Annotated in this window: 213 protein-coding genes, 2 pseudogenes and 2 riboswitches (2 of these 217 cut by a window edge); of the genes and pseudogenes, 103 read left to right on the top strand and 112 right to left on the bottom strand. The window is 48.6% G+C overall.

The genetic code is table 11. The features are described from left to right. The 3 genes from ppsA to EJO50_RS08115 all read left to right on the top strand — a co-directional run. Positions 1-865 carry the 3' end of a phosphoenolpyruvate synthase gene (gene ppsA, locus EJO50_RS08125; protein WP_125973167.1) on the top strand. The gene continues 1,508 nt to the left of window position 1, outside the view, so only the last 865 of its 2,373 coding nucleotides appear in the window; its start codon lies beyond the left edge, outside the window; the stop codon is at positions 863-865. 138 nt (positions 866-1,003) lie between these two features. Next, positions 1,004-2,209: an aspartate aminotransferase family protein gene (locus EJO50_RS08120; protein ID WP_125973165.1), complete on the top strand. Its 1,206-nt coding sequence runs from the start codon at positions 1,004-1,006 to the stop codon at positions 2,207-2,209. Positions 2,210-2,550: 341 nt separating this feature from the next. Further along, complete coding sequence (locus tag EJO50_RS08115; protein ID WP_125973163.1) at positions 2,551-2,826, top strand: hypothetical protein; 276 nt, start codon at positions 2,551-2,553, stop codon at positions 2,824-2,826. A gap of 778 nt (positions 2,827-3,604) precedes the next feature. Here the strand turns inward: EJO50_RS08115 and EJO50_RS08110 are convergent. Then, positions 3,605-4,042, bottom strand: a complete 438-nt coding sequence (locus EJO50_RS08110; RefSeq protein ID WP_125973161.1) for a YaiI/YqxD family protein — start codon at positions 4,040-4,042, stop codon at positions 3,605-3,607. 168 nt (positions 4,043-4,210) lie between these two features. Here EJO50_RS08110 and EJO50_RS08105 point away from each other — a divergent pair, with 168 nt between their 5' ends. Beyond that, positions 4,211-5,530, top strand: coding sequence for a DUF445 domain-containing protein (locus EJO50_RS08105; RefSeq protein ID WP_164521456.1), 1,320 nt, complete (start codon positions 4,211-4,213; stop codon positions 5,528-5,530). A 160-nt stretch (positions 5,531-5,690) separates the two neighbouring features. Here the strand turns inward: EJO50_RS08105 and EJO50_RS08100 are convergent, their stop codons facing one another. Together EJO50_RS08100 and EJO50_RS08095 are read right to left on the bottom strand one after the other, a co-directional pair. Then, a complete protein-coding gene (locus EJO50_RS08100) occupies positions 5,691-5,900 on the bottom strand; it encodes a hypothetical protein (protein WP_125973157.1) in 210 nt (69 codons plus the stop codon). Between the two features lie 194 nt (positions 5,901-6,094). Further along, positions 6,095-6,493, bottom strand: coding sequence for a hypothetical protein (locus EJO50_RS08095; RefSeq protein WP_125973155.1), 399 nt, complete (start codon positions 6,491-6,493; stop codon positions 6,095-6,097). A gap of 263 nt (positions 6,494-6,756) precedes the next feature. Between EJO50_RS08095 and EJO50_RS17605 the strand changes: the two genes are divergently transcribed. Next, positions 6,757-6,888 carry a hypothetical protein gene (locus EJO50_RS17605; RefSeq protein ID WP_267900661.1) on the top strand — a complete coding sequence of 44 codons (132 nt, stop codon included), beginning with the start codon at positions 6,757-6,759 and terminating at the stop codon, positions 6,886-6,888. A gap of 74 nt (positions 6,889-6,962) precedes the next feature. Here EJO50_RS17605 and EJO50_RS08090 read toward each other — a convergent pair whose 3' ends face one another. The 3 genes and pseudogenes from EJO50_RS08090 to EJO50_RS17730 all read right to left on the bottom strand — a co-directional run. Next, a complete protein-coding gene (locus EJO50_RS08090; protein WP_125973153.1) occupies positions 6,963-8,129 on the bottom strand; it encodes an AGE family epimerase/isomerase in 1,167 nt (388 codons plus the stop codon). A gap of 104 nt (positions 8,130-8,233) precedes the next feature. Further along, positions 8,234-8,434 carry a glycoside hydrolase family 125 protein gene (locus tag EJO50_RS08085; RefSeq protein ID WP_233702198.1) on the bottom strand — a complete coding sequence of 67 codons (201 nt, stop codon included), beginning with the start codon at positions 8,432-8,434 and terminating at the stop codon, positions 8,234-8,236. Further along, positions 8,435-8,494, bottom strand: a pseudogene (locus EJO50_RS17730) (hypothetical protein); the annotation flags it as partial. A gap of 465 nt (positions 8,495-8,959) precedes the next feature. Between EJO50_RS17730 and EJO50_RS08080 the strand changes: the two are divergent. From EJO50_RS08080 to EJO50_RS08050, 7 genes are all read left to right on the top strand, one after another. After that, positions 8,960-9,379, top strand: coding sequence for a DUF4124 domain-containing protein (locus EJO50_RS08080; protein ID WP_125973149.1), 420 nt, complete (start codon positions 8,960-8,962; stop codon positions 9,377-9,379). 525 nt (positions 9,380-9,904) lie between these two features. After that, positions 9,905-10,807, top strand: a complete 903-nt coding sequence (locus EJO50_RS08075; RefSeq protein ID WP_125973147.1) for a protoglobin domain-containing protein — start codon at positions 9,905-9,907, stop codon at positions 10,805-10,807. Between the two features lie 8 nt (positions 10,808-10,815). Beyond that, positions 10,816-11,184, top strand: a complete 369-nt coding sequence (locus EJO50_RS08070) for an STAS domain-containing protein (RefSeq protein ID WP_125973145.1) — start codon at positions 10,816-10,818, stop codon at positions 11,182-11,184. Next, positions 11,174-11,590, top strand: coding sequence for an anti-sigma regulatory factor (locus tag EJO50_RS08065; RefSeq protein WP_125973143.1), 417 nt, complete (start codon positions 11,174-11,176; stop codon positions 11,588-11,590). The genes EJO50_RS08070 and EJO50_RS08065 overlap by 11 nt, the downstream gene beginning before the upstream one ends. Positions 11,591-11,593: 3 nt before the next feature. Beyond that, entirely contained in the window at positions 11,594-12,172 is a 579-nt protein-coding gene (locus EJO50_RS08060) for a SpoIIE family protein phosphatase (protein WP_125973141.1), read from the top strand. After that, positions 12,169-15,351 carry a response regulator gene (locus EJO50_RS08055; RefSeq protein ID WP_125973139.1) on the top strand — a complete coding sequence of 1,061 codons (3,183 nt, stop codon included), beginning with the start codon at positions 12,169-12,171 and terminating at the stop codon, positions 15,349-15,351. Before EJO50_RS08060 ends, EJO50_RS08055 begins: the two co-directional genes overlap by 4 nt. Positions 15,352-16,363: 1,012 nt before the next feature. Continuing rightward, positions 16,364-17,413: a catalase family peroxidase gene (locus EJO50_RS08050; RefSeq protein ID WP_125973137.1), complete on the top strand. Its 1,050-nt coding sequence runs from the start codon at positions 16,364-16,366 to the stop codon at positions 17,411-17,413. 256 nt (positions 17,414-17,669) lie between these two features. Here the strand turns inward: EJO50_RS08050 and EJO50_RS08045 are convergent, their stop codons facing one another. Both EJO50_RS08045 and EJO50_RS08040 read right to left on the bottom strand, forming a co-directional pair. Further along, entirely contained in the window at positions 17,670-17,978 is a 309-nt protein-coding gene (locus tag EJO50_RS08045) for an RnfH family protein (protein ID WP_125973135.1), read from the bottom strand. Between the two features lie 26 nt (positions 17,979-18,004). Beyond that, positions 18,005-18,433 (bottom strand): type II toxin-antitoxin system RatA family toxin, encoded by a 429-nt coding sequence (locus EJO50_RS08040; RefSeq protein WP_125973133.1) that lies wholly within the window; start codon positions 18,431-18,433, stop codon positions 18,005-18,007. A gap of 103 nt (positions 18,434-18,536) precedes the next feature. On the opposite strand from EJO50_RS08040, the gene dnaB reads away from it, so the two are divergent. Further along, entirely contained in the window at positions 18,537-19,952 is a 1,416-nt protein-coding gene (gene dnaB / locus EJO50_RS08035; protein ID WP_099399493.1) for a replicative DNA helicase, read from the top strand. Between the two features lie 525 nt (positions 19,953-20,477). On the opposite strand, the gene hmpA is transcribed toward dnaB, so the two are convergent. Then, entirely contained in the window at positions 20,478-21,677 is a 1,200-nt protein-coding gene (hmpA, locus tag EJO50_RS08030; RefSeq protein ID WP_125973131.1) for an NO-inducible flavohemoprotein, read from the bottom strand. A gap of 248 nt (positions 21,678-21,925) precedes the next feature. Between hmpA and EJO50_RS08025 the strand changes: the two genes are divergently transcribed. Together EJO50_RS08025 and EJO50_RS08020 are read left to right on the top strand one after the other, a co-directional pair. Beyond that, a complete protein-coding gene (locus EJO50_RS08025) occupies positions 21,926-23,500 on the top strand; it encodes a DUF5666 domain-containing protein (protein WP_125973129.1) in 1,575 nt (524 codons plus the stop codon). Then, on the top strand, positions 23,482-23,781 hold the full coding sequence (locus EJO50_RS08020) for a DUF5666 domain-containing protein (protein WP_125973127.1): 300 nt from the start codon (positions 23,482-23,484) through the stop codon (positions 23,779-23,781). The genes EJO50_RS08025 and EJO50_RS08020 overlap by 19 nt, the downstream gene beginning before the upstream one ends. 150 nt (positions 23,782-23,931) lie before the next feature. Here the strand turns inward: EJO50_RS08020 and EJO50_RS08015 are convergent, their stop codons facing one another. Beyond that, positions 23,932-25,233: a tryptophan--tRNA ligase gene (locus tag EJO50_RS08015; protein ID WP_206434482.1), complete on the bottom strand. Its 1,302-nt coding sequence runs from the start codon at positions 25,231-25,233 to the stop codon at positions 23,932-23,934. Positions 25,234-25,622: 389 nt separating this feature from the next. Here EJO50_RS08015 and EJO50_RS08010 point away from each other — a divergent pair, with 389 nt between their 5' ends. The 4 genes from EJO50_RS08010 to EJO50_RS07995 all read left to right on the top strand — a co-directional run bounded on the left by EJO50_RS08010 (position 25,623) and on the right by EJO50_RS07995 (position 29,737). Beyond that, positions 25,623-26,180, top strand: a complete 558-nt coding sequence (locus EJO50_RS08010) for a hypothetical protein (RefSeq protein WP_125973123.1) — start codon at positions 25,623-25,625, stop codon at positions 26,178-26,180. Positions 26,181-26,789: 609 nt separating this feature from the next. After that, positions 26,790-27,209, top strand: coding sequence for a BLUF domain-containing protein (locus EJO50_RS08005; RefSeq protein WP_125973121.1), 420 nt, complete (start codon positions 26,790-26,792; stop codon positions 27,207-27,209). 534 nt (positions 27,210-27,743) lie between these two features. Next, positions 27,744-29,129, top strand: coding sequence for a cysteine--tRNA ligase (gene cysS, locus EJO50_RS08000; protein ID WP_125973119.1), 1,386 nt, complete (start codon positions 27,744-27,746; stop codon positions 29,127-29,129). Positions 29,130-29,248: 119 nt separating this feature from the next. Beyond that, positions 29,249-29,737, top strand: a complete 489-nt coding sequence (locus EJO50_RS07995) for a DUF2726 domain-containing protein (RefSeq protein WP_125973117.1) — start codon at positions 29,249-29,251, stop codon at positions 29,735-29,737. Between the two features lie 115 nt (positions 29,738-29,852). Here the strand turns inward: EJO50_RS07995 and EJO50_RS07990 are convergent, their stop codons facing one another. The 14 genes from EJO50_RS07990 to nadB all read right to left on the bottom strand — a co-directional run bounded on the left by EJO50_RS07990 (position 29,853) and on the right by nadB (position 45,312). Further along, positions 29,853-30,800: an alpha/beta hydrolase gene (locus EJO50_RS07990; RefSeq protein ID WP_125973115.1), complete on the bottom strand. Its 948-nt coding sequence runs from the start codon at positions 30,798-30,800 to the stop codon at positions 29,853-29,855. A 147-nt stretch (positions 30,801-30,947) separates the two neighbouring features. Beyond that, complete coding sequence (locus EJO50_RS07985) at positions 30,948-31,727, bottom strand: 3-hydroxybutyrate dehydrogenase (protein WP_125973113.1); 780 nt, start codon at positions 31,725-31,727, stop codon at positions 30,948-30,950. Between the two features lie 135 nt (positions 31,728-31,862). Further along, complete coding sequence (locus EJO50_RS07980; protein WP_233702197.1) at positions 31,863-32,819, bottom strand: branched-chain amino acid ABC transporter permease; 957 nt, start codon at positions 32,817-32,819, stop codon at positions 31,863-31,865. A gap of 38 nt (positions 32,820-32,857) precedes the next feature. Continuing rightward, positions 32,858-33,763 carry a branched-chain amino acid ABC transporter permease gene (locus EJO50_RS07975; RefSeq protein WP_125973111.1) on the bottom strand — a complete coding sequence of 302 codons (906 nt, stop codon included), beginning with the start codon at positions 33,761-33,763 and terminating at the stop codon, positions 32,858-32,860. A 75-nt stretch (positions 33,764-33,838) separates the two neighbouring features. Continuing rightward, entirely contained in the window at positions 33,839-35,038 is a 1,200-nt protein-coding gene (locus EJO50_RS07970; protein ID WP_125973109.1) for an ABC transporter substrate-binding protein, read from the bottom strand. Positions 35,039-35,552: 514 nt separating this feature from the next. Continuing rightward, complete coding sequence (locus EJO50_RS07965) at positions 35,553-36,275, bottom strand: ABC transporter ATP-binding protein (RefSeq protein ID WP_125973107.1); 723 nt, start codon at positions 36,273-36,275, stop codon at positions 35,553-35,555. Next, complete coding sequence (locus EJO50_RS07960) at positions 36,268-37,053, bottom strand: ABC transporter ATP-binding protein (RefSeq protein ID WP_125973105.1); 786 nt, start codon at positions 37,051-37,053, stop codon at positions 36,268-36,270. Before EJO50_RS07960 ends, EJO50_RS07965 begins: the two co-directional genes overlap by 8 nt. A gap of 574 nt (positions 37,054-37,627) precedes the next feature. Then, positions 37,628-38,041: a hypothetical protein gene (locus EJO50_RS07955; RefSeq protein WP_125973103.1), complete on the bottom strand. Its 414-nt coding sequence runs from the start codon at positions 38,039-38,041 to the stop codon at positions 37,628-37,630. Further along, on the bottom strand, positions 38,038-39,351 hold the full coding sequence (locus EJO50_RS07950; RefSeq protein WP_125973101.1) for a phosphatase PAP2/dual specificity phosphatase family protein: 1,314 nt from the start codon (positions 39,349-39,351) through the stop codon (positions 38,038-38,040). The genes EJO50_RS07955 and EJO50_RS07950 overlap by 4 nt, the downstream gene beginning before the upstream one ends. Further along, on the bottom strand, positions 39,348-41,093 hold the full coding sequence (locus EJO50_RS07945) for a bifunctional alpha/beta hydrolase/class I SAM-dependent methyltransferase (protein ID WP_125973100.1): 1,746 nt from the start codon (positions 41,091-41,093) through the stop codon (positions 39,348-39,350). The genes EJO50_RS07950 and EJO50_RS07945 overlap by 4 nt, the downstream gene beginning before the upstream one ends. A gap of 54 nt (positions 41,094-41,147) precedes the next feature. Then, positions 41,148-41,795, bottom strand: coding sequence for a lysophospholipid acyltransferase family protein (locus EJO50_RS07940; protein WP_125973098.1), 648 nt, complete (start codon positions 41,793-41,795; stop codon positions 41,148-41,150). Between the two features lie 6 nt (positions 41,796-41,801). After that, positions 41,802-42,749, bottom strand: coding sequence for a phosphatidate cytidylyltransferase (locus EJO50_RS07935; RefSeq protein ID WP_125973096.1), 948 nt, complete (start codon positions 42,747-42,749; stop codon positions 41,802-41,804). Beyond that, positions 42,746-43,348 (bottom strand): CDP-alcohol phosphatidyltransferase family protein, encoded by a 603-nt coding sequence (locus EJO50_RS07930; RefSeq protein ID WP_125973094.1) that lies wholly within the window; start codon positions 43,346-43,348, stop codon positions 42,746-42,748. The genes EJO50_RS07935 and EJO50_RS07930 overlap by 4 nt, the downstream gene beginning before the upstream one ends. Positions 43,349-43,728: 380 nt before the next feature. Next, positions 43,729-45,312, bottom strand: a complete 1,584-nt coding sequence (nadB, locus tag EJO50_RS07925) for an L-aspartate oxidase (RefSeq protein ID WP_125973092.1) — start codon at positions 45,310-45,312, stop codon at positions 43,729-43,731. A gap of 154 nt (positions 45,313-45,466) precedes the next feature. Between nadB and rpoE the strand changes: the two genes are divergently transcribed. From rpoE to EJO50_RS07855, 14 genes are all read left to right on the top strand, one after another. Then, positions 45,467-46,078, top strand: coding sequence for an RNA polymerase sigma factor RpoE (gene rpoE, locus EJO50_RS07920; RefSeq protein ID WP_505712050.1), 612 nt, complete (start codon positions 45,467-45,469; stop codon positions 46,076-46,078). A 27-nt stretch (positions 46,079-46,105) separates the two neighbouring features. After that, entirely contained in the window at positions 46,106-46,591 is a 486-nt protein-coding gene (locus tag EJO50_RS07915) for a sigma-E factor negative regulatory protein (RefSeq protein ID WP_164521455.1), read from the top strand. Continuing rightward, positions 46,592-47,563 (top strand): MucB/RseB C-terminal domain-containing protein, encoded by a 972-nt coding sequence (locus EJO50_RS07910; protein ID WP_125973088.1) that lies wholly within the window; start codon positions 46,592-46,594, stop codon positions 47,561-47,563. It begins immediately after the preceding gene. Positions 47,564-47,572: 9 nt separating this feature from the next. Next, positions 47,573-48,046, top strand: coding sequence for a SoxR reducing system RseC family protein (locus EJO50_RS07905; RefSeq protein WP_125973086.1), 474 nt, complete (start codon positions 47,573-47,575; stop codon positions 48,044-48,046). Beyond that, positions 48,043-49,443 (top strand): DegQ family serine endoprotease, encoded by a 1,401-nt coding sequence (locus EJO50_RS07900; protein ID WP_233702196.1) that lies wholly within the window; start codon positions 48,043-48,045, stop codon positions 49,441-49,443. The genes EJO50_RS07905 and EJO50_RS07900 overlap by 4 nt, the downstream gene beginning before the upstream one ends. Beyond that, positions 49,440-49,685 (top strand): glutaredoxin family protein, encoded by a 246-nt coding sequence (locus EJO50_RS07895; protein ID WP_125973084.1) that lies wholly within the window; start codon positions 49,440-49,442, stop codon positions 49,683-49,685. Before EJO50_RS07900 ends, EJO50_RS07895 begins: the two co-directional genes overlap by 4 nt. 67 nt (positions 49,686-49,752) lie before the next feature. Beyond that, positions 49,753-51,546, top strand: a complete 1,794-nt coding sequence (gene lepA, locus EJO50_RS07890; RefSeq protein ID WP_125973083.1) for a translation elongation factor 4 — start codon at positions 49,753-49,755, stop codon at positions 51,544-51,546. A 24-nt stretch (positions 51,547-51,570) separates the two neighbouring features. Continuing rightward, positions 51,571-52,530: a signal peptidase I gene (gene lepB, locus EJO50_RS07885; protein ID WP_125973081.1), complete on the top strand. Its 960-nt coding sequence runs from the start codon at positions 51,571-51,573 to the stop codon at positions 52,528-52,530. 11 nt (positions 52,531-52,541) lie between these two features. Next, positions 52,542-52,916: a DUF4845 domain-containing protein gene (locus tag EJO50_RS07880; protein WP_125973079.1), complete on the top strand. Its 375-nt coding sequence runs from the start codon at positions 52,542-52,544 to the stop codon at positions 52,914-52,916. Positions 52,917-52,918: 2 nt separating this feature from the next. Further along, entirely contained in the window at positions 52,919-53,683 is a 765-nt protein-coding gene (rnc, locus tag EJO50_RS07875; RefSeq protein WP_125973077.1) for a ribonuclease III, read from the top strand. Further along, positions 53,680-54,606 (top strand): GTPase Era, encoded by a 927-nt coding sequence (gene era, locus EJO50_RS07870; RefSeq protein ID WP_125973075.1) that lies wholly within the window; start codon positions 53,680-53,682, stop codon positions 54,604-54,606. Before rnc ends, era begins: the two co-directional genes overlap by 4 nt. Before the next feature lie 6 nt (positions 54,607-54,612). Beyond that, a complete protein-coding gene (recO, locus tag EJO50_RS07865; RefSeq protein WP_125973073.1) occupies positions 54,613-55,332 on the top strand; it encodes a DNA repair protein RecO in 720 nt (239 codons plus the stop codon). Between the two features lie 320 nt (positions 55,333-55,652). Further along, positions 55,653-56,027, top strand: coding sequence for a SpoIIAA family protein (locus EJO50_RS07860; RefSeq protein WP_125973071.1), 375 nt, complete (start codon positions 55,653-55,655; stop codon positions 56,025-56,027). A gap of 11 nt (positions 56,028-56,038) precedes the next feature. Next, on the top strand, positions 56,039-57,745 hold the full coding sequence (locus tag EJO50_RS07855; RefSeq protein WP_125973069.1) for a cyclic-di-GMP receptor FimW-related protein: 1,707 nt from the start codon (positions 56,039-56,041) through the stop codon (positions 57,743-57,745). Between the two features lie 48 nt (positions 57,746-57,793). On the opposite strand, the gene EJO50_RS07850 is transcribed toward EJO50_RS07855, so the two are convergent. The 16 genes from EJO50_RS07850 to flgA all read right to left on the bottom strand — a co-directional run bounded on the left by EJO50_RS07850 (position 57,794) and on the right by flgA (position 77,107). Then, the gene (locus EJO50_RS07850; RefSeq protein ID WP_125973067.1) at positions 57,794-59,674 is read right to left on the bottom strand and encodes an MFS transporter; all 1,881 of its coding nucleotides are present in this window, start codon (positions 59,672-59,674) and stop codon (positions 57,794-57,796) included. Between the two features lie 169 nt (positions 59,675-59,843). After that, the gene (locus EJO50_RS07845) at positions 59,844-60,938 is read right to left on the bottom strand and encodes an anhydro-N-acetylmuramic acid kinase (RefSeq protein ID WP_206434481.1); all 1,095 of its coding nucleotides are present in this window, start codon (positions 60,936-60,938) and stop codon (positions 59,844-59,846) included. A gap of 58 nt (positions 60,939-60,996) precedes the next feature. Next, on the bottom strand, positions 60,997-62,322 hold the full coding sequence (locus EJO50_RS07840; protein WP_164521454.1) for a M23 family metallopeptidase: 1,326 nt from the start codon (positions 62,320-62,322) through the stop codon (positions 60,997-60,999). 412 nt (positions 62,323-62,734) lie between these two features. Continuing rightward, positions 62,735-63,238, bottom strand: coding sequence for a FixH family protein (locus tag EJO50_RS07835; RefSeq protein ID WP_125973063.1), 504 nt, complete (start codon positions 63,236-63,238; stop codon positions 62,735-62,737). A gap of 1 nt (position 63,239) precedes the next feature. Next, complete coding sequence (gene ccoG / locus EJO50_RS07830; RefSeq protein WP_125973061.1) at positions 63,240-64,676, bottom strand: cytochrome c oxidase accessory protein CcoG; 1,437 nt, start codon at positions 64,674-64,676, stop codon at positions 63,240-63,242. A 148-nt stretch (positions 64,677-64,824) separates the two neighbouring features. Next, positions 64,825-65,733 carry a cytochrome-c oxidase, cbb3-type subunit III gene (gene ccoP, locus EJO50_RS07820; protein ID WP_125973059.1) on the bottom strand — a complete coding sequence of 303 codons (909 nt, stop codon included), beginning with the start codon at positions 65,731-65,733 and terminating at the stop codon, positions 64,825-64,827. 19 nt (positions 65,734-65,752) lie between these two features. Continuing rightward, positions 65,753-65,920 carry a cbb3-type cytochrome oxidase subunit 3 gene (locus tag EJO50_RS07815; RefSeq protein WP_125973057.1) on the bottom strand — a complete coding sequence of 56 codons (168 nt, stop codon included), beginning with the start codon at positions 65,918-65,920 and terminating at the stop codon, positions 65,753-65,755. 6 nt (positions 65,921-65,926) lie between these two features. Continuing rightward, complete coding sequence (gene ccoO, locus EJO50_RS07810; RefSeq protein WP_164521453.1) at positions 65,927-66,553, bottom strand: cytochrome-c oxidase, cbb3-type subunit II; 627 nt, start codon at positions 66,551-66,553, stop codon at positions 65,927-65,929. A gap of 19 nt (positions 66,554-66,572) precedes the next feature. Then, positions 66,573-67,994, bottom strand: a complete 1,422-nt coding sequence (ccoN, locus tag EJO50_RS07805) for a cytochrome-c oxidase, cbb3-type subunit I (RefSeq protein WP_125973055.1) — start codon at positions 67,992-67,994, stop codon at positions 66,573-66,575. Between the two features lie 205 nt (positions 67,995-68,199). Beyond that, positions 68,200-68,406 carry a cbb3-type cytochrome oxidase assembly protein CcoS gene (ccoS, locus tag EJO50_RS07800; RefSeq protein WP_125973053.1) on the bottom strand — a complete coding sequence of 69 codons (207 nt, stop codon included), beginning with the start codon at positions 68,404-68,406 and terminating at the stop codon, positions 68,200-68,202. Further along, complete coding sequence (locus tag EJO50_RS07795) at positions 68,407-70,812, bottom strand: heavy metal translocating P-type ATPase (RefSeq protein ID WP_125973051.1); 2,406 nt, start codon at positions 70,810-70,812, stop codon at positions 68,407-68,409. 257 nt (positions 70,813-71,069) lie between these two features. After that, the gene (ispH, locus tag EJO50_RS07790; RefSeq protein ID WP_206434480.1) at positions 71,070-71,993 is read right to left on the bottom strand and encodes a 4-hydroxy-3-methylbut-2-enyl diphosphate reductase; all 924 of its coding nucleotides are present in this window, start codon (positions 71,991-71,993) and stop codon (positions 71,070-71,072) included. Continuing rightward, positions 71,990-72,484, bottom strand: coding sequence for a signal peptidase II (gene lspA / locus EJO50_RS07785; protein WP_233702236.1), 495 nt, complete (start codon positions 72,482-72,484; stop codon positions 71,990-71,992). The genes ispH and lspA overlap by 4 nt, the downstream gene beginning before the upstream one ends. Then, positions 72,477-75,344, bottom strand: coding sequence for an isoleucine--tRNA ligase (ileS, locus tag EJO50_RS07780; protein ID WP_125973047.1), 2,868 nt, complete (start codon positions 75,342-75,344; stop codon positions 72,477-72,479). The genes lspA and ileS overlap by 8 nt, the downstream gene beginning before the upstream one ends. A gap of 27 nt (positions 75,345-75,371) precedes the next feature. Further along, a complete protein-coding gene (locus EJO50_RS07775) occupies positions 75,372-76,292 on the bottom strand; it encodes a bifunctional riboflavin kinase/FAD synthetase (protein WP_125973045.1) in 921 nt (306 codons plus the stop codon). A 140-nt stretch (positions 76,293-76,432) separates the two neighbouring features. After that, positions 76,433-77,107, bottom strand: coding sequence for a flagellar basal body P-ring formation chaperone FlgA (flgA, locus tag EJO50_RS07770; protein ID WP_164521452.1), 675 nt, complete (start codon positions 77,105-77,107; stop codon positions 76,433-76,435). A 68-nt stretch (positions 77,108-77,175) separates the two neighbouring features. Here flgA and EJO50_RS07765 point away from each other — a divergent pair, with 68 nt between their 5' ends. After that, the gene (locus EJO50_RS07765) at positions 77,176-78,648 is read left to right on the top strand and encodes a DNA recombination protein RmuC (RefSeq protein WP_125973041.1); all 1,473 of its coding nucleotides are present in this window, start codon (positions 77,176-77,178) and stop codon (positions 78,646-78,648) included. Positions 78,649-78,684: 36 nt separating this feature from the next. Here the strand turns inward: EJO50_RS07765 and EJO50_RS07760 are convergent, their stop codons facing one another. The 7 genes from EJO50_RS07760 to EJO50_RS07730 all read right to left on the bottom strand — a co-directional run bounded on the left by EJO50_RS07760 (position 78,685) and on the right by EJO50_RS07730 (position 86,424). Further along, positions 78,685-79,899 (bottom strand): EAL domain-containing response regulator, encoded by a 1,215-nt coding sequence (locus EJO50_RS07760; RefSeq protein WP_125973039.1) that lies wholly within the window; start codon positions 79,897-79,899, stop codon positions 78,685-78,687. A 5-nt stretch (positions 79,900-79,904) separates the two neighbouring features. Beyond that, the gene (locus EJO50_RS07755) at positions 79,905-81,038 is read right to left on the bottom strand and encodes a protein-glutamate methylesterase/protein-glutamine glutaminase (protein ID WP_206434479.1); all 1,134 of its coding nucleotides are present in this window, start codon (positions 81,036-81,038) and stop codon (positions 79,905-79,907) included. 127 nt (positions 81,039-81,165) lie between these two features. Further along, positions 81,166-81,627 (bottom strand): chemotaxis protein CheD, encoded by a 462-nt coding sequence (locus tag EJO50_RS07750; protein ID WP_125973037.1) that lies wholly within the window; start codon positions 81,625-81,627, stop codon positions 81,166-81,168. A 17-nt stretch (positions 81,628-81,644) separates the two neighbouring features. Further along, on the bottom strand, positions 81,645-82,214 hold the full coding sequence (locus EJO50_RS07745) for a chemotaxis protein CheW (protein ID WP_125973035.1): 570 nt from the start codon (positions 82,212-82,214) through the stop codon (positions 81,645-81,647). Positions 82,215-82,283: 69 nt separating this feature from the next. Next, entirely contained in the window at positions 82,284-83,816 is a 1,533-nt protein-coding gene (locus EJO50_RS07740; RefSeq protein WP_164521451.1) for a methyl-accepting chemotaxis protein, read from the bottom strand. A 1-nt stretch (position 83,817) separates the two neighbouring features. Continuing rightward, complete coding sequence (locus tag EJO50_RS07735; RefSeq protein WP_125973031.1) at positions 83,818-86,013, bottom strand: chemotaxis protein CheA; 2,196 nt, start codon at positions 86,011-86,013, stop codon at positions 83,818-83,820. A gap of 57 nt (positions 86,014-86,070) precedes the next feature. Further along, positions 86,071-86,424 carry an STAS domain-containing protein gene (locus EJO50_RS07730; protein ID WP_125973029.1) on the bottom strand — a complete coding sequence of 118 codons (354 nt, stop codon included), beginning with the start codon at positions 86,422-86,424 and terminating at the stop codon, positions 86,071-86,073. Positions 86,425-87,074: 650 nt separating this feature from the next. Between EJO50_RS07730 and astA the strand changes: the two genes are divergently transcribed. The 15 genes from astA to EJO50_RS07655 all read left to right on the top strand — a co-directional run bounded on the left by astA (position 87,075) and on the right by EJO50_RS07655 (position 104,623). Next, positions 87,075-88,094 carry an arginine N-succinyltransferase gene (astA, locus tag EJO50_RS07725; protein ID WP_125973027.1) on the top strand — a complete coding sequence of 340 codons (1,020 nt, stop codon included), beginning with the start codon at positions 87,075-87,077 and terminating at the stop codon, positions 88,092-88,094. Between the two features lie 3 nt (positions 88,095-88,097). Continuing rightward, positions 88,098-89,558, top strand: a complete 1,461-nt coding sequence (astD, locus tag EJO50_RS07720; protein ID WP_125973025.1) for a succinylglutamate-semialdehyde dehydrogenase — start codon at positions 88,098-88,100, stop codon at positions 89,556-89,558. A 67-nt stretch (positions 89,559-89,625) separates the two neighbouring features. Beyond that, the gene (gene astB / locus EJO50_RS07715) at positions 89,626-90,963 is read left to right on the top strand and encodes an N-succinylarginine dihydrolase (RefSeq protein WP_125973023.1); all 1,338 of its coding nucleotides are present in this window, start codon (positions 89,626-89,628) and stop codon (positions 90,961-90,963) included. Positions 90,964-91,158: 195 nt separating this feature from the next. Further along, positions 91,159-92,166 (top strand): succinylglutamate desuccinylase, encoded by a 1,008-nt coding sequence (gene astE, locus EJO50_RS07710; protein WP_125973021.1) that lies wholly within the window; start codon positions 91,159-91,161, stop codon positions 92,164-92,166. 263 nt (positions 92,167-92,429) lie between these two features. Further along, positions 92,430-93,590, top strand: coding sequence for an iron-containing alcohol dehydrogenase (locus EJO50_RS07705; protein WP_125973019.1), 1,161 nt, complete (start codon positions 92,430-92,432; stop codon positions 93,588-93,590). Between the two features lie 257 nt (positions 93,591-93,847). Next, complete coding sequence (gene frdA / locus EJO50_RS07700; RefSeq protein ID WP_125973017.1) at positions 93,848-95,626, top strand: fumarate reductase (quinol) flavoprotein subunit; 1,779 nt, start codon at positions 93,848-93,850, stop codon at positions 95,624-95,626. Then, positions 95,623-96,375: a succinate dehydrogenase/fumarate reductase iron-sulfur subunit gene (locus EJO50_RS07695; RefSeq protein WP_125973015.1), complete on the top strand. Its 753-nt coding sequence runs from the start codon at positions 95,623-95,625 to the stop codon at positions 96,373-96,375. The genes frdA and EJO50_RS07695 overlap by 4 nt, the downstream gene beginning before the upstream one ends. Then, positions 96,372-96,776 (top strand): fumarate reductase subunit C, encoded by a 405-nt coding sequence (locus tag EJO50_RS07690; protein WP_125973013.1) that lies wholly within the window; start codon positions 96,372-96,374, stop codon positions 96,774-96,776. The genes EJO50_RS07695 and EJO50_RS07690 overlap by 4 nt, the downstream gene beginning before the upstream one ends. Next, a complete protein-coding gene (gene frdD, locus EJO50_RS07685) occupies positions 96,776-97,141 on the top strand; it encodes a fumarate reductase subunit FrdD (protein ID WP_125973011.1) in 366 nt (121 codons plus the stop codon). Before EJO50_RS07690 ends, frdD begins: the two co-directional genes overlap by 1 nt. Before the next feature lie 252 nt (positions 97,142-97,393). Continuing rightward, complete coding sequence (locus EJO50_RS07680; protein WP_125973009.1) at positions 97,394-100,048, top strand: type VI secretion system Vgr family protein; 2,655 nt, start codon at positions 97,394-97,396, stop codon at positions 100,046-100,048. A gap of 6 nt (positions 100,049-100,054) precedes the next feature. Next, on the top strand, positions 100,055-100,909 hold the full coding sequence (locus EJO50_RS07675) for a DUF4123 domain-containing protein (RefSeq protein WP_125973007.1): 855 nt from the start codon (positions 100,055-100,057) through the stop codon (positions 100,907-100,909). A gap of 51 nt (positions 100,910-100,960) precedes the next feature. Beyond that, positions 100,961-101,554 carry a DUF3304 domain-containing protein gene (locus EJO50_RS07670; protein ID WP_125973005.1) on the top strand — a complete coding sequence of 198 codons (594 nt, stop codon included), beginning with the start codon at positions 100,961-100,963 and terminating at the stop codon, positions 101,552-101,554. Then, positions 101,551-102,144 carry a DUF3304 domain-containing protein gene (locus EJO50_RS07665; RefSeq protein ID WP_125973003.1) on the top strand — a complete coding sequence of 198 codons (594 nt, stop codon included), beginning with the start codon at positions 101,551-101,553 and terminating at the stop codon, positions 102,142-102,144. The genes EJO50_RS07670 and EJO50_RS07665 overlap by 4 nt, the downstream gene beginning before the upstream one ends. Beyond that, positions 102,141-102,734, top strand: coding sequence for a DUF3304 domain-containing protein (locus EJO50_RS07660; RefSeq protein ID WP_125973001.1), 594 nt, complete (start codon positions 102,141-102,143; stop codon positions 102,732-102,734). Before EJO50_RS07665 ends, EJO50_RS07660 begins: the two co-directional genes overlap by 4 nt. Then, positions 102,731-104,623 carry a T6SS phospholipase effector Tle1-like catalytic domain-containing protein gene (locus EJO50_RS07655; protein ID WP_125972999.1) on the top strand — a complete coding sequence of 631 codons (1,893 nt, stop codon included), beginning with the start codon at positions 102,731-102,733 and terminating at the stop codon, positions 104,621-104,623. Before EJO50_RS07660 ends, EJO50_RS07655 begins: the two co-directional genes overlap by 4 nt. 198 nt (positions 104,624-104,821) lie before the next feature. Here EJO50_RS07655 and EJO50_RS07650 read toward each other — a convergent pair whose 3' ends face one another. Together EJO50_RS07650 and cadR are read right to left on the bottom strand one after the other, a co-directional pair. After that, positions 104,822-105,376 (bottom strand): DUF4442 domain-containing protein, encoded by a 555-nt coding sequence (locus EJO50_RS07650; protein WP_125972997.1) that lies wholly within the window; start codon positions 105,374-105,376, stop codon positions 104,822-104,824. A 45-nt stretch (positions 105,377-105,421) separates the two neighbouring features. After that, a complete protein-coding gene (gene cadR / locus EJO50_RS07645) occupies positions 105,422-105,853 on the bottom strand; it encodes a Cd(II)/Pb(II)-responsive transcriptional regulator (RefSeq protein ID WP_125972995.1) in 432 nt (143 codons plus the stop codon). Between the two features lie 179 nt (positions 105,854-106,032). Between cadR and EJO50_RS07640 the strand changes: the two genes are divergently transcribed. Further along, on the top strand, positions 106,033-108,252 hold the full coding sequence (locus tag EJO50_RS07640) for a heavy metal translocating P-type ATPase (RefSeq protein WP_233702195.1): 2,220 nt from the start codon (positions 106,033-106,035) through the stop codon (positions 108,250-108,252). A gap of 106 nt (positions 108,253-108,358) precedes the next feature. Here the strand turns inward: EJO50_RS07640 and recX are convergent, their stop codons facing one another. The 3 genes from recX to EJO50_RS07625 all read right to left on the bottom strand — a co-directional run bounded on the left by recX (position 108,359) and on the right by EJO50_RS07625 (position 111,901). After that, a complete protein-coding gene (gene recX, locus EJO50_RS07635; RefSeq protein ID WP_125972992.1) occupies positions 108,359-108,802 on the bottom strand; it encodes a recombination regulator RecX in 444 nt (147 codons plus the stop codon). A 78-nt stretch (positions 108,803-108,880) separates the two neighbouring features. Continuing rightward, positions 108,881-109,942: a recombinase RecA gene (recA, locus tag EJO50_RS07630; RefSeq protein ID WP_125972990.1), complete on the bottom strand. Its 1,062-nt coding sequence runs from the start codon at positions 109,940-109,942 to the stop codon at positions 108,881-108,883. Positions 109,943-110,044: 102 nt separating this feature from the next. Beyond that, complete coding sequence (locus EJO50_RS07625; RefSeq protein ID WP_125972988.1) at positions 110,045-111,901, bottom strand: sensor histidine kinase; 1,857 nt, start codon at positions 111,899-111,901, stop codon at positions 110,045-110,047. 332 nt (positions 111,902-112,233) lie between these two features. Between EJO50_RS07625 and EJO50_RS07620 the strand changes: the two genes are divergently transcribed. The 7 genes from EJO50_RS07620 to EJO50_RS07590 all read left to right on the top strand — a co-directional run bounded on the left by EJO50_RS07620 (position 112,234) and on the right by EJO50_RS07590 (position 118,567). Then, a complete protein-coding gene (locus tag EJO50_RS07620; RefSeq protein ID WP_125972986.1) occupies positions 112,234-113,490 on the top strand; it encodes a D-amino acid dehydrogenase in 1,257 nt (418 codons plus the stop codon). A gap of 156 nt (positions 113,491-113,646) precedes the next feature. Continuing rightward, positions 113,647-113,880 (top strand): hypothetical protein, encoded by a 234-nt coding sequence (locus EJO50_RS07615; protein WP_125972983.1) that lies wholly within the window; start codon positions 113,647-113,649, stop codon positions 113,878-113,880. Further along, a complete protein-coding gene (locus EJO50_RS07610) occupies positions 113,881-114,345 on the top strand; it encodes a spore coat protein U domain-containing protein (RefSeq protein ID WP_125972981.1) in 465 nt (154 codons plus the stop codon). Between the two features lie 194 nt (positions 114,346-114,539). Then, positions 114,540-114,998, top strand: a complete 459-nt coding sequence (locus EJO50_RS07605; protein ID WP_125972979.1) for a spore coat protein U domain-containing protein — start codon at positions 114,540-114,542, stop codon at positions 114,996-114,998. Between the two features lie 144 nt (positions 114,999-115,142). Beyond that, entirely contained in the window at positions 115,143-115,862 is a 720-nt protein-coding gene (locus tag EJO50_RS07600; RefSeq protein ID WP_164521450.1) for a fimbrial biogenesis chaperone, read from the top strand. Then, the gene (locus EJO50_RS07595) at positions 115,862-118,120 is read left to right on the top strand and encodes a fimbria/pilus outer membrane usher protein (protein WP_125972975.1); all 2,259 of its coding nucleotides are present in this window, start codon (positions 115,862-115,864) and stop codon (positions 118,118-118,120) included. Before EJO50_RS07600 ends, EJO50_RS07595 begins: the two co-directional genes overlap by 1 nt. A gap of 3 nt (positions 118,121-118,123) precedes the next feature. Continuing rightward, positions 118,124-118,567 (top strand): Csu type fimbrial protein, encoded by a 444-nt coding sequence (locus EJO50_RS07590; protein WP_125972973.1) that lies wholly within the window; start codon positions 118,124-118,126, stop codon positions 118,565-118,567. A gap of 161 nt (positions 118,568-118,728) precedes the next feature. On the opposite strand, the gene guaB is transcribed toward EJO50_RS07590, so the two are convergent. The 5 genes and pseudogenes from guaB to EJO50_RS07565 form a co-directional block, all read right to left on the bottom strand. Then, positions 118,729-120,198, bottom strand: a complete 1,470-nt coding sequence (gene guaB, locus EJO50_RS07585; RefSeq protein WP_125972971.1) for an IMP dehydrogenase — start codon at positions 120,196-120,198, stop codon at positions 118,729-118,731. Between the two features lie 176 nt (positions 120,199-120,374). Next, a pseudogene (locus EJO50_RS17435) lies at positions 120,375-120,629 on the bottom strand (integrase core domain-containing protein); the annotation flags it as partial. Between the two features lie 101 nt (positions 120,630-120,730). Continuing rightward, positions 120,731-121,564 (bottom strand): PoNe immunity protein domain-containing protein, encoded by an 834-nt coding sequence (locus EJO50_RS07575; RefSeq protein ID WP_206434478.1) that lies wholly within the window; start codon positions 121,562-121,564, stop codon positions 120,731-120,733. 171 nt (positions 121,565-121,735) lie between these two features. Beyond that, on the bottom strand, positions 121,736-123,202 hold the full coding sequence (locus tag EJO50_RS07570) for a hypothetical protein (protein ID WP_125972965.1): 1,467 nt from the start codon (positions 123,200-123,202) through the stop codon (positions 121,736-121,738). Then, entirely contained in the window at positions 123,199-126,279 is a 3,081-nt protein-coding gene (locus EJO50_RS07565) for a type VI secretion system Vgr family protein (RefSeq protein WP_125972963.1), read from the bottom strand. Before EJO50_RS07565 ends, EJO50_RS07570 begins: the two co-directional genes overlap by 4 nt. Before the next feature lie 574 nt (positions 126,280-126,853). Between EJO50_RS07565 and EJO50_RS07560 the strand changes: the two genes are divergently transcribed. The 4 genes from EJO50_RS07560 to EJO50_RS07545 all read left to right on the top strand — a co-directional run bounded on the left by EJO50_RS07560 (position 126,854) and on the right by EJO50_RS07545 (position 131,159). Beyond that, positions 126,854-127,345 carry a disulfide bond formation protein B gene (locus EJO50_RS07560; RefSeq protein WP_125972961.1) on the top strand — a complete coding sequence of 164 codons (492 nt, stop codon included), beginning with the start codon at positions 126,854-126,856 and terminating at the stop codon, positions 127,343-127,345. Beyond that, positions 127,342-128,277: a LysR substrate-binding domain-containing protein gene (locus EJO50_RS07555; protein WP_125972959.1), complete on the top strand. Its 936-nt coding sequence runs from the start codon at positions 127,342-127,344 to the stop codon at positions 128,275-128,277. The genes EJO50_RS07560 and EJO50_RS07555 overlap by 4 nt, the downstream gene beginning before the upstream one ends. A gap of 95 nt (positions 128,278-128,372) precedes the next feature. After that, positions 128,373-129,524, top strand: a complete 1,152-nt coding sequence (locus EJO50_RS07550) for an NAD(P)/FAD-dependent oxidoreductase (protein WP_125972957.1) — start codon at positions 128,373-128,375, stop codon at positions 129,522-129,524. A 198-nt stretch (positions 129,525-129,722) separates the two neighbouring features. Then, on the top strand, positions 129,723-131,159 hold the full coding sequence (locus EJO50_RS07545) for a hypothetical protein (protein ID WP_125972956.1): 1,437 nt from the start codon (positions 129,723-129,725) through the stop codon (positions 131,157-131,159). Positions 131,160-131,703: 544 nt separating this feature from the next. Here the strand turns inward: EJO50_RS07545 and EJO50_RS07540 are convergent. The 7 genes from EJO50_RS07540 to EJO50_RS07510 all read right to left on the bottom strand — a co-directional run bounded on the left by EJO50_RS07540 (position 131,704) and on the right by EJO50_RS07510 (position 141,385). Further along, positions 131,704-133,070, bottom strand: a protein-coding gene (locus EJO50_RS07540; RefSeq protein ID WP_125972954.1) for an IS3 family transposase whose coding sequence is annotated in 2 segments (ribosomal slippage) — positions 131,704-132,549 and positions 132,552-133,070 — 1,365 coding nt in all. Because the reading frame shifts where the segments join, the coding sequence is not laid out codon by codon here. A gap of 68 nt (positions 133,071-133,138) precedes the next feature. Next, complete coding sequence (tdh, locus tag EJO50_RS07535) at positions 133,139-134,164, bottom strand: L-threonine 3-dehydrogenase (protein ID WP_125972952.1); 1,026 nt, start codon at positions 134,162-134,164, stop codon at positions 133,139-133,141. Positions 134,165-134,319: 155 nt separating this feature from the next. Continuing rightward, the gene (locus tag EJO50_RS07530; protein WP_125972950.1) at positions 134,320-135,522 is read right to left on the bottom strand and encodes a glycine C-acetyltransferase; all 1,203 of its coding nucleotides are present in this window, start codon (positions 135,520-135,522) and stop codon (positions 134,320-134,322) included. A gap of 158 nt (positions 135,523-135,680) precedes the next feature. Continuing rightward, positions 135,681-136,304: a PEP-CTERM sorting domain-containing protein gene (locus EJO50_RS17280; protein ID WP_206434477.1), complete on the bottom strand. Its 624-nt coding sequence runs from the start codon at positions 136,302-136,304 to the stop codon at positions 135,681-135,683. Between the two features lie 477 nt (positions 136,305-136,781). Continuing rightward, entirely contained in the window at positions 136,782-138,155 is a 1,374-nt protein-coding gene (gene glpT, locus EJO50_RS07520) for a glycerol-3-phosphate transporter (RefSeq protein WP_125972948.1), read from the bottom strand. A 409-nt stretch (positions 138,156-138,564) separates the two neighbouring features. Further along, positions 138,565-140,073 (bottom strand): glycerol kinase GlpK, encoded by a 1,509-nt coding sequence (glpK, locus tag EJO50_RS07515; RefSeq protein WP_125972946.1) that lies wholly within the window; start codon positions 140,071-140,073, stop codon positions 138,565-138,567. A 541-nt stretch (positions 140,074-140,614) separates the two neighbouring features. Next, on the bottom strand, positions 140,615-141,385 hold the full coding sequence (locus EJO50_RS07510) for a DeoR/GlpR family DNA-binding transcription regulator (protein ID WP_125972944.1): 771 nt from the start codon (positions 141,383-141,385) through the stop codon (positions 140,615-140,617). Positions 141,386-142,069: 684 nt separating this feature from the next. On the opposite strand from EJO50_RS07510, the gene EJO50_RS07505 reads away from it, so the two are divergent. After that, positions 142,070-144,178, top strand: a complete 2,109-nt coding sequence (locus tag EJO50_RS07505) for a DUF8225 domain-containing protein (protein ID WP_206434476.1) — start codon at positions 142,070-142,072, stop codon at positions 144,176-144,178. 25 nt (positions 144,179-144,203) lie between these two features. Next, a complete protein-coding gene (locus tag EJO50_RS07500; protein ID WP_125972942.1) occupies positions 144,204-145,673 on the top strand; it encodes a hypothetical protein in 1,470 nt (489 codons plus the stop codon). A 93-nt stretch (positions 145,674-145,766) separates the two neighbouring features. Here EJO50_RS07500 and EJO50_RS07495 read toward each other — a convergent pair whose 3' ends face one another. The 7 genes from EJO50_RS07495 to EJO50_RS07465 form a co-directional block, all read right to left on the bottom strand. Next, positions 145,767-145,961 carry an alpha/beta hydrolase family protein gene (locus tag EJO50_RS07495; RefSeq protein ID WP_125972940.1) on the bottom strand — a complete coding sequence of 65 codons (195 nt, stop codon included), beginning with the start codon at positions 145,959-145,961 and terminating at the stop codon, positions 145,767-145,769. 136 nt (positions 145,962-146,097) lie between these two features. Next, positions 146,098-147,693: a GDYXXLXY domain-containing protein gene (locus EJO50_RS07490; RefSeq protein ID WP_125972938.1), complete on the bottom strand. Its 1,596-nt coding sequence runs from the start codon at positions 147,691-147,693 to the stop codon at positions 146,098-146,100. Then, complete coding sequence (locus EJO50_RS07485; protein ID WP_125972937.1) at positions 147,693-148,655, bottom strand: DUF2157 domain-containing protein; 963 nt, start codon at positions 148,653-148,655, stop codon at positions 147,693-147,695. Before EJO50_RS07485 ends, EJO50_RS07490 begins: the two co-directional genes overlap by 1 nt. A 22-nt stretch (positions 148,656-148,677) precedes the next feature. Then, positions 148,678-149,250: a class I SAM-dependent methyltransferase gene (locus EJO50_RS07480; protein ID WP_125972935.1), complete on the bottom strand. Its 573-nt coding sequence runs from the start codon at positions 149,248-149,250 to the stop codon at positions 148,678-148,680. Between the two features lie 25 nt (positions 149,251-149,275). Beyond that, a complete protein-coding gene (locus EJO50_RS07475; protein ID WP_125972933.1) occupies positions 149,276-149,626 on the bottom strand; it encodes a VOC family protein in 351 nt (116 codons plus the stop codon). Positions 149,627-149,756: 130 nt separating this feature from the next. After that, entirely contained in the window at positions 149,757-150,737 is a 981-nt protein-coding gene (locus tag EJO50_RS07470; RefSeq protein ID WP_125972931.1) for a glycosyltransferase family 2 protein, read from the bottom strand. Beyond that, positions 150,734-151,177, bottom strand: a complete 444-nt coding sequence (locus EJO50_RS07465; RefSeq protein WP_125972929.1) for a MarR family winged helix-turn-helix transcriptional regulator — start codon at positions 151,175-151,177, stop codon at positions 150,734-150,736. The genes EJO50_RS07470 and EJO50_RS07465 overlap by 4 nt, the downstream gene beginning before the upstream one ends. Positions 151,178-151,289: 112 nt before the next feature. Here EJO50_RS07465 and EJO50_RS07460 point away from each other — a divergent pair, with 112 nt between their 5' ends. From EJO50_RS07460 to thiD, 6 genes are all read left to right on the top strand, one after another. Continuing rightward, positions 151,290-152,423: an aminotransferase-like domain-containing protein gene (locus EJO50_RS07460; protein ID WP_125972927.1), complete on the top strand. Its 1,134-nt coding sequence runs from the start codon at positions 151,290-151,292 to the stop codon at positions 152,421-152,423. Positions 152,424-152,561: 138 nt separating this feature from the next. Then, on the top strand, positions 152,562-153,050 hold the full coding sequence (locus tag EJO50_RS07455) for a putative pterin-binding protein (RefSeq protein ID WP_125972925.1): 489 nt from the start codon (positions 152,562-152,564) through the stop codon (positions 153,048-153,050). A gap of 10 nt (positions 153,051-153,060) precedes the next feature. Then, entirely contained in the window at positions 153,061-156,252 is a 3,192-nt protein-coding gene (locus EJO50_RS07450; RefSeq protein ID WP_164521449.1) for a response regulator, read from the top strand. 79 nt (positions 156,253-156,331) lie between these two features. Then, positions 156,332-156,427: riboswitch (TPP riboswitch) on the top strand. 30 nt (positions 156,428-156,457) lie between these two features. After that, a complete protein-coding gene (gene thiM, locus EJO50_RS07445; RefSeq protein WP_233702194.1) occupies positions 156,458-157,279 on the top strand; it encodes a hydroxyethylthiazole kinase in 822 nt (273 codons plus the stop codon). Next, positions 157,276-157,965: a thiamine phosphate synthase gene (gene thiE, locus EJO50_RS07440; RefSeq protein WP_125972921.1), complete on the top strand. Its 690-nt coding sequence runs from the start codon at positions 157,276-157,278 to the stop codon at positions 157,963-157,965. The genes thiM and thiE overlap by 4 nt, the downstream gene beginning before the upstream one ends. Beyond that, complete coding sequence (thiD, locus tag EJO50_RS07435; protein ID WP_308418412.1) at positions 157,958-158,752, top strand: bifunctional hydroxymethylpyrimidine kinase/phosphomethylpyrimidine kinase; 795 nt, start codon at positions 157,958-157,960, stop codon at positions 158,750-158,752. The genes thiE and thiD overlap by 8 nt, the downstream gene beginning before the upstream one ends. 138 nt (positions 158,753-158,890) lie before the next feature. On the opposite strand, the gene EJO50_RS07430 is transcribed toward thiD, so the two are convergent. The 6 genes from EJO50_RS07430 to EJO50_RS07405 form a co-directional block, all read right to left on the bottom strand. After that, complete coding sequence (locus EJO50_RS07430) at positions 158,891-159,799, bottom strand: beta propeller repeat protein (protein WP_125972917.1); 909 nt, start codon at positions 159,797-159,799, stop codon at positions 158,891-158,893. Continuing rightward, positions 159,796-160,404 carry a hypothetical protein gene (locus EJO50_RS07425; RefSeq protein WP_125972915.1) on the bottom strand — a complete coding sequence of 203 codons (609 nt, stop codon included), beginning with the start codon at positions 160,402-160,404 and terminating at the stop codon, positions 159,796-159,798. Before EJO50_RS07425 ends, EJO50_RS07430 begins: the two co-directional genes overlap by 4 nt. A gap of 2 nt (positions 160,405-160,406) precedes the next feature. Beyond that, positions 160,407-161,351, bottom strand: coding sequence for a DUF4424 family protein (locus EJO50_RS07420; protein WP_125972913.1), 945 nt, complete (start codon positions 161,349-161,351; stop codon positions 160,407-160,409). Continuing rightward, complete coding sequence (locus tag EJO50_RS07415) at positions 161,345-161,899, bottom strand: C40 family peptidase (RefSeq protein ID WP_125972911.1); 555 nt, start codon at positions 161,897-161,899, stop codon at positions 161,345-161,347. The genes EJO50_RS07420 and EJO50_RS07415 overlap by 7 nt, the downstream gene beginning before the upstream one ends. Continuing rightward, positions 161,899-164,868, bottom strand: a complete 2,970-nt coding sequence (locus EJO50_RS07410) for a type VI secretion system Vgr family protein (protein ID WP_125972909.1) — start codon at positions 164,866-164,868, stop codon at positions 161,899-161,901. Before EJO50_RS07410 ends, EJO50_RS07415 begins: the two co-directional genes overlap by 1 nt. 382 nt (positions 164,869-165,250) lie before the next feature. Continuing rightward, positions 165,251-165,772, bottom strand: a complete 522-nt coding sequence (locus EJO50_RS07405) for a cysteine hydrolase family protein (RefSeq protein ID WP_125972907.1) — start codon at positions 165,770-165,772, stop codon at positions 165,251-165,253. Between the two features lie 131 nt (positions 165,773-165,903). On the opposite strand from EJO50_RS07405, the gene EJO50_RS17430 reads away from it, so the two are divergent. The 13 genes from EJO50_RS17430 (at position 165,904) to EJO50_RS07345 (ending at position 177,000) form a co-directional block, all read left to right on the top strand. After that, a complete protein-coding gene (locus EJO50_RS17430) occupies positions 165,904-166,092 on the top strand; it encodes a type 1 glutamine amidotransferase family protein (protein ID WP_233702193.1) in 189 nt (62 codons plus the stop codon). 29 nt (positions 166,093-166,121) lie between these two features. After that, a complete protein-coding gene (locus EJO50_RS07400; RefSeq protein WP_233702192.1) occupies positions 166,122-166,892 on the top strand; it encodes a helix-turn-helix domain-containing protein in 771 nt (256 codons plus the stop codon). Beyond that, positions 166,893-167,369 carry a low molecular weight protein-tyrosine-phosphatase gene (locus EJO50_RS07395; RefSeq protein WP_125972905.1) on the top strand — a complete coding sequence of 159 codons (477 nt, stop codon included), beginning with the start codon at positions 166,893-166,895 and terminating at the stop codon, positions 167,367-167,369. It begins immediately after the preceding gene. An 86-nt stretch (positions 167,370-167,455) separates the two neighbouring features. Further along, positions 167,456-167,586, top strand: a riboswitch (yybP-ykoY riboswitch). An 85-nt stretch (positions 167,587-167,671) separates the two neighbouring features. After that, complete coding sequence (locus tag EJO50_RS07390; protein WP_233702191.1) at positions 167,672-168,244, top strand: TMEM165/GDT1 family protein; 573 nt, start codon at positions 167,672-167,674, stop codon at positions 168,242-168,244. A gap of 95 nt (positions 168,245-168,339) precedes the next feature. Beyond that, on the top strand, positions 168,340-169,632 hold the full coding sequence (locus tag EJO50_RS07385; protein ID WP_125972903.1) for an NCS2 family permease: 1,293 nt from the start codon (positions 168,340-168,342) through the stop codon (positions 169,630-169,632). A 112-nt stretch (positions 169,633-169,744) separates the two neighbouring features. Beyond that, positions 169,745-170,305, top strand: a complete 561-nt coding sequence (locus tag EJO50_RS07380) for an adenine phosphoribosyltransferase (RefSeq protein ID WP_125972901.1) — start codon at positions 169,745-169,747, stop codon at positions 170,303-170,305. A 78-nt stretch (positions 170,306-170,383) separates the two neighbouring features. Then, positions 170,384-170,938: a hypoxanthine-guanine phosphoribosyltransferase gene (locus EJO50_RS07375; RefSeq protein ID WP_125972899.1), complete on the top strand. Its 555-nt coding sequence runs from the start codon at positions 170,384-170,386 to the stop codon at positions 170,936-170,938. A gap of 137 nt (positions 170,939-171,075) precedes the next feature. Next, positions 171,076-172,752 (top strand): magnesium transporter CorA family protein, encoded by a 1,677-nt coding sequence (locus EJO50_RS07370; RefSeq protein ID WP_125972897.1) that lies wholly within the window; start codon positions 171,076-171,078, stop codon positions 172,750-172,752. 106 nt (positions 172,753-172,858) lie between these two features. Then, the gene (gene glyA, locus EJO50_RS07365) at positions 172,859-174,106 is read left to right on the top strand and encodes a serine hydroxymethyltransferase (RefSeq protein WP_125972895.1); all 1,248 of its coding nucleotides are present in this window, start codon (positions 172,859-172,861) and stop codon (positions 174,104-174,106) included. A 272-nt stretch (positions 174,107-174,378) separates the two neighbouring features. Continuing rightward, positions 174,379-174,831 (top strand): transcriptional regulator NrdR, encoded by a 453-nt coding sequence (gene nrdR, locus EJO50_RS07360; protein WP_125972893.1) that lies wholly within the window; start codon positions 174,379-174,381, stop codon positions 174,829-174,831. A gap of 149 nt (positions 174,832-174,980) precedes the next feature. Continuing rightward, a complete protein-coding gene (ribD, locus tag EJO50_RS07355) occupies positions 174,981-176,129 on the top strand; it encodes a bifunctional diaminohydroxyphosphoribosylaminopyrimidine deaminase/5-amino-6-(5-phosphoribosylamino)uracil reductase RibD (protein ID WP_233702190.1) in 1,149 nt (382 codons plus the stop codon). Then, the gene (locus EJO50_RS07350; protein WP_206434475.1) at positions 176,119-176,292 is read left to right on the top strand and encodes a YfgJ family double zinc ribbon protein; all 174 of its coding nucleotides are present in this window, start codon (positions 176,119-176,121) and stop codon (positions 176,290-176,292) included. The genes ribD and EJO50_RS07350 overlap by 11 nt, the downstream gene beginning before the upstream one ends. Continuing rightward, positions 176,293-177,000 carry a riboflavin synthase subunit alpha gene (locus tag EJO50_RS07345; RefSeq protein ID WP_125972889.1) on the top strand — a complete coding sequence of 236 codons (708 nt, stop codon included), beginning with the start codon at positions 176,293-176,295 and terminating at the stop codon, positions 176,998-177,000. It abuts the gene before it with no gap. 249 nt (positions 177,001-177,249) lie between these two features. Here EJO50_RS07345 and EJO50_RS07340 read toward each other — a convergent pair whose 3' ends face one another. The 20 genes from EJO50_RS07340 to EJO50_RS07245 form a co-directional block, all read right to left on the bottom strand. Continuing rightward, the gene (locus tag EJO50_RS07340; RefSeq protein ID WP_125972887.1) at positions 177,250-177,684 is read right to left on the bottom strand and encodes an excinuclease ATPase subunit; all 435 of its coding nucleotides are present in this window, start codon (positions 177,682-177,684) and stop codon (positions 177,250-177,252) included. 174 nt (positions 177,685-177,858) lie between these two features. Then, positions 177,859-179,085 carry a beta-ketoacyl-ACP synthase gene (locus tag EJO50_RS07335; RefSeq protein ID WP_125972885.1) on the bottom strand — a complete coding sequence of 409 codons (1,227 nt, stop codon included), beginning with the start codon at positions 179,083-179,085 and terminating at the stop codon, positions 177,859-177,861. Then, entirely contained in the window at positions 179,082-179,813 is a 732-nt protein-coding gene (fabG, locus tag EJO50_RS07330) for a 3-oxoacyl-ACP reductase FabG (protein ID WP_125972883.1), read from the bottom strand. The genes EJO50_RS07335 and fabG overlap by 4 nt, the downstream gene beginning before the upstream one ends. Before the next feature lie 448 nt (positions 179,814-180,261). After that, on the bottom strand, positions 180,262-180,726 hold the full coding sequence (locus EJO50_RS07325) for a hotdog family protein (RefSeq protein WP_206434474.1): 465 nt from the start codon (positions 180,724-180,726) through the stop codon (positions 180,262-180,264). Further along, complete coding sequence (locus tag EJO50_RS07320) at positions 180,713-181,909, bottom strand: beta-ketoacyl-ACP synthase (protein ID WP_125972879.1); 1,197 nt, start codon at positions 181,907-181,909, stop codon at positions 180,713-180,715. The genes EJO50_RS07325 and EJO50_RS07320 overlap by 14 nt, the downstream gene beginning before the upstream one ends. Before the next feature lie 166 nt (positions 181,910-182,075). Then, positions 182,076-182,621: a DUF3261 domain-containing protein gene (locus EJO50_RS07315; RefSeq protein WP_125972877.1), complete on the bottom strand. Its 546-nt coding sequence runs from the start codon at positions 182,619-182,621 to the stop codon at positions 182,076-182,078. Beyond that, entirely contained in the window at positions 182,609-183,832 is a 1,224-nt protein-coding gene (locus EJO50_RS07310; protein WP_125972875.1) for an NAD(P)/FAD-dependent oxidoreductase, read from the bottom strand. Before EJO50_RS07310 ends, EJO50_RS07315 begins: the two co-directional genes overlap by 13 nt. A gap of 40 nt (positions 183,833-183,872) precedes the next feature. Continuing rightward, positions 183,873-184,076 carry a hypothetical protein gene (locus EJO50_RS07305; RefSeq protein WP_125972873.1) on the bottom strand — a complete coding sequence of 68 codons (204 nt, stop codon included), beginning with the start codon at positions 184,074-184,076 and terminating at the stop codon, positions 183,873-183,875. Between the two features lie 33 nt (positions 184,077-184,109). Then, positions 184,110-186,449, bottom strand: coding sequence for an MMPL family transporter (locus EJO50_RS07300; protein ID WP_125972871.1), 2,340 nt, complete (start codon positions 186,447-186,449; stop codon positions 184,110-184,112). After that, positions 186,427-187,023 carry an outer membrane lipoprotein carrier protein LolA gene (locus tag EJO50_RS17145; protein WP_164521448.1) on the bottom strand — a complete coding sequence of 199 codons (597 nt, stop codon included), beginning with the start codon at positions 187,021-187,023 and terminating at the stop codon, positions 186,427-186,429. The genes EJO50_RS07300 and EJO50_RS17145 overlap by 23 nt, the downstream gene beginning before the upstream one ends. 317 nt (positions 187,024-187,340) lie before the next feature. Beyond that, positions 187,341-187,769 (bottom strand): acyl-CoA thioesterase, encoded by a 429-nt coding sequence (locus EJO50_RS07290; RefSeq protein ID WP_125972867.1) that lies wholly within the window; start codon positions 187,767-187,769, stop codon positions 187,341-187,343. Next, on the bottom strand, positions 187,759-189,303 hold the full coding sequence (locus tag EJO50_RS07285) for an HAL/PAL/TAL family ammonia-lyase (protein WP_233702189.1): 1,545 nt from the start codon (positions 189,301-189,303) through the stop codon (positions 187,759-187,761). Before EJO50_RS07285 ends, EJO50_RS07290 begins: the two co-directional genes overlap by 11 nt. After that, on the bottom strand, positions 189,290-190,252 hold the full coding sequence (locus EJO50_RS07280) for a lysophospholipid acyltransferase family protein (RefSeq protein WP_206434473.1): 963 nt from the start codon (positions 190,250-190,252) through the stop codon (positions 189,290-189,292). Before EJO50_RS07280 ends, EJO50_RS07285 begins: the two co-directional genes overlap by 14 nt. Further along, positions 190,249-190,983 carry a glycosyltransferase family 2 protein gene (locus EJO50_RS07275; protein ID WP_125972861.1) on the bottom strand — a complete coding sequence of 245 codons (735 nt, stop codon included), beginning with the start codon at positions 190,981-190,983 and terminating at the stop codon, positions 190,249-190,251. The genes EJO50_RS07280 and EJO50_RS07275 overlap by 4 nt, the downstream gene beginning before the upstream one ends. A 43-nt stretch (positions 190,984-191,026) precedes the next feature. Then, positions 191,027-192,730, bottom strand: a complete 1,704-nt coding sequence (locus EJO50_RS07270) for an ApeI family dehydratase (protein WP_125972859.1) — start codon at positions 192,728-192,730, stop codon at positions 191,027-191,029. After that, positions 192,723-193,256 carry a COG4648 family protein gene (locus EJO50_RS07265; protein ID WP_125972858.1) on the bottom strand — a complete coding sequence of 178 codons (534 nt, stop codon included), beginning with the start codon at positions 193,254-193,256 and terminating at the stop codon, positions 192,723-192,725. Before EJO50_RS07265 ends, EJO50_RS07270 begins: the two co-directional genes overlap by 8 nt. Positions 193,257-193,258: 2 nt before the next feature. Continuing rightward, entirely contained in the window at positions 193,259-193,516 is a 258-nt protein-coding gene (locus tag EJO50_RS07260; RefSeq protein ID WP_125972856.1) for an acyl carrier protein, read from the bottom strand. 82 nt (positions 193,517-193,598) lie between these two features. Further along, complete coding sequence (locus tag EJO50_RS07255) at positions 193,599-193,862, bottom strand: phosphopantetheine-binding protein (RefSeq protein ID WP_125972854.1); 264 nt, start codon at positions 193,860-193,862, stop codon at positions 193,599-193,601. Continuing rightward, positions 193,849-194,631, bottom strand: a complete 783-nt coding sequence (locus EJO50_RS07250) for a lysophospholipid acyltransferase family protein (RefSeq protein WP_125972852.1) — start codon at positions 194,629-194,631, stop codon at positions 193,849-193,851. Before EJO50_RS07250 ends, EJO50_RS07255 begins: the two co-directional genes overlap by 14 nt. Continuing rightward, positions 194,624-195,271, bottom strand: coding sequence for a beta-ketoacyl synthase chain length factor (locus EJO50_RS07245; protein WP_206434472.1), 648 nt, complete (start codon positions 195,269-195,271; stop codon positions 194,624-194,626). The genes EJO50_RS07250 and EJO50_RS07245 overlap by 8 nt, the downstream gene beginning before the upstream one ends. Before the next feature lie 414 nt (positions 195,272-195,685). Between EJO50_RS07245 and ribBA the strand changes: the two genes are divergently transcribed. From ribBA to EJO50_RS07220, 5 genes are all read left to right on the top strand, one after another. Continuing rightward, on the top strand, positions 195,686-196,792 hold the full coding sequence (ribBA, locus tag EJO50_RS07240) for a bifunctional 3,4-dihydroxy-2-butanone-4-phosphate synthase/GTP cyclohydrolase II (RefSeq protein WP_125972848.1): 1,107 nt from the start codon (positions 195,686-195,688) through the stop codon (positions 196,790-196,792). Further along, positions 196,792-197,265 (top strand): 6,7-dimethyl-8-ribityllumazine synthase, encoded by a 474-nt coding sequence (ribH, locus tag EJO50_RS07235; protein WP_125972846.1) that lies wholly within the window; start codon positions 196,792-196,794, stop codon positions 197,263-197,265. Before ribBA ends, ribH begins: the two co-directional genes overlap by 1 nt. Continuing rightward, the gene (gene nusB / locus EJO50_RS07230; protein WP_125972844.1) at positions 197,262-197,729 is read left to right on the top strand and encodes a transcription antitermination factor NusB; all 468 of its coding nucleotides are present in this window, start codon (positions 197,262-197,264) and stop codon (positions 197,727-197,729) included. The genes ribH and nusB overlap by 4 nt, the downstream gene beginning before the upstream one ends. A gap of 106 nt (positions 197,730-197,835) precedes the next feature. Continuing rightward, positions 197,836-198,795, top strand: a complete 960-nt coding sequence (gene thiL, locus EJO50_RS07225) for a thiamine-phosphate kinase (RefSeq protein WP_125972842.1) — start codon at positions 197,836-197,838, stop codon at positions 198,793-198,795. Next, complete coding sequence (locus EJO50_RS07220) at positions 198,785-199,294, top strand: phosphatidylglycerophosphatase A family protein (RefSeq protein WP_125972840.1); 510 nt, start codon at positions 198,785-198,787, stop codon at positions 199,292-199,294. Before thiL ends, EJO50_RS07220 begins: the two co-directional genes overlap by 11 nt. Before the next feature lie 58 nt (positions 199,295-199,352). On the opposite strand, the gene EJO50_RS07215 is transcribed toward EJO50_RS07220, so the two are convergent. The 5 genes from EJO50_RS07215 to yjgA form a co-directional block, all read right to left on the bottom strand. Continuing rightward, positions 199,353-199,670 carry a hypothetical protein gene (locus EJO50_RS07215; protein WP_125972838.1) on the bottom strand — a complete coding sequence of 106 codons (318 nt, stop codon included), beginning with the start codon at positions 199,668-199,670 and terminating at the stop codon, positions 199,353-199,355. A gap of 417 nt (positions 199,671-200,087) precedes the next feature. Then, positions 200,088-200,840: a 5'-methylthioadenosine/adenosylhomocysteine nucleosidase gene (locus EJO50_RS07210; RefSeq protein WP_125972836.1), complete on the bottom strand. Its 753-nt coding sequence runs from the start codon at positions 200,838-200,840 to the stop codon at positions 200,088-200,090. A gap of 200 nt (positions 200,841-201,040) precedes the next feature. Further along, the gene (locus tag EJO50_RS07205) at positions 201,041-201,712 is read right to left on the bottom strand and encodes an alpha/beta hydrolase (protein ID WP_125972834.1); all 672 of its coding nucleotides are present in this window, start codon (positions 201,710-201,712) and stop codon (positions 201,041-201,043) included. A 58-nt stretch (positions 201,713-201,770) separates the two neighbouring features. After that, entirely contained in the window at positions 201,771-202,349 is a 579-nt protein-coding gene (mog, locus tag EJO50_RS07200) for a molybdopterin adenylyltransferase (RefSeq protein WP_125972832.1), read from the bottom strand. Positions 202,350-202,675: 326 nt separating this feature from the next. Next, complete coding sequence (gene yjgA, locus EJO50_RS07195; RefSeq protein ID WP_125972830.1) at positions 202,676-203,239, bottom strand: ribosome biogenesis factor YjgA; 564 nt, start codon at positions 203,237-203,239, stop codon at positions 202,676-202,678. A 246-nt stretch (positions 203,240-203,485) separates the two neighbouring features. On the opposite strand from yjgA, the gene pmbA reads away from it, so the two are divergent. Further along, on the top strand, positions 203,486-204,769 hold the full coding sequence (gene pmbA / locus EJO50_RS07190) for a metalloprotease PmbA (RefSeq protein WP_233702233.1): 1,284 nt from the start codon (positions 203,486-203,488) through the stop codon (positions 204,767-204,769). 96 nt (positions 204,770-204,865) lie between these two features. Next, a complete protein-coding gene (locus EJO50_RS07185; protein WP_125972826.1) occupies positions 204,866-205,498 on the top strand; it encodes a DNA-3-methyladenine glycosylase family protein in 633 nt (210 codons plus the stop codon). Positions 205,499-205,576: 78 nt separating this feature from the next. Here EJO50_RS07185 and EJO50_RS07180 read toward each other — a convergent pair whose 3' ends face one another. Beyond that, the gene (locus EJO50_RS07180) at positions 205,577-206,362 is read right to left on the bottom strand and encodes a ParA family protein (RefSeq protein ID WP_125972824.1); all 786 of its coding nucleotides are present in this window, start codon (positions 206,360-206,362) and stop codon (positions 205,577-205,579) included. A gap of 438 nt (positions 206,363-206,800) precedes the next feature. Between EJO50_RS07180 and pta the strand changes: the two genes are divergently transcribed. From pta to EJO50_RS07165, 3 genes are all read left to right on the top strand, one after another. Beyond that, the gene (gene pta / locus EJO50_RS07175; protein WP_125972822.1) at positions 206,801-208,846 is read left to right on the top strand and encodes a phosphate acetyltransferase; all 2,046 of its coding nucleotides are present in this window, start codon (positions 206,801-206,803) and stop codon (positions 208,844-208,846) included. A 243-nt stretch (positions 208,847-209,089) separates the two neighbouring features. Then, the gene (locus EJO50_RS07170; protein ID WP_233702188.1) at positions 209,090-210,595 is read left to right on the top strand and encodes an AMP nucleosidase; all 1,506 of its coding nucleotides are present in this window, start codon (positions 209,090-209,092) and stop codon (positions 210,593-210,595) included. A 446-nt stretch (positions 210,596-211,041) separates the two neighbouring features. Next, positions 211,042-212,346 (top strand): DUF6602 domain-containing protein, encoded by a 1,305-nt coding sequence (locus EJO50_RS07165; protein WP_125972820.1) that lies wholly within the window; start codon positions 211,042-211,044, stop codon positions 212,344-212,346. Between the two features lie 62 nt (positions 212,347-212,408). Here the strand turns inward: EJO50_RS07165 and EJO50_RS07160 are convergent, their stop codons facing one another. Both EJO50_RS07160 and EJO50_RS07155 read right to left on the bottom strand, forming a co-directional pair. Beyond that, positions 212,409-213,818 (bottom strand): PhoH family protein, encoded by a 1,410-nt coding sequence (locus tag EJO50_RS07160; RefSeq protein ID WP_125972818.1) that lies wholly within the window; start codon positions 213,816-213,818, stop codon positions 212,409-212,411. Positions 213,819-213,909: 91 nt separating this feature from the next. Beyond that, on the bottom strand, positions 213,910-214,365 hold the full coding sequence (locus EJO50_RS07155) for a peroxiredoxin (RefSeq protein ID WP_125972816.1): 456 nt from the start codon (positions 214,363-214,365) through the stop codon (positions 213,910-213,912). A 93-nt stretch (positions 214,366-214,458) separates the two neighbouring features. Here EJO50_RS07155 and dcd point away from each other — a divergent pair, with 93 nt between their 5' ends. Continuing rightward, positions 214,459-215,034 carry a dCTP deaminase gene (gene dcd / locus EJO50_RS07150; protein WP_099396154.1) on the top strand — a complete coding sequence of 192 codons (576 nt, stop codon included), beginning with the start codon at positions 214,459-214,461 and terminating at the stop codon, positions 215,032-215,034. Between the two features lie 66 nt (positions 215,035-215,100). Further along, positions 215,101-215,919, top strand: coding sequence for a sulfurtransferase (locus EJO50_RS07145; protein WP_125972814.1), 819 nt, complete (start codon positions 215,101-215,103; stop codon positions 215,917-215,919). Positions 215,920-215,980: 61 nt separating this feature from the next. On the opposite strand, the gene EJO50_RS07140 is transcribed toward EJO50_RS07145, so the two are convergent. Together EJO50_RS07140 and EJO50_RS07135 are read right to left on the bottom strand one after the other, a co-directional pair. Continuing rightward, positions 215,981-216,382, bottom strand: a complete 402-nt coding sequence (locus EJO50_RS07140) for a hypothetical protein (protein WP_125972812.1) — start codon at positions 216,380-216,382, stop codon at positions 215,981-215,983. Positions 216,383-216,615: 233 nt separating this feature from the next. After that, positions 216,616-217,386, bottom strand: a complete 771-nt coding sequence (locus tag EJO50_RS07135; RefSeq protein WP_125972810.1) for an RNA methyltransferase — start codon at positions 217,384-217,386, stop codon at positions 216,616-216,618. Positions 217,387-217,582: 196 nt separating this feature from the next. Between EJO50_RS07135 and EJO50_RS07130 the strand changes: the two genes are divergently transcribed. The 7 genes from EJO50_RS07130 (at position 217,583) to EJO50_RS07100 (ending at position 225,404) form a co-directional block, all read left to right on the top strand. Then, entirely contained in the window at positions 217,583-218,365 is a 783-nt protein-coding gene (locus tag EJO50_RS07130; RefSeq protein ID WP_125972808.1) for an inositol monophosphatase family protein, read from the top strand. Positions 218,366-218,569: 204 nt separating this feature from the next. Further along, positions 218,570-221,134, top strand: coding sequence for a DNA mismatch repair protein MutS (gene mutS / locus EJO50_RS07125; RefSeq protein ID WP_125972806.1), 2,565 nt, complete (start codon positions 218,570-218,572; stop codon positions 221,132-221,134). A 271-nt stretch (positions 221,135-221,405) separates the two neighbouring features. Next, positions 221,406-221,852 carry a hypothetical protein gene (locus EJO50_RS07120; protein ID WP_125972804.1) on the top strand — a complete coding sequence of 149 codons (447 nt, stop codon included), beginning with the start codon at positions 221,406-221,408 and terminating at the stop codon, positions 221,850-221,852. Positions 221,853-222,053: 201 nt separating this feature from the next. Further along, positions 222,054-223,319 (top strand): 23S rRNA pseudouridine(2605) synthase RluB, encoded by a 1,266-nt coding sequence (rluB, locus tag EJO50_RS07115; RefSeq protein ID WP_233702187.1) that lies wholly within the window; start codon positions 222,054-222,056, stop codon positions 223,317-223,319. Positions 223,320-223,329: 10 nt separating this feature from the next. After that, a complete protein-coding gene (gene greB, locus EJO50_RS07110) occupies positions 223,330-223,902 on the top strand; it encodes a transcription elongation factor GreB (RefSeq protein WP_125972800.1) in 573 nt (190 codons plus the stop codon). A 190-nt stretch (positions 223,903-224,092) separates the two neighbouring features. Next, positions 224,093-224,914 (top strand): thymidylate synthase, encoded by an 822-nt coding sequence (locus EJO50_RS07105; protein WP_125972798.1) that lies wholly within the window; start codon positions 224,093-224,095, stop codon positions 224,912-224,914. Positions 224,915-224,924: 10 nt separating this feature from the next. After that, positions 224,925-225,404, top strand: a complete 480-nt coding sequence (locus EJO50_RS07100; protein WP_125972796.1) for a dihydrofolate reductase — start codon at positions 224,925-224,927, stop codon at positions 225,402-225,404. Between the two features lie 85 nt (positions 225,405-225,489). On the opposite strand, the gene EJO50_RS07095 is transcribed toward EJO50_RS07100, so the two are convergent. From EJO50_RS07095 to rpe, 3 genes are read right to left on the bottom strand one after another with little or no spacing between them, the layout of a single operon-like run. After that, positions 225,490-226,158 (bottom strand): phosphoglycolate phosphatase, encoded by a 669-nt coding sequence (locus EJO50_RS07095; protein ID WP_125972794.1) that lies wholly within the window; start codon positions 226,156-226,158, stop codon positions 225,490-225,492. After that, on the bottom strand, positions 226,155-226,505 hold the full coding sequence (gene arsC, locus EJO50_RS07090) for an arsenate reductase (glutaredoxin) (RefSeq protein WP_125972792.1): 351 nt from the start codon (positions 226,503-226,505) through the stop codon (positions 226,155-226,157). Before arsC ends, EJO50_RS07095 begins: the two co-directional genes overlap by 4 nt. After that, positions 226,502-227,179, bottom strand: coding sequence for a ribulose-phosphate 3-epimerase (gene rpe / locus EJO50_RS07085; protein WP_125972790.1), 678 nt, complete (start codon positions 227,177-227,179; stop codon positions 226,502-226,504). The genes arsC and rpe overlap by 4 nt, the downstream gene beginning before the upstream one ends. 108 nt (positions 227,180-227,287) lie before the next feature. Here rpe and apaG point away from each other — a divergent pair, with 108 nt between their 5' ends. Further along, positions 227,288-227,671: a Co2+/Mg2+ efflux facilitator ApaG/CorD gene (apaG, locus tag EJO50_RS07080; protein WP_125972788.1), complete on the top strand. Its 384-nt coding sequence runs from the start codon at positions 227,288-227,290 to the stop codon at positions 227,669-227,671. Between the two features lie 87 nt (positions 227,672-227,758). After that, on the top strand, positions 227,759-229,522 hold the full coding sequence (locus EJO50_RS07075; protein WP_125972786.1) for an ABCB family ABC transporter ATP-binding protein/permease: 1,764 nt from the start codon (positions 227,759-227,761) through the stop codon (positions 229,520-229,522). Positions 229,523-229,538: 16 nt separating this feature from the next. Here the strand turns inward: EJO50_RS07075 and EJO50_RS07070 are convergent, their stop codons facing one another. Both EJO50_RS07070 and EJO50_RS07065 read right to left on the bottom strand, forming a co-directional pair. Next, a complete protein-coding gene (locus EJO50_RS07070; protein WP_125972784.1) occupies positions 229,539-229,727 on the bottom strand; it encodes a hypothetical protein in 189 nt (62 codons plus the stop codon). Positions 229,728-230,622: 895 nt separating this feature from the next. Then, a protein-coding gene (locus tag EJO50_RS07065; RefSeq protein ID WP_125972782.1) for a phasin family protein crosses the window boundary here: on the bottom strand, positions 230,623-230,686 show its final stretch. The gene runs 506 nt beyond the window's last position; only the last 64 of its 570 coding nucleotides appear in the window; its start codon lies beyond the right edge, outside the window; the stop codon is at positions 230,623-230,625.

Genomic DNA, 230,686 nt, shown 5'->3' with positions numbered 1-230,686 from the left:
GGGCCTGGCGCGTTTGGAATTCATCATCAACCGCATGATTGGCGTGCATCCGAAAGCACTGCTTGCTTATCCGCACTTGCAGCCCGAGCTGAAAGCTCAGGTTGAAGAGCGCATCGCAGGCTATCGCACGGCCGTTGATTTTTATGTAGATAAGCTGGCCGAAGGGATTTCTACACTGGCAGCTGCTTACTCGCCGAAAAAAGTGATTGTGCGTTTGTCTGATTTTAAGTCAAATGAATACGCTAATCTGATTGGCGGCGCAGAGTACGAGCCGCACGAAGAAAACCCGATGATCGGCTTTCGTGGTGCTGCGCGTTATGTAGATAAAAGCTTCCGTGATTGTTTCGAGCTGGAATGCAGCGCAGTGAAAAAAGTGCGCGATGTGATGGGTTTGACCAACGTGGAAGTCATGATTCCCTTTGTGCGTACCCTGAAAGAAGCTGAATGCGTGATCGAGCTTCTGGAGCGTAACGGCCTGAAACGTGGCGACAATGGTCTGCGTGTCATCATGATGTGTGAGATTCCTGCTAATGCGGTACTGGCAGACCAATTCCTGCATTTTTTTGATGGCTTCTCTATTGGCTCCAATGATATGACACAGCTGACTCTTGGGATTGACCGTGATTCAGGCGGCCCGGTTTCTACTTCGTTTGATGAGCGTGATGATGCGGTGAAAGCGATGTTGTCAATGGCGATCAAAGCGTGCCGTAAAGCTAATAAATATATCGGTATTTGTGGTCAGGGACCGTCTGATCACCCGGATTTTGCCCAGTGGCTGGTAGAAGAGGGGATCGAAACGATTTCTTTGAACCCGGATACCGTGGTGGAAACCTGGTTGTATCTGTCGGGCGCCGCAGCAAAGTAAGTTCATTCAGCCCTTCGCCTAGGTAGAGGGTTGTTTGGTATTACTTATTAATGCGCCTCAGTATTGAATAAAGCATCAGCGGCGGGTTACGATACAAAATCGGACCCGCCGTTTTTATATTGAAAATAAGGAAAAAAAATGTCCCATACCCGTGCTGATTTTGACCAGTATATGGTCCCTAATTACGCCCCTGCAGCTTTTGTCCCCGTGCGCGGTGCAGGCAGCCGAGTGTGGGATCAGGCGGATCGTCAGTATGTGGATCTAACCGGTGGTATTGCGGTGAATGCTCTGGGGCACTGCCATCCCGCTCTTGTGGCCGCGTTGAACGAGCAGGGCAGCAAGCTTTGGCATCTTTCCAACGCGTTTACCAATGAACCGGCACTGGATCTGGCTCAAAAACTGGTTAAAGCCACTTTTGCAGATCGCGTATTTTTTTGTAATTCGGGTGCAGAAGCCAATGAAGCCGCGCTTAAATTGGCCCGCCGCGCCGCAATTGAGCGCTTTGGCGACAAAAAACACAAAGTACTATCCGCGCTTAATTCATTTCATGGACGCACTTTCTTTACCGTATGCGTGGGTGGGCAGCCCAAGTATTCCGATGGTTTTGGTCCTAAGCCTGCTGGTATTGAGTACTTTGAATACAACAATCTGGATTCCTTAAGCGCGCTGATCGATGATGAAACCGCATGTGTGATTATCGAGCCGATTCAGGGCGAGGGCGGGGTTGTGCCAGCGACAGCAGCATTTATCGCTGGCGTGCGCGCTCTTTGTGATAAGCACCATGCCTTCTTGATTTTTGATGAAGTACAAAGTGGTGCAGGCCGCACCGGCAGTCTTTATGCCTATCAGGAATATGGCGTATCACCGGACATTCTGACTAGCGCCAAGGGCATTGGTGGAGGCTTTCCGCTGGGCTGTATGCTGACCACTAGCGATATTGCCAAGCATCTTGCCGTCGGCACACACGGTACCACCTATGGCGGCAATCCTTTGGCCTGTGCCATTGGTAATGCTTTATTGGATGTGGTGAACACGGCTACTGTGCTGGATGGTGTAAAAGCCAAGCGGGAACTATTTGTAGCGGCTATTGCTAAAATTAACGCACAATATTCGGTATTTGATGAAGTGCGTGGTATGGGCTTATTGATTGGTGCAGAGTTAAAACCTGCATTTGCAGGCAAGGCTAAAGATTTATTGAATCTGGCGGTAAAAGAAGGCCTGATGATCCTGATGGCGGGCCCGAATGTGATTCGTTTTGCACCATCTTTAGTGATTGCAGATGAAGATATTCGCGAGGGCATGCAGCGCTTTGAGCGTGCAGTGGCGGCATTTGTTACCGCGTAAGCCTAAATAAGTGAGCTTTGAAACGCCTCAGATGGGGCGTTTTTTTTGCCTGGTATTTGTGCTTTTTGATGAAAGTAGATGATGGGCAGGTTGGGCTGTAAGGATGTATTCGGGAGATGAGTGAAACAAATGCAGCAGAGCCTGTGATTAGGTCGCGAAGGCTTGATGTTATGTGCTTTTGGATATCTTCAAGTAGCTGTCAGTATAAAGTTAGTCAGAGTAGGAGCTGGGAAAGAAATATGGTTATCGCCTTGATTCGATATCCTTTGATCGTGCTAATGTTGCTGCCCGGCTTTGGGCTGGCACAGAGGAGTACTCGGAGCAGGAGCGGCTCTCCTTAAGTGGTTTTAAAGCACCCGGTAGGAGAAGGAATTGCCAGGCTTGAACTTGCAATGGGCTATGCCCGTGAAAAATTACCCGTACATGATTCAGATGGCGTGCTTGATTTAGATGGTTCAACATTATGGGGGGGCTATCTGGATTATCAATTGCAAAATTGGCAATTCAGAGTGGGATATGCAAAATTAAAGTTAGAGAATGAATTGCCAGATCTGGCTGTTTTGTTGAATATCTTACGTGCTCCTCAGTTTGGTGTTTTTGGCCAGGGGCCTTCATAATTTGCTAACAGGGCAATGGTTAAAGGAAAAACGGTTGAATTTATTTCTGTCGGGATTATTTATGGTAATGCCCTTTGCAAATACAACTAATGTTACGCCAATTATTGGCAACGACCATTTCCTATTCAGATAATGATGTAGCATTATCTAATGCGGGCTTATCGCCTGGGGGTTTTTACTTCTTACGCATTGTATTCAAAAGTAAAACTAAAAGTTATCAAATATGATGTTGGATTGACTGATACCCCCGCATTTGCTGAAGTAAATCGTTTATCCAGATTGATTCAGCCCTATCACTGTCAGTGATCAATTGGTAATCCCTCCATTTTAAAGTTCACTTAAAAGCAGAGACCAGGCATGTAATGCCAGTTTTTTTTCGGGGTGATACCGCTCAATCCCATATGCGGGTGTTCGTTATTGTAAGTCCAAAGCTATTGCATTGCAGCTCCTTGAACGTCAGCAATACTTTCAAAACCATTGCATGCCAAACATTCATAATGCATTGCGCGATTACAGTGTCAATCAGCGTCCAATACTTTCCACTTGTTAGCGTTCAAAAATTTCTAGTTTATTAGCTCGTTTTTTGCTCCTTTTTAATACGGTTTGAATCGTTGCCTGTTTCTAAAATTTCACAATGATGCATTATCTGGTCTAGCAGTACTTGTCGCCATCTTGGCATCTCTGAGTAACCGTTACACAAACTGGGGTGGAAATGATTGGACACTGTTTACCTCGGCCCCCTGGAATGTTTTGTACGCTGATTTACAAACGTTGTACTTTATATGAGCAAACTATCCAGTGCCCGCGCAAAGTTTTGCCTGTCTGCGCTGCTCATGGCACTCGGGCCGCCGGTGTCGATGCCGCTGGCGCGTAAGCTGTCCATAAAGTCACGCATATTCAGGCGCTCGCCGATATTCTCGCGGCTTAAACGCTCGCCGCGAGAATCCAGCACTAGGCCACCTTTGGTAATCACATCCGATGCAAGCGGAATATCCGAGGTAATAATTAAATCCCCAGCCGCACATAGCTCCACAATCCGCCGATCCGCCACATCAAAGCCTTGCTCCACCACCAAGGACTTTAAAAAGGGCGAGCTCGGCGTTTGAATATACTGATTGGCCACAAAAGTGCAGACGATTTTGCAGCGCTCGGCGGCGCGAAACAGAATCTCTTTAATCACCTTGGGGCAGGCATCGGCATCAACCCAGATTTGCATGTCTCAGACCTGTGTATTGTTATTTATAGCGGCGAATTATAGCGCGTGTGGGGTGTTGATTGCGGTGGGATTACGGTGGCGTATTGTTATTTTGGGTGAGATGCACGAGGCGGTGCGATGCTATTTGTAAATACAGGAAATAACATCTCGCTGTAGATGGTGATACCCTTGAATTCAATCAATCTTCCGATTAAGCCAATGACTTCATCCAATCATCTTTATCAGGCCATAGAAAGCGCTGAAATAGCGCTTAAACGCCAAAAATTAAAGCAGGCCAAACTCTTGCCACTGGCATTATTGCTATTCTTTGCCGCGGTGTTTGTGATGGCCACGATATATAAATCGCGCTATCCGGCGCTGGCGTATATCACGGCGTTTGCAGAGGCGGCCATGGTAGGGGCTTTGGCGGATTGGTTTGCGGTGGTGGCTTTATTTCGCCGGCCCTTAGGCCTGCCCATTCCGCACACCGCAATTGTGCCCAGAAATAAACTGCGTATTGCCGATAGCATGGGCAGTTTTATTCAAAGCAATTTTTTATCGCCAGAGCGAGTCGTTGGCAAAATTCGGGAATTTAATCCTGCGCTTAAAATTGCTGCATGGCTGACGCAAAACGTGCGGCCCTTTTCTAATTTATTAATCAGAGCACTTAGCTATAGCCTTAATTCCCTGCATGACGGGCGATTACTGGCTTTTTTAAAAAGTACCTTAATTACCGAATTACAGCGCATCGATATCAGCCAGTTTAGCGGCCATGTTTTAGAATCGCTCACGCAAAATGGCCGCCACCACCATGTATTAAGCGAAGTATTGCACGAATTACAAAAAATACTCGGCCGTGCCGAAACACAAGAAGCCATGGCGCAGGTGGCCGCAGAAGAAATCTCATTTCTAAAATATATGGTACTGGATAAAGTGGCCGGTAAATACCTGGCCGAAAAAATGCTGGGTGCAGTGCAAAAAGAATTAAAAGCCATGCAAGATCATCCCGACCATCATTTACGCCTGCAATTTGATCGCTATATCGCCCAATTTGCGGATAAATTAAAACACGATGCCGAATTCAAACAAAGGGGCGAAAAGCTTAAGAATGAATTGCTTGCCCATCCGGCGGTAGGTGAATATATCGAAACACTCTGGTCGCAGTTATTACGCTGGCTGCATAGCGATTTGCACCGGGTGGATTCCACTATTCGTGCCAATATCATGCTATTGGCTGCCGATATGGGTAAAAAGCTCAATGAAAATACCGAAATGCAAGAATGGATCAACACCCAATGCGAACGCGCCATTCCCCCAGTTATTGAAGAATACCGCGAAACAATCGGCATCTTTATCTCCGACCAAGTCAAAACATGGGACGAGCAATATATGGTGGAGCGCATCGAATTAAACATCGGCACCGATTTGCAATTTATTCGTGTGAGCGGGACTTTGGTCGGCGGATTGGTGGGATTGATTATTTATGTGGTGGCGGGGTATTTGGGCTAATAAACTAAGTGGTTAGGTAAAAGTTACCTTGTATAATTCAGTATCAACTTGTTGATTTATAAAGAAACACACCCTGTAAAATTTATACCGAACTACTTATGTTTTTTGATTAGGAAAGGAGGGCAAACGCTGCCCTGTTGATAGTGCCTACTTAGCTAATTTATAAAAATAAATCTCCATATCCCCAAATAATTGTCCCAGTAATAGTTAGTGCTAATCCAATAAGTTCATCATTCATTATTTTTTCTGTGATTTTTTTCTGGTCATTGTATTCTTGGCTGTCTTTTTGAGGGACATATACTGCATAGTGAAACTTCTCATTCATTACGTTTTCAATGTCACGAGATGAAGAAAGAACGCTATTTTTCATGGTTAAAAGCAGCCCAATAATTGTTATTATGGAGCCTGACCTTCCAACCCACTGGGGATCTTGTGTAAATAGGGAGTACGCTAAGGATACTAAAAGTGTGATTATGGATAAAGTACACATTACCCATGTTTTTAGTAATATTTTATACATATTTTCCTAGGGGTATGAAAGTTGAGAAGAGTATTTTACGGTTGCTAATTTATTTGGCCGAATCTATTTATATGGATAGTTACATCTTGTTTGCTGTTTAACGTATATTTCCTAGTTTTACTGTCATAGCTAACGCGTAAACTATATGTATCAATTCCACATATAATATCCATTGCAATACAATTAGATAATATGCTGTTTGGAATAATTAAATAGTCATTTTTGTTTTGCCCGTGTAGGACAAACACATAAAAGGTCTGGCTGGAGTTGTTTGCATCAAATGCTTTGCGTTTCACTCCAAAAGAAAATACGCCTTCTTTTATATTTGCTGTTTTAACTTGAATGTGGAAGTATTTTCCAGCTTCATTTGCGGCTACTAAGTCAATGCCTTTGTCTACCGTCATTAAAGATACATTGAAATTTCTAAATAATAGCTCCGACATCACCGCGTACTCGCCTGCCTTTCCGATAAAACCTGTGTCGCCTGTTAGAACGGGATCTGGTGTGGGGGATGTAAAATTGTTTATTGTGACTCGCTTTAGTCGATAGATTCCACGTTTTAGCCCTCCAGTTTTATTTTGTAGAACTATTGGCGTCAGTGGATCGCATAATGGATAAGTTTATTGAAGAACACTCTCATATTTGGCAGCGTGTCTACGAGAGAAGGCACAAGAAAATCATCGGAACGATCATCAGATTCTCGTTCATGGCTACGTCGGAATCCAGAAGTATCTTGGTTCATGCTTCGCAATGGGCGATGAACCCGCGTCTGGGCGTCGCTACGAGTGACGAGCAGATTCAAAGGCAGCTCGTTGCTATGCTCACGACCAAGCCGTGAAATGCGAACCTACTCAATGATTACCTCAACGGCGCAACGCCAGCGGCAATTGCGCCCTAAGTTTATTCCTCCTCTTAATCAACCACCCTCAAAACCTCATAACACGCGCCCATGGTGTGGTAGTCGGTTTTGCCTGCGGGGGATTTGTGTTGGTCGATTTTCTGGTTGTCCGGGCTGAGGATGCGGTACCACGCGCCGTGTTGGTGGTCTACGAAGTGCTGCCAGCTGTAGGCCCAGATTTTGTCGTAGGCTTGCCAGTATTTCTCTTTGCCAGTGCGATCCGCCAGCAAGGCGGCTGCTGCGAGGGATTCGGCTTGCACCCAGAAGTATTTATCCTGATCGTAAGGCTCGCCGTCCAGGTCGTAGCCGTAGATCAGCCCGCCGTGTGCTTCGTCCCAGCCTGATGACATGGCTTCGTCAAACAACTCGCGGGCGCGGGCCAGGTGCCAGGGCTGCGGGTCGTGGCGGTCTAAAATGAGCAGCAGTTTGGCCCATTCGGTTTGGTGGCCGGTCTGGATGCCCCATGGGCGGAAGATATTGGTCTTGTTGCCCTTGTTGTATTGCAAATTGGGCGTCCAGTCGGTGCGGAAATGCTCCCAGATTGCCCCGCCCGTTAAGGCGGCCTGGCGCTGGGTAAAGTTGGCGGCCAGTAGTTTGGCTCGGTCTAAATAGCGGATTTCGCCGGTGGCTTCAAAGGCGGCGAGCATGGCTTCGCAGCCGTGCATATTGTCATTTTGGCCGCGATAATCATCCAGCACCCACACGCTACTGGCTTCACTGGCGTAAACGCCGTATTCGGGCAGCCAGAAATGTTGCTCCATGGTGTCGTAAGTTTCATCCAGCCATACTTTGGCTTCATCCATGCCGCAACGTATGGCGCAGGCGTAAGCCAGCATCACAAAGGCGAGGCCATAGCATTGGTTGGTGGCATCCGTTACGGCACCGTTTTTAACTTCCCATGCATAGCCGCCGGAAAGCGGGTTGAAGTGCACCTTACGGATAAAATCAATGCCGTGCCGGACGCGTGCCTGATAGGTCTCATCGCTAAACTCCAGCCACGCCATGGCGTTGTTAAACACAAAGCGGGTGGACGAAACAAGGTGGCGAGTGTCTTTATCGTAAATACTGCCGTCATCCATGTAGTAATGATAAAAACCGCCAGCGGGGTCGACCGATATCGGGTCATAAAACGCCATGGTGTGGCGAATATGCTTAAGTAGAAATTCTCTGGTGCGAAACATTATATAGTCCCTGGCAAAGAAAAAATTGGATGGCACTAAAAACTAAAAAGGGAAAAACGGTGGCGCCCCCATTTTCATGTTGGCTGCAGTTAGCTGCATAGCCGTCAGTCATTGCGTATCAAAGGGCCTGCGATTGCTACTATGCGGCCAAAAACCATGATGGCGTAGCACAGCGAATCCAGGGTCCATTTGCGCTCGTGTAATTCGGGCAATATGGTGGTGTTGTCCGATTGCCACTGGCTATGGGCAGGCCTGGCGTGGATATCGCCGGTAATCACAAAAGTATCCAGCATGCTATCGGTCATCTGAAAAGCCACTGTGGTATCAAGGGTATTGGGGTAACACTGGTGAAATAAGTGCTGCATTGTGGGGTTGGAGATCTGCTGGCTGACACTTTCGATATACTGTTGACTGCAGTGCAGTGGAATTTTTGTGGCTGCAAGAGGCTTTTCCGGTAGTGAAAATAGCTTGAGGGTTTACAGGGTGTTCAGGAGCACTTGGCCTTGCTGTGATTATATTTGCTTGATTTGTTTGAATTATTTGCGTTCTAGCATCTACGGTTTATTGTAGTTAAATATGTGTGTATTGATGAATAAAGTGGCTGTTTCTCAGGTTTACCATGATGTTGATGGTGCCTCTATTGATGTCACTCAGCATGGGCGAGCGTTTTGGCAGGAAGTTTCATTGAATAAAAAGGCCTATCTGCTAATTGTGCCAATCTATTAAAATGGCTAATTAGAACCTCCAATGGCATGGTGTCTATTTATTGATTACGCTATCTTTTACTAAGGCTTGTGAGCGCCGGGCTAAATAAAAAGGAAGTTTATATAATGAGAATTTTAATTTTAATGGCTCTGTTTATTGCAGGATTTGCACAGGCAGAGATTTACAAATGGAAAGATGCAGACGGGATGATGCATTATTCTGATCAGCCGCCTAAGGGGAATAAGGTAGAAGTACTTAAGACTAAGGATTTGCCTGTCAGCTCAATGTCAGGCCATAAAAAAGAAGCTTCTGCCGCGAGTTCTGTGGCTGTCAAAGCCAGTGCTCCAGCTGCCGCACCCGTTGCAGCTAAGGGTGAAAAGGACGAAAAAGCCTGTAAAGAAGCTATGGCAAGATTAGGTTATTTGCAAGGCTCGAAAAAGTTTTCAACGGTGAATGAGAAGGGCAACCTTGAGTTTATGGAGGCCGGACAACGTAAGGCAGAAACGGCCAGTGTAGAGGCTAATGTCAAACGTTTTTGCCCTTGAGTCAGTTGTGCAAAATGTACATTGGATAACCGCCTGTTTGAGGCGGTTTTTTTTTGCGTCTCTACTCTTGAAAATAGATGGCAATAACCATCGGGTGCTGCTCATAAGTGGTTTTTACATCAGCTAATTGCTGAAAACCATGTACTTGAGCTGACCGGCTTGGGAGGGTTAGCCGTATTATTTTTGTATTTATTTGAAATAGATTTTTTGTAAGCCAAAGTACTTTTACCGACGAAGCCTCCTTTTTGCATGGCAAAAGCCTTTTTGAGCTGCCTCTGAATTTTTAGCTTACGTGCTAGCACTTTTTTAATTTTTTACTTTCTTGATTCTTTCTTTTTGGCGTAATAATTCATTGGGTCTGGAAAGTTTGAGTTTATATATTGCTAAACGCCTTTCGCCTAGCTATCTAGAAACACGGCAAATTTTTATTGTTCAGCTTTCAGTAAAAACTTTGTAAAAAATTGACCATGTTTTTTTGCAATAGCATGGTTTTGTCAGCTTCAAGTGATGCGAAGGGGAATAAAGATGCATGAACATGCTAGTCAGACATCGATTAAAGATGTGATGCGTTTGCACGATATTGATGAAACTGATCTTGAAGTTGTGCGTAAATACGGTGCTTTGGTTGTTCCCAGAATCAATGAATATATTACTCATTTTTATGAATGGATTCGTGAATTACCAGAATACCAGATGCTGATGGCCAATGATGAGGTTAAAAAGCGTGCACAAAATGCCCAGCTAACCTATTGGAAAACATTTTTTACAGCTCATCTTGATGATGCCTATATGGAAGATCGCCGGCGTCTGGGTGAAACCCATGCACGGATTGGTTTGTCTTTACCCAGCTATTTTGCAGGGATGAATTATTCTTTTGTTCTGTTTACTAAAAAGTTATATGACGGTGGTTTATTTAGTGAAGAATATGGTAAGGCCGTAGCGGCGATTACAAAATTATTACATTTAGATACTACGATTGTGGTGGAAACATATAGCCGTTTAATTAATGAAAGAATTAACGAGCAAAGCCGTGCCTTAATGGAAATGTCTACGCCGGTCACCATGATCTGGCAGGATATTTTAATGTTGCCAGTGGTAGGAATTATTGATTCGAAGCGGGCTCAGGATATTATGGCCGCAATTTTATTGAAAATTTCTGAAACCCGTTCCCGTGTATTTATTATGGATATCTCCGGTGTGGCCATTGTAGATTCAGGAGTGGCTAATCATTTAATTAAAATTACTAAGGCAACCCGATTGATGGGCTGCACCAGCTTGATATCCGGAGTTTCTCCTTCTATTGCTCAAACAATTGTGCATCTGGGGATTGATATTGAAGGCATGACAACCCATGCCACACTGCGGGATGCTTTAGAGCAGGCATTTAAAAGCGTGGGTATCAGAATGAAGAGACTTGATGAAGTTTAGGGGGCGTAATGAATGAGTGTGAATCAGGGGGAGGGGTCACAATTTCTGTTGTTGAAGATGCTTTACTTGCCTGTGTGCAAAGCGATTTGCGACCCTCAACAATGATTGCGCTACAAAGCAAGCTGTTGCAACAGGTGAGTAAAGTCGCCGCCAAAGGGGTAATGCTTGATTTATCTGAAGTAGATGCTCTGGATGTGGATGGATTTGTAGCTTTAGTCGAATTAACACAGATGCTGAAAATAATGGGGGCTAAAACGGTATTTATTGGTTTCAGGCCAGGGGTGGTAGCCGGTTTGGCAGCGCTAGATAGCGATTTATCAGCATTGCGGGGCTGTCAGACAATCAGACAAGCACTGGATTTATTACATGAAACCTAGCGTGGAAATGGCCACCGTCTGGCGAAAGATTTGTAATGATGCTGATGTTGCCATGTTGGTAGCTTATACGTTTTCTTTGGCCAAGCAGTGTGGTTATTCGCCTGTTGCTGTCACTGAAATTACAACGGGAGCCTCTGAGCTGGCTACGAATATCGTGAAATATGCAGGTGAAGGCATGATGTCTTTTTCCTGGGTGGTTGCCAAAGGTCGTGAAGGGCTGGAAGTGAAGGCTGAAGATCGGGGTCCTGGGATAAAAAGCCTGGATCTTGCCATGTCCGAGCACTATAGCACCAAGGGTACATTGGGGCTGGGTTTGCCCGGGACACGCCGTTTAGCTGATGAGTTTGAAATTAGTTCAGAGCCAGAGATGGGAACCTGTGTCCTGTTTCGTAAATGGAAAAACTAAGCCATGCATTTTGAATATGCACGTTGTTTACGTCCTTGTTTTGGCGAGGTGGTGTGCGGTGATGGCACATTTATCAAGCAGGTGGAACACGGCGTATTAGTGGGTATTTTGGATGTACTGGGTCATGGCCCGGAAGCTCATGAGCTGGCCCGGTTGTGTGAGCAGTGGCTGGAAGAAAATAGTAGTGAAGATATTGGCTGGATGCTTAAATCTTTACATGAACACATTCGCGGATCGCGCGGAACGGCGATTACCATGGCTTTTCTGGGCAATGATGGCCAGGCGCAGTGCATCACGATTGGAAATACGGTGATGCGAAAATTGGGGAAAGATTGTTTTACTTTTCCGGCTCAGGCAGGCACGTTAGGCATTATTTTACGCAGTATCCGGATCGAGACCTTTAGCTTTAAGAGTGATGATGTGTTTGTTTTTGCGACCGATGGCATTCAGGAGCACATTGCGGCTAATGATATTTTGCTAGAACGAAGAAACACCCTTAACCAAATGGTTGCAAACTTGCTTAGCCGTTTTGGTAAGCTTTATGACGATGCAACCTGCCTGGCGATAAAGTGCACATTATGACTGAACTTGGCGTGCTGGATTTACGCTCCGAAGAAAGCGTTTTTATCGCTCGAGATAAACTGCGCCGTGCTCTGGGCTGCTTAAAATTCAACCGAATGCGTAGCGATTTTCTGTTAACAGGGTTTTATTCGCTATGCCAGCTTGTGCGGCAATCAACATCGAATCATCTTTTGCCTGTGGGGCTGGAAAACGATTCATTTTATTTTATGGTGCACTCTGAAGGCGGCTGGGCTAAACATTCGCTCTCTGCCTTTTTTGATGCGCGACATACGGTGTCAAATGGCATGGTGCAGCTGGCGTTCAGAATTGATCATCAGGATGCTGATGCCATTTTGCAAGTTAAAAACATTCTTAATGAGCAAACTCGCGATGAATTGATGTCGGTACTGACGGTGAGTAATGCCGAGTTGGCTGCACGCAAACAGGGGCTTGAGCAAGAGGCTGATCTTCGCGCGATGGCTTTGCAGCAAAGCGAAATGCAGTCTAAAGCGGTAATTGAAGGTGCGCCGATTGCCGTTATTTTACTGGATCAGAATTGTTGTGTGACGGATTGGAACCGTGCGGCCGAGCTAACCTTTGGGTTTACTGTTAAGGAAGTGGTAGGTTTGAAGCTGCAAAGCCTTATTCATATTGAAGGCGAGGGTGATTTACCGCTGGTGCTGGAGCGCGGTTTGAGTGAAGCCACTTCACGCATTACTACCGCACGGTTTTGGGAGCTGCTGGCAAGAAATCGTTCAGGGAGCTTATTGCCCATTGAAGTGGGTATGACCATTTTGAATATGGACGGGCATTGTAGTGGCACTTTGTTTGCCCGTGATATTAGCCAGCGTAAAATGGTTGAGCAAGAGCTGCAGTTGGCAAAAACCAGGGCAGAGGAGGCCGCTTCGGTTAAATCTAGCTTTCTTGCCAATATGAGTCATGAAATTCGTACCCCCATGAATGCTGTTATTGGTTTATCCCATCTGGCATTAAAAGCAGAAATGCCGCCAAAGCAACGTGACTACCTGTCAAAAATTCATCATGCAGGTACATCTTTGCTGGGCATTATTAATGATATTCTTGATTTTTCTAAAATTGAGGCTGGTAAATTAAATATTGAAGTTGCCCCGTTTGATTTAGAAACCGTACTTAATAATGTATGTACAGTTACAACTCAGAAAGTATTTGAAAAGGGCTTGGAATTTGTTATTCATAATCCGGTAGATATTCCCCCTTGTTTACTTGGGGACTCTTTAAGGCTCAGCCAGATTATGATTAATTTGGTAAATAACGCTGTAAAGTTTACCGAGTCTGGTGAGGTGGAAATTACTATTTGTTGTCTGGAAAAAAATCAAGAAAAAACGCAATTAGAATTCAGAGTGAGAGACACCGGTATTGGTATGACGCAAGAGCAGCTGGCTAAACTTTTTATGCCGTTTACTCAGGCAGATAACAGCACTACCCGTAAATTCGGTGGTACAGGATTGGGATTGTCAATTAGTAAACGGCTGGTTGAGTTGATGGGAGGGCATATCTGGGCCGAGAGTGAAATTGGCGCGGGTAGCCAGTTTGTATTTACTGCCTGGTTTGGGATAGAGCATAAAGAAATCAGAACCCGCGCTATTCCGGAAAAAATAAATAATATGCGTGTGCTTGTTGTTGATGATCATGAGCATGCGCGTTTGGCCATTATTGAAGTATTAAAACGGTTTTCAGTGCGTATTGAACATGTGGGCTCCGGGCAGGGGGCCATTGAGCTATGTAGCGCTGCACATCAGCGGGGGGACCCATTTGGCTTGGTATTGCTGGACTGGCAAATGCCGATTATGGATGGAGCCCAGGCTGCCAAGAAAATTCAGGAGGTATTACCTGGCGATCACACGCCCAAGCTTGTAATTGTAACTGCATTTGATCGTGAAGATATTTATATCCAGGCGCAAAGTTTAAATATCAATGCCATTTTAACCAAGCCGGTTAATGCGTCTTCTTTAACAGATTGCCTGGTTTCAATTTTTGCCAGTGATGATATTTCTGCTGCCCGGGCTGCTCCGCAGGATGAAGTGGAAATAGGGCTGCAAGGAATGCGAGTATTGCTGACCGAGGATAATTCGATTAATCAGCAAATTGCCACAGAGCTGCTAAGTTCGGTCGGTGTTGATGTTGTTGTGGCCAATCATGGTAAAGAGGCATTGGAAAAACTGGAGCTATTAGGGGGCGCTTCTTTTGATGTGATCCTGATGGATATGCAAATGCCTGTGATGGACGGATATGAAGCCTCCCGGCATATTCGTGCAGATGCACGCTATAACCATATTCCGCTTATTGCGATGACGGCGCATGCGATGGTGGAAGAGCGTGCGCGTTGTCTTGATTTGGGTATGAATGACCACATTTCAAAACCGATAGATCCTATCCAGTTTTTTGAATGTCTAAAGCACTGGCGGATAACTACACCAGATGGTAATCCTAGGGCTGAAATCAGCGCAGATGAGCTAGCAGCGCCTGTTCTCACCGAGCTGGCCTCATCAGGAGTGGCTCAGGCTGCGGTTCACATGCCGCCACGGGCAATGTCCGTATTAGCTCCGCCGCTGCCTGTGGAGCGGCACGAGCTGGATATCAAAGTTGGCCTGAGTTATGTGCTGAATAATTCTTCTCTTTATTTGCGGATGCTGAAACAATTTTATGGCAGTGAGGCCGATTGCGTGCAAAGAACACATGCGGCGTTGCTTGCAAATGAATTAGAGCCTGCTTTACGATTTTCGCACACCTTAAAAGGTCTTAGTGCCACGCTGGGAGGGAGCCGGGTTTCTGAAATTGCCGGACGGATTGAATCGGCCATCTCGCATGGTGGTGGTTTGAACGAAGTGAGGGAAGATTTGCTTTTGCTTGAGCAGCATCTGAGTGTGCTGATGCATGAGGTGAATGATTATATTAATGGTGAAGATCCTTTTGCCAATGCCGCAGTACCATCAGGCAAAATGTCTGCCAAAGAATTACAAAGTCTTTTATTCTGGCTGGAGCGTCTGTTAACAGATATGGATGCTGAAGCACTTACTGTGATGAGTAAGTACGGGGATGCAATGGCTGATTTTTTTGATCCTGTAGAATTCGCCACATTCAGAATTGCTCTGGAGAAATTCAATTTTGGTGATGCACTGCCTATTTTAAAAAAAATGAGCGCCAGCATTGCTGTTGCGTAAGAAATCTGACGTAACGATCAGACTGTTTGAGATTAATTTCCGAATAAATTACTAGAACGCTTTCATACAGAATAATCAGCAGAGCACTTGGGCCCTGTTGATTTTATATTGGCGGCCATAAAAATCCTGTGCATAGCCAATCGTGTTTTCATAACCTCTTTAATTTGTCATATCGAAATACCTCCGCTCGTGGCTTTAGCCGCGTAAAGGTATTTTCGGCCCAATGTCAGCCACAATATAATCCTCGATTTAAATTAGTATTTTCTTTAATTAAATTATATTTCCCGTAAATCACTGACCATGCACCCAGCGTTTCAATCTGCTGGCAGAGCGGCTCATTGCCTTGCTTTTTGTTTCCGATGATCCCTTTGGCTAAAGGTAATGGGATGATTAATTCGGGGGGCGTCGTGCAGATTATTGATCTTGCCACTGGCTATTTCAAAGAGTATTGATAAACCATAAGCATCTGCTGCCTTGTGAATTTTGCTGGTATTTCCGGCATGGCTTTTGCTAATGGCTTGAAATTAATCACTGCCTATACCTCTACTGCGCTGATAAGCTTTTGTATTATTCTTGCTGGTGAATGTCTTCTAAATATCAGTGTTAGTTGGTAAGACTTTGAAAATATTGAATTATTTTATTCGGCAAACCAAGTGTTAAGTCGTTTATGGATTAAATTTTATTTATTAAAAATGTTGAGTCAGCCTTGTTATGGTTGGTAATGCGCATGGAATAAAACATTTCTTCGATAGTAATTCGTAAATTGGACTTGTTGTAAATGGAGCGTTAAAGCAGAATATTTTCCAGCTTCGAGCAAAGCCCGTTACCGGGCATTAATCGGGGCATTGCAAACTCACAGGATAAAAGGTGTAGGAGTTTCTGTTTTGCGGGTTTGCACCTACTTCTGTCTATCTCTGGCTTGAAACGTTAACAGAGCCTGGCGAGAAATGAAGTAATGGTAAGTTTCTTACTGATTTTTTATTAGTTTACTTAACCACAGAAGAGTCTCTATATGCCTACTCTAATTAAAGACCACACAATGTTTTTGGGTGTTTCCCGTATTTCTTCTCTTTTTATTTCCTCACAAACGCTTAGTAAAACTATTACAACGACCTGTCTTTTGGCTGCAGCACTTGCCGCACAGCCGTCATTGGCTGGCACGACGCCGACTGAGATGGTGGATGCTTTAAACAATATCTTTGGCCGTCATGCAGGGGTTCGTGCGGCGCATGCCAAGGGTTTGTGTGTTACCGGGCAGTTCGAGCCTGCGTCCAATGCATCGAATTTTACCAGTGCAGCGATGTTCAAAAAACCGGCACTGAATGGTTTTGGGCGCTTTTCCATTGGTGGTGGAAATCCCGGTATTTCTGATAAAAGCCGGACGGCCCGCGGCCTGGCGTTTCGCATGGGGGATGGCAAAGAAAACTACGATCTGGTTCTGATTTCCGAACCTGTTTCTTTTGCAGCTACCCCAGAATCCTTTATGAGTTTCCTACAGGCACGAGTTCCAGATCCTGCTACCGGAAAACCTAACCCTGAAAAGATTGCAGCGCATAATATTCAATTTCCAGATGGAAAAGCACAGGCTGCATTGCTTGCATCACATCCCGCACCAGCGTCTTACTCTACAACGGCTTATCATTCTACAAGTGCCTTTGGTTTTACCAGTAAAAAAGGGAAAAACACATGGGCACGCTTAAGCTTAGTGCCAGTTGCAGGCACTGTTTATCTGGATGAGGCTACCGAAGCCAGCCAGCCTGATCAGTTTTTACAGGCTGATTTACAGCGCCGTCTTGCAGAAAAAGCGATTGAGTTTGATCTGGTCGCCCAGCACCGCACCCCCGGTGATAGCCTGCAAGATTCAACGATGCAATGGAGCGGCAGTAAACATACGACGCTGGGCCGCCTAAAAATCACTGCTCAGGCTGATGCGGCTCTTTGTGATGCTGTAACGTTCCTCCCTACCATTCTTCCTGCTGGGGTCAAGGCATCCGATGACCCTATTTTGCAGGCCAGGGCAGGGGCTTATGCGGTTTCTTTCGGACGCAGGTTAGCCAAGTAATGCAGGCTGGGCTAGTACCTGAATAGGCCGGGTGCACCAGTTTTCTGGGGTGTAGTGGCTGAAAGGCTGAAAATGTAGTTCAGGAAGTCTTGCTTGCTGTGCGGCACGGGTTGGCGTTCGCTTTCTTGTGCCGCGGTGAGCCTGGTTAACAGGTATATTCAATTTTGAGTGAAGGCTGCCCGTTGTGGGGCGTTATTGTTGCTGCGTGAAGGGCAGATTTTGCTAGGTACATCATGGCGATAGCTGATGTTTTGTGTCAGGCTGCGCCGCCTTTTTTTGTCACTCTGCCTTCCATGGCGCGTTGCCTGCGTATTTCTTTAGGATCGGCCAGCAGCGCGCGGTAAATCTCAACCCTGTCTTTTTCGCGCAAAACTGTGTCTGGTTTGCAAGCTTTAGAAAAAATACCAATCTTACTGCTCGACAAATCAATCTCGGGAAAAAAATCTAAAATACCCGATTGTATGATTGCCTGTTCAGCAGTAGTGCCTGTATTCACTTTAAGAGCGATGAGTTTTTGCAGGGCAGGTGTAGCATAAACTACTTCAATATTGATTAATGTACTCATGATGGCCTTGATCAATTGCTTATCGCTTATGAATAGATTTTATCGGCTTGCTTAATAAATGCATCGACAAAGGTGCTGGTGATTTTATTAAATACCGGGCCAATAATCATTTCTAAGCTGTGGCTGGAAAACTCGTAATCCAGCTCGAACTCTACTTTACACGCGTCTTCCATTAATGGCGTAAAACGCCACACCCCGCGTAAGGCTTTGAATGGGCCATCCACGAATTGCATCTCAATTAAATGCCTGGATTTAATGTCGCGGGTACGAAAAAAAGTACTGATTTTCAAGAATTCAATCTTTACAGTCACATCCAGTATGGTGTCGCTGCGCTCATGCACCTCGACGCCACCGCACCAGGGTAAAAATTGAGGGTAGTTTTCGACGCGATCAACCAGACCAAACATGTGATCGGCGGAGTAGGTGACTAAGACTGTTTTACGAATAGACTGCATAGATTATCTTTATATGGCGGTGGGATATATTTCAATCTGCCGCATCCGATAGTTTGTAGCGTAAAATGCCGAGCTTCCAGTACGCCACACTAGATGTAAAAAAATGACCGAGCATCGTAACCCCGACCACTCCATGACGCAACTTGAAAACATCCGCATGCCACCGCATTCGGTTGAGGCTGAGCAATCTGTGCTTGGTGGGCTGATGCTGGATAACAGCTCATTCGACAAGATTGCGGACACGCTGTTTGAAGCCGATTTTTACCGCGATGATCACCGCCGCATTTTTGCCGTGATTGCCAAGCTGGTTGAATTAGGCCGCCCCGCCGACGTAATTACCGTGGCCGAAGCGCTTGATACTCACGAAGAATTATCTTATGTGGGCGGCCTGGCTTATTTGGGCTCTTTGGTACAAAACACGCCGTCAGCTGCCAATATCCGCCGCTATGGCGAGATTGTCCGTGAAAAATCGGTGATGCGCCAGCTGGCGTCTGTGGCCACCGATATCGCCGATGCTGCCTACAGCCCAAGCGGACGTGAAGCTTCCGAGCTGCTGGATCAAGCCGAATCGGCCGTGTTTCAGATTGCCGAGCAATCGTCCCGTGGTCAGAAGGGCTTTATTGGCATGCCGCCGATTTTAAAAGAAATTGTTGAGCGGATTGATCATTTGTTCCAGCAGGATAACCCGTCCGAGGTCACCGGCGTCGCCACAGGGTTTTTAGACCTTGATCGGATGACTTCGGGCATGCAGGCTGGTGATTTAATCATTGTGGCCGGCCGCCCTTCCATGGGTAAAACGGCGTTTTCGGTGAATATTGCGGAGCACGTGGGGATTGAGCTTAAATTGCCGGTGGCGATTTTCTCCATGGAAATGGGCGCAACCCAGCTGGGTATGCGTATGGTGGGCTCGATTGGCCGCATCGATCTGCATAAGCTGAAAACCGGCCGCTTTGAAGATGAGGATTGGGTGCGCCTCACTCACGCCGTGGGCCGCATGAACGAAGCGCCGATTTTTATTGAAGAAACCGGCTCTTTGACAGCTTTGGATATTCGGACCAAGGCCAGACGGCTCGCGCGGCAATGTGGCGGCCAGCTTGGCCTGATCGTGATCGATTACCTGCAGCTGATGGCGGGGCGGGCCGGAGCAAAAGATCAAAACCGCGCTACCGAGCTGGGTGAGATTTCCCGTGGCTTAAAATCACTGGCCAAAGAGCTGAAAGTGCCGATTATTGCGCTCTCGCAGCTTTCCCGCTCTGTGGAGCAGCGTACTGATAAACGCCCGATGATGTCGGACTTGCGAGAATCGGGAGCGATCGAGCAGGATGCGGATTTGATTTTATTTATGTACCGTGATGAATACTACAACCCGGACAGCCAGTTTAAAGGCCTTGCCGAATGCATTATCGGTAAACACCGTAACGGCCCGGTAGGTAAGATTCCGCTGGTGTTTGTGGGGCAGCATTCACGCTTCGAAAATGCCTTGGTTCGTCCGGATGGCTGGTCGAGTGATCTTGAGTAAAAGGCGAGCAGAGTGGGAAAAATTCTATCTTGTCCATGCGCATCGCTAAAGCTGATTTTTATAGGGTGCGTAACGCCTTGTGCGCCCTATAAAAACCGAGATGTCCTAAGTCAAAATCATGTAATGCATCTTTTGTAAGGAGGGTGAAACCCGCCGAGCTTTGGGTGAAATAAAATGAAAACGGCGGATTACGCCCTATGTGTGCTAAGCGATTTTTTTCATTAACACGCAGCGAAAAAATACAATAACTACGCTCTCCGCACAGGGCTTTTTAAAGTCCCCTTGAAACACACAAGCGGGGCGGGGTTTCGGCAAGGGAGCGAGGCACGGGCCAATCCCGCCCGCCGCCGACTCGATTGTCCGCAGCGCAGGGGTCTTCGTGTTTCGTGGGGTGGCCTTCTTTCGCTTCCTTTCTTGGCCACACAAGAAAGAAAGGTCTAGCGGGACGCCCGCACCTAAATCAATATGCCGAAGGCTAAAAAGATCTTTTAGGTTCTGCATATTGCTCATGAGACTATGCCCGCCCTAAGCCGCAACACCCCCGGTCCCAAATGCCTCCGCATGAATTCGCTCTGCACTCACTCCCATGGCTTGTAATGATTTGATCTGAGCTTGCATAAAGGCCAGTGGCCCGCAAAGGTAGTAATCGGCGTCAGGCAAAATAACGGTGTCGGAGATTTTAGCCAGATCCACATAGCCTATATGGTCGTGGCTATGCTCCGGGCCGCCTTCATCATAAAATACGGCTTTCTCAACGCTGGATTCTTGGGCTGCCAGCTGATTTACCACTTGTTTAAAAGCATGCACGTCGCTATTGCGGCAGCCGTGTACAAAGCGCACCGCACGATCGCTGCCGGTTTTTACTAAGTGTTTGAGCATCGCCAGCATCGGAGTAATACCTACGCCGCCGCTGATTAAAATCACGGGGGTTTTGCGATCCTGATGCAATATAAAATCGCCCGCTGGCGGGGCCAGATCAATTATATCGCCGACATTTACCGTGTTGTGCAATAGATTAGACACCTGGCCAATGATATTACCGCTTTGCTCGCGCTTGACTGAGATGCGCAGGTAATCGTTGCCCGGTGCATCGGACAAGCTGTATTGGCGTGGCTGCATCAGATTCCATTCCGGTACAAACATCCTGACCGAAATATATTGCCCCGGTGTGTAATCCGGCACGCTGCCACTATCTGCTGGGCGTAAATAAAAAGAAGTAATTTCAGTGCTTTCCTGCTCTTTTTTTGTCACAACAAAACCGCGCCAGCCTGTCCAGCCACCTTGTTTAAAAGCAGCTGCGGCATAAAGCTGCGCCTCTTCTGCAATCAATACATCGGCAAGCTGGCCGTAGGCTGCCGCCCATGCTGCAATTAATTCATCCGTAGCGGCTGCACCCAATACTTCCCGGATAGATGCCAGTAAATGGTGGCCTACAATCGGGTAGTGCTCCGGGCGGATACCCAGGCTGATGTGTTTATTGGCGATATGGGTGAGCACAGGAGCTAGCACGCCGGGGTGATCAATGTGTTCGGCGTAGGCTGCCACAGCCATGGCGAGTGCTTGCTGCTGTGCGCCGGATTGCTGATTGCCTTCGTTGAAGATTTGTTTGAGTTCCGGATTGTGTTGAAACATGCGTGCGTAAAAATGGGTAGTTAGCGCAATACCATGTTGTTTGAGGATGGGGGCGGTGGCGCGGACTAGATCACGTTGGGCTGTATTAAGCATATGTATCTCTTTTAAATGTGTATTTAATTTACCCATTATGTACCGGGGTGTATAGGTAAAATTACATATTCAAAAAATTAAACGCCGTATGTTGATTTACCCGTTTGCATATCACTGGTCGTGGTGCTGAGCTTGTGGAAGCTTTCACACCGCTTATCGCTGAAAAGGTGGTAAGTCTTATTGTCAGCCTGGGTTTGCCCTCCACAATTCATGGTGCTCATCATGGTGTGAATAAAAAGGGATCAATCATGGAACAGCGTTTAAAAATCTGGATGGCAGCCCTTGTGGTCAGCATGGGGCTTTATGCCTGCGGCGGTGGGAGTGGAGGCTCATTGACTACTGTGGCAACGATTCCGATTGCCATTAGTGGTGGTGCTTATGCCCAGGGTACTGTCACAGGTTTTGGCAGTGTGATTATTGATGGTGTCACGCTGGACGACAGTAGCGCCAGCTTTAAGGTAGAGCAAGACCCGTCGGCCACCACTACAGGTACCAGCAATGACATCAAGCTGGGCATGAAGGTGGAATCCGATCAGGGTAGCGATGACAAAATCAAAACACTGACTGCTTTGCCTGAGGTTTACGGTAAGATTTCTGAATTACAAGCGGGGATTGGCTTTAAGTTGGCCGGGCAAACCGTAAAAGTATCCGTCGATGTCGCTGCACCTACGGTATTTGAAGGTGCCAGCGTGCTGGCTGATTTATTAGTCGGCGATATCGTAGAAGTACACGGCAGCCGCGATGCCACTGGCGCCATTGTGGCTAGCCGGATTGAACGCAAAGATCCGGCTAGCGCGGTGATGGTGCGCGTGGTTGGTGCGGTAAGCGCGCTTGACAATATAGCTAAAACACTGGTCCTTAGCGGTTTAACCGTTAATTTTAGCAGCGCAAAGCTGCGTCCTGAGGGGGTATTGCTGGAAAACGGTCAGCTTATTGCTGCCTGGAGTGATCAGGCGGTAAGTACCTCGGGGGTAATGATAGCCAAAGCAGTTAAGGTTAAAAAACCACAGGCAGGTGATGGGCTGAAAATGCAAATTGGCGGATTGATTGCCGGTTTGGATAGCAAAGCAGTCAGCTTTAAAATAGGCGAAGTGCTGGTTGATGCCAGCAAGGCCAGGTTCGAAAGCGGTGTACTTGCTGAGCTGGCAAATGGCAAGGCGGTACGGGTGGGCGGGGTGTGGCAAACCGACAAGCTGGTAGCTACGGGTGTGAAGTTTGTAAAAGATAGTACGGATGCCAAAGTCGAACTAAAGGGCTCACTTACAGATTTTATTTCCCTGGCTAGCTTTAAGGTGCGCGGGGCTTTGGTTGATGCCAGCACCGCCAAAATTGAGGGGGGTACAGCCGATAATCTGGCTAATGGCGTCTTGGTTAAACTGGAAGGTAGTATTGCCAGTGGTGTGGTGCAGGCCAAGACATTAAAAATTGAAACCAGTACGGGTACAAGCAGTAAGCCTGATCTGACAACTAGAACTTTTCCAGGTGAGATTAAAGACTACGTGGTATCGAGCGGTAAATTTGCATTGTCGGGTATCAGTCAAACCATGCAATTAAGCGATAAAACGGTGTATATCAATGCCGGTTCAGACAAAGCCGCGAGTAAAACTGACTTCGCCAATGGTAAAAAAGTAACGATCAGGGGGGAGTTTGTTGCTGATATTTTGCAAGTACGCGAAGTGAAGTTTACGGCGACCAAGGCAGAGCCTGTCAGATTGAACGGGGTTGTCAGTGGGGTAAGCAGCAGCCAGTTTAAATTAAATGCTGTGACTATTTTTTGGAGTAGCACGACGCCCATTGAGGGGGGGTGTCAGCAAGTTTGGTGAATGGTGTAAAAGTAGAAGCTAGCGTGCTGAAAAGCGGAAATCAGCTACAAGCACAAAAAATTGAGATCAAGGGCAGGGCAAGCACACTGGAAGTAAAAGGCGCGGTAAGTGATTTTGTCTCTGTCAGCGATTTTAAAGTGGCTGGGCAAAAAACCGATGCCAGCAAGGCGGAGTTTAATGATGGAAAAAGCAGTGATCTTGCAAGTGGCCGGGTGGTAGAGGTAAAAGGAGCCTTAAATAATGGTGTTTTGATTGCAACAAAGGTGTCATTTGATGATTAAGCTAGTGATACTTTGCCGAGGCATCATTGATTAAATCAGCAAAGCGTATTTCTTGAGCACAAAAAAGCCACTCATGATTTGAGTGGCTTTTGCAGGCCTGTAGGACAACCTGCGGGTTGCACTATTAAAAAATACAGGGCACTTGATGCTCTATTCTGCCAGTAATACCGCTAAAGCCGCACTGATGTCGGTTGCCATAACGCCTTCGCTCAGGCTGATGCTTGTATTGCCTTCAATCGCGGCCACGCCTTCATTTTTAAGTTTTGCGATCCATTGCCCGGCTTCTTTGCCTTGGGTAAAGCCCGTGCTTTGCAGCAGCAGCCGGCCATCGGCGGTGCTGAAGTTAAAGTAAAACAGGCCGTCTTCTAAGCGAAACTGTTTAAACAGCGGCAGTGCGGCTTTTTTCTCTGCTTTGGCGGTAGAGGTGGCAATCGCTTGCATGGCACGCAGGCCCAGCGATTCGCGTACTTTCTTTAATAAAGGCGCAGCCGTGGCACGTGCTTTGGCAGCACCGGCCTGCAGCAGCGCTTCAATTTCTTCCGGGTGTGTCATCAGGGTGTTGTAGCGCTCACGCATTGGCGCAATATCGCGCTCGATTAAATCCAGCAGACGTTTTTTTGCATCGCCCCAGCCCAGGCCTGCACGCAGCTCATCCTTAAATTGCTGCGTTTGCTCTTTTGAAGCAAAGGCCTCAAAAATAGTTACAAGATGCGAGTTATCCGGGTCTTTGGCGTCCCCGGGTAATAGGCTGTTGGTTACAATCTTAGCGATTGCGTCTTTCATGGCTTTCTGGCCGCCTTCAAACAGCGGAATTGTATTGTCGTAGCTTTTGCTCATTTTGCGACCATCAAGGCCTGGCAGTGTGGCAACGTGCTCTTCGATATGTGCCTCTGGCAGTACAAATAAATCGCTGCCCTGACCAAATAAATGGTTAAAGCGGGCGGCTACATCGCGTGCCATTTCAATATGCTGAATCTGATCGCGGCCCACCGGCACTTTGTGCGGGTTAAACAGCAGAATATCGGCAGCCATTAAAATAGGATAGCAAAACAGCCCCATGGTAATGCCTGCGTCAGGGTCTTCGCCTGCGGCCTCGTTGGCATCCATGCTGGCTTTGTAAGCGTGGGCGCGGTTCATCTGGCCCTTGGCGGTTACACAGGTCAGCAGCCAGTTCAGCTCGGTGACTTCAGGTACATCGCTTTGGCGGTAAAAAGTTACGCGTTCCGGATCCAGCCCGGCAGCCAGCCAGGTGGCTGCAATTTCAAGGCGCGAGCGCTCGATCCGTGCCGGGTCATCGCATTTAATCAGCGCATGGTAATCGGCCATAAAAAAGAAGCAATCGGTATCCGGGATTTGGCTAGCAACAATTGCCGGGCGAATTGCCCCTACATAATTGCCCAAGTGGGGTGTACCCGAGGTGGTAATGCCGGTAAGAACACGCAAACTCATCACTTTTTCCTATGTTGCACGCTGCAAGAATGGCTGCAAGTCTAGCAGGCAAGGCGTGCTTGTGTAAGCCCAAAGTGGTTTGATAAAAACGTGTTTTGGCCATGTTTTTTCAGGGCAAGGCAGAAACTAAAAAGGCTGAGGTTTAATAGACCAGCGTTTTTACCTTTGCTTGTATCTGGTGGCGGATGCTTGGATTGATATATTTACGGGTGAAACATTTAATTAGCACATCATCATTTTTTTTAAGTAATGCATATGAATAAATACCAAAACTAAATTTAGTATAAAAAGTTTCAAAAAATAGACGAATGGCGCAGGTATTAGTTAATATTTTTAGTGTAAATTCCTATGTTAGTCTTCAAACATTCAATTTTTTCCATTAAGGAAATAAAATGTGTAATAAGATGCTTGGAGCATTATTGATTGCTTTTGGTGTAATGGCAGGACAAATTGCTATTGCCGAGGAAACGCATGAGAGAGAAATATTAGTTAGTCTATCAGAAAAATCTACTGTCCAGGCAAATGTTGAAGAAATTGATATTGCGCAGCGTAATATTCTTTTAGCTTTGCCAAATGGGCAAAAATTATTTTTTGATCATATTGATCAGAAAATAACACATTTTGATCGATTGAAAGTGAATGATAAAGTGGGAGTCAGTAGCTCACAATCTTCTGCAATTGTACTGCAAAAAGGTGGTGCGGGTGTACGTAAAATCGTTGACTCTCAAGGGCGTGATATAACGGCAGACGGTGCTGGCATTTTAAAAACGCAAACCTTTTACAATGACATTCTGAATGTTGACCTTGATGCAGGTAATGTAACGGTTAAAAATGTAGCAGGAAAAATAGTAACGATTCCGGTTGAAAATAAAGCTTTGCTAATGAAGGCAGAAGCCGGGGATCAGCTATTAATTGTTAGCCGTGTTAAATTGATTATCTGGGGTAATTAGGGCGTGATTTTTGGTATGGCCTGCATTGCAGGCTATTTTTATATATGTTTAATAATCCGGCAGATATATTTATAAATACGATAACTCTTATCCTTGGCAGGTATGCAATCTTTTCGACCTGGATTTTTTCAAAGCATTTTTATTAATTATAAAAAAGCTATTATGTATTGCATTGCAGGTTAGCAGCCGGTACGGTGCAAAAATGAGTTGTTTTGCCGAAAATTATCCGGTTGCATCGTATATGCCACGGCATGAATGCCGAAAGCTGGAGTGTCAGGCCAGATATTCTGAAATAAGCCCGGCAGTGGTGTTGCTACCCTTGTAAAATAACCACGCTCGCACCGGTTTTTCTCTGAGGTGTGCCTGCTGACGCTGGTTTAGCAAATATTTGGATTTTCTGTTTTTTGCACAAGCCGGACACGCGGGAAAAAAACTATTTAAGCTTTAACAGGCCTGCGCAAGGGAAGGTAATCGCAGTGATTATTCATTATTTAATCTATTACAATTGGCAAGGTTATAATAATCGCACTATAAATGGAATGCGGATGGCTGGTTTTATTTTTTAATATTGCCAGGTATTTTTCTTCTGACTGGAAGGATAAGTAAAAAATGTCTGATCTTCATACTTTAGTTTATGTAAGCACGGCGACCCGTTTAATGACTGAGGCTGAGTTAGAAGTGTTATTGCTGGGCGCTGTTGAGCAAAATAATAAAAATAATGTAACAGGCGTATTACTTTATAATAATGGTGATTTTATGCAGTGTCTTGAAGGACCGGAGCCCATATTGCGTGAGACATTTAGGCGTATTACTGACAGCCGTCAGCATTCGGGGATTATTTGTTTATTTGATGAAAAAATCAGTAAGCGTAGTTTTTCTGATTGGCATATGGGATATGCACAACCCACTAAATCACAAATGCTGGCGTTGTCTTCGGCGCTCTGGGAGAAAACTGCAGATATCTTTACAGGAAAAGAAAAAGAGTGCGAGGGCTTGATTTTGTTAAAAGATTTTTGGGGGCGGCGTTAATTTAAATGTCAGAATCAATTTAAGAAATGATGCAATAACACTTAGTGATCCGGCAGGGCCACTCTCTCGCCTCTATTTACCATAGTTACAGAATAAAAACATCAATCGCAGCCCGGTTTTTAGTGATAAATATTATAAAACCTCTGGTCTATTACTGAATTTACGCAAAAGAATATCAAAGAGCATTCAATAGTGATGATTGTCATCAACCCCAATTGACTCCCTATATGTTAAATAATATATAACTTGCATTGCAGGCTGATGTTATATGCGCTTAATTATATGCTCTATATGCTAAATCAGGGGATTACGCAAACAGGATTGTTGTATTAGATAACTTTTTTAGCGTTGCCAAGGTGATTACCCGGATATTTTACTTGCACATATTGTGCATGTTTTTGTGTTGATTAGGGCAAAAGCACCCAGCGTGTTTTAGGTAAAAACCCCGACTTTTTGCTCCATATTGTTTGCCGATGAAGCGCAGGGCGGGCAGCTTTGGTAGAATCACTCTTTTATGCCAACGAAACAGCGACCATGTTAAATATCTACAACACACTGGCCCGGGAAAAACAGCGCTTTCAGCCGATTACAGATGGTAAGGTGAATATGTATGTTTGCGGCATGACCGTGTATGACTACTGTCATCTGGGGCATGCCCGTATGGTGGTGGTGTTTGATATGGTGTCGCGCTGGTTGCGCTCTTCCGGCTATCAGCTCACTCATGTTCGCAATATTACTGATATTGATGACAAAATCATTAAACGCGCTTTAGAAAACGGCGAAGCTATTAACGCGCTGACCGGCCGTTTTATTGCCGCCATGAATGAAGATTTTGATGCACTGGGGGTGATCCGCCCCGATCACGAGCCACGCGCGACCGAACACGTTCAAGGCATGCATGATTTAATCGCCAAACTGATTGAAAATGGGCTCGCTTATCCCGCACCTAATGGCGATGTTTACTACGCCGTGCGTAAGTTTGAAGGCTACGGCAAATTATCTGGTAAATCGCTGGACGATTTACGCGCAGGCGAGCGGGTAGATGTGGATGTGAATAAACAAGATCCGCTGGATTTTGTACTCTGGAAAGCCGCTAAGGCTGACGAGCCGCAAGATGCAAAATGGGCCTCCCCTTGGGGCGAGGGCCGTCCGGGCTGGCATATCGAATGCTCGGCTATGAGCTGCCATCATCTGGGCAGCCATTTTGATATTCATGCCGGTGGCTCGGATTTACAGTTTCCGCATCACGAAAACGAGATCGCTCAATCCGAAGGCGCACACGGCCACGCCTATGTGAATTACTGGATGCATAACGGCTTTATTCGCGTCGATAATGAGAAAATGTCTAAAAGCCTGGGCAATTTTTTCACCATCCGTGAAGTGCTGGAAAAGTACGACGCTGAAGTCGTACGATTTTTTATCTTACGTGCCCATTACCGCAGCCAGTTAAATTATAGCGATGCCCATCTGGATGACGCGAAGGGTGCATTAGGCCGCTTTTATACCACGCTGAAAAATGTGCCTGCTATCGAGTCAGAAATTGACTGGGCCAGCAGCTATGCCCTGCGTTTTAAAGCCGCAATGGATGATGATTTTAATACGGTTGAGGCGGTGGCGGTGTTGTTTGAGCTGGCGCTGGAAGTCAATAAACAGCAATCGGGTGAGCTGGCAGGGCAGTTAAAAGCGCTGGCCGGAGTACTGGGTCTGTTGCAACGTGAGCCGCAAGCTTATTTACAAGCCAGCATCGGCGAAGCAGAGGGTGAATATAGTGCAGCAGCGATTGAAATGCTGATCGAAGGCCGTAAAGCAGCCCGCGCCGCTAAAAACTTTGCCGAATCCGATCGCATCAGAGACGAGCTTATCGCTGCCGGTATTGTGCTGGAAGACAGCGCGCAAGGCACAACCTGGCGTCGTGGCTGATTGTGCAGGGCGGGTGAAAAGCCCATCCGTGTTGCAGCAACCGTGCCTCTGACGGTACTTGCTAAGTTAGTCAGGGTTTCAATCTTGCGCCTTACTCATTCCTTTTTTATGGAAATAAAATGAAATTTATTGTGCTTTTATTGTTAATTGGCGCTGTTTTTATACTTATTTCCATGATTAAAGCGAAGGCACAGGGCGCTGTCGAGGAGGGGCTTTGGCCGTTTTACGCTAAAAATCCACTCACAGCGCCCGAACAAGTGCTGTACTTTCGTTTATTACAAGCCATGCCTGGGCATATTGTGCTGGCGCAGGTACAGCTTTCCAGCTTGCTGGCGGTAAAAAAAGGTAATCACTATCGTTCATGGCTTAATCGGATTAGCCGCATGAGTGCTGATTTTGTGGTGTGTAATAAGGATTCCAGTGTTGTGGCTGTGATCGAGCTGGATGATGCGACACACCAGCGGCAAGATCGCCAGCTAGCCGATACAAAAAAAGACAAAGCTTTAAGCTCGGCAGGTATTCGTGTTATTCGCTGGCAGGCCAAAGCCATCCCTGATGAGGCCGCAATTCGGGCTGCGCTTAGGCCGGTAATCACTTTGGATGCATGAGGTTGCTCAATATATAGAGTCCAGAAAATGATTGCTTCAGTTTTGAAGTTATCCATTATTTTGCTTTGAAAATTTAAAATGGTCCGGTTTAATACCGGGCCATTTTTATTGGTTTTTAAGCGGTCTTTTTTAAATTTAACCACGCCCCGATATTTTGGTAAGTACGTTGGCATTCTTCCTTAATTAGATTTTCCAGATTTAAAAAAGCATGGGGTAAGTCGGCAAAGTGTAAATGATCCGATGCCACACCTGCTTTCCTTAGCCTTGCCAAATAGGCTATGCCTTCATCTCGCAGCGGGCAGAATTCTGCGCTAATTACAAGGGTGGGAGGAAGTTTTGCGCTAAATTCCGCAAATAGAGGCGAGGCGGTTTTTCTGTCTTCATTTTGTTGAAAATAATTATTAAAGTACCAAGTCACTTTTTCTTTGTTTATTAAATAACCATTGTTATTTTCATCCAGCGATGGGGCGCTGAGTGTGTAATCCAGGCTGGGGTAAATGAGCAGCTGGGCATGGATATCAATAGCTGGATCAAATTGCACAATGCTGGCCACGGTGGCTGAAAGTGCCCCACCGGCAGAATCACCGCCAATGGATAACTGCCGCTGATATTGTAATTGGCGCTGATCCAGTACAACCCAGATGTTTTTAACCACTGTGTAAGCATCATCTGCACCTGCCGGATAAGGGCACTCCGGGGCGAGCCGGTAATCTGCGGACACCACAATATGCTGTGCGGCAATGGCGATTTTCCGGCAAATAGCGTCATAAACGGTAATGCTTCCTGCCATATGCCCTCCGCCATGAAAATAAATCAGTACGGGCAGGGCACGATTTGGGTTGGGATGGTAAATCCGCACTGGCACTTTATAGCGGGGTGAGGGTACCAGATCATCCTGCACCCAGGGTATTGCCGGGATATCAGTCACAAAAGCCGCTGTTAAATAAGCCAGCCCCTCACGCACGTTCGTGCATGTAGGCTTATAGCCATTAGCCTGCATGGTGCTGAGTTGCTGATTAAAGCTGGCAAGCCAGGGGCTGATTTTGGGACTGAGTTGTCGCATTACTATTCTCTGTAAGGTTAAATGGACAGGGAACCGGTTAACTTAAGGTAACTGGTGTAACCATACTATTTTCTGCCTGTCTTTGTGATGGCCGGAGATATGATTTTTTTGGGTAAAAATGGCTGATTTTTAATCACTTTTTTGCGTTTACTGTGCAATCCATCCACCATCGATGTTCCAGGCCGCACCTCGAACTTCTTCTGCGGCGTCGCTGCACAAAAACAGCAGTAGTGCGCCAATTTGCTCAGGCGTAACAAATACGCCTGAGGGCTGTTTTTCGAGTAAGAGCTGAGATTGTGCCTCGGTATAACTTATGCCTTGCAGCGTGGCTTTACTGGTAATTTGCTGCTCTACCAAGGAGGTAAGTACCCAGCCAGGGCAAATAGCATTGCAGGTAATGCCTGTTTTAGCCAGCTCTAATGCTACACTTTTAGTAAGCCCTATCATGCCGTGTTTGGAAGCTATATATGCTGATTTATTACTAGATGCTACCAAACCATGTACGGAAACGATATTAATAATGCGTCCCCAGTTGTTTTTTTTCATCACAGGTACGGCAAGGCGAGTGGTGTGAAAGCCTGCCGATAAATTAAGTGCAATAATGTTGTTCCAGTGCTCAATCGAGAACTCTTCAATTGGCGCAATATGTTGAATGCCAGCGTTATTGACCAGAATGTCGATGCTGCCGAATTCTTTTTCTGCGTAATGCATTAGATCAGCAATTTGTTCCGGGTGTCTTAAATCTGCACCGTGATAGGCGACTTTTCCACCAGCCTGTTCAATGAGTGCGCGGGCTGCCAGTACATCACCAAAGCCATTGAGCACCACATTTGCCCCTGCATCAGAGAGTGCGCGGGCAATGCCCAGACCAATACCACGGGTGGAGCCGGTAATCACGGCTGTTTTTTCTATTAGTATTTTTGTCATCGCTATATCCTCGTGCGCAGGGTGGATTGCGCCGCTGTCGCTTAGATTGAATTGATCAATAGTGAGTGTGTTGCTGCTAAAGCTGATGGCATCAAAAATTGTGGCTGTGGCAAGTTTTTTTCTGCTCGGGTAAGCTCATAAGTCCCGTTTTAATTGATAAGCAATTTCGCCCACGATGCCGCGTCTGAATGCCATGACGCAAACCACAAATACCATACCGATGGTGACAGTGACCCATGATCCAAACGAGGCCAGTTCATGATGCAAGGTGCCCACCGTTACCGCGCCCACCACCGGTCCAAGCAGAGTTCCCATGCCGCCCAATAGCGTCATCAATACCACTTCACCGGACATATGCCAGGACACATCACTAAGCGAAGCGAGGCCCACGACCAGCGCTTTCGTTGCACCGGCAAGGCCCGCCAGTGCGGCAGAAAGCACAAAGGTAGTAAGCTTGTAGCGATTCACCTGATAGCCCAGCGACAGTGCGCGTGGTTCGTTTTCTTTAATGGCTTTGAGCACCATGCCAAAGGGCGAGTGCACGGTGCGCCAGATCAGCCAGTAGCCGCCAAAGGTAATGGCCAGCACAAAGAAATACAGCGCCAGCGGTAATTGCTGCAGGCCCACGCTGACAGTGGCGGATAAATCGATTAAGCCAAATAGATGGCCTTTTGGAATACCTTGTAAGCCATCTTCGCCGCCGGTAAAAGGCATTTGCAAGCATAAGAAAAACACAATCTGCGCGAGCGCCAGGGTGACCATGGCAAAGTAAATGCCCTGGCGGCGAATGGCGATGCTGCCTATGGCCAGACCCAGCAGCGCTGCGCCGCAGGTGGCAAATAAAATACCCAGCTCAGGGCTGAGCCCCCAGTTTTTAATCGCATGGCCGCACAGATAGGCGGCGCTGCCAAAAAATGCGGCGTGGCCAAAGCTGAGTAAGCCGCCAAAGCCTAAAAGCAGATTAAATGCACAGGCAAACAGCGCAAAACACATCAGTTCCATGGCAAAAATGGGGTAAACGACAAAGGGCGCAAGGGAGGCAAAAACGAGGGCCGTAATCCACGGTGTGAAGCTGGTTTTTTTTCTGGACAAGACGGCCGCCGGGACGAGTTGAACTATCGGTGTGTTCATCATGCTTCCTTACCAAAGAGGCCGGACGGGCGCCAGAGTAAGACTAGCGCCATCGCGATAAAAATCACGGTGTTGGCCAGTGGCGGGTAAAACACTTTGACCAAGCCTTCTAACAAACCCAGCGCAATGCCGGTGAGTATCGCCCCCATAATCGAGCCCATGCCGCCGATCACCACCACGGCAAATACGATAATGATTAAGTCTGAACCCATCCTGGGGCTGACTGAGTAAATTGGCGCGGCCACCACGCCTGCCAGCCCAGCTAAAGCCACGCCAAGGAAATAAGTCAGCGTGCGTAAAGATGGTACATCAATGCCAAAGGCGCGGGTGACATCGGGGTTTTCTGTGCCTGCCCGCAGGTGGGAGCCAAACTTGGTTTTTTCGATTAAGTACCAGATTGCAAAACAGACTGTCAGCGATAAAACAATCGAAAAAAGCCGGTATTTAGGAAACACCATAAAGCCCAGATTGACCGCGCCTTCCAGTATTTCTGGCTTGGCGTTGTAAGGCTCACCGGCCACATTAAAGTAATTAGTCAGTACGCCTTCAAAAATCAGCGCCAGCCCGAAAGTGAGCAAAAGGCCATAAAGATGATCAACTTTATACAGGCGGCTGAGCATGGTCTTTTCGATTAACACACCGAGTAACCCCACCACAATCGGGCCGACGATCAGCGCGGCCCAGAATGACATGTATATGCTTTCGTCGCCCAATATCCACCCCAGTTGGTTGTAACCCAGAAGTGCTACGAAGGCACCCAGCATATAAAAAGTGCCGTGGGCAAAGTTAACCACATTGAGCATGCCAAAAATAACGGCCAGGCCCAGGCTGAGTAAGGCATAAAAAGCGCCATTATTTAAGCCGAGTAAGGCTTGCGACAAGATGGCTTGCAAGGGAATGTCCATGCTTTACCTCGGGTATGTTTGAAAGCTTTTAAAAAGTTCTGTAGGCTACAGATCTAAGGTTTTTCAGGGGGATGCTTACTTCTTAATCAAAGGGCATTCGCTGCCAGCCAGCGGCTTGAAGGCGACCTCACCCGGGATGGTGGCAAGCAGCTTGAGCTGGTCCCATGCGCCTTTGGATTCGCTGGGTTTAAGCACTTCCACCAGATACATATCGTGCACCATGCGGCCGTCTTCGCGGATCACGCCGTTTTTAGCGAAGAAGTCATTTACTTTGGTTTCACGCATTTTCTTCATCACGGCATCGGCGTCATCGGTGCCTGCTGCTTTCACTGCATTTAAATAATGCAGGGTGCTGGAGTAAACGCCTGCGTGATCCATCGTTGGCATAAAGCCCGCCTTGGCGAAGAATTTCTTACCAAAGACTTCCATTTCCGGGTTCAATTCCCATGAGTAGGCCGTGGTAAATTTCATGCCTTGTGCGGCATTCAGGCCCAGCGCTTTTACATCGCTATCAAATACCAATAGCCCTGCGATGGTTTGCTTCAGACCAAATTCCTTGGCTTGCTTTACCGCGTTCACAAAATCGGCTCCGGCATTGGCAAGCCCGACCACTTTGGCCTTGGAGTCTTGTGCCTGAATCAGATAGGAAGAGAAATCGGTAGAGGAAAGCGGATGTTTTACCGTGCCCAGCACCTTGCCGCCTGTGGCAGCCACAATTTTGCTGGCATCCCCTTGTAGCGCGGCACCAAAGGCGTAGTCCGCCTGCAGGAAATACCAGCTGTCTAAACCTTGCTTCATCAGTGCGGTGGCGGTGCCTTTAGCAAGGGCGTAGGTGTCAAAAGCGTAATGAATGCCGTAAGGGCTGCATTCCTTGCCGGTTAGCGCGGTAGAGCCAGCGCCATTGTTAATGGTGATGCGTTTTTTCTCCGCCCCTAGTTTTTGCACGGCAATGCCTACGCCAGAATTCAGCAAGTCGTTCACCATATCCACGCCTTGCGTGTCGAACCATTCACGTGCTTTGCCGACACCAATATCGGCTTTGTTCTGGTGATCGGCACTGACCAGCTCGATGGGTTTATCCAGCACCTTGCCGCCAAAATCGGCAATCGCCATTTGTGCGGCAATCACCGAGCCTTTGCCACCCACACTGGCGTAAACACCCGACATATCCGTTAGAATGCCGATTTTGACTTTGTCGCCAGACAAAGGTCCGGCAAACGTGGTGGCAGGCAGGGCAAGGGCTAAAGCAAGAACAAGTGGTTTACAGCTTTGCATGAGGTGTATCTCCGTTTGAGGTCGGTCTTGCGGGGACTGCGGGAAGCTTGTTTTTTAATCATTAAATGCTTGTCGATGGGAGGGGTAACCTTCCTGTGTGAAATATTTCAAGCGCTAAGTAAAAGACCTTTTTAGTGCCTTCGGCGCGTTGATTTTGGTGCGGGCGTCCCGCTGGACCTTCGTTTCTTGCTTCGCCAAGAAACGAAGCCAAAGAAGGCGACCCCACGAAACACGAAGGCCCCTGCACTGCGGACAATCGAGTCGGCGGCGGGCGGGATTGGCTCGCTACCTCGCTCCCTTGCCGAAACCCCGCCCGCTTGTTCCTCACTCCGGCGTGTTTCAAGGGGAGATTTAAGCCCAGTGTCGAGAGCGTAGCCATCATCTTTTGCCTTTGTTTTGCAACTAAGAACCAAACTGCTTAGCGCATATGGGGTGTAACCCGCGAGCGATATTGAATAAATACGCCGGTTGCACCCGCCCTGCAGTATGGCGTTGGCTTAAGTTGAGGCTTCGATTAAACACCAAGATAATGATTCAGCCTGCCTGCGCTGGCGGATAGCTCGTCTGCGCTGACTGAATCCACTATCTGACCGTGTTCAATCACGTAATGCCGGTCGGCGATGCCTGCTGCAAAATGAAAATTTTGCTCGACCAGCACTATGGTGTAGCCGCGGGTTTTGAGTAGCTCGACTGTTTCACCTAATTTTTTAACAATCACCGGCGCCAGGCCTTCGGTGATTTCATCCAGCAGCAAGAGGCGTGCGCCGGTACGCAAAATACGCGCCATGGCCAGCATTTGCTGCTCGCCCCCCGATAGCCGCGTGCCTTGGCTTTTGCGCCGCTCCAACAGATTGGGGAACAGGGTGTAGATCTCTTCAAGGCTCATGCCGTCGCTGCGTACTTTGGGCGGCAGGTTGAGGTTTTCTTCCACATTCAGGCTGGAAAAAATTGCCCGCTCTTCAGGGCACCAGCCCACACCAAGTTGGGCAATTTTGTGGGTAGGCATGCGGATGACTTCGCGCCCGTTTACCATAATCGATCCGGCGCGCTGGCCGGTCAGGCCCAGAATGGCTTTGAGGGTGGTGCTGCGGCCTGCGCCATTTCGGCCCAAAAGCGTAATCAGCTCGCCACGGCGCACGCCAAAATCAATACCGTGCAGAATATGTGATTCACCATAAAAAGCGTGTAAGCCACTGGCACGCAACATTTCACCGCCATGATCCTGACTATTAAACATGCTGTGCTTCCTGTTGGCTGGCAGAAATAACAGGACGAATCCCCAGATAGGCTTCCATGACGCGCGGGTCGGCCGATACGGTGGCGTAATCACCTTCGGATAAAAACTGACCACGGGCTAACACCGTGATTTTGTCAGCCAGGGTAGAAACCACTTTTAAATTGTGCTCTACCATCAAAATGGTGCGGCCAACGGCTGCGCTGCGAATGAGTGCCGTAACGCACTCTACATCCTCTATACCCATGCCCTGAGTGGGCTCGTCCAGCAGCATGAGCTTAGGTTTAAGCGCTAAGGTGGTGGCGATTTCTAAAGCACGTTTTCTACCGTAAGCCAGCTCACCCGCCAATACATGTGAAAAATCGGCCAGGCCTACTTTTTCTAGCAAGGCCATTGCTGTATCAGTGAAAGCGTTGAGTTCTTGTTTAGAGCGCCAAAAGCGATGTGCGCCGCCATGAATGCGCAGCAGCGCCACACGGATATTGTCGAGTGCGCTCATATTGGGAAACACGGCAGAAATCTGAAAGGAGCGAATCAGTCCCTTGGTGGCCACTTCGGCAGGTTGCGCCGCCGTGATATCAATACCATCAAAAATCACTTGCCCAGATGTGGGGGCTAGAAACTTGGTCAGCAAATTAAATACTGTGGTTTTGCCTGCACCATTGGGGCCAATTAAGGCATGGATACTGCCACGGGCCACTTCAAGATTAATGTCGCTGACTGCGGCAAAGCCTTTAAATTCTTTACAAAGGCCATGCGTTTGCAAAATAGGGTCTGACATCGTGTTTATCCTTGGGCTGAAATGCAGGGCGGCACGGCCTATTTTTTGCGGTCTGCTTCTAATATGGACTGAATTATTGCTCTATTTGTAGTCGGAGTATGGTTTTTTGGTAAGCAAAAGATGTTGTAAATTTAAGAAATCAGCAAAAATAGTATGTAAATAATGTAAGGCTGGTTGATGAGTCTACAAAATGAGACAACTATTCGCAGATGGCTTATTGAGATGGGAGCAAAAGCAGCACGAAAAGGCGCTGAGCCTACAAATTGAGATTCCTGTTTTTGTAGAGGGATGATTTTGTATGCAGGGTAATGAGGATGTTTTGTTATATTTTATTTATCTGTTACAAGGGGAAGTCTTGATTTGATGCAGGTAGATGAGTGGTATTTAGGGCTGAAAATCGTAATAAAAATAATTAGTTAGGGGCCTAAGTTTAGGGCGCTAAACGTGGTGTGTATTGTTTTGCACCGGAAGCATCGTTTTTAATTTCACACTTGTCGTAATGCCAATACCTTAATACATAAGGGGCAATTTGCTTTATTGAGATAATTTTCCAGTGTTAATCTGTTGTGCAAAATTAGCTGATGAATAATCCCAATAGTGTAATCCATGCGATCCATGAGCAAAATGTGCTGATTAAAAAATAACGAATCAGTTTTTGAATGCCCGCCATGCGTAATGCTAAAGCACGCGGTGGGGTGTTTATGCCAAAGAGGCTGTTTAATACTTTATTCAGCGGCTGCAGATCTGCTTCGCTTTGCAGCTGATTAAACAGTTTTTCATCTAAAGTGATGCGCCAGTAAAAATAGTACTGAATTGCAGCACCAAGGCTGCCTGCGATCAGCAGCCCTGTTTCTGCTTTGCTGAGAATATGGCTGGCAGCCAGGTAATAGCTGATTAAAAATAAAAATAGCGTGGGCCAGATCAGGTTTTTGCAGGAAGAGAGCACTGCTGCGCTTAATTTAAAAATAAGTGATTCTTCAGTATTCATTGCATGCCATCACAAAGCCGGGCTAATTGATTTAATTGAGCATTATTTAATACAAACTGGCTGCGTTTTGTTTGTAAAAAGGCCACCGCCGCATCAATATCTTTGGCTTGCCGGCTGACGACCAGCCAGGCCAGCACTACCGCAGCGCTTCGGGTCATGCCAAGGGCGCAGTGAACTAATACGGGTTGAGGCATGGATTGCAGCGTGTGCACACAGTGCTGCAGGGTTTGCTGATCGGGCAGTTGCAAATCCAGCAGCGGATGGGAGTGATAAACCGTGCCAGCCGGTGCTTGCCTGTCGTATTCGGCGGCTAGATCCAGCACGGATTTAAAGCGCGGGTCGCTCGCAGCGCTGATGGGCCCCAGCCAGACACCCCGGCTGATTTCTTCGGCAGCGGGCAGCGATTTTAGTAAATAGCGGTGCACTTGTTGCGTGACAAAAGCGTAAGGCCAAAGCAAAACCTGCGCTGAAAAACGTCTTTGTCCATGATCTTTTTGCATCACATCCGGCCCCAGCCCAAGATAGGCCGCAGTGAGAATCAGCAAAGAAGTGACCGGCCAGAGCAGCAGCCAGGCCCAGCCCTGCAGGCAGGCAATACCAAGAGATAGCAGCAGTGCTCCGGAAAAATAGCGCAGGGCGAGCTTTGGCGAGCATTGCCGGGGCTTTGCTGCAAACAGGCGAACGCCAGGGCTTGGCAATAAATAGCAAACGATAAAGCCCAGCAAAAACCCGCTGGGTATATCCCAGAAATGATGTTGCCATGTGGTCAGCACCGATATCCCGATCAGGGCAAACCAGATGTGCAGCAAAGGCCGCCAGCGTGCTGGGATATGGACGGCATAGCGCAGCCAGAGCACGGTAAGCAGGCCGATATGCAGCGAGGGTGCCTGATTAAAGGGCTTGTCAAAGCCCATTAATAGTGTAAACAGCTGGCCAAAAAAGCCGTCCAGCTCCGGGCGCTCGAAGCTAAAACGTAGCGGAAACAACACAAAAAATAAGCAAGAGAGCAGCGCTGTAGCCAAAAGGCGCCTGGCGTGGGTATTAAGCTCGCCACGGCTGGTGCAGATAAATAGAGAAATGCCATAGAGCAGATCAATGCTCCAGTAAGGCACGATGGTCCAGGGCCAGAGCGGGATATGCCGCTCCCAGCTCATCGCAATACTGCCTACTTCTGCCGGGGGTAAGGAGGCGGTGTAATGATTGGCCGCCCCGTAAAAAATAAAAAAACCCGGCCCCAGTACCAGTAGCCACAAAAGGGCGAGTCGCCACGGGCGCGGCTCTTTTACCTCTCTGTTTAAAGCTGAACTCATTTATTTTTAACTCTGCGTGCAAGGCTGACGGTAAAGATGCCCCATTCATCAATACGCTGGGTGATTTTTTCAAAGCCAGCCTGCTCAACCAGCTGATCCATCTCGTACTGGGTGCGCCGGCGCATAATCCAGTCAGCTCCGCCCCTGTGGCTGCTCAGCGTGCGGGCAATCAGCTCCAGCTGCGGATGCCATGGCTGATTGGTGTAAACCAGAAAGCCACCATCGGGCACGGCCTCGGCAAGCCCTGCCAGCGAGGCTTTGATGGGGGCGTTTTCAGGGAATAATTCGTAAAGACCTGAAACCACGGCTAGCGTAGGGGCAGGGGAAAGGCTGGCTAAACTGACCTGATCAAACGCATCGCCCTGCTGAAAATCGGCCAGATGCGTTAAACCTTTTTCTTTGATCAGCGCTTTGCCCGCTTCTACATTGATCGGGCTGTAATCACGCAATAAAACGCGGTCGATTTTATGGCCAGCAATGGCGTCCAGAATATAGCGGCCATGCCCTGCTGCGATATCTACAATTCTGACGCTTTGCTTATTTTCTGTGAGCGATTTAATCGCAAGGCCAATGAGCTCTTCCAAATTGACTTTGCGCTGGCGTATGCCTTTCCAGCCAACGCTGTCCAGATAAGTGCGATCGCCAAAGCGGCCTAGCGGGGTGCGTCCTGAAGTTTGATTTTTGTAAATATAATCCAGGGTGCTGCCCGAATCAAAGCCGGTTTCCCAACCCAGCCTGATGCCGTCTGATAATTTGCCCACGGTAGATAGCGATAGACGGGTAAGAGCAAAGTACCAGTGTTTCAGGGCAAGAGGCGAGCCGCTTTGTTGCAGCTGTTGATATTCACTGGCGGTATAGCCGTTTTTGTCTGCATGGCTTAAATCCACTTTGGCTACGCCTGCTTCTATTTTTTGGATAAAGTTGCGGATCAGCGTAAAGGCCTGGGCGCGGCCTTTTTCGCCCAGCGTGTCGTGGTAAAAGCCTTGTAGCGTATGCATTTCTTTACACTGGCTGCCCAGACGCTCAAAAAATGTACGCTGCGGTGCTTGGTGCACCACAAAATCTGCGCCTGAAATTAACAGCTGGGTGGGCGTCTGAATCGCCCCTGCATCGGCAATAATCCGCTCGGCCGTGTCGTAGAGGCCTAGCAAAATATTGACTGAAATTGGCCGGGCAATCAGCGGGTCAGCATTGTAGGAGGCAATGCGCTCCGGGTCATGCGTCAGAAACTTGGCTTTTACATAAGAATTGACATAAAAATTGCCGCGTAGTTTTTCCATCAGCCGCAGGCCGGGGCGGGCCAGAGGGACGTAAAGTTTCACTTTAAAAGCCGGGGACGCCAGGATCAGTGCGCGGATTTTGGGCGCGTAATCGTGTATCCAGGTCGATGCCAGTACCGCGCCCACGCTTTGCGCGATGACGATGATTTCTTCCATGGCGTAGCCATAAGTCTGGCAAAGATAGTGAATAAACGAGTCCAGATCGCGCACGGTGGTACCAAGGCTGGGGCTGTAGCCACGCGGCCCGCTGTTCTGGCCGTGCCCGCGGGCATCCCATGCAAAAAAGGGTGTGTCTGTCATGCCCAGCTCATCCACAATATGCTGCAGTCGGCCAGAGTGCTCATGTCCGCGGTGCAGCAGCACAATGGCGCGGCGTGCTGTGGTGCTGGTGGCTGGCCAGTGCCGGTAAAAAAGCGAGCTTTGATCAAAGCTGCTAAATGTTTTTTCCTGAGGCGTGCGCATAAATGAGTCCTGATTTTTGATTGGGCCGTCTGATAGCGCGTGCGCGGACTGACGTTATTGCTGGCCAGGCGTAGAGAGTATGGTTTTTTGTTTTAGGTGAAGCAGGGCATCTTTAATAGATGTCCGGAAAAGTGTTTTTTCGGATAGCCAGGGCAGAGGACGGCCAATGGCGATATCTACAAAAAAAGGAATAGGAAACCACTGCCCCTTACCCATTGCGCGGCCTAGCCCGTTTAAATAAACGGGCACAACCGGTATTTCTGGAAAATCACGATATAAGTACCAAATACCTAATTTAATTTCCGAAAGCATTTCTGGCTCGCCCCGCGTGCCTTCAGGAAATAAAATTAGAATACGCCCTTGGCTGAGGGCTTCTTTGCAGCCTGAAAGCGGGTCAGAGCCTGCAGTAATGCCTCCGCGTATCACAGGAATAATGCCCACCACCTCGGTGGCAAACCAGGCAAATAAGCGGTTTTTTAAAAAGTAATCGGCAGCGGCAGCAGGCTGTACATTAGAAATAAGTGTCAGGGGGAATAAGCTATATAAAGCCAGAATATCAAGGTGGCTATTGTGATTGGCCAGCACAATGGCTGGCCCTTTTAAAGGCAGACGCTCCTGATGCCGCACGGTGACACCAAACCACAGTCTGACAAGAGGTCTTGCCAGTAATAGTACAAATAGGATTCTTAAAAAATGGTTCATAGCATCTTAGTAGTACAGATAATGGGTGTAATGAAAAAACAGGGGGGCTGTATACGTTAAAGAATCAAGCCGGTCTAAAATGCCGCCATGCCCTGGTAGTAAGCGGCCGGAATCCTTTACCCCGATGTCACGCTTTACTGCAGAAATCACAATATCGCCAATAAAGCCCATTACACCAATGAGTAAACCGGCTAATGCCGCGTGTAGCGGGGAAAAAGGTGTAAGTAAAGGCCCAAGCAGCCAGCCCAGCAGGCAGGTGGTGAATGCGCCGCCTAAAAAGCCTTCCAGTGTTTTGTTAGGGCTCACTTTAGGGGACACTTTGTGCTTGCCTAATGATTTTCCCCACAGATACTGGGCTACATCATTAAGCTGGGTGAGAGCTACTAAATAAAACAGCAGCATGGGGCCCTGTTCTGCCTTGCCGATGCCGGTTAAAAGAGGCAGGGCGAGTACGGCCCCCATATGGCTCAGGCAAAATACGCAGATCATCAGCCCCCATTGCAAGGAGGCGGCGGCTTTTAGAAACCCCTGTGTTTCGCCAATTAAAACCATACGCATCGGCACGAATAAAAAGACATAAACGGGAATAAAAATAATAAACATCCCATACCAGTGAATACCCAGCCAGTAATATTGCAGCGGAATGCATAAATAGGCCCAGAACAGCACCACATGGTCTGCGGTGCGGGTAGAGCAAAGCGTCAGATATTCTTTAAGTGCCAGAAAGCTGACCAGCCCGAGCACAACGAGAGCAATGGGCATATTGCCCAGCAGTGTTAAAGAAAAACACGCCACAATCCACCACCAGGTGCGGATACGCAGCTTTAGCTCCAGCCAGTTTTTCTGCGGATAGCGTTTTTCCAGAAATAAAAGGGTGATGCTGGCTGTAATCAGCAGGGCAAACACGCCTTCTAAGGCGGTAATCAGCGCGGGAGGTAAAAGCAGATTAATCATGATGGCCTGGTCAGTATTCCTTTAGCGCGGTTCATGCAGGTCCACAGCATCAGCCCGGCGGTGACTGCAAAGAGTGCGCTGGTCCATGAGGCAAGCGCTGGAAAAAATCCAAAAAAGAGTGCAAAACCGCCGTAAATAAAGGCCCGGTCACTTTTACCCATGGGCCCGTCGTAGCGTCTGAGTGCACCCATTGCGGGGCCAAGCACGCCAATAAACTCGGTTAAAAAAGCCAGAAAAACGGCAGCAATAACCCACGCTGGCTGATTGCTGATCAGACAAAAAGGCAGGTAGAGCGCGATATCAGAAACCACGTCACCCACTTCATTCAAAATGCCGCCCAAGGCCGATTGCTGATTGAATTCGCGCGCCAGCATCCCGTCTATTGCATTGAGCGCCATCCGCAGCAGCAAAAATAAGGGCAGGATTAGCCAGGGCAGGCGGGAATCAGATTGCAGGCTCAGCCAAAGCCCCATCAGGATGGAGGTCATCATGGCAAACAAGGTGACTTGATTGGCGGTGATGCCCATGCGGGCCATCAAAATGCACAGAGGCCTGAGCAGGGATTGAAACCGGGATTTGAATTGGTAGATGCTGGGCATGCGCTTTATTGAGGCTCGTTTTTATGTTAAGTAGAAAATAATGAAGTATCTGTTTGTAGATTCTGTGTATGTTATTTTAAACGGTTTTGAATGCGAATTATTTTATTAAAGAGAAATAAAGCAAATCTTTGTTATGGTGATTTTTTGGTTGCTGCAGCTAATGGTATGGTTGAATTTCGTATTGTTCTCAGTATTTATAAATAACAGGGTATGTAAAATTTAAATTAAGCCATAAGCGTAAAAGAATATGATTTTCCAGGATGCCAATCAGCAAGGCATATAGGCTATATGGGGCTGGCTGTCTTTACAATGGGCTTATTGGCTTTTATTTAAAACACAAAACCCCGCAACTGGCTTGCGGGGTTTTGTGTTTCGTTGTTTTAATCAGGGTTAAGAATGGTGCTTTTGGCTTCGTTTAATGTATCGGGGTAATCCCGGCTGTAGTGCAGACCACGGCTTTCTTTTCGCTCCATGGCGCAGCGCACGATCAGCTCGGCAGATTGCACCAGATTACGCAACTCGATTAAGTCGTTGGAAACACGGAAATTGCTGTAGTAATCGTCAATTTCATGCTGCAGCAATTCGATACGGTGCAGGGCACGTTCCAGGCGTTTATTGGTGCGTACAATGCCGACGTAATCCCACATAAAGCGGCGCAGCTCATCCCAGTTATGCGAAATCACAACTTCTTCATCTGGGTCTGTTACCTGGCTTTCGTCCCATTCGGGAATACTAGGGCGATCACTTGCGAGGGCTTGCAGTATGTCGGTTGCGGCGGCTTTGCCGAGCACCATGCATTCCAGTAAAGAGTTGGAAGCAAGGCGGTTGGCCCCGTGCAGGCCGGTGCAGGCGACTTCACCTACTGCGTAAAGATTGGTTACATCGGTTCGGCCTGCTGTATCGCTGACTATGCCGCCGCAGGTGTAGTGTGCGGCGGGTACGACAGGGATAGGCTCTTTGGTGATATCGATGCCCAGCTCCAGGCAGCGCAGATAGATGTTGGGGAAGTGCTCCTTAATAAATACAGCAGGCTTATAGGAGATATCCAGATAAACACAGTCAAAGCCGCCTTTTTTCATTTCAAAGTCGATAGCGCGGGCCACGATATCCCGAGGGGCCAGCTCGGCACGCTCATCGTGTAGTGGCATAAAGCGGGTGCCGTCAGGCAGCCTTAATATGCCTCCCTCGCCGCGTACTGCTTCGGTAATTAAAAATGATTTTGCATGCGGGTGATACAGGCAGGTGGGGTGAAACTGGATGAATTCCATATTGGCCACGCGGCAGCCTGCGCGCCAGCCCATGGCAATACCGTCGCCGGTTGCTACATCGGGATTGGTGGTGTAAAGATAGACCTTACCTGTGCCGCCACTGGCAAGAACGGTGGATTTTGCCACGATAGTTTTTACGTGGTCCGTTTCTTTGTCATAAACATAGGCGCCATAGCAGTGTTTGCCCTCGCGTCCCAGTTTCTGGTCAGTAATTAAATCAACGGCAATATGTGATTCAAGTACCGTAACATTGGGGTGGGCTGCTACTTTATGAGCCAGCGTGTCGATTACTGCTGCACCTGTGGCGTCTGCGGCATGAATAATACGCCGGTGGCTGTGCCCGCCTTCCCGTGTCAGGTGATAGCCCTGATAAGCGCTGTCACCCCCGGTGTCTTTGGTGAAGGGCACACCCATCTGGATCAGCCAGTCAATGGCTTCTTTTGAGTGTTCGATAATAAAACGGGTGCTGTCATGATCACACAGACCCGCACCTGCAACATGGGTGTCACGAATATGCAGCTCTACACTGTCGGTGTCATCAAGTACTGCTGCAATGCCGCCCTGTGCCCAGCCGCTGCCGCCATCACGCAGCTCCCGTTTGGTCACCAGACCCACTTTAATGTGGTCAGCCAGCTGCAGTGCCATGGTCATCCCGCCAAGGCCGCTGCCAATGATTAGTGCATCAAATTCCTGCATTGCCGGTATCCCATTCCCAGAAAAACGAAATATTAACAGAGGCTGGACTGTCTACGCCGTGTATAAAGCCAAATCTGTCAGCTTTTGTATGGGCTGACTTGATAAAAATCATGGCCGGCCCCATGTTGAGTGTAAATATATTTTGGAGACATCTTTGATTCAGCGAACCGATCGTGATATCGATCAGGAGCTTGTTCTGCGGGCTCAGGCGGGAGACAAGCGCGCTTTCGAGCTGCTGGTAGTGAAGTACCAGCGGCGTGTCGCACGTCTTTTGTCGCGGCTGATTCGCGATCAGTCCGAGATTGAGGATGTGTCTCAGGAGTCGTTTATCAAGGCCTACCGTGCCTTGCCATCTTTTCGTGGTGAAAGTGCTTTTTATACCTGGCTTTACCGTATTGCAATTAATACGGCTAAAAATCATTTGGCGACACTCGGCCGTCGCCCTCAGCTTGCCAGTATTTATGAGGATGAAGAGGGGGAATCACTTGATGCGGCTGCACAAATACCGGATTACCATACGCCTGAAACTGAACTCTCTAATCGACAGATTGTCTCTACAGTGAATGCAGTGGTTGATGAGTTGCCCTCCGAGTTGCGAACAGCGATTACCTTACGTGAAATGGAGGGTTTAAGTTATGAAGATATTGCCGCCGTGATGGATTGCCCTATTGGCACGGTTCGTTCTCGGATTTTTCGCGCTCGCGAGGCTATCGCAAATAAGTTGAAGCCTTTGCTGGATGTCGTGGGAAAAGATAAGCGCTGGTAAGCTTCGAAGGATATGAGAGGTAATGTGATGAGAGAAAAACTTTCCGCCTTGATGGATGGCGAGCTGGATGTAGCAGACATTGATGGTTTACTTGCTGAGATGAAGCGTGATGTTTCGTTGAACGAGAATTGGTATGACTGGCATCAGCTCAGCGATAGTATGCAGGAGCATCCCTTGCTTTCTCCTCAGTTTATGGAACGGTTTTCTGCGCGCCTGGCTGCCGAACCTACGGTGGTGGCTCCGCAGCGTTTAAAACGTAGCTCGGTTATGAAAAAATTGCTGATTCCTTTAACTGCTGCTGCTTCTATTGCTTTTGTTGGCGTGGCAGCCTGGCAGACTCAGACAAGCTTCAGTGTTGCTCCGGCGATGGTGGCTGTGCAGAGTGTGAAATCGGTTGATCAAAAAACACCTGCGGTTCGCGCTTATCTGGCTGCGCATAGCCAGGAGTCTGGCAATGTTCTGGCTGAGCGGGATATTGTTTATGCAGATTTCGGTATGGAGAATCTGCGCTAAATGAGCGATTTGCTGAGTAGATTAAAGCCACTTGTGCTGTGTATCAGCTTGTTTTTGCCTGTAGGGGCCTGGGCTGCAGCCGAGCTTAATAATGCTGACGCTGTGATTGTGCTGAACCGGATGTCGGCGGCGGCTAAACAGAATGATTTTCAGGGGCTGTTTACACATCAGCACGGTGATTCGACTGAAACGTTCAGAATTGTTCATGTGGGGAGCGAATCGCTGGAAATCGAGCGGCGGGAGTCTCTGGACGGCCCGCGTCGTGAGTATTATCGCAAGGGTGATCAGGTTAGTGTCTATTTGCCGTCCAAACGGGCGGTGTCTCTGGATCGGCGGTTTAGCTCCAAATTATTTCCGCAACACCTGCCAGAAAATGCTGATTTCGTGCTGCTTAACTACAGGCTTAAAAAAGGTGGTATGGAGCGGGTAGCCGGGCTAAATGCACAGATTTACGAGCTGGAGCCCAGGGATATTTTCCGGTTTCCGCTGCGCTTGTGGATGCATACGGACAGTGGTCTAATCTTAAAATCTGAGCGCCTGGGGCCTTATGCCCAGCCTGTTGAATTGTTTGTTTTTTCTGCTTTGGCTCTGGGTAAAGTTGATCGTGCGCTGTTGAATCCGGTAAACCCGTTGCGCCCGGTGGTGATTGAGTCAAATCAGGGAGCGGTTAGCGAGCCTGTCGAGCCCGCCTGGGCAATTGGTCATTTGCCGCGCGGTTTTCGTTTTATGAAAAGCATTCAGCGCACGCTGGTTGGCAAGGAAATGCCAGTGGTGCAGCATCTTTATAGTGATGGTCTTGTGACCGTCTCGGTCTTTTTGGAGCCTGCGGTTGCCGAGGCAAAAGAGGGTGCTTCTCATCAGGGTGCCATGCACATGCAGGTGCGGCAAATTAATGGGAAAATGGTGACCGTGCTGGGTGAAGTTCCTGCTGAAACAGTAAAAGCGTTTGCCTTTGCTTTCCAACCCCGTTAGTGAAAAATAATGATTGAAACTGAAGCTCAGGTGCTGCGGCTGGATGGTGGTTATGCGTGGGTAAAAATTAAACCGCATACTCCCTGTGGTCAGTGTGATCCTGAGACAGGCTGCAAGTCTGTGGCGGTTAGTCGCCTGTTTTCCCGCTCACAAGATGGTTTTCGGGTAAAAAATCCCCTTTCTTCCAAGGTTGGCGATTTGGTAACGGTTGCTGTAGAAGAGCAAATGTTACTGAAAAGTGCGGTGTGGGCCTATGGAGTGCCGTTGCTGCTGCTGATTGCGGGTGCTGCTGCAGGTCAGTGGCTAGTGCCTCAGAATGCCGCAGGGACGGTATTGGGTGGCGCTTTGGGGTTTGTAGTAGGTTTTGCGCTGCTTAAGCAGCAGCATCAGCTGGCGGCCTCGGCCGAGCCAGTCATTGTGGCGAGCAAGGGTGTACCAGGCTCGCCGTTTCTTAGTCCTTGCCAGATGAAACGTAAACCATGATGAAAAAATTATTAATAAGCATAACTTTAGGTTTGATGTCCGCCTCATCAATTGCAGTCGGCAATTTGCCTGATTTCACCCAGCTGGTTGAAAAAGAGGGCCGGGCGGTGGTGAATATCTCCACGACTTCTACGGTCAAAGAGCAGCAGCAACTGGGTGATGAAGATGGCATGGATATTTTTCGCCGTTTTGGTTTTCCCGTGCCGCGAATGTTGCCGCGAAATGGCCAGCAGCCCCGTGAGCGTCAGGCCCAGTCTCTGGGGTCCGGGTTTATCATGGCTGCAGACGGTTATATTCTGACCAATGCCCATGTGATCGCTCAGGCCGATGAAATTACCGTCAAGCTTACGGACAAACGTACCTTCAAGGCCAAGGTGATTGGGGCGGATGCCCGTACCGATGTGGCCTTGCTTAAAATTGAGGCGACGGGGCTTCCTAAAGTGGTGCTGGGCGATGCCAATAAATTAAAGGTTGGCGAGTGGGTTGTGGCGATTGGTTCGCCTTTTGGTTTTGAAAATACGGTAACAGCCGGAATTGTTTCTGCCAAGGGCCGTAGTCTGCCAGATGAAACGTTTGTGCCTTTTATTCAGACTGATGTAGCAATTAACCCGGGTAATTCAGGCGGCCCGCTCTTTAATATGGCGGGTGAAGTGGTTGGGATTAACTCGCAGATTTATAGCCGCTCGGGTGGTTTTATGGGGCTGTCGTTCTCGATTCCGGTGGACGTGGTTGTTAAGGTCGCTGAAGAGCTGAAAGCAACAGGTAAAGTCACACGTGGCCGGATCGGTGTGGCGATTCAGGAGTTAAATGAAGATCTGGCAAAGAGTTTTGGTTTAAGTAAGGTTAATGGTACCTTGCTCGCTAGTGTGGAAAAAGATGGCCCGGCAGATAAAGCGGGCTTAAAGCCTGGCGATGTGATTCTTAAATTTAATGGCCAGGTGATTACCTCTGGTAGTGATCTGCCTAAGTATGTTGCTGCCGTGCGTCCGGGCAGTAAAGTGCCGGTGCAGATCTGGCGTGATAAGGCGCTGCGCGAAGTGAGTGTGACAATTGGTGTACTTGAGCAGTCTGATCGCACTACGGCCGAACGTGAGTATCGGGGTAATCAAAATGATGAAGGAGGTCGTTTTGGTTTATCGCTGCAACCGGTTGATGCGGCTAGGCTTAAGGGAATGGGGCTGAAATTTGCGGTGCTGGTGCAGGCTGTCCGCGGGCCGGCAGCCAAGGCGGGCTTACAAAGTGGTGATTTGATTGTGGGTGTCGCTAATCAGGAGTTAACAAGCTTGGCGCAGCTTAAGCAATCGCTCACGGCTTTAAAGCCGAACGAGGCGACTGCTTTACGTGTGATTCGTGGTGATGCTTCCATGTTCCTGACTCTGCGTGCACCGCCTAAATGATTCAGCTTAAGCTTTATGGAAGGGAGTACTGCAGCCTGTGCCTGGTGATGCGGGATGCTTTACAGCAACAGGCACTTACTGCAGGCTTTGAGCTGGAGTGGATTGATATCGATGATGTCCATCATTTGGAAGAAAAATACGGCGAATGGGTACCTGTTTTAGCAGACTCGGACGGGGTGGAAATTTGTCATTACCATCTCGATCAAGCAGCACTTGATGCCTATATTGCTAATTTCCGTTAAAATCGGTGCAAATTAATATTTGGGGTACGATCGCGTACCCCTTTTTCGTGAAATATCTGGCAGGCCAATGGATCATATTCGTAATTTCTCGATCATCGCTCACATCGATCACGGCAAAAGTACGCTGGCTGATCGCTTTATCCAATTTTGCGGCGGCTTAGAGCTGCGGGAAATGAGTGCGCAAGTGCTCGACTCGATGGATATCGAAAAAGAGCGTGGTATCACGATTAAGGCGCAGACTGCTGCGCTGTCTTATAAAGCCCGTAATGGTGAGATTTATAATCTTAATCTGATTGACACTCCCGGACACGTTGACTTCTCTTATGAAGTAAGCCGCTCACTAGCGGCCTGTGAGGGCGCACTTTTGGTTGTCGATGCCTCGCAGGGTGTCGAGGCGCAAACGGTGGCTAACTGCTACACCGCGCTGGAGCAGGGCGTAGAGGTGGTGGCAGTTTTAAATAAAATCGATTTGCCAGCAGCGGACCCTGAACGTGTGATTCAAGAAATTGAAGACATTATCGGGATTGAAGCGACCGATGCCGTTCATGCTTCTGCCAAAAGCGGTATCGGTATTGAAGATATTCTTGAATCGCTGATCACTAAAGTGCCGCCGCCTAAGGGAAATCCAAATGGGCCGTTAAAAGCGTTGATTGTCGATTCCTGGTTTGATAATTATGTTGGTGTGGTGATGCTGGTGCGTGTGGTTGATGGCCAGCTTAGTCCGAAAGAAAAAATCATGTTTATGTCGAACAAGTCGCAGCATTTGTGCGAACAGGTCGGCGTATTCACGCCTAAAACAGTACAAAGAACCGTATTGAAAGCCGGTGAAGTGGGCTTTATCATTGCCGGCATTAAAGAAATTGCCAATGCCAAGGTCGGAGATACCATTACGACGGCTAAAGAGCCGGCTACCGAGCCTTTGCCGGGATTTAAAGAAGTCAAATCACAGGTATTTGCGGGCCTGTATCCGATTGAAGGCCATGATTATGAAAAATTGCGTGATGCTTTGGAAAAGCTCAAGTTAAACGATGCTTCCCTGCATTATGAGCCTGAAGTTTCCCAGGCCCTTGGTTTTGGCTTTCGCTGCGGCTTTTTAGGCTTATTGCACCTGGAAATCGTGCAGGAGCGCTTAGAGCGCGAATTTGATATGGACCTGATTACCACTGCGCCTACCGTGGTTTATGAGCTGCTGCTTAAGTCTGGTGAAGTGATCCATATCGAAAATCCGTCCAAATTACCGGATCCGTCTAAGTACGAAGAAATTCGTGAACCGATCATTACAGCAACGATTCTGGTGCCGCAGGATTACGTGGGTGCGGTGATGACGCTGTGTAATCAAAAGCGTGGTAATCAGCGCAATATGCAATATATGGGCCGCCAGGTCATGCTGAGCTACGATTTGCCGATGGCCGAAGTGGTGATGGATTTCTTTGATCGTCTTAAATCGGTAAGCCGTGGCTATGCCTCGCTCGATTACGATTTTAAAGAGTTTCAGGTGGCAGATCTGATTAAGCTGGATGTTTTGGTTAACAGCGAGCGAGTAGACGCTTTAAGCCTGATTATCCATCGCAGCAGCAGCCAGTATCGTGGCCGTGAGCTGGTGGCCAAGATGCGTGAGCTGATTCCGCGTCAGATGTACGATGTGGCGGTGCAGGCTGCAATTGGCAGCCAGATTGTGGCGCGTGAAACAGTAAAAGCGACGCGTAAAGATGTACTGGCAAAATGTTATGGTGGTGATGTTTCGCGTAAGCGTAAATTGCTCGACAAGCAAAAAGCGGGTAAAAAACGCATGAAGCAGGTCGGTAATGTTGAAATCCCACAAGAAGCTTTCCTTGCGATCTTGCAAGTGAGCGATAAGTAATACGTATCTAAAAAAGGAAAACGGATGAACTGGTTGTTTCTCGGAATTGTTTTCGTTATTTTAGGGCCGGTCCTGGTGGCCATCGGTGCCAAGCACGAGCGTAAAGGGAGTGAGCCGCCTTCCCTGGTGCAATATGGCTACCTTTGTGTGGTGATGGGGCTGTTTATTGTGCTGGTGCAATATTGCTCTATCTCAGCGGCGATGCTGATTTTTGTTTTGGTGTCGGGAGTCATCTGGGGGCTGGACCGGTTTGTTTGGGCGAAGAAACGGGGTGAAAAGCCTGTTTCTGACTGGGTTGAGTATGGTCGCGGTTTCTTTCCTGTTTTACTGGCTGTGTTTGTACTGCGCTCTTTTCTGGTGGAGCCGTTTCAAATTCCATCAAGCTCAATGCGCCCCGGTTTAGTTGTTGGTGATTTTATTCTGGTGAATAAATTTGCTTATGGTTTACGCACTCCGGTTATTAATAATGTGATGATTCCTGTGGGTAAGCCAGAGCATGGTGATGTGATGGTGTTTAATTTTCCGGAAAATCCTTCACTCAATTATATTAAGCGGGTGATTGGTTTGCCGGGGGATACGGTTGAATATCGTAATAAGAAATTGACCGTGAATGGCCAGGCTGTACCAACGACTGATATGCCGGATCATGAGTATGTTGAGCAAGGTACCTATCTGGTTAATAACAAACAGTTTAATGAAAAGCTGGGCACGCACGATTATTCAACACTTGCCATGGCTGATGTGCCTTCGGTTAATTTGGGTGAAGTTCGCGATTTTCCATATAGAGAAAACTGCCGCTATGACGAAGAAGGCTTTAGCTGCAAAGTGCCTGAAGGTCATTTCTTTACGATGGGTGACAATCGTGACCATAGCGCCGATGGCCGTTATTGGGGCTTTGTGCCTGATAAATATGTAGTGGGTAAAGCTTTTCTTATCTGGCTTAATTTTAAAGATCTGGGGCGCGTTGGTACCCCGATTCGCTAAAGGAATAAATTATGTTTAATCGTCAGCGTGGAGTCTCTTTCGGTTCCTTTTTGATGTTTGCCATTGTAGGCTCCGTTATTGCTATTACAGCATTGAAAATTGTACCAACCTATCTGGAATTTTTTACGGTAAAAAAAGCGATCGAGCGTACGGTGAAGGAATACGGTGTACAGCCGCCTGCAGCAATTCGCGAGGGTTTTATGCGTCAGGCAGCGGTTGATAATATTCGCGATATCAGTGCTGCTGAATTAGACGTAAACCAGTCTGCTGGCAGTACGACAGTCAGTTTAAGCTACGAGCGGGTTGTTCCGCTGGTAGGAAATATGAGCCTGTTGTTCGCTTTTGATATTAAAAAATCGAATGCGCAGCAAGCTGCGGGTAATTAGTTGTGAGTGTTGTTCTTCCTTCGGAGCGCCTGTTAAAGGTGCTCTCTTATTCTTTTAAAGAGCCCGGACTCTTTAAGCAGGCTTTAACCCATCGCAGTTTTTCTTCTACGCATAATGAGCGCCTGGAGTTTATTGGCGATGGGATTTTAAATTCGCTGATTGCCCGGGCTTTATTTTTGACTTTTCCTAAGCTGCCTGAAGGGGATTTATCCCGCTTACGTGCCAGTTTAGTGCGTCAGGAGGCTTTGGCAAGCATCGCCAGCGAGCTGAACTTGGGCGATTTTATCTGGTTAGGCGAGGGTGAGTTAAAAAGTGGTGGCCACCGCCGCCCCTCGATTCTTGCCGATGCCCTGGAAGCTATTTTTGGGGCAATCTGGCTTGATGGTGGTTTTGACGCCGTTGATACGGTCGTTAATGCATTGTTTGCGACAAGAATTGCGGCCATTGATCCGCTATTGGGTGCAAAAGACGCTAAAACCAGTTTGCAAGAGTGGCTGCAGGCGCGTCGCTATATGCTACCGGCGTACACTATCCTCAGGCAGGATGGTGAATCGCCAGATCAGATTTTTGAAGTGAGTTGCTCTATTGCTGAGGCTAAATTACTCACTAAAGGAGTCGGCACGAGCCGCCGTGCTGCGGAGCAATTAGCTGCCGAATCCGCACTTGTCACGCTAAGGGAGCAGTTTCCCGGTAAACATAAATCGGATAACGCCCCGTTAAAAAGTAAACACGCTGCCAAATTGGCAGCAAAAGGTAAACGTATATGAGCGAGATAGAACTTCCAAATGAAGCGGACGATTTTCGCTGTGGTTTCGTGGCCATTGTGGGGCGCCCTAATGTGGGTAAATCGACTCTGCTCAATCAATTGATTGGACAAAAAATCAGCATTACTTCACGCAAAGCGCAGACGACACGCCACCGCATTACGGGTGTGCATAGCTCGGAAACGGCTCAATTTGTGTTTGTTGATACGCCCGGTTTTCAAACCAAATACCAGAATGCTTTGAATCAGGCTATGAATCGCAGCGTAACCAGTACGCTGGCAGATGTGGATGTGATTTTGTATGTGATTGAAGCGGGTTATTTTAGTGCTGCAGATGAAGAAGTCTTAAAGCTGCTGCCGGATAATCGTCCTGTACTTTTGGTGCTCAACAAGATTGATGAGCTGAAAGACAAAAATGAAATGTTCCCGTTTATTGAAGCGATGAATGAGCGTTTTAAATTTCATGCCATTGTGCCTATTTCTGCGCAAAAAAATCTAAGCATTGATGTATTGCTAAAAGTGGTTGAACCGCTCTTGCCAAAGTCTGTGCCCTTATACGATGTAGATCAGGTGACTGATCGTAATGAGCGTTTTTTGGCGGCAGAAATCATTCGCGAAAAGATTTTTCGCCTCATGGGAGAAGAGCTGCCGTATTCCATGACTGTAGAAATTGAAAAGTTCGAAGATGGCGAAACCCGTGAAGGGCGCGAATTACGCCGCATCCATGCTGCTGTTTTAGTTGATCGGGACGGACAGAAAGCTATGCTGATCGGCCAGAATGGCGAAAAGCTAAAGCGCATCGCCACCGAAGCCCGTCAGGATATGGAGAAACTCTTTGATGCCAAGGTATTTCTGGAAGTCTGGGTTAAAGTGAAAAGTGGCTGGGCGGATGACACACGCCTCGTTCGTCAGTACGGCTACGAATAAAATACGGTGGCAGCAAGACCTAAGCAACGCATTGACACTCAGGCCGCTTTTGTACTGCATCAGTATCCGTATAAAGAAACCAGCCGCTTGCTTGATGTGTTTAGCCGGGATCATGGCCGTGTCATGATGGTTGCTCGTGGCGCTCAGCGCCCTGGCTCGCAGCTGCGCAGCATTTTACTTGGCTTTCAGCCGGTGCTTTTGTCCTGGTTTGGTGCGGGCGAGCTAAAAACGTTGCATTCGGCTGACTGGCAGGGAGGGATTCCACAGTTGCATGGTTTGCCGCTACTCTGCGGTTTTTATCTCAATGAATTACTTTTACGTCTTTTGCCTCGTGATGAGCCCCAGCCTATGCTTTTTGCCAGCTACTTTGAGGCAGTCAGGGCACTTTCTGTGCTACCTGCTGATGGTCTGGGTGTAGAGCCGGTATTACGGGAGTTTGAGCGCATCTTGCTTGATGAAATAGGCTATGGGGTGGACTGGTTGCATTGCACTGGCCAGCCTATTGAGGCCGGGCGTCGGTATAGTTTTGATCCCACAGAAGGCATTATTCCTGTTCGGGAAAATTATCCTCAGTATGACGGGGAAGTATTGTTGGCATTTGCTAAGGGTGATTATATGAGTGCTGCGGTGCAGGGCAAATTACTGATGAGGCAGGCGTTTTCTGCTCTTTTGGGGGAGGGCTCTTTGTGTACCCGTCAATTATTGATTGATTTACAAAAATTATAAGCCATGGCTGTATATCTGTGTGTGGTACCTAGGTCTTGCAGGTTTGGATTTTATTGTTGATTTATTATAATGAATATAATCTATTGTCTGTGGTTAAAGATGATTGATTTGTAATGATTTTTTTGAATTGTTTATGCATTGATAAATGCTATTGGCAAGAATTAATGAATAATAAAAACAGGTAAATTTTTCAATAGATGATATAAATAATTACATATAAATGTAAGCGCTTGTTTAAGTAGGGGCGAGCTCAGTAAACTGGGCTGAGGCTATTATTTAAAAAAATATGTATTCGTAAGTTTTCTTCCAGGGGGCTCGTGATGATTAGCATTTCACATGAAAATGATTATATTCAGATCATGGTTTTTGGTGCGTTTACCTTGCAGGATTATCGCGAATTTGAGCAAGCAGTTCTTTATCAGTCTGAATTTTATGGCCCCGTTGCATTGCTATTTGATTTACATGAAATGCTGAGCTATACGCTTGACATGGCTTGGGAAGAAATTAAATTTATCCGTGAGCATGGGCAAAAATTTCAGAGAGTGGCTGTGGTGAGCTCTGATCAATGGGTGACCTGGTCGGCATGGATGAGCCGTTTATTTACGGATGCAGAGATTGGTTTGTTTACTGAAAGCGATGATGCCAGAACCTGGCTAATGGAAGAATCCGATCCCAATGGGGTAACTAATGCCTGATAGGCGATTTTATGCATAATATTTTCAGTGCTATTTTTTCTAAGGATAAATCGCCATTTGTAAATGCGAAAGCAGCTACAGCGTGGTGCAAGCGCCTGCAGGAAACTGATACGCAGTCTCAGCAGTTAAAAATTCATGCGGCAATCACTGCTTTTATGAGTGAAGGACGGGTTGCGACTTTAGATAGCCTGCAGGCTTTATTGTTGATTGATGATGCAGTTCAGTCTTCGTATGAAGCAGTGTGTTACCAATATATCGTTAACCCGCGGATGTCTAAAGATATTGAAAGCCGGTTGTGGAAACAGATTACCAGTTTTGCGGCGGATATGTCTTCGGTATACCAGCTATTTGTTCAGTCAGAAATGGAGGGTAGCAAAAAAGCTGAATTAGCTTTATTGATGCCCAAAGTATTGGCACGTAGTTTGCATTATTTGTCTATTCAAGCTAAATGGCATTATTTTCGTTTTGAGAAAGTGCCTCCTAAGCTATGGACTTTATCGCATCAGCTTTATCGTATTTCTGAAATAGAAGGGTGTGACAGTAATCCATTTCCTTTGTATCCATCCCATTTAAATGAAGTGACCTCGTGCGCTGATGAATATATTCAGATGCTGATGCTGGGCTCTCTGTCTAATAATAATTTATCAGTAAGGCAAATTGATTGGGTAGATTATTGGCTTAATCAATGGTCTAAATTAATTCAGTTATCACGTAAATTTCAGGAGGGACGCTACCATTTATGTGTGAATTTGCAAGCGGCTGAAGGCGTGCAAAAAATTCAGGCAGAAAGTGAGGGTGAGCCATTTCGCTACTGGAGCTTGCATGATTTAATGCGCGAATTGGAAGATGTTTTGCGTCGGCTGGACAATGGGGCTACTCCGCGTGATTTGGGTATGGGTAAAGAGTGTCCTGCCCCCCTCGCGGTTGAATTACTCAAACATCTTGATCTTTTCTGGTCGATGAGTATTCGTAATAGTGTAGTGCAAAGAAGCGAGCGTAAAAAAGTTGCAAAAATTGCCGATATCATTTCCGGTCTTGATTCGATTATTACCCATGTGCGTGCAGATAATGATAAAAACACACGCAGAGGTCTGGGAGATGATCGTGGCAAAGGTGATTATGATGAAGTTATGGATATGCGTCTTTACGGTTTTGTTTCTACCCGCATAAAAGAAAAAGGAGGCTACTCCAAAATACTAGAGAATAGGCAGCAGGACTGGCAGGTCTGGAGTGTAGAAAATGAAAGTGTAGGGGGCTATGGTGCGGTTGTGCATCTCTCTGAAAATGAGTGGGTCAGGCCCGGCTTATTGCTGGCCAACCGTCTGGGACGCAATGAAAACTGGCATCTGGGTGTTATTCGTCGTTTAAACCGTTTGGGGGACGATGAAGTTTATGTGGGTATTCAGTCATTGGCATTAACGCCTATTGCCGTTAATTTATATCTAGAAAAAGAAAATCGGCGCGAGCAAATTTCTTTGGCAGCAAATGCTTCGCTTGGTGTGGTAGATTTGCCCGATGTGCGCAGCGCTTTATATTTGCCGCATCAAATGGATGGTAAAAATGTAAATACGCTGATTTTGCACTCTGCTGATTATGGAACAGATAAAATTTATCGTGTTCAGGCGCGTGAACGGGTCTTTATGGTTCGCCTGGGGGCCGTTATTGAAAAAGGGGTGGACTGGGTTTGGGTGACGGTATTTGTAATTAGTCAGGAATAGAGTTTATTTTTTAAAAGCAGCCAGAGTTTATAACTCTGGCTGCTTTTTTTATTTCCAGTCAGCGCGCAATGCACGGACTTGTTTTTCTAAAGACTGGCGGCTTGCCAATTTTGCAGGAATGGGTTCACCCACTGTAAAGCCGATTTTGGCCCAAATACTGCGTGGCATTTTCATCATTGCTGCACCATCTTTGCGGCTAAAAAAACTGCCCCACAAGCCCTGCAGGGCAATTGGAACTACCGGTACGGGAGTGCGCTTAATAATTTCATCAATGCCGGGTTTAAAGGTATTAATTTCACCGGTATGGGTGATTTTTCCTTCTGGAAAGATGCAAATAATCTCGCCATCATTTAAATATTCGGCTACTTTATTAAAAGCCTGCTCTTTCATGTTCGGATCTTCACGCATAGGTGCAATAGGGATAGCACCGGCTGTGCGGAATATAAAATTAAGCACAGGGATTTTAAAAATCCGGTGATCCATTACAAAGCGAACAGGACGGCGGATTGCCCCGGCAATAATCATGGCATCCATAAAGCTCACATGATTACAGACTAAAACGCACGGGCCTGTTTCCGGAATGTTATCTAAACCTTGATGGCGTACCCGATAAAGCGTATGGGTCATGATCCATACCAGAAACCGCATCATAAATTCTGGTATCAGCGTATAGATATAAATAGATACGCCGATATTCATCAGGGCAACAATTAATAATAAGCCGCGAATAGAAATACCGCTGTTAAGAAGGGTAATACTGATTCCCGCTGCAATAACCATAAAGAGTGAGTTTAAAATATTATTCGCAGCAATTGCCCGTGAGGTAAATTCTTTTTCGGTCCGGATTTGTACCAGCGCATAGAGTGGGACAATAAACAGGCCACCAAACACTCCCATAAAGCCGATATCGGCCATAATGCGCCAATGTGAGGCCAGGCTAATAAACTCTGATAGTGAGTAGTGGGCGCTTGCAGGCTGCCCTATAGCAAAAAAGAGATCAATTCCAAAAAATGACAAGCCCAGAGAGCCAAAAGGTACTAAACCTAATTCAACTTTGCGCCCGGAAAGTTTTTCACAGAGTACAGAGCCTAAGCCCACCCCGATTGAAAAAAGTGCAACAAGCAGGGTGTAGACTGAAGCATCTCCGCCTAAAATATTTTTAGACAGGCTGGGTAGCTGTGTTAAATACACCGCACCAAAAAACCAGAACCACGAAATGCCCAACAGACTGTTAAATACAGTTTTATTTTCTTTTACATGTTTAATAATTTGCCATGTTTCAGAAAATACGTTCCAGTTGATTTTAAGGTCTTTTACCGGTGCAGGCGCCGCAGGCATGCTCCGGCTGCTGATCCAGCCTAAAATAGCTACAGCAAGGCAGGCCCAGATAATTAAAGATTCACCATGTGGCTGGTGTTGGATAATGATCGTACCGGCTATTTGCCCCAGAAGAATGGCGACAAATGTCCCCATTTCAATCAGGCCGTTGCCGCCTAATAATTCTTGGTCTTTTAAATATTGCGGCAATATAGAATATTTTAATGGGCCAAAAAGTGCGGAATGCACACCCATCATAAATAGGCAGCTCATTAAAATAACAGCGTCTTTTTGCCAGAAGCCAATACCTGCAGCCAGCATAATAACGATTTCAAGCAGTTTCACCCATTGAGCAACACGGGCTTTATCGTATTTTTCTGCTAATTGCCCTGCAAATGATGAGAATAAAAAAAAGGGCAGGATAAATATCCCGGCAGCAGCATTAACAAGTGCATTGGCACTTAGTCCTGCTGCAGATAGGCCATGAAAGGTGATCATGACTAAGAGTGCATTTTTAAACAGATTGTCATTAAATGCGCCTAGTGATTGAGTTATAAACAAGGGCAGAAAACGACGGGACTTAAGAAGATCGAATTGGTTTGTCTGATGCATAAAAATCTTATCCGCAGGGAATTGCGCCCAAGTCTAACCGAGAAGGGCGCCATATAGAACGGCTTTTTTTGCCTGGCGTTTTAATCTGGCATTTTCAACCCATTTTAACGGAGCAAAGTCTGTAAGGCGCTCATTAAAGCCTTGAATGGCTGAGGGTGGGGTGTTGTGCTTATACGGGCCAAATTGCGCCCAGCACACGCAGCCCCCGGGCGCCGGTAACAGTGGGCAGATTTGCCGGACTGCGGTCTATGCAGCATTTTGCCAGCCAGGCAAAGGCGTAGGTTTCCATCCAGTCAGGTGCAACTCCCAGTGCTTCGGTAGTCGTGATGTGGGAGGCGGGAAGCTCAATGGCAAGCATGTGCATTAATGTTTTATTATGTGCGCCGCCGCCACAGACATAAAGTGTGTCTATTTTTTGTGCTCGCAGCGTATCGGCAATGCTGCGGGCGCTCAGGGCGCAGAGTGTGGCTTGCACATCTGCAGGTGAATCGCTGCGATGGGCAAGATGCCCATTCAGCCAGTCTTGATGAAATAAGTCTCTGCCCGTGCTTTTGGGGGCGGCCTGGGCAAAGTAGCCGTCTTGCAAAAAACGGGTGAGTAAATCGGGTAAGACCTGCCCGCTTGCAGCCCAGTTGCCGTCTTTATCGTAACGCAGGCCTTGCTGCTGGTTAATCCACAGGTCCATCAGTACATTGCCTGGCCCGGTATCAAAGCCACAGGTATTTTCCTGAGGAATCAGTAAGGAAACATTGGCAATGCCACCGATATTAAGCAAAGCCCGCCTTTCTGTGGGGCTGGCAAATAGGGCCTGATGAAATGCGGGTACCAGAGGCGCACCTTGTCCGCCTGCGGCGACATCGCGCGATCTGAAGTCTCCAACTACGCTAATACCTGTTTTTTCAGCCAGGCGGGCATGGTTGCCAATTTGCAGTGTATAGCCGCACTCCGGGCGGTGGCGAATAGTTTGTCCGTGGTTGCCGATGGCTTCGATATCGCTGGCAGCGTAGCCTGCTTGTGCCAACAGAGCATGAATCGCGTCGGCACAGGCATCAGAATGTACGTTGGCGGCTAACTGGGCCAGATGCAGCTCGTTTGGCTGCGGCAATTGAAGGGCGAGTAACTGGCTACGCAGATCATCGCTTAATGGTGTGCCCTGTGCGGCAATTAAACGCGGGGATGAGCCAGCAAAATCGACCAGGGCCACATCAATACCATCCAGACTGGTGCCTGTCATTAAACCTAAAAATAACCGCTGCCCGTTCAATCTTTATCTCTCTGCTCTGTGCCTGGAATGGATTTTACCCATATAAAGCACCTATTGTTTAATCAGCGCGCGCCTGCTCTATTTTATGCAGGAAAGCCAATTGATCCCTGGCTTGAGCGGCAATGGGCTGAAAGTGTGCTAAATGCCGGCTTTCAATAGGTTTGGCCGTCGGCAGCTTAAGCGCAATCGGATCAACTTGCTGGCCATTGACTTTAAATTCGTAATGCAAATGTGGGCCAGTGACCCGGCCTGTAGCACCAACAAGACCGATAACCTGGCCTTGCTGGATTTTAGAGCCCTGTTTTAAGCCGGGGGTAAACGCCGACATATGCGCATAAAGCGTGCTGTATTTGCCATCATGGTTGATTTCAATATGCTTGCCATAACCGCTGTTGTCCTGGGTGATCTTGCTGATCACACCATCGGCTGAGGACATGATTCTGGTGCCGGTGGATGCCGCAAAATCAATCCCTTTATGTTGCCGCCATGATTTTAGCACGGGATGAAAGCGTAGCTTGAAACCGGAGCTGATTCTTGAGAATTCAACCGGGTTTTTTAAAAAGGATTGCTTTAGGCTGTTGCCATCTGGTGTGTAATAAGCCCCTTCACTATTGCCCGGAGGGGCGTACCACAGTGCTTGCAGGGTTTTATTTTTATTGTTGAATTCAGCGGCCAGAATTTTTCCTGTTTTAATCTCAATACCGTCATGGGTAAAGCTTTCATACACCACGCTAAAATGGTCTCCCTTTTGCAGGCCACGGTGAAAATCGATCTGACCGGAAAAAATATCGATGAGTTGTTTGGTGACATCGTCAGGAATATTGAGCTGATCGGTGCTGGCGTAAAACGAGCTGTTGATCGTGCCGGATTTAACTACTGTGTGTTGCTGGGTATTCACTTCATTGATGCTGGCGATAAATCTATCGCCTTGGCGGGTAATTTTTATTTCCTGGTTTTTATTGTTGAGGTAATGCAGTTCCAGTAAAGCACCCGAGCGCTCCGTTTTTGCCCTTAAGCTACGTCCTGCATGCAGCTCAAATAAGGCTCTGGCGATAGGGTCTGTTTTGATAAACTGGCTGGCCAGGCTGTCGTCAATGTTTAGCCGGTTAAGTACCGCCGACAGCGTGTCCCCTGCACGAACTACATCTTCATGCCAGATCGGGCTATGGTTCTGGGTAAATAATAAGGGTGGCATGGTTAGTAATTCGGTCTGAGTATTGAGTTTTATTTCTTCTTTTGGTCCGAACTCTGCAACACCGTAGGCGGTAAGGGTAATAAAGGAGGGAATGAGTACTATAAGCCAGCTGCGTGAGATAAAGCGAGGGGTGATGTCACTAGAGCGATTACTCATTCTTCTGGCAAAGTATTGAATCATACGTGGCATAGAATCACCGATAAGAGTGCGCTGGCCATTTATGAGGCGTGAGCGTTTGTTACAGAAGAAAGGCCGGGCTGATACCGACTTCATGCGTTTGGGGTAAATAGCTGGGGTGATGGAAGATTTATAGGTTTTATTTGTTACGGAGTGGTTTGATATTTGAGTGCGGCTAGGGTAACAGAATGTCTTTTCTCATCAAACTTCCTTAATTAACATTGGGTTGGCGTAATAGTTACACTGCAATGATGGAACTAAGTTTACTTTTGAATTTTTGGTTGACACGTCGTAGGTTGATGATGGCTTGGTAAGCTTGTTTTTTTGATGGTGCGGCATGGTCGCTATGGTAAAAAGCTAAGCTTATTTAGCTGATGTCTTTATGGGCAAAAAAATAGCCCGCGTTGAGCGGACTATCGAAAATTTAAAGCACCGGGGTGAGTGCCAGGGCTTCAGCATCGCTGATTTTCCATTCGGCTTTTAAGCGCCACTGCAGGGTTGTATCACTTAGCTCCACCTGCCAGCGGGGCTGGGTCAGGGCATTTTTTAGTTTTCCAGCATAAAACTGAGGTGCCTGCTTGCTTAGGATAACGGTCTGGTCCTGACCCGCGCGGGTGGGGTGCATCAACTTTAGTATTAAATCATCTTTGACAGCTTTATTGAGCTGAATACGAACGGATTGGCCGTCTTCGCCCAGCATGAGCTGGCCGCTCAGGCCCAGCGCAGCGGCTTTGGTATCACGATGGATCTGGCTGTTTATTTCCTGCCCCTCTTTGTAGTAATCATCACTGACCAGGCCATCATCGGTTTTGATGGCCTGGAAAAGCATATTAATGCCACCAATGACAGCTGCTGCAGGAAAAAGAATCAGCAGCCAGACATGGTAGTGTTTATACCAGGGTTGATTCTCCATTGGGTCTTTTTCCATTTTATCGTCCTAAAAAGCTAGATTTTTCACGAACCTGAATAGCCGGATTGTCGCTGGCCGTAATGATGAAATGCATTTCATGTCCGCCGGGGCCTGCTTTACTTGGGGCAACCTGAACACGCACACCAATGTCTTGGCTGGCGGTAGCAGGCACAAAGATCTGACCGGTGCCTTCGATAATAGTTCTTGATCCGGACAGGCCATCGGTGGTGATGATATAGCTGTGGTCTTTTTCATCTGCATTCTGAATTTGTAAGCGGTAGCTGTTTTCCAGCCAGCCATCTTCAACTTCGCGCACCATGGTCATCCGATCGCGGGATATATTAACTTTAATTGGTTTTCGTATGACTAAAGAGCCGATGGTAATGCCCAGAATGATGATCAGTACCAAGACATACATCATCACGCGTGGGCGGGTGATCTTTTTGATGATATCGCGTTCCGGATATTTGTGCTCCAGTGCATTTTCGGTGGTATAGCGGATCAAGCCGCGAGGGTATTGCATTTTATCCATAATTTCATCACAGGCATCAATACAGGCGGCGCAGCCAATGCACTCGTATTGCAAGCCATCGCGGATATCGATGCCCACGGGGCAAACTTGCACGCATACCGTGCAATCAATGCAGTCGCCAAGGCCGGCTGCTTTGTAGTCGGCGCCTTTTTTACGGCTGCCGCGTGCATCACCACGTTCGGCATCATAAGAAATAATTAAGGTGTCTGCATCAAACATGGTGCTCTGAAAACGAGCATAGGGGCACATATATTTACAGACTTGCTCACGCATCCAGCCCGCATTGCCATAGGTGGCAAATGCATAGAAAAACACCCAGAAAGTTTCCCAGGGGCTCAGGCCAAATTGAGCTATTTCGCTCCATAGCGAGCGAATTGGGGTGAAATAACCCACAAAGGTAAAACCGGTCCAGAGGGAGAGAATAATCCAGATACTGTGCTTAATCGTTTTTAAACGAATTTTGCGTGCAGTGGCAGGCGCATTATCAAGCTTGATACGTGCCATGCGATCGCCTTCCACCCATTTTTCTATCCAGAGAAAAATTTCGGTATAGACAGTCTGAGGACAGGCATAACCACACCAGAGTCGCCCGCCGGCCGTTGTCCAGGCAAAGAGGCCAATTGCACTGGCGAGGAGCAGGGCGGTGAGATAGATGAAATCCTGTGGGAAAAAAACAAAACCGTAGATATAAAAAGTGTGTTCACTGATATTGAAGAGTAGTGCCTGGCGATCATTTATTTGCAGCCAGGGCATGCTGTAGAAGAATAGCTGAGTGATTGCAACAAACAGGATACGCCAGCGATTAAATAAACCATTTACCCAGCGCGGGTAGATTTTTTTATGTTTGCTATAGAGGTGGATTTCTTCATATTCGCCATCGCCTTTGATTAGGGTGACGGGGATATCTCGTAACTTTTTACTCATTTTAAAACTACTCCAGGCAAAACGCTTTGCATGAATTTCAGTACAAAGGATTTCGATCAAGGAAAAACGGGCGGGATAAACCCGCCCGTTTTAGTGGTGTTGGGCATTGTCCCGGCGATATTTTGCGAGGACACCCAGGATACCCTGTTTACTTTGCTTTCTCATTATTGGAGAGGCCATAAACATAGCCAGCCAGTAAATGCACTTTGGCATCCCCAAGGAAATCCTTCCATGCTGGCATTACATTGCTGCGACCATTGGTTACGGTTTCAATGATAGACGCTTCCGTGTCCTGATATAACCAAATATTGTCAGTCAGGTTTGGTGCACCCAAATCCTGATTGCCCTTACCGTCGCTGCCATGACAAGCAACACAGGTTTGCTTGAATGTTTCAGCGCCACGGCTGGCACGCAGCTCATTGCGTGGTTTGCCAGACAACTGCAATACATAGTTGGCAACATCTTTTACTTTTTCTTCACCAAGTACCGCGCCCCATGCCGGCATCTGGCCGTGACGGCCACTTGCGATGCTTTCCAGGATTTTTTCTGGCGAGCTGCCGTAGAGCCAGTCGCTATCAGTGAGGTTAGGGAACCCTTTAGCTCCGCGTGCATCTGCACCATGGCACTGAATACAGTAAGTCAGAAACAGGCGTTTACCCATATCCTTGGCTTCCTGATTCTGGGCAACAGCTGCAATCGGCATTTTGGAGTACTTATCGTACAGTACCTGATACTTGGAATCAGCTTGTATAACCTCTTTGCCGTACTGATCGGAAGAGGTCCATTTCCACAGACCACCCCAGACACCAGGGTAGAGTACAAGGTATACCGCGCTAAATACAATGGTCATGTAAAACATCATGACCCACCAGCCTGGCAGCGGGTTGTTGTACTCTTCCAAATCCCCGTCCCATTTATGGCCGGTTACTTCGGCATTTTCGCCTTTTTTAAGTTTTGCAACGCCCTGGCTCATTAAGAGCAAAGTCATTGCCACAATACCGCCGATCACAATGATCGCGATCCAATAATCCCAAAAGATACTTTGAAAATCTGTCATTTTTTATATCCTCTAGAAATCAGGAGGTCTTGTTTGATGAGGGCAGATCATCGTCAAGGAATGGCAGCTGCGCTGCTTCATCAAAGGATGCTTTGCTGTTTTTGCTGCAGGCCCAGACAAGGATACCCACAAAGCAGATAAAGCTGATTACGGTCGAAAAGACACGCAGATCGTTGAGCATTTCCATGATGAATTACCTCTTGTTCTTGAGTGCAAGACCCAAGCCCTGCAGGTAGAAAATCACAGCTTCCATTTCTGTTTTGCCTTCCACTGCTTTTACGGAATCAGCAATTTCAGCGTCGGTATATGGGGTGCCCAGTGTCTTCAGTGCTTTTAGCTTGGCGGGCATAATTGCCGCGTCAACTTTATTGGCAGCAAGCCACGGGAAAGCCGGCATATTGGATTCGGGCACAACATCTCGCGGATTCATCAAGTGAGCACGATGCCATTCATCCGAGTAACGCGCACCTACACGAGCCAGATCCGGTCCTGTACGCTTGGAGCCCCATTGAAATGGGCGATCGTAAACAGATTCACCTGCGACAGAGTAATGACCATAACGCTCGGTTTCAGCACGGAAAGGGCGAATCATTTGTGAGTGGCAGTTGTAGCAGCCTTCACGAATGTAAACATCCCGCCCGGCTAAAGCCAGTGCAGAGTAAGGTTTTACGCCATCAATTGGCTTGGTGGTTGAATTACTGAACATCAGCGGCAAGATTTCAACCAGCATCGCAATACTAAGCGTAATGAGAGTGAGGATGATTAAGAAGGCAACGTTTTCTTCAACCCGTTTTTGTAGCTGATTCACAAAGTTTTTCATGGTTTATCTCTCCGTTCGATCAGGCGTGTTGAGCGATGGCCGGAATTTTGGCATCGACGGCTTGGCCCGAGAAAACGGTACGCAGCACGTTGTAAAGCATTAATAACATGCCCGACAAGAAGCACAGGCCACCCAGGAAGCGGATAAAGTAATACGGATAGGATGCTTTAACTGAATCAATAAAGGCATAAGTTAAAGTACCGTCTGTATTGACTGCACGCCACATCAGACCCTGTGTTACACCGGCAATCCACATCGAGGAGATATAAAGCACAACACCAATTGTTGCAATCCAGAAGTGTGTATCAATGAGTTTCACCGAATACATTTCTTCTTTATTGAACAGGCGTGGAATCAGGTAGTAGATCGAGCCGATGGTAATCATCGCTACCCAGCCTAAAGCGCCCGAGTGAACGTGACCTACCGTCCAGTCTGTATAGTGGGACAGTGCATTCACTGTTTTGATGGCCATCATCGGGCCTTCAAATGTGGACATGCCGTAGAACGACAGCGCAGTAACCAGGAATTTCAAAATCGGGTCGGTACGCAGCTTATGCCATGCACCCGACAGCGTCATAATCCCGTTGATCATGCCGCCCCAGCTTGGTGCCAGCAGAATCAGAGAGAACACCATACCTAGCGATTGGGTCCAGTCAGGCAGCGCTGTGTAGTGCAGATGGTGCGGGCCAGCCCACATATAGGTAAAGCACAATGCCCAGAAGTGAACCACGGACAGGCGATAGGAGTAAACCGGGCGGCCTGCCTGTTTGGGTACGAAGTAGTACATCATGCCCAAAAAGCCTGCTGTCAGGAAGAAGCCTACTGCGTTGTGGCCATACCACCATTGCACCATGGCATCAATTGCACCGGAGTAAACAGAATACGATTTCGTTGCCGATACAGGGATGGCCAGGCCGTTCACAATATGCAGCAATGCCACAGCAAGAATAAATGCGCCATAGAACCAGTTGGCGACATAAATATGCTTCACTTTACGTTTGGCAATCGTGCCAAAAAATACAATGGCGTAGGCGACCCAGATCACTGCGATCAGCCAGGTAATTGGCCACTCCAGCTCGGCATACTCTTTACCGCGGGTTAGGCCCATAGGTAAAGTAATGGCGGCTAAAACGATTACCAGCTGCCAGCCCCAAAAGTGGAAGGCGGCGAGTTTATCGGAGATCAGCCGCACATTACAGGTGCGCTGAACCACGTAGTAGGATGTGGCAAACAGGCCGCAGCCACCAAATGCAAAAATAACTGCATTAGTGTGGAGTGGTCGTAAACGGCCAAAATGAAAGTAAGGGCCAAAGTTAAGTTCCGGCCAGTACATCTGGGCAGCAATGATCACGCCAACCAGCATCCCGACAATCCCCCAAATGACTGTCATGATGGCAAATTGCCGCACCACTTTGTAGTTGTATGTAGCTTGGTGTTCCATGCGAGCTCCGATTGATCTCCAACAGCTTGGACTTTGAGAATGTGGACTTGAAAAATGTACAATTACCCGCATATAGCCCGTTGTAAGGAAAAACTGGCTTTGCTGGTTGTGAATATTTCTTATGTAATTATGCCCGCTGAACTCTAGCTGCTTCAGCAGTTGGTCTTATTGACGTACATCAATGCCTTTCGTCAGATAGCGTATTTTACACTCCGTCAGATTTAAATTCCTTGTTTTTTCTTTCTTCAGAGGAACTTTTCTCCACAAGCATGCTGTCATCGTCTTGCACGACCTGCCAGCCAGGGCCCTCCATATCATCAAATTGTCCTCCTTTGACTGACCACCAGAAAAGAATTCCAATTAAAAAAACCAGTAAAACAGATAGAGGAATGAGTAAATACAGGCTTTCCATTTAGTTTTTTCCTCTAAGTCGCAACGCATTAACAACAACCAGTAGTGAGCTGCACGCCATGCCCAGGCTTGCTATCCAGGGGGTAACCAGGCCGCATACAGCCAAGGGTAGTGCGGCCAGATTATAAATAATTGCCCAGGCTAAATTCTGACGGATAACTGCCCGGGTCTTTTTGGCGAGTGCCAGCGCCTGGGGCAAGCGTTTGAGCTGATTGTTGAGCAGGATCATATCACCTGCAGCGTGCGCTACATCCACACCCGCACCCATGGCCATTGATACATCTGCCTGTGCTAAAACTGGTGCATCGTTGACGCCATCCCCGATCATTAATACACGGCGGCCCTGCTGCTGTAGTGTATTGATGTAAGCCAGCTTGTCTCCCGGTGTTGCTCTGCCGACAGCGTTTTCGATATGCATATTTAAAGCCAGTGCCTGTACCGTGGCATTGTTATCACCTGATACAAGGTGCAGACGTAAGCCTGCGGCGTGCAGTGCGGCAATGGCGTCTGCTGCATCGGCTCTTAAGGTATCAGCTACAGAGAATGCGCCCAGCCATTCGCTTGTACTGGCCAGCGCAATCAGGCTTCCTTCTGCATGGCGGACGGTGTCGGGCATCCGCATAGTGCATTGGCGGTTTACAAACTCTGGGTGGCCGATGTAGTACAGCACACCGTCAACTACGCCGCTTAACCCCCCGCCTGGGTAGGTTTGTATATCCTGGGCCAGGGGGGCTCCCGGTAAACTAAAGGCACGGGCCAGAGGATGGGCCGATGCAGCTTCCAGTGATGCGGCAATGGTACGTGTTTTTTCTTCTGTAGCAAGGCTGGCAATAAAGTGCTGGATACGTGGCTCTCCGTGGGTGAGTGTACCCGTTTTGTCGAGCATTACATCCGTGATCTGTGCGAGCGTTTCGAGCGCAGGGCTGCGCGCAATCATTAAACCGAGTTGGGCTAAATGGCCAGTGGCGGTTGTCAGTGCAACTGGCGTAGCCAGTGCGAGTGCGCAGGGGCATGAAATAACAAGGACCGCCACCATAATAGGCAGGGCGTGGATCGGGTCATGCATATGCCAGTACAGCCATGCGAGTGCGGCGGTGATTAATAACACGCTGATAAACCGGCCTGAAACCTGCTCTGCCAGCAGCGCTAAGCGTGGTTTCTGGGCCAGAGCCTGATCCAGCAAACGTATGATGGCGGCAAGACGGGTGTTTTCACCAATATGGCTGACTTCAATATGAAGTGGCGCTGCTAAATTGAGCGTACCGCCCGTAACGGGCATGCCTGCTGTTTTGGGAATGGCCAGGCTTTCGCCTGTGAGCAGGGCCTCGCTCACTTCTCCGCTGCCTTGACGAACAATACCATCGACAGGAATGGTTTCGCCTGATTTGACTAAAATCTGCTCGCCGGTTTTCAGGCTGTTAACCGTGACCTCCACTGTGCCCTGAGCGTCTATTTTGTGGGCAAAAGCAGGAATCAGCTTGACCAGCCTTTCGGTCGCAGCACCGGCTTTACGCCTTGCACTCATCTCCAGATAGCGGCCTGTGAGTAGCAGGAAAACAAACATTGATACAGAATCAAAATAAATTTCGCCATGGCCCGTGATGAGTGAGTAGCAGCTGGCAATAAAAGCTGCCAATACCCCAATGGCTACGGGCAAATCCATTCCTGTGCGGCGGCGTTTTAAATCCCGCCAGCTGGAAACATAAAAGGGCGTTGCAGAATAAAGTACGACAGGCAGGGTAAGCACCAGACTGGCCCAATGCATGAGGCTAAGCCACTGCGGCGCAATCTCGCCTGCTTTTGACATATAGATGGGCACAGAAAACATCATGACTTGCATCATGGATAGGCCTGCGACCCAAAGCCTGAAAAGTGCACTTTTGCGCTGTTTTTGCCAGCCTTCTTCCTGGCGTGCCTGATCATAAGGCTGGGCACGATAGCCGATGGCGGCAATAGCTTGCAAAATGGTGGAGAGCTGGATTTTTCTTTCATCCCAGCGTACGCGGGCTCGGTGGGTACTGTAGTTGATGCTGGCGGAAAGCACGCCTGGTAATTGCCGGATATGACGCTCGTTTAGCCAGATGCAGGCCGCGCAGCTGATCCCTTCCAAAATGAGCGCAGCTTCACGGACATCTGTATCGATATTGAGCACGAAGCTGGCTTGTAAACTGGCATCATCAAACAAGTTGAGCTGAGCGAGCAGCTCGTCGGGAAGTGGCTTGGCGCGATCTGCCGGTTTATCACGCTGGGTGTAATAGCTGTCCAGCCCGCTTTGAATAATGGTATTGGCGACTGCCTGACAGCCCGCGCAGCAGGTAGGCTGCTCAGTGTGGCGATAAGTGACAGGGAAGGACGCATCAGAGCTAAGCGTTTCACCACAATGGAAACAGTCGGTACGAGAGGTCATGCGGCGAGGAAGGCCTTAATTAAAAGTGTGGTAGGTACACAACAAACCCACATCTTAAATCACAGAGGGCACTGAGAGCACGGAGAAAACGGGTGTATCTTATTTTGCAAATCGTCTAGCGCATAAAGACTCGAATCAAGCAGAAGGCTTCAGATCTGAGATCTGCAGCCTTTAAAATACACGATATTGATTTTCTCCGTGTCGCTCCATGCTCTCTGTGTTCTGCGTGGTTTAAGGTGTAGATCGCGACCTTCTTTTTACACCAGGCCCTTAGGTAATGAGAAGATGACGTTTTCTTCTATGCCATCCATTTGACGGATATTGCTTGCGCCAAATTGTTCTACCTGAGCAATGACTTGCCGGACCAGAATATCCGGGGCAGAAGCGCCAGCGGTTACGCCAACATTTTTCTTGCCAGTAAACCATTCTGCTTGCAGCTCGCTGGCGTTATCGACCATGTAGGAGTTGATGCTTAAGTTGGCGGCGACTTCACGCAGGCGATTAGAGTTTGAGCTGTTGGGCGATCCAACCACGACCACCACATCGACTTCTTTGGCTAAATGCTTGACGGCATCCTGACGATTCTGGGTGGCGTAGCAGATATCATCTTTCTTTGGGCCAACAATATCTGGAAAGCGTGCGCGTAGCGCATCAATTACAATTTGTGCATCATCAACAGATAGCGTGGTCTGTGTCACGTAAGCCAGCTTGTTGCCAGTTACAACTAAAGTCGCTGCATCACTGACTTCTTCTACCAGATACATGCCTCCCTGAGCCTGCCCCATGGTGCCCTCCACCTCAGGATGCCCCTTATGTCCGATCATGATGATTTCAAAGCCTTGCTCTCTTAAGCGTTTCACTTCGAGATGAACTTTGGTGACCAGCGGGCAGGTGGCATCAAAAATGGTCAGGCCACGTTCTGCAGCCTCCGCCCGTACAGCCTGTGAAACACCGTGTGCAGAGAAAATCAGCGTATTGCCTGCTGGTACATCTGCTAAGTCTTCGACGAAAATAGCACCTTTTTGTTTGAGATCTTCAATGACAAATTTATTGTGAACCACTTCGTGGCGCACATAAATAGGTGCACCGAATTTTTCTAGCGCTTTTTCAACAATGGCAATGGCACGGTCTACACCCGCACAGAAACCTCGCGGCTGAGCCAGGATAATTTGCATTGTCATACTGTTTTCTCCGATGGGGTTTCACGCCGGAATGAATCGATCACCATTAAGACTGCACCGACACAAATACCTGAATCTGCGATATTAAATGCCGGGTAGTACCAGCGCTGCTGATAGTGAATCTGAATAAAGTCAATCACATGGCCCAGCAGCATTCTATCGATGGCGTTTCCAAGCGCACCACCCAGAATCAGTGACATGGCGAGGGCATAACGTGTTTCTGCATGGTGTTTTTTTAGTAAAAACACGATAAACACCGACACACCCAAGGCCAGTGCTGTAAAGAAATAGCGTTGCCAGCCACCGGCATCGGCCAGAAAACTAAATGCTGCACCAGGGTTGTAGGCCAGTGTCAGATTAAAAAATCCGGGGATGATGGTGAGCTGCTCGCCAAACTGAAAGAGTGCTTCTATCGTATGTTTGCTGGCCTGATCCAGAATCAGCACCAAAAGGGCGATGGCAAGCCAGCGCCCTACGCCGCTTTTAAGCATGGGCACGGACCTCGCCCTGCTTAAATAGATTGTCATTACAACGACTGCACAGCGTGCTGTGTTCCGCGTGTGTGCCTACGCTGGCGGTGTAATGCCAGCAGCGATCACATTTAGCTGCAGTAGATGCGCCAACACTGATTCTGCTTGTCTCACCTTTTACCAAGCGTGCTTGCGAGGTGATAAGGACAAATTTCAGCTCATCGCCTAAACCTGCCAGGGCTCTGTAAGTGTCTCCTGCTGCAGTGATTTCAACTTCGGCTTGTAAGCTCGACCCTAGCTTGCCGCCCGCGCGTTGCAGTTCGATTTCTTTTTGTGCTGCGGCGCGTACTTCACGAATCAGCACAAAACGGGCATTTAGCTGCTCTGCATCACTCACTACAGGTACCGTGTGCCAGGTGGATAGGAACACATTTTCTTCGTTTTTCAGCGTGCCCCATGCTTCATGCGCGGTGAAAGACAAAATCGGTGCGAGTAAGCGAACCAGTGCCTGGCTGATATGCCAGAGCGCAGTTTGTGCCGAGCGACGGCCCTGGCTATCTGCACCCATGGTGTAGAGACGGTCTTTGATAATGTCGAGGTAGAAAGAGCCCAGGTCTTCCGAGCAATAAGCGTGAATCTCTTGGACCGCAAGGTGAAACTCGTATTTACCGTATAGCGCAGTGATTTTTGCCTGGAATGCAGCCAGCTCAACCAGAGCGTAGCGATCAAGCTGTAGCAGCTCTTCTGCCGGTAGCAGGTTTTCTGCGCCAAAATCAGAAATATTGGCCAGTAAGAAGCGCAGCGTGTTACGGATGCGGCGGTAGGAATCGGCGGTGCGCTTCAGAATCTCGTCAGAAATAGTTAGCTCGCCGGAGTAATCGGTAGAGGCTACCCACAGGCGCAGCATATCTGCGCCCAGCTGGTTAATGACCGATTGAGGTGCAATGACGTTGCCTTTGGATTTGGACATCTTCAAACCCTTGCCGTCCACGACAAAACCGTGGGTGAGCAATTGTTTGTAAGGTGCGCGTCCTTCCGTAGCACAGCCTGTCAGCAGGGATGACTGAAACCATCCACGGTGCTGATCCGAGCCTTCCAGATATAAATCGGCCGGCCATGTGAGCTCTTCCCGCTGACGCAATACTGCGTAGTGGGTGGAGCCTGAATCAAACCATACATCCAGCGTGTCTTTGAGTTTGTCGTAGTAAATCGCGTCGTCACCCAGTAGCTCGTTTGCGTCAAGCTTAAACCACGCTTCAATTCCTTCGGCTTCGATGCGCTTAGCGACAATCTCAAGCAATTCGCCTGATTTCGGGTGTAATTCGCCGGTTTCTTTGTGCACAAAGAAAGTCATTGGCACGCCCCAGTTGCGCTGGCGTGAAACACACCAGTCCGGGCGGTTTTTAATCATCGCTTCCAGGCGGGCACGACCCCATGCCGGGAAGAACTCTGTCGAATCAACCGCCGTGTTGGCCTGTGATCTGAGCGTGTGACCTTCAATGCCTGCGGTTTCCATGCCGATAAACCATTGGCTGGTTGCACGGAAAATAATAGGGGTTTTATGACGCCAGCAATGTGGATAGCTGTGCTCCAGTTTTTTACTGGCAAACAGCGCGCCACGCTCTTCCAGTAAGGCAAGCACCAGCGGGTTGGCTTCCCAGACTGTTTTACCTGCAAGAAATTCAATATTGCTATAGAAACGGCCATCGTTACCCACCGGGTTATCCGTTGGAATCTTGTACTTGCAGCCGACTACGTAGTCTTCCAAACCGTGTGCTGGTGCGGTATGTACAAGGCCTGTACCGGCATCAGTAGTGACATGCTCGCCACAAATAACCGGCACTACGCGCTCCAGGAAGGGGTGTTGCAGTTGCAAAAATTCCAGCGCAGCACCCTTGGCCTGGGCGATGACTTCAGTGGTTTCGATGTCATAACGTTTGATGGTGGCTTCAGCCAGATCACGAGCCAGAATCAGCAGACCCTTTGGTGTGGCGATTAAGTCGTATATCAGCTCTGCATGTACCGATACTGCCTGGTTGGCAGGTAAAGTCCATGGCGTGGTCGTCCAGATCAGGGCAAACGCAGGGATGTCTTGGACATTCACACCGCCAAAAGCGGCAGAGAGTGCTGCGCTATCAACCACGCGAAAGCCTACATCAATGGCAGGGGATACTTTGTCTTCGTATTCAACTTCAGCTTCAGCCAGCGCTGATGCGCAGTCTACGCACCAGTGAACCGGTTTTTGGCCTCGGATCAGATAGCCGTTTGAATGGACTTTCCCCAAGGTGCGGACAATGTCGGCCTCGGTTTTGAAATCCATGGTGCGGTAAGGATTGTTCCAGTCACCCAATACACCCAGGCGGATAAAGTCGGCTTTCTGGCGTTCGATCTGGATTGCTGCGTAATCGCGGCATAGTTCACGGGTAAATGCTGCAGGCAGACGGGTTTCCTTAGGGTCAAGGCCATTGGCTTTGCGGTATTCCTGCACGCGCTCAAAGATAGCCGGGTTGGCGGCCAGCGCCTGCTTATCAAATTTAACAATTTTTTCGATCTGATGCTCAATTGGCAGTCCGTGGCAATCCCAGCCTGGTACATAGGGTGCATCAAAGCCATCCAGTGTTTTGGCTTTGATAATGATGTCTTTTAGAATTTTATTCACGGCGTGGCCGATATGAATATCACCATTGGCGTACGGCGGGCCGTCGTGCAGCATGAATTTAGGACGGTTCTGCTCTTTTGCTTTGCTGCGAATGGCTTGGTAGAGCGCATTGTCTTGCCAGTCTTTTAAAAAGCCCGGTTCGCGTTTGGCCAGATCACCACGCATAGGAAATGGTGTGTCAAGTAAGTTGACTGGGTACTTGTTAACAGGTTTTTCTGACATGTTGATCTCTCAATGGTGAGGCATTACTTATCTGTTATCCGCAAACCAGTTTCGGGCTGCGACACAATCTTTTTCGATTTGCGCAACTAAAGTGGGCAAATCAATGTATTTTTCTTCATCACGCAGCTTATGCAGGAAGTCTACACGCAGATGCTGACGATATATCTGTTGGTTAAAATCAAATAAATGCGCTTCTAATCTAGGTGAGGGGTCGCCACCGTGGATGGTGGGGCGAAACCCTAGGCTGGCTACACCTTGGTATGGCTTTTCCAGCCCGTGTATTTCCACTACAAAAATGCCAAATAAGGGAGGGCGATTATGTTTGATTTGAATATTGGCAGTTGGAAAGCCGAGTGTTCTGCCGATTTTATCGCCATTAACAACTCGTCCGGAAATGGAGTAGGGACGGTTTAAATAGTGGGTGGCCAAGCTCATATCACCAGCAGCCAGGGCGTTTCGTACAGCGGTTGATGAGATCCGCAGGCCACCGTCAGTTACGGTGGCAAGGCTACAGGCGCTGAAATTTTGACTGGCTTGCAGTAGGGCAAAATCGCCCGCGCGTTTTGCTCCAAAGCAAAAATCGTCTCCTACAATCACATGCTGTGCATTTAAATCTTTAGCCAGTATCTGATCTCTGAAATCGATCGCACTTAAAGATGAAAATGTGCGATCAAAACGCTGCACGATGACGTAATCAATCTCTCTTGCTGCCAGTAGCTCCAGTTTTTCCCGTAAGCTGGTGAGGCGGGCAGGGGCGGCTTCTGGCGTAAAAAATTCACGGGGGTGCGGTTCAAAAGTCAGCACACAGGTTTTAAGTTTGTGTCGTGATGCCACCGATTTTAATTCGGACAGCATCGCTTCATGGCCAGCGTGTAGGCCATCGAAGTTGCCGATGGTGATTGCAGTAGGAGGAAGGTGAGCGTTAGAAACGCTTCTAAAAACTTGCATGCTTAAGCGCTTGGGCGGACTTTACAAAGCCGCAAATTGTAGCGGCTGGCGAGCGTTTTGTCAGTTCACGTGTGAATATGGGCGATATTTGTTGTGCCGATCGGGGTTGTTTAGGTTACTTGTTGACCCGGCGGCCAGCTTCAATCACTGACATCCACACTGCCCGTTGCCGTGGCGACACCTTGAATGATTTGCCTTGTACCTATACGCACGCGCACCGATTGGCCATCGGCGGCGTTATTCATCGCTATTCCTTCGTTGGCGACCTCAATACCACCATCTCGAAAAATCACCCTTACTTTCTGATTTTGCTGGATGACTATTGCCGCTCTGAGCATTTCACTGCGCAGGGGCCTGCCGGATGCGACTGCGGTATTAAGTACACGGCCTACGGCCTGGGATGGGTCAAGAATGATAGAGCCCGGTAGCGTACCCAGATCACCTTGCTGGGCTGAAAGATCGCCCGCTCCGAGCTCTTGGTTGCCCGATAAGGGCCTTGCTGCAACATAGTAGGTGACAAGCAGGGAAACTTTAACGGGCAGATTGATCGCCCAGCTGGCACCCTCCACGCATTGGATTTTGAGCATGGTGTTGCCTAAAAGCCGGTAGCCGCTGGGTAAGCCTACATCGTATTGTTTGCAAGGGGCCAGCTGGATGCGTTTGTCAATCTGGCTAAGCTGATAGCTGGGCACCCCGTTGCTGCTGGCCAGGGACTGATCCAGCCACTGTTGTGCCGCATGCTGAATGGCTGCGATATCCGTGGCATGGGCAACACCGGTAAACAGTGTGAATAAAGTAAATAGCAGAGGCTTCATGTAAGTGATTATAGGCGTACTGCCGCACATCGCCTACAATCTCCTCGTTGCGGTATACGTGGAAACCTATGTTAGACCTATTGTTTGGAATTACGACGCTGGTCGTTTTGCTGGCAGGTGCACTGGTGGTGGCTCGTTTGCACCAGCTGGCTCAGTCGCAAAGAGATGTTTTAGATACGCTGACACAAGATCTGGAGGCTAAGCACAGAGAGATGCTTTCTGATTTACATCAGGGCTTAAGCAGGCAAACTGAAAGCACTCATGTGGTTTTAACCCAGCAGGGTGTGCAGCTTTCCGATGCCGTTACCCGCTCGGGTGAGCGTCTGCGTGACACAATGACCGAAGCGTTCGAACGGGTGCGCAGCGGTGTAGGGCAGGAGTTAAAAGAGACACGTGAATCACTGACGCATTTGCAGGCAGCACAAACCGAATCACTTTCGACCATGCGGCTTTCTTTAACAACCACATTGTCTGAAACACGTGAGCTGGTAGTCAAGCAGTTAAGTGATATTTCCAGCCAGCTTTCGGGTAAACAGGATGCTTTACGGGAAGAGATTTTACTAAAACTCTCACAAATGCTGGCCGAACAATCGGTACGTGAAATGGAGCAGATTCAAAATGCCCTGGCACTGACGGCAACGCAGCTGACCACTGCTGTGGGTGAGCTGACTAAAACGGCCGATGCTAAACTGGGCGAAATTTCAGGCAAAGTCACCGAACGCCTGGATGAAGGCTTTAAAAAAACCAATGAAACCTTTGCCAGTGTGATGGCTCGTTTGGCCACAATTGATGAAGCACAAAAGAAGATTGATGGCCTGACTACCAATGTGGTGAGTTTGCAGGAGTTACTTGGAGATAAGCGCAGCCGGGGTGCTTTTGGTGAGGTGCAGTTAGAGCATCTGATCCGAAATGTGTTGCCCAACCAGGTCTACGAATTCCAATCGACTTTAAGTAATGGCACACGTGCCGATTGTATTTTGCGTCTGCCCGAGCCAACAGGCACGGTAGCTGTGGATGCCAAGTTTCCACTTGAAAACTACCATCGTATGTTTGATGGAACACTTGATCGGGCGGTGGCATCCAAAGCGTTCAGGGGAGATATTAAAAAGCATATTGATGATATTTCCAGCAAATATATTATTCCAAATGAAACAGCAGATGGCGCGGTAATGTTTATCCCTGCCGAAGCCGTGTTTGCCGAAATTCATGCTTATCACCCCGAGCTGGTGCAGCATGCTATGACCAAACGCGTCTGGATTGTGTCGCCGACTACTTTGATGGCTGTGCTTAATACGGCACGGGCGGTGATTAAAGATGTAGAAACGCGCAAGCAAGTGCACATTATTAAAGAGGCTCTGGGTAAGCTGGGGCAGGAGTTCACCCGCTTTGACGATCGGATGAAAAAGCTTGCTACGCATATCCGTCAGGTGAATGATGATGTACAGCAGGTGAGTATCACTAGCGATAAAATTTCCCGTCGCTTTATTGAAATCGAGCAGGTGAAGCTAGAAGGTGAGCCGGAGCCTGTTTTGATCGAGTAAAAAAACGCCACTTCGGTGGCGTTTTTTTATGAGGTTTTAAAGGGTAGACCTACATAATTCTCTCAGACGCTGATTATTGCTTTTTAACCAAGGCACGACTTCATGGCCTGGCATGGGTCTGGCGGTAATATAACCCTGAACGATGTCGCAGCCTAATTCTTGCAAAACAGTCAGATCTTCAATGCATTCAACGCCTTCGGCTACACTTTTGAGCTCCAGTTTTTTTGCAATTTCAATAGCACTGGCCAAAATAGCGCGCAGATGAGGCTTGGTATGTGCACCATCAACAAAAGAGCGATCCAGTTTTAATTCGGTAAAGGGGATACGGGAGAGTTGCTGCATCGATGAGAATCCGGTGCCGTAATCATCAATCGATAAGCCGAACCCTTTAAGTCTTAATCTTGCAAGTGTACCCAGCGCATTCCCCACATCACCCATGACGGCGGTTTCTGTGATCTCCAGCATGATAAAGCTGGGGTCTATTGCATAGTTTGCTACCTTTTGGGAAATATGCTCAGCAAAATTAGAGCAGGATAAAGACAGCATGGATAAATTAATTGCAACTGTGATTTTTAATCCGCGCTCATGCCAGTGGCGACATTGCTGTAGTGCCAGGTCTAATATTTCCATGGTTAATTCATTGATAAGGCCTTGTTCTTCGGCGGTAGAAATAAATTGCGAAGGCATAATCAGGCCTTTCTCGGGGTGTTGCCAGCGAATGAGTGTTTCGACGCCTTTGATGACGCCTGTTTTAATTGAAATCTTAGGCTGGAAATAGGCAACAAACTGATGTTCTATCAGGGCTTTGGTGATTTCGGATGCCGCCATTACCGGCTCGGGCCTGGTTTGAGGTGTTTCTTTGGTCAGGGGTTTGAAGTTGTCGAGAGCTTTGTTTAGCTGGGCTAAAGTAAGTGGCTTTTTAATGGCTCCTAATACGGGCAGGCCATAGGCTTGCAGCATGGTTTCTACTGAAGAAATCAATGAGTCTTCTTTTGCACTTGATACAATGACTGATACGGGAATGGCCCGGTGTGCAAGCTCCTGAATGAGCTCGATTCCATCCATGCCAGGCATTTCCAAATCAATCAGCATTACATCGGGAAGTGAAGAGTTTTGTAAAAGCAGCAGGGCTTCGTTACCATCGGATGCTTCTCCTATCACGTGTAGCCCTAGCTCGGAGCAGAGTGTGGCTGCGTGCATCCTTTGAATAAGGCTGTCTTCCACAATAAAAACATTAAGTTCAGCAGACATAATTATCACCGGTTAGAAAGTTTGGCTATCACGTCAGGAATGCGTTCAAGTGCAATGATTTCATCACTGGCTTCTAATTTAATGGCCTCTTTAGGCATGCCAAAAACCACGCAACTAGCTTCGTCCTGAGCATAGGTGTGAGCTCCCGTATCGTGGAGCTCCTTTAAGCCTCTTGCTCCGTCATCACCCATGCCTGTTAGAATAAATCCGATTGCATTGCGTCCGGCTGCATTTGCGACGGACCGGAATAAAACATCAACTGAAGGACGATGGCGGCTGACCATGGGGCCATCGATAACATCTACGTGGTATTGCGTGCCATTGCGTTTGACCAGCATATGTTTACCGCCAGGCGCAATGAGCGCCAGCCCCGGGAGAATGCGGTCGTTACTTTTTGCTTCGCGCACTTCGATTTGTGACAGGCTGTTGAGCCGGGCGGCAAAGGATGCGGTAAATTTTTCTGGCATATGCTGAACAATTACAATGCCGGGGGATGTTTTGGGTAGCTCGGGCAGAATGCTTTCCAGTGCCTGTGTGCCGCCGGTTGATGTACCAATAGCAATGATTTTGTGTGTGGTCTGAATAGTGCTCTGGCTGCCCGCTGCCTGCAAAATAGCATCAGCCGAGAGCTTGGGTGAGCCCATTCTCTCCTGCATGGCGCTGGTGGAAGAAGTAGCACCTGAATGGGTGTTAGGGCTGTGGCTTGTGCGTACGGGAGCTGTAGGGCGTAGCCGCTGAAGCCTTGCCATGGACGCTGCACGAATGGCGTGCAGCAGATCTGCCGAGCTGTCCTGAATAAAATCCCTTAGGCCTAAGGAGGGTTTTGTAATAATGGCCAGGGCGCCCGCAGAGAGGGCCTGCATGGTGATTTCGGCTCCTTTTTCTGTGAGGGATGAGCAGATCACTACGGGGGTTGGCCGTTCGGCCATGATTTTTTTTAGGAATGTTAAGCCATCCATACGTGGCATTTCAATGTCCAGCACAATGACATCTGGCCATTCTTTTTCCATTTTTTCGCGGGCAAAAATAGGATCAGGGGCTGAGCCGATCACCTGGATGTCACTGGCTTTAGAAAGTGTGTCGAGCATGACCTGCCGCACTACAGCAGAATCATCAACGATCATGACTTTAATGGTCATGGTTTAGCCTTGCTTAATGAGCATAATCTTAGTTATAGAGGGTTAATTGTGCTTTTGGAGTTGATTTTTTTGTATTTTTAGTTAGCGGCTTTTCTTGTTATTAAAGATGAAATGTCCTGGCTTATGTTTATTCGTGCCGTAAGTGGTGCACGGTGATTTTTCCAGTTTTTAAATCGAGTAAAATTTTGCGTGAATAGTTGCCTCCCGTATCTTCGAAATCAATACTGAGTGCAGCGTTAAGCAAAATTTGTTTGGCAGCATAAATATTGCGGCTGCCAATGGATGAATCTTTGATGGTTGTTTGTAAAATATTGCTGCCACCATAAATTTGATAGCGGTATTCATTGGGGAAGGTGGTGTTTTGTTGCATAAACTGGCAAAGCAAATTAAAAGCGTCGCTGCCGTAACGCCCGTCCGGTGCAGTATTGTGAGCGGGCTTGGGAAGTAGAAAGTGGCACATGCCACCGAGCAGGCGCTGTGGATGCCATGCTGTGATGGCAAGGCAGGAGCCAAGAAGGGTGTAAAGCTGGTCAGGTGCCCGAGAAAAATGCACATCACCAGGGAGTAATATAATGCGTTTAACTGACATGGTGTTGTTACACGCCACTATTGCATTTCGTCAGCATTAAAGCTTATGCGATGCTCCGAGCTTGAATTAATTTTTTCATCAACGAGTTCGACCATTTCACCTAAAGAAAGCGCATGATTTACGTCCAGAATGATGACGAATTTATCATTGATCGTGCCGATTCCCGAGATAAATTCACTACGCACTTTCGCGCCAAATTCGGGTGGTGGCTCGATTTTTGAAGCAGAGATTTCAATGACTTCGTTAACCGAATCTACCAATACACCCACATCGTGATACGCCTCGGAAAAAAAGACTTCCAGAATAACCACACAAGAGCGCCGGCCAATTGTGCTGCTGCCTTTGCCAAAACGTACGGCTAAATCTATGACCGGAATAACTGCGCCACGCATATTAATAACGCCATGCATAAAACGCGGCATCAGAGGGACCTCGGTGACGCCGGCATACTCAATAATCTCTTTGATATTGTGAATGACGACGGCAAATAATTCTTGATTTAGCATGAAAGTAAGGTATTGCTTTTCTTCTGACTGGGCCAAGGCAAGATGCTCTTCTTTATTTTTCCTTAGGTTGCGGATATTCATGAGTTTATTCCTTGGTAAAGGCAAAAAACACGGCCTAAGCCGACAAGTGCATTGTTGTGTATTTTAGGTTTATATTTTTGAGGTTTTCCCCGTTTGAAAAAAACCAATCATTTCCTGTAAACGCGAGGCATGAATAGAAAGCTCTTCTGCTGTTGAATTGAGCTCTTCTGCCGCAGCGGCATTGCCTTGGGTTGTTTGTGAAATTTGGCTCATGGCGGTATTGATTTGCTCTATGCCGCTGGATTGCTCCTGGGAAGCCGCTGAAATTTCTTCGACCAGATCGGCTGTTTTTTTGATTAAAGGTACAATTTCTCCCAGCCGCTCGCCAGCGCCTGCCGCTTGCCGTACGCTGCTGTCGGCAAGCTCGCTGATCTCCTGAGCTGCAATCTGGCTGCGTTCCGCAAGTTTACGTACTTCGGCAGCAACAACGGCAAAGCCTTTTCCATGCTCTCCTGCACGCGCCGCCTCAATGGCGGCGTTAAGCGCAAGCAAGTTGGTTTGATAGGCAATATCGTCAATGATTTTAATTTTTCCAGTAATCAGCTGCATGGCAAATACTGTTTCTTTTACGGCAGCTCCGCCTTCAGCCGCTTTAACGGAGGCTTTGCCAGAGATTCCTTCTGTTATTTTGGCATTTTCATTGTTTTGCGAAATGGTTGAGGTGATTTCTTCGAGAGATGAGCTGGTTTCTTCTATGCTGGCTGCCTGCTCAGAGGCGTTTTGTGACAGGTTCTGGGATGCAGCGCTTACTTGCTCGGATGAGCTGGCCAGGGCATTTGATGTAGAGTAAATATTGCTCATGACTTGGTTGAGCGTATGAGTCATTTTTTGTAGCGAAAAAATAATGCTGGACTGATCGCCCTGGGTGAGTGTGGTGTTAATCGTTAGGTTGCCGCTGGCTACCTGGTTTGCAATACTGACGGCAAGACTTGGTTCCCCGCCAATTTGACGCATAATTTGGCGGGTGATAAAAAAAGCAATCATGATTGAAATTAAAAAAGAGCAGATAATAATGCTTGCCATGAGTATGGTGATTTGTGCAGTCACTTCATTGGCATGCTCGAAAGATTGTTTGCTGGTTGTCTCTTTTATATCAAGAAGGGCAGATAAATTGTCATCAAATTTTTGAAAAGCAGGGCGAACTTCATTTAAAATAATTTGTTTTGTTTTTTCTATATCTTCTTTCTGGTCAACAGAATGAATTACTTTTTGTTGTGTTGCTTTAAAAGCCTGCCAGTCTGCAGGCAATTCCTGAATGATTTTTTGAGATGTTTCGGTTTGTTGCGTATTGTTAAATTTTGCAATGAGCTCCATCATTTTTTTTTCGTAATTATCCATTTCTAAGACAATTTCTTTTTGCATTTTTTCATCGTTAGAAAAAACATAGAAATTGAGCCTTCTTGCAATGTAAACAGCTTGTAAATTGGCATTAGCATTATCTTTGATTGGGATAAGTTGGTCAGTATACATATATTGCACTAGTTTATTGAGCTGTGCTATTTTACTAATGCCGATAATCCCTACCAATAGCGATATGCTTGCAATAAGCATAAATGAAATAAGCAGTTTGTTGCCGATTTTGGCATTTTTAATCCAGTTCATTTTATTGTTCTCCATCACTACTGCTTGTTGTTGGAATAGGAAGTGGTAATAGTGGTGTTTTATGGGTAGTATTGCGTGATATGTCTGCTTTTTTATGAGCAAACTGCACCAGTTGGGCAACATCCAAAATAAGTGCTACTTCCCCTGACCCAAGAATTGTGGAACCACTAATACCTTTTAATTCTTTAAATAGCAGGCCAAGTGGCTTGATGACAGCCTGAAATTCACCAATTAACTTATCAACAACAAGCCCTGCTCGATGTTGACCATATTGAATTACCACAATATTTTCTTTATTGCTCTTGTTTTCTGGTAAATCAAAGAGGTTGCGTAAACGAATAAAAGGCAATACTTTTCCACGTAAATTCACAAAATTATGCTGTTCGTCATCGGGGGTAAGCTCGGCGCATTCCAGTACCAAATCAAGAGGAATAACAAAGGTAGAATCGGCAACCATTACTTGAAAACCATCAATAATTGCCATCGTAAGCGGTAGGCGAATACTAAAAATACTTCCTGAGTCTTCTTCGGATAAAACTTCTACTTCCCCACGCAATTGCTCAATATTGCGTTTAACTACATCCATGCCTACGCCACGGCCAGATAGGTGGGTGATTGTTTCTGCGGTAGAAAACCCTGCAGCAAAAATGAGCTGATGAATTTCATGTTCACTGAGAATGGCTTCTTTGTTGATTAATTTTTTTTCTATTGCTTTGTTTAAAATACGTTCTTTATTTAATCCTGCACCATCATCGCTGATTTCAATAACCACGCTGCCTGAGTCATGAAAGGCATTTAGGATGATTTCTCCCTGCGCTGCTTTTCCTTTATTTATTCTGTCTTGTGGCAGCTCAATGCCATGATCAAGGGCGTTACGAATAATATGCATAAGTGGGTCACTTAATTTTTCTATCATGCTTTTGTCTAATTCTGTTTCTGTCCCCATTAATTTAAGATTGATTTGTTTATTTAAATCTTTAGCGGTATCACGAATAACTCTGGGGAAGCGTTCGAACACTTCTTTGATTTGTACCATTCTTAGGTTTAATGCACTGTTTCTGATTTGTTCTACCAGTTCAGATAAATTAGCACAAGCTTCATTCATTGCTGGGTTATTAGATTTTTTTGAAATTAAATTGGCGGCAGCTCCTGCAATAACGAGCTCCCCTACCATATTGATCAGAGTATCGAGTTTGCCTGCTTCCACTTTGATAAACTTCAGCTCACTATTTTTTTTATCTTCAATTTGTTTTTGTTTTTGCAATGCGGCTGCGACAACAGGGGCTGCAACAATGTTTTCTTCGACAAAAATACTGCCCAGTTGCCGGTCTGGCTCGGTTTTTTGAATGTGAAGAATTTCCTCCAGCTCTAATGGTGTGATTGATCCTCCTTTCAGAATAATTTCACCCAGAAGCTGTGGGGGCTCGGGGAGTGAGTGAATAAGGTCAATATATTCCTGCATTTTTGCATGCGGGGGGAGAATGCGTATTGTGCTGTCTTTACGAATAAAATCAAATGCGCTTTCAATGGTTTTTTTATCTTTGCTGGATTCGAGATCTATTTCAAAACCTAAATAGCAGTCTTCTGTATTAATATTGTCTAGAGGAGGGATATTGTCAGTAATTGTATAGATATAACTTATCTTGCCCAGAGTGCATAAATATCGAATAAATTCGAGCGGATCCATGCCGTTAATTAAATTATTTTTATTAAAACGCAAAGAAATATGCCAGTGGCTGTCTCCTGCCTGTTTTTGCTCGTCTTTTTCAATGGAGTCCGTGGAAGATATTGTTTGTATCTGGTTCGTTGGTATTAAAAAAGTATCGAGCAGGTTAAGCAGTGTTGCACGGTTTTCCGGATCTGGATCAATATTTTCTGTTTTGTTTTCTACTGCATTAATTAACAGGCTGAGATAATCTTTACAGTCAAGCAAAATAGAAATCATTTTTTCATTGATACTGATTTCATTATTTCTGACTAAATCCAGTAAGCTTTCCATGCTATGGGTGAAAAGAACAATATGATCGAGAGAAAAAAGCGCCGCAGAGCCTTTTATGGTGTGTGCCACACGAAACAGTGAATCAATTTCTTCACTACTGGCATTACTGCCTTCAATAGTAAGAAGTGCTGATTCCATTGAATTAAGCAGGTCTCTGGCCTCTTCAATAAGAGCTTCTCTGGCGCTGTCTAAATCCATTTAGTGCTCCCGGGCTGGCTTGGGCCTATGCCATTTTTGATTGTAAATTGTTCATGATCAGCGCTGGGTGAGTACGAGCGGGTCACCCAGTTCGGCTGCAATATTGTAAAGATCAATTACATCCAGTACACACAGGCTATGTTCTTGGAACTGCAATGTGGTTTTTTTATTGTGTGCATATTTTTTTAAACTAATTAAAAGTTGAATTCCAGCGCTGTCAATTTCATTGACTTCAGATAAATCAATATGAATTATGTGTTCTGATTGTAATAATTCGAGGAGTGTTTCCTGCATGAGTTTCGAGGTGTAAATGGAGATTTCCCCTCTGATTAAAATAGTGCAAAGGTCATTTTGAATTTTGTGTGTGATGGGCATTGGGTGGCATCCTGTTGTGATGGCCTGATGAAGCATGTTTCTGGCTGTCGGTGGTCAGGGTTGTATTGTTTTTCGCAGAGTCGTGAGTGTTAAGGCGCTGTGCCCGCCCATCAGATTTTTATTATTAGCTTGCCGGCAGCTGCCTGTGGCTATTTTGCTACTGTATTTTATAAGCACGCGCTTCACTTTCAGGCCTTTTTATCTACTTTATCGGTGACTTATTCATAGTCAATTTTGGCTTAACTTGAAAGCAAGTAATTAAATTAGTGTCTGTTTACAAGGGCATATCAAACAGTTGGGGCTTGTCCCGATGTAATGAAAAGTGCGCTTTGTTAGATTTTAAAGTGGTATTAAAGATAATTGGCTGATCACTGCTAGCGATTGAAAATAGTAGCTGTACTTATGTTATGCATGGCAGCTTTTCTCAATTGAGCTTGTGTTCTCGGGATGAATGGCATGGTTTAGTTGTTGTGAGCCTCTTTAAGGGGCGCACTGCAGTCATTCTGAATATTGTTTGAATATTTTTGTGAGTGGTATTGCCTTATTTGAAGATCTGCAGGGCGAAGGGCACACTATGCGTCCAGAGATTTAGGTTTGCAGCTGAGAATGAGCATATATCTGGGTTTTCTGCTCTTTTGTAGTGATTTATGAGCAGTAAACTGCCTGATTAAAGAGGAGTTTTTTGAATGTTGATTCGCCCGATTGAGACAGAAGATTTACCCGAACTGCTGGCTTTGGCAAAAGAAGCCGGAGTGGGGGTAACCACGCTGCAGGCCAATCCTGAACGTCTGTCTGCGCGAATTTTAGCTAGTGAAACTTCGCTTAATACTGCTGCCCCAGATGCTGCAGATGCAAGTTATGTGTTTGTGCTTGAGGACGAGCTCACCGGTAAAATTGTCGGCACTTCAGGCATTGAGGTGGCCGTGGGTATGCATGAAACCTGGTACAACTACCGGGTAGGCATCAATGTGCATGCCTCACGTGAGTTGGGTATTTATAAGCAACTGGAAACCCTGTTTTTAAACAGTGATATGACTGGCTCCAGTGAGCTTTGTTCTTTGTTTTTGTTGCCTCATTATCGTAAAGATGGCAATGGCAGCCTTTTGTCCAAGGCGCGTTTTTTGTTTATGGCCGAGCACAGTGCCCGTTTTTCGCATCGCATTATTGCCGAAATGCGCGGAATTTCGGATGAAGAGGGACGCTCGCCGTTCTGGGAGAGCCTGGGGCGGCATTTTTTTCGTATGGATTTTGCCCGCGCCGACTTCTTGTCTTACGTTGGCAGTAAATCGTTTATTGCCGAACTGATGCCGCAACATCCGATTTACACCTGTTTTTTGCCCGAAGAAGCACGCCAGGTCATTGGAGAAGTGCACGCAGCTACACGTCCTGCCCGTGCCATGCTGGAGGCAGAGGGCTTTCATTACCAAGGTTATGTGGATATTTTTGATGCGGGCCCGACACTGGAATGCGAGCTGGAGCAGGTACGGGCGGTGCGCGCAAGTGATTGCTATGAGGCTCAGCCGGTGAGTACGGAGGCTGGCATCCCATGGCTGGTTTCAAACCGTCAGCTGCTGGGGTTTCGCTGTGTCATTGCCATTGCACAGAAAACTGACAGTGGTTTGCAACTGACACAGCTTGTTCTGGATCAGCTTGGCATTGCTGCGGGTGACAGCGTGCGCGCGGTACCGCTATCTGCCAGGGGGTAAATTATGCAGTTAATCGATGGGCGCTGGTCTGTGGGTAAGGGCGATGCGTGGGCTTCACGTAATCCGGTGAGTCAGCAGGCAGTTTGGGTAGGCAATGCAGCAAGTGGGCAGGAAGTTGATGCGGCTGTAGTGGCGGCAAGGGCAGCGTTTCCATTGTGGCGGGACACGGAGCTGAGTAACCGGATTGCGGTGCTTCGTTGTTTTGCCGATTTATTGCAAGCCAATTCTGACGAGCTTGCAGCCACTATCGGGCTGGAAACGGGTAAGCCCCGCTGGGAAGCGGTCATGGAAGTTGCCAGCATGGTGAGTAAGGTCGATATTTCGATCCGTGCTTTTGAGGAGCGTACTTTTCGCAAGGAATTTACTCAAGGAGATGCCAGTGTAATTTTACGTCACCGCCCGCATGGTGTGGTGGCCGTACTGGGGCCTTACAATTTTCCTGCCCATTTGCCTAACGGGCACATCGTTCCTGCTTTACTGGCAGGTAATACTGTGGTTTTCAAGCCTTCTGAATACGCGCCGATGACGGCTCAAAAGACGGTTGAGCTTTGGCTGGCGGCAGGTTTGCCTGTTGGCGTGATGAATTTATTGCAGGGTGGGGCGGCAACAGGCGCTTTGCTGACTGCCCATGCTGATTTGGATGGCGTGTTTTTTACCGGCAGCTCGGCAGCAGGCTTTGCCGTACATCAGCAGTTTTCAGACCGGCCGGATAAAATTCTGGCGTTGGAGATGGGGGGCAATAATGCGCTGGTTGTCGATGAGGTCCGAGATATATCTGCCGCCATCCATCATGTAATTCAATCTGCCTTTATTTCTGCCGGTCAGCGCTGCTCATGTGCCCGGCGCCTCTTTGTGCCAGAGGGAGAATGGGGTGATTTATTCTTGGAGCGCCTGATCAATGTCAGCGCCGAATTACGAGTGGGCCCGTGGGATGCCGAGCCGCCTCCCTTTATGGGGGCCATGATTACCATGGATAAGGCGGATAAAATGCTGGCAGTACAAGAGTCATTGATTCGGCAGGGCGGCAAGGCTTTACTGAAAATGTGCCGCCTGAACCCTGGCACAGCAATGCTTACGGCTGGTATTCTGGATGTTAGCGAAATTGCAGAGTTGCCTGACGAAGAATATTTTGGTCCGCTACTGCAATTGCAGCGTTATGGTCACTTTGATGAGGCTATCCGCCTGGCTAACCGCAGCCGTTTCGGTTTGGCAGCGGGTCTGCTTTCTGATCGTCATGAGCGCTATAAACTATTCTGGCGCGAATCACGGGCGGGTATTGTTAATTGGAACAAACCACTGACCGGTGCTTCCAGTGCAGGGCCGTTTGGCGGGGTAGGCTCCAGCGGTAATCACCGCCCCAGTGCCTATTACGCAGCAGATTATTGTGCTTACCCTGTCGCATCTTTAGAAACAGAATTATTAGCAATGCCCTCTGTTTTGCTGCCGGGTATGTCAATTGATTAATGGATGAGAAATCAGGCCGCCGGAGTGATCTTTGCCCGCCTGTGTCTTGAGATAGGAAGAAAGAAAAATGTCGATTAGTTTTGAAGCCAATTTTGATGGTTTAGTGGGCCCGACTCATCATTATGGTGGCCATTCTTTTGGTAATGTGGCGTCTACATCCAATGCTAATAAAGCAGCTAACCCGCGTGAGGCGGCCAAGCAAGGCCTGGCCAAAATGAAAGCGCTGGCTGATCTGGGTTATAAGCAGGGCGTGTTTGTGCCGCAAGAGCGCCCGGCTATTGGCTTGTTGCGTGAGCTGGGTTTTGGCGGGGATGACGCCAGCGTGCTGGCTGCGGTGGCCAAAGCCTCGCCGGGCCTTTTGGCCAATGTATCTTCTGCGTCCAGTATGTGGACTGCCAATGCCGCAACCGTCAGCCCTTCAGCAGATACTGCAGATGGCCGTGTGCACTTTACGGCTGCCAATTTGCAAAATAAGTTTCACCGTGCAATCGAGCATGCTCAAACCACCCGTTCGCTCAAAGCAATGTTTAATAATGATGCAGTTTTTGCTCATCATGATGCCTTGCCGATGCAAGCCGTGTTTGGCGATGAAGGTGCGGCAAACCACACCCGTTTTTGTCATGACTATGCCAAAGCGGGTGTTGAATTTTTTGTTTATGGCCGCCAGCACTGGGGCGGCGCAGTGGAGCCACAGAAATTCCCGGCACGCCAGACAAGAGAAGCGGGTGAGGCAATTGCCCGTTTGCATGGTTTAAGCTCAGATAAGCTGGTATTTGCTCAGCAAAACCCAGCGGTGATTGATGCCGGGGTGTTTCATAATGATGTGATTTCGGTGGGTAATCAGCGCGTATTGTTTGTCCACGAAACAGCTTTTTTGCAGCAGGCGGCAGTCTATGCCGAGCTGGACGCTAAGCTCGGTGGTGGTTTGCAGGTCATTGAAGTGCCGCTGGTGCAAGTGAGCGTGGCCGATGCGGTGAAGTCATATCTCTTTAACAGCCAGCTGCTGGCTCGGGCTGATGGCCGTCAGAATCTGGTGGTGCCGGATGAATGCCGTGCCACACCTGCGGTTTGGGATTACTTGCAGGGTATGCTGGCCAGTAATGGCCCGATTGCCGAGCTGATGGTGTTCGATTTGAAGCAAAGTATGCAAAACGGCGGAGGCCCGGCTTGCTTACGCTTACGTGTGGCATTGCAGGAAAAAGAGCTGGCGGCTGTGAACCCGCATATCTGGATGAATGATGCGCTGTTTGCCAGCTTGAATACCTGGGTAGACCAGCATTATCGCGATCGCCTCACCGAGGCCGATTTGGCCGATCCCCAGCTGATTATTGAAGTACGCACAGCGCTGGATGAGCTGACTCAGATTTTACATCTGGGCTCGATTTATCCCTGCCAGCTGGCTTGATAAGAAAATAAGGCGCGAAATGCGCCTTATTTTTTATTTTGGAAGCAGATGAGCGACTTCGCTATGGGGTGCTGTTTACGCACTGCACTGGCCCTTTGATACTGGCTGGGCAAACCGCGGGCGCGGGCGGGCGGCAATAGCCTCCTGTCACAATCTGCTAGACTGACAAACTATTCAAAAAGAAAACGACCGGAAATGAGTAACTCTTTTTTAGAACAAACTTTGGCAGGTAAAACCTGTATTGCCTTGCCATATTGCCTGCCCAATGGCACGCATGTGCAGGTGATGGATGAAGGGGTGATTCGCTTTGAGCCTAAAAATCCAGGTGACAGACAGCTGGATATGGTGCTGAGCTGCGGTATTCATGGCAATGAAACGGCACCTGTCGAACTACTTGATCGGATTGTCAGCCAGATTTTAGAAGGTCAGTTAAAAGTGCGCGCACGCGTACTTTGTGTGTTTGGTAATATTGAGGCCATGCGTCAGGGTGTGCGCTGCATTGATCAGGATATGAACCGCTTGTTTTGCCGTCTGCCGGATGTGGAAGACGGCGATGAAGCTCGCCGTGCCGCTATGCTGGAAATGCAGCTGATGCGGTTTTTTTCCAGATCGATTCAGGATAGTAAGCCGCGTCTTCATTACGATTTACATACGGCGATTCATGGCTCCCTGATTGAAAAATTTGCTATTTACCCCTTACCACCACAGGGCCGGGATTTTGATCCTTTGCAGGTGGCTCGTTTAGCCAGCGCAGGTGTGGATGCGGTGCTTTTGCAATCAACCACATCGACTACATTCTCGTTTTTCTCCAGCCAGCATTGCGGTGCAGCGGCCTTTACCATTGAGCTGGGCCGGGCGATGCCTTTTGGGCAAAATGGCGGTGTGGATTTAAGTAAAATGCAGGCCTATCTGGAAGGTTTAATCAGCGGAGATTTACCGGATGGTGATGTGGTGCCCGCTCATTTGGGTTTGTATAAAGTCTCGCGCGAAATCATCAAGCAGAGCGATGCTTTCGTTTTACATATTGATGCAAAAATGGATAATTTTACCCCGCTGGCTCCCGGTACCATTCTGGCTGAGGATGAAGGCATGCAGTATGTTGTGCATGAAACCGATGCCCGGGTGATCTTTCCTAACCCTGATATTGCTGTTGGGCAGCGTGCAGGATTAGTGATTGTGCCAACAGAGAGTTATTTGCGCTGATCAAACTCTGATGCAAATAAAAAAGCGAAAGCATTGTGCTTTCGCTTTTTTATTTGTGATCGTATTTCCTTAAGCAGCATTGCTGTTGATGCCATTTTTTTGAATACAGACTGGGTCCGGGCAATATCTGCGATGGCCGCTGTCTATGCTGTTTTTTATCGGGCAGGCCCTTCTTGTTTTGCCTGCTTTGCTGCATTCTCGCCAATCTACTCTCTAATACCTCAAGTAGGTGTAAGCTTTGTGCCTGGCTAGGGAGAGTTATTATGCAGAATTTTAGTTTCCATGCACCAACGCGTATTCATTTCGGGCAGGGGCAGGTGGCGCAGCTCGCTGTGGAGATTCCTGCGGCTAGCCGTGTGCTTCTGGTGTATGGCGGTGGCAGCATTAAGCAAAATGGCGTTTATCAGCAGGTGATGGTGGCTTTATCGCAGCATGAGGTCTTCGAGTTTGCAGGGGTTGAAGCCAACCCGGAATACGAAACGCTGATGCGCGCCGCTGCACAGGCTAAAGTTGCCAAAGTAGATTGGGTATTGGCTGTGGGCGGCGGCTCGGTGATTGATGGGGCTAAGTTTATTGCGGCTGCAGCATTACTGGATGAGGAGATTGATCCCTGGTTGATTGTGGGCAATCGCACGCCTATCAGGTGCGCCTTGCCGATTGCCGTGGTGCTGACTTTACCCGCCACAGGAGCGGAGAGTAATTTTGCTTCGGTGATTTCCCGCCGTGCTACGCAAGACAAAATGTCGTTTAAAAATGCCATGGTATTTCCACGCTGCGCCGTACTTGATCCTGCTCTGACGCTGAGTTTACCTTCGCGTCAGATCAGCAATGGTGTGGTTGATGCATTTATCCATACCACCGAGCAATACCTCACCTTTCCTGCCGAAGCACGTTTGCAAGACCGGTTGGCAGAGGGGATTTTATCCACCCTGATCGAAGTCGGGCCGGTTACGCTGGCTCATCCTGATGATATCAACGCACGGGCTAACTATATGTGGTGTGCCAACCAGGCCCTGTTTGGCCTGGTTGGCGTTGGGCAGCCGCAGGATTGGGTTAGTCACGCCATCGGTCATGAGCTGACAACGCTCTATGATATGGATCATGCCCAGACGCTGGCCGTGGTGCTGCCAAGCTTACTGCGTTATTGTTTTGACGATAAATTGCTTAAACTTGCTCAGTATGGCCGCCGTGTGTGGGGATTCTCCGGCAGCGATCATGAGGTTGCCCATGCAGCTATTCATGCCACAGTAGATTTTTTTGAGCAAATGGGCTTGCCCACGCATCTGGCGGCTTATGGGCTAAATGCAGATGAAGTAGCATTGGCTGTCGGTAATTTATTGCCCAAACATAAGGCCTTTCCGCTTGGAGAACGTGGCAGGCTGACATTGGCCGATTGCATGGCAATTGTGCGGATGGCGAAATAGCGTACGGGCGTCTGATGCTTCTCCTTGGCCGGATGGTGACTGCGCCGGATAATATTTTCTGGCGGCAAAGGCTATTTGATATGCAGGGGCAACAAATTTAAATTACATCTTTTTTATGTCAACTTGTTTTTATTCTTTCATGTTTATGACATTGCGACTTATCCCTCAGATGATCAGGATCAAGCTGCTTTGAGCAAAATCCCCTTACATTGATTGCTTCTGATTTGATTCGCCAAGCATGGCGTAGGCGTTGAGGTATGCGGGTATTTAAAGCGGATGTGGTGATTGTAGGTGCGGGCGGTGCGGGTTTGCGGGCGGCGATTGCGGCGGCCGAGGCCGACCCGGCTCAGACCGTGGCGCTGTTGTCTAAGGTGTATCCGATGCGCAGCCACACGGTGGCGGCAGAGGGCGGATCGGCCGGCGTGGTGCAGGCGCATGACAGCCTGGAGCATCATTTTAATGACACCGTTTCTGGTGGCGATTGGCTGTGCGAGCAGGATGTAGTCGACTATTTTGTGGGCGAATGCACGCGCGAAATGGTGCAGCTGGAGCATTGGGGTTGCCCGTGGAGCCGTAAGGAAGACGGTCATATCAATGTGCGCCCCTTTGGTGGCATGAAAATCGAGCGCACTTGGTTTGCAGCGGATAAAACCGGCTTTCATATGCTGCACACGCTATTCCAGACCTCAATGAAATACCCTTCAATTACGCGCTTTGATGAATATTTTCTGGTCGACCTGATCGTGGCCGATGGCCGCGTACAAGGGATTCTGGCGATCGAAATTGCCAGTGGTGAATTTATCCTGATCGAGGCGGGCGCAGTGGTAATGGCCACCGGCGGCGCTGGGCGGGTGTTCCGCGAAAACACCAATGGCGGAATTGTGACTGGGGACGGCATGGCGGTGGCTTATCGCCATGGCGTGCCGCTGCGTGATATGGAATTTGTGCAGTATCATCCTACCTGTATGCCTGGCACGGGCTTGTTGTTTACCGAGGCCTGCCGTGGCGAAGGCGGCTTACTCGTTAATAAAGACGGCTATCGCTATCTGCAGGATTATGGCCTGGGCCCTGCCGAAGATAAACCGCGCAATAAGGCGATGGAGCTTGGCCCGCGTGATAGGTTGTCGCAAGCGTTCTGGCATGAAATGCAAAAGAACCGCACCATAGAGGGGCGCTACGGCGCGGTAGTGCATCTGGATTTACGCCATTTGGGTGTAAAAACACTGCACGAGCGTCTGCCACAAATTTGCGAGCTGGCCCGCGAATTTATGGATATCGACCCGGTGACCCAGCCTATTCCGGTACGCCCGGCGGTGCACTACACCATGGGCGGCATTCCGGTTGATATCCACTGTGCGGCATCCTTGCCGGGGCTGTTTGCTGCGGGTGAGTGCTCCAGCGTGGGCATTCATGGCGCGAATCGTCTTGGTTCAAATTCCCTTGCTGAGCTGTCAGTGTTTGGCAAAGTCGCGGGTGAATCCGCCACGCGCTATGCCAAATCTGCTGGGCCCAAAAACAGCGCTACCTTATTAAAACTAGCCGAAGCCGCGGCCTTGCCAGCACTGCAGATTCGTCAGCAAGCGGGCAGCGAGCGTGCGGCCGATATTCGCCGTGAAATGGCGCAAACTATGGAAGAGGGCTGCGGTATTTATCGCTTAGCAGCCAGCATGCAAGCCACTTGCGAGAAGCTGGCTGCGCTGAAGCAGCGCTATCAGCATATCCGGGTTGAAGATAAATCCTCCGTATGGAATAGCGAATGGCTACTGGCCATCGAGCTGGGCTATCAGCTGGATGTGGCCGAAGCTATGGCGCATTCGGCGCTGCACCGGCGCGAATCACGCGGCGCGCATCAGCGTCTTGATGGCTATGAAGCGCGCGACGATGTGAATTTCCTTAAGCATTCTCTGGCGCATTACCAGGGCAGCGCAGCACCAACGCTTACCTATAGCGATGTAAAAATTACCCGCTCAGCACCCAAAGTGCGTGCCTATGGCGCGGCAGGGGAAGCCGCCGAAAAGATGGAGAAAAACGTATGAATACCAAAGTAACCGTATCCATCCTTCGCTACCGCCCGGAGCAAGACGAGCATCCGGTTTGGCAGGATTATGCCGTGCCCTTTAGTGATGATTTATCTGTACTAGGCGCGCTGAACCATATCAAGGATGAGCTGGACGGCACATTAAGCTTTCGCTGGTCTTGCAGGCAAGCCATTTGTGGCAGCTGTGGCATGATGGTGGATGGTAAGCCTGCACTTGCCTGTAAAACCTTTCTGAGGGATTACCCTCAAGGCGTAAAGATCGAAGCGCTGGCGCATTTTCCGATCGAGCGTGATCTGGTGGTGGTGATGGACAGCTTTATCGAAAAGCTGGAAAGCGTGAAGCCCTACCTGATCCCGAAAGAAGCCAAGTCTTTGCAGGAAGGGGAATACTTACAAACGCCCGCCGAAATGGATGTGTATTCGCAATTTGCGGGCTGTATTAACTGCATGCTGTGCTACGCAGCCTGCCCGCAGGTTGGTTTAAACCCTGACTTTATCGGCCCCGGTGCCATTGCACTATTGCAGCGCTATAACCTGGATTCCAGAGATGGCGGCTCGGACGAGCGTATGGCCTTGATTAACTCGCAAGTCGGCGTTTTTAACTGCACCGCCGTGGGGTATTGCTCCGAAGTCTGTCCAAAAATGGTCGATCCGGCCAATGCGGTAAATATCAATAAAATGGCGAGCGCGCGCGATTTTTTCTTTCGCTTTTTACCCTCACCTGATCAAAAAGGCGGTTGCAAATGAATGCCAGAAAACCCTATATCCGCCCTATGGCCGGCTGGTGGCGGCGTAATCCTTTTTTTATTGAATATATGGTGCACGAAGGCACGGCTTTTTTTGTGCTGGCTTACGCGCTGGAGCTGCTCGCCGGGCTAATTTGTCTTACACAAGGCGAGGCTGCATGGAATAGTTATCGTGCCTTTGTGGCCAGCGGACCGATGCTGATTATCAATCTGGTCATTTTTGCCGCGATGCTTTACCACGGCTACACCTGGTTCAAAATCATGCCGCGTACCTTGCCGCCTATGAAAGTCGGTGGGCAAAAAGTAGCCGCTGCCACCATTACCACCGCAGGCCTTGCCGCCGCAGCGGGGGCTAGTGTGTTGGTGTTTGCGGTGCTGTGGTTTATTGCAAGGGGAATGTAATGAAAACAAGTTTAAAGCGTTCAAATGAGCCGGTTTTCTGGCTGCTTTTTGGTGCGGGCGGCATGTTGTCGGCACTGATCGGGGCAGTACTGGTCTTTATTACCAGCTTCGCAGCACCTTTGGGTCTATTGCCTGCCGAGTTATTTTCTTACGCCAATATGCAGGGCTTTGCTCAGCATCTCGTAGGCAAGGCTTTGATCTTGGCGATTATCGTGCTGTTTTTATGGCATGCGGTGCATCGTATTTTTCATAGCCTGCACGATGTCGGCATTCATGCGGGCCCCGTGGCGCGGCTGTTTTGCTACGGCATTGCCTTTGTCGGCTCGGTAGTTACACTTTGGGCGATATTGGCTATCGGTTTTTGAAGGCATTGCGTAATTGCAGGTAAGCTTTTTTTGAATTTGAAATACTGGTTTTTGTTAGGGCTTACGGGCAAGCAACGATATATGTGAGTGAGATCACCCATTGTTTGCCTTTTTTTTTCTTGTTTTTGGGGTGGTTTGTTTTTCTGGTAAGGTGGATTGCTTATTCTTGAAATAAGGAGTAGATAATAAGCCTGCATGGTAGGGCAAAGTTTCATGTAAAATTATGGGCTCTGCCTAAGCTCCTGAGCCCCTATGAAACCGAATGATCTACTAGCCTGTTTTGCTGCTGCTTTTTCACAAAACCAGCGTCTTATTTCTCTGCAATTAGGCGATGGTGCAATATGGGGTGAGCAGTTATTGCCCCAGCGCGTAACAGGCAGCGAGGGCATCAATCAGGCATGCCGCTACCAGGTCGATTGCTTATCCCCCGACGGTGGCTTAGAGCTTAAATCGCTACTGGGTTTGCCAGTCGTTTTATCTATTGAAAATGCGAATGGTGAGGCGGTTGAGCGCTGTGGGGTTGTCTCCCAAGCGCAATTACTGGGCTCGGATGGCGGCTTTGCGAAGTATGCGCTGACGGTAGAGCCGCCGTTTGCCTTACTCAGATACCGGCGCACTTCCCGCGTGTTTCAGGATTTATCCGTCCCCGATATTGTGAAACAGGTACTGGCTGAGCATCAGGACAAAAATCCGGTGTTTGCCTCGGTGCAAACGCTGGATTTCAAACTCTCCGGCACGCATTCACCGCGATCCTATTGTTTACAATACCGCGAATCCGATTTCGACTTTCTGACACGATTATTAGCAGAGGAAGGCTTAGCCTGGTTATTTAATTATTTGCCGGGCAATAGTCCTCAGGTTCAGTTGTTTGTGTTTGATGATGCTTTTGCAATTGCAGAAGCGACAGATCCATTTGTTAGATTTCACAGAGCCGACGCCACGGAAGAGAGCGATAGTCTGACTGAATGGCAGAGTCAGCGGCAAATCGGCAGCAGCAGTATATCGCTTGCCAGCTTTGATTACAAAGCTACCAGCACCAACGAAAGTTTTAATGAAAGTAGCATCGATCAGGGTGATGGCGGACAGCAGCTGCAGGTAAGTTTTGAAGATTATGACCCGCAATCGCTCTATTACGCCAGCGATGCGGAAGGCTTAAGCCACTATGCTAATTTGCGTCAGCAGGCAATGGACGCGCAAAAGAAATCCTTTAGCGGCTCTGGTACTTTACGCAGCCTGCAAGCCGGGCAGTGGTTCCGCCTGGAAGACCACCCCGCACATGAATGGGATAGCGCCGAGCAGCGTGAATTTGCTATCACCGAGCTGAAATTTACCGCAAACAATAACCTTCCAGCGGATCTTACCCAGCAACTTAGCTTAGTCGCGCCCGGCTTACTCGCAGGAGCGGCTTTAGCCGCGAATAATCCCCCTTATCAAGCTAACTTCACCGCCCAAAGGCGCGGCCAGCCGATCGTGCCCGCTTTTGCCCATATCGAACACAGCAAGCCCAAAAGCTTTGGCGTGCAAACCGCCACCGTCGTCGGCCCTGCCGGATCAGAGGTGCACACCGATGAGCAGGGGCGCATAAAAATAGAATTCCACTGGCAGCGTGCCGCAGAGCACCCTGAGTTTGGCGCAAACATGGATGACAAGTCATCCTGCTGGATCCGCGTGGCCTACCCATCGGCAGGCGCTGGCTTTGGGCATCAGTTCATCCCGCGCATCGGTCAGGAAGTTTTAGTCGATTTTATCGAAGGCGACATCGACCGCCCGATTGTCACTGGCGTGGTCCATAACGGCAGCCACCCTGTGCCGACATTCAGTGGCGCTGGCGCTCTGCCTGCCAATAAAACGTTATCCGGTATCAAAACCAAAGAGCACGAGGGCGGCCAGTATGGCGAGCTGCTGTTTGATGATACCAAGGGCGAAGTTTGCACCAAGCTATCGAGCGAGCATGGTAAAACCCAGCTTAACCTTGGCTATCTGATCCACCCGCGTACCGACGGCAAGGGGGAGCCACGCGGCGAAGGCTTTGAATTACGCAGCGACAAGCAAGGTGCCATTCGCGCCAATGGCTTACTCATCAGCACCGAAGCCAAAAGCGGCGCCAGCGGCACGCAGCTCGATCACAGCCCCGCGCAAAGCCAGCTGGAGTCCGCCCTGGCACTGGCCCAAAGCCTGGGTGAAACGGCAACGAATCAACTCGCCGATACCATTGAAACCGGTGACGATGATCAAACTGTTAAGCCGGACAACAGCGCAGGCAACAGTGCCACCACCGGCCATCTGCACCACCATGTGCACGCCAGCAAAAGCTTTGAAGCTGGGTCAAACACCGATAAAGATGGCAAAAGCCAATCCAAAGATCAGGCTGGTGGACAAAACATCATCCTGCTGCACGGCGAGGACGGCGTGGCGATCACCAGCCCACAAAGCCAGACCATCGCAGCAGGCACTAATCTCGATCTGGTCGCCCAAAGAGACACCAACCAGACCTCCGGCCGCCGCTGGATACATAATGTAGGTCAGCACATCAGCCTGTTTGTAGCCGGGGTAAAAGATAAAGTCGCGTTAAAACTGATTGCAGCCAAAGGCAAAATCCAGCTGCAGGCGCAGAGTGACGATGTGGAAATTACCGCCGACAAAAATGTAAAAATCACGGCCTGCAAAGAAAAAGTAGAAATCGCCGCAGCTGATGAAGTACTCCTCACCGCAGGTGGTGCCTATATCAGGCTAAAGGGAGGCAATATCGAGATTCATTGTCCGGGGAAGGTAAGCATTAAAGGGGCTAGCCATGAGTTGAGTGGGCCGGCGCAAATGAACCCGCCTTTGCCTATTTTTCCAGGGGAAGTGTGTATTCCTTGCTTATTACGCGCAGCGAAAAATGCGGCTCCTTTTATTCCAAGGTAACTTATTATGCAATTAACTACATTACCTGCTTTTTTATCTGAACAGCATGAAAGTATTAAATTAGATTTACAAAAAAATAATATTGCTACACCTATATATGCTCTAATTGATTTAGCAAATACAGATAATGCAAGGCGGTGGCTACGGATTATGCAGGCTGATAAGGGTTATTGCTTGTTTGATGGCACGCCTGAATCAACGGCGAAGACAGAAGCTCCTTGGTTAGTGCGTGTAGATCAAAATGAGTATTTGCTGAACGAAACAATTACGGCTGCTTTATTGGGGGATTGCTGCAGTTGGATTTGCTCTGGATTACCACCAGCAGAGCTGGCACAGCGTTTAAATGCACGATTAGACGTGAAGTTAGAAGGCCAGCTTGCCTTATTGCGCTTTTATGATCCACGCATTTTGCCTAGCTTATTGGCCGTGCTTGAAGCGCCAGTGCAAAGGGATTTTTTAGCGTTGGGGGAGCATTGGTTCTGGTTGGGGCGAGATGGTTTGTTATTTAAGCAGGCAATTGATGAAGATGAGCATGATTTATTAAAATGGCCATTGGCGCTATCTGATAAGCAGCAAGAGCCTTTAATGAAAATGGCCGAAACAGATCAATTGCAGGTGCAATTAGGAGAGCAATTCCCTTCATTGTTTTATCCAATGACTAGAGCTGCTCGGTTTCAATTTGTGCAAATGCAGCGCGATCAGGCTATTCAAAATGAATTTACACAATTTATGGATCAACTTTATTACTGTGCATTAGCTTTACAGTGGGGTCCACACTTTAATCATGAAGAAAAATGGCAAGCTGTGCTGGCTGAAGGCCGGGTACATACATTGGAATTAGCGATTAAAAATGCAAAATAAGCTTTTCCATATCGTAAATATCATCATTAAAAATAATGAATAAGGGACGTGATGAATAATATTAAATATTGCCTAAGCCTGCTTGGGCTAATTCTTGCTGGCTGCAGTAGCTATGCCTCAGAAAGGGTTTCGCTGACCTTGCACGGATATAACTATACCAATCGCTATATCGATAGTTATTCAATTAATGGCCAGGGAGGGGGGAATCTTTTCCTTAGTACCTCTACATCAGGGGGAGGGGGAAGTGTTTGCTGTGGGAGCTGGTGGACGAATAGCCGCTTGCCGATTAAGGTAAAAGTGAAGTGGACAGGGGATTCGTGTAAATATAAATCAATCACTTCGACGGGAGAGGTTTTTTATTCAATACGTCGTTTTTGGAAAGAGGCCGAAGCCCTGATTACCACACCACCGCCTGCCGATGCCCGTTATTTAGAAGCGCATATTTATGAAGATGGCCATGTAGAAGCGGCAATTACTAATACCTATTCGCCGCCACGGCTTATTTTACCTTTTGATGAAAATACACAGAGCCGCACGGGAGAGACCTTTGTTTCTCCAATGTGTACAGCGGCTCAGTTAATTGACCCGAATGCCTACCCAGAGCTGACTGATCGGCAATTGAAAGAGAATGGGGTTACACCATGAGTAAAATCAAACAATGCCTAAGCCTGCTCGGGCTAATTCTTGCTGGCTGCAGTAGCTATGCCTCAGAAAGGGTTTCGCTGACCTTGCACGGATATAACTATACCAATCGCTATATCGATAGTTATTCAATTAATGGCCAGGGAGGGGGGAATCTTTTTCTTAGTACCTCTACCTCAGGCGGAGGGGGAAGTGTTTGTTGTGGGAGCTGGTGGACGAATAGCCGCTTACCAATTAAGGTAAAAGTGAAGTGGGTGGGGGATTCTTGTGAATACAAATCAATGACGTCGACAGGAGAAGTGTTTTATTCAATACGCAACTTCTGGAAAGAGGCCGAAGCCTTGATCACCACACCACCGCCTGCCGATGCCCGTTATTTAGAAGCGCATATTTATGAAGATGGCCATGTAGAAGCGGCGATTACCAATACCTATTCACCGCCACGGCTTATTTTACCTTTTGATAAAAAAACACATAGTCGAACAGGGGAAGCATATGTGGCGCCAATGTGTACCGCTGCCCAGTTAATCGACCCAAATGCCTATCCAGAGCTGACTGATCGGCAATTGAAAAATGCAGGGGTAAACCCATGAGTAAAATCAAACAATGCCTAAGCCTGCTCGGGCTAATTCTTGCTGGCTGCAGTAGCTATGCTTCAGAAAGTGTTTCGCTGGCCTTGCACGGATATAACTATACCAATCGCTATATCGATAGTTATGAAATTAATGGCCAAGGAGGGGGAAATATGGGTTTAAGCACCCAGACAGCGGGAGGGAGTAAAAGCACTTGCTGTGGTAGTTGGTGGCCAAATAGCCGCTTGCCGATTAAGGTGAAAGTGAAGTGGGTGGCTGATTATTGTAAGTTTAAAGAGTATTCCTCTACGGGCGAGCTTTTTCTCTTAAAGCGGAATTTCTGGAAAGAGGCCGAAGCCTTGATTACCACACCACCGCCTGCCGATGCCCGTTATTTAGAAGCGCATATTTATGAAGATGGCCACGTAGAAGCGGCAATTACCAATACCTATTCGCCGCCACGGCTTATTTTACCTTTTGATGAAAAAACACAGAGTCGCACTGGGGAGTCCTATGTAATGCCAATGTGTACCGCTGCTCAATTAATCGCCCCCAATGCCTATCCAAGGTTGACTGATCGGCAATTAAAAGAGAATGGGGTTACACCATGAGTAAAGCACGTAGCCCCTCACTAAAAATTCAAGCCATTCCCTTGCAAGCCAGTGCGGATTTTGCCAAAGAAGAAGGCGCGGATTCGATTTCTGCAGCAATCATGCCGGTATTGCCTATGGTAAGTACGCCTGCCTTTAAGCCCGCACAGGGGCTTAAATGCTGTATTACCCTGAATTTGGCATTTTTCTTTGATGGTACGGGGAATAATGTAGACGCGGATGTGGGGACTTTTGAGCATAGCAATGTAGCCCGCTTATTTCGTGCACACCATAAAGACGATATGGCTACAGGGGTTTATCGCTTTTACATACCGGGCTTAGGTACCTATTTTAAAGATATTGGTGATAATGGGGGCGGTACTTTGGGCCTGGCTTTTGGTGGCGGTGGCAGAAAACGCTTGAATTGGGCCAAAGATCAGTTTAAGACCGTGGTTGGACATACTCAGGAAGAAATCACTGAAATACGCGTGTCATTATTTGGCTTTTCGCGCGGGGCCGCTTTGGCACGGGCTTTTGCGCTGATTCTGGATAAGCTGTGCCCTGATGGCTTGTATAAATTGCCCAATGGTAAAGATGCGCCATTAACCATTTATTTTATGGGCCTGTTTGATACCGTGGCTTCGGTAGGCTTACCCGCAGGCTCTGGGGTGGCAACCGCCTTGGCGGCTAGCGATGCCACCTCAGCCAAATGGGCTGCTTATGAAAAAAGCCTGGTCTCCCGCAGGGATAACCATAGTAATGGCTTAGCCAAGCTGGCCTTTGGCGAGCCAGGGGCCGATCCTAGCCCTACTTGGGCCGATGGCCATATGGAGTGGGCGAGTGATTTGCGTATTCCGCGCTCCGGCTTGGTGGCTCATTGCGTGCATATGGTGGCGGCGCATGAGCAAAGGCACTCTTTCCCTAGCGATAGCGTTAGAGTGGGCCAGCATTACCCTGGCAATTGTATTGAAATGGTCTACCCCGGCATGCACTCTGATGTGGGTGGCGGCTATCGCCCCGGCGAGGAAGGTAAAAGCCTAGAACAAAAGGAAATATTGGGGCAGATCCCCCTATTGGCGATGTATCAATTAGCCATGGAAAAGGGCGTGCCATTAATGAGCATGGAGGAGCTAAAAGTAATCAGGGTGGATAAAGATTTTGATGTGTCACCAGACTTTTTAAAAGCCTATAGTAATTATCAAGCTAAAATTAGCAATAGCACCCTCGGTAGAACGGTGCTTTCGCATATGTATTATTATTTTTTATGGCGATTTTTTAGAATAAAAAATTCACGGGCCGCGCAATTAAAAACCAATGAAGATCAAGAAGTAAAATTTAAAAAAAATCATGAGGAATTAGGAAAAAAAGTCGGTGATTTAGAAGAAAAATATAAGCAGGCGAATAAAAAAGCGCGAAAAGCTAGTGGGGCCGTGCAAAACCAACGTAATATGCAGACCCGTGCAGGTGGAGAAGTAGACCCCCAGCTATTGCAAGATGAAGCACAAGCAAAAGATGAGTTAGAAATTGCCAAAGACAATTGGCTTAAAGAAAAAGCAAAGCTAGATAGCTTGCCCAGTATTGGCAAAACAGGGGTGAGTTTGCCCATGTATGATCGATTACTGGTACAAGAAACGGAGCAGATTATTAAATTAGCCCAGCCAGGTAAAAAATTGCGACCACACTATCAAGGCTTATTAAAGGCTTGGAAAGATGCTCAAGATGGTAAAGGATTGGATGAAAAAAAAGATGCGGAGCTGATTGGTTTTTTTGATAGCTATATGCACGATTCGCTGGCTGGCTTTGCAACTGATTTAACATTACCCTCTGATCCGCGTTGCATCTATGTGGGTGGGGATGATGAGGCAATGTATGCTGGTTTAATTTCGACAATACAGGCAAGTGCTGCTTAATGTGAAAATGGTGGCGTTTCCTAATGTGATTAAAAAAATAGGGAGTAAGTATTTTTATCTGTTGGATTATATTGGATATTGTTACTTATTACCTATGAGTGATTGCGTTTGAGAATATAGCATACGGGGTTTTATTCCAACAGGCTGGATTATCCAGTCCGTTGGAATTACATAGGCATATTTAATATTGTAATTTGTTTATTCTAAAATATTGGCCAAATCCCGCTTTGCCCGCCTTTCTGCCATTTTATTGTCGTAAGCGCTTTTATGAGCGATGTATAAGACGCGTTCTACTTCGGCGCAGACATAGCCTTTTTGATCGATGAGCTGTACGGGGTAGACGCGGTCTATTTCCGGGGTGAGGGCGAGCAGGTCGCGGATTTCGGTGAGCTCGGATTCGTCGATTTTAAATTCGGCCACCAGCGTACCGCGGCCCGGGCGTTTAAAGCGGATGGTGCCGCCTTTGTCCCAAACTACAAAATCATCCCCCAGATTTAAATATAGTATGCTCATATAAAACGGGTCAGTGGCGGCAAACATGCTGCCGCCAAAAATCGTACCATTGATATTGCGCGTCTTCCAATTAAGCGGCAGCTCCACACGGATATAGCGCACATCGGGCGATACGGCGGTCACTTTGCAGCCGGTGCGGCGGATGGCTGGAAACCAGTTCAAGCCAAATTTCATCAGCTTTGCAACAAGGCGCGGGCGGGCAACGATATAGAGGGCGATTTTTCTGAAAAAAGGCGACATTCACGAATCCGGTGGGTTAGGTGCAGGTTTTGTGTGTGTAAGATACTAGCCTAAATGAGTATGCCGTTCAGGTGTATTGCTGACTTCCATATTATTTAAACCTTGCACAATGCCGCAGTCTTGCACCGCTTGCTCGCTTTGGCACTGCTGCCTGAGTGTTTTTAGCTGCGCCTCCAGCTTCAGCAGCTCCTGAATCCGGATGCTGACATGCCCGATATGTGCGTCGAGCAGGTTGTTCACCGAGTGGCAGTTGTCTTCTGGCTGATCCATTAATTGCAACAAGGCACGGATTTCCTGATGCGTCATGTCCAGAGCGCGGCAGTTGCGGATAAAGCTTAAGCGCTCCAGATGAATCTCACTGTAATCACGGTAATTGCCGCTGGTGCGGGCAGGCGCAGGCAGCAGAGACTCCTTTTCGTAATACCTGATCGTTTCGACTGTGCATTGTGCGGCCTGGGCGAGTTCACCGATTTTCATGGTTTTCCTTCGTGCTTGAGCTAAGTTTTACGCACGCCCTTGGTTCATGTGCATGCCGGTCTTAGGTAAGTAAAGCCCACTGATATCTTTGCTTCACGCCAAAGGCTGACGGATGTCAGCCGCCCGGCAAAACATATTTTGCAATGGTGCTTGACCCTGAAGTGGCTTCAGGCTGTGTAATGGCCTCAAGCTTATCAGGAGTACGCACCGTGTCCAATTGCTGCAACCATTCTTCCCCCGCCAAACCCCGCTATCGCGTTGTTGGCTCGCCACCACCGCCTTTGCCTCAAGGCGATGGTGCTGGGGTGTTGAGTAAAATTTATATTCAGCAAATGGATTGCCCGACCGAAGAAGGGCTGATTCGTAAAAAGCTGGGGGCGATGGCGGAGGTGAGTGGCCTGCAGTTCAATTTGCTGCAACGCGTGCTCACCGTTTCGCATAGCCAGGAGGCTTTGCCTGCGATTCTGGCTGCAATTGCCGAGCTGGGCTTTACACCGCGTGTGGATGACGGAAGTAAAGCAGTCGTTGCCGAAGTGGCCAAGCCTTGGTGGCCTTTGGCTTTGGCAGGCGTCTTAGCGGTAGGGGCTGAGGTTTGCGATTGGCTGGCGATGCCGGTGTGGCTGACGGCGGTGTTGGCAATTGCGGCGGTGCTGGTTTGTGGGCTGATAACTTACAAAAAAGGCTGGATTGCAGTATCTAATGGCGATTTAAATATCAATGCGCTGATGAGTATTGCCGTAACGGGCGCATTGTTAATTGGCCAGTGGCCGGAAGCTGCGATGGTGATGGTGTTGTTTACCCTTGCCGAGCTGATTGAGGCCAAATCTTTGGGGCGCGCCAGAAACGCGATTAGTGGCTTATTGCAGCTCGCACCAGAGCGCGCCACGGTGCAGCAAGCGAACGGCAGCTGGCAGGAGCAGGCGGCTGCCGATATTGCATTGGGCAGCGTTTTGCGAGTACGGCCAGGCGAGCGAATTGCGCTGGATGGTGAGGTGATTGCCGGGCAGTCGTTTGTTAATCAGGCTGCCATTACCGGTGAAAGCCTGCCGGTTGAAAAGAAGATTGGCGATACGGTATTTGCCAGCACGATCAATGAAACGGGCTCGTTTGAATATCGGGTAACGGCGGCGGCGGGCAACACCATGCTGGCGCGGATTATCCATGCGGTGGAGGCGGCGCAGGGCGTACGTGCGCCAACCCAGCGTTTTGTGGATCGCTTTTCTAAAATTTACACCCCCGTCGTTTGCCTGCTGGCCTTGGCCGTGGCGGTAATTCCACCGCTATTTATGGGCGGCGCGTGGCTGGAGTGGATTTATCGTGCGCTGGCCATGCTGGTGATTGCCTGCCCCTGTGCGCTTGTCATTTCTACGCCGGTGACGATAGTGAGCGGGCTGGCCCGTGCGGCACGGCTGGGGATATTAATTAAGGGTGGCGTATATTTAGAAGAGGGGCGCAAGCTAAAAAGCCTGGCGCTGGATAAAACCGGCACGCTCACTTTTGGCAAACCAGTGCAAACCGATCTGGCCGCGCTGGCAGATGTGCCTCTAGAGGTTTGCCAGCATATCGCCGCCAGCCTGGGCGCGCGCTCGGATCACCCTGTTTCTAAGGCGATTGCGGCGCAGAGCAAAGATTACCTTGAGGTGAGCGATGTAAAGGCGTTGCTGGGGCGCGGCATCAGCGGGCAGATTGAGGGCACGTCTTATGCAATGGGCAATCATCGCCTGATCGAAGAGCTGGGCCTTTGCTCGCACGCGCTGGAAGCGCAGTTGCAAGTGCTGGAAAAACAGGGTAAATCGGTGGTGGTATTGGCGTCCGATCGCGTGCTGGCGCTGTTTGCCGTGGCGGACACACTACGGCCAAACAGCCGCGAAGCGATTGCTCAGCTGCAAGCCTTAGGTGTGGAAACGATCGTGTTGTCCGGGGATAACGAGCACACCGTGGCCGCGATTGCTAGCGATCTGGGTATTGCCCAAGCGCACGGTAATTTATTGCCAGAAGATAAGCTGCGCCTCGTGGAAGGCATGGCCGCATCGTCCGGTATGGTGGGGGACGGCATCAACGATGCGCCCGCACTGGCGCGCGCCGATATTGGCTTTGCCATGGGCGCAGCAGGCACAGACACTGCTATCGAAACCGCCGATGTGGCGCTGATGGATGACGATCTGCGCAAAATCCCCGAGTTCATCCGTTTATCCCAAGCCACGCATCGCATCCTGGTGCAAAACATCACGCTGGCGCTGCTGGTAAAAGCGCTGTTTTTGGGCCTCACTCTGGCAGGGCACGGCACACTGTGGATGGCTGTGTTTGCCGATATGGGGGTGAGTCTGCTGGTAGTGTTGAATGGTTTGAGATTGCTAAGGAAGGACTTGTTTTTCAGGGGTGATGCTGTAGATTCTTGAGAAAGTCAGTTTGTTTGAAAATCATTCTCATGATTAACGGGCTATTTTCTGTAAACAACGACGCACGTTCTGTGGGGAAACTCTGCCTGAAAATCAGGCTATAAGGTTAGAAACTGTCATCCTCACCGCCTACTACCCTGTAAATTACGGACACAGAAAAGCCACGGCTGACTAAGAAGCGTAGCTGTTTGTTTTTTTCTTTAATATCCCGGGGCACGGTGCCGAATTTTTTGTGCCAAAGTGCGCGGGCTTGTTCCAGCTCTGTGTTGCCGTGCTCTTCCATTACGGCAGAAATAATCTCGCCGGATACCCCTTTTTGCTGCAGTTCGGCGCGCAGGCGCTGCGGGCCATAACGCTGCGAGCGGTAGAAAACCCATTGCTCGGCAAAGCGTGCATCAGATTGCCAGCCACGTTCGATAAAATCATCAAGTACCGTATCGACTTCATCGGGGTTTTCTGTAAGGGGCAGGAGTTTGAGCCGTAGCTCTGCACGCGAATGATCCCGGCGGGACAGGTGTTGTAGGGCTTTATTGCGTAGAGCGCTTGTCATTGGTAACTCATTCATTGCATCGATTCATCAGCAAGAATCGATAACTGGCCCCTCGGCAAAGGGGGGCCAGGGAAGGGTTTAAGCGTCTAGTTCTTCTTCTTTGCCATCATCAAGCAAAGCAGTAGGGTCGACTGGCAGTAAGCCGCCCGCACCTAATTTGGCACGAATTTTTTGCTCGATTTCAGCGGCAACTTCAGGATTGTCTTTCAGGTACTGGCGGGAGTTTTCCATGCCCTGGCCGATTTTATTGCCGTTGTAGCTATACCAGGCACCGGCTTTTTCAACGATTTTATGCGTAACACCGTATTCAATGATTTCGCCCTCATGGCTAATGCCTTCGCCATAAAGAATATCAAAGGTCACAATACGGAAAGGGGGGGCTACCTTATTTTTGGCGATTTTGACCTTGGTTTGGTTGCCGATGATCTCGTCACCTTTCTTTACGGCACCAATACGGCGGATATCAAGGCGAACCGATGCGTAGAACTTCAGTGCATTACCACCTGTGGTGGTTTCAGGGCTTTGCCCCGGCATCATATTGCCAATTTTCATCCGCAGCTGGTTAATAAAGATCACCAGCGTGTTGGTGCGTTTGATATTGCCGGTGAGCTTACGCAGAGCCTGGCTCATCAGGCGTGCCTGCAGGCCCACGTGTACATCGCCCATCTCGCCTTCGATTTCGGCTTTGGGTGTCAGGGCTGCAACGGAGTCGACCACGATGATATCTACGCCGCCAGAGCGAACCAGCATATCGGCGATTTCCAGGCCTTGCTCGCCGGTGTCAGGCTGTGAAATCAGCATTTCGGATACGTTTACGCCCAGTTTGCTGGCATAAACGGGATCAAGTGCGTTTTCAGCATCGATATAAGCTGCAACACCGCCGAGTTTTTGGACTTCAGCTACAACGTGCAGACAAAGGGTGGTTTTACCTGATGATTCTGGTCCGAAAATTTCTACAACACGCCCGCGAGGTAAGCCACCAACGCCAAGGCCCAGATCCAGACCAAGGGAGCCTGTGGAAACGACCTGCAGATCGCCCTGAATCTGATTTTCGCCCATTTTCATGATGGCGCCCTTACCGAACTGACGTTCGATTTGCGCGAGTGCCGCTACGAGCGCCTTGCTCTTGTTATCGTCCATATGTGTGTCCCGAGCGCTATTTGAATTAGATGAGTGATTATAGAACAATCGTTCTGTAATTGAAAAGGGATTTACTGATTATTGTGGATCTTGCACTTGATCTCAGTGAGGTATGTGATGTTTTGCCTGTGGTTTATTAGGCAGGGTGAAGTAAAAAGTAGTGTGGCTGTCTGGCTGGGATTTGGCCCAGATCCGCCCGTTGTGGCGGTGAATAATTCGCTGCACAATGGCAAGGCCGATGCCATTGCCGGTGAGCTCTGCATGTGAATGCAGACGCTGGAAAGGTGAAAATATTTTATTGGCATGGGTCATGTCAAAGCCAATTCCGTTGTCCTGAATGCAAAAAACAGTTTGCCCGCCGATTTCATTTGCACTGATGCTGATTTTTGCTTCTTGTGTCTGTTCGGTGAATTTCCAGGCGTTATCCAGTAAATGCCTCAGTGCAATCAGCATTAGTTTGGGGTCAGCGTTGGCTTTTAAATTTTCTTCTATACAGATATCAATTTGGCGCTGTGGCTGCAGGCTGCGAAATTCATCGATAATTTCTTCACTTAAGGCGCTGAGATTAATGCTCTGGCAGCGCACTTCAATCCGGGTGAGTTTGGATAAATTCAGCAGATCATCGATCAGGCTGGTCATATTGTGGGTAGTGCTGCGAATACGGGTCAGATAGTTGCGGGCATTTGCATCCAGCGAGCCGATATAGTCTTCCAGCAGGACCTGGGTAAAGCCTTCGATTGTGCGCAGCGGAATACGCAGGTCATGAGATACCGAATAAGAAAATGCTTCCAGTTCATGATTGGCAGAAGCCAGTGCGCGGGTGCGTGCCTCAACAACTTCTTCCAGATGATTGCGATAGCGCTCGATATCCAGCTCGGCCTGTTTGCGTTCGCTGATATCAATAATAAAGCCTTGCAGGGTGCGTTTATTTTCGGCATCGCACTGGGCTGATGCGGTGAGCAGTACCCATTTTTCTTCTCCGGTGCTGCTTAAAAAGCGGCATTCAAACTCGGAAGTACCCGTTTTACCTGTTTCGCTAAACAGGCGGTAGGCGTGATGCCTGTCATCCGGATGCAGGTAGCTTGATAAAAAGCCTTCCTGGTACCACTGGGCCAGCGGATAGCCTAGCAGGGCTTCGGCCTGCGGGCCTACATAGGTGAGCCGCCACTCATCCGGGTTGGCATCCCATGGAATAATATGTGTTGATTCTACCAGCCTGCGGTAGCGGTCCTGACTGGTGCGTAGTGCAAGTTCGATCTGTCTGCGGCCCAGAATGTCGGTTTCCAGCTGAAGGTTTTTTTGCTCCAGCGTCAGGATCAGATCACTGAGCGATTTACGCGTGGTTTCCAGATTGTGCCCCAGGGTGCCGATTTCATCACTGCGCTGCCAAACAAAGGCTTCGTCCAGTTCATGACGGGCAAGCTGGATAGCCTGGCGGGATAATTCGGCCAGCGGGCGGATAATCCGGGATTCAAGCAGCAGCAGGATAAGCCCTAAGCTGAGCACAATTTGCAAGAGTACGGCAGCCAGGTAGAGCTTTTGCTCGCTACGGATGCGAAGGGTGGCGTCGCCATCGTCCAGCTCGATGGTGATCGTGCCGATATTGCTGCCCTGTTTGCTGACTACACGGGTGAGAGAGTGTAAGCGTCCACGGCGACGCTCTGGCTTATTGGCTTCAATAAACAGACCCAGTGTCGAGTCATTAACCGTAATGCGCACAATTCGCTCATCGCTGATCACTGATTCCAAAAGGGGCTTGCCGGCGTCAGGTGAGAGATTCCAGAGCGGCTCTTGCATGCCCAGTACCAGAATATCTGCAATGCGCTGATGATCCAGGCCGATTTGGCGCTGGGCATTATCGAGCTGGCGGGTCAGGCTGATATAGCCATTTACGCCAGATGGCAGCAACAAGCCTAAAAGAGTGGCGAAAATAATAGCAGTTCTAAGCGACAGATTCATGGCGTGGCAGGGTTTGGCTTTTTGTAAGTGGGGATTTTCAGATGTTAGTTTAGATCAAGTAAGGCCTTTCCAGTAAAACGTATCATCATTTCATGATTCTTAATCGAGTATTATGATTCCCGCTGGTTCAGTTTGTTGTAAAAAACCAATTTGTGGCTGCGCCGTGGCACTTGCTGAAATGGGGTATTTGCCCGGTTTAATTCGTTTTTTTATGCAAGGTGTATGACCCTGCTGATTTAGCGATATGAATTAATTTTCCAGATATGGCAATCTTTTTGGGCATCAGGATTTAAAAACGTATTTGGTTTGAAATTGGTTCATAAGGGGCAAATATGAAGGTGATTGTGCTTGGCGCAGGCGTGATAGGGATTACTTCAGCCTGGTTTTTAAGTCAGGCAGGCTATGAGGTGACGGTGATTGAGCGGGCACCTGAGGCGGCAAGGGAAACCAGTTATGCTAATGGCGGCCAGATCTCGGTTTGTCATGCAGAGCCCTGGGCTAATCCTAAGGCACCGTGGAAAGCTTTGCAGTGGCTGGGGGAGGAAGACGCACCGCTCTTGTTCCGTTTTAAGCTCGACTGGAACCAATGGCGCTGGGGTTTGCGTTTTTTACAACAGTGCACGCGGGATAAGGCGCGTTACAATCTGCAAAATCTGGTGCGCCTTGGTTTATATAGCCGGGATACATTGCAATCTTTGAGGGCAGCAACCGGCATTAAATATCATCAGCGTACCGAAGGAATCTTGCATTACTACACCGAGCAGGCAGAGTTTGAGTCTGCAATTCCAATAGCCAGGCTCATGGGTGAGCTTGGCTTGGAGCGGCAAGTGAAAACGGCAGCAGAATGTCTGTTAATCGAGCCTGCTTTGCGAGATTCAATGCGCCCGATTGTAGGCGGCACTTATACACCTAGCGATGAATCCGGTGATGCGCGTTTGTTTACCAATGAATTAGCTTTGTTGTGCGAGCAAGCGGGCGTGACTTTTCGCTACGATTGTGAAATAGCCGGTTTTGATTGCGCAGGCGGGGATGTAACTGCAGTGCGTGTAAGGGGAGATATCGGGATTGAGTCACTTGCTGCTGATGCTTTTGTGGTGAGCCTGGGCAGCTATAGTCCCTTACATTTGCGCCCGCTGGGAATTCATCTGGACATTTACCCGGCCAAGGGGTATTCCGCCACAATTCCTGTATATGCAGAACATTGTGCACCGACGGTCAGCCTGACTGATGATGGGTATAAGCTGGTTTTTTCAAGGCTGGGCAATTATTTGCGTGTGGCAGGAACGGCCGAGTTTGACGGCTACAACCTGGATTTAAACGCTGTACGCTGTAAGGCTATTATTGATCGGACAAGGGATATTTTTCCTTATGGTGCTGATTATGCAGCTGCCGAGTTCTGGACAGGTTTACGTCCGGCAACGCCGGGTAATCTGCCGTATATTGGGCGTACCCGTTACCCGAGTCTGTGGCTTAACACCGGGCATGGTACTTTAGGCTGGACCGAGTGCTGTGGCTCGGCTCTGGCGATTGCAGATTTAATTTCTGGCAAAAAGCCTGATGTTGACTTTTGTTTTCAGTCATTCAAATAATCTGAATAAATAACCGGGCCTGCAGAGGTATTGATTGAATGATTGTTTCCGGTTCGGTAACAATGCTGGATTTTTCTTTTGTGCGGAAATAAAGGGTTTTGCGGGGAAGGGGCTTTTTTAGTCTGGCTACATAGTGATTTGGTTTTTATCGGGAAGATGATGCGATCCATTTACTGCTGTTTATTGTGCTGTGCATTTGCCCTGCCAGTCTGGGCGATCAATGTAAAAGTGCAATCGAGGGTGATGCCCCGCTGCATGGTTTCCGGTAAATCACCCGCATTAGTGACCTCCGCTGCGCTTTGCTCGCAGCCTTTGCCTTTTGTGCGTTTATTTAAGCGTGTTGAAAATAGTGGTGCATCTGCTGTTGAGCGGGTTGTTATGGAGTTTTAAATGATTGCCAGGTGTTTTCGATTTATTTTTTGCTTATTTTATGTGATGTTTTCTTTTTCTGCACTTGCAGAGTCCCAGCGTGTTAGCGCAGAAGTTGTGGGAATGTGTGCCTTTTCCCGTCCTAACGATGTGATCCTTGATTTTGGTGGTTTAACACCGGGGCAAGGTGATAGAAGCGTAATGGCGGAGGTGAGTTTTTCCTGCTCGAAAGGCACACGTTATAAAGTCGAGCTTGATAATGGTTTGCACTTTAATAAGGGGCAGAGCCGATCCAGAAAAATGGCCAACACTAAGGGAGGAGATTTTTTGCCCTACCTTTTACAAAGTAGTTTGAATAGTGGAACCGGGCATGGTGAAGCAATACTTATTCCTTTAAAATTAAGTGCCAGTGTGCGTGGTCTGGATTATCTGGGCATTAAAACTGGGAGTTATTCTGATTTGGTTGTTTTGAAAATAAGCCCGTAATTTTTATTTATGATGATAAATATTTATCATTGATAAGGTCAAAGTTAAGGATGGTGTAAAAATACCCCCTGCTATTTATTTTAATGGCATATTTTTGGCGTTTTTGTAAAGTATTTAACTTATTAGCATAAGAAATTTCTTATATAATCCCCCCTTAGTGATTTTTGGTATCGATTAAATCAAAAAGGGGTTTTATGAAAAGAATAATTTTTGCTTCTGTGCTGGTTTTGGCCAGCGTTCCCGCAATGGCTGCGAATGTAAATGTTCATATTTTAGGGAAAGTGCTTCCTGTCTGTACCTTTGTAAGCCCTGCAGATGTCACGATGACGATTCCGGATATGACTCCTGGTGTGGTTGCGGACAAGCAGGCAACTGTAGGGGTCAGTTTCTGGTGCTCCAAGGGAACCAGCTATACCGTTTCGATGAATGATGGGCTTAATGGTGCGGATGGCAAAAAGAATATTAAGCTTGCCGGCGGTGATGCCACTGACCTGATTGCGTATGATCTGCAAGCGGATAAAAATAATGGCGTGGGCGAGGGTGGGCTGGTAGAGAATAAAGTCACGCTGACTGCGGTTGTGGCCGGGGATGCTTACCAGAATGCCAAGGCGGGTGATTATGCGGATACCATTGTGCTAACCGTCGCACCTTGATCTTCTTTTTAAAACGCACCTGATGTTTCTGTTAAACGGATGCCTGCTGCGGCATCCGTGATCTTTCTTTCCTACGCCAGTTGCCGGACTCTCTGCGGGGTTGGCAGTCTGGTTATTTTGCAAATCCCTTTCAAAGAGCCTGATATGCAAAAGTTGTTAATTCGCTTATTGGCGGGATGGATGAGCCTGTTTTGTGCCGCCACGCTGGCGGCGCAGTTTTCTGTGTCACCGGTGCGCCTGGATTTTACGGCTAAAGACAAAACATCTTCAATTACGATTGCCAATGTGGGTGATACCCCCTTGCGCGTGGCGCTGGATGCCAAGCGATGGGAGCAAAACGCCTCAGGCGATGATGTTTACAGTGATACTGCCGATTTACTGTTTTTTCCTAAACAGGCAGAAATCGCACCACGTAGCCAGCGCGTTGTGCGGATTGGCTTGCGGGTGCCAAGGGCCGAGAAAGAGCTTACCTATCGTTTATACGTAAACGAGCAGCCGCCACTTAAAAGTGAGACGGGCAGCTCCCAGCTGTCCATGGTATTAAGTTTTGGAGTGCCAATCTTCGTTCAGCCTGCTGCTTTGAGCCTTGCTGCAACCATGGAAAACACCAGCTTAAAGAAAGGCCGCTTCAGCTTTACGCTTAAAAATACAGGGAACGCCACGTTAAGGTTATCTTCGTTTAAAAGCGAAGCACTCGGGCTGAATCAGCAAGAATTTAGTGCCTGGTATTTACTGGCGGGCACGCAGCGTGATTATCACTTCCCCCTGGAGCATTGCACTGCAGGGCGGCATCAGATTGATGTGTCTTTCGATCGTCATGCCCTGAGCGTACCCCTTGATATTGCAGAAACGGCCTGTAAGTGATGCTGCGTGGGATCGCGTTGTGGGTGCTTTTGTGCCTTTGCCGTTTTGCCCATGCGCAGGCCGAGCCTCTGATCCTCAATATTACGCTTAATGGATTATCCAAAGGTGATCTTGAGGCCCGTTTAGAGGCCGATATTTATTGGCTGGATGCTGATGCTTTGCAAGACATGGGGCTGAGTGAGGTAAAGGGCAGTAGTCAGCTTTTTGCTGGCCGGCGCTTTGTGCGGCTGGATCAGATTAGCGGTGTAAAAGCCTCGCTTGATCTGGATTTATTGCAGGCAAGCCTTGAGGCTGACCCTGCCCTGTTGCCGCTGCAAACAAGTCATTTTTCCCAGCAAAATCTTATTCAGCCCTGGCAGGGTGGGCTATCGGCTTATCTTAACTACAGCGTATCGGCTAGCCGGGATATGAGTGGCCAGACGGGATTGGGTTTGGCACCCGTACTTAATATTGCCTCGCAAGGCTGGAATCTGCGCAGCCGCCATGATTATCAAAGCCAGGGTCAGGGCTGGCTGCGGCTCGATAGTACGCTGAGTTACGACAGGCCGGATCAGATGATGCGTATCACGCTGGGGGATATCTCCACGACGGCCGGGGCACTGGGGCGGGGCGTGTCGATGGCGGGAATAGGCGTAAGCCGTGTGTTTTCTATGCAGCCTTATTTTGAAACCAAGCCGGGCCTAAGTGGCGGCGCACCGATTACCAGCCCGTCCAAGGCTGAGATTTATGTTAATGGTGTGGTGGTGAAAAATCTTGATCTGCAGCCGGGTATGTATCAGTTTCAGGATTTGAGCTATTTTTCAGGCTTTCAAGATATTTCAGTGGTGGTGAGAGATCAGTTCGGCAATCGTCAGGTATATAACTTGCCCTATTATTTTGATGATTCTTTGCTGAAAGCAGGTTTGCATGAATTTAATTACAACTTCGGCGCAGAGCGCAAAGAAGGGTTTGATCATTATCGTGGCCTTGCATTTAGCGGGTTGCACCGTTACGGCGTTGGCGATTATCTGACTCTGGGTTTGCGTGCAGAGCGCACATCGGTGCATCAGAGTGCAGGCGCTTTAGCCAATATCCGTCTTGGGGATTATGGTGTTCTGGGTGCAGCAGTTTCCTGGGCCAGAAATGGTAATGATCAGGGGCAGGCGAGCCTGTTGAATTATCGCTATGAGGAGCGAGCGTTTAATATTCGCGCCATGTTGCAGCAGCAAAGCCCACATTACCTGCCGTCAGTGTTTGATTTACCTGTACCTGCGAGAAACGGCAGTGTGGGGTTTGGTTTTGGCAGTCAACGCTTTGGTAACTGGGGTGTTGATTTTATGCGGCAAACAGGTGGAACAGCGCAAAGCTCTCACGCCTTACGGCTTGGTTTTTCTGCAAATCCGGTTCGTGATTTCTCGGTGTCAGCATCTCTTTCTTTACAAAACAGTGCTGCACAAGGTTTTGTGAATCTGACCTGGCTGTTTGATGGTATGCAAACACTGGGTGTGGGCATGCAGCGTGATGAGCTGAATCGGCAAAGAATAAATGCTTATTACGCAAAAAATACACCTGTGGGAGAAGGCTGGGGTTATCGGTTTAACACCGAGCATGATCACTTCGGGGCCTCACTGGATGCCTATGTGCAAGGGCGGTTTGCACAATCCCAGCTGATTGCCCACGCGCGGCAGCACGATGGACGAAGCAGCTACAAAGTAGCGGCGGAAGGGGCAGTGGCCTATGTGGATGGTCAGTGGGGGGTAAGTCGCCCGATTAATCAGAGCTTTGCTCTGGTGCAAAGTGAGGGATTATCCAAAGTAGGGGTGACCCAAAATAGTCAGCTTATTGGGCATACTGATGAAGATGGTTATTTGTGGGTGCCGGACTTAAGCAATTATGGCCAGCAGCAAATTGCACTTATTCAGGATGATATCCCTATCGAGTACACATTGCCGCAACTGCGGCTTGATATTATGCCGGGGCAGAATATGGGGCGAAAAATTGTATTTTCTGCCAGAAAGGTTCGGGCTTTCGAAACACGTATTCTGGATGAGCAGCAGCAGCCTTATATGAACACCCCGCTACGGCTGATGCGCCCCGGTGATGAGCTTTTTGCCATGACCGATATCAATGGAAGGATTTATCTGGAAGATATCGTGCCGGGGAAGTACACATTTGAAATACGGACTAAGGGCATATCTTGTATGGCCTGGATTGAGGTACCCGATATGGCTGGCGAGGTGCTTGATCTGGGAGATTTAATTTGTGGCAGGGGGGCTTGAGTGGTGGTTAAAAAGATCATTGGTATTGCGAGTATTTTTCTGCCTGCATATTCCCTGGCAGGGATGTGCTCTTTTGGTTCTCTTCAGGAGGTGGCATTTGGACAATATGCGCCAAACCTGGGGACTGAAACGATCAGGCAGGAGCTCATTACTGCACGCTGTACTCAGGCGGTGAAATTGTCCATTTCTTTTGGCCCCAGTCAGGTTTCGGGTACGATTAATGGTAGGAAAATGAGAAATATAAGCGGTGGCAGCAGTATGCTTCGTTACCACTTATACAGATCAAACTGTAAGGCCCCTGAGTTAGGCACGGGGGCAGATGCTTTAACCGTTTCGGTTTTGGCAGGCGTGATGACTCCGATCTATTTCTGTGCTGTGCTCCCTGCTTTGCAGCAAGTGGATGTGGGTAATTATGAAGATTATGTGGTGCTGACTATTTCTCCCTAGTGTGAATCTTCTTGCGTGCGTGTCTTTATTTTAAAGCTTGAATAAATAAAAAGGCCGAATCAATTAGAAATTAAAAGGACTGAGTCCTGTGCAATACAGAACTCAGTCCTTGGACAGTTGACTTTTACCCTGTCTAACTTAAAGGGGGCAGCTCATACTGATTAATCGGTATGGTAGTTTGGTGCTTCTTTAGTGATTTGCACATCATGCACATGCGATTCACGAATGCCGGCGGCGGTGATTTGCACAAATTCGGCTTTTTCATGGATTTCTGTGATGGTTTTGCAGCCCAGATAACCCATGGAAGAGCGCAGGCCACCCATTAATTGATGAATGATGGCGGTAATCGGGCCTTTGTAAGCCACGCGGCCTTCAATGCCTTCCGGAACCAGCTTGTCAGCGTTGTTTACATTGTCCTGGAAGTAGCGATCGGACGAGCCATTGCTGCCAGCCATTGCACCTAAAGATCCCATGCCACGGTAGCTCTTGTAAGTGCGGCCCTGGTATAGCTCGACTTCACCTGGCGCTTCGTCTGTGCCGCCAAATAAGCCGCCCAGCATGACCGCGCTTGCACCTGCTGCAATGGCTTTGGAGATATCACCAGAGTAGCGGATGCCACCATCCGCAATCAAAGGAACGCCCGTGCCAGCCAGTGCATCAGCGACATTAGCCACTGCCGTGATTTGTGGAACACCAACGCCTGCCACTATACGAGTAGTACAGATAGAGCCGGGGCCAATCCCTACTTTAACCGCATCGGCACCGGCTTCGGCCAGAGCCAAAGCAGCAGCAGCAGTAGCGATATTGCCACCAATGACCTGAATATGCGGGTAGTTCTGTTTAACCCAGCGCACGCGATCAATCACGCCCTGGCTATGGCCATGGGCAGTATCTACCACAATTACATCCACACCGGCTTCGGAAAGCAGCTTCACGCGCTCTTCGGTGCCAGCGCCTACGCCAACAGCCGCGCCGCAACGCAGGCGGCCCTGATCATCTTTAGCTGCAAACGGGTGCTCGGAGGTTTTGATCAGGTCTTTAACGGTAATTAAGCCTTTAAGCTTGAAATTCTCGTCGATGACCAGTACACGCTCCAGGCGGTGCTCGTGCATCAGCACGCGGGCGGCTTCGATCGAATCGCCTTCGTTCACGGTAATCAAACGCTCTTTAGGTGTCATGATGCTGCTGACGGCTACGTCAAGGCGTGTCTCAAAACGTAAATCGCGGTTGGTGACGATGCCAACTAACTGGCCGGCTTTATCGATTACAGGCAGGCCGGAGATTTTATGCTGACGGGTCAGCTCATGCACGTCGCGAACGAGCATGTCCGGGGATACGGTAATCGGATCCTTAACAATGCCTGATTCGTAACGTTTTACTTTGGATACTTCTTTTGCCTGCATTGCAGGGGTCATATTCTTATGAATAATTCCCATGCCGCCTTCCTGGGCAATGGCAATGGCAAGGCGAGCTTCCGTTACTGTATCCATCGCTGCAGAAACCAGCGGCAGATTCAGGCGAATATTACGTGTGAACTGTGTCGACAGATCGACATCACGTGGGAGGATGTTTGAGTGGGCCGGGACGAGGAGTACATCGTCAAAGGTGAGGGCCTTCTGAATTACGCGCATGGTGCAGAATCCTGAGTCGCCAAAACGGCATTATACCGAACTGCACGTAATATGACCAATCCCCCTTGGTGCCGTTTTTAATCGGCTGTAATTTTGTGCTTGATTTTAACAAGACGCTCAGCTGCGGGTTTTCCGGGCGGCTCATTTAGGGCTGAAAAGAAGGTTGGTTTCGCATGATCATAAACTTGCTTTATAAACAATTCAGGCCTGGTATTTTGCCAGTTCTTTAACGCCGCAATCGGCGTAATACTTCCCAGCGCCTTTTGCGGGATATGGTGATTGTAACGCTTCAAATATTTTTCCAGGCTAAGTCACAGTTCTTGTGCCGAAGTAAAGCGGGTTTGCTGCGCGATTTCCCCGATTTGCCCATTAAAGCGTTTCACCATGCTATTAGTCTGAAGGCTGCGCGGCGGGATGAGCCGGTGCTCAATGCACATCTAATTATTCACCCTATTCTTATGCATAAAATAGAGGCCGAATGTCAACCCGGCCTCTATGCAAACGCATATTGCTAAAGAAAAAAACCGAATAACTATTCTTGATTTATGTCCCAATACCAAATCGTTGCACCGTAGCTGGAGCTGGGGAAATCGGGCATTAATTCGCCCTGTGCAAATTCGCGGCGGGAGGCGAATTGGGCGGGGGTCCACCACCAGCCCGAACGTGGGCAAGCGGTGTTGGCTGCTGCTCGGCCTGTTTGTAATTGCTCTGCGGCTTGCGGCATGGAGTATTGGGCGCGGGCGTAATCAACCAGCTCGGCAGGGTAAAAGAATTTATCCCGATAGCTGCTGTCGTCAATCTCCAGTAGCCAGGTAATGGCGGCCGCTTCGTAGCTCCAGTAGCCAGTAAAGCCTGGGCAATCATGTTTTTCGTAATAGCCCTCACGACGGCTGGCGGTGTACCACTCGTCCAGGTATTTCGCCATCAAAGCAGGGCGTTTTTCTGGCTGGGCGTCGAGTACTTTTTGCAATTTTTTATATGGCAGATTACGGGTGTAGACCACCCCGGCGGCTCGTCCTTGCACAAAGGGGGCGAGCAGGGTTTCGAGCAGGATATCTGGATCATCATTTTCATAATCCAGAATGGGTGCCCAGCGTGGGATCAGCTTGCTATGGCCTAATAAGAGGCCAAAGCAAACTAAATACAACGCTTGCCAATAGTCAAAGTCATACAAATCCAGGTGCGGCACACGGCGGCCACCGGCTTCTGGGCTATCGTCAAATAGCCTGTCATATTTGGCGTAAACCTCCCAGTACTCGAGCACCGTGGGATAGAAGTCCTTTAATTCATCCAGCGGGTTGCCTGCTGAATAGGCCATGCAAAGATGATTGAGTGCATCCCAAGCGCGTTGGCGTGTACCCTGCATGAGCCCTGCCCTGGGGAAGTTGGGATTGTCTTTGTTTTTGTCTAATCCTCGCTGAACTATGTCATAACTTAAGTTGGCTTCTGAAATAACAAAACAATAATGTTCTGAGTAATCAAGGAGAGGCTCCCTTTTGAGGGCAGTTAGTTCTTCTACTTCATATGTATTCATTACTTATTTCCAAAGAATATTATTAGGCAGTTCAAGCAAAGGCTTCTGTATTTCATGGTGATGACCATGTTTACGCTCGTGCCTTACTTTTTGTTTGCCCGTCACCATAATGATCCAGCGGTCGTAAGGCGCTTGTGCATTTTCTTCTAAACTAGCGGCCCTTGAAAATATAGATATTGTTTTCAATAGTGCAGCTTTGTGTGACGGCAAAAGGCCTTTCTGCTCGACATCAAGAATATTCCTGATAATCCAACGATGGCTCATCTGCACCCCTTTCGTTTTCGTATCAGATAGCCCTTGCTCCACTTTCCGCCCTTGACGCTTTGCTTTCAGATCGTCCTCATTGGCATCGCCAGGAATGGTTACTTTACCCGGCGTTTTGCGATCTTGCGGTGCAGGGTCAAACGGTTCTTCGTGCTTTAAAGCGTCGAGCTGCTCACGCTGTAGAGCAGGCAAAGCCTGCAGCAGAGCGAAGGAATCGAGTAAGCTGCCTTTGGTTTCACCAATTACATAAGGCTGAATGGGGGAGCGCAGCGGGCTGTGCCAGATATGGTCTATCCCCGCGCCCTTTGGCCCATTGTGCTCTTCGCGCTTACGGCCATGATCGTTTACTTTCTTAAAGCCCCTTTTTGCTGTTGGCATATAGTAATCAGTTAAATGCTCAGGCAATACGCCACTTTGCCAGTTGCTTTGCTTTTTAGCCTGACGCTGTTCGCCGGTTTTAGTTTGCTGCGGGGTGGCCTTTTGCTTGGGGGTACGATCTTTCAAGACAGGCGCATTCTTGTTTGTTTTTTTTGGGGAAGCTTTCGGGGCGGCGCGCACGGCAGTGGTTTTACCTGTGCTTTTAGGGGTGCCATCTGCCAGCAGTTTTTTATGCATTTTTTTGAGCTCGCCTACGGCGGCATCTACCTTAGCGCCTGCCATTTTTTTAAGATTGGCAAGCTGCTGAACATAGTGATTTACATGAGCATTTCCCATCAGTGCTTTAATGGCCCAACGATCAAGTGCATGAATAAAAGCACCTAATATATCGTCGATCAGGGCTTTAAGCTGGCCTGCCAGCTTGATAAAATCCATCTCTTTAAGCCATTTGTAAGCATTTCCCTTCAGCTTGGCGGGTAATATATCCAGAATTCTCGCCAATGGGGTACCCACTTTTGCCAGCTTAAATACAGCCTTAAAAGCATCACCCGCGCCGGGAATGCAGCCCAGCGCACTGATGACTAAATCCAGCCAGGCAAAGGCATTGGCAGGGTTGGCTGTAAGGGAAAGGATGGATAAAATAATATCCCGTGCGTCCATCACCTGGCCGACACCGGGTACCACCCCAAGCACTGCCGTCACAATCACTTGCGAAGGACCATCTCCTTTGCCAGAAATAAGCCCATACAACCAACCTGAAACACTCTTGTCAGTTTGTTTTAAGGCTGCTTTAGTCGCAGCTTTCCCTCCTGCCGTTGCCGCACTCATGGCTTTTCTCCGCTATTTACGGGAGGGTCTTTGGGATGCTCTTTGCTGTAATCCACTCTGGGCTGTTGCTCGCCGTCTAAAAGATAATCATCGTAATGCTGCTCATACAAAGGCTCTGCACCATATTTTTCGCTCAGCATGGCTTCAATTTCGTCTGGGAAATAATTGTCTTCAAGGTATTCGGTTTCGGCTTCCAGATACTGCTCCAGCAGCAATGCTGCTTCTTCGTTGCTGCTGGGTTTTTGTCCAAAAATAGGGTTGGCTGGGGCTTTAACCCAAGGCTCTGCATCACGGCTATCCCAGCCATAAATAATTTCTTGCACGCCTTCGGTAGGGATGCCTTCTAATTTTGCATGGCCTTTATCGTCCAGCGTACCTTGCTTTTGAGTGCCGTCAGCAAAGAGGACGGTGTAAGGCGCGCCCACTACCGGCTGCATATTTTTATAGCGATAATTTAGTTCCAGCCAGTTTTTCTTATCTTCAGCCTTGGGGAGATAAGGTGGTGCCATATCCAGATTCGCTGGCCCGCCCCAATCATGGCTGCCGCCTTTAATGCTCACTTTCCCCGGCGCATGTAGCTCGATCTTGCCGCCTTTGATGCGGATGTAAGCCCCACCGGCGGTAAGCAGGATTTCCTGCTTGGCGTTAAACAGGCCCTTGCCTTTGATGGCGGTGAATTTGGTGTTTTTATCGGCGGTGATTTCGATATCGTCGCTTTGCGCCTGCATTTGCAGCTGGCCTTTGGCGGCGATCAGTTTTAACGCGACTTTGTCTTTTACCCCGGCTACAAACAGGCTGATATGCTGGCCGACGTTATGTATCCAGCGTCGGCCGGAGGTCTGGTTGCTGTCTCTTTGCGCGACCAGATCGAGATTAGTGCCTGCGGCGATGGTCTGGCTTTGCGGGCTAGTAATCGCTACGCCGTCTTCCCCATGCAGCAGGATGATGTTTTGTCCACCAGCCTGATCTTTGGATTGGCTTTTGCCATCTTTATCGGTGTTTGACCCAGCTTCAAAGCTTTTGCTGGCGTGCACATGGTGGTGCAGATGGCCGGTGGTGGCTTTACTGCCTGCACTGTTGTCCGGCTTAACGGTTTGATCACCATCACCAGTTTCAATCGTATCGGCAAGTTGATTCGTTGCCGTTTCACCCAGGCTTTGGGCCAGTGCCAGGGCGGATTCCAGCTGGCTTTGCGCGGGGCTGCGATCGAGCTGTTTGCCGCTCGCGCCGCTTTTGGCTTCGGTGCTGATGAGTAAGCCATTGGCGCGAATGGCACCTTGCTTGTCGCTGCGTAATTCAAAGCCTTCGCCGCGTGGCTCGCCTTTGCCATCGGTGCGTGGATGGATTAAGTAGCCAAGGTTAAGCTGGGTTTTGCCGTGCTCGCTGGATAATTTGGTGCGAACTTCGCCTTTTGTATCATCAAACAGCAGCTCGCCATACTGGCCACCTTCATGCTCTTTGGTTTTGATACCGGATAATGTTTTATTGGCGGGCAGAGCGCCTGCGCCGCTGAATGTTGGCACAGGATGGCTGCCGTTATGGACCACGCCGGTGACAATCGGGCGGTCGATATCGCCTTCGATAAAATCAACTAAAACTTCCTGACCAATGCGCGGGATGAACTGATGCCCAAAGCCAGCACCGGCACTTGGCATGGAGACACGCACCCAGCAGGATGACTTGTCATCCAGATTTGCGCCAAACTCAGGATGCTCTGCGGCACGCTGCCAGTGGAATTCTATTTTTATGCGCCCTTGCTCATCGGTGTGCACCTCTGATCCGGCGGGGCCCACCACGGTGGCGGTTTGCACGCCAAAGCTTTTGGGCTTGCTGTGCTCGATATGGGCAAAAGCGGGCACGATCGGCTGGCCGCGCCTTTGGGCGGTGAAATCGGCTCGATAAGGGAGGGTATTTTTGGCTAAAGCCGCTCCTGCGAGTAAGCCGGGCGCGACTAAGCTAAGTTGCTGGGTAAGATCCGCTGGAAGGTTATTGTTTGCGGTAAATTTTAGCTCGGTAACGGCAAATTCACGCTGCTCGGCGCTATCCCATTCGTGCGCGGGATGATCTTCCAGGCGGAACCACTGGCCTGCTTGCAGGCTGCGTAAAGTACCAGAGCCGCTAAAGGATTTCTTTTTGGCATCCATTGCCTGCTGACGCAAGCTAGCATAGTGGCTTAGGCCTTCCGCGTCGCTGGCGTAATACAGCGATTGCGGGTCGTAATCTTCAAAACTTACCTGCAGCTGCTGGCCGCCATCACCCTGATCGATGCTACTTTCATCAAAACTTTCGTTGGTACTGGTGGCTTTGTAATCAAAGCTGGCAAGCGATATACTGCTGCTGCCGATTTGCCGCTGGCTCTGCCATTCAGTCAGAGTATCGCTCTCTTCCGTGGCGTCAGCTCTGTGAAATCTAACAAATGGATCTGTCGCTTCTGCAATTGCAAAAGCATCATCAAATACGAGCAACTGAACCTGAGGGCTATCGCCCGGAAAATGATTAAATAACCAGGCTAAGCCTTCCTCAGCTAATAATCGTGTCAGAAAGTCGAAATCGGATTCGCGGTATTGTAAGCAATAGGATCGCGGTGAATGCGTGCCGGAGAGTTTGAAATCCAGCGTTTGCACCGATGCAAACACCGGATTTTTTTCCTGATGCTCAGCCAGTACCTGTTTCACAATGTCGGGGACGGATAAATCCTGGAACACGCGGGAAGTGCGGCGGTAGCGGAGTAAGGCAAACGGCGGCTCTACCGTCAGCGCATATTTGGCAAAGCCGCCATCCGAGCCCAGTAACTGCGCCTGGCTAATGACCCCGCAACGCTCAATCGCCTCGCCATCAGCATTTTCAATAGATAGAACGACTGGCAAACCCAGTAGCGATTTAAGCTCTAAAGCACCATCGGGGGATAAGCAATCGATCTGGTAGCGGTATGCCTGATTGATGCCCTCACTACCTGTTACGTGCTGGGGCAATAACTGCTCACCCCATGCTGCACCATCGCCTAATTGCAGAGAAATAAGACGCTGGTCCTGATTAAAAGCGGCCGCAAAAGAAGCAAGGAGCTGGTCGGGGCGCATGAACATTCCACGATTTTAACAATCGCTCAGGTTACCCGATGCTTTGCTTACTTGCCAAAATAATTACAAATACTTTGACTTATTACCTATTTAACATACCAATACGGTAAGTATTTGTACTTAGTTTGTTGAGCTGGAGCCGGAAGAAGTCTGAGGGCAAGCTTTAAAATCACCATAATCTGGCGCAATAAACTTCTCATCGCTTTGATATAGAAGCTCCTTACAGGCTGAGAGAAAACATTGCTTAAAAATGAGCCGATTTTGTGGAGTGATTATTTTACCCCTAGGCGTGCGAACAAGCCTGATCCCGTTACTATAACCATCACCGAATCAGGTAGAAATTAAAACGGATTGAGTTCTGTGCAATACAGGATTCAATCCTTGGTTACTTGACTTTTACCCCGTACAAATTAAGAGGGCAGTTTATTTTTTTAACGACGGATCCGGCAGAGTAAGAGCAGTATCACGGTCAGTTGGTGTGGGTCTTGGCAATTCTTGTTTTGATATCAACTCCCTCTTGATCAAGTTGGCTGATAGAATAGTCTGCATCTATTGACTGGCTGCTGGAGTACCTATGTTGCGTTGGCGTTTGGGCCACTTGGCTCTGTCTCTATTTTGTGCAGGCACGATTGCCTTTGCGATTTATTTGCAAAATACCCAGTTTTTAAGTCCATGCCCGCTGTGTATTTTTCAGCGTGTGGGTTTTATTACTTTCGGTTTGTTGTCTCTTTGCGCGGCTGCGGCTCCCATGCCTAAAATGAGCCGTTTCTGGCCGGTTGTGCTCACTATTGTGGGCTTGGCCGGAGCAGGTGTTGCGGCAAGGCATGTTGCGATTCAGTATGTGATCGATCCTGCTCAATTACCTTCCTGCGGGCCTGGTCTGGCGTTTTTGGTAGAAACACAGCCGTGGCTGCAGGTATTTAAAGGTGTACTGACCGGGCATGGTGAATGCGGTGTGATTGACTGGAGTTTATTCGGTCTATCTTTACCTGTTATGGCGTTACTGGGTTTTATTGGCTTGATCATCGCCACCTGGATGATTCGTTTCTGGCAGGCAAAAGCATGACACTAACTGAGCTTAGATATATCGTTGCGGTGGCGCGTGAGCGTCATTTTGGCCGTGCTGCAGCCAGCTGCTTTGTTTCGCAGCCTACGCTTTCGGTTGCCGTTAAAAAACTGGAAGAAGAGCTGGGCGTGGCTTTATTTGAGCGATCTGCCAGCGATGTCAGCCTCACACCGATAGGTGCTCGTCTGGTGGAGCAGGCGCAGCGGGTGCTGGAAGAAGTGCAGCTGATTAAACAACTGGCTGAGCAGGGTAAAGATCCGCTGGCGGGTAGCTTGCGTCTTGGCATTATTTATACGATCAGCCCTTATTTGCTCCCACATTTAATTCCGCAATTACGTGCTGCTGTGCCGCAAATGCAGATTTTACTGGAAGAAAACTACACGGCACGTTTGGTAGAAATGCTTAAGCAGGGCGAAATTGATGTGGCTATTGTGGCCGAGCCTTTTTTTGAAACGGGTCTTGCTACGCAAGCCGTATATGACGAACCTTTTGTGGTGGCCACTCCTAAGGGGCATATATGGGAAAACGAAACAGAAATCGATTCTTCCGTACTGGCGGATGAAAACGTTTTGCTGCTCTCTTCAGGCAACTGTTTCAGAGATCATGTTTTGCAGGCTTGTCCGGATTTGAATCGCGAAAGTTTACCGGTGGGCAGTTTGCAGCGCACCTTGCAAGGCAGCTCGCTCACCACGATCCGGCATATGGTGGCAGGCGGGATCGGGGTGACGGTTTTACCTGCGTCTTCGGTGAGCGCCGCAGATGACGCCCTGTTAACGATTCGGCCATTTAAGGAGCCGGTTCCCAGCCGGCGGGTGATTCTGGCATGGCGGCGTAATTTTCCGCGTACCGCTGCTGTAGAAGCCGTGCGTCAGGCTGTTTTGAGTACCCGCCTGTCTTCAGTGACGCTTTTACTGAACGAGCCGGTAAATTAGCGGATATGTTAAAAGTAGTACGGCAGGCATGAATTATTTTTGTGCCTGAGGCGCTGGTTTTTTGATCTACAAGTGCATCAATACAGGGAAAGACAATGAGTCATCCTATTATCATTATCGGTTCAGGTTTGGCTGGCTATAATCTGGCACGAGAATTCCGGAAATTAGATCAAATAACACCTTTAACGATTATCGCTGAAGACAGCGCCGATTTTTATTCCAAACCCATGTTATCTAATGCGCTGGCAGGTAAAAAAACGGCAGCGTCTTTAATGATGAAGTCCGCCAGAAAAATGGCTGAAGAATTAAATGCAGCAATATTGCCTTTTGCCGAAGTAGTGGGAATAGATATAGCAAATCAGCAGGTTTTATTAATTGATGGTGCTGCTTTGGTGTATCAGGATTTAATTTTAGCATTAGGCGCAGATCAAATTTATTTACCTCTGGGCGGAAATGCCGGGGACGATGTAATTTCTGTGAATAATCTGCAAGAGTATGCAGAGTTTGCTGCAAAACTTCCTGAGTTAAAAACAGTGGGTATTTTAGGCGCAGGTTTAATTGGCTGCGAATTTGCTAATGATTTACTGGCGCTGGGTATTAAGCCCATCGTATTGGATCTTGCTGGCTGGCCATTATCCCGTTTACTGCCTGAAACTGCTGGTCATTATCTGGCGGCACAGCTGACTGCTGCCGGCGTTGAGTTTCATTTTGGCGTGGCGGCACAAAATTATGATCATATGGAAGGGCGCTATTTATTGGGTTTAAATGATGGATCAATTATCGAAGTGGGCATGCTGCTCTCTGCCATTGGCCTGCGGCCCCGTATTCATCTGGCTGAAAGCGCAGGTTTAAAAGTGAATCGCGGCATTGTAGTAGATCAAACCCTGCAAACCTCTCAGCCGCACATTTATGCGCTGGGCGATTGTGCCGAAGTCATGGGGCTGAATTTACCTTTTGTCATGCCAATCATGCACTGCGCCCGTGCTTTGGCAGCCACCCTGGCCGGAACCCCCACCCCGGTTAAATACCCGGCCATGCCGGTGCAGATTAAAACCCCTGCCTGCCCAACCGTCGTTGCACCACCTGCCCCCGGTGCTCAGGGACAATGGCAGGTGTCACCCGTTGAAGGCGGAATCGATGCCCGTTTTGTAGGTGCCCGAGGTGAGTTGCTGGGCTTTGCATTATTGGGCGCGGCAACAAAAGAGAAGCAAGCTTTAACAGGGCAATTGCCGGCTGTTTTGGCCTGATATGTGATAATTATATTGTTTGGGGGCTTTGGCCGGTGGTGCTTTTATTCAGAGTACTTCTTGACTAAAGGGGTTTTTAATTTTCTAAATATAAAATAATGAAAAAAAATAGATAATATTGAAAAAATTAAAGAAAGAATTAACCTTCGAGTAAAGAAAAACAAGCTCGTTGAGGACGATGGGTTTGTTGATCGAGATATGTTGAATTTTAGGCCGAAAGGAGATTCCGATCGTTGTACCGTTTTTGTAGGGTATTCGATTAAATTTGATTTGAATCAGTTGACTGCATTGATCGAGGATGCAATTGCTCATGAAAAGATTTTATACTTGATTTGTGTTGATTTTGATTTTTTTAAAATAGATTGCAAAAGCGGCCTTAAAGGGATCTGTTTTGTAGGTTGTACATTTAGAAATTCAGTAAGTGTTGAAAATATACGAGATGGTTATTGTGTTGAAATCAGTCGTTGTAGATTTGCGAAAGGTACTGGGCTGACGATTGAGAGCGTTAGTGTAAGTAATGTTTCAATTTACAATAATAATGTTGATTTTGAATGTGAACAGAATGACGATTGGCTTGTTTCTTCTCTTTTAGGGGATGTAAAACTTCATCATGATACTTTATTGATTTATAGATCCTGGGTCGATAGGTTAATGGTTGGAGGTACTAACCTTTGTTTGGAAGTGCGGGATTCTGTTGTTGAGCATAAAATTGATGTTGTTGATATTGGTACCCAAGAAGAATATAAAGATATTGTTATTGTAGGGGCATCAATATTGGCCGTATCTTCGGAGTTTAGTAATTGTTTTGTGAAATACCTATGTTTCAATGATTGTAATAACCCAAGGGAGGGTTTGGTTCTTCCGAGAAATGAAAGTAGCTATTTGTTTTTCTCTGATTCTATTATTTCTAGGTTTGAGATGAAGAATTCTGATTTCGAAGGTGCCAAATTTGGTTTAGAGAATATTCCTATTTTAACAATTGAAATCTCAGAATCTTCCATGCCGGATAGGTTTGATCTTTTTATGGCGAAGCGTAAAAATGATGAAGGGAGTGAAAGATATAGGCTAGTGCATTTTTTATCTATTCAAGATTCAGATATTGGTGATTTGAATTGTGTTGGGCGTGAGTTCGGGCAGGCATTGAATTTTAGTGGTTCTACTTTTTATGGGCTGCCTATTTTTTATGATGTAAAAATACCTCAGGGATGTATTTTTCCTCCTGCGTCTGATTTCTTAATGAAGGAAGGACCAGAGGCGGAAAAAGTTTATCGAACTTTGAGGTTAGCGATGGAGTCTCAACGAGCCCGCCATGAAGAGGGGATGTTTTATGCTCTTGAGCAGAATGTGATTCAGGCAAAAAAAGGGCGCTTTGAAAAAATAGCTACTCTTGGTTTTTGGTATAAGATTTTGTCAGATTATGGAACAAGTTACGCTATATCACTGGCTTGGATTGTAGGTTCAGGTTTTGTTTTTTCAATAGCTTATGCGTTAATTGTTAGTCCTGTTTATGGTTTGAGCTATAGCGTAAATTATGAGTTACTTGCTAATTCATTTATTTTTTCACTCCAGCAAATTGTGTTGCCATTTTATTCTGTTAAAGGGTTGGAGCCGCTTATTGTTAAGAGTGAAGAGTAAGGTTTGTTGCTACTTCAGTAATTAGAATAATTTCAATTGTGCAATCGCTATTTTCCCTATTGTTAATTACGCTTTCATTTTTTGCCATTAGTTGGCGCTTTAAACGAAGTTGATTTTCGTGCCTTGGGCACGTTGATTTAGGTGCGTCATCCCCGCGGGGACCCGCTTTCTTGAACGGCCAAGAAAGTAAGCAAAGAATGCCGCCCCGGCCAGCACGAAACCCCTTCGCTGCGGACAATCGAGCGGCGGCTGCGGAACTCGCTCGCAGGCTCGCTCAGACAGTCCTCGCCGAAACCACGCCCGCTTGTTCCTCGCTCGGCGTGCTTTAAGGGGATATTAAACCTATGCCTATAGCGTGGTTGCGAATAGAATAAGTTGTATAGGTGTTGGTAAAAGGCATAGCCAGATTTAATTTTTGATTGTTTTGTTCAATTAAATAAAGTAATTGCCGCTTTATTTTGTAGTATTTCAATAATTTAAAAGCATTTAAAAAAAACAGCCCTCAATAAATGAACTGACCCCAATTAGTTGGACAGTATAAAAGCTAGGTGCTCAAGGGCTGGGTTCTGTATTGAACAGGACTCAGCCCTTTTAACTTCAACTTGATTCGGTCGTGGTTATAGTAATGAATGTAGTCCACGATGCCTTGCTCCAGTTGCTCAATACTAGTGAATTTTTCCTGGTAGAAAAACTCTGACTTCAACGTACCAAAGAAGCTTTCCATCGTTGCATTATCGTGGCAATTGCCCTTTCTTGACATACTTTGTACCAGTCCTTTTCCTGCCAATTGCTGCCGATACTTTGCCATTTGATACTGCCAACCCTGATCCGAATGCAGTAGTGGTTTTTCATCCGGGCTCAGCTTAACGATCGCTTTCTTTAGCATTTGACTGACCAGCGCAAATACTGGGCGGCGCGCCATTTCAAAAGCGATAATTTCTCCATTGTATAAATCCAAAACTGGCGACAGATAGAGCTTTTCTCCCTGTACGTTAAATTCAGTCACATCGGTTACCCATTTCTGATTCGGCTTATCTGCACTAAATTGTCGCTGCAATATATTTGGCGCGATTTTGCCGCATTCACCCTTGTATGAACGGTACTTTTTAGGCCGAACGCACGACTTCAAACCCAGCTCTTGCATTAAACGCTGCACCGTTTTGTGATTAAGCCATTCGCCCTTATTACGCAGCGCCAGCATGATGCGCCGGTAGCCGTAGCGCCCTTTATGCTCTGTAAACAGCGCTGTAAGCTGTGTTTTGACGTTTTGATACTTGTCGCTCACCGCCAAAGCCTGCTTCTGGTAATAGAAGGTGCTACGCGGCAACTCGGCTTGTTTCAACAAATCAGCCAAGGGAAACTGCGGCCTTAATTCAAGCACTATTTGTGCTGTTTCTGCTGTGCCGATTGGGCTTTGGCTTGAACTAAGGCATTGTACTTTTTTATGTAGGCCACCTCTAAACGGAGGCGTTTGACTTCTGCAATGAGTTCTTCACGGCTACGGGTTTCATCATCAATCGGCAGGGGAGCAGTGTTATTTTCGGCAACGGGCATGGGTGATTTCTTTCGACCTTTAGGCGCAGATTCAAGGGCAGCAATTCCGCCTGCGCAATACTGCGTGCTCCATTGGCTCAAACAAGTGGGGCTACGAATATCAAAATAAGCGGTAGTTTCCTGCTGGGAAAGATGATTGTCCCACATGTGCTGGAGCACGGAGAGTTTGAACACGGCATCGTAATGACTGTATTTGGGGGCTAAACCCGATTCACCATGCTGGCGAAACGACCTCACCCAGCGACGAAACATGGCCTGCTCGATGCCATATTGGTTAGTAATCGTTTTAATACCTTCTTCGCCCGTTAAATATTGCTGAACGACAGAAAGCTTGAATTGCGTTGTGTACTTGGACATAAAAACACCCCAAAAATATGGACGGGTGTCCAACTTTTGGGGTGCAGTTCAAAATTGAGGGCTGTTTTTTATTCCCAGCTCAAAATAACCTTCCCGCTTTGCCCCGATAACATGGCTTCAAAGCCTTGCTCAAATTCATCCACATGAAAGTGATGGGTGATAATCGGGGTGATGTCGAGGCCGGACTGGATCAGTGCGACCATTTTGTACCAGGTCTCGAACATTTCACGGCCGTAAATGCCTTTGATTTCCAGCCCTTTAAAAATAACCTGATTCCAGTCGATGGCGGTGTCTGCCGGTGGAATGCCTAAGAGCGCTACTTTGCCGCCGTGCTGCATGGTTTCCAGCATGGAGCGAAAGGCTTGCGGATTGCCGGACATCTCCAGGCCGACGTCAAAGCCTTCGGTCATTTTTAAGTCGCTCATCACGTCTTTTAAATCTTCATTCAAGACGTTAACGGCGCGGGTTGCGCCCATTTTTCGCGCCAGATCGAGGCGGTATTCGTTGACATCGGTAATCACTACATGGCGCGCGCCGACGTGTTTGGCAATTGCCACAGCCATAATGCCGATCGGGCCAGCGCCGGTAATCAATACATCTTCGCCGACCATATTGAACGACAGCGCGGTATGTACAGCATTGCCAAACGGATCGAAAATAGCGGCTAAATCGTCAGAAATGTCGTCAGGAATCGGAAAGGCATTAAAAGCGGGCAGCACCAGATATTCGGCAAAAGCGCCGGGGCGGTTCACACCCACGCCAACGGTATTGCGGCAAAGATGGCGGCGGCCTGCGCGGCAATTACGGCAATGACCACAGGTGATATGGCCTTCGCCGGATACACGATCGCCAATCTTAAAACCTTGCACTTCCGAGCCAATTTCTACCACGGTGCCTACATATTCATGGCCAACGTGCATGGGCACGGGAATGGTTTTTTGTGCCCATTCATCCCATTTCCAGATATGAATATCGGTGCCACAGATGGCGGTTTTTTTAATTTTGATCAAGAGATCGTTATGACCAATGGCGGGTTTTTCGACTTGGTTCATCGTCAGGCCAGGCATTGCGGTCAGTTTTGATAAGGCTTTCATTTTGTGTTCCATTATCTTAATTATTTAACGCGTAAACCCTAGGCTCAGAGTACACAGAGATTAAAGGCAGAACACGGATAAAAAGTACTTGAGGTTAAATTTTATTTATCTCTGTGTTCTCAGTTATCTCTGTGTCTACAGAAATTTTAAGTCTTTTAAGCAATCACTTTCAGTTCACGGCCTACTTTGATAAACGCATCTACTGTTTGCTGGATTTGTGCCAAGTTGTGGCCTGCCGACATCTGGGTGCGGATACGGGCTTTGCCTTTGGGCACAACGGGGAAAGAAAATCCGACCACGTACACGCCTTCTTTAAGTAGCGCAGCAGATACCTCGCTAGCAAGGCGGGCGTCGCCCAGCATCACGGGGATAATCGGATGCTCGCCCGGTACCAGCGTAAAGCCTGCCTCAGACATGGCTTTACGGAAGTATTCGGCGTTGCGTTTTAACAGACTGCGCAGGGCGGCACCCTCATCACTCGCTAGGACTTCTAATACTTTCAGGCTGGCAGCGGCGATGGCGGGGGCGAGGGTGTTAGAGAACAAATAAGGGCGTGAGCGCTGGCGTAAGAGATCAATCATTGGCTTGCGGCCAGAAACATAACCACCCGAAGCGCCGCCTAAGGCCTTGCCCAGCGTGCCGGTATAAAGGTCGATACGATCCTGTACGCCGCATAATTCAGGCGTGCCCGCACCGTTTTCACCGATAAAGCCCACCGCGTGTGAATCATCCACCATCACAATCGCGTTATAGCGTTCGGCCACATCGCAAAGGTCTTTCAGGTTAGCGATAATGCCATCCATTGAGAACACGCCATCGGTGACGACCAGCTTAAAGCGCGCACCTGCCGCATCTGCGGCAATTAACTGAGCTTCAAGGTCTTGCATGTCGTTGTTTTTGTAACGGAAACGCTTGGCTTTGCACAGGCGTACGCCGTCGATAATCGAAGCGTGGTTTAGTTCATCCGATATCACCGCGTCTTCTTCACCCAGCAGTGTTTCAAATACGCCGCCATTGGCGTCAAAACAGCTGGAATACAGAATGGTGTCGTCCGTCTTTAGAAAACCAGAAATAGCCTGTTCTAAATCTTTATGAATTTGCTGGGTGCCGCAAATAAAGCGTACCGATGCACAACCATAGCCGTAATCGTCCATGCCTTGTTTGGCTGCGTCGATCAGGCGGGCGTCGTCCGCCAGGCCCAGATAATTGTTGGCGCAAAAATTCAGCACTTCCTGGCCGCTTTGCAAGGTGAGATTTGCCCGCTGCTTGCTGGCGATCACGCGCTCTGGCTTGGCAAAACCGTCGTTGTGAATTTGTTCGAGGGTGGCATTAAGGTGTGATAGGTAGGCGTGATTCATAGTTATCCTGTGTGCGGGGAAACGAGCGAATGGCTTGATTGTAGACCGCAGAGGGGCTGGCTATCAGTAGCAGTTCTTGTAAATAAAAGATGGTTAACTGTTTATGTTAAATAAATAAAAGCCAGGCGGGGAGCCTGGCTAGTTGGTTTGGCTGATGCTTATTGCGCTTTTCGACGGCGCGCAGCAATTAAGCCAATTAAACCGACCCCCATTAATGCATAGGTTTCGGGCTCTGGAACAGGCGCTGCAACTGTAGCCAGGGACAAATTATCCAGGCTGTATTGCTCCCCATTCACACAGGGTGTGCCTTGCGTGCCGGCCATTAGTTTTAATGATGAGAATGCAGTATCAGAAATCAGGCCAAAAAAGCCTCCTGTTGTGTATTTATTGATTTCTGTAGGAATGACAAAGTTACTAAAAGTATCACCGCTTAAAACCAGTTTGATACCCATGCCAGGGTCGTTGAGAGACAGGTCAAAATTACCGCCAATTCCGAGTAGCCCGGAGGTGTAGCTGATCGTGGTGCTATGTTTCTTTGTTAATCGGTCCACCATTTTTCCGCCAGGGACAGAATAGGTATGGGTCATGTCTTTAGGCTTTGTGGAGTTTGCTTTGATAGAAAGGCCTTGTATAAAAGAGCCGTCTGTAAAGTCTTCAGCTGAAACAATACTATTGAGTGCCTTGGTCCACTCTGTTTTATTAGTAAATACTTTAATGCTAATAGCTTGTGCAGGCGCAGCAATAATAAGCGTGCTTAAAATAATGGTAATATAAGGTTTCATTAATAAGCCCCTTGTTTGCTAATTGGATTAATAAAGTATATTCCATATATTAATTTTATTTTTATTTATTAAATTAAATCCAAGCGTAAAAATTAACCGGCAGGTGGCATAGGTAATTCAGTGTATTGATTTTACTTGTTATTCTTTATTTGGCTATTTTTTTGTTATTTGGGTTGTGTTTGAAATTATTGCACGTACTTTGGGGCTGGTTTTTTTATATTTTAAGCGATTTTTTATATGGATTGATTGCTCGTAACTACAAAAAACAACAGTGCTTATTATCTTTGCCTGTCTGTTTTATGTGATTTAGTACATAGTTGTATTTGATTGGGGCTTAATTTATTTTCTGATGAAGATAAAAAATAAATTAACTATTTGAATCGGTATCTGTCTGGGTATGCGAGATGAATTAAAGAATGCTTTTTTTAAAAAAACGCCGCTCGATGATTTGAGCGGCAGGAGGCATTTTGTTTTTGATTACTGATCAGCTGAAGTGTGAGCGTTTTTTGCGTCACGCCTGATTTTATTGGCCGGCGTATCGTGGAGCATGGTCAGCCCCAGTAGAATCATTGCGGCGATACAAGAGCCGATCAGCAGTATAAAGCCGCCATCCCAGCCAAAATGATCCACTGTATAACCGACTACGGCACTGGCGGCAACCGAGCCGCCAAGATAACCAAAGAGGCCGGTAAAGCCTGCCGCTGTGCCTGCGGCTTTTTTTGGTGCCAGCTCCAGCGCATGCAAGCCAATTAGCATCACCGGGCCATAAATAAAGAAACCGATGGCGATCAGGGCCAGCATATCAACCGTTGGATTGCCTGCCGGGTTTAGCCAGTAAACAATCGTTGCGATGCTCACAAGGCCCATAAAGAACAAGCCGGTTGCACCACGATTACCTTTAAACACCTTGTCCGACATCCAGCCGCACAGCAATGTGCCCGGAATACCCGCCCATTCAAACAGAAAATAGGCCCATGATGATTTGTCGACAGCGAAATGTTTGACCTCTTTTAAATAAGTGGGTGCCCAATCCAGTACACCATAGCGCAGCAGGTAAACAAACACATTGGCAAAGGCAATGCACCAGAGCAGCTTGTTTGGCAGAATATATTTTCTAAAGATTTCTCTGGCACTCAGTTCTACTTCATGCGCTTCGTTGTAATCTTTCGGGTAATCATTTTTATATTCTTCAACTGCAGGCAAGCCACAGGATTGCGGGGTGTCGCGCATTACCACAAAAGCCAGCACTGCAATCGCAATCGCGGCAGCAGCCGGTACATAGAAAGCCGAGCGCCAATCGTTGAACCAGCCCATACCTAAAATAAACAGCGGGCCAATCATGCCGCCACCCACATTATGGGCGCAGTTCCATACTGAAACTACCGAACCACGTTCTTTCTGGCTCCACCAGTGCACCATGGTGCGGCCGCACGGCGGCCAGCCCATGCCCTGTACCCAGCCATTTAAAAACAGCAGCACAAACATGATGGTGATGCTGGATGTGGCCCAGGGTACAAAGCCCATAAACAGAAAAATCGCAGCAGAGAGCACCAGCCCAAGGCTTAAAAATATCCGTGGGTTGGATCGATCGGAAATCGCACCCATCAAGAATTTGGATATTCCGTAGGCAATGGCTACACCTGACATTGCAAAACCCAGATCCCCGCGTGAGAAGCCTTGTTCGATCAGATAGGGCATCGCCAGCGAGAAGTTTTTGCGCACCAGATAATAGCCGGCGTAACCTAGAAAAATCCCCAGAAATATCTGCCAGCGCAGCCGTTTGTAGGTGCTATCAATGTCTTTGTCGCCCATACGTGCAATATGGCTGGCGGGTTGTAAAAATTTTAACACCTGTCTTCCTTTACCTGCCTCTTTTAAAGGCGTTCTAAAACGGGATAAAACCTGAAATTTATCAGCAGAAAAAGATCGCCCGGATTTAAAAAAGGGATGCTGAAAAAGAGAGGTGATTGAGTAAAAATTCGCCATGGTAAACCGCATTTATGTGGTGCTGATAAAGCGATGTGCGGGCAGGGGACCTTGTAATGTGGGTGTGGATGAAAGCTGGTGCCGTAAGTATGCCACCGATTAATGCTGTTGGCACAATAGGGGGTCTTGCAGCAGGTGTGCCTTTCGGATGCAGGCTCTGCCGGGAGTTACAAGCGCAGGTGGCACATGTTTTCAGGGGATAAATGAGCTGTTATGCGATGGATCGGTCAGGGCTGCAGCTGCTATTTATAAAGTTAGCAAATAAACAGGGGCTTTAGTCTGCCTCGTGACTAGCCCAGTTTTGGGTTGCTTTTACCGCGCGGTGCCAGCCTTTAAGCAGCTTGTCCGAGCCTTCTTCACTCATCTGGCTACTAAAGCGTTTATCCAGCTGCCACTGGCTTTGTACGTCTTCGATGCTCTTCCAGTAGCCTACGGCAAGGCCTGCTAAATAAGCGGCACCGAGGGCGGTGGTTTCGGTGATTTTTGGGCGGATTACATCTGTGCCAAGGATGTCTGCCTGAAATTGCATCAGGAGCGGGTTCACGCTTGCGCCGCCATCGACGCGCAGCTCAGAAATACTGACCCCTGCATCGGCTTCCATTGCCTTTAACACATCAGCGCTCTGGTAAGCGATGCTATCTAGTGCAGCCCGGGCAATATGGGCTGATTTTGTGCCTAGCGTTGCACCAAACAATGACCCGCGTGCGTCCTGATTCCAGTGTGGCGCGCCAAGGCCGGCAAAGGCAGGCACCAGATATACGCCATTGCTGTCTTTTACCTGGCCCGCTAATTCATTCACTTCGGAAGATTTACTGATCATGCCCAGGCCATCGCGCAGCCATTGCACCACTGCTCCGCCAATAAAAATACTGCCTTCCAGTGCGTATTCAACCCGGTTGCCAATTTGCCAGGCAATGGTAGTAAGCAGATTGTTTTTGGAGATAACAGGCGTTACACCGGTATTCATCATCATAAAGCAGCCTGCGCCATAGGTATTTTTGACCATGCCAGGGCGGGTGCATTGCTGACCAAACAGCGCCGCTTGCTGATCGCCTACAATACCGCATAGAGGAACCGGGCTACCTAGGATTGATTCATGGGTATAACCGTAGATTTCGCTGGAGGAGCGTACCTGCGGCAAGATGCTGGCAGGGATATCCATCAGCTCCATCAGCTCTTGATCCCAGCTTAGTGTCTGGATATTAAACAGCATGGTGCGGGAGGCATTTGACACATCAGTCACATGTACTTCGCCGTGGGTGTAGTTCCAGATCAGCCAGCTGTCTATCGTACCAAACGCGAGCTTGCCTGCATTGGCCAGCTCGCGTGCGCCTTCTACATTATCCAGAATCCAGCTGATTTTGCTGCCGGAAAAATAAGCATCAACCGTCAGGCCTGTCTTGGCGCGGATGGATGCTTCAAGGCCACGGGCTTTGAGTTCATCACAATAAGGTGCCGTGCGGCGATCCTGCCAGACAATGGCGTTATAAATCGGCAGGCCGGTTTCTCTATTCCATATCACCGTTGTTGCGCGCTGATTGGTGATGCCGATGCCGGCAATTTGAGTGCTGTCAATATTGGCAAAGTTAATGGCTTCGTGGGCCACTCCGTTTGATTGCCCAATCCAGATTTCCAGTGCGTCATGCTCTACCCAGCCTGGCTGGGGGTAAATCTGTTTGAATTCTTTTTGCGCCATCGAAACGATGTCGCCTGCCTGATTAAACAAAATTGCACGTGAGTTGGTTGTGCCCTGGTCAAGTGCCAGAATATATTTGTTTTTCACTTTTATCTCCTTTAGGCGGCAAGCGATGTGTTTATTGAGTTAGTGGTAAATAGCTGGTTTTATCCCGGTGTGAGGCGAACAACTTGGATGAGCGAACAACGCATTGTTTGTATGATGTTCTTTTTTGATTGTTTATGATTTTAATCGTTGTATATTTGATTTGTATCAGGTGATGCCATCACGCCTAATCAAGAAAACTGATTATAAAAGCAAAATAATGAGGTTTTATGCGACATAGGAAGGGATGGAAATTTTTTTGGACTTGTTGTTTTTTTATGTTGATGATTTATCGTTTCTGCTAAAAAAGCTTTTTGGGGTTTGCAGATTGAATTCAAAGCACCTATTTAATAGTGCTTGTAAATGGAGTGCCAGCTTAACCGGTGTTGCAATGCTTACAAATAAGTGCTGCGCGGGATGATTGGACTTCGGATGCGCATAAGTTATTTTTGTGTAATCCAACATTTTTTTGCTTAAATGTTGGATTGGTGGATTTGCCCTGTTGGCGGGCAAGATCTGGTCTGCAAAATCCGGCTTTCATTACTTAATGAGCTGTTTGTGCAATATAGAGCTGGGTTTTTGATTCTTTAATCACCGCTTCCATTGCTGCATCTACGGCTTGATCGGTAAATAGTGCGGTAATCTGTGACAGATGTCCCTGGCGGGCGAGGGCGGGGCGACCGAATTTGGAGTGGTCTGCTACTAAAAAAACATGCCGTGATTGTTTGATAATTGCCTCCGCAGTGCGCACTTCCCTGAAATCAAAATCGCGCAACGTGCCATCGGTTTCAATACTGGAAATACCGATAATGCCGTAATCCACCTTAAACTGATTGATAAAGCTGATAGTTGCTTCGCCGGTGATGCCTCTGTCCCGCCCGCGTACCATTCCGCCTGCAATAATGACTTCGCATTCATGATAAGTGCACATGATGGCTGCGACATTCAGATTATTGGTAATCACATGCAGCCCGTGATGGTGGCGCAGTGCTTTGGCTACTTCTTCGGTAGTGGTGCCCAGATTAATAAATAAAGACGCGTTATTGGGTATATGCGTTGCCACCAGCTCGGCAATTCTCTGTTTTTCTTCAATCAGCAGCACTTGCCTCGTGGTATAGGCGACGTCTTCCACGCTGGATAAAGCGCTCACTCCGCCATGCAGCTTTTGCACCAGCTTGTTTTCAACCAGCTGATGAATGTCGCGGCGTATGGTTTGCTGAGTGACGTCAAAGTGCTCGGCCAGCTTGTCTACGCTGACATATGCCTCTCTTTGCACCCATTTTAAAAGTTCCTGCTGGCGTAGATTTAAAATCATGCTGCGTCTCGTGTGCTGGTTGTACAGAGCGTCTTCGTTCTGTATGCGGGGTAGGAAGCAAGGCATTTTTGTTTCTTGCTCTGAGTTTAACAAGCCAGTGTGGACAATGCGATGGGGAAGCTTACAAGATTTAAAAAAAGTGCATAGGTACTTTCCGTAGTCATTATTTTTAGAAAAACAATGTTGGAATTTTGTTGTTTTATATTTGTTTTTTATAAAAAAGTAATGACTGTTTGTATCGATTTGCAGATGGCCTGCACAGCAGGCTGCTGTGGCCTGTTGATCTGCCATCTGAGGGCCATGTGTGTTTTCTTACTGAGTGATTCTAGCTGGTAAAAGAGCATTGTTTCTGCGGTTTAAGACCTATTTTATTTTTTTGAAAAACCGCTAAGCATCTTGCTGTGGTTGTCTCTTAATTTATGGTTATTTCCCTTGTTTTTATTCTTGCTCGTTTATTTAATATGCTTACTATTATTCTTTTTTATTCTTTCTTGTAAGAAATATTACGTGGCAAGGCGCATTGCCCAAACTATATTGATTCCACTTATTTGGCACGTACTTAGGCCTTGAGCTGGCTTGGCAAAGTCCAGGCGATCACACTTTACGGCTTTTATGCGTGCACCTTTAAGCCCATCTCTTTAACGCTAAGGAGATGGCATTTCTTGTCTTTAACTGGAGTAAGCGATGCAAAATACTTGGATAGAAACGAGCAATGCCGCCCAGTATCAAGGGTCCAATTGGGCTAACTGGATTGGAACCAAGGTTTGCGGCAGCGTAGCAGAAGCGCAGGCCTATGCGGCTCAGAATTCGGAAGTCAGTTATTTTTTCTATTGTCGTCAGCCAATGGTACTGACCAATGGTCGTAGTTTTAACCCGGGGGATGCTGTGTTTTTCTCCGGCCAGCCCTGGTTTGGCAGCGCCCCGCAATGCGATTCCTATCAGAAAGTGGTATTTAACACACCTGCATTTATCAATGATTTTCCGGCAGATTCACCGCAAAATAACGCAATCTGCCTGCAGTGGAATACTAATATCAGTGGTTTTACTGCTCAGGCCATTATGGGCGACCCGTGGAATTTGCTGTATGCCAGCAACCAGACTTCTTACTTTGATACGAATTTCACCACTATTCCCAGCACCGCAACGGCGGCTTTAATTCACTGGACTGCTTTTCCTAATCGCCTGAGCCAATATCTGGGCAAGGGCGCTTACCCTGCGAATCCTTACAATTATTCTGCCAAGCAGTTGTTTGCGATTGCCGATCAGTACGGCACAACTGAAGTGCCTGTGCCCGCTTTCCAGAATATCCCTACCCAGCTTTGCCCGCAGGCCACCTGGAATAGTGATCTGCATATGTATGGCCCCTATGGCCCGCGCGGCTGGCAGGATGAGTATTGCGAGTGGAGCGTGGTGCGTGATCCGCAAAGTAATAAAATCACCCGCATTGATATGACCTGCGAAAACCCGGAATACTGGAATACGCTGTGGATGATTGATCCGCAAAAAGTGGCCGATGTGTATTCCTCCACCCTGAGCTTTGGCGCGCCAGCTTCGGCGCAGGTGGTGGTGCCGGTCAGCGATTTATATTTGCTTGATCCGGTAACAAAAACCGTGGTGATTGATCTATCAACAGGCCGCCCGGCGTATAACCCGCTGAACAAATGGAATAGCGGCCCTATCGCCGTGCGGGGAAGCAGCAATAACTATGGCGGGGCGATGCACCTGACCAGCACCCCCAATACGCTGCAAACCGAAATGGCTTTGGCAGGTGGAGCGACGATTCAGCGTAATTGCGGCAATAGCGTGCCGCAAACACTGATTTGCTGCGCTCAATACGGGCAGGCTTACCGCAATAGCGATCCGCATATCGGACAATCGGTGAATCAGGCTATTGGCGGGCAATTAACGGGCTTTCCTTGCAAAGCCGCACTGGCCAATCCAACCGGCTTGTATATCCAGGTGCCGGATTTAAGCGGCTTTACCCTGCCTGCAGACCCAAAACTGCCAGCGGGGGCATCGGCGCAGGATTGCTGGCAGATTGTGCGCGGTTCGGCAGAATTAACTGATCCTGTTACCGGCATGTTGTTTGGTGCCACAGCAGCATCGCCACAAAATGGCGGTAATTTTGTGCTGCATGCGGTGTTTCAATTGCCACAATCGTGGGTGGATGCGGGTGTGTCGTTTACGATAGGCGATATCACCGATGCAAGCGGCGAGCCTATTCAGTGGGGTGGGCAGGTCACACAACAGATGTCGATAGGCCTGTGGGCGCGCCCGATTCAGGTGGCGGCAGCTCCTGCCAATGAAGCCTGCGTTTTACCGCCACCAACGGGTGTAACCCCGCCAGCCAGCCCTGTGCCGCCTGATTATGCCCAGCCCTTACAGCTGTTTCACTCAGCTATTTGGAATGCCTACTTTAATACCGAAGTCAGTAATCCAATGAATACGCCTATTTCGCTGGCGAGTAACTCCACCCTGATTGCACCGATTGCACGGCTTGGGCAAAGCAATATTGCTATGGTGCTGACCTGCACTAGCACACAGCTTGGGCCACAGGGGCAGTTGCCCGTGGTTGATTTTGGGCCGGATATCACGGTGGCAGTAAGCAACTTTAACAACAACGTCAATTACGCCGTGCCGGGTAATTCTTATCCATCCCAGTGCGCTTCACTTAATTTACAAATTAGTGTGGGCGCAAATGCTGAGCTGGGTTTGCGCGGCTTAACGCTGACTAATTATGGGGACGAGGTGCAAGCACCGATGTCGGCCCTGCTGAATATTATTCCGGCCTAATCATTATTTATTAAAGGGGTTTGCCATGCATTTATTGAAGCGTTGGGGGCTATCCGCTTTTATCGGGATCAGCACGGGCTTATTGGGGGCTGTAACCCATGCAGCTTGCCCGGACTGGAAAGGCGTGCCGGTATTGCAGCCTGTTATTCCTTGTGATTCGCTGGGTACTAATCAAAACGCATTTAATAATCTGGCATGGCAGCAATTTATTACCCTTAACTGGGCGGCTGACTCTAATTTACCGGGGCAGCCTAATACCAGCGTGCCTGCTGCTTCTTTTGGGGTGGCAGGCTCTACCAGCCCTGTGGTTTGGGAAAGTTATAAAGAATCTTCTGAGGTGTTTCGCCCTAATGGCGCGCCCCCTTTGCCCTGGGGCAATAAGCAGGATATCCCTCAGGCAATGAGGGCTCTAATGAAAAGTAAAACCCTGAAAGCCACTTCGGCGCTGGGCGTGAAGGGCTTGCATCAGACGTCTAAATTTGGTGATGCCCTAGTGCCGCCTTTAAAAGATATTGCCGAGGCAGGCACTAATGGCGCGTGGCTGACTGCGCAGCCCAAAATGAATTATTACGTCACCCTGTTTGAAAAGCGGCTTAATCAGGATGAGTACAACTATATCAATCGGAATCAGCTGTATATCGCCAGCAAGCAGCCCGCGTTTACCACTACTCAGGGGCTGAATCTACCTGATGGCTCGGCGACATTTTCAACCTATGGTACGGTGGGTGCGATTGAAATTAAGGCTGCCTGGATAGAGCTGGATGACCCCGCATTGTGGCCGATGTTTAAAATATCCAAGGCGTGGGTGAGTTATCCGATTACGGGTGGCGGCAGTACTACGCCTAAACAGGTGACTGTGGGCCTGGTGGCTTTGCATATTATTCGCAAAACGCCTAATGCCCAGCAGTTTATGTGGAGCACCTTTGAGCATATCTATAATGCACCCAGCAAAACCGAGCTAAGCGCGCCGCCCTTGCCCTGGTACACCTATTACAACCTGAACTGTGATCCGGCGACGGATTACTACAAATGCGTGCAGAATAAAATGCCGGTGGTGGGCACCGATCCTTACAATGCGCCGGTGCAAGTGGTGCGAACTACGCCGATCAGCAGCACCACCGCCAATAATATCGCTGCCCTCAATACCAATACCTGGGCCACGATTAAAGCGGCCAATCCGCAGTCGGTATTTTTGAATTACCAGCTGGTCAATGTGCTCTGGCCCAATAGCAATACCCCTATCTACCCCGGTGCGACTTCGCCCTTGCCTGATGGCAATGCCCAGCCCCCCGTTGCCCAGCAGCCTGTAGCGAATACGGTATTGGAAACCTACCATCAGGACCTTAACTGCCTGAGTTGCCATACGGGGGCAACGGTAGCAGGGCAAAAACAAACCTTTGCCAGTGATTATTCATTTTTATTCGGAGAAGCCAGTAATCCGGTAACTCAAACAAAAAAGAGTAAAAGCAAACTGATGCGGGTGAAATTGCCTTAAATCGTCAGCATGTTTTTAACAGGAATTCGGCCGCCATGCTGAATCCCCGCCTGTGCGGGAATGATGACACTGAGTGCTGCAGATGTTTTCTCATCAGGGCTGCGTTTCAGCTTTGGCCCGCTGAAACACCCGGTTTAGTTCATCCGGCACCACCGGCAGGCTATCAAAACCTTCATCCAGTAAAAAACGCCCGTCATTTTTTATGATTAAAAACCGCGCATCCAATGGCTGGCTCAGTGATTTTGTCAGGGAAAAAGGAATCGTGGCATCGTTATCAGTGGTGATCACGCAGCGCTACTTAATCTGTGGACGCAGATGAGCGGTATTTATCATTCAGCAGGGACAAAGATGCATGGCTCCCGCAAATCCTGCCACCGGTACCACGCCGCCAATGGCTTTGATTAATCTGCTCTGTGCCGCTGGCTCAAAGCCCCTTCAACTCTTCTCCCTTCAACCCCACCAGTAATGCTTTCCCATCCGGCATCACCCTGAATTCCCCATACCGGGCTTGTGCCCAGCGCCTGGCCTCGCCTTCTTTAAAAAACCATGCGTCGGTGACAAGTACCCAGCGGCTGTTTTTGGGGCTGAGCTCAATTTTGAGCTCATTTGCTGCCAGTGGTTCGCCGTGGTGGATGCGCTGCGCGCTGCCGATATTCTGGCTATCTCTTTTCATGACGATAAAGGGGCGGCTCTGGTGGTTTATGCCGCTAGATGACGGTGTATCAAAAGGGATTTGAAAATTAAGCTGCATAAAATCACCCTGCATTAAGGAGCGCGGATCGGCCGGGGCGAGTGCAATATAGAGTGGCTGGCCGTGGGTGATCAGGTTTTCTTTTTGCCAGATGCCGACATTGGCAACAAGCAGAACGCTGGCTGCGCTGAGAATGATGCCGGTTTTTCGCCTGGGGGAGAGTGCCTGCTCTGGTGTTGCAGTAGTAGATATTTTCGGAGCCAGTGCCCGCCATGCAATCGCGCCAAGCAGGCTGCCTGCCAGCATAAACAGCAGTGCTTTATTGCCAAGCGACCAGTTAAGCTGGTAATAAAATGCGCCAATGATCCATGTGGCGGCAAGACCTGCGGCGCTGGCGGATCGCCAGCGCCCGGCAAGCAGGCTAATGGATAGAGCTAGTAATACTGCGCCAAGCGCGGGCATAAACCAAGCCAGAGCGGCCAAGATTATCGCCGCACCGCTATAGGGGCGCAGAGCAGGCCAGCTGCGCCCGGGTAAAATGCCCGCAGCCAGGGCGAGGAGGGATGAGCTCAGTGCGAACAGCTTGCTGGTTGTGCTTAATTGAGGTGCGGCTTCATTCATGATTACGGCAAAAGCGTTGTTGCCCAGGCTGGCCCCGGCTAAAAAAGTCATGCCTGAGTTAAAGGCCAGCCCAGCCAAAATAACCAGCAGCCAGCCTGTGAGAAAGGATTCACAAGCGGCGGCGAGCAGGGCTTTGGCGCTGAGCACGCTGCGCTGTGCTGCACTGGCAAGTAGCCACAGCAGAAGTAGAGCGTGCAAAGCAAGCCATGCTCCATGGCTGTTTTTTATATATAGGGCAATCGCTGTGCCGGTGAAGGCTGCGGATGTGGCGCCTAGTAAAACACGCAACCATGGATTGGGTATGGCCCAGGTCAGCCCGCCAGCAAGCAGTGCCAGTATGGCGCAGGCAAAGTGGCCGGGCAAATGCCCAAACAGGCCATAGGCCATAAGCGCTGATCCTGTGATCAGAGCAGGAATGGCAAGCTGCTCTATAAACAATGGAGTATTTTGCTTGCGTAATGGCAAGATGGCGGCCGCTAAAACGATCAACCCCACAATATACGGCCCTGCCACGCTATGAATAATGGTGCTGCCAAGCATCAGGCCGACTACAGCTAACAGCGGAATCGCGGCGAGCCATGCGCCTAAAGCCGTGAGCAGCACCACGGGCCAGGGCCGGTTTTCTGGCGCTTCAATATGGGTGCCATCAGGTAAAATGCCTGCTGTAATGGCTTTTTTTAGCAGCTGATCCAGATGTTGGTTGTTCATTATGCTTTTTCCTGGCGTCTGGAAAGATGCAGTAAGGTGCTTACGGTAAAGGCGAGTAAGCCAGCGGCTACACAGCCAATTAGTAATATCTGGCCGACTATGTTGTCGTAGTTGTTGCTGTAAAACATGAGTTTAGCCAGCCCGGATACCAGCAGAATATTCAGGCACAGGCCGATGATACTCAGGCCATAAATATCAAAAGTAGCCATTTGTGTCAGTGCTGCGGCAGCAATGACAAAAAGTAGTAAACCAAAGAAGTAAAGAGTATTGGCGTCCAGCATCAGAAGCGCCGTGAAGGCGCTGCTGCAGATCATGCTGCTGCTGAGCGTAAGAGCGGTGCGAAATGCCCAGAGGCCGCTGCCTTTCAAATAAGGCATTTTGGGACTAAGCGCGAGTGTAAGTAGTAGTGCGCTGCTCCAGCCTACTAAGAATACTCGTGAATCCTCCTGCTCTAATCGCCAGCTATGGCCGGTATGTGCGTGAATCCATAATAAAATTCCGGTGCTGACGATAAGCGCCCAGGGTGTCCAGAGCACATCGCTCTGGGTGCCAAGGCAAAGTGGCAGGGCGAGTACGGCCCATACGGCGAAAAGCTGCCATGGATCTGCGCCGGTCTGATAAGTCTGCCCAAAGTAGGCAAAAAGGCTGCCGATTGATAACAGGGCCAGCAGGCAAAGGGGAATACGGGCTTTTGCCAGTACGATGGCGGCTATGCAGAGTAAAACGCAGAGCGATTGCAGCAGCACAAAGTGCCCCATCCGCCCCAGCGTATCCCAATTGGCCGCAATCCAGAAAATGAGCCCCAGCCCGAATAGTGCTGCAGCAGCAATGGCGATGATCCTGGGTAGACGGCTGGTGATGGCTGCCGTTTCAGGTGCCGCCAATTGCTGTAATTTTTGCGTGGCCGCCGCATCAAGCTGGTATTTGGCCGCTAGCGCATAGAGGGTAAGGCGCTGATCCATTTTTTATTCCTTAGGGGGACGATTAATCTACGGCGTAGAGGTTTTCAAACAGGTTGTTCAGTATTTTTTCTACATTTACGTAACTAGGCACTAAAAAGTAAGCCATTTTGCCAAAATAGGCTGAAGGGGCCAGGTGTTGCTCGATGTGGTGGTATTCGCTACGCTCTCTATAGTCATCCCACAAAATGATTGCGCCGGGTTTTAGCTGCAGCAGCGAGTATAAAAAGCACGGCACTCTGAAGCGCCCGTCGATCAATACTAGACTCGGATCATGCGCAACACGCCAAGGCTTGCTGTAATAGTCGGGCCACTGGCTTTGCATTTGCGTATTTTTAGGAAAGCCCCATTCGATTGTTTCGCCAATAGGCGCATGCAGCAGCTCAATCTGGCTAGGGGACTGTAGCGGGTCGAGCTGGCAGGCTACTTTGTCTATCCATTTCTCACTTGAATCAATCGATACAATACGCGGGACCCCCAGCTGCGCCGCCAAGATAGTGCTGCCGCCCATGCCATATTCCAAATAGCTTTGGGCGTTGCTGAGTGCAGCTGCCAGTGCTTCACACTCTGCTGCTGGCATATGGGGCGAAAGGGGCATGGATGATGCCGGATGGATGAGCACTTTATTCTGACCAGACTGCATACTCGCTGCCGTTTGGATCGCTAAACTGAAAACGTCTGCCGCCGGGGAAGGAAAAAATGGGCTTAAGAATGCTGCCACCTGCAGCAAGCACAGCAGCCTGGCTGGCTTCAAGATTGCTGCTGTATAAAACAATTAAGGGTGCGCCGGTGTGGCTGGAGATACTTAAATCAGCCAGATAAAAACCACCATTTATCCCTTCATTAGAAAAAGCACAATACGCCGGGCCGTAATCTGTAAAAGTCCATCCAAATACCATACTAAAAAATACTTTGCTTTTGTTTAAATCTTTGGAAGGCATTTCAATATAATTTATTTTATGGTGCTGATGCATGGTGTGGCTCCGTATGAATAAAATGCCTGGGCTGAGGTAAAATTCAATTGAATTGGAATTTGTTTATGGCTTGATTGCGGCTGTTTTTAAAAATGACAAGTAATGTATTGCATCGTAATCAGCCGTATTTTTATAATAAAGACTGAATCTGTGTTGCTGGATTGCCACTGGCCTTCCATGCCTGCCATTGCCTTTGCAAGCGGTTTATTTTTTGTGCAAGGATGGGCTCGCTGACATATTGGCTGATTTTGTTTTTACTCAGCATTTCTGTTGCCCAGTTGCTGACATCCTCCGGGTAGAGTGTCCATGCCTGATCAATATCTGAAAGTTGCCAAAGCCAATAGGGTGATAAATGGCTGTGTACGTGTAAAAGCCTGGTATTAACCTCTGTGCCCAATTGCTTAAGTTGTTTTTCCCAAATGCCGCGTACATGGATATTGGCTAACTCTCCGCTGATTTGAGTACTGCGCTGCTTTAAATGCTGGCGATAGCGCACGAGTGGAATACCCATATTGGCAAGTTGCCCGTGCTGGCTGAGGCGGATAACCCAATCCCAATCCTGAGCCATATCCATTTTTTCTGTGTATTGAATGCCGCTTTTTAGCCAAAGTGCCCGATTAATCATCATCGCAGGCTGGGCCATCGCGCAATAAAATAGATTATCAACACAGATATCCTGATGATGCAGCGGAAATAAACGCAGAGATTCTTCTTTGTGGTTTTCGTTAAATACCAGCATATCGCCACTGACCGCAATCACTTCGGGATGCTGATTCAAAAATTGTGCAGAAAGGCTAAAGCGCTGAGGCTGGCTGATATCGTCCGCATCGTGCAGGGCAATATAATCCCCTTTCGCTGCGGCCATGCCCAGATTACGGGCATAAGAGACGCCATGATTATGGCTTAATTGTATTGTGTGAATACGAAGCCGGGGGGCTGCCATGGCAAACAGACTGATTTCCGTTTGGTAATTACTCTGGCTGCCATCATTAATCAGGATCACTTCAATATCTGTAAAGCATGAAAAATCTGCTGCTCCCATTCCTGCCAGCATTTCAGAAAAATGCTGTTCGTGAGGATTCATAAATGGGATAACAATACTGAGCTTCATATGGTTGGCCCGGATGTATGTTGATTAGTGGCTAGAATCGACATGATCTTTCTCCAGCCAGCTTCTGATTCTGGGCTTTGGGCAAAAGAGCGTTTAAGTAATTCACGCTGGCAACTGGAAAGTTGCTCCTCTAATATCTGCCCGGATTCACTCAGTGTCAGGCATTTTACGCGGCCATCATGGCGGGCAGTGCTGGCAATAACCAGACCCTTGGCTTGCAATTCTCTTAATGGACGATTCAATGCCTGCTTGGAAGTGCCCAGGCGAGCCAGTAATGTGTTCACTGACAATCCCTGATCCCGCGCCACAAAATATAAAATCCGGTGGTGTACCCGTGCCAGCTGAAGGGGGGCAAGTATTTCGTCCGGCAGGGATGTAAATGTGCGATAGCCATAAAACAGGCTTTCCAGATCTGCGTTAAGTGTGTCGGCTTGAGTCATGGTTCAGTGTCGTAATAAGCAGTTTGTTGGCCAAGGTACGTTTTTTGATTGACAGCCTGGTGGTGCCTGCGGCATAAACAGGTCATATGTATTGACCTGTTTGGTGAGCTCTATGTTTGCAGCACGTATTGATCGTCTTACCTCTTCTCTTGTCCGGGATATTCTAGCTGCCGCATCCAGACCAGGGGTGATTTCTTTTGCGGGAGGATTACCTGCCAGTGAGGTTTTGTTCAGGGCTTCACCTCAGGTGCTGGGGCAGTTGCCTGATGATATCTGGCAGTACGGGCAAACCGAGGGTGAGCCGATGCTTAGAGAGCTGGTGGCGATCAGGGCCAAAGCGCTGGGTATTGCATGTTCGGCTGGGCAGGTTTTGATTGTGAATGGCTCGCAGCAGGGGATCGATTTAGTCAGTAAATTAATGATTGAAGAAGGCACCCGTGTACTGACCGAATCGCCCACTTATCTGGCGGCTTTGCAAGTGTTTCGATTGATGGGGGGCTGTTTTGTAACGGCTGGGCAGGACGAAGAGGGATTGTTGCCCGAATCGGTGGCACAAGCAGATGCCCGTTTGGCGTATCTGGTGCCTACTTTCCAGAATCTGACAGGTCTATGTTATTCGCTGGACAGGCGTAAAGCGCTGGCTCAGGCTTTTGATGGGCAATCCATGGTGGTTTTTGAGGACGATCCTTACCGTGATCTGTCATTTGATGGCCCCGCTCCCGTGCCCGTTGTTTCTCACTTAAAGCAGGCGCGCTGGGTGTACCAGGGCTCGTTTTCCAAAACGCTGGCACCTGGGTTGCGCCTAGGGTATCTGATTGTGCATCCTGATTTAATTCAAGCGATGACACGCTTAAAACAGGCTGCAGATTTACATAGTAATCGTTTAAGTCAGGCGATTGTGGCGCAGGTACTTATGGATGGGTCTTTGGATCAGCATATGGCTAATATTTTGCCGCTTTATCGTGAAAAAAGAGATGTAATGCAGGCTTGTTTAGTACAGTATTTGGGGAAGAAAGCCAGCTGGGCATTGCCTGCAGGAGGCTTGTTTTTTTGGCTGACATTAAAGCGTGAGCAGGATGTGATGCAGTTAATGCAGGAGGCGCTGGCAGCTGGCTTGGCGATTATGCCGGGTTTTGCATTTGATCCGCTTTTACGTCAGACAAGCACGATCAGGCTGAATTTTAGCCATGCAACATTTGAGCAGATTGAGCAAGGCGCTGTATTGCTTAGCTCCTTGATTAAGTAGGTTTTTTGTAAGTAAAAAGTAGTTTTTAAGTGGGTGATCGACAGATTTATGCTGCACAGGAAGCGGGAAACTGTATTCAATACTAATGTGTAACAAGCTGTAGTATTTTTTGCAGGACTGACTGTGGAGTAAATCAGCATGAAACTGGCGTGCCTATTGGTTTTTTGTCTGCTTTCTGTCGGCAGCTTTGCTCTGGAGGTGCCTAATGGCAAAGTCGTGCTGGTTGTTTCTGGTGTGGTTAGTCAGCAAAACAGAGGTAAAGATGCGGTGTTCACCATGGAAATGTTGACAAAGTTACCTCAGCATAGTTTTGTTAGCAGAACGCCTTGGTATGAAAAGCCGGTTAAATTTACGGGCCCCTTGCTAAGGGATGTACTGGCCGCTGCCGGCGCAAAGGGCGAGAAAATATCTGCAATTGCACTTAATGACTACCGTGTTGAAATTCCTTTTCAGGATCTGATTAAATTTCCGATGGTTGTTGCAAGGTTGCTGGATGATAAACCGATGGCAATCAGGGATAAGGGGCCCCTGTTCATTGTTTATCCATTTGATGCATATGAGGAATTGCATCAGGATATTTATTACACACGCTCGGCATGGCAGCTTTCCAAAATTATTGTTCAATAAAGGGGCGGGCATGAAGCGGAGTAAGCGGCTGCTTTTTTTAATTATAAGCAGCTTGATTGTGGTTTATGCCGCTATTGCTGCGGCGCAGTTCGCTCAGTTTCAAAGTTTGAATAATTCAATAGGAAGAGCCAATGACAATGCTTTATGGGCATTAATTCAATTAAATGTGGATTATCAGCGATTGTATTCTGCTTTTGATATTCATTTAATGAATAAAGAAAAAGTAAGTATCGATGATTTGGCTTTTCGTTATGAGTTATTTATCAGTCGTGTGATTAGCAGCCAGGTTGGTCAGTCAAAAATGCTGATGGATAAAAAACCTGTTTATACGAGTGCAATAAAGGCATTGAATCTATTTACGATTGAAGCGGATCATTATTTGGGTGCTACTCCTGACAAAGCACTGGATGCAGACAGTAAGCTGGCTTTATATAAAAAATTATCAAGTTTGGAGTGGCTGATTCAGGAGCTGGGCATTCAGGCCTCGGTGGCTGCAGCAGAGCTGGCTGATGCACGCAGGGCGGAAGTCACCCGTCAGGTCCTGGTGGCTAGCGGACTAACTGGGTTTCAGTGTTTGCTGACTTTGTTGTTTGCCTTATCCATGTTAAGGCAGGACAGGCAGCGCGCCATGGCGCAGGCAGAGGCGCTTAGCAGTCAGACCGAGCTGGTCGAGGTGTTAAAGCGCAATGAAGAAGTCCTGGAAGGCCGTGTATTGGAGCGCACTCAGGCACTGGCTCTGCTCAATGACTCTTTGCAGGTGCAAAAAATCGAGCTGGAGCACGCGCGGATACAGTCTGATCAGGCATCTAAAATGAAGTCAGATTTTTTGGCCAATATGAGCCATGAAATTCGCACTCCAATGAATGCGGTTATTGGTATGTCTTATCTGGTGCTTAAATCTAATCTTACTTTTAAGCAGCGTGATTATATCGAGAAAATCCAGAAATCGGGGCAGCACCTGCTTGGAATTATTAATGATATTCTGGATTTTTCAAAAATAGAATCGGGCCATCTGAAAATAGAAATGCTTGATTTTAATATCGATAGCCTGCTGGAAGATCTGGCTGATTTATTGCTGGAAAAGGTCAATGCAAAAGGGCTTGAGCTGGTATTTGATATTGCCAGTGATGTGCCCCGTACTTTATGTGGTGATGCTTTAAGGCTTGAGCAGATTCTGATTAATTACGCAAATAATGCAATTAAATTTACAGACGAAGGTGTGATTAAACTGGTTTGTAAAGTACAGAAGCGTGACGAGACGGGGGTGTTGTTGTACTGGGCGGTTAGTGACACGGGAATCGGCTTGTCATCTGAACAGCTGGATCGTTTGTTTCAGTCTTTTCAGCAGGCGGATGCTTCTACAACGCGGCGTTACGGTGGTACGGGGCTGGGCCTGGCGATTTCTAAACAGCTAGCTTACTTAATGGGGGGGGACGTCGGGGTAGAGAGTGTTCTGGGTGAGGGGAGTACTTTCTGGTTTACCTCCAGAGTTGCCATGAGTAGTCAGGCACAAAGAGAGCTTTTGCCAAGTATGGATTTACGCCATCAGGCGGTGCTGGTAGTGGATGATAATCCGGATTCCGCCCGGGTGCTGGCAGAGCTGCTGGTATCAATGACTTTCCGGCCCGTAGTTGCTTTGTCGGGAATGGCGGCTATTGATGTTTTGGCTCAGGCTGCTGGTGCCGGAGATCCGGTTAAAGTGGTTTTTCTGGATTGGCGCATGCCTCAGATGGGCGGGAGGGAAACCGCACTGGCGATTCAGAAAATGGCTTTGCCCATTATGCCGCGTTTGATTGTGGTTACAGCTTTTGGGCGGGAAGAGGTATTAAGTGAGATCGATTTTACGGCGATAGATGAGATTCTGGTAAAACCTGTGAATGCATCGCAATTATTTGATACCACAATGCGAGTGCTGGATGCCGGTGAAGTACATGCGCCTTTACTGAATGGTGAATGCCTTGAGGTAGATTTATCAGCGATTTGCGGGGCCCGCATTTTACTGGTGGAGGACAATGATTTAAATCAGCAGGTTGGAGTCGATTTATTGCAAGGCGCAGGGTTTGTTGTGGATCTGGCAGAAAACGGCCAGCAGGCTTTAAGCAAAGTTCAGCAGGTTCATTACGATATGGTGTTTATGGATATGCAGATGCCTGTGATGGATGGGATCACGGCAACACAGAAAATCCGGCAATGCCCGGGTTTGGCGTCCCTACCTATTGTTGCGATGACGGCCAATGCCATGCAGGCTGATCAGGAACGCTGCGCTGCTGCGGGAATGAACGGGCATGTGGCCAAGCCTATTGAACCGCATGATTTATGGATGGCACTGCTGCGCTGGATTGCGCCCCGTCCTGCTGATATTCAGGGTTGTGTGCCGGAGATGCCGGGCAGGGGATGTGACCAGATTTTGAAAAATAAGCTGGAAGCACTGGCTATTCCGGGCCTGGATGTCATGGCCGGATTACGGCGGGTGCTGGGAAAAGAAACGCTTTACCTAGAAATGCTTAGAAAATTTATTCACGGACAATCTGCCGTTATTGCAGAAATCAATGTGGCGCTGGAGGAAAAAGATTATTTAACGGCAGAGCGTTTGTTGCATAGCAGCAAATCGGTGGCCGGAAGTGTGGGTGCTGCCGATCTGGCAGAGCTGGCCACCGAGCTTGAAAGCCTGGTTCGCCATCACCCCGGTGACGCAATGCTAAAGCCGATGCTGGAAGCTTTTTCAACCAATTTACTTGGGTTTCTGGTTGATTTAGTGGTGGCTCTGGATGGGATGGGCCACGCATCCGGTGCCAGCGAGCCTGAGGCTATGATTGCCTGGCCCGAGGTCAGCATTTTGGCGGTGGATGATACGCCTATGAATTTACTGCTGATAGAGCGGATGCTAAATAAGGAATTTAGTATCCGGCTGGCTCATCATGGTGCTGAAGCTCTGGAAATGCTGGCGCAAGATCCTTTACCCCGGCTGATTTTGCTGGATATTCTGATGCCTGATATGGATGGTTATGAAGTTTGCCGCCGATTAAAGTCTGATGAGCGAACAGCGCATATTCCGGTGGTTTTTATGTCAGCGCGATCGGATGCTGATGATGAAATTCGCGGGATGGAATTAGGCGCGGTCGACTATATGGCAAAGCCTCTTTGCTTGCCCTTGTTACTTAGCCGAGTAAAGGCGCAGCTGGCTTTGCATGCGGCAGGATGAAAACTGTGTTTTTTGCAGTTTTTATGCACAAGATTTGATCTGTTACGCTTGTCTGTCCCGGTAATTATCCGCAAAATGTCTGCCTGACTCGGGGTGCCGCTGATTGCCAGCGGCTGAGAAATACCCGTGACCTGATCTGGATCATGCCAGCGTAGGGAAGTCGGCGCTCTTTGGCGCAGGCCCTCTGCCTGCCAAGGAGCTCACTTTGTCTGATTTACATACTATTTTGCTTATTCCCCAGTTTCCTTTGCAGCGCGTGGGCGAAGAATTAGAACGCCTGCGTGCCTCAGCCCCCCTGGTGCATTGCCTGACGAATGAAGTAGTGCAGTCGGTCACTGCCAATGTGTTACTGGCACTCGGGGTTTCGCCAGCCATGATTGTAGCTGATGAAGAAGTGGCCGAATTTGCCACTATCGCCGATGCTCTGCTGATTAATGTGGGGACGCTGTATCCGGCGCGCTTGATGGCTATGCAAAAAGCGGTTACAGCGGCCAATGCGGCAGGTACGCCCTGGGTGCTTGACCCTGTTGCTGCGGGCGTACTGGCTTATCGCACCGCAGCACTGCACGACTTACTGAAACAGAAACCAGCGGTGATTCGCGGAAATGCATCGGAAATTATGTGCCTTGCAGGGGAGGATGCGGGTGGCAAGGGGGTAGACAGCACAGCACATTCGGGCATGGCTGTGGCCGCAGCGCAGCGCCTTGCCCGGCAAACCGGTGCGATTGTCGCGGTGACGGGCGAGGTAGATTACGTCAGTGATGGCGAAGTCACCTGGGCAATTCCCTGGGGCCATACTCTGATGACCCGCGTTGTGGGTACGGGGTGCGCTTTATCTGCGGTAACGGCGGCGTTTGTGGCCGGTGCAGGTGATCGATTGGCTGCCGTTGCGGCGGCCTGTGCGGTGATGGCTATTGCCGGAGAGCGGGCCGAATCCGCCTGTGATGGGCCCGGCACATTCTTACCTGCTTTTTTAGATGCGCTCTATATCATGCAGCCCGCCATGCTGAGGGCGGTTGAAGAATGAAGCCGGCTTTGGATTTGTCTCTTTACCTGGTGCTGGACCCCGATCTTTGCGATGGCGGGCAGGGCATGGTAGATACCGCACTGGCTGCGGTGGCAGGGGGCGTAACCATTGTGCAGTTGAGAGCGCCCAGGTGGAAAAAACGCCAGTGGGTTGCTGTCGCGATGGCGCTAAAGGCCGCGCTTGATCCTCATCATATCCCGCTGATTATTAATGACCATATTGATGTGGCGCTTCTGGTCGATGCGGCAGGGGTTCATGTGGGCCAGCAGGATATCGCACCGGGTATGGCGCGCCAGTTGATTGGTCCGCATAAAATATTGGGTTTATCTATATCAAACGCCGAGCAAATGGCAGCTGCACCGCTGGGTGTTGTCGATTACATCGGCGTGGGGCCGGTGTTTGCAACCGGTACTAAGCTGGACGCCTCGCCCGTGATTGGTTTGGAAGAATTTACCAGCCTAATGCAGGCCAAGTCGTTGCCTGCGGTGGCCATAGGCGGAATTGGCTTGGGGCATGTGGCGGCTTTACTTTCGGCAGGCGCTGATGGTGTGGCGGTGGTGTCGGCCATCTGCGGGCAGAATAATCCACAGCAAGCGGCGCAGGCTTTGCGCTTGGAAGGTGCGATCGGTTGTAACTACCCGGCGGGCGCAGGCCGTATGGTGTTTGGAGGAGATGTTGATGATTAATGCGCTGACTATTGCAGGCTCGGATTCTGGTGGTGGAGCCGGGATTCAGGCTGATTTAAAAACTTTTTCAGCGCTAGGAGCTTACGGCATGAGCGTGATTACCGCGCTTACTGCACAAAATACCCAAGGCGTGCAGGCCGTTCACCCCGTGCCACCCGATTTTGTATTGGCCCAACTTAACGCGGTACTGGCTGATATTCGCGTTGATAGCGTTAAAATCGGCATGCTGGCTAATGCCGGTATTGTTCATGCGGTTGCGCAAGGTTTGCGTCAGTATCAACCCGCTTGTGTGGTGCTGGATACGGTGATGATTGCCAAGGGCGGGCACTCGCTGCTTTTGCCCGAAGCGATTGCCGGTATCCGTGAGCAACTCCTGCCGCTGGCTGATCTAATCACCCCCAATTTACCCGAAGCTGCCGCTTTGCTTGGTGTGGCAGACGCACAAAATGAAAAAGAAATGCAAGCACAAGGGCATGCACTCCTGGCCATGGGCGCAAGAGCCGTATTGATGAAAGGCGGACATTTGGGCGGGGATGAGAGCCCGGATTGGCTGATTACTCCATCTGGCGCAACCCGTTTTGCAGCGCAGCGTATTGCAACGAAGCACACCCACGGCACAGGTTGCACGCTGTCTGCGGCCCTTGCTGCTTTGGGGCCTAAACATGGCGATTGGATTGCGACGGTAGCTGCTGCAAAAAGTTATCTGCTCGCAGCAATTGCCGCAGCAGATCAATTACAGGTAGGCAAGGGGATCGGACCGGTGCATCATTTTCAGGCTTGGTGGTAAATTAAAAACAGGAATGCTTCCTGGTAAAAGTACACAATAAGTGCTTATGTTTTTGAAATCAAAATATAAGCACTTATTGGTCTAATGGTTGATATTTAAATGTAAAATTAATAAACATCCAGTCGGGTAGGTCACGACCTATTTTAATTGGGCGCGGGTTTGTCCTTCTATCCAATAAGCAGGAACCTGTTCAATTTCCTGAGTGTTCCGTTTGATGTTTTCCCATGAAGTGCCTCCATCCAAAGATCTAATTAGCATAGGGTCATTTTCATCTGTTAATGATGCGATGCCGGCCGCCAGCCAAATTTCTTTTTTTGAAGTAATGTAAGCACTGACTAAGGAGTAAATGTCGCTGGGTAATTTAACGTTATACCATTTAGTCCCATTTTCCGAGCGCATGAGTGTTTGATTTGTTGTTCCGGTCATCCACCAAAATCCCTTGCTGGTCCAGCCTAATTCTGATAAAAAATCAGGGTTACCTATATCTATTTTATTTGCTTTACAATTGACTAAATTCAATAAGGTAAACTGGTATCCATTTATTTTTTGATCGGCATCAAAGGATGTGATTAATAGGCCTGCCTGATTGTTGGCGGCTGCCAGTAAATCTCCTTTTTTTTGCAATCCATCAAAAATTGAAATCGAGTTATTGTTTTTTTTACTGAAATTTACTTTGCACTCTTTTTTTGAATTTTTTGTTTTTAATAAAGCACTTTTATTGCTTTTGTCGCGAATAACCTGTATGTCTTTACTGATTAAAAACTGTTTTGAGTCATCCTCTGTTTTGTTTGATTCTTGCTTGTTATTTAATATTTTATTGGCAATAACTGCATCACCGTGCTCAGATATGTATAAGTTGGGGTACATTACTCCGCCGGGTAAAATGGCAGATTCTGAAATAAAGTTGTTTTTATAGTAGATTAATGATGTGTTTTTTTTAAATTCAATTAACATATCTCCCAGCTTAACACTTCCTTCTGTTTGCTCGGCAAATACAGGTGTAATGATAAAAAAGAACGAATAAAAAGAGATTAAAATTTTAATCATGGCTGGTCCTGGTATAATTTACTTCCAACCGCAGACAACCAAAACCGGCTATTGCCTACCCTTTCACCAGGTAATGTCGGGCGATTAGGTTGGTATGATCTAAAGTTGTCATAGCAATAGTCCGGGTTTGGGCCGGATTTAATGAAATTATTAATGGCTTCAATTGCTTCTTCCAAATCTGTACATTCTTTTTGACTTAATTTTTCAAAATTTTCATTGGCTGAGCTGGTGAATTTTGTATTTTTTGGGCTTACCGATTCAAACTGGCCTTTAGCTTCACACACGGCCTTAAAAGAATGTGCAATATATGAGTTGTTCGGATAGCCTTTTCTATTTAGCCTAAAATACTTTACATTTAGAATAGCCTCTTTCTCATTCATTCTATCATTTTTTAAAGGCAGCGCTAAGGCGCCTGAAGACTCAGCATAAAGAACACGAGCTGCAAAATTTAGGTCTTCACCTGAAAATTTTAAATCTTGCGTGCGAAGGGGGGCATTTTCTATAGAAAAATTTTCATGATCTATAAACCAGCCTGGGTCACATAAATTTATTATATGTCCTTTTTGGTCTGATTTTTTAGTTAACTCTGTTTGTGTGTTTGACATTGTTAGTGTTCACTGTCTACGGAATAAGATAAAAGCATAAACTTTATGTTTTTTAATCTTGCATTTAGGCCTATAAAACTTGAAGGGGAGGTGTGTTTTATAGACTCGAAGTTGTCTTTACATTGAAAAACAGCTAAAGGAGTAAAATTAGAGTTATCCTGTTTTGAAGTATAATTCATTGATGTGTTATGCGGAACATCAGCAAACATGGGAATGTCATACTCCTCAACAAGGAAATATTTAGACTTAATTCCTTCTTTGTTTATTAAAAAATGGGTTTTTTCTAGATCTGCACAGTATGTATTTAATTTTTTATTAAAAAAATCGTCATCAATATTTAAGATGGAAAATCCAGGTCTTGCTAAGTATCTTGAATTGAAAGCATATTTTTCATTGTTGGTGAATTTATGTTTCCACTCTAGCTTTATAGCAAGACTCCATTCTGGAATGTATTGATCTTCAGCACGTTTAAAAATTCCTTTTTTTTCCAAAAAAATATTATTTTCACTAATAAATGGAAATTTATTTATATCCGCACTTGCAACCAATAATGGATCAATGCCATGTGTTTCAAGGATATTACTTATATTTTTATTGTTAATATATGCTTTGATTGTAATTTTTGGAATTATTTTGTTTTTTTCGCTTTCAAGAGCGAACTCGGGGAAATTTTTATCGAAATAATCATCGGATAATCCTTCCCACTTGAAAGCAGGAAGTTCATAAAAGAAATGACCATCTGACGTTTTTTTTTCAATATTTTTTACTCTGACAGCACCAGTTACTTGTTTGCCTTTAATTTCAACGTCAGATGAAATTATTTTTATATTGGAGGAGGTTTGAAGTGCTCCAAATGGAGCGGCAGGTAAGGAATCTGCGGAATAAGCCCCACTACTTAGTCCCATTAGCAAAAAGTAACACCTAATGTTTTTAGAAAACATTAACATTTATCATCCTTGGAAATAATATAATATCTAAAAACTTTAAACGGATCCTTGCGAAATTTTTTAATATTAAATGGTCCATAAGGGTGTCCTGTCCTACTATTAAATGCGGTATACATATCATTGACTGCTTTTGAGCCGGGAACTTCAAATTTTTGTTTAGGATGCCCTTCGGGGAAAGGAGCGTATATTGCCATATGGCCACTCCACCACAGAACATCTCCAGCCTGGGGAGTCTCATCAGCTGCTAATTTTATTTCTCGAAACCGGTGAGTTTTATTTGCATAATCAATAAAAGTACTTGTAGTTTGGTATACATAAGGAAAACCAGCCTCTTTGTAGATGAAATATGTTGATCCGCTACAATCGCCTGCTATGCCTTTTTGGGAGGCAGCACCTATCAATTTATAAATGGTCCCCTCCCAGCCCTCAGCAGCATTTACAACCTTCCAACCTTCTTTCTCATCGATAAAACGGCCAATAGTGCATTCTTTTCCTGATTTATCTGTTCTTTCTGTCATTGTTGCTGAAGCAATTTCTATTTTATCCATTACCCAACCCCATCACATTCTGGATAATCAATAGGAGTAAACAACATTTTAATATCTTCCGGTTTGTCGGATTTAACCAAAATAGTTTTTCCTTCTTCATTTGTTATACCATCATGAACCCCGCCAGAGTCTAAATGAACCTGATATTGAAGATTAAAAATTGGCTCTCCACGCGGGTCACGAAGAATAAAATGCTGATCAAATTTTTCATCAATTAATTCCAATCTTGCTATTTCTCCAACTCTCCCATCTAATATGCTCGTTTTGCCAAGTTCATCCGTCTTTCCTTCAATTATGCTTGTTGCGGTATAAGCACGGTAACGGCGACCGGCAATTGCTTTTCCTGAGTGCGATTTTAAGACAAAAAACCTATCACCTATATCGCCCTCAGAAACAGGTAATAATGGTAGCTGGTAATTTATCTTCGTTCCTCCGCTTAACTCATGGCTTGCCCCCTTGATGCTCACTTTTTCTGGACAGTGAATTTCTATATTGCCGCCCTTTAGCCGGATATAGGCACCACCTGCGGTGAGGAGCACTTCGTCGCCTGCGGCGATTTCTACTTTTTCTTTGCAGGCCGTGATTTTGACGTTTTTGTCTGCGGTAATTTCCACATCGTCACTCTGCGCCTGCAGCTGGATTTTGCCTTTGGCAGCGATCAGTTTGAGCGCGACTTTATCTTTTACCCCGGCTACAAACAGGCTGATGTGCTGGCCCACATTGTGTATCCAGCGGCGGCCGGAGGTTTGATTTGTATCACGCTGGGCAATCAAATCCAGGTTGGTGCCTGCGGTGTGCGTCTGGCTTTGCGGGCTGGTGATGGCGACGCCATCCTCACCGTGCAGCAGGATGATTTTTTGCTGGCCTGCCTGCTCTTTGGATTTGGTTTTGCCATCTTGATCGGTATTGCTGCCTGCCTCGAAGCTTTTGCTGGCGTGCACATGATGGTGCAGATGGCCGGTGGTGGCACTGTTGCCTGCGCTGTTATCTGGCTTAACGGTTTTATTGTCGTCGCCGGTTTCAATCGTATCGGCAAGCTGATTCGTTGCTGTTTCACCCAGGCCTTGGGACAGTGCCAGGGCGGACTCCAGCTGGCTTTGCGCGGGGCTGCGATCGAGCTGCTTGCCGCTGGCTCCACTCTTGGCTTCGGTGCTAATCAGTAAGCCGCTGGCGCGAATCGCACCTTGTTTGTCGCTGCGCAGCTCAAAGCCTTCGCCGCGTGGCTCGCCTTTACCATCGGTACGCGGGTGGATCAGATAGCCGAGGTTCAGCTGGGTTTTACCATGCTCGCTGGATAACTTAGTGCGCACTTCGCCCTTGCTATCATCAAACAGTAGCTCGCCGTATTGCCCACCTTCATGTTCTTTAGTTTTGATGCCAGATAGGGTTTTATTGGCGGGCAGAGCGCCTGCGCCACTGAATGTGGGTACAGGGTGGCTGCCGTTATGGACCACGCCGGTGACAATCGGCCGGTCGATGTCGCCTTCGATAAAATCGACTAAAACTTCCTGACCGATGCGCGGGATGAACTGATGCCCAAAGCCAGCACCGGCACTTGGCATGGAGACGCGCACCCAGCAGGATGACTTGTCATCCATGTTTGCGCCAAACTCAGGGTGCTCTGCGGCACGCTGCCAGTGGAATTCTATTTTTATGCGCCCTTGCTCATCGGTGTGGACTTCTGATCCGGCAGGGCCGACGACGGTGGCGGTTTGCACGCCATAGCTTTTGGGCTTGCTGTGTTCGATATGGGCAAAAGCGGGCACGGTCGGCTGGCCGCGCCTTTGGGCGGTGAAGTTAACTTCATAAGGTTTGGCTACATCAGCGGCCAATAGGCTTGGTGCGACCAAGCCAAGTTGCTGGGTTAAATCAGCGGGCAAATTATTATTGGCGGTGAATTTTAGCTCGGTAACGGCAAATTCACGCTGCTCGGCGCTATCCCATTCATGCGCGGGATGATCTTCCAGGCGGAACCACTGCCCGGCTTGCAGGCTGCGTAAAGTACCAGAGCCGCTAAAGGATTTCTTTTGTGCGTCCATTGCCTGCTGGCGCAATTGTGCGTAGTGGCTTAGGCCTTCCGCATCGCTGGCGTAATAGAGCGATTGCGGGTCATAATCTTCGAAGCTTGCCTGCAGCTGCTGTCCGCCATCACCCTGATCGATGCTACTTTCATCAAAACTTTCGTTGGTGCTGGTGGCTTTGTAATCAAAGCTGGCAAGCGACACACTGCTGCTGCCGATTTGCCGCTGGCTCTGCCATTCAGTCAGAGTATCGCTCTCTTCCGTGGCGTCAGCTCTGTGAAATCTAACAAATGGATCTGTCGCTTCTGCAATTGCAAAAGCATCATCAAATACGAGCAACTGAACCTGAGGACTATTGCCCGGCAAGTGATTAAATAACCAGGCTAAGCCTTCCTCAGCTAATAATCGTGTCAGAAAATCGAAATCGGATTCGCGGTATTGTAAGCAATAGGATCGCGGTGAATGCGTGCCGGAGAGTTTGAAATCCAGCGTTTGCACCGACGCAAACACCGGATTTTTGTCCTGATGCTCAGCCAGTACCTGTTTCACAATGTCGGGAACGGATAAATCCTGAAACACGCGGGAAGTGCGGCGGTATCTAAGCAAAGCAAAAGGCGGCTCTACTGTCAGCGTGTACTTTGCGAAGCCGCCATCAGAACCTAAAAGCTGTGCCTGACTAATGACCCCGCAGCGCTCAATCGCCTCACCATCAGCATTTTCAATAGATAAAACGACTGGCAAACCCAGTAGCGATTTAAGCTCTAAAGTACCATCGGGGGATAAGCAATCGATCTGATAGCTGTATGCCTTATTGATCCCCTCGCTGCCTGTTACGCGCTGGGGCAATAACTGTTCACCCCATGCTGCACCATCGCCTAACTGAAGAGAGATAAGGCGCTGATCCTGATTAAAGGCAGCGGCGAAAGAGGCAAGGAGATCAAGAGTCATGATAAGCCAGGTGCTTACAGTTTTTTTAAATTACATAGAGCTTCGCATTTTCTGATCTTGCATTGCAAAGTTTATATGGTGTAATTAATTAACATAATCGGTGTTCGTAAATTGTAATGCTTACGTGTAATGAGAAGTTTGGGCGTTTTTGTATAAACCTTGTTTGGCGGGGCATCATTTCAAGATTCATTTGTATAAAAAAACTAATGCTTTGGTCAGGCTGGCTTGTTTTTGAAGCAAAGAATGATCATGGATTACAGACCAGGGGCGGCTGATTTTGGGTTGTTTGGCAAGCAAAACACACCGAGCTGTTTATGACATGTTTGCTTGCGTCATTGAAGATGCGGGATACCAGCGTATTTCACAAGTAAGACGGCTGCCGTTATAAGACTTGATCTGCTTGTGCAAGAATTACTCTGGTTGATAAAGCGTGCAAGGCAATTGCGTGGAGCATATCACTTACCGTGGTGCTGGCGTCTTTCAGTACAGTGACCTTTTTGTATTGGTCGGCCTGACGAGACAATGCCGTATGTGTAACACAGTTTTGGGTCATCATGCCGCAGATGATCAATTCATTGACACCTAGCTTTTGCAGTGTTTCATGGAGGCAGGTTTGCTCGAAGCTGTCGGCAAAGTGTTTCACCACAATAGGAGCGTTAGGAGCTGCGGCCATAATGCGTGCGTGAATCTCTGCACCACTTGTGCCTAGATTGAAGAAGGGTGCAATTCCTTGCTTGGGGTCGGCAATATGCTGCACGTGTATTACCGGAATCCCTTTTGAATGTGCCTTGCTGATTACGTGTTCAATCGTGGACAGAGTTGCATCTGTGTTACTGAGCGGGAAGGCCCCACCGGGGAAATAGTCGTTTTGAAGATCGATAACGAGAATCGCAGGCTTACTCATGTGTTTTCTTCTTAAATAAATTGGAAAGAAGCGCCATTATTGGGTTTTCATTGATCTTTTTCTATTGGCCCAAAGTCATATTATCGTTAATATCGGGCCAATCGCAGCAGCGAGCATACGGCAGGCTGGAAATGGACCAACGCATCCGAATTATGGTAATTGCTTTTAACGGTATCAGCCCGTTCCATTTGGCTATTCCCGGTGTCGTCTTTGGTGAAGCACTGCAGGCTCCTAACCCGTTTGAGGTTTCGTTCTGTGCTGCGGAGCGGCAGCCGCTGATGACAAGCGCCGGTTACCAGATTTTTGGGCTGCCCCCCTGAATGCGCTGCGTTTTGCAGATGTTGTTGTGGTGCCCAGTTGGCGTAATGTATGTGAGCGCCCTCCGGATCGGCTGCTAAATGCACTGCGTGCTGCCAGGAAAAATGGTGCATATATTGTTGGCCTTTGTCTCGGTGTGCATGTTCTGGCTGAAGCCGGGTTATTGAACGGGCGAAATGCGACAACGCATTGGGAATACGCCAGCCAGATGGCGGCGAATTTCCCGGCTATAAATGTGCACCCTGATGTGCTGTATGTTGAGGATGATGGCGTCATGACCTCGGCAGGAACAGCGGCAGGGCTGGATGCCTGCCTGCAGATTGTACGGCAGCGGCTTGGGTCGGCACGTGCGAGCCAGGCAGCCCGGCGGCTGGTGATTCCGCCGCACCGTGATGGCGGGCAGGCGCAGTTTATTAAGCAGTCGCTGCCATTGACTGCGGGAGGGCACCGGCTCACTTTGCTGATTGAATCTGTTCGCAAGCGACTACATGAGGGCCATGACCTGGATAGTCTCGCTGCACAAGCACGTATGAGCCGTCGCAGCTTTACCAGGCAATTTAAGGCATTAACAGGAAGTACGGTTTTGCATTGGCTGCTGACCGAGCGGATTCATCTTGCTCAGCGGCTTTTGGAGGAAACGGACCAGGCTATTGAAGGTGTTGCGGAACTGGCTGGATTTGGGTCCGCCGAAATGTTGCGATTTCACTTTCGAAAAATACTCCGCACAACGCCTGCCGGTTGGCGGCGAAGCTTTCGTGGGCACCCGTTATCTGAAGAAATCAAAGTAAGCCCGGATAGTTAAATGAAAAAATTTAAGGTGCTTTTTGTGTGTACGGGCAATATTTGCAGGAGCCCAAGCGCGGATGGCGTGATGAGGCGCATGCTGGCTGATGCGGGTCTGGAGCATGTCATTGGAGTGGATTCGGCGGGTACTCAGCGTTATCACGTTGGTGATGCGCCAGATGCAAGATCGCAAAAGCATGCCGGAAAACGTGGCTACGATTTATCTTTTTTGCGTGCCAGAGCGGTGGAACTAAGTGATTTTGCGGAGTTTGATTTGATTTTTGCGATGGATAAGGGACATTTGAGAGCTTTACAATCGCTTTGCCCCTCAGAATTTTCCCACAAAGTAAAATTATTTTTATCTATTCTGCCAGACAGCGGTGAAACAGAAGTTGCAGATCCTTACTATGGCGGTGCAGCTGGGTTTGAGACGGTTCTGGATCAGTGCGAAGCAGGGTGCGCAGCGCTGTTGAAACAGATCAAAGCGCTTGTTTAAGGGGCATAAATAGTATCGTGTAGGTGCGGTTTTTTTAATCTGTGATTGCAGCATGTATGGCTGGTGGTTAAAATCCGCGCTTTGGTCTTCGGGGGAGTAGTCGCCTGTATTCGCTTTTTGAAGCTTTTACAGGGAATACGTCAACATACTTGAATCATTAGATTCATGGCGTATTCGGTTGGGGCGGTGTTCTGTGAGCAGACACGCAGTCCGGCTTGACAAGACCTGAGCTTCGTTCGGCGTTTCCCGGGGTGGGCGATGCCGTGCGAACTCGATCCTGCCCACCCCGGAAACACGACTTGATGATTAATACTTTCCTTATTTCCACTGGCGTTGTCGCTGTTGCCGAAATCGGCGATAAAACACAATTACTTGCGTTAATTCTGGCCGCACGCTTTCGGCGTCCTCTGCCTATTATCCTTGGTATTTTTGTTGCGACTGTACTCAATCACTTTGCCGCTGGCTGGATTGGCCAGCAGCTCGCCGGCATGATTTCCCCTACTATTTTGCGCTGGATGATTGGTCTGGGCTTTTTGGCCATTGCTGCCTGGGCTCTGGTTCCTGATGAAATGGGCGAAGAAGAAGCTCAAATCAAACCTTACGGGGCCTTTTTAGCAACGGCAATAGCCTTTTTTCTGGCTGAAATCGGCGATAAGACACAGGTGGTTACTGTGGCTATGGCACTTAAGTATCAGCCTTTGTGGGCCGTCATTGCCGGTACCACTCTGGGTATGATGATTGCTGATGTACCTGCTGTATTTGTGGGTAAGTGGATCGCAGCCCGTATGCATATCCTGCGCTATGTTCGCTTTGTTGCCGCAGGCGTATTTGTTTTATTAGGTGTTCTGGCTTTACTGGGTGTGGCAGGTAGTTGATTTTATTTATCTGTGGAAGTCGGTAGGCGTGTTTTGTTTTCGGATAACAAAATGCGCTCCGGCTTATTTGTTTTTTCTAACGGGGAAATGGGCTCATGCTCGAAGCATTGTTCAAACTAAAAGAACACGGTACTAGCGTTAAAACCGAAGTGATTGCGGGTTTTACCACGTTTTTAACCATGGCCTATATTATTTTTGTCAATCCGGCCATTTTGGCAGAAACCGGCATGGATTTTAATGCCGTGTTTGTGGCGACCTGTCTGGCAGCTGCTTTTGGTACTGCCGTAATGGCTCTCCTAGCTAATTACCCGATTGCGCTGGCTCCAGGTATGGGTTTGAATGCGTACTTTACCTTTGCTGTAGTGAAAGGAATGGGCGTGCCATGGCAGACAGCCTTGGGGGCCGTGTTTATTTCTGGCGTGATTTTTGTGCTGGTTTCCTCGTTTAAGCTGCGTGAAGTGCTGGTGAATGCAATTCCGCATTCATTGAAGCTGGCTATTTCTGCAGGGGTTGGATTATTTCTGGCCATTATTGGCTTGAAAAGTGCAGGCCTGATTACTGCGTCACCTGTGACGATGGTGCAATTAGGTGACATTCACGCGCCAAGTACTTTATTAGCCGTATTGGGCTTCTTTTTAATTGTGGCGCTTGAATATCGTAAAGTTAAAGGCGCGATCATTATTGGTGTGCTGGGCGTTACGCTGTTATCGATTTTATTTGGCTTGACCGAATTTAAAGGCGTGTTTTCACCTCCGCCATCGATTGCACCGACGTTTATGCAAATGGATATCAAAAGTGCAATGAATGCCGGTTTGATCGGTGTGGTGTTTATTTTCTTTTTTGTCGATTTATTTGATACCACGGGCACTTTGGTAGGGGTTTCTCACCGCTCCGGTTTGCTGGATAAAGACGGCAAATTGCCACGCTTAAAGAAGGCTCTGTTTGCTGATTCTTCTGCCATCATGGTCGGGGCGGCTTTGGGCACTTCGAGTGTTACAGCTTATGTTGAGTCGGCGGCGGGCGTTGCAGCCGGTGGCCGTACAGGGTTGACAAGTCTGGTGGTTGCTGTGTTGTTTCTGGCAGCCCTTTTTGTCGCTCCCCTGGCTGGCACCGTGCCAGCCTACGCGACTGCTCCGGCCCTTTGTTATGTGGCCGTGCTGATGACGCGTGGTCTTGCCGAGATTGATTGGGATGATATTACTGAGGCGGCTCCAGCCGTGATTACGGCAGTGGGTATGCCATTCACCTACTCGATTGCTGACGGGATTGCCTTTGGTTTTATTAGTTATGCCGCCATTAAAGTTTTGGCGGGGCGTTATAAAGATTTAAGCCCGGCGGTGTTGATTATTACTGCGCTGTGGCTGGTTAAATTTGCCGCATTTGGCTAGGGTAAGATTTGATGAGCTTATTGCAGGCAGAACTACTTTACGCAGAATGTATGCGGGATCGCATTCGCACCGTGCGTTAAATTTGCCACCTTGGGCTAAGGAAAATATTTAAATGAGCTTGTTGAAAACAGAACCACCTTATGCAGACTATATTCGGGATCGTATCCGTACTGTGCCAGACTGGCCACAGGCAGGGGTTCAGTTCCGGGATATCACGCCCTTGCTGCAGGATAAAAAAACCTTTCGTGTGCTGGTTGATATCTTTGTTCACCGCTATATGGATCTGGATTTGGATATAGTGGCAGGGGTCGATGCACGTGGTTTTATTCTGGGGGCTGTCGTAGCTTATGAATTAAATCTGGGCTTTGTACCTGTGCGCAAAAAAGGTAAATTGCCCTTTTTAACAGTGGCAGAAGAATACGAGCTGGAATACGGCTCTGCCACGGTTGAAATTCATACCGATGCCTGTAAGAGAGGCGATCGTGTGCTGCTGATTGATGATCTGGTGGCAACAGGCGGAACGATGGTCGCTGCAGCAAAGTTGTTAAACCGTTTGGGGGCCACCATTGTTGAAGCCGCTGCCATTGTTGATTTGCCTGAGCTGGGCGGGTCAAAAATTGTACGTGAGCAGGGTATTACTCTCTTTACCGTATGTGATTACGCAGGGCACTGAAAATTTGTAGTGAAGGCCACTGTCGGTGCAGTGGCCTTTTCGTTTTTATTTGAATGACTTGAGAAAAGGTACGCTATCGTGACCCTAGAACTCCCTGAAGCCCAAACCATTATTGACAACTCGGATTGCCTGCATAGCGACGCGGAAGTACTGGCTGCGCTGGATCGTATGGCTGTGGCGATGACGGCTGATTTGCAATACGCCAATCCGATTGTTTACACCGTTATGAATGGTGGCTTGATTGTGTCAGGGCATTTGTTGCCACGCTTACGCTTTCCCCTTGAAGTATCTTATATGCATGCTACGCGTTATCGTAAAGAAACCAGTGGCGGTGTATTGGATTGGAAAGTAAAGCCGCAAGAAAGCATGAAAGGTCGCGTGGTCGTGATCGTGGACGATATCCTTGATGAGGGCCACACCTTGGCCGCTATCTTGGAATACTGCCTTGAGCAGGGCGCTAAGGAAGTACGTGTTGCCGTACTGATTGATAAAAAACATGATCGTAAGGCGGCAGGTGTAACTGCCGATTACGTGGGTCTGGAGGTAGAAGATCGTTTCCTGTTTGGCTGTGGTATGGATTACCAGGGCTACTGGCGCAATACCCTTGCTATTTATGCTGTACACGGCATGTAATAATGTAATTCTGATGTTATGTATATCAAAGCCCTTGTTTGCCATGTGTAAACAAGGGCTTTTTGCTTACGGCTTCGGTGGCTTATTATTCTCTGGCTTTGATCTATTCTGACGTAATGAAGAATAGGGAGTCTGAAATGTCTGAAGTCGCTGAAACCATGGTTCGTCACTTTAGGCAGATTTTAATCTGGCCTTTACAGCTAATGCCTCTGACGCAGCCCGTAGGTAGCGGAGCCGTAATGGGGCGTCACTGGGAATTAATGAAAGAGCTGGTTGCTGAAGGCTCTCCCTGGCAGATGCGGCCTTCGGTTTTTGATATGGATCCGATGGCTTTTCAGGAGCGCCATTATCGTGAATTTGTAACTTTTCTTCCCTATGTACAACGCTTTTTATATGGGGAAGGCGTGGCAGAGGCAGGTGGGGCAGATAGTTATGGCGGCTCGCCTCTACATGTTTTCCGGCGTCACGATATTTGCACGGTACGCATGCACTACAAAGATGGGACACGGCAGGATTTTAAAGTGGCTCACATCGATCTGTATTTTTTCTACGATATCGATATCGTTATTCTGGCGTTCGAGATTCTTGCCGATAATGTGCCTTTGCAGCGGGCTCAGGATACTTTATTCAGATTTGGCCGGGCGTTTCCGGCTCAGTGGGATGAAGATAAAACAGCGGCCAGCTGCTTGCCGCAGGTTAAATGGCTGGATGCACGGGGGGGTGTAATTGCCGCTTCCGATTACGATGATAAATCCAAATTTCTGAGCCATGTTGGTGCTTTTCGTGCGGCCCCCATGGCTAATCATTGGGATGCCTTGCTGCGGCCGTTGGTCTTGCACCATTCCACCGAGCTAGGAGAGCTGCGCTATCGGCAAATTGAGTATCACCGTATGCCCCTTATGGCTTATCTGGCTTTTGATAATCCCTTTGATTTAAGTGATGAAGATTTTTATCGTTTGGGCATGGTGACACGCCCTTCACAGGGAGGCGATTTACCTTACACCCCGAAAGTGTTTCAGGAGTTTGAGGCGAGCTGTTGTTATGATCGGTTCTGGGTGCCGGAGCGTCGCCACGATGCATCGTCCACCCGCATGATGTGCGATGGGCATGCCTTTGTGCTGGTGGGTAAATACGGGCATGGTTTTTTTAGTGATCCCTTTACGGGCGCTTTAGGGCAATTTAGGCATCAGTATTTTTTACTAATGATGATTGCTCATTTTCATAAAGCAGCACTATTAATTTTTTCTGATCGTCTGGCTGTGGCGTTGTCTCGCTTGCAGGTGGGGGATGTCAGCTCTGCACGGCGGTTTAAACGGGGAATCCGTGTTTTACAGGAAGTTTTTTTACGTTTTACCCAGCGCTACTGGTTTAGTGAAATTTCCAATCAAGTCGTGGCTGATCAGATTTTTCATATGGCACGCCGTCATTTGGGGACAGAAGCTTTGTTCGCAGAAGTAAGAGAGTCTATCCATAGTATGAGCCAGTACCTGGAGAACGATGATTTGCGCCGTCAGGCCGATACTGTGGTGCGCCTGACTGTGGTGACTATTTTGGGCTTGGTCGGAACAACGGTTACCGGGTTTTTGGGGATGAATTTATTCGATTTGTCCCATGATGCATCCTGGTTACGGGTGGTTTATTTTATGGTGGCTTTTATTCCGATTTCGATGCTGACTTTTTATTCCCTGTTAAAATCAAGAATGCTTTCAGAATTTCTGGATTTTATGTCAGATGATCACCTGGATTTTGCAGATAAGCTAAAAATAATTGGAGAAGGGCTGCGTAAAAGAAAGCAAGCAAGAAACAAGCTATGAAAGGGGATCATGATTAATCACGAATTCCTCAATTGGAAAACTGCTCGTCCGTGTTAGAATCCTGCGCATTCCCTATTCCCAACTGACTTACGGAAGCGCCAAATCTATGTTCTCCAAGTCCGCCACTATCGCCCAATACGATCCTGATCTAGCCGCTGCCATTGCAGGTGAAGTTGTTCGCCAGCACGAGCATATCGAGCTGATTGCGTCAGAAAACTACACGAGTCCAGCGGTGATGGAAGCCCAGGGCTCGCAACTGACCAATAAATACGCCGAAGGCTATCCGGGCAAGCGTTTTTATGGTGGTTGTGAATTTGTTGATGTCGTTGAACAATTGGCGATTGATCGCGTTAAAGCACTGTTTGGCGCAGAGTATGCCAATGTGCAGCCTCATTCTGGCTCGCAAGCCAACCAGGCGGTGTATTTTTCTATTCTGAAGCCCGGTGATACCGTCATGGGTATGAATCTGGGTCACGGTGGTCACCTTACACATGGCTCACCAGCAAACCTCTCCGGCAAGCTTTTCAATATCGTGGCTTATGGCCTGAACGAAAACGAAGAAATCGATTACGACGATATGGAACGCGTTGCGCTTGAAACCAAGCCTAAGCTTCTGATCGGCGGCGCTTCAGCTTACGCTCTGCGCTTTGACTGGGCGCGTATGCGTGAGATCGCTGATAAAGTGGGCGCTTACTTTATGGTTGATATGGCACATTACGCCGGCCTGATCGCCGCGGGTGTGTATCCAAACCCGGTGCCACATGCTCACTTTGTAACATCAACAACCCACAAAACATTGCGCGGCCCGCGTGGCGGTTTGATTCTGGCTAAAGCCGAATTCGAAAAATCAATCAATTCGAATGTATTCCCAACGCTGCAAGGCGGCCCTTTGATGCACGTGATTGCAGCTAAGGCTGTGGCATTTAAAGAAGCGGCAACACCAGAATTCAAAACTTACCAGGAGCAGGTGCTGAAAAATGCACAAGCCATGGCTGCGGCACTGATTGAGCGTGGCTTGCGTGTAGTCTCTGGTCGTACAGAATCACATGTATTTCTGGTGGATCTGCGCTCCAAAGGCTTAACCGGTAAGGCTGCAGATGCATTGCTGAGCCTGGCGCACATTACAGTGAATAAAAATGCTATTCCTAATGACCCGGAAAGCCCGTTTGTGACTTCCGGTATCCGTATTGGCTCGCCAGCGATCACAACCCGTGGTTTCAAAGAAGCAGAAGCGGTACAGGTAGCAAACCTGATTGCAGACGTGCTGGATAATCCAGCAGATGAAGCAAATATTGCTGCTGTTACGGTAAAAGTAAAAGAGCTGACAGCGCGCTTCCCGGTTTACGGCGCTTAATTTTTTATAAAAACCCAAGTCTTTAAACACGGAGTAAAGGAGGACTACGGAAACATACGGATAAAGTCAAAAAAGTGTTTGGCATTTTTTTGGCAAAATGCGGATCTGCGTTTTTTATTGAATTTGACCTTGTCTGATTTGAGCGTCTGTTTGAAAAGTTTTAGGCATAAGCATTGCTTAGGTTTTATCCGTGAAACTCCGTGTTCTCTGTGTCCTCCGTGTTTTGAGATTTGGGTTTTGTTTATTTTTAGAATGTTCTTTGCGGGGTTGTGATGAAGTGCCCCTTTTGTGGTTCTCCTGATACGCTGGTTGCTGACTCGCGTGTATCTGATGAGGGCGATCTGGTTCGCCGTCGCCGTCGTTGTCCTATGTGTGATAAACGCTTTACCACTTTTGAAACGGCCGAGGTGCGCTTGCCGCAGGTGGTTAAACAAAATGGTCAGCGGGCCGAGTTTGATCGGGAAAAAATCCGTACCAGTTTCGAGCGTGCCCTGCATAAGCGGCCGGTGCCAACACCTTTGGTGGATGAAGCCATCCTTCGTATTATCCAGAAAGCTTTGTCTTTAGGTGATAGAGAAATCATGAGTCGCCAGATCGGTGAAATGGTGATGTCAGAGCTCGCCAAACTCGACAAAGTAGCCTATATCCGCTTCGCCTCCGTATACCGCTCCTTCCAGGACGTAGATGATTTCCGTGATGTGATCCGGGAAGTGAGTAAGGAATAAAGTTTTTTTCCATACCGAAATAAACCTAAACCTCGAAGCACTTCGATCCAGGAGAGCACGGAGGCCATGGGGAGAAACATACGCAAAAGTAAGGTTTTCTCCGTGAAATTCCGTGCTCTTAGTGAGCTCTGTGGTTCAAGGTGTGGGTTATGCCTGTGCTTAGGGAATCCATGAACGCGATCGATCATCAGTATATGCAGCTGGCTTTGCAGCAGGCGGCTTTGGGGCAGAATAGTGCTTCGCCCAATCCTTGTGTGGGCTGCGTACTGGTGAAAGACGAGCAGGTGGTGGGGGCCGGGTTTAGCCAGCCTGCTGGCGGCGGCGTGGTGCAGGGTGCTCCCGGTGCACATGCCGAGGTGATGGCCTTAAGTGTGGCTGGGGATCTGGCTCGCGGCGCGACGGCTTATGTCACGCTGGAGCCTTGCAGCCATCATGGCCGCACGCCGCCTTGTGCCGATGCCTTGGTGAAAGCCGGTATAGTGCGTGTGGTAGCCGCGCTGACAGACCCTAATCCGCTGGTTGCCGGGCAGGGGCTGGCACGTTTGGCTGCTGCGGGCATCGCCGTGGAGTCAGGCGTATTGCACGCCACAGCACTTGAGCATCACAAGGGTTTTATCAGCCGCATGCTGCGATCCCGTCCCTGGCTTACGGTAAAAATGGGGGCCAGTCTGGATGGCCGCACCGCGCTCGCCAACGGGCAATCGCAATGGATTACCGGCCCTGCCGCAAGGTCTGATGTACAAAAACTGCGCGCCCGCTCTTGCGCCATGCTGACAGGAATCGGCACTGTGCTTGCGGATGACCCGCAGCTAACCGTGCGGGAATTTGCGGTAAGCAGACAGCCGCTGCGGGTGGTGGTTGACAGCCAGCTTAGAACACCTGTGAACGCTAAGTTATTTAATCAGGCCGGTGTGTTGATTGTCTGCGCTCAGGATGATGAGCTGAAACGCCATGCTTTAGAGACGGCAGGGGCCGAAGTCCTGATATTGGCTGATACGCATGGCCGTGTTGATTTAACTGCTCTACTGAAAGAGCTGGGCTGCCGTGGCTGCAATCAAGTGACGGTTGAAGCGGGCGGGGTACTGGTTGGGGCTTTGCTCCAAGCGGGCCTGGTTGATGAAATGCTGCTTTATCAAGCTCCCGTGATTATTGGCGACACGGCGAAAGGTATTGCCACTCTTGATTTATCCGATCTTAATCACAAGTTACAAGCTAGGGTGTTAGAGCGCCGCCAGATTGGAGACGATTTACGTTTCACTTTGCGGTTTACTGATGCTGGAGAATTTTATGCCGAATGAAAATTTGCAAAAAGCCGTGCCGCTCTGCCCGGATTGTAAGCGTCCTCTGGATGTAATTGCCGCCTGTGGCTCGATTAGTTATTTTTGTGATCACTGTAATTTACTTAAGTCTTCAAAGCGCGTGCGCGAAGCAAATCCAGAACTCTTTAAGGAAGCTGAATAAATGTTTACGGGGATTGTGCAAGGCGTTGCAAAGATTGAAGCGATTGATGACAGAGAAGGTATGCGGACATTTCGTATTGCCTTTCCGGCTGGCTTTTGCAAAGACATTCAAATCGGTGCCAGCGTAGCCATTGATGGTGTTTGCCTGACCGTTACCGAGATCTTTGCGGATGACAAAGCCCGTTTTGATGTCATGCTGCAAAGCCTGCGCATTACCTCACTGGGGCAATTACAGCCGGGTAGCCAGGTGAATGCCGAGCGTGCAGCTAAGGACGGTGCCGAAATCGGCGGGCATCCGCTTTCAGGTCATGTGGACTTTACCGCTACGCTTTTAGATATTCGTAAAGATCAGGAAAATTGCTGCTTTAGAATTAGCGTGCCCAAAGCCGGTATGAAATATATCTTTGCGAAAGGCTATATCGCTCTGGATGGCGCCAGCCTGACGGTGTCCGAAACCAATAAAACAGACTGCTGGTTTGAAGTATGGCTGATTCCTGAAACCCGCCGTATGACTATTTTTGAAGGGAAGCGTGTGGGCAGCGTATTCAATGTAGAAATCGAGCGCGCCACGCAGGTGGTGGTGGATACCGTGCGCGATGCCTTAGAAGAAAAACTAGGCACGCTGATGCCTGCACTGGAGGCACTGCTCGCCCAGCAGGGTGTGGATGTGTATGCACTGGCCGAGCCTGTGGCTTTAAAGAAACCTTAAGCTGATGCCCGCCGGCAGATATGGGTTAGGGTGCCAAGGTGCCTCTGTGCCCAGACATTTAGCTACTGAGGTGGCCAGTTTAGCTGCTTTTGCCTGGCGGCAGGTTCATCTGAGGAGGGTGAAAAGCCGTATGTTTGATTACTTGCGAATTTCTCTCTCCAGATAAAGATATAGTGCTTCACATGGCTTGAATTTGATGTACATCCAGGCCGATGAGGCTCTGTTTCCCCGTTTTTATTAAAGCTGAAATTATTGAGCTACTTTGGCATAGCTGCCTTTTAATGCTACGCCAATGATAAATCCACCTGCATGGCACTCGATGGTGCTATCGTTCTTTACTTCGTTTTTTTTGTAATAGCTAACTAAATTAACTACAGCATTTGCCCCTTCTTTCTTGGCTGAATTCTGAAGAGCGATTAATGCAGAAAGTGCCGCCCATTTACAGCCAAATTCATCACTTTTACCCACAGCATTGGTTTTTTGGTTTGTAACATCTTCAGAGAACTTTTTGATGATTTTGGGTGTTTTCTGTCCAGCCAAGTAAAATTTAACAGACCCATCCAGTTTACCCTCAGCCTCCGGCATTGCTAGCACATCGGCCAAAGGAATATTCAATGCCGTATCGCGGGCAAAGGCAGAGGTTGATAACAAACCGGCAATTAGTAAAATGGCAAATTTTTTCATTTTTATTCCCTGGTGTTCGTGGTTAATAGATTGAAATAATACTATTTTTGTTTGTAGGGGTAGTTCAGAGCGGGAGCTCTAATATTTGCACTGGATGCCCGATGAAACTATTCGGAAATAGCTATTTAACAAGGTTGTCTCCCCGTTTTTTTGTGTCTGCAGAACTTTTTTACCTTAACCCCAACGCTTAAAAATCAGCGATGTATTCATCCCGCCAAAAGCAAAGTTATTGCTCATGACAATATTGCATTCAATGGCTCGCCCTGTGCCTGTGATGTAATCTAGTGGGGCGCAGCGCTCATCAGGCTCTGTCAGGTTGATGGTAGGGGCGAACCAGCCGCTGTTCATCATTTCGATAGTGATCCACGCTTCCAATGCTCCACAAGCGCCAAGGGTGTGGCCCATATAGCTTTTGAGCGAGCTGATTGGCGTTTGTGCGCCAAATACCGCCAGTGTGGCATGGGATTCGGCGATATCACCATGGTCGGTGGCAGTGCCGTGGGCGTTGATATAACCGATATCAACGGGCTGCAGCGCTGCATCTTCAAGGCTCAGGCGAATGGCCTGGGCCATGGTGGCGGCATTGGGGTGGGTTACATGTGTGCCATCGCTATTGCTGCCAAAGCCGACGATTTCTGCATAGATATGCGCGCCGCGCGCCAGTGCGTGTTCCAGCTCTTCCAGCACCAGCGTACCTGCGCCTTCGCCAATCACCAGCCCATCGCGTTTAGTGTCAAAAGGGCGGGGCGTGGCTTCGGGGGTGGTGTTTTGGACACTGGTCGCAAACAGGGTGTCAAAAACAGCCGCTTCGGTGGCATCCAGCTCTTCAGCGCCACCCGCTAGCATGGCAATTTGTTTGCCGAATTTGATTGCCTCATAGGCATAACCGATGCCCTGGCTACCAGAGGTACAGGCACTGGAGGTGGTAATGATGCGGCCGGTAATACCAAAAAATACACCGATATTCACGGCTGCGGTATGCGACATCATTTTGATATAGGTGGTGGCGCTGATGCCTTCGGTAGATTTTTCTGCCATCATGCGGCCAAAGTCACCAATGGCTTTGGGCGTACCGGCCGATGAGCCATAAGAAATCCCCATCTGGCCGCTTTTGACCAGCGGATCATCCAGAAGACCGGCATCAATTAGCGCTAACTCGCTGGCACGTGTGCCCATCAGGGCCACGCGGCCCATGCTGCGAGTGCTTTTACGATTGTAGTGAGCGGGCAGCTCAAATGGCGCGGCAGGCGCTCCAAGCTGGGTATTCAGCCCTTCAAAAACCTGCCACTCAGGCATCACCTGGATGGCATTTTTTCCTGTTTTCAGTGCGGCTTCTACGGTTTTCCAATCGTGGCCAAGCGGGCTGATGGCACCGATGCCGGTAATTACAACGCGTTTCATCCTACCAATCCTCCATTTACTGAGATCACCTGACGTGTGATATAGGCAGCATCTTCCGACATTAAAAAGCTGACTGCTGCGGCGACTTCTTCAGGTTTGCCCATGCGTTTGGCCGGGATGATTTTCAGTGCTTCTTCTAAAACGTGCTCATCCACCATTTCGGTATCAATTAAGCCGGGAGCCACGCAGTTTACGGTGATGGCTCGGCTGGCCAATTCTACCGCCAGCGCCTTAGTTGCTCCGATAATCCCCGCTTTGGCCGCGCTGTAATTTACCTGTCCGCGATTGCCGATCAGGCCCGAAACAGATGATAAAGTGACGATACGGCCAGGTTTTTTTTGCCGCACCATGGGCATGGTGAGCGGATGCAGTACATTGTAAAAGCTATCTAAATTGGTATGAATCACCGCATCCCAGTCGTCACCTGGCATGGCAGGGAAGGCGTTATCCATGGCAATGCCCGCATTGCAAACTACGCCGTAGTAGCAGCCGTGCGCTTCGATATCGGCTAGTAATACTTCTGCGCTCTGGGCGCGATTGGCCACGTCAAATTGTAAAATACGGCTGTTCTGGCCCAGGGCGGTGATCTCGGCAGCGATAGCTGTTGCGGCGTCAATGCGGCTTTTGCAATGCAGTATGATATCAAAGCCATCCTTGGCAAGCCGCCAGGCAATGGCATGTCCTATACCCCGGCTGGAACCTGTGACCAGAATTGTTTTGTTACTCATTACTTGCTTCTCTTTGTTTATTTTAATTTTTAACTGATGTTACGCAGTTATTATCTTTTTAGTGCCTTCGGCACGTCTATTTTGGAGCGGTAGCCACCGCGGGGCGTTCTTTTCTTGCTTCGCCAAGAAAAGAACCAAAAGAAGGCGCCCCCACGAAGCACGAAGGCCCCTTCGCTGTGGACAATCGAGTCGGCGGCGGGCGGGATTGGCTGGATCCTCCTTCCCTTGCCGAAACCCCGCCCCGTTTGTTCCTCGCTACGGCGTGTTTAAAGGGGATTTAAAAGCTCCATGCAGAGAGTCGCGATAAAATCTATCTACTGAGGTTGGAACAACTCAAAACCCAATAAATAGTTCAGTTAAAATGCTTTCTTTCGTGAAGCTCAGTGTTCCCTGTGGCCTCTATTGTTCAAGATTTGGTTTTTGTGCTTTGCAAAGCCCTTGTTCCGTTTTACCCCCCCCCCGCGTGCTCCGCTAAAAACGCGCTGGCATCCAGTGGCTCAAATACGGTGAGTGCGGCCAGGGCAACTTCCTGCTGCTCAATCAAAATCTGGCAATCAAACTGCCCCAGGCCATTATCGGCCTGAAAGGCTCTGCTGATCCTGATGCTGAGCACCTGGCCCAGGGTAAATTCGCTTACGTTGCAGCTGTAGCGCCGGCTGCCCAGTAAAAAGCCGATTTTAGGTACTTGCCCGGCTAATTTTGCTTGCCAGCCAGCCCATGCGGCAACGGTTTGCGCCATATATTCAACACCAACCCATGCACCCACGCCTGTGCCGGTGAAAAACAGATTGTCTGCGGTGATGGTCACTTCGCATTCAAAATGCGTGCCGTCCCCGGCGATGGCGCGATCGAGCAAAAGCATCCTGCCCGAGTGCGGCACGATCTCGCTGATGGAGTATTCAATCGGCTGCATGTTTTTTTCCAAAAATAAGGACTGCATTGCTGCCACCAAATGCAAAGGAATTACTGAGTGCATATTGCAGTGGCGTGTCTGTGCATTGCCCGGGCATTACCAGCGCCAGAGGGGTAATTGCCGGGTCGCTTGCGCCATCCCACCAGTGAGGGGGCAGTTGCCCTGTGGGATTGCCGCTGAGGGTAAGCCAGCAGATGGCCGCTTCAATGGCACCGGCCGCACCCAGTGTGTGGCCGGTTAAGGGTTTGGTCGAGCTGCAAGGAGTCTGTCCGCCAAACACCTGGTTAATGGCAAGGCTTTCCATGGCATCATTTTGCTGTGTTGCCGTGCCGTGCAGATTGATGTAATCGATATCGGAGGCCTGCAGGCCTGCACGGTGGAGCGCTGCCTGCATGGCGGTGCTTGCGCCTTTGCCATCCGGCGCGGGTGCTGAAATGTGATGTGCGTCCGAGCTTTCCCCCCAGCCTAGTAGCGCCACGGTGTTTTTTTCTTGCATTAAATCTTTACTTATCAGAAACAGTGCGGCGCCTTCGCCAATATTAATGCCGCTGCGATGAATGCTCATGGGCTGGCAGCGCTCAGCACTGACCGATTCCAGCGCCGAAAAACCAGCAACGGTGAAATCGCACAGCGAATCCACACCGCCGCAAATCACCGCATCGCACATTCCTGCATTGAGCAGCCTTGCTGCACTGGCCATCGCTTTGGCGCTGGAAGAGCAGGCTGTGGAAATAACCATTGCCGGGCCAGCAAGCCCGAGCAGACTACTAAGTGCGGTAGCGGGCGAGCCTAACTCTTGCTGGGCAATATGAAAATGCAAGGGTAGTTGGCCCGTCGCCTGGTGTTGGGCAATCGCAGCTTGTGCCTCACCAATGCCTGATGTGCTGGTGCCTAAAACCACGCCAATCCGTTCTACGCCAAAGCGGGCAATTGCTGTATCTACTGCGGGGCGAATTTGTGCCAGTGCAGTAAGTAGTAGTGCGTTATTGCGGCTGTGCAGCATGGGTGGCAGGGCCTCTTGTGAAGCAAGCTCGCTTGTAACTGCTCCCAGATGTAATGTTTTTCCAAGGCAGGCATAAGGCTCAACCCCGCTAGGCGTATCGGCAAACAGAGCCTGACGTACATCATCGATGCCACTGCCCAGCGCGCAAACAATACCAAGCTGGTTTAAATAAATACTCATCGTGTAAGGCTATGAAATAACAAAAGATTTATTCCTGTTAAAAACCTTAGGTTTGTGGATACAGAAAACACGGAGTTTAAAAAAGCAGTACAGAGGGATATCTTGAGAAAAACTTTATTGGGGGCTCCGTGTGCTCACCGTTCTCTGTGCTTACAGATCTTAGGGGTTAAGGTGTTTCTTTTGAATCAATGACCAGCCGGTAGTGCTCCAACTTGTTTTCCAATTCTGCTTGCCCCGCCCAGCGAGGCGTAGCGTGGTAGCGAACGGTGATAGTGTTTTGCTGATCTAGCGTCAGCTTTCTGATATTGCCTTCTTCGCTCAGTACCCAGCCAGCAGGCAGAGCTGCCTGAACTGCTGCTAGCGGCCAGTAAACCAGTTGTACATCGCGCAGCACACGTTGTTCGTCTACTTCTTTGGGCAACAGGGCATGACGATTACTTGTTAGTGACTGACCATTCCAGCTTATCGTTAAAATACGCTGTCCCAGGGCAAAGCCTGCCAGCTGGACTTGCTCCGGATCGATTTCCAGTAAGGCATCCAGATTCTTGGGCAGGGCACCGCCTGCGGGTAGAGGTGTTACACTTAGCCTTTGTGTGAGAGTGACTGATCCTCCGAAGGCCGCCGGGGCTAAGTGTAAAGCGGGCAAGTTCATCTTGGTGGCTTCGCTTGCGCAGCCACCAAGCAAAGCAAGCAGGGCGATTAGGCCTCGCACAATTGCTCCAGCGTTTTTAAGCGTCTGGGCTGTTCTATATAAGGGTTGTTTAAATCCCAAGCATAGCCTGCCAGAATGGCTGAGATCATCCGGCGTATATCAGATGATTGTTCCTGATGGAAAATGACATCTTGGAAGCCACCTTCATACCAGCTTTCTACAAAAGTTTTGAAAGCATCAACACCTTTTTTGAGCGGATCGGCATAATCGCTTTGCCAGTTGACTGCTTCACCGGCAAATTCGCGCTCAATTGCCGCTGCGGCAAGGGCTGCAGATTTTACTGCAATGGTGACGCCGCTGGAAAATACCGGGTCCAGAAATTCGCCTGCATTGCCCAGCAAGGCAAAGCCCTTGCCATGCAAGGTGCTGACGTTGGCGGAATAACCCCTGAGCTGACGGGCCGGGGTATCCCATACGGCGTTTTTCAGTACAGTAGAAAGGGTAGGAACTTCTGCGATAATAGCTTGTAAACGCTCGGTTTCATTGCCCTGATATCTCTCCAGAAATTCCGGTCTGGCAACTACACCTTGCGAGCAGCGGCCATTAGAGAAGGGAATGGTCCAGAACCATACATCATGGTGCTCAGGGTGTACGCTGATTAAAATCTTATTGCGATCAAAGTCATTTTTTGAAATATGATCTTCGATATGGGTAAAGTAAGCACCGCGGACCGGGAAACTAGACGGGATTTCCAGCTGAAGCAGGCGAGGAAGAATCCGGCCAAAACCGCTGGCATCAAGTAAAAACCGGGCGCTGATTTGGTAGGTTTCAGCTGCCGATTGCACGGTAACCAGGGGGTGATCGCCATCTAAATTAATGGCAGTGACCTGCTCCTGGTAGCGAATCACCGCACCTGCTTTTTCTGCACCTTTGGCCAGTATGTGGTCAAAATGGCCGCGCTGCACCTGGTAGGTTGTGCCCCAGCCCTGGGAAAATTTATCGCGAAAATCAAAGGTGGTGGCTTGCTCACCGCGTACAAAGGCAGCGCCGTTTTTATGCTGAAAGCCAGCCTCGATCACATCTTGCAAAAATCCTGCCGCTTCGATGTATTCCATGCTTTGCGGTAATAAGCTTTCACCAATCGAAAAGCGTGGAAAAACTTCTTTTTCAATAATCAGTACCTGACGGCCTTGCTTACGTAATAATCCTGCTGCCACCGAGCCGGAAGGGCCAGCGCCAATAATTAGTATTTCTGTCTGTTCTATACGCATTGTATTTCTCTCTCTAAAGTATTGGCTTAACCACTCGGTATTAGTGAATAAACAGCCCTGCTTTTAATATTCCAATCAGGCCAATCATAATCCAAAAGCCATTGAGCAAGATGTAAGCAACATCTCGTTTTAGTGCAGAGCACCATGCCAACATAATGGCGTCGGTGGTATTCAGGCTCCAGACAAACATAAAGGGACTGGCGGGCCCCAGCCAGCTGACGAGGCTAAAGCTGAAAATACGCATCAGTACACCGATCATTTCGATGGTGCACAAGCTTTAAGGCATAAATGCCGGGGTGAGTAACCAGGAAAAACCAATACCCAGCAGCATGGTCAGGCCAAAAGCATGCAGGGCGGGGGTTGCGGATAGGGCGAGTAAACCAAATGCAAGTAGCGTGGAAGCCGCAGCTAGTGTGACCGACAGAAACGGCCTTGTTGCATGGCGATCAGGGTTTTCCAGCAGGAAAATCCCGTAATCCACGCCCATGCCTAAAATAAGCAATAGCGCCAGAATATTAAATAACTGCAAGGGCTGGCCGAGTAGCGCCAGAATGGCTAAGGCCAAAGTGCTGGCGAGCAAGGTGGGCAGCAGTGCCCGCCATGCCTGCTTGCCAAAACGGTAGCTTAGCGCAGCGAAAACCAATAGGTAGCTGAGTGCAATCACCCATGCCATCAGCACGCGGTAGCGGCCCATAACGGTGGAAACTTCAGCCACTTTGTCTACCCAGCGCACACCTGCCACGCCGGGGGCTAGCGCCGCCAGCTCGGCCAGTTGCACAGGTTTGCTTACGCCGCGCAGCAAGATTACGCTGGCGTAGCCGTTTTCAAAACGCCCCAGCCATTGGTGACGCAGCGGTTCTGAAACGGGCGCGGCCAGCCAGTCGGCAATTATCAGTGGCTGGGAGGGTTTGAATGATGGCGTCAGCGATTCCCCCAAAGCGCTGCCCGCCTTGGCCAGCACGCCTTGCTGGCCAAAAACTACACTTTTAATGAGTGCCTGATTCTTAGTTTGCTGTGCCGCTGAGGGCACCCAGTCGCTGATGGCCTGATAGCCGCTGATACTGCCCTTGGCAATCAGGGGTACAAGTTTGGCCTTCAGCGCTTCTTCCTGCTGTAAAACGGATTCAATACTTGCACCGCGAATTAAATAAAATTGTGCCGGGCTGGGTAAATCCAGTAACTGGCTGACTTTTATTTGCTGAGCGATCAGGGCGGGCGGTGAGCTTTGCAAGAGGCGTACATCGTCATTGCTTTTAATAGCTAAGCCGCCTGCCAGCAAAACGGTGGCAACGACGATGGCAAACAGTAGCGTTAAACGGTTACACCCAAGGTGGGGCCAGAGCGCGCGGCGTGTGCCTATCCAGTTGGACAAGCGGGTGTGCTTCATTTCCCCTTTATCAAATAGTGGAAACCACCACATCACGGTCACAAAAGCCGCTAGCAGGCCGGTGGCGGAGAAAACGGCGATTTGCCGCAGACCAGGGAAAGGGGTGAGTGCCAGCAGTAAATAACCAATGGCGGTGGTGAGCATCGCCAGCCACATTACCGGCGCTTGCGCTTTAAGCATGGTCCAGCGCTCTGCTGCAGGGCGGCCCTGGCGGCTGCTGAAATAATTGCTGCCGTAGTTTTCGGCCACGCCGACTAAGCTTGCCCCAAATACCAGCGTGATTAAATGCAGGCGGCCAAACAGTAAGCTGCACACCGAAATCGCTGCAAGCAGGCCGATAGCAATCGAGAGGGTCACTAAAATGCGTGGCCGGATGGCGCTGAAGGCAAATACCGTGAGCAGCACAATGCCGACCATCGAACCAATGCCGATAGTGTGCACTTCGCGTTCGGCCTGGCTGGCTGCCGCTGCCGCATGTAAGGGAACGCCGACGCTTAACACTTCTATTTGAGGCTGGGTTTGCAGAGCAGCCGCTTTGGCTGCATCCAGCACCGGAATCAGTGCTTGCTGCGCTTTAATTGAAAACGCCGAATCTTGTTGCTCCAGCGTCAGCAAAATATAGAATGCCTCGCCGGATGAGGACGAAGACATCAGCGATAAGCGCCCGTCACGGATACGGACTTTGCTTTCTGCAGCCCGCTCACCCAGCCATGCGCCGAGTAAATTCAGCGGATCATCCTGCCATTCGCCAAAGCGGGGCATGCCGATGCCGGGCTGATAAAGCGCTGCCACGGCACCTTGCGCCAGTTGATCAATACTGCTGCTTGCTAATTGCTGGCGTTGGGCGGCGCTAAGCAGCTGATTGCGATAGGGAATAAAAAAGCTGAGCCATGCGCTTTCATCGCCTATTTTGTAGCGCAGGTTAAGCGGCAGCTTGCTGTTTTTCAGGATTGCGGCGTAGGCATCTGTGGCTGCCAGTGCGCTTTCCCAATTCTGCCCGCCAATCACTACCACCACGCGTTTGGCTGCCGAATCGCTGAGTTGCCGTGTGGCGTTTTGCACCGTCGGGTCTCGCTCATCCTGCGGCAGCATGGCCAGAATGTCGGTATCCAGCTGTAAATGGCCAGACCACAGATAAATATTGTGGCCGATAAAGCCGAGTACGATCACCAGCCAGATTTTGGCCAGTAGCCGGATAGATGCCTGATTACTCAAAACGGATACGCTCATCTTTGCTGAGTTTGGCAGGCTCGGTGTTTTGTGCGCTTAAGCGTATCAGCGTTTGATCGCCACTGGCTTCATCCAGCAAAATACGGCGCACAAACTGATCCCCTGACAGCTCGATCTTACGCATGATTTTTCCCAAGGCAGCTTGCCTGGGAGTAAGTGTCAGCTGCCATGCTTTGCCGCTTACGCTGCCTTCAATCTTAAATAGCTCACCCAGACTACTGACATCACCATTCATCAAAGAAAACAGCAGACCATTAATCATCCGCACCGATGGTTCTTTGCTGGCGCTCAAACGGAAAGTCACTGCACCTTCTTGCTTGGCCACAATTTCATCGCGGCTTAGTTTAAGCGTGCTGGCAAAAGGGGTTTGGGTACGCCAAAGCACACCCGAGTCTCGCGCTACCAAAAAATCCCCGCGCGACACTAAAGGTTTTTTAAAGCCGCTTACCTGTTTATTTTGCTCAAAATCCCCGCGCAAAACCTCGGGCTGAACCAGGCGCTCTTTCACGCTGACTGCTAAGTCAGCGGCATGGCTGCTGAGGGCAAAAATAGAGAGCAGGAAGATCGTAAACAAATTGATTACGGTTGTTGTTTTGTACCGGCTTCCAATCCAAGCAATAGATTCTGCAATCGTTGCACAGGGGCTTTTTGGGTCCCCTGTATTTCGCCGAGCGAGGAACAAGCGGGGCGGGGTTTCGGTGAGGATATTTGAGCGAAGCGAGTCCCGCAGCCGCCGCTGTCCGCAGAGAGGGAACCCTTGCAAAGCAAGGGCGAAATACCGGGGCGGCCTTCTTTGGCTTACTTTTCTTGGACGTTCAAGAAAAGTGAGTCCCACGCGGGGGACACCCGCCCTAAATACTGTGCCGAAGGCACTAGTAAAACGATCGAACATCACTGCGGCTCCTCCACCCCAAGCCGCTCCCATAATATGGCTGGGCAGATATATTGCATTTCACTTGTATTCATATCCACAGCCACCTGTATGGTATAGGCCTGATTTATTTTCTGCCCGCTGACGGCATCTTTAATTAGGTAGTTGATTTTCAAGCGGCTTTCCCACTCAACAATTTCGGCCCGCACGATCAGCTGCTGACCAAAGCTGGCAGGTTTTACGTATTTCAACCGCATATCCACAATCGGCCATGCGTAGCCGGATGCCTTCATCTGTGGGTAGTCGTAATTAAATTGACTGAGCAGGGCGCAGCGGGCGATCTCCAGATATTTGGCATAATTGCCGTGCCAGACGATATTCATCGGGTCCAGATCATGGAATGCCGGGCTTAGCGGGATTTCGATACTAAGGCGAGGATTAGTCTGCATAGAGCACCCAGGCTTGTGTGCGAATGTCTGAAATTAGCGCTTGCAGTTCTTTATCCAGGGCTCGGTCTTCTACCAGTAGTGGGATGCGGCTTTCCAGATCAGCCTGCATGGTGGCAAGTGCAGCGGGAAGCTGTAAGTTCTGATCGACAGAGCGGCGCAAGGTAATGCCCTGGCGGGCGGCAATCAACATGGCGGCGACTACTTGCTCGGTCAGCTCGAGCACACGTAAGGCATCCCGGGCTGCAATCGTGCCCATACTGACTTTATCCTGATTGTGGCATTCGGTAGAGCGGCTAAATACCGAGGCTGGCATAGTTTGCTTTAGTGCTTCGGCTGTCCAGGCAGATACGCTGATTTGCAGCGCTTTTAAGCCATGATTAATCGCCGCGCGCGGACCGGTGCAGCCGGATAAATTAGACGGCAGGCCGTGATTAAAGCGGGTATCTACCAGTAGTGCCAGCTGGCGATCGAGCAAATCGGCCAGATTAGCCACGGTGTTTTTCAGGCTGTCCATGGCAAAAGCGATATGGCCACCGTAGAAATGCCCTCCGTGCAACACCCGCTCGTTTTCGGCATCAATAATTGGGTTGTCGTTAGCACTGTTCAGCTCGTTTTCGATCAGTGTTCTGAAAAACGGTAGCGCGTCTTCCAGTACACCAATCACATGCGGTGCGCAGCGCAGCGAATAACGGTCTTGCAGCCGTTCATCATTGCGGCTGGGCTGCTGGCTGGTTAAATCATTGCGAATACGCGCCGCCACTGCTTGCTGGCCGGCGTGCGGTTTAACCGCGAACAGTGTTTCATCAAAATGGTGGCTATTGCCGGCGCTGGCTACCACATTCATTGCGGTCAGCCTAGCAGCCAGCCTGCATAAATAATCGGCGCGTTGCCAGGCCAGGCAAGCCAGAGCGGTCATCACCGCCGTGCCATTCATCATGGCCAGGCCTTCTTTGGGACGCAGGCGCAGCGGCTGGATTTTTAACTCGGCAAATACATCGCTGGCATTGCGGCGTTCATTGCGATACATCACTTCCCGCTCGCCGCAGAGTACTGCAGCCACATAAGACAATGGCGTTAAATCGCCGCTGGCCCCGACCGAGCCTTCGGCCGGAATCAGCGGCAGGATGTCGTGTTTAAGTAATGTTTCCAGCTGATCAAGCAGGGCAATGCTGACGCCCGACATACCTTGCGATAAAGAAGCCAGCCGCGTGGCTAGTACGGCACGGGTTTCTTCCTGCGTTAAAAAACGCCCGGCACCGCAGCCGTGATAAGTGTAAAGATGATGCGGCAGCTCGCTGATCAGCTCGGGTGGAATAACGACGGTGCAAGAATCGCCGTAGCCGGTGGTTACCCCATAAATCACGCCGTCTTCACGCAGTAAACGGTCTAAAAAATCGGCACCTTTTTGAATGCGCTGACGAAACTTCGGTGTGCCGGAAAGCTGGGCAGAGGCTTTTTGCCGGGAAAGGGTGACAATGTCTTCGATGCATAATCGTGTGCCATCAAAGGTGATGGCAGGTTTAGTGTTTGTCACGTGTCTGATCCCAAAAGGCAAAAAAGTTAAACCAGTCGTAGGGTGAGCGTTTGAGTAGCGCTGTGAGTGCCTGTGCGTACTGCGCGGCATAGCCTGCCATGGCTTCGTTGCGTTGTTTGCGGGGTAGAATCACACTACTGGCCAGTGTTTCAAAGTGGATGTTGTAACCGTGCCCCTCATGGATGCAACCTAGTAAATAGAGCGGGCATTTCAACAGGCTGGCCAGAATGTAGGGGCCTGCCGGAAAAGGTGCGCTATGCCCTAAAAAATCGGCTTGTACGGTCTGGCTGGCAAACACCGGAATGCGATCGCCTGCAATTACGATATATTCACCTGCAGTAATTTTTTCCGAGAGTAAAACGGCGGTTGCAGGGCCGACTTCTGAGACCTCGATCAGCTGCAAGTCATTGCCCGGATTAAGCTGCTTTAATAGCTGGTTAAATCGCCTGGCATGTTGTGTGTGTACCAGAATATTGAGGCGAATTTTGCCGGTGTCCTCCGCCATGGCACGGCATAGCTCAAGGCAGCCCAGATGGGCGGTGATAATAATGCCGCCTAAACCCTGCTCTGCGGTGGCGTAAAATGTTTCCCGGCCCTCGGTTCTGACATTGCTGAAATGATAGCGACCAGAAACAGCCAGAAGTTTGTCCAGTATGGTTTCAGCAAAAAGAGCAAGGTGTTTTAAGCTGTCCTGCCACGATGGGGTATGTCCTAGCGCGCCTGTTGCAGCTTCTAGCCGTTGCAAATATTGCATCGATGCGTGGCGTAGTGCGGGGCGGCTTAACCATTGCGCGGCAATGACCGGATAAAGGCAAAGCCGGAATGGCCAGCGTCCCAGAAGCTTATGTACCCAGAAAAGCAGCCAGATGCCTGTGATAAAGGTTTTCTCGCCTATTTCTGCCCAGTGTTGCGGTGGTGGCTTTGCTGTATTTTGTGGAGATGGGCTCACGAGAAAAATTTTCTCCAGATAAGGCGTGGCGAGCGTAGCAACATCCCGATAAAGAGCTTGGCGTGCATGCGAGAGATCAGCACATTGTCGAGCAGGGCTTTGAAGTGGGAAATGCCGTCACTGGGGTAAGTGACTCTGGTTGGCTGGTTGATAATCGGTATGCCACGCCAGCACAGGCGCACTGCGATATCGATGTCAAAATCCATGCGCCTGCCAATATGACAGCTGTTAAGCAGGGCAATGGTGGGGGCGAGCGGGTAGATGCGAAAACCGCACATCGAATCTTTAATTGCGAGTGAAAGGGTGTTGATCCATACCCAGATGTGGGTTGCATAGCGGCCATAGAAACGCGCCTTGGGTACACTTTTATCATAAACAGGGTAGCCGAAAATCAAGGCCTGGGTGTTTTGCCTGGCTAATGCAATAAAAGTCGGGATGTCCGCAGCGTTGTGCTGGCCATCGGCATCGATTTGTAAGGCATGGCTGTAACCCAGATCATACGCGTAACGCAGTCCTGCAATCATCGCACCGCCTTTTCCCTGGTTTTGCTGTAACCGTACAAGGGAGGTGTTGTGTCCTTTTTTTTCCAGCCGATCTAATACCGCAGCGCAGTCTGCATTGCTGCCATCATCTACCAAAATACAGTGCAAATGATGGCCATGTACCGCGTTGACCACTGCGGTAATGGCCTCGCCATGGTTATAAACAGGAATCACCACACAGATTTTCATGGGGTGATTCTCAAATTGAATGCAGGTGTGCCCCTGTAGGTTTTCATATGGGGTTTCCTAATATAATCCGGCCACTGGCATGTGTGCCTGCAGTAGATAAAAACTTAAATGTCAGTATGGTCTCAGTTTCTTTGCTGAGTATTTTTAGCTCAAGCTGGATCTGGCTATGGGGAGGAATAATCTGCTGGAATTTGAGTACTTCCATGCGTAAAAACATCGCAGGTAGTTCGAAGAGCTCTCGTGCCAGGCAAAGTGCCCAATCGAGCTGAGCCACGCCGGGCAGGATGGGGGCTTTGTTAAAATGACCATCAAAAAAGGGAGAGCTAGCACTGACATTTATCGCCAGCAGTGCCGTATTTTTGTTCTGCTCGATCAGGCGTGCGTCGGGACGGCGCGGGTCAAAAAGGGTCAGTAGTGCAGCGTAGGTTGTTTTGCCCTGAGTATTGCCGGGCAGTGCCCGGACATAGCGAAAGCGGCGTGGCAGGGCACTGGCATCGATCGAGTCTGCCAAGGCATTGCGTAAGGCCTGATTCAGTGCGCGTTTGCCTTGCTCATCTATCAGACGCCAGCCTGCTGCATTTGGGCAGGCGATTACGCCGAGCTCAAGCCGGGTGCCGGGCAGGGCAATAAGCCGTATATCATTAAGAAGCGAGGTAGCAAGCAGTGCCTGCTCCATTGCATTGAGTGAAATGCGTTTTTCTTCGATTTTGATAATGCGATCATTGCGCCCGAGCAGCTCAAAACCATGGGGTGTGAGGGCGACACGATCATTACTGACTTGCCATTGCTTGTCGCTAAGATGGGGAGAGCGTAAATAGAGGATTTCGTTTTCTACCCGGATAGTGATGCCGGGCAGTGTTTGCCAGGCTGAGTGGTGGTCTTGCTGTCTCTGTCGCCAGGCAATACCACCGGTTTCCGAGCTGCCGTAGATTTCAATCGGGGCGCTGCCCAGTAATGTGCGGCAAGTTGGCAGGGCTTCTGTTGGCAAAGGGCCACCCGAAGAGAATATTGCGAGTAAAGATTGTGCATGCCAGCTAAGCTGCTCCGGCAGACGCTTTAAATGGGCAGGGCTGGCAACCAGAATGGCTGCAATACCCTGGTGTTCGCAGGTAGCCAGGCTGGCCGAGATATCTTCTGGAAATACCAGTCTGCTTGTGTCAAATGATCGCCCGGCCGAAAGTGGCCACAGAACCTTGAATAAAAGCCCGTATATATGCTGATGGGACACGGTAGCCAGTACGGTGGCCCCGGTGCATTGCTTGCCAAAGCAGGATTCAAGTGCCACAGTTTCGCTGACCAGCTGAGATAATTTTTTAGGAATGGCGCATGGCTCGCCACTGCTGCCAGAGGTATAAATCACCAGTATTACGCTGTTTAAATTCAACCTTTTCCATTTTGTGTTGGGGCTGGTTGGCTCGGAGCTAGGGGGGAGTGAGCCTGGAATATCGCCAGCAAAGCCATCCACTGTTTCCTGTAGTTTTTGTAGTGTGGTGGGTAAGGTATCTCCCGGTAGGTAAACACATTTACCGGCATGCCAGGCCCCTAGAAGTGCAGCTGCAAAGGAGGTGCTATCGTTAAAGTACAGAGCAAAGCGTGTGCCGCCGTGCAGATTAAATGCCTGTTGCCAGCGGGCAACGTCTTTGCTAAAGCGATCAAAGTCAATAACTTGTGCTGCATTTTTTGCCACGGGGTGGGTCGATGCTCTGCCGGTAAACAGCAGGTTATCCAGTGAAATAAAATCAGTCATAAGCGGCTCTAATTCGTTGCCTGATGATCCATTCCCCCAGAAAGAGCGCACCCATTAGCAGGTAGGCAATCAATCCGTTGTAAATAGCCCAGGCTGCATCCGACCAGAACGCGGTGATTAGAGCCGCGCAGCCGTTGAAAATAAAAAAACCACACCAGACTTGTGTCACCCGGCGGGTATACAGAATACCGCTCTCTGGTAGATCGGGCTCGCGCAAACGGGCCAGTCGCTCTATGGCGCTGGGTGGATAGGCGAGTGTCAGCGCAAATGCCGCGCAGAGCACGGCATTGATCAATACGGGATAAAGTTTGAGCGGCATCAGTTGATTGCTCATAAAGCTGATGACAGCCAGTAAAGCAGCGCCCGAGGCGGCAATAAGCCAGATTTTATCTTTAGTAAGCAAGGCACGTGTCAGTGCCATGGCCACTAGCAGGAGTGCCAGCCATCTGGGCTGAAAGTGGCTCATTCCCAGATAAATCAGTGCAGGGTAAGCGAGGGTAAGAATCCCTAAAATAAAGCTGCGCATCGTTAAGCTGCAGGTTTTTCTTGTATCAGCTCATGGAGTGCATCGACTACATCTTGCAGGGTGCGTACCGCTTTAAATGCATCAGGATGCAGGCGTTTACCCGCGATTGGTTTGAGTTTGACGATAAGATCGACCGCATCAATGCTGTCGATGTCCAGATCTTCATAGAGGCGCGCTTCAGGGGTGATTTTGCTGGCTTCGGTATCAAAAGTTTCTTGCAAAATGGTGCTAAGGCGCTCGAATATTTCCTGCTTGGTCATGGGTATTCCTTGCTGCATATCATCTTGTACCAGTGGGGTATTGCGGTTAGTTGTGAGGCTTGAACCGGGTTTGTCCGCGAAGCTAAGTGCCTGAGCGTGCTGATGAAATAAAGGCTGCCAATGTTTGTACACTGGCAAAATGCGCACGAGTTTCGCTTGAATCTGCAGACAGGCTGACACCATAATTTTTTTGCAGTGCCAAGCCCAGCTCCAAAGCATCGATAGAATCTAGCCCCAGGCCATCGATAAAAAGCGGTGCACTGGCATCAATGTCATCAGGACTCAGGTCTTCAAGGTTGAGAGCAGAGATAATCAGTTTTTTGATTTCTTGTTCAAGCGCCAGCATGGGCGGTGTTCTCCGGTAAAAAATAGTGATGTAAATATCGGGTGAGCTGACGGGCGGCAAGAGCCGTTTCGCCTGCAGCCTGCTCCAGAAAAGGGGTAACAGCAATGTCGTCTCCCACTTCCAAAGTGAAAATCATGCGGCTGGCAGGCACTTTCCACCATGGCAAGCCTTTGGTGAGGCTGAGTGGCTGACAGCGGATGGTCACAGGGGTGATGTTACACTGGCCGCGTAAGGCAATATTGGCGGCACCCCGCTGTAGTTTCATCGTTCCATCGGTGGCGGTACGCGTGCCTTCAGGGAAAATAATCAAATTATTGCCTGCATGTACGGAAGCAATACAGTCGTCGATGAGCTGAGAGCCGGAGTTATTGCGTATATAGGCAGTGCCTCTGATAGGTCCCCGAGTAAAGGGATTTTGGGCCAAACCTGCTTTAACTACACAATCGGCATTTTTAACAAGAGAAATTAAAAACACCACGTCAATTAAGGTGGGATGGTTTGCTAGAATCAATAAGCCTGGGCGATGGAGTTTTTCAATCCCTTTAATGTGGTAACGCAAAATACCCAGTACACGCATCAACTCAATAAAAAACCTGAAAGAATAATGGATGGTCAGCCGGGCAATGCGTGTCTTCTGTGCGCTGCGGCGAATAAACAGGTGTAAAAGTGGGAAAAAAATCAAACCCAGCACTACACCTCCAAGGCCAAATGCCGAGAAGGCGAGTGCAGTGGCAACGATCCGCCAGCCTCTTTCCGATCTCTTAAGCATTTCTTTGCCAGACCCAAGTCCGGGAGCCCACGGTATGCTGACATTCAGGCTGCTCTGAAAGTAAAAAATGTAATACAGCAGCGGTGTCGGATAAACCAGCCAAGTTATTTTGTTCGCTGCTTCTACTGCTTAAATGAATTCCTTGCTCTGATTTAATCAGTTGACAGGCAAACGCATGCGGAAAATCAGCTGTGTCGGTAAAAATATGATGGGGGGCTGGCAGTGGTTCATCATAATAAACCAGTAGTACGCTGCTCGCCCCATCGGCCAGCAGTGCCAAGGCTTCGGTGAATGCCGCTTCAAGCGTTTCCCCGCCTGCGGCAATTGCGGTGTAGCTATTTATATCTTTACGGGCAATTGAAAATAAAGCGGAGATGGCGTTATGTACCGACATGCTAAATGCAGTCGGGGAAATCATGCCGCTTTGTGCCAATTGATTAAGCTGTTCTACAGATTGAGCTATGTCACCATAGCGAGAAGCAAAAATAACCGGGCATTGTGCTGCTTTGTCGCAGGCCCAATACGCCGCTTGCAAGGCCATTTTGCCTAAACGGCCTACACGGCGACGCTGCATAGCGGGCATCTCGCTTAATGCAGGGCTGTGATCTGATGAGATGTGCTGCGCAGCAAGATAAGCCATCCAGGAGGATTGCTCGTGTAAACCAGGGGCCCAAGCGGCCCATTTTGATATTTTGAATTGAACCATCGAGATTGTCTGGCCGATTGCTTATTTACTCTAATGTGGTTGGGCGAATGATACCCGTTGAAACGTCAGTAGCACTGATCCACTTGGCCGGAAAATCCCCGTGAAGTGCACGAGAATAGCAGAGGAACACGTTGAAAGAAAGTATTTTGCCCTGATGTCATATTTCATCCGGGGAGTCCGGTAGGTGTTTTTTGAGGTGAGTCATGGGAAAAGTAGCTTGGCTTATGGTCTATCAGCTGCTGATCTGGGACAATGGGCAAATATTGCCTGATAATGAGCCGGAGCATCTCTGGCCGAGCAAGGCTGAATTCATTTATTTGTAGAAAGCCCTCTTAAAAAGGTACTGCTATGAGCGTCAATATCTCCCCGGTTCAGGAAATTATCGAAGAATTACGCGCTGGGCGCATGGTGGTGCTGGTTGATGAGGAAGATCGCGAAAACGAAGGTGATCTGGTATTGGCTGCAGATTTTGTGACGCCAGAGGCGATTAATTTTATGGCCAAGCATGGCCGCGGGCTGATTTGCCTGACGCTCAATGCCGAGCGCTGTGCTCATTTGGGCCTTGCGCCGATGGTTCATGCGAATGGATCAAGCTTTGGCACTAACTTTACCGCATCGATTGAAGCCGCTGTCGGGGTAACAACGGGAATTTCTGCGCATGATCGTGCTTTAACGATCAAAAAGGCGATTGCTTTTGATGCGAAAGCCAGCGACATCGTGCAGCCAGGGCATGTATTTCCAATTATGGCGCAGCCGGGCGGGGTGCTGGTGAGAGCGGGGCACACCGAAGCGGGTTGCGATCTGGCAGCGCTGGCGGGCGTCACCCCTGCCAGCGTGATCTGCGAGATTATGAATGACGACGGTACAATGGCCCGTTTACCGGAGCTTTTGGTATTTGCTGAACAGCATCAGCTAAAAATTGGTACTATCGCCGACCTGATTCACTATCGCAGCCGTACCGAAACACTGGTGGAATGCGCAGGGCGTCGTACAATCACTACCTTTGCAGGTGAGTTTGAGCTGGCGGTATACCGCGATAAGCTCACCTCAGCCAGCCATTTGGCGCTGATTAAGGGTAAGCCATCTGCTGATGCTGAAACACTGGTGCGTGTGCATGAGCCTTTATCGGTGATCGACTGGATGGATTTGGGCCAGAGCGAGCATTCGTGGGATGTGAAATCTTCGCTGGAAGCGATAGCTAAAGCAGGTTGCGGTGTCATGGTGCTCTTGCATCGCACCGAGGATGGCGATGATTTATTGGCTCGCGCTTTGCCGGAATTAGGTTTGAATGAACATAAAAAGTGGGATTTGCGTACCTATGGTATTGGTGCACAAATGCTAAAAGAGCTGGGTGTGGGTAAAATGCGCCTATTGTCACCAGAGCGCCGTATCCCGAGCATGACGGGTTTTGGTTTGGAAATTACCGGCTTTGAATTATCTCAAGGAAAAAAATAATGAGCGTCGCTGCAAATATTCCTTTTATTGCACCTAATCTGGCAGGTAGTGGTTTACGGATTGGTATTGTAATGAGCCGCTTTAATACACCGGTTTGCGAAGGTTTACGCGATGCTTGCGTTGCAGAACTTAAAACACTGGGTGTGGCTGAACAAGATATGCTGATCACCACCGTACCGGGGGCTTTGGAAATTCCCCTGGTTCTGGCTGCGATGGCTGAATCGGATCGTTTTGATGCCCTGATTGCCCTAGGGGCAGTGATTCGGGGAGAAACCTATCACTTTGAGCTGGTTGCCAATGAATCAGGCGCCGGTGTAAGCCGTATCGGACTTGATTACGGTATTGTTGTGGCAAATGCCATCTTAACCACTGAAAACGACGAACAGGCTGAAGTGCGTGTGCTTGAAAAAGGCACTGATGCTGCGCGTGTCGCCGTGGAAACAGCGAATTTATTAAAGGCATTGCAAGTATGACCCTCGATGTAGCAAAACCAAAATCATCCCGTCGTCGCTCACGCGAATTTGCCGTGCAAGGTATTTATCAATGGCTATTGGCTGGCGATAATGTCGGTAATATTGAGGCTTTTTTACGGGAAAGTAATACTAGTTTTGCCCGTGCTGACGAAAAACTATTTCGCGCCATTTTATTTGGTGCAATCAAGGATATGAAATCCTTGCAAGACGCCATTGCACCTCACGTTGATCGCCCTATGGATGAAGTTAGCATGGTGGAAGCAGCTGTATTGTGTGTGGGGGCTTATGAAATTATTTCCATGCCGGAAACGCCGTATCCTGTCATCATCAATGAGGCAATCGAGCTGGCTAAAACATTTGGCGGGCTGGATGGGCATAAGTTTGTTAACGGGGTGCTGGATAAATTGGCAGCGCTGGTACGCAGTGAAGAAGTCAGTGCGGGGCGCGGTAAACGCCATGCTTAATAATGGTTAGTTTGATCAGAAGACGGGCCTGGCCCGTCTTTTTTTGCTTGCAATTCGCGCATTAAACGGTTTTTATCTGCAAAAAATTGAATGGGTTTAAATAGTTTTGAATGAATTTGACCTGATTACTCATTATTTCAAGCGTCCGGCCAAAAATGCAGATTTAGGTGTTGGCGATGATGCGGCTTTAGTCTCTGTAGCTGCCGGGCACCAGCTGGCGATCTCTGCCGATATGCTGGTTGAGGGACGGCACTTTTTTTCTGACGCCAATCCCGAGCGTCTGGGGTGTAAGGCACTGGCCGTTAATTTGTCAGATCTTGCCGCGATGGGGGCAAAACCCAGCTGGTTTACGCTTTCTCTGGCTTTGCCAAAAATGGATGAGCCGTGGCTGGCGGCATTTAGCCGTGGCCTGTTTGCAATGGCCGATCAGCATGATATTTCGCTAATCGGAGGGGACACGACCTGTGGCCCTTTAACAATTGCGATTCAGATTGCCGGTAGCCTGCCGCGCGGGCAGGCGCTTTTGAGAAGCGGAGCAAAACCTGGTGACGAAGTCTGGGTGTCCGGGGCGTTAGGTGCCGCTGCAGCGGCGGTTATGCACCGTACAGGGCGTGTCAGCCTGCCTGATGATGTAGCTGAGCGATGTGATCTTCGTCTGGATCTGCCTATCCCCCGTATTGAGCTGGGTTTACGCTTGCGGGGTATTGCCAGTGCCGCTCTGGATATTTCTGATGGCTTGCTGGCCGATTTGCGGCATATTTGTGAGCAATCGGCTTGTGGTGCTGAAGTTTGGATGGATGCAGTGCCGTTTGCTGGGGAGCTGGATGCTTTGCCCGAATCGCTGCGGTATGAGGCTTTTCTGGCGGGAGGGGACGATTACGAGTTGTGTTTTACTGCAGCACCCGATCAGCATAAGGCTATTATTGCCCTGGCTGATGAGCTGAAATTAGGGCTCACTCATATTGGTAAAATTATTCAGGGTACAACAGTGCATCTTATTGATGCGAAGCAGCAGCACCTGCCGATTATCTTTCATGGATTCGATCATTTCGCTTATGAGTCATAAACAAGCTCCTCTGGTGCGCCCAACATGGCGCTTTCTATCCGTTCACCCTGCGCATTTTATTGCCTTTGGTTTTGGTAGTGGTCTGCCCCAAAAAGCGCCTGGTACTTTTGGCACGCTCGCAGCCCTGCCGCTCTATGCCATCCTGATGCAGTGGCTTTCTCCTGCAGGCATTGCATGGCTTTGTTTGCCTGTCTTTGTTATTGGCTGCTGGGCGAGTGAAATAACAGGCAAAACTTTGGGTGTGCATGATTATGGCGGTATTGTGATCGATGAGATTGTGGCAATGTGGCTGGTACTGTTGTTTGTGCCGGTAACAGTAGCAGGATGGACGCTGGCTTTTGTACTGTTTCGCTTGTTCGATATTCTGAAACCATGGCCCATTTGCTGGTTTGATCTGCGCGTGCCCGGGGGCATAGGGGTAATGATCGACGATATTCTTGCCGGCGCTTATGCGGTTCTGGTGTTACTCATTATTCAGCATTTTTACCCGCTGGTGTGATGGCTTGCCGGATCTGGCAGGGCAGCTTTGCCTGGTGACGGTGTTCATGCCTGGTCGTCTAGCGGTTTCTGTGAAATCCCTTGCCGATTAATACGAGAACCCCTAGTCCGATAAGCAGAAAGATTTCTGGCTCTGGCATGTTTTTATCTGTGTTCGCTGTCGTGGTGAGTGTGTTTTGTGTCTGGGGTGCTGAATGCGTATCTGCTGCTTGCGACCATTTTGCAAGCTGGTTGTCAGAGGTCAATTCAGTTCCGTGCGCGCCAGTGTCAATTGCCTCTGTCTCGGCGATTTGTATGGTGTCAACTATACGTGCATGAGCGTGGCCAGCGATTTGCATGCTCAGTACGATATAAATTCCTACCCAGAAATACTTCACTTTAAACTCCTTAAGCAGCAACGTCTGCTTGATAAGTCCTTATTGTCATCCCTGGGTAAGTGATGAATCAATTCATTTGTTTTGTACGAAATTTATTTGGTATTGGTATGAATTGGCTTAATTAAAGCCATGCTGCAGATGGTTTGGCATATTTAGAATTAACGCTGAAAAATCCTTTGTTTTTTGCTTATCGGTATTTCGTGTTGTTATTTTTTTACTTTTATTTCGGCAATAATACCTTTTTGTTTCTTTTGTTTTTCGTGCCTGCAAGAGGTGTAATTTAAAGTGGTATTTAATAAATATATATAAGAGTGATTCGATTCACTGCGTGTGAGCCGTGTGTTTGAAAAGGGCGTGGTGCGCAGAGGTAAAACAGGTTGGCGTTACAGGCGCACAGTGGCTGTAACGCCATAAGGCTTAATGCAGGGCCTGGATCTTTTGTTGCTTGTTGATGGCTTGGAAAGATCCGCCTGCAGCATCCAGCTGCCCCAGTAATGCAATGACCATAAGTGCAGAATGGTGGCCTGCTTTGATGATGTATTGATCAAAATCGATTGGTGAGTCGTTGTTCGCATTATCAGAAAGGGATCTGATGATCACGAAGGGGACATCATGCTGGTAGCAAACCTGTGCAATCGCAGCGGCTTCCATTTCGCATGCGGCCATGGTCGGGAAGTTTTTGAGCATTTGCGCTGTGCGGGTGCTGTCGCAAATGAAGCTGTCGCCTGTGCAGATCAGCCCGTCAATTGCCTGTACCTGACCAAGGCTGGCTACTGCGCGGTGGGCTGCGGCGACTAAATTGGCATCAGGCGTAAAGGCTGCAGGCTGCTGCGCCATCTGGCCGATTTCATAGCCAAAAGCGGTGACATCTACATCGTGATGGCGCACTTCGGATGAGATCACGATATCGCCAATCGATAAATGATCCACAAAGCCGCCAGCCGAGCCGGTGTTGATGATGGCTTCAGGCTGATATTTGGCAATTAACAGCGTGGTGGCGATGCTGGCGGCGACTTTGCCAATCCCAGAGCGGGTAACGATGACCTGATGATCAGCCAGTGTGCCGCTGTAAAAGTCGATACCGGCGATAGTTTCTTTGCTGCTGTTTTCAAGTGAGGCAATAAGGTGGACGACTTCCGGCTCCATTGCACCAATAATTCCAATCTTCATTATATTTTCTGACTTACAAAAAACGCACGCGGCAAGGTGGCGGATGATGCCTTAGCTTGAAGACTATGCCAAATGAAATAATCACCTTCCTGTCACAAATAGCACAGGCAGCTGATAGTTGACGCAAAGCTGCCTCGCGGGCGTTGTTGATGAATCAAGGCAGAAAGTCAATCGATAAACGCTTTCTGCCTTGAGGGGATTTAGGCTAAACGCTGGCGAACAAATTGCCCGATGGCCTGGATTTCTGGCATGCAGACCGAGTGCTGCATTGGCCATGTTTGCCAGCTAACAGTGAATCCCAGCTCGCCCAGCTTATCTTTGGCGGCTTCCCCCAGCGCAAGCCCAACCACAGGATCTGCGCTGCCGTGTGCGGCAAAGATGGGGGTGTCCTGATTGCTTAGCCCGGCTTGAATCAGTTCGGGGGCAGGCAGGTAAGTCGATAGCGCCACTATCCCTGCCAGTTTTTCCGGGTGCAGCGTACCAGCGGTATAGGCAATTGCGCCGCCTTGTGAAAATCCGGCCAGAATAATGCGCTCACTGGGGATGCCGCGCTGGTTTTCACGTGTGATCAGGGCGCGGATCATCTCTACCGATGCCTTTACACCTGCTACATCGGCCTGGCGGCTCATCTGATCAAAATGCAAAATATCGTACCAGGCCCGCATTACATAGCCGTTGTTGCAGCTAATTGGCATATGGGGCGCGTGCGGAAAGACAAAGCGTACTGCCAGTTGCTCGGGCAATTGCAAATCCGGAACAATGCCTGAAAAATCGTTACCGTCTGCGCCAAGACCATGCAGCCAGATGACACTGGCGGTGGGCTGATCGGCAGTTTCAATTTCTACGCAGGGTAGTAATTCGGCATTACTCATGATTTTTTCCTGATGGGGTTAACGTTGGGTACGGTGCTTTATCTAGGCAGAGGCAGTATTAATTTTTAATGGCAGATTTAGGCCTGAAACTTGCGACGATGGCCGGATGGGTTTCGATACAGGGGCCGTCCAATAGCTGGATACAGTAGGGCACGGCGGCGAAAATGCCGTTGACCAATACTTTGCCATTTTCATCTTTTACACCTTCCAGTGTTTCTTTGATTGATTTGGGCTGGCCGGGCAGGTTTAAAATCAGGCATTGCTTACGAATGACACCCACCTGACGGCTAAGAAGGGCCGTGGGAACATAATGCAGGCTGATCTGGCGCATCTGCTCGCCAAAACCGGGCATGACGCGATCTGCGACAGCCAGCGTAGCGTCCGGCGTGACATCGCGCAGCGCAGGGCCGGTGCCGCCGGTGGTTAGGACAAGGTGACATCCTTCTGTATCGACCAGCTCTTTAAGTGTGGCTTCGATTAACTCTTGCTCATCACTAATCAGGCGGCTGGTAGTGCTGTGCGGGCTGCTGAGTGCATGCCCTAGCCACTCTTTCAGCGCCGGAATACCCAAGTCCTGATATACCCCGCTTGAGGCACGGTCAGAGATAGAAACAAGGCCAATTTTGATCGTATTCATCTGTAGGCAAGTCCTGAAAATCATAATATGCCCGCCTGCTTTGAGGGTGAGCGAGTGTAATTGGGGTGCTCGGTAAAGCACTTGCGCGGTGCATGTCACCGAACGCGCCCTTGAAGGCCATGCACTGTGCCCTTTAATAAAAAAGTATCAGGATCAGTCAAAAAGCAGGAGCCTTTTTCTTGCCATAAAGCAAGACTTAGCCAGGTTGCTGCGCCATTGCGTGTATCCGAGCGCTGGTGATAGCTCTCTATTGCTGCCAGTGGCCCCTCTGAGAGGAGTAGGTGCAGCTTCTGCCGAGCCACAGCACATTCGATTTATCTGCTTATTTATTCTTCGTCTTCTTCCTCAGGGCCAGACGCTTCAAGCCCGGGCAGAGCAGGCTCTGGAATATATTGCTTAATCAGCTTAAATAATTCGCGGAACGCTTTGGCTGGTTTTTGCAGCTCGCGCTCTTTTAAAGCATTGCGAACCAGCTGACGCAGTTGCTGAATTTCTACTGACGGGTGCTCGTTTACAAAATTTTCAACAATTTTCGGGTCAGCCAGCATGCCTTCACGTAAACGCTCTAAGCGATGCAGCCATGCACTGTGGCGATCTGACAAGCCTGCCAGTTTATTCAGTAGCTCATTGATGGGCTCCGGGTCAACATCTCGCATGAGTTTGCCAATAAACTGCTTTTGCCTTGCTGTTGCTCCGTTAGCGGTGATTTTTTTTGCCGCTAAAATGGCGTCAAACAGCCGTTCTGGCAGTTTAAGCGTAGCCAGTTGCTTTTTGTCCAGCGGAATCAGTTTTTCGCCAAGCTGTTGCAGCGCAGTCATCTCGCGCTTCATTTCTGTTTTGCTGACGTACTCGATATCGTCGTCAGGAAGGTCGTGTTTTGGTGTTGCCATGATAGGGTTACTTGCTTGCAAAACCGGTATGATACCAAAGACTGCTTCTTTCTCTGCCATAGAGTGCATAGAAAAAACGATAGAGACCAAGTTTTAATCTGAAAGTGAGTGCTTTGACTGCTTAGCATATTTGCTAAAGCACCATATACGTCGCAAAAGCACTTAAATAACAACGTACCGCTAAACAGGAAATGAACTGTGTCCGAATTTAGTTTTGATCAGCAACAATTATGTGATTTGGCCGCCATGGTGCTTGAGCAGGCAAAAAATCAAGGTGCAACAGCCTGCGATGTGGATGTCTCCGAAGGTTATGGACAAAATGTATCGGTACGCCTGGGGGAAGTGGAAACCATCGAATACAACCGCGATAAAGGCGTGGGCGTTACCGTTTATCTGGGCCAGCAAAAAGGTCACGCCAGCAGTAGTGATTTCTCAGCTGATGCCATTAAAGAAACCGTAAAAGCTGCGCTGGCCATTGCCCGTTTTACCGCAGCAGATTCTTTCGCAGGCTTGCCGGATGCAGACCGGCTGGCGACGTTTTTCCCTGATTTTGATTTATACCATCCATGGGATTTGTCGGTAGAAGGCGCCATTGCGCTGGCAACCGAGTGTGAAGATGCTGCCCGCGGTGTGGACGCGCGTATCAGCAATTCGGAAGGCGCATCGGTCTCCACCGGGGCGAGCCGTTTTGTGTATGCCAATTCTTTAGGTTTTGTGGGTGCAGAGCGCAGCTCGCGCTATAGCCTTTCTGCTGCAGTGATTGCCGAGGATGAATCGGGCATGCAGCGTGATTACTGGTACAGCTCGGCCAGATCTCATCTGGATCTGGATTCGGCTGCTGCGGTGGGGCGGCGGGCGGGTGAGCGATCTTTACGCCGTCTTGGTGCGCGCCGCGTTAAAACCGGCGAGTATCCGGTTTTATTTGAAGCGCCTGTGGCTTCCGGCCTGATTGGCACTTTTGTGCAGGCTGTCAGTGGCAGTAGTCTTTACCGCAAATCAAGTTTTTTACCTGATAGCTTAGGACAAACTATTTTTGCGCCTTGTGTCAGCATTAAAGAAGATCCGTTTCTTAAAAAAGGCATGAGCAGCGGCGCGTTTGATGCCGAGGGTGTGGCAACGGTTGCGCGTGATGTGGTCAGTCAGGGCGTGCTTAATGGTTATTTCTTATCCAGCTATTCCGCACGTAAGTTGGGTATGAGCACGACTGGTAATGCGGGTGGCTCGCATAATCTGATTGTTGCGCCAACACATACCTTTACGCAATTGCTGGCAGAGCTGGGTACGGGCTTATTTGTGACCGAGCTACTGGGTCACGGCACCAATATGGTAACGGGCGATTATTCACGTGGTGCTGCAGGCTTTTGGGTGGAAAACGGCGTGATTCAACACGCGGTAGAAGAAATTACCATTGCCGGTAATTTGCGTGACATCTTTAAAAATATCGTGGGTATTGGTGATGACAGCCAGCCCTGGTCCAGCCGCAAGGTCGGCTCGATTTTAGTTAGCAAGATGACGGTTGCCGGCGAGTAAGTTGCTTAGGCAGGGCGGAAGAGGGGCAAGTTTAAATTCCTTCTTTCGCTGTTTTTTTGTCAGTCATCGACGTTTTTAACTACCCGAAAGAATCAAATGAGCGCTACTTATGGAAAGCCTGCCTATTGGGATCAAGCCACTGCCGGGCTGGCTGCTGCTGATCCTGTGATGGCCGGTTTGATTGCCCGTTACCCCGGTGTCAGCCTGGAGGGGCGTGGCGAAGTGTTTCATACACTGGCCCGTGCCATTGTCGGCCAGCAAATTTCTGTTAAGGCGGCAGATTCGGTATGGGCGCGTTTTGCTGCTCATTTGCAAAAAATTGAAGCTGCACGCGTACTGGAAAGCAGTGTGGAGGAATTGCGCACCTGTGGCTTATCCGCCCGCAAAGTAGAGTACCTTTATGATTTAGCCAGACACCAGCAGGCAGGTTTTCTGGATGCAGCGCTCTGGTATGATCTGGATGATGAGGCGGTCGTTGGCAAGCTGGTCGATATCCGCGGTATAGGCCGCTGGACCGCTGAAATGTTTCTTATCTTTTACCTGCTCCGCCCTAATGTGCTGCCACTGGATGATATCGGCTTGCTTAAGGCCATTGCACTGCTTTATCACGGCGGAGAGCGTCTGCCCCGTGGTGATATTGGTGACTTGGCGCAAAAATGGCAGCCGTGGCGCACTGTCGCCACATGGTATCTGTGGCGCAGCCTGGATCCGGTACCGGTGGAGTATTAATGCTGATCTTGGGGGTAAAAACCTTAAACTTTGTGTTCCCAGTGTCTGCAGATTTTTCTGACCCCACCAAGAAAAGCTTCACTCAAACGGTAAGTCCAGTGATAGCGAGATCAGGTTTGATTCGATCAGCTCGTCCAGTAAGAATGTAAAATCTGCTGCTGCGCCGGAAGTCGGGGCGAAGTCAAAGATGTTGGCCCCGCTGCCCACTGCCGCAGAGAGTGCTTCTTGCTCTCTGATCCGGGTTTTAAGTACTTCTCCGGGAAAATGCTTGATTAGCTGGCCTGCTACGGTTTCTGATGTAATTTGCCCTGGCGTGTAGCGGTTGATCAGAAAGCGCCTTGGCTTTCTGGCCTGAAACTTCTCAAGTCCTTTCAGTGTTTGCGCCAGCTGTACCGCGCCGTTCAGGGCCAGGTATTCGGCGGCAACAGGGGCCAGAATGATGTCGGCGGCAAACATGGCAGAAAAAGACAGCACGCCGAGCGTGGGGGTGCAGTCAATAATGATGGGGAGGCCATAGCCCGAAAGCATTTCTGCTGTCAGTGCCAGCTTGAGGCGCCATACATGATCTTTGTGGCGGGTAAGCTGGGCATCTACTTTCCCCAGCTCTAAATGTGAGGGCACAAAGTTGATGCCGTCATCTCTTGTAATAATTAAATCAGATAGCGTGCTTGCCCCTTGAAAGAAGCGATAAATACTTTGGTGGTTTTTTGGCTTAACCCCGTAAAGCGAAGTGAGGTGGGCTTGCGGGTCTAAATCAATTACCAGCGGCTCTACGCCATTTTTGGCTATGGCGGCGGCCAGGTTGGCGCTTACCGTAGTTTTTCCTACACCACCTTTTTGATTGAAAACGACAATAACCGTCATAAATCTCACCGGGTGATTAAGTGGCAGGTAAGCCCGCTCCGTGGGGCGGGCGGGCGGGTTAAATGGTGCGACGCAATTCTACCCCGAATCTTTGTGTTAAAGCAGGATGGCAATACAGCTCAAACGATTAACAGAGATTTGTGTTGCTTGCGGGTGCCAGGGTAAGCAAGCTTTTTTTTCGGGTGGGGCTGCTAAGCTTAGTAAAGCATCAGGGCTGAGTTTGAATTTAGCTAATTTAGTGTGCGATGCAGCATTTTTTTATGACATGGAACAAAGATCGTGTTCGATGTGTGAAAGTTGCCGACCTAAATATGACGTAATGTTCTACATTGACGGCCTTCGCGGGCATCTTGATGTTTTTAAAGGGTGCTGTCAGCTTTATTTCCCCTGTTTAGTTGTTTTTTAGTAGCAAAGTTTATTACGTGCTGAGGATGATATATGCAAACCTTTTTTGTGGCTCCAACCCGACAAAATGTCGGACTGACTTCGGTTTCTTTGGGTGTGGTTCGTGCGCTGCAGCACCAGGGTCTGAAAGTGGGTTTCGTAAAGCCGGTTTCTCAGGAGCCGCAGGGTGTTGAACGTTCTACTCACTTTGCTTCACAAATTTGCCAGATTGAATGCATACCGTCTTTATCAATTGCACAGGTAATTGCCCGCGTGTCAGCAGGGCAGAATGATGAATTACTGGAAGATATTATTAGTCTTTGTCTGGGTGCAGCACATGATGTAGATGTGCTGGTGGTTGAAGGAATGCACTTAGATCCAAGCAATGCGTTTACTGCCAGACTGAATAATGAAGTGGCACGCAGCCTGCAGGCAGAAGTAATCTTGGTAGCGAGCGCAAGCGCAACAGGTGCAGTGGCGGAGTCTCGTCTGGCAGCCAGTCAGTTGAAAAACGAAGGCTGCAAAGTTGCCGGGGTGATTTTCAATAAGGCTGCCGCCCAGTTTGATGCAGCTTCTGTGCAATATGAGCTGGACGGTATCCCGCTCTGGGGGGTAATCAGGTTCGACCCTGTTTTGCTTGCGCCACGTACCCTGGATATTGCTCGTCACTTAAATGCAGAAATCCTGATTGAAGGTGATATTGCTAGTCGCCGTGTGCTGGAAACCGTGGTTGCAGCCCGTTCCGTGCCTGAAGTGATTGAACGCCTGAAAGCAGGCGCGCTGGTTGTGAGTGCCGGGGACAGAGATGATGTGATGCTGGCTACGGCTCTGTCGGCAAGCCAGGGTGTGCAATTGGCCGGTTTGTTGCTTACCCATTCAAGTCAGCCAGATAGCCGTATTCTGGAATTATCACGTCAGGCGCTGACCAGTGGTATTCCGGTAATGCGTACAGATAGCGACAGTTTTAATACTGCGATTCGTATTACCCAGTTGCAGCCTGCGGTGGCAACAGATGATAGTGAGCGCATGAATCTGGTGCTCGATGCAGTATCTGAGCAAATTGATATGGCGATGCTGATGAACGCAGTACAAGTGCCGCCGTCTACCCGGATGTCGCCACCCGCTTTTCGCTACCAGCTCATTCAGAAAGCGCGTTCGGTTCGTAAAACCGTGGTCTTGCCCGAAGGGGAAGAGCCACGCACGATTCGTGCAGCGATTGTGTGTGAGGAAAAAGGGATTGCCCACTGCGTTTTATTAGGTAAACGTGCCACGATCGAAGCTATTGCCGCCGCACAAGGTGTGGTGTTGCCCGATAGCTTGGAAATCCTGGACCCGGATGTAATTCGCCATGAGTATGTTGAGCCTATGGTTGAGTTGCGTAAGAGCAAGGGGCTGACTGCAGGGCAGGCCTTGCAACAGCTGGAAGACACCGTGGTGCTCGGCACGATGATGCTGGCGGTTAATAAAGTTGATGGTCTGGTGTCAGGCGCAATTCATACCACAGCAAGCACTGTACGCCCTGCACTGCAATTGATTAAAACGGCGCCGGGCTCTTCTATTGTGTCGTCGGTGTTCTTTATGCTGATGCCAGAGCAAGTCTTGGTTTACGGCGATTGTGCGATTAACCCTAACCCTAATGCAGCCCAGCTGGCAGAAATTGCCAAACAAAGCGCAGACAGTGCCCGTGCTTTTGGTGTGGATCCTAAAGTGGCCATGATCAGCTACAGCACAGGTAAATCAGGTGCGGGTGCCGATGTAGATAAAGTGCGTGAAGCCACCGAGCTGGCGCGCAATCTCTATCCTGACCTGATACTGGATGGTCCTTTGCAGTACGACGCAGCATCCGTGTCAGAAGTGGCGGCTCAAAAAGCACCGAGTAGTGCTGTGGCGGGTAAGGCAACGGTATTTGTATTTCCTGATCTCAATACGGGGAACACCACCTACAAGGCCGTGCAGCGTAGTGCTCATGTGGTCAGCGTTGGTCCGATGTTGCAAGGCTTGCGTAAACCGGTGAATGATTTATCGCGCGGCGCTTTGGTCGATGATATTGTCTTTACCATTGCGCTGACCGCTATTCAGGCGCAGGACTTGGCGGCCTGATTGCCGGGTCTTTTAAAAAAACCGGGCAAATGTCCGGTTTTTTTTGGTTTGAATATTGGTTTTTGGGGGGGCATTTTAATTAAGATTTGTTTTTTTAGTCCGAAGCGAGTCGCCCACTTTTACCGGGAGCAGACTTTTGAATTTCAATAAAATAAGATATTCGTAATATATTTAAAAGTAGAATGGCTGCGATAAAAGATTTATCTGCCGTGTATTTTCAATAAAAAAGCTGGAGACGCACCAATGAGCCGTCGACGTATGCCGTATTTACCCGAGTTTATAGCACCAACCCGCCATACAGATCCAATGGATGCGCTTGCACAGGTGCGCCTGATTTATGAAAGCAGCGTGGCGCATTTGCGTGATGCCATGCAGCGTTTTGTTGCAGGGGATGCTTTGCCGGGGCATGTTCGGGCTTATTATCCCTTTGTCAGAATTCAAACAGATACCGTGGCAAGGCGCACAAATGAAAGTGCGCATTTAAGCTATGGTTTTGTCGCAGGCCCTGGCAGTTTTGAAACCACCTTAACCCGCCCCGATCTTTATGAGCAATATTTTCTGGATCAATTTACGCTGCTTTTGCAAAGCCACCAGAATGAGCTGGAAGTCGGTGTGAGTACCCAGCCCATTCCGGTGCATTTTTCATTTGCCGAACATGATCATATTGAAGGTACGCTGACAGCCGAGCGCCGCCAGCTAATGCGCGATATGTTTGATTTGCCGGATTTGTCCGCGATGGATGATGGCATTGCTAATGGCACTTACGAGCCCAGGCCTGGTGAGCCCTTGCCGCTGTCTTTGTTTACAGCGGCAAGGGTTGATTACTCTTTGCACCGCTTGCGCCACTACACGGGCACGGTGCCCGAGCATTTTCAGAATTTTGTTTTGTTTACCAATTACCAGTTCTATATCGATGAATTTGTACGCCTTGGGCATGAATGCATGCAAGACCCAAATAGCGAATACATTGCCTTTGTAGAGCCGGGCAATGTGATCACCCGCCGCGCGGGGCTTGCTGCCGAGGCGTCTGATGCGCTGGGGGCAGCCCCACCGCGCTTGCCGCAGATGCCCGCTTACCACTTGATCCGGGCTGATCATTCCGGCATTAGTATGGTGAATATCGGCGTTGGCCCGGCTAATGCTAAAACCATTACCGATCATGTCGCCGTATTACGCCCCCATGCGTGGGTTATGCTCGGGCACTGTGCCGGGCTACGAAATTCGCAGCAAATGGGCGATTACGTGCTGGCGCACGGCTATGTGCGTGAAGATCATGTGCTTGATGAAGATTTGCCGCTCTGGGTGCCAGTGCCTGCCCTGGCAGAAATCCAGCTTGCCTTAGAAGCGGCCGTTTCACAAATCACCGAAATGAAAGGGGCCGAGCTCAAACGCATTATGCGTACCGGCACCGTGGCGAGTACCGATAACCGCAACTGGGAATTACTCCCCGACAATCGCCCGCAGCGCCGCTTTAGCCAGAGTCGTGCCATTGCCCTGGATATGGAAAGCGCCACCATCGCCGCCAACGGCTTCAGATTCCGTGTGCCTTACGGTACTTTGCTCTGCGTAAGTGACAAGCCGCTGCATGGCGAAATCAAACTCCCTGGCATGGCCAACCATTTTTACCGCGAGCGGGTAGATCAGCATTTGCGGATTGGCATCAGAGCAATGGAGTTGCTGCGCGATCAGGGCGAAGGGCAGCTGCATAGCCGTAAGTTAAGGAGTTTTGCGGAGGTGGCGTTTCAGTGAGTTGAGTTTATGGCGTAGTGAGCCATTCTGCTGAAAAACCAAGCCGGTGCCGGGGTGTTCCGCATCGGCGTGGTTTTTTCTAATTTAAGATTTGAAAACGAAGAAAAATATTATTGTAAGTATACTTACACATATAGGGTTAAAAGCATAAGATAGCTGTCGTTTAATTTAAGTGCCTGCGGCACGTGAATTTACAGTCGCAGTCCGCGACGGGGACTTACTTTCTTTGCTTCGCCAAAGAAAGTAAGCAAAGAAAGGCGACCCGAAGCGCACCCCGCTCCGCGGTTCCCTCGCGTGGCGGGAGCCAAACGATAACCCTGTTCGTCTCCCTTCGTGCTCGGTGTGCTTAGACGGGGTTTTAAGCCCTAGCTCAAGGAGCGTGGCACAGTTTTAGCCTGATATTTCCTCAAATCAAAAATCAACTAGGCATTAATAAGTAGTCCTTTATGATAAAAAACGCTTCCGAACTTCTAGAGTCCTTCGTTGCCGCTGAGCGAACAAAAGCATCAAAATTTGATATGCCGCATATGCCAACACTCGGGACTGCTTATGAAGCAATTGCGAAAGCTGGAATAGAGAGTGAATTTGTTTTACCACCAAACCTGGACTTGCGAGTTGTATCTGGTTTTATTGTTGGTATTCCCAATCAAATCGATGGCATGTTAGTAAAAGGTGAGGGGCAACGCTATGGTTTGACTGAGCAATTCTTTTACCCAATTGAACAGGTGCTATGTGTTCTAGAGATAAAGAAAACCCTCAAAAAGAAAGATTTGATTGATGGAATTGGGCATTTGGCTGCAGTGCAGAAACATTTTATAGAGAGTTTCATTTCGCGATTTGATAAGGAAACGTTTGACCTTACCTTGGCTAGTGAGTCATACGAAAAAATTACCGGACGTACTGGCCCCTGTAGTGCAGCTGCTCTTGATGCTTTACCAGACGAAGATCGCCTTCTGTATGTAACACTCGCTCGACAAATCTATGCACCAGTTACCGTGCTTCTTGGGTTCGATGGTTATGCCACAGAGGAAGGGCTTAGAGAGGCGATGCTAGACATAATTGAGTCCAATTGTGGCGCTGACAGTGTCGCATCACCTGAGCTACTGCCTTCATTGATCACCTCCGGTGAATTTAGTTTGGTGAAGTGCACAGGATGTCCTTACCTTGCATTTAGGGAGAGGGGTAAATGGTTGCTTTTGGTCTCTGCTAGGCAAAATAGTGCACGTACCCTTCTCGAATTTCTTTGGTCCAAGATATCGGTTTTCTGTAAAGTAAGAATGCCTTTTGGAACTGACATGGATTACGAGAACCTTAAAGAGCTTTTGTTTGCTAGAGGGGCGTCAAAGGAAGGCCAAAATGGATTCATCTTTGAAAGTTTCTCCTACTCTGAGAAGCAACTAAAGAGGTCACCAGTCCTGGCTTGGGAACCGATAAAACTAAGTGTTGCAGCGGTGGACTTGGCAAGTTCTCTCGTGTTTAGAGGGGGCTTTTTAGAGCTTGAACAGTCGATGGTCGATTACATTGAAAAGAAGTATTGCGTTAAGTTTGAAGATATCGTGAGAGAGCTTATTGATACCTGTGCTGTCAGCATTCAGGCGAATATTCTACAAAAAATTGCAAACCAACTCTTAATTGCAACATTAGATGATGGTACTGGATATATTGACCTTGATGGTCCGCGATTAAAGGCTTGGTGTGACGGTAAAGGGCTTAATCCTTCTTACATGAATGCCATTAATATGTCTTTGTAAGAAATTATGTAAGTAAAAAGGGTCTGCCAGCGCAGACCCGTTTCTTTGCAAAAACCTGAAAACTACAAAGCCTCAGCCGCGTAATCTGCCAGTCTGGATCTCTCGCCCCGTGTAAGGGTGATGTGGCCGGAGTGCTCCCATGTTTTAAAGCGATCAACCACATAAGTTAGCCCCGAGCTGCCCTCGGTCAGGTAGGGGGTGTCGATCTGGCTGATGTTACCCAGGCACACCACCTTGGTGCCGGGGCCAGCGCGGGTGATGAGGGTTTTCATTTGCTTGGGGGTTAAGTTTTGCGCCTCGTCGATAATCAGAAATTTCTTGAGGAAGGTGCGCCCGCGCATAAAGTTGAGCGATTTTACTTTAATGCGTGAGCGGATTAAATCACGCGTGGCGGCGCGGCCCCAGTCGCCGGCTTCGGCATCCGACTGGTTGAGCACATCCAGATTGTCTTCCAGCGCCCCCATCCACGGCATCATTTTCTCTTCTTCGGTGCCGGGTAAAAAGCCGATGTCTTCACCAACCGGCACTGTGACCCGGGTCATGATAATTTCGGTGTAAATCTTGGATTCCAGTGTTTGTGCCAGGCTGGCGGCCAATGTTAGCAGGGTTTTGCCTGTGCCGGCCTGCCCAAGCAGCGAGACAAAATCCACTTCCGGGTTCATGAGCAGGTTAAGGGCAAAATTTTGCTCGCGATTGCGGGCAACAACTCCCCAGATGGCGTTTTTTTGATGGCTGTAATCTTTCAGGCTTTCAATTAATGCTGTTTTACCTTCTACATTCACTACGCGGGCAGACAAAGGCGTGTCGCCAGCCTGATAAAGCAGCTGATTGACGTAAAGCTCGGCACAGTCCGGGCCTTTGATTTTCCAGTAGCTGCGGCCGCCTTCCTGCCAGCTTTGCAGATCCTTGCCATTACATTCCCAGAATTTCTGGTTGATTTCGCGCATGCCGGTGTAGAGCAGATCGGTGTCTTCTAAAACTTTATCGTTAAAATAATCTTCCGCAGCCAAACCCATCGCCCGCGCCTTGATGCGCATATTGATGTCTTTGGAAACCAAGATCACTTGGCGGGCGGTGTGCATTTGTTGCAGGTGGTGGACGACGCCCAGAATCTGGTTGTCGGCTTTGCCCATGGGGAGTTGGGCGGGCAGAACGCTGGTAATGGCTTCAGTTTGCATAAAGAGCCGGCCTAGCGCTTGGCCCTTGCTGGCAGAATCAAGCAGCACGCCGTTATGCAGATCCAATTCTCTGCCGGAAATCAGCTCTTCCAGAAAACGGCTGGCTTGCCGGGCGTTGCGGGCAACTTCGGAGGTGCCTTTTTTGTTGTTGTCGAGCTCTTCTAAAGTCATCATCGGCAGAAAGAGATCGTGTTCTTCAAAGCGAAATAGCGAGGTGGGGTCGTGCATTAAAACGTTGGTATCCAGAACGAAGAGCTTGGTGACACTCGGTGCTTTGCGCTTGCGGGTTGCCATGATGAACTCCTGGAACGGAAAAAGGTGGGTTTGGGGTGAGGACGCTGCTTAGCTCTTGAGTCTATTGAGGTTTCTCACCCTGTATTGCAACTTAAAGCGTTTTTACGAACTCCAGTACTTCTACTACATGCCCCGGTACTTTAACGCCACGCCATTCTTTAGCAATTTCTCCTTTTTTGTTGATTACAAAGGTGCTGCGCTCAATTCCCCTTACATCTTTACCATACATCTTCTTTTGCTTAATGACACCAAAAGCGAGGCAGGCTGTCTCATTCGTGTCAGAAATTAGCTCGAAAGGATATTCCTGCTTGGCTTTAAAGTTTTCGTGGCTTTTAAGACTGTCTCTGGATATGCCGAAAACGAGGCATTGGGCGGCAAGAAATTCGGCATGATGATCGCGAAAATCGCCACCTTCGGTGGTGCAGCCGGGGGTGCTGTCCTTGGGGTAGAAATAGAGCACAAAGGCTTGGCCTTTGAGTGCCGTGGTGTCGAACTGCTGATTGGATGTGGTGGCGAGTTTTAATTCCGGACAAAGCGTGTTTGGCATCAAGAGAATCTCCGTTGTTGTGATGATTATAGATGCGTGGCTGTGGCTGCGCAGCTACAATACGCCCTAATATGTGATAGGGATGTGACAGTAATGAGTATCAAATCTGATAAGTGGATTCGCCGTATGGCCAGCGAGCACGGCATGATCGAGCCGTTTGTGCCGGGGCAGGTTAAGGAAGTCAATGGCGAGCGTATCGTTTCTTATGGTACTTCCAGCTATGGCTACGATATTCGCTGTGCCGATGAGTTTAAGGTTTTTACCAATATTAATTCAACCATTGTTGACCCAAAAAACTTTGACGAAGGCAGCTTTGTGAATGTTTCTGGTAAGGGTTATTGTATTATCCCGCCGAATTCTTTTGCATTAGCACGCACTGTGGAATATTTCCGTATCCCGCGTAATGCCCTGACGGTGTGCCTGGGTAAATCCACTTACGCGCGTTGCGGCATTATTGTTAATGTCACTCCGTTTGAGCCGGAGTGGGAAGGCTATGTGACGTTGGAATTTTCTAACACCACGCCGCTGCCCGCCAAAATTTACGCCAACGAAGGTGTGGCGCAAGTCTTGTTCTTTGAGGCGGACGAAGATGACGTATGTGAAACATCCTACCGCGATCGCGGAGGTAAGTATCAGGGCCAGAGTGGCGTAACGCTGCCTAAGACCTGATTCTCTTTTTTCCTGCAGGCCCGTATCCGTACGGGCCTGTTTTTTTTAACGCACCAGGACTTGTCGATGTCCCCGCTTATTTCTGCTTCACAATTACAAGAACAACTGGCCGGTGTGCTGCTGATTGATTGCCGTCATGATCTGGCTAATCCGCAGGCGGGGCGGGTGGCCTATGCAGAAGGCCATTTGCCGGGCGCGTATTTTTTGCATCTGGATGATGATCTTTCCGGGCTTAAAACGGGTGTGAATGGCCGCCATCCTTTGCCTGATCCGCAAGTTCTGGCGGATAGGCTGGCCAGTTTTGGCGTAAGCCACTCACGCCGTGTAGTGGCTTACGACGCACAGGGTGGGATGTATGCGGCCAGATTGTGGTGGTTGCTGCGCTGGCTGGGGCACGATCAGGTGCAGGTTCTGGATGGTGGAATGGCCGCGTGGCTGGGCGGGGTGGTTCAAGACGTGCCAGAGCCAGTTGTGGCTGAGTTTGTTGTTAGGCTGCGCGCTGCATTGATGGTGAGGGTGGAAGACGTGCTGGCGAATATTAATCAGCCCGGTTTTACTGTGGTGGACGCTCGTTCTCCTTCCCGCTTTATGGGTGAGGGCGAAACGCTGGATCCGGTGGGCGGGCATATCCCAGGTGCAATCAATCGTTTCTTTCAAAATAATTTGCAGGAAGACGGCCGCTTTAAACCTGCGGGTGTGCTGAAGGACGAGTGGCAGCAGCTGCTGGCGGGGGTGGATGCAAGCGATACGGTGCAACAATGCGGCTCAGGCATTACTGCCTGCCATAATTTACTGGCACTGGAAGTGGCGGGTTTAAGCGGGGCAAGGCTCTATGCCGGCTCATGGAGTGAATGGTGCGCGGATGTGGCAAGGCCGGTGGCTTAGAGTAGTTCGAGTGGTTTTATTTCTCGTGTATCCAATCTTAGTGAATGGCATTGTTTGTGTATTACTGGTTTTTAAGGAGTTTTATAACGTCATCTTGCCCCATTGTTACTGGGTTGATATGGGGTCTATTTGATGAAATGTTTGATGAAACGAGGATCGGGCGAGGTAAACCATAAGGCATTGTATTGCTTATGTGCGTGTTTTTAGTTTGTTCATCTGTGATTTCAAAAAAATTCTTTTGGCATAGTGAATTAAATTCTCCGAGTGCCTGCTCATTTTTTTGTACGTCGGCGTCTTTTGTAAATGCCTCTGCGTCATCTTTATGAATAAAAAAATGCAGGCTGAATCGGTTTTTTGTTTGTGGCGATGTAAGCCATTTTATAATATCTGAGTCTTCTCCTTTGATGAATCTTGCTTTGATAGAGTTTGCGTCAAATCTTAGAAATTTAATTTTAGTTGGCATTGTATGTAATCCTTTTCGCTTAAGCGAGGCTAATAGCAATTAGTGCAATCTCAGGCTTGATCATAGTGCTGTGCTAGCATGATTGATGAATTGCTTTAAGTATGCTTTGTTATTATGTAAGTTTTTGTGTGGTGCAGGGGTGAGTTGTTGATCAGTGAAAAGAATAAAAAACGGCTTTGAACTATCCAGGTTCAAAGCCGTTTTTTATTAAATGTACTAAGCAACAAGCCAAGTTATTTCGGAGGCTTTAGCCATCTTTCTGTGGTTGTGGTGGCGCGCAGCCAGCCACGCAGAATATCGACTTCTTCGCGCTCCAGATTGGCGCGGGTAAACATGCGGCGCATTCTGGGCATCAGGCGCTTGGGGGCGTCGGGCTTAAGAAAGCCAATTGTGCTCAGCGTTGCTTCAAGGTGTGTAAAGAAATGCTCCAGTGCATCGTGCGTGGCGTTGTCGCGGCTTTCGGCAAGATAGGATACGTCGTCAGCAAGGGTGGCGAAGATTTCGTAGGCGAATACCTGAACGGCTTGCGCCAGATTCAGGCTGGAGTAATCCGGATTGGTAGGGATGGTGGCCATGCGGTTGCAAAGCAGCACTTCATCAATAGTGAGGCCAGACATTTCCGTGCCAAACACCAGCGCAATATCCTGGCCCGCCTGGATGGTCTCAATAATTTCAGGCGCAAGCTGTCTTGGCGTTTGCAGCGGGTGGGCGAGTTCTCTGCGGCGTGCGGTCAGGGCAATTTGCAAAGTGGTGCCTGCAAGGGCTTCTTCCATACTGCCCACAACAATAGCGGTATTAAGCACATCGTCGGCATTGCTCGCCAAGGCGGTGGCGGTTTCAGATGGAAATTCCTTGGGGTTGATCAGGTAGAGCTTATTGATTCCCATGGTTTTCATAGCACGGGCGGTGGAGCCGATATTGCCGGGGTGGGAGGTATGGGAGAGCACAACCCGGATGCGGGAGAGGCATTCGGCAGAGGTATTAGCAGGGTTTTGTTGAGTCATTTTAAGAACACTTGTTTATTCATTTTGAGAGCACGGGTAGAATGGCGGTCAATCTATATATCGGGCTGCCTGAAATGGGCCTGAAATGCGATTTTGATCCGCACGAATATATACTGGGATTCATGCTGTGTCGCGTTTTTTAAGTCCTGCCCCGTTGCCCCGTTGGTCGATCTTTTACTTTTAATCAGGAATAGCCATGCATCCAATGCTCAATACCGCTGTGCGCGCCGCACGCCGTGCCGCTTCTATTATTCAGCGTGCTTCCAGTAATCTGGATCATTTAAGCGTTGAAAAAAAAGGTCATAACGACTTTGTCTCCGAAGTAGATCGTGCGGCTGAGCAAGCGATTATTGATACTATTCTTGAAGCGTATCCAACGCACGCCATCATGGCCGAAGAATCGGGCAACCGTGGTCAGTCAGAATACACATGGATTATTGATCCATTGGATGGCACCACCAATTTCCTGCATGGTGTTCCTCAGTACGCGGTATCGATTGCGCTGGAACATAAAGGCGTGATTACCCAGGCCGTTGTTTATGATCCTTGCCGTAATGATTTGTTTACCGCAACGCGCGGTGTGGGCGCTTACCTGAATGATCGCCGTATCCGCGTTTCTAAAGTACGTGAATTAACAGATGGTTTGATCGCCACTGGTTTTCCGTACACCCGCTTTGACAATCTTGAAAACTACATCAATATTTTCCGCGATATGACGCAAAAGTCTGCAGGGCTGCGTCGCCCGGGTGCTGCAGCCCTTGATCTGGCTTATGTGGCTTGCGGCCGTTACGATGGTTTCTTTGAATTTGATCTGAAAACAGTCGATATCGCTGCTGGCTCCTTGCTGGTGCAGGAAGCGGGTGGTTTGGTGACTGATTTAAATGGTGAAGAAGGCTTCTTGCAATCTGGCGATATTCTTTGCGGTACACCGCGGGTATTTGGTCAGATGCTGTCAGTGATTCGTCAGCACAATAAGTAATTAGCGCGTTTTATCTTTTATCTTAGTGATTAAAAAGCGTCATCTTAAGGTGGCGCTTTTTTTATGGCTGTTGGTTATTTTGCCGTCAGCCTTCGTGGACTTGCGTCTGTGCTGCTTGGATAATGCAGGCTGGGCTGCTTGCCTTAATTAAAAGATTGACGTGCAGAGAGTGTCCTTTGAAAATAATATTCAGTAAGGGAAAAAATGGCGGAAAATAAATCAAGCGCTAGCGCCAAACCAACGCACACGCCATTTATGCAGCAGTACCTGCGTTTAAAGAGTGATCACCCCGATAAATTATTGTTTTATCGCATGGGTGATTTTTATGAGTTGTTTTTTGATGATGCGGTTCGTGCGGCCAAGCTGCTGGATATTACGCTGACCACCCGCGGTCAGACTGCGGGTGAGCCCATCCGTATGGCCGGTGTGCCCTATCATGCTGCTGAGCAATATCTGGCGCGCCTGGTAAAAATGGGCGAATCGGTTGCAATTTGCGAGCAGGTTGGTGAAGTGACGGGCAAGGGGCCGGTGGAGCGTAAAGTAATGCGTGTGGTCACGCCTGGCACGCTGACCGATACGGCTTTGCTGGATGTTAAAACTGAAAATCGCTTACTGGCGTTAAGTTTTTCACGTGGCAAGATGGGTATGGCCTGGTTGTCGCTTGCCTCGGGGGATTTTGCCCTGATGGATACAACGGCAGATAAGCTGGCTTCAGAATTAGAGCGTTTGCGCCCGGCCGAAATTCTGATCGCAGATGATGCGGGTCTGGCTTTGTTTGATCAGGCCACTGCCGTGCTGCGTAAATTACCGCCCTGGCAGTTTGAAGCCGCCGCTGCTGTGCGCAATTTATCCCGTCATTTTGAGACGCACGATTTAGCTGGCTTTGGTGTGACAGAGGGCATGCTGTCACTCGGGCCAGCGGGGGCTTTGCTGGAGTACGTGCGCAGCACGCAAGGTGGCGCATTGCCGGTATTGGCCGGGCTGCGCTGTGAATCGCAAAGCCAGTATATTGAGCTGGATGCCGCCACGCGCCGCAATCTGGAAATCACCGAAACCATACGTGGCGAAAGCTCGCCAACTTTGTTTTCCCTGCTTGATCAATGCGCCACCGGCATGGGTTCACGTTTGCTGCGCCACTGGCTGCATCATCCGCTTAGATCCAGCAGCAAAATTATGCAGCGGCAAAATGCTATTGCGGCGCTGCTGGCAACGGCATCATTTGATGCGATTCACACTGCCCTGGATTGTGTGGCAGACGTAGAGCGGATTACGGCGCGTATTGCTTTGTCCAGCGCAAGGCCGCGTGATTTATCCAGCCTAAGAGATAGCCTGGCCGCACTGCCTGCCCTGATTGCGGTATTGCCGCAGGATGATTTCTTTGCGTCGCTGGCTAAGGCTTTATCGCCGGATGCACAAATTCTTGCGCTGCTGACTGCCGCTATTCAGGCCGAGCCGTCTGTGGTGCTGAGGGAAGGCGGCGTGATTGCCGATGGCTATAGCAGCGAGCTGGATGAGCTGCGCATGATTCAAACGCATGGCGGCGAATTTTTGCTTGAACTGGAAGCACGCGAGCGTGAGCGTACAGGTATTCCAACGCTGCGGGTCGAATATAATCGCGTGGCGGGCTATTTTATTGAGATTACTAACTCCTACGCAGGGGCTGTGCCGGACGATTATCGCCGCCGTCAGACTATGAAAAACGCCGAGCGTTATATCACGCCCGAGTTGAAGCTGTTTGAAGACAAGGCATTAAGCGCCAAAGAGCGGTCCTTGGTTTTAGAAAAAGCGCTTTATGATGATTTGTTGCAGCGCTTGCAGCCCTTTCTGGGCGCACTACGCTTGGCGGCGCAAGCCTTGGCTACTGCCGATGTGCTGGCTAGCCTGGCCGATCGCGCTGAGCGCGGTAATTATATTGCGCCACAATTTGTGGAAGGGCAGTTTTTACATATCGAGGCCGGTCGTCACCCTGTGGTTGAGGCGCAGATCGATGACTTTATTCCCAATAGTGTGGATTTCTCTGTAGCGCGTAAGCTGCTGCTGATTACCGGTCCTAATATGGGCGGTAAATCAACTTATATGCGGCAGGTGGCCCTGATTGTATTGCTGGCGCATGTCGGCAGCTTTGTACCGGCACAAAGCGCCACTATTGGTAAGCTTGATCGTATCTTTACCCGTATCGGGGCCTCGGATGATCTGGCTGGCGGGCGTTCCACCTTTATGGTTGAGATGACCGAAACCGCCAATATTCTGAATAATGCCTCGGAAAACTCATTAGTTTTGATGGATGAAGTCGGGCGGGGCACATCTACTTTTGATGGTCTGGCACTGGCTTGGTCGATTGCTAAATCATTAATCGAGAAAAATCGTGCATATACACTGTTTGCAACCCACTACTTTGAGCTGACGCGTCTGGCGCAAGAATATCCAGTGGTTGCTAATGTGCATCTTGATGCGGTTGAGCATAAAGATCGTATCGTGTTTTTGCATGCGGTACAGGAAGGCCCGGCATCGCAAAGCTATGGTGTGGCGGTGGCTCAGCTGGCTGGTGTGCCTAAAGATGTGGTACGTCAGGCAAGAAAAAAACTGCTTGAGCTGGAATCTAATAGCGTACAGGGCGGGATGCAGGGAGATCTGTTTGCGACGGCCAGCATCATGCAGATCGAGCCTGAGCCACATCCGCTTCAGGATGCCCTGGCGGGGGTGGATCCTGATGAGTTAACTGCACGTGAAGCACATGATTTGCTTTATCGTCTTTGTGCTTTACTTTGAAGTTGTATTAAATGTTTTTTTACTAAATTTAATACTGCAATTGAGGGCAATATGTAAAAAAACATTATTTGTTATTTTTTGTAATCAATTCACCTTACTACGCATGGTGATCTAGCGTGTTGGCAGATTAGGAATTGAAATTTCTCCTGCTTTAATTGAGCACAGTACAAAAAAAACAATAATAATGTAAATTATACCGGCTAGGGTATGGTGCTGTTTGCTAATATGAATTGCTGAATATATGTGCCTTTTAAATTAATGGGGTGTGGCTGTGAATACGGTGTCTGAACTTTCTGCTGTAAGTGGTAATCAACAGGGCAGTACTTTGTTTGAGATTGCCTCTTTTTTATCGGATGGTTCGCCAGAAGAGGGATTGTCTTTAACAGAGCTGAATGCAAAGGCGGCTTCCGAGCTGAAGCGTTTTGCTGAAGACTTACAGTCTCACCTTGCCTTGATCGGGGTGACGGTTCCTCCTGCTCTGCAATTTCGGGGGGATGATAAGGGAGCTATTTATGTGATTGGTGAGCATGCTTTAAAGGTAGAAATTGAAAGTTTTTTGAATAAAAATTCGCGTTTATTGAAGTGGTATAAAGAAATTGAAGTGATGCATGAAATTTTACGTAGTACCGAGCTGGCTCCTGGGCAGACACTGGAAGGGCAGGTGTTCAACCTGGGGCTGACCAGTCTTGGCTGCGTTGCCTTTTTCTCAATGCTGTAATTTGAAACAAAAAGAGTGGATAGGCCTATTTTGTAAATGATTTTATAAATTGGTTTGGTGCTTTTTTTTGAGTGTAAAAATCGTTAAACCCAGCCAGCGGCCGCCGATAAATTTATCGGCGGTTTGCTATTGTGAGCTATGAATGCAGTGTCAGGCACGTATTCAGGTTATAATCCTCCGTTTTTTTGGAAAGAAACACACATGAAAACCACCCGATCACGTCGCCCCCAGCCCGCTATAGCAGAACGTAAGGCTAGCGAGCGTAGCGCACAGGCTGCTGGCGCAGGCAAACGTACGGGTGGAAAAGCGACTGGCGAAGAGTTCTCTACCCGTAACCCTGCTTATGGCAAGCCTGCTGTAACGGGTGCAAAGCCCCGTGGTCGCAATGCCACAGGCGGCTTTGCTGAAGTGCCTGCACAAGGTCGTGGAGGGCGTAGTGGCCGGGGCGAGCCAGCTCTGGAAGCGCGTATGCCACGTGCTCCGCGCTCCAAGCCAAATCCTCAGGGGGGTAAAGCAGAGCGCCCAACCTTTGAAGCTTATAAGGCAGTTGCAGCGGCCAGTGCAGGTATGCTGCCTGAGGGTGAAACACGCAAAATCAAATACAAAACTGTAAGTCGTGCTCGCCGTATGCAATTGCGTCAAGGCTCGGTGCGTGAATTGCAAATGCAAAAAGAATTGCGTGAGCGCCGCATTGCGACGACAGAAATCCCAGCAGAGCGCCTGCAAAAAGCCCTTGCCTTTACTGGTTACGGCTCTCGCCGGGCCATGGAAGACGCAATTGCTGCCGGTAAAGTGTCGGTTAACGGTAAGATTGCGGCCTTAGGCAGCAAGGTCAGCCTGGGCGACGAAGTTCGTTTTGATGGCAAAAAAGTGGTGCTGAAATGGCCAGATCGCTTGCCGCGCATTGTGATGTATCACAAGCAGGAAGGCGAGCTGGTTAGCCGTGATGATCCGGAAGGCCGTGTGACTGTATTTGATCGCTTGCCACGCTTGAAATCCAGTAAATGGGTGGCGGTGGGTCGCCTGGATTACAACACTAGTGGTTTGTTGCTCTTTACCACATCGGGCGAATTGGCTAACCGCATGATGCATCCCAGCTTTGAAGTAGAACGTGAATATGCTGTGCGGGTGTTTGGCGAGCTGACTCAAGAGCAAATCAATGAAATGCTCAAAGGTATTGAGCTGGAAGATGGCACTGCTCACTTTGCCCGCCTGGAAAGACGCGGTGGTGAAGGCTTTAATCACTGGTACCACGTGGTGCTGAAAGAAGGTCGTAATCGCGAAGTGCGTCGGATGTTCGAGCATTTTGGTTTGATTGTCAGCCGTTTGATTCGTGTTCGTTTTGGTTCAATGACGCTGCCGGGCCGCTTGCGTCGCGGTCAATTTCACGAGCTGACCGAGTTGGAAATCCTGGGTATTATGCGCTGGGCGGGTCTGAAAATTAACGGGCGTCAGGCGGACGAATAGGTTGTAAGTGATGAGTAAAGCGTTTGTTCGTGAATCTGAAGCCGATGATGATGAAATTCCTGCTGAGCTGCGTGTTCCGGCAGGAAGTAAAAATTATATGACTCCGGGCGGCTGGCGGAAAATGAAGGCAGAATTTGCCCAGCTGGTGCAAAAAGAGCGCCCCGAATTAACGCAACTCATTAACTGGGCGGCTTCAAATGGCGATCGCTCAGAAAATGGTGATTATATTTATGGCAAAAGACGTTTGCGCGAGATCGATCGACGCATTCGTTTTTTGACTAAACGTCTTGAATTGGCTGAAGTGATTGATCCGGAGTTGCGTGAAGTTACTGATCAAATCTTTTTTAGCGCAACGGTAAGCTATTTACGTGAAGATGGTCGCAGTGAAACAGTCGCAATTGTAGGCGTTGATGAAACTGATATGAAGCGTCACTATATAAGCTGGACATCCCCGGTGGCCCGCGCATTGATCAAGGCAAGAGAAGGGGATGTGGTGATGCTGCGTACCCCAGCAGGAATAGAAGAGTTAGAAATCACCGATGTTATTTATCAGGCTTTAGAAACCGAGCTATCTGATTTTTAATGCCATTTAATCTTTAATGTATTTGTATTTTAATTAATTTAAAAAATGAATAATTTATTTAAATTAATACTAAAATTATTCATAATAGATTGGCTTTATGGAAAAAAACCATTGTCCGGTGTTTAATTATTATTTCGTGAGGGGTGAATTTATGCCCCTGGTCTTTTAAAATAATCTTGGTTTCCTTTTTATGCGTCAATATCTTGATCTTCTACAGCATGTTTTAGACCATGGAGTCAGAAAAGAAGATCGCACTGGCACCGGTACGATTAGCGTGTTCGGGCATCAGATGCGCTTTAATCTGGCCGATGGATTTCCGCTGGTTACAACTAAAAAAACGCATTTAAAATCGATTGCTTACGAGCTGCTGTGGTTTTTACGTGGTGAAACCAATGTGAAATGGCTGCAGGATCGTGGCGTACGTATCTGGAATGAGTGGGCTGCTGCCGATGGTGAGCTGGGGCCTGTCTATGGTGCGCAATGGCGCAGCTGGCCAACGCATGATGGCCGCCATATTGATCAGATTAGCCAGGTGATTCAGCAGCTAAAAACTAATCCTGATTCGCGCCGGATTATTGTTTCCGCCTGGAATGTAGGCGAGATCGAGAATATGGCGCTGCCACCTTGCCACGCATTTTTTCAGTTTTATGTGGCTCCGGCTGCGGCAGATAACGCTGATCAGCGGGGCAAGCTTTCTTGTCAGCTTTATCAGCGTAGCGCGGATATTTTTCTGGGCGTGCCATTTAATATTGCTTCTTACGCCATGCTGGTGATGATGCTGGCTCAGGTTTGCGATTTGCAATTGGGCGATTTTGTCTGGACAGGCGGTGATTGCCATATTTACAGCAATCATCTGAATCAGGTACATGAGCAGCTTTCCCGCACACCGCGTGCTTTACCGGTACTTAGGTTAAACCCAGAAAAAAAAGATATTTTTGGTTTTGAATACGAAGACTTTACCCTGGAAGCGTATGAGCCTTACCCAGGTATCAGCGCGCCGATTGCGGTTTAAGAGACACACAATGGATATTGCGATTATTGCTGCAGTTGGGCAAAACGGGGTGATCGGCATAGAAAACCGTTTGCCTTGGTCTTTACCTGAAGATTTAAAAAACTTTAAAGCCCTCACTATGGGCTCGCCCATGCTGATGGGGCGTAAAACTTTTGAATCACTGCCGGGGTTATTGCCGGGACGGCCGCATTGGGTAATTACGCGAAATACAGAATGGCAGGCAGCAGGCGCTACAGTATTTTTAAGCATTGAGGCGGCTCTGGAAGCGGCGGCGGGCTTGGAAAAGTTATTTATTATCGGTGGCGGCGAGATTTTTACCCGATCATTACCTTTAGTGAATACGCTGTATTTAACTGAGGTAAGCTTAAGCCCAGAAGGCGATGCTTATTTCCCAGTGTTTAATCGCTCTGAATGGAAAGAGCTGGCAAGGGAGCATCAGCTTAGTGCCAAGGGGATTGAATTCTCTTATGTTGAATATCGACGGATTTAATTCTTCTCTTGTAATGATCACATCAGTTAATAAAAAACCTCGCTACTTATAAAGCAGCGGGGTTTTTTATTTGGAGTGGAATTGCTTAATCCTGCGTATCCAGCCAGCTCATCAGCTCATCAAAGCCTGTTAGCGTCACATCAGCATTCGGGATGGTTTTTGCGTCACCGTAGCCGTAGCTTACAAATGCTACCTTGCAGCCTGCGGCACGGGCAGCAAGAATGTCATTTTTTGAATCACCGACCATTAAAAACTCGTCTGCGCTTACGCCCATTTTTTCCATTGCATACTGCAATGGCTCAGCGTTGGGTTTACGGTTAGCTAGTGAGTCACCACTGACAATGACTTCGAATAGATCTCCAATGCCCAGCTCTTTTAAGAGAGGCAGGGTAAAACGCTCCGGTTTATTCGTGACAATGGCAAGACGATAGCCACAATCGTGCAGCTCCTTAAGTGTGCTGCTTACACCAGGGTAAAGCGTGGTCCTGAGGGTGAGGCCTTTAAGGTAATGCTGGTCAAAGCGGGCAAGCGCTTCTTTTTGCCCGGCTGTACCTGTAAAGCTTGCGGCCATATCTGCTGCCATCGCACGGGCGATCAGGCTTTCTGTGCCATCGCCCACATAACTTTCAATCTGCGTTTCTTCAAGCTGGGTAAGACCCGCATCGCGGCGGGCGGCATTGGCTGCATGGGCTAAATCGGGAATTGAATCGGCAAGGGTGCCATCCAGATCAAAAGCAAAGGCTCTGATACTCATACGGGTGTATCCAATAAGGTAAGAATATTTTCAATAGGCCTGCCAATTGCGGCTCGATTCTGATGTATGAGGATCGGGCGCTCAATAAGCTTGGGGTGCGCCGCTAAAGCAGCAATGATGGCATCATTGTCTAAAGAGGCCTGGGCAAATTGTTCCAGCCATAGTGCTTCCTTAGTGCGAACCAAAGCGATGGGCGCAGCGCCTAGCTGGGTGAGTAAGGCACGAATGGCCGCTTCATCAAGGGGGTGAGCCAGATAATCAATGATTTCTGGCTGAAAGCCTTTTGCTATCAGTACAGCAAGTGCTTCACGGCTCTTGGAGCAGCGGGGATTATGTAATAGCTTCATACTCTGGCAAGCTCAAGGCGCATCTGGTCAATAACTTCCTTGTAATCGGGCTTGCCAAAAATAGCTGAGCCCGCCACAAAAGTGTCTACTCCGGCAGCAGCGATTTCTGCGATATTGCCAGCATTGACCCCTCCATCAATTTCCAGCCAGATTTCACGCCCTGTACGTGCGCTATAAGCGTTAATGCGGGCACGTGCTTCTTTGGCCTTCGCTAATACCCCAGGAATAAAACTTTGCCCGCCGTAGCCCGGGTTGACTGACATCAGCAAAATCATATCTATTTTATCCATGACATAATCTAGATAATGGAGGGGCGTCGCTGGATTAAAGACAAGCCCTGCTTTACAGCCATGCTCTTTAATCAGCCCTAAGGATCGATCAATATGCTCGGATGCTTCAGGGTGAAAGGTGATGATGTTGGCACCTGCCTTGGCAAAATCAGGGATGATGCGATCGACCGGCTTTACCATTAAATGCACATCAATTGGTGCGGTGGTATAAGGGCGGATTGCTTCACAAAACATGGGGCCCATGGTTAAATTTGGTACGTAGTGGTTATCCATTACGTCAAAGTGAATAATATCTGCACCGGCAGCAATCACATTTTTAACTTCGTCGCCTAAACGAGCAAAGTCAGCAGCAAGAATGCTTGGCGCAATACGAAAGTTTGACACAATAGTCTCCAAGGTCAGGGTTTATGACTCATTTTAACGGATACCTTACCTCTATGGCCTTTAGCTTGGTAATATTGTCTTTATCGATGACAAAAAGAACCGCTAAGAATGAGTGATTCCCCTGTATATAGCGTGCTTGTTCACGCCGAAGCTTTTTATCTGCCAGAGCAATCGGATGAAGTTGCTGATCGCTATGCCTTCGCCTATCGCATTACCATCACCAATACCGGCACGGCAGCGGCTCAGCTTTTGAGCCGCCATTGGGTGATTCGGGATATGGAAGATCATGTGCAGGAGGTTCAGGGGGAGGGGGTAGTGGGGGAGCAGCCAGTGTTAGAGCCTGGTCAGCACTTTGAGTATATGAGCAGTGCCAGTATCGCGACACCTATTGGCTCTATGCAAGGAAATTATCGTATGCAAGCGGCAGATGGCAGCCAGTTTGATGCAGAAATTCCTTCGTTTGTCCTGGCAATGCCGCGTACTTTACACTGATTGCCATCGCCGCCTGTAAGCGGTATCGCTGGGCGTTGAGTTTCGATCAACGCCCTTTTTTATTTCTATTTAAAATAATGGATTTTCATGAGCCAAACCCGTCGCAACGATTGGCAGACTTTGTCTACTCTTCTACCTTATCTTTGGCAGTATAAGAATCGTGTTGTTTTGGCGCTATCGCTGCTTATTCTGGCCAAATTTGCCAATGTTTCTGTTCCTCTTGTCCTAAAAGAGATTGTTGATAGTTTAGATCCCAAGCACATGCCTTTAGTGTTGCCTCTAAGCCTGGTGCTTAGCTACGGTGCATTGCGCCTTTGTGCTTCGGTTTTTGGTGAAATGCGTGATGCTGTGTTTGCGAAAGTGACGCAAGGCGCAATTCGGAAAGTGGCGATGCAGGTGTTCGAACATTTGCATCGCCTTAGCTTGCGTTTTCATTTGGAGCGACAAACCGGAGGGATGAGCCGTGATATAGACCGCGGCACTAAAGGCATTTCATTTTTATTAAATTTTACCCTCTTTAATATTTTGCCTACTTTGGTTGAAATTTTGCTGGTAGCGGGTATTTTATTAAAAAAATACGATGTTTGGTTTTCGGTCATTACTTTTGGCACGATTGTTTTATATATTGCATTTACCCTGGGCATTACCGAATGGCGAATGAGTTTTCGCCGTACGATGAATGATATGGATTCGAAGGCCAATACGCGCGCAGTAGATAGTTTGTTAAATTATGAAACAGTTAAATATTTTAATAATGAGCGCTGGGAAGCCGAGCGTTATGATGCCAGTCTTAAAGTGTGGGAATCTGCTGCTGTTAAAAATCAGGTGTCGTTATCATTCTTAAATGCCGGGCAGGCAATCATTATTGCATTCGGTGTGACGTTATTGGTGGGATTGGCCGCTGATGGTGTTGTAAAAGGCACAATGACTTTGGGTGACTTGGTCTTGGTGAATGCTTTTTTATTGCAGCTTTATGCTCCGCTTAATTTTTTAGGTTTTGTTTATCGTGAAATTAAACATTCTTTAGCCGATATGGAAAAGATGTTCACTTTAATGGGGCAGAACGCCGAAGTTACAGATATTAAGGATGCGCAATTATTAGCGACTTCATCTGCAGCCATTCGCTTTGATCAGGTTGATTTCTCGTATGAGGTAAATCGAAAAATCTTGCATGCCGTGAATTTTGAGATCCCTGCCGGTAAAACTATTGCTGTGGTGGGGAGCTCCGGAGCGGGCAAATCAACATTATCCCGTTTGCTGTATCGTTTTTATGATGTAAGCCAGGGAGCAATTAGTATTAATGGCATGGATTTGCGGCAGCTAAATCAAATCAGTTTACGTGCGCATATTGGGATCGTGCCGCAAGATACTGTTTTGTTTAACGATAGCATTTATTACAATATTGCATATGGTCAACCTAAGGCCAGTTATGACGAAGTAATTCAGGCCGCAAAATCAGCCCATATTTATGACTTTATTTTATCGCTACCGGAAGGTTTTGATACTTTGGTTGGAGAGCGTGGTCTTAAATTATCAGGTGGAGAAAAGCAGCGCGTTGCAATTGCCCGCACAATTCTTAAAAATCCGCCTATTTTAATTTTTGACGAGGCCACTTCTGCGCTGGATTCGCGTACGGAAAAAGCAATTCAGGCTGAATTAAAAGAAATATCGGCCAATCGTACCACTTTAATTGTGGCGCATCGCTTATCCACAGTCGCCGATGCTGATGAGATCCTTGTGATGGAGCAAGGGAGAATCATTGAGCGCGGGCGACACCGGGAGCTGCTGGAGCTGGGTGCGCATTATGCCCATATGTGGCAGCTGCAACAGGGTGATGAAGATCATCATTAATTAAATGCGGCGGTGCTTAGAATACATTCCAGGGTAATTGCTGGCTTTGTGTTTTAAGTGCCGCTTGTTCTACCACCCATTCATATAAATCGTCTGCATCAATTGAAAGCTGAATAGCGCGGCTTCTGATTTTTTCCCACACTTCTCGCCTTAGCTGCTGACGGGCCAGTTTTTTTGCAAGTGTGGTTTCATCTGTTTGACGCATAACATGCCATGCTTCGGGCTCTGGGCGCACTTCATCAGGGCTGTAAAAAAGTACAGATGGGTGAGGGAGAACTTTTTTCTGATTTAAGTCTTTCAAATTACATAATGCCTTTAATAGTGCCATCAGAACGAGAAGGTTGGCTGCAAAAGCGCCTTTTAAAAGATCTTAATTAGGAGCAGGTCCTTTGATCTTATGTTTTCTTGTGATGGCGAATTAAAAATAATGCAGCGAAAAATTAATGTTATGCGCAGTCTGATTAATCAGCTGGTTTAAAATGCGCTGCGGTGATTCATTTATATATAAGCGCTAAGTGCCCATTTTGGAATTTTTTTTAAAAAGAATTGATCAAAAGGCTGACTTAACTTCGTGCATGAGGCGCGGGCCCTATCTAAAAGAGGCTTTTGATCTAACTCAGTATGGATATATTGTTCATACCCGAACCGCTGATTGCAATCTCAGCCCTCATTGCGAATTAGGCAAGATTGTATAAGGCTCTTTCATTTACTGCATTAACTCTATGGCTTTCTTGGTAAAAAAACCAAAAAAACATCAGTTTTAGGGCTTGATCTTATTGAATAACTAGCCTTTCATTGTGGTAATTTTTTTGTAAAAGTATAAAATTAATTGTAAGTATTTGGTGGGTTTTGTTATGGGGTACTAGTGGCGCAGCTGACTACCTATTTGACGGAGAGAGAGGAGGCGGCATTTAAGTACTCCATGATTTTTTAATTTAACGGATGTTCTGCTGTATATTCAACAGGGCTCTGCTCATGTTTAATTCACGGCAGCGTCAGCTTGGCTTAGTGCCGTTGCGTATGAAATGTTAACGGTTTTTTGGGGCATAAAAAAGCCACGACGATGTCGTGGCTTTGGGTCCAGCTTACAGTAATGAATATTAAACGGCTGCAGCGCTCGCGCCGTTTGTTTTCTTTGCTGCGGTCTTGACTGCATCAGCGGTC

It is taken from the genome of Iodobacter ciconiae, from assembly GCF_003952345.1.
Classification (GTDB): domain Bacteria; phylum Pseudomonadota; class Gammaproteobacteria; order Burkholderiales; family Chitinibacteraceae; genus Iodobacter; species Iodobacter ciconiae.
This window is presented reverse-complemented; position numbering and strand designations above follow the sequence as displayed.

Coding starts and splice junctions, on each gene's coding strand:
- EJO50_RS08120 (WP_125973165.1), top strand. CDS start 1,004: ATGTCCCATACCCGTGCTGATTTTGACCAGTATATGGTCCCTAATTAC.
- EJO50_RS08110 (WP_125973161.1), bottom strand. CDS start 4,042: ATGCAAATCTGGGTTGATGCCGATGCCTGCCCCAAGGTGATTAAAGAG.
- EJO50_RS08100 (WP_125973157.1), bottom strand. CDS start 5,900: ATGAAAAATAGCGTTCTTTCTTCATCTCGTGACATTGAAAACGTAATG.
- EJO50_RS08095 (WP_125973155.1), bottom strand. CDS start 6,493: ATGTCGGAGCTATTATTTAGAAATTTCAATGTATCTTTAATGACGGTA.
- EJO50_RS17605 (WP_267900661.1), top strand. CDS start 6,757: ATGGCTACGTCGGAATCCAGAAGTATCTTGGTTCATGCTTCGCAATGG.
- EJO50_RS08090 (WP_125973153.1), bottom strand. CDS start 8,129: ATGTTTCGCACCAGAGAATTTCTACTTAAGCATATTCGCCACACCATG.
- EJO50_RS08085 (WP_233702198.1), bottom strand. CDS start 8,434: ATGACCGATAGCATGCTGGATACTTTTGTGATTACCGGCGATATCCAC.
- EJO50_RS08080 (WP_125973149.1), top strand. CDS start 8,960: ATGAGAATTTTAATTTTAATGGCTCTGTTTATTGCAGGATTTGCACAG.
- EJO50_RS08075 (WP_125973147.1), top strand. CDS start 9,905: ATGCATGAACATGCTAGTCAGACATCGATTAAAGATGTGATGCGTTTG.
- EJO50_RS08070 (WP_125973145.1), top strand. CDS start 10,816: ATGAATGAGTGTGAATCAGGGGGAGGGGTCACAATTTCTGTTGTTGAA.
- EJO50_RS08065 (WP_125973143.1), top strand. CDS start 11,174: ATGAAACCTAGCGTGGAAATGGCCACCGTCTGGCGAAAGATTTGTAAT.
- EJO50_RS08060 (WP_125973141.1), top strand. CDS start 11,594: ATGCATTTTGAATATGCACGTTGTTTACGTCCTTGTTTTGGCGAGGTG.
- EJO50_RS08055 (WP_125973139.1), top strand. CDS start 12,169: ATGACTGAACTTGGCGTGCTGGATTTACGCTCCGAAGAAAGCGTTTTT.
- EJO50_RS08050 (WP_125973137.1), top strand. CDS start 16,364: ATGCCTACTCTAATTAAAGACCACACAATGTTTTTGGGTGTTTCCCGT.
- EJO50_RS08045 (WP_125973135.1), bottom strand. CDS start 17,978: ATGAGTACATTAATCAATATTGAAGTAGTTTATGCTACACCTGCCCTG.
- EJO50_RS08040 (WP_125973133.1), bottom strand. CDS start 18,433: ATGCAGTCTATTCGTAAAACAGTCTTAGTCACCTACTCCGCCGATCAC.
- dnaB (WP_099399493.1), top strand. CDS start 18,537: ATGACCGAGCATCGTAACCCCGACCACTCCATGACGCAACTTGAAAAC.
- hmpA (WP_125973131.1), bottom strand. CDS start 21,677: ATGCTTAATACAGCCCAACGTGATCTAGTCCGCGCCACCGCCCCCATC.
- EJO50_RS08025 (WP_125973129.1), top strand. CDS start 21,926: ATGGAACAGCGTTTAAAAATCTGGATGGCAGCCCTTGTGGTCAGCATG.
- EJO50_RS08010 (WP_125973123.1), top strand. CDS start 25,623: ATGTGTAATAAGATGCTTGGAGCATTATTGATTGCTTTTGGTGTAATG.
- EJO50_RS08005 (WP_125973121.1), top strand. CDS start 26,790: ATGTCTGATCTTCATACTTTAGTTTATGTAAGCACGGCGACCCGTTTA.
- cysS (WP_125973119.1), top strand. CDS start 27,744: ATGTTAAATATCTACAACACACTGGCCCGGGAAAAACAGCGCTTTCAG.
- EJO50_RS07995 (WP_125973117.1), top strand. CDS start 29,249: ATGAAATTTATTGTGCTTTTATTGTTAATTGGCGCTGTTTTTATACTT.
- EJO50_RS07990 (WP_125973115.1), bottom strand. CDS start 30,800: ATGCGACAACTCAGTCCCAAAATCAGCCCCTGGCTTGCCAGCTTTAAT.
- EJO50_RS07985 (WP_125973113.1), bottom strand. CDS start 31,727: ATGACAAAAATACTAATAGAAAAAACAGCCGTGATTACCGGCTCCACC.
- EJO50_RS07975 (WP_125973111.1), bottom strand. CDS start 33,763: ATGGACATTCCCTTGCAAGCCATCTTGTCGCAAGCCTTACTCGGCTTA.
- EJO50_RS07970 (WP_125973109.1), bottom strand. CDS start 35,038: ATGCAAAGCTGTAAACCACTTGTTCTTGCTTTAGCCCTTGCCCTGCCT.
- EJO50_RS07965 (WP_125973107.1), bottom strand. CDS start 36,275: ATGTTTAATAGTCAGGATCATGGCGGTGAAATGTTGCGTGCCAGTGGC.
- EJO50_RS07960 (WP_125973105.1), bottom strand. CDS start 37,053: ATGTCAGACCCTATTTTGCAAACGCATGGCCTTTGTAAAGAATTTAAA.
- EJO50_RS07955 (WP_125973103.1), bottom strand. CDS start 38,041: ATGAATACTGAAGAATCACTTATTTTTAAATTAAGCGCAGCAGTGCTC.
- EJO50_RS07950 (WP_125973101.1), bottom strand. CDS start 39,351: ATGAGTTCAGCTTTAAACAGAGAGGTAAAAGAGCCGCGCCCGTGGCGA.
- EJO50_RS07945 (WP_125973100.1), bottom strand. CDS start 41,093: ATGCGCACGCCTCAGGAAAAAACATTTAGCAGCTTTGATCAAAGCTCG.
- EJO50_RS07940 (WP_125973098.1), bottom strand. CDS start 41,795: ATGAACCATTTTTTAAGAATCCTATTTGTACTATTACTGGCAAGACCT.
- EJO50_RS07935 (WP_125973096.1), bottom strand. CDS start 42,749: ATGATTAATCTGCTTTTACCTCCCGCGCTGATTACCGCCTTAGAAGGC.
- EJO50_RS07930 (WP_125973094.1), bottom strand. CDS start 43,348: ATGCCCAGCATCTACCAATTCAAATCCCGGTTTCAATCCCTGCTCAGG.
- nadB (WP_125973092.1), bottom strand. CDS start 45,312: ATGCAGGAATTTGATGCACTAATCATTGGCAGCGGCCTTGGCGGGATG.
- EJO50_RS07915 (WP_164521455.1), top strand. CDS start 46,106: ATGAGAGAAAAACTTTCCGCCTTGATGGATGGCGAGCTGGATGTAGCA.
- EJO50_RS07910 (WP_125973088.1), top strand. CDS start 46,592: ATGAGCGATTTGCTGAGTAGATTAAAGCCACTTGTGCTGTGTATCAGC.
- EJO50_RS07905 (WP_125973086.1), top strand. CDS start 47,573: ATGATTGAAACTGAAGCTCAGGTGCTGCGGCTGGATGGTGGTTATGCG.
- EJO50_RS07900 (WP_233702196.1), top strand. CDS start 48,043: ATGATGAAAAAATTATTAATAAGCATAACTTTAGGTTTGATGTCCGCC.
- EJO50_RS07895 (WP_125973084.1), top strand. CDS start 49,440: ATGATTCAGCTTAAGCTTTATGGAAGGGAGTACTGCAGCCTGTGCCTG.
- lepA (WP_125973083.1), top strand. CDS start 49,753: ATGGATCATATTCGTAATTTCTCGATCATCGCTCACATCGATCACGGC.
- lepB (WP_125973081.1), top strand. CDS start 51,571: ATGAACTGGTTGTTTCTCGGAATTGTTTTCGTTATTTTAGGGCCGGTC.
- EJO50_RS07880 (WP_125973079.1), top strand. CDS start 52,542: ATGTTTAATCGTCAGCGTGGAGTCTCTTTCGGTTCCTTTTTGATGTTT.
- era (WP_125973075.1), top strand. CDS start 53,680: ATGAGCGAGATAGAACTTCCAAATGAAGCGGACGATTTTCGCTGTGGT.
- EJO50_RS07860 (WP_125973071.1), top strand. CDS start 55,653: ATGATTAGCATTTCACATGAAAATGATTATATTCAGATCATGGTTTTT.
- EJO50_RS07855 (WP_125973069.1), top strand. CDS start 56,039: ATGCATAATATTTTCAGTGCTATTTTTTCTAAGGATAAATCGCCATTT.
- EJO50_RS07850 (WP_125973067.1), bottom strand. CDS start 59,674: ATGCATCAGACAAACCAATTCGATCTTCTTAAGTCCCGTCGTTTTCTG.
- EJO50_RS07840 (WP_164521454.1), bottom strand. CDS start 62,322: ATGCCACGTATGATTCAATACTTTGCCAGAAGAATGAGTAATCGCTCT.
- EJO50_RS07835 (WP_125973063.1), bottom strand. CDS start 63,238: ATGGAAAAAGACCCAATGGAGAATCAACCCTGGTATAAACACTACCAT.
- ccoG (WP_125973061.1), bottom strand. CDS start 64,676: ATGAGTAAAAAGTTACGAGATATCCCCGTCACCCTAATCAAAGGCGAT.
- ccoP (WP_125973059.1), bottom strand. CDS start 65,733: ATGACAGATTTTCAAAGTATCTTTTGGGATTATTGGATCGCGATCATT.
- EJO50_RS07815 (WP_125973057.1), bottom strand. CDS start 65,920: ATGGAAATGCTCAACGATCTGCGTGTCTTTTCGACCGTAATCAGCTTT.
- ccoO (WP_164521453.1), bottom strand. CDS start 66,553: ATGAAAAACTTTGTGAATCAGCTACAAAAACGGGTTGAAGAAAACGTT.
- ccoN (WP_125973055.1), bottom strand. CDS start 67,994: ATGGAACACCAAGCTACATACAACTACAAAGTGGTGCGGCAATTTGCC.
- ccoS (WP_125973053.1), bottom strand. CDS start 68,406: ATGGAAAGCCTGTATTTACTCATTCCTCTATCTGTTTTACTGGTTTTT.
- EJO50_RS07795 (WP_125973051.1), bottom strand. CDS start 70,812: ATGACCTCTCGTACCGACTGTTTCCATTGTGGTGAAACGCTTAGCTCT.
- ispH (WP_206434480.1), bottom strand. CDS start 71,993: ATGACAATGCAAATTATCCTGGCTCAGCCGCGAGGTTTCTGTGCGGGT.
- lspA (WP_233702236.1), bottom strand. CDS start 72,484: ATGCTTAAAAGCGGCGTAGGGCGCTGGCTTGCCATCGCCCTTTTGGTG.
- ileS (WP_125973047.1), bottom strand. CDS start 75,344: ATGTCAGAAAAACCTGTTAACAAGTACCCAGTCAACTTACTTGACACA.
- EJO50_RS07775 (WP_125973045.1), bottom strand. CDS start 76,292: ATGCAAGTTTTTAGAAGCGTTTCTAACGCTCACCTTCCTCCTACTGCA.
- flgA (WP_164521452.1), bottom strand. CDS start 77,107: ATGAAGCCTCTGCTATTTACTTTATTCACACTGTTTACCGGTGTTGCC.
- EJO50_RS07765 (WP_125973041.1), top strand. CDS start 77,176: ATGTTAGACCTATTGTTTGGAATTACGACGCTGGTCGTTTTGCTGGCA.
- EJO50_RS07760 (WP_125973039.1), bottom strand. CDS start 79,899: ATGTCTGCTGAACTTAATGTTTTTATTGTGGAAGACAGCCTTATTCAA.
- EJO50_RS07755 (WP_206434479.1), bottom strand. CDS start 81,038: ATGACCATTAAAGTCATGATCGTTGATGATTCTGCTGTAGTGCGGCAG.
- EJO50_RS07750 (WP_125973037.1), bottom strand. CDS start 81,627: ATGTCAGTTAAACGCATTATATTACTCCCTGGTGATGTGCATTTTTCT.
- EJO50_RS07745 (WP_125973035.1), bottom strand. CDS start 82,214: ATGAATATCCGCAACCTAAGGAAAAATAAAGAAGAGCATCTTGCCTTG.
- EJO50_RS07740 (WP_164521451.1), bottom strand. CDS start 83,816: ATGAACTGGATTAAAAATGCCAAAATCGGCAACAAACTGCTTATTTCA.
- EJO50_RS07735 (WP_125973031.1), bottom strand. CDS start 86,013: ATGGATTTAGACAGCGCCAGAGAAGCTCTTATTGAAGAGGCCAGAGAC.
- EJO50_RS07730 (WP_125973029.1), bottom strand. CDS start 86,424: ATGCTTCATCAGGCCATCACAACAGGATGCCACCCAATGCCCATCACA.
- astA (WP_125973027.1), top strand. CDS start 87,075: ATGTTGATTCGCCCGATTGAGACAGAAGATTTACCCGAACTGCTGGCT.
- astD (WP_125973025.1), top strand. CDS start 88,098: ATGCAGTTAATCGATGGGCGCTGGTCTGTGGGTAAGGGCGATGCGTGG.
- astB (WP_125973023.1), top strand. CDS start 89,626: ATGTCGATTAGTTTTGAAGCCAATTTTGATGGTTTAGTGGGCCCGACT.
- astE (WP_125973021.1), top strand. CDS start 91,159: ATGAGTAACTCTTTTTTAGAACAAACTTTGGCAGGTAAAACCTGTATT.
- EJO50_RS07705 (WP_125973019.1), top strand. CDS start 92,430: ATGCAGAATTTTAGTTTCCATGCACCAACGCGTATTCATTTCGGGCAG.
- frdA (WP_125973017.1), top strand. CDS start 93,848: ATGCGGGTATTTAAAGCGGATGTGGTGATTGTAGGTGCGGGCGGTGCG.
- EJO50_RS07695 (WP_125973015.1), top strand. CDS start 95,623: ATGAATACCAAAGTAACCGTATCCATCCTTCGCTACCGCCCGGAGCAA.
- EJO50_RS07690 (WP_125973013.1), top strand. CDS start 96,372: ATGAATGCCAGAAAACCCTATATCCGCCCTATGGCCGGCTGGTGGCGG.
- frdD (WP_125973011.1), top strand. CDS start 96,776: ATGAAAACAAGTTTAAAGCGTTCAAATGAGCCGGTTTTCTGGCTGCTT.
- EJO50_RS07680 (WP_125973009.1), top strand. CDS start 97,394: ATGAAACCGAATGATCTACTAGCCTGTTTTGCTGCTGCTTTTTCACAA.
- EJO50_RS07675 (WP_125973007.1), top strand. CDS start 100,055: ATGCAATTAACTACATTACCTGCTTTTTTATCTGAACAGCATGAAAGT.
- EJO50_RS07670 (WP_125973005.1), top strand. CDS start 100,961: ATGAATAATATTAAATATTGCCTAAGCCTGCTTGGGCTAATTCTTGCT.
- EJO50_RS07665 (WP_125973003.1), top strand. CDS start 101,551: ATGAGTAAAATCAAACAATGCCTAAGCCTGCTCGGGCTAATTCTTGCT.
- EJO50_RS07660 (WP_125973001.1), top strand. CDS start 102,141: ATGAGTAAAATCAAACAATGCCTAAGCCTGCTCGGGCTAATTCTTGCT.
- EJO50_RS07655 (WP_125972999.1), top strand. CDS start 102,731: ATGAGTAAAGCACGTAGCCCCTCACTAAAAATTCAAGCCATTCCCTTG.
- EJO50_RS07650 (WP_125972997.1), bottom strand. CDS start 105,376: ATGTCGCCTTTTTTCAGAAAAATCGCCCTCTATATCGTTGCCCGCCCG.
- cadR (WP_125972995.1), bottom strand. CDS start 105,853: ATGAAAATCGGTGAACTCGCCCAGGCCGCACAATGCACAGTCGAAACG.
- EJO50_RS07640 (WP_233702195.1), top strand. CDS start 106,033: ATGGCCTCAAGCTTATCAGGAGTACGCACCGTGTCCAATTGCTGCAAC.
- recX (WP_125972992.1), bottom strand. CDS start 108,802: ATGACAAGCGCTCTACGCAATAAAGCCCTACAACACCTGTCCCGCCGG.
- recA (WP_125972990.1), bottom strand. CDS start 109,942: ATGGACGATAACAAGAGCAAGGCGCTCGTAGCGGCACTCGCGCAAATC.
- EJO50_RS07625 (WP_125972988.1), bottom strand. CDS start 111,901: ATGAATCTGTCGCTTAGAACTGCTATTATTTTCGCCACTCTTTTAGGC.
- EJO50_RS07620 (WP_125972986.1), top strand. CDS start 112,234: ATGAAGGTGATTGTGCTTGGCGCAGGCGTGATAGGGATTACTTCAGCC.
- EJO50_RS07615 (WP_125972983.1), top strand. CDS start 113,647: ATGATGCGATCCATTTACTGCTGTTTATTGTGCTGTGCATTTGCCCTG.
- EJO50_RS07610 (WP_125972981.1), top strand. CDS start 113,881: ATGATTGCCAGGTGTTTTCGATTTATTTTTTGCTTATTTTATGTGATG.
- EJO50_RS07605 (WP_125972979.1), top strand. CDS start 114,540: ATGAAAAGAATAATTTTTGCTTCTGTGCTGGTTTTGGCCAGCGTTCCC.
- EJO50_RS07600 (WP_164521450.1), top strand. CDS start 115,143: ATGCAAAAGTTGTTAATTCGCTTATTGGCGGGATGGATGAGCCTGTTT.
- EJO50_RS07595 (WP_125972975.1), top strand. CDS start 115,862: ATGCTGCGTGGGATCGCGTTGTGGGTGCTTTTGTGCCTTTGCCGTTTT.
- guaB (WP_125972971.1), bottom strand. CDS start 120,198: ATGCGCGTAATTCAGAAGGCCCTCACCTTTGACGATGTACTCCTCGTC.
- EJO50_RS07575 (WP_206434478.1), bottom strand. CDS start 121,564: ATGCAGGGTACACGCCAACGCGCTTGGGATGCACTCAATCATCTTTGC.
- EJO50_RS07570 (WP_125972965.1), bottom strand. CDS start 123,202: ATGAGTGCGGCAACGGCAGGAGGGAAAGCTGCGACTAAAGCAGCCTTA.
- EJO50_RS07565 (WP_125972963.1), bottom strand. CDS start 126,279: ATGCGCCCCGACCAGCTCCTTGCTTCTTTTGCGGCCGCTTTTAATCAG.
- EJO50_RS07560 (WP_125972961.1), top strand. CDS start 126,854: ATGTTGCGTTGGCGTTTGGGCCACTTGGCTCTGTCTCTATTTTGTGCA.
- EJO50_RS07555 (WP_125972959.1), top strand. CDS start 127,342: ATGACACTAACTGAGCTTAGATATATCGTTGCGGTGGCGCGTGAGCGT.
- EJO50_RS07550 (WP_125972957.1), top strand. CDS start 128,373: ATGAGTCATCCTATTATCATTATCGGTTCAGGTTTGGCTGGCTATAAT.
- EJO50_RS07545 (WP_125972956.1), top strand. CDS start 129,723: ATGTTGAATTTTAGGCCGAAAGGAGATTCCGATCGTTGTACCGTTTTT.
- tdh (WP_125972952.1), bottom strand. CDS start 134,164: ATGAAAGCCTTATCAAAACTGACCGCAATGCCTGGCCTGACGATGAAC.
- EJO50_RS07530 (WP_125972950.1), bottom strand. CDS start 135,522: ATGAATCACGCCTACCTATCACACCTTAATGCCACCCTCGAACAAATT.
- EJO50_RS17280 (WP_206434477.1), bottom strand. CDS start 136,304: ATGAAACCTTATATTACCATTATTTTAAGCACGCTTATTATTGCTGCG.
- EJO50_RS07510 (WP_125972944.1), bottom strand. CDS start 141,385: ATGATTTTAAATCTACGCCAGCAGGAACTTTTAAAATGGGTGCAAAGA.
- EJO50_RS07505 (WP_206434476.1), top strand. CDS start 142,070: ATGCAAAATACTTGGATAGAAACGAGCAATGCCGCCCAGTATCAAGGG.
- EJO50_RS07500 (WP_125972942.1), top strand. CDS start 144,204: ATGCATTTATTGAAGCGTTGGGGGCTATCCGCTTTTATCGGGATCAGC.
- EJO50_RS07490 (WP_125972938.1), bottom strand. CDS start 147,693: ATGAACAACCAACATCTGGATCAGCTGCTAAAAAAAGCCATTACAGCA.
- EJO50_RS07485 (WP_125972937.1), bottom strand. CDS start 148,655: ATGGATCAGCGCCTTACCCTCTATGCGCTAGCGGCCAAATACCAGCTT.
- EJO50_RS07480 (WP_125972935.1), bottom strand. CDS start 149,250: ATGCCCCTTTCGCCCCATATGCCAGCAGCAGAGTGTGAAGCACTGGCA.
- EJO50_RS07475 (WP_125972933.1), bottom strand. CDS start 149,626: ATGCATCAGCACCATAAAATAAATTATATTGAAATGCCTTCCAAAGAT.
- EJO50_RS07470 (WP_125972931.1), bottom strand. CDS start 150,737: ATGAAGCTCAGTATTGTTATCCCATTTATGAATCCTCACGAACAGCAT.
- EJO50_RS07465 (WP_125972929.1), bottom strand. CDS start 151,177: ATGACTCAAGCCGACACACTTAACGCAGATCTGGAAAGCCTGTTTTAT.
- EJO50_RS07460 (WP_125972927.1), top strand. CDS start 151,290: ATGTTTGCAGCACGTATTGATCGTCTTACCTCTTCTCTTGTCCGGGAT.
- EJO50_RS07455 (WP_125972925.1), top strand. CDS start 152,562: ATGAAACTGGCGTGCCTATTGGTTTTTTGTCTGCTTTCTGTCGGCAGC.
- EJO50_RS07450 (WP_164521449.1), top strand. CDS start 153,061: ATGAAGCGGAGTAAGCGGCTGCTTTTTTTAATTATAAGCAGCTTGATT.
- thiE (WP_125972921.1), top strand. CDS start 157,276: ATGAAGCCGGCTTTGGATTTGTCTCTTTACCTGGTGCTGGACCCCGAT.
- thiD (WP_308418412.1), top strand. CDS start 157,958: ATGATTAATGCGCTGACTATTGCAGGCTCGGATTCTGGTGGTGGAGCC.
- EJO50_RS07430 (WP_125972917.1), bottom strand. CDS start 159,799: ATGATTAAAATTTTAATCTCTTTTTATTCGTTCTTTTTTATCATTACA.
- EJO50_RS07425 (WP_125972915.1), bottom strand. CDS start 160,404: ATGTCAAACACACAAACAGAGTTAACTAAAAAATCAGACCAAAAAGGA.
- EJO50_RS07420 (WP_125972913.1), bottom strand. CDS start 161,351: ATGTTAATGTTTTCTAAAAACATTAGGTGTTACTTTTTGCTAATGGGA.
- EJO50_RS07415 (WP_125972911.1), bottom strand. CDS start 161,899: ATGGATAAAATAGAAATTGCTTCAGCAACAATGACAGAAAGAACAGAT.
- EJO50_RS07410 (WP_125972909.1), bottom strand. CDS start 164,868: ATGACTCTTGATCTCCTTGCCTCTTTCGCCGCTGCCTTTAATCAGGAT.
- EJO50_RS07405 (WP_125972907.1), bottom strand. CDS start 165,772: ATGAGTAAGCCTGCGATTCTCGTTATCGATCTTCAAAACGACTATTTC.
- EJO50_RS17430 (WP_233702193.1), top strand. CDS start 165,904: ATGGACCAACGCATCCGAATTATGGTAATTGCTTTTAACGGTATCAGC.
- EJO50_RS07395 (WP_125972905.1), top strand. CDS start 166,893: ATGAAAAAATTTAAGGTGCTTTTTGTGTGTACGGGCAATATTTGCAGG.
- EJO50_RS07390 (WP_233702191.1), top strand. CDS start 167,672: ATGATTAATACTTTCCTTATTTCCACTGGCGTTGTCGCTGTTGCCGAA.
- EJO50_RS07385 (WP_125972903.1), top strand. CDS start 168,340: ATGCTCGAAGCATTGTTCAAACTAAAAGAACACGGTACTAGCGTTAAA.
- EJO50_RS07380 (WP_125972901.1), top strand. CDS start 169,745: ATGAGCTTGTTGAAAACAGAACCACCTTATGCAGACTATATTCGGGAT.
- EJO50_RS07370 (WP_125972897.1), top strand. CDS start 171,076: ATGTCTGAAGTCGCTGAAACCATGGTTCGTCACTTTAGGCAGATTTTA.
- glyA (WP_125972895.1), top strand. CDS start 172,859: ATGTTCTCCAAGTCCGCCACTATCGCCCAATACGATCCTGATCTAGCC.
- nrdR (WP_125972893.1), top strand. CDS start 174,379: ATGAAGTGCCCCTTTTGTGGTTCTCCTGATACGCTGGTTGCTGACTCG.
- ribD (WP_233702190.1), top strand. CDS start 174,981: ATGCCTGTGCTTAGGGAATCCATGAACGCGATCGATCATCAGTATATG.
- EJO50_RS07350 (WP_206434475.1), top strand. CDS start 176,119: ATGCCGAATGAAAATTTGCAAAAAGCCGTGCCGCTCTGCCCGGATTGT.
- EJO50_RS07345 (WP_125972889.1), top strand. CDS start 176,293: ATGTTTACGGGGATTGTGCAAGGCGTTGCAAAGATTGAAGCGATTGAT.
- EJO50_RS07340 (WP_125972887.1), bottom strand. CDS start 177,684: ATGAAAAAATTTGCCATTTTACTAATTGCCGGTTTGTTATCAACCTCT.
- EJO50_RS07335 (WP_125972885.1), bottom strand. CDS start 179,085: ATGAAACGCGTTGTAATTACCGGCATCGGTGCCATCAGCCCGCTTGGC.
- fabG (WP_125972883.1), bottom strand. CDS start 179,813: ATGAGTAACAAAACAATTCTGGTCACAGGTTCCAGCCGGGGTATAGGA.
- EJO50_RS07325 (WP_206434474.1), bottom strand. CDS start 180,726: ATGCAGCCGATTGAATACTCCATCAGCGAGATCGTGCCGCACTCGGGC.
- EJO50_RS07320 (WP_125972879.1), bottom strand. CDS start 181,909: ATGAGTATTTATTTAAACCAGCTTGGTATTGTTTGCGCGCTGGGCAGT.
- EJO50_RS07310 (WP_125972875.1), bottom strand. CDS start 183,832: ATGCGTATAGAACAGACAGAAATACTAATTATTGGCGCTGGCCCTTCC.
- EJO50_RS07305 (WP_125972873.1), bottom strand. CDS start 184,076: ATGCGTATTTTCAGCTTTAGCCTCGTCAGCTGGCTGGGGCCCGCCAGT.
- EJO50_RS07300 (WP_125972871.1), bottom strand. CDS start 186,449: ATGAGCGTATCCGTTTTGAGTAATCAGGCATCTATCCGGCTACTGGCC.
- EJO50_RS07290 (WP_125972867.1), bottom strand. CDS start 187,769: ATGCAGACTAATCCTCGCCTTAGTATCGAAATCCCGCTAAGCCCGGCA.
- EJO50_RS07275 (WP_125972861.1), bottom strand. CDS start 190,983: ATGAAAATCTGTGTGGTGATTCCTGTTTATAACCATGGCGAGGCCATT.
- EJO50_RS07270 (WP_125972859.1), bottom strand. CDS start 192,730: ATGACTGATTTTATTTCACTGGATAACCTGCTGTTTACCGGCAGAGCA.
- EJO50_RS07265 (WP_125972858.1), bottom strand. CDS start 193,256: ATGCGCAGCTTTATTTTAGGGATTCTTACCCTCGCTTACCCTGCACTG.
- EJO50_RS07260 (WP_125972856.1), bottom strand. CDS start 193,516: ATGACCAAGCAGGAAATATTCGAGCGCCTTAGCACCATTTTGCAAGAA.
- EJO50_RS07255 (WP_125972854.1), bottom strand. CDS start 193,862: ATGCTGGCGCTTGAACAAGAAATCAAAAAACTGATTATCTCTGCTCTC.
- EJO50_RS07250 (WP_125972852.1), bottom strand. CDS start 194,631: ATGCTTAAGAGATCGGAAAGAGGCTGGCGGATCGTTGCCACTGCACTC.
- EJO50_RS07245 (WP_206434472.1), bottom strand. CDS start 195,271: ATGGCTTATCTTGCTGCGCAGCACATCTCATCAGATCACAGCCCTGCA.
- ribBA (WP_125972848.1), top strand. CDS start 195,686: ATGAGCGTCAATATCTCCCCGGTTCAGGAAATTATCGAAGAATTACGC.
- ribH (WP_125972846.1), top strand. CDS start 196,792: ATGAGCGTCGCTGCAAATATTCCTTTTATTGCACCTAATCTGGCAGGT.
- nusB (WP_125972844.1), top strand. CDS start 197,262: ATGACCCTCGATGTAGCAAAACCAAAATCATCCCGTCGTCGCTCACGC.
- EJO50_RS07220 (WP_125972840.1), top strand. CDS start 198,785: ATGAGTCATAAACAAGCTCCTCTGGTGCGCCCAACATGGCGCTTTCTA.
- EJO50_RS07210 (WP_125972836.1), bottom strand. CDS start 200,840: ATGAAGATTGGAATTATTGGTGCAATGGAGCCGGAAGTCGTCCACCTT.
- EJO50_RS07205 (WP_125972834.1), bottom strand. CDS start 201,712: ATGAGTAATGCCGAATTACTACCCTGCGTAGAAATTGAAACTGCCGAT.
- mog (WP_125972832.1), bottom strand. CDS start 202,349: ATGAATACGATCAAAATTGGCCTTGTTTCTATCTCTGACCGTGCCTCA.
- yjgA (WP_125972830.1), bottom strand. CDS start 203,239: ATGGCAACACCAAAACACGACCTTCCTGACGACGATATCGAGTACGTC.
- pmbA (WP_233702233.1), top strand. CDS start 203,486: ATGGTGCTTGAGCAGGCAAAAAATCAAGGTGCAACAGCCTGCGATGTG.
- EJO50_RS07185 (WP_125972826.1), top strand. CDS start 204,866: ATGAGCGCTACTTATGGAAAGCCTGCCTATTGGGATCAAGCCACTGCC.
- EJO50_RS07180 (WP_125972824.1), bottom strand. CDS start 206,362: ATGACGGTTATTGTCGTTTTCAATCAAAAAGGTGGTGTAGGAAAAACT.
- pta (WP_125972822.1), top strand. CDS start 206,801: ATGCAAACCTTTTTTGTGGCTCCAACCCGACAAAATGTCGGACTGACT.
- EJO50_RS07170 (WP_233702188.1), top strand. CDS start 209,090: ATGAGCCGTCGACGTATGCCGTATTTACCCGAGTTTATAGCACCAACC.
- EJO50_RS07165 (WP_125972820.1), top strand. CDS start 211,042: ATGATAAAAAACGCTTCCGAACTTCTAGAGTCCTTCGTTGCCGCTGAG.
- EJO50_RS07160 (WP_125972818.1), bottom strand. CDS start 213,818: ATGGCAACCCGCAAGCGCAAAGCACCGAGTGTCACCAAGCTCTTCGTT.
- EJO50_RS07155 (WP_125972816.1), bottom strand. CDS start 214,365: ATGCCAAACACGCTTTGTCCGGAATTAAAACTCGCCACCACATCCAAT.
- dcd (WP_099396154.1), top strand. CDS start 214,459: ATGAGTATCAAATCTGATAAGTGGATTCGCCGTATGGCCAGCGAGCAC.
- EJO50_RS07145 (WP_125972814.1), top strand. CDS start 215,101: ATGTCCCCGCTTATTTCTGCTTCACAATTACAAGAACAACTGGCCGGT.
- EJO50_RS07140 (WP_125972812.1), bottom strand. CDS start 216,382: ATGCCAACTAAAATTAAATTTCTAAGATTTGACGCAAACTCTATCAAA.
- EJO50_RS07135 (WP_125972810.1), bottom strand. CDS start 217,386: ATGACTCAACAAAACCCTGCTAATACCTCTGCCGAATGCCTCTCCCGC.
- EJO50_RS07130 (WP_125972808.1), top strand. CDS start 217,583: ATGCATCCAATGCTCAATACCGCTGTGCGCGCCGCACGCCGTGCCGCT.
- mutS (WP_125972806.1), top strand. CDS start 218,570: ATGGCGGAAAATAAATCAAGCGCTAGCGCCAAACCAACGCACACGCCA.
- rluB (WP_233702187.1), top strand. CDS start 222,054: ATGAAAACCACCCGATCACGTCGCCCCCAGCCCGCTATAGCAGAACGT.
- greB (WP_125972800.1), top strand. CDS start 223,330: ATGAGTAAAGCGTTTGTTCGTGAATCTGAAGCCGATGATGATGAAATT.
- EJO50_RS07105 (WP_125972798.1), top strand. CDS start 224,093: ATGCGTCAATATCTTGATCTTCTACAGCATGTTTTAGACCATGGAGTC.
- EJO50_RS07100 (WP_125972796.1), top strand. CDS start 224,925: ATGGATATTGCGATTATTGCTGCAGTTGGGCAAAACGGGGTGATCGGC.
- EJO50_RS07095 (WP_125972794.1), bottom strand. CDS start 226,158: ATGAGTATCAGAGCCTTTGCTTTTGATCTGGATGGCACCCTTGCCGAT.
- arsC (WP_125972792.1), bottom strand. CDS start 226,505: ATGAAGCTATTACATAATCCCCGCTGCTCCAAGAGCCGTGAAGCACTT.
- apaG (WP_125972788.1), top strand. CDS start 227,288: ATGAGTGATTCCCCTGTATATAGCGTGCTTGTTCACGCCGAAGCTTTT.
- EJO50_RS07075 (WP_125972786.1), top strand. CDS start 227,759: ATGAGCCAAACCCGTCGCAACGATTGGCAGACTTTGTCTACTCTTCTA.
- EJO50_RS07070 (WP_125972784.1), bottom strand. CDS start 229,727: ATGCGTCAAACAGATGAAACCACACTTGCAAAAAAACTGGCCCGTCAG.